The following is a 228140-nucleotide window of genomic DNA, read 5'->3' as shown; positions in this document are numbered from 1 at the left end:
GCGCCGCGACGTCCGCGATCATGTTGGCCCCGTAGCCTTCTCCGCTACCCGCCTCCAACACGACCTTGCCCGCGCACTGCTCGAGCATCCGCACGTACGCGATCTCGTGCCGCCGGAACCAGTAGTTCTCCTCGGCGATGCCGGGCACCGTCCGCTCACCGGTCAAAGGCAGGGGATCGGTGGGGTTTTCAACAGGACTCACGGCCTCGCTCATTGCTCCGACGTTAGCGGTTGCGCATATCACACCCGCGACCGGATGGACCGATGCGGAAACTCACACTCTAAGTTACCCACGAGTAACTTAACGTAGGGTAATCTCCCGAACGAGCTACTTGTGGACGTACGTGACGAACTCGTGCGACCGCCACACCCAGTGCCACCAGAACAGGAGGTCGACGAAGACCAATGCCGAACATCGTCGTACTGATCAAGCAGGTTCCCGACACCTGGTCCGAGCGCAAGCTGACCAGCGGTGACTACACCCTCGACCGCGAGGCCGCCGACGCCATCCTCGATGAGATCAACGAGCGCGCCGTCGAGGAGGCGCTGTTGATCAAGGAGGCGCAGGGCGGCGAGGTCACCGTCTTGGCGGCGGGCCCCGACCGGGCCACCGAGGCCATCCGCAAGGCCCTGTCCATGGGCGCGGACAAGGCGATCCACATCAACGACCCGGCCATCCACGGCTCGGACGCCGTGCAGACCGCCTACATCCTGGCCGCGGCTCTCGGCCAGATCGAGGGCATCGAACTGGTCATCGCGGGCAACGAGGCCACCGACGGTCGCGCCGGTGCGGTTCCGGCCATCATCGCCGAATACCTGGGCCTGCCGCAGCTGACCCACCTGCGCAAGCTGACCGTCGACGGTGAGCGCATTGCCGGTGAGCGCGAGACCGACGAGGGCGTGTTCAAGCTCGAGGCCACCCTCCCGGCCATCGTCTCGGTGACCGAGAAGATCAACGAGCCGCGCTTCCCCTCCTTCAAGGGCATCATGGCCGCCAAGAAGAAGGAAGTTCAGACCTTCACCCTGGCCGATCTGGGCGTGGACCCGGAGACCGTGGGCGTTGCGAACGCTGGCACCCAGGTGACCGGCGTGACTCCGAAGCCCGCGCGCACCGCTGGCGAGAAGATCGTGGACGAGGGCGAGGGCGGCAACCAGATCGCCTCCTACCTGGTCGCTCAGAAGATCATCTAAGACCCTCGGGCCCAACGACTTTCAGGAGATAGAAAAAATGGCAGAAGTTTTGGTGCTCGTCGAGCACGCTGAGGGTGCGCCCAAGAAGGTCACCACCGAACTGCTCACCGCCGCCCGCGCGCTGGGCACCCCGGCCGCCGTCGTGGTCGGTGCCCCCGGCACCGCCGACAAGCTGGGTGACGCGCTGGCCGCGGCCGGTGCCGAGAAGATCTACGTCGCCGAGGGTGACGCCGCCGAGGGCTTCCTGGTGACCCCCAAGGTCGACGTTCTCGCCGGTCTGTCCGAGTCCGCCGCCCCGGCCGCGATCCTGGTCGCCGCCACCGCGGAGGGCAAGGAGGTGTCGGGTCGCCTGGCCGCCCGCATCGGTTCCGGTCTGCTCATCGACGCCATCGCCGTGAACGGTGACGGCTCGGTGCAGCACTCCATCTTCGGTGGCGCGTTCACCGTAGACGCCAAGGCCACCGGCGATGTCCCGGTCATCTCGGTGCGTCCGGGTGCGATCGAGGCCGCGCCGCAGGCCGCCGCCGGTGAGAAGGTCGCCGTCGAGCTGCCCGCGCAGGAAGAGGGCGTCACCAAGGTCGTCTCGCGTGAGCCGATCGTTGGCGGCGACCGTCCCGAGCTGACCGAGGCCGCGATCGTGGTCTCCGGTGGCCGCGGTGTCGGTTCGGCCGACAACTTCGGCAAGGTCGTCGAGCCGCTGGCCGACGCCCTCGGTGCCGCCGTCGGTGCTTCCCGTGCCGCCGTCGACTCCGGCTACTACCCGGGTCAGTTCCAGGTCGGCCAGACCGGTAAGACGGTCTCCCCGCAGCTGTACATCGCCCTCGGCATCTCCGGCGCGATCCAGCACCGCGCGGGCATGCAGACCTCGAAGACCATCGTGGCCGTCAACAAGGACGAAGAGGCCCCGATCTTCGAGATCAGCGACTACGGCATCGTCGGCGACCTGTTCAATGTCGCCCCGCAGCTGACCGAGGCCGTGAAGGCTCACAAGGGCTGAGGTCCCGCCCTTGCGGTGACTCACAATTGACGATCCCCCGACCATACCGGTCGGGGGATCGTCGTATTTCTTGCCGGGAACAGCGCGTTCGGGCACGCTATTGGCCGTGCGTGGGCGATTCGATCCTCGGCGTGGGCGGGTCGAGCCGGTCGCCAGTGAGAAGACGGACGAGACGGGCCAGATCACGGTGAGTGAGTTGGTCTCCGCCTTGCATTTCGATCTGGCGGAATGGTTGGGGACCGCCGCGCTGCCGAAGGTGTTCGACCGGATCTCCGGTGCGCTGGACGAGCAGTTCACCTCGGTGGTGACGACCGGGCAGGCGGTGGATCGGGAGACCTTCCTGGCCGGAATCTGGTCGGCGCGAAATGCGCTGGCGGGCGTGGAGATCGAGGTCTCCGAGATCCAGGAGATCGCCCGCAGCGGACAGCTGATCGTGGTCCGGTTCGTGGCGGAGAACCGCATCGGCGAGTCGAAGACCGGTAAGCGCACGGTCACGGCCGTGCTGGTGACCGACGGTCGGACCTACCTGTGGCGCACTGTCCATGAGACACCGGTGCCCGAACCTGCCCAGCCCGCTGCCTCGGAAACGCCGACGCCCGCGGCAGCCGCCGACGACGTGATCGCCTGACACGAATCGCTTCCGCCTGAAATTGTTTGCCCGCGCGCGGCGGATTGGGCAGGCTGGGCTGATGTCGATCTCATTGCCGCCGGAGGTGGCCGAGACCATTGCGACGAGTTTCGGGGAGCGCGGGCCGCGGTGGCTGGACGCGTTGCCGGGGCTGGTGGAGAAGCTGTGCGGGGCTTGGGAGTTGGAGGTCGTCGGGGACAGCTTCGGGGGTGGCACGCATTCGTGGGTCGCGCCGGTACGACGGGCCGACGGGTCGGTGGCGGTACTGAAGGTGCCGGTCGTCGACGAGGAGAACCGCGGGGAGCCGACCGGGCTGTACTGCTATGACGGCGATGGCGCGGTCCGGCTGTTCGAATTCGATTCGGGCAGTGGGGCGATGCTGTTGGAGTGGGCGCGGCCCGGCACGGAACTGCTGTACCAGCCCGGCTTTCCGAGCCTGGAGGGGCGGCCGGAGAACATCGCGAAGGTCGAGCAGGCGTGCCGGTTGTATCGGCGGCTGCGGCGAGAACCGATCGCGGTGCCACACGGGTTTCCCGAATTGCCCAGGGCCACGAGCATGGTGGCCGAGTGGGAGCAGCTGTTCCTTACCCCGAAACCCGAGGTCGCCGAGGTGATTTCGACGCGACTGCTGGATCGTGCCGCTCAACGATGCGCCGAGCTGTCGGTGCCGGACGGGCCCCTGCTGGTCGTCAACCGCGACACCCACCTGGGCAATATCGTTGCCGCCGAACGAGAGCCGTGGCTGCTCATCGATCCGAAGGCCTATCTCGGCGAGGCCGCGTTCGATGCCGGATTCCTGATCATGATTCAGATGCAGAGCGATCCGACACCCGAGCACGCGCACGCGGCCGTCGAGCGCGCCGCCGCCGCCCTGGAGGTCTCGCCCGACCGCGCCCGCGCCTGGGCGTTCATGCGGTCGATGGAGGAAATCGTCTGGGCCCTCGAGGACGAGGAGCCCGAGGACCTGCGCCTGCACCTCGCGGTCGCGACGGCACTGGCCTGAGCCCACGAAACCTCCTGTGGGCGAGGCTCCGTCAGGAGGAACGCAGGGCGGCCAGCAGGGTGGTGACGATCGGGGAGGTGCGGCCCTCGCTGCGGGTCACCGCGGAGACCGGGATGCGCAGGGGGTGGCCGGTGAGGCGGAGGGTGGCGATGCCCTCGATCTGGCTGTCGGCGTAGAGGATGGTCCACGCGTCGGGACGGTTGATGAGTTCCATCGTGGCGGTGTGATCGGGCGGGATGGGCGGGCCGAACACCGGTCCGGTGGGCAGGTCGGAGAACGCGGCGCGCACGACATTGTGGAGCAGAACCTGTTCCGACTCCGGCGGCAGCAGCAGGGGATAGGCCCCCAATTCGGCGAGGGTGACATCGCCGCCGCGCTGCACGAGCGGGTGCATGGTCGAGGTGGCGATGACCGGATCCTCGACCCAGAGCTGCTCGACCGTCAGCCCCGGCTGATCCACACTGCCCCGGATGAGAGCAAGATCACAGTCGCCGTCGGCCACGGCCTGAATGCGCTGACGGAAGGGCTTGATGACGAATTCGATCTCCGCGCCGGGATGCGCCTCGCGTGCTCCGGCAATGGCGGAGAGCGATCTTGTTGCGAAACTCATATTGGCTGCCAGGCGAATTCGCGGGCCGGAGGCCCGTACAGCTGCGCGAATGGCCGATTCCAGGCTCAGCATTTGCTTCGCAAGAGGAAGTAGCCGGGTGGTCGCGTCGGTGGGGACGACCGATCGTGTCGAGCGTTCGAAGAGGTGCACGCCAAGATCCCGCTCCAGCCTGGCGATCTGGTGGCTGATGGCCGACTGCGAGATGAAACAGCGGCTCGCGGCCCGGCTGAAGCTCAGCTCCTCGCAGACCGCCACGAAGTAGGCCAGTTGGCGCAGCTCCACGGCACCTCTCCAATTCATGATCAATGTAGATAAGAGTCATCTTGATTATGCGCCCTGACCCCTGGAACAACCGCGTTCCGAATCACGGTTAGTCATGACAGAAGGGAGCAGTCATGTACAACCTGGAGGCGGAGATCGAAACCGCCGATGTCGTCATCGTCGGATCGGGCTTCGGCGGGCTGGCCGCCGCGAAGCAGCTGAACAAGTCGGGAGTTCGCTACGTCCTCATCTCGGGTACCCCCGAGCATCTTTTCCAGCCGTTGCTCTACCAGGTAGCGACGGGTGTGCTGGCCTCCGACGAGATCGCTCCTCCGATTCGGAACATCCTCCGCAAGCACAAGAATGGCGAGGCGCGTCTGGGCAAGGTGACCGCGATCGACGCTCCCAACGCGATCCTCACCTACGAAACCCCCGAGGGCCCGCGCAAGATTCGGTACGGCAAGCTCATCGCCGCGACCGGTGCCAGCCAGTCCTACTTCGGCCGTGACGATTTCGCGGACAAGACGTTCTCGCTCAAGACCATCGACGATGCCCGTCGCCTGCGCGCGCAGATCGAGCGCGTCTTCGAGCAGGCCAAGACCGCCGACCCGGAGACCCGCCGCCGCCTGCTCAGCTTCGTGGTGGTCGGCGCGGGCGCGACCGGCGTCGAGGTCGCGGGCCAGTTGAAGGAACTCGCGAAAAGGTACTTCCACCTGGAGGATACGGTCACTCTCGTCGAGGGCGCGGGTGTCGTGCTGCCGCCCTTCGGCGGGCGGTTGTCGGAGTATTCGAAGCAGTCGCTCGAGAAGAGCGGCGTCGAGGTGCTGGTCGACACCTTCGTGACCGATATCGAGCCGGGCAAGGTCACCGTCAAGAGCAAGGACGGCGTGGAGCGCGGCATTGCCGCCGAGACCGTGGTGTGGTCGGCGGGTGTGGCCGCCGGTGAGTTCGCCAAAGTCCTGGCCGAGGCCACCGGCTGCGAGACCGACCGCGCCGGACGACTATTGATCAACCCGGACTGCACGGTCGGCGGGCACGCCGACATCTTCGCCATCGGCGACATGACCTTCCTCAACGGCTACCCGGGCCAGTCGCCGGTGGCCATGCAGGAGGGCCGCCACGTGGCCGACATCATTCGCGGCAAGAAGCCCGCCGCCACCCCGTTCGTCTACTGGGACAAGGGCTCGATGGCCGTCATCAGCCGCTTCGCCGCCGTCACCAAGATCAACGACAAGGTGAAGTTCACCGGCTTCCTGGCCTGGGTCACCTGGCTAGCCGTCCACCTCTTCTACCTCGTCGGCTTCCGCAACCGCTTCGCGGCGGTCGCCTCCTGGCTGATCGCCTTCATCGGCAGCGGCCGCCCCGGCTTCAACGAGGTCGAAAAGACCCCGGCGGCAAGGCCTTTGGAGCAATCGCGCCGAGCGGCCTGAGCGTCGTCGCGACTCGGATGGGCTCCCCACGGACCGTGGGGAGCCCATCGTCGTTTGCGGGGGAGTTAACCTGCGACTATGGCTTTCCCGACAACTCGATTGCTGGTGCTGGCGGTGGTGCGGCTGCTGCAGCCCGTGCACGGCTATGACGTCCGCCGCGAATTGCTGTCCTGGAACGCGGAGAGCTGGGCGAATGTGAAGCCCGGTTCGATCTACAGCGCGTTGAACACGCTGGAGCGGGACGGGCTCATCTCGGTCGAGGGTGTGGGGCAGGAGGGGGCGCGGCCGGAGCGTCGGACGTATCGGCTGATGCCCGAGGGGGAGAAGGAATTCGGAGCGATGCTGCGGGAGTCGCTGTTCGAGGCCGACATGGTCAAGCATCCGTACTTCGCGGCGGTGGCGCTGTTCCCGCACGCCGCCAAGACGGAGGTGGTCGCGGCGCTGCAGGGCCGGATCCTCGAGTTCGAGGCGGATCTGGTGCGTCTCGATCACGAGGTGGAGCGGATTCTGGCGGGCAGCGGGGATCCGCGGGAGGCGACGCCGCATCACGTGGCGTTTTCGATTCGGTTGGCGGCGGGGCATGTTCGGGCCGATCTGGAGTGGTCGCGGCAGACCTTGAAGGCGATCGAGGACGGCGAGCTGGACGTGTGGTCGGGGACCATGGGCGGCGCGCCGTTGCCGCCACCGGTCGGCTAATCAAGATGAAATAATCAAGCTTGACTATTTGGGTGGTCGTTTCTACCGTTGGACGGGTGGAAACGACATCACCCGTTCGTGGTGAACCCACCGATCCGGTGATCCGGGTCCGTGGGTTGGCCCGGACATTCAAGACCAAAACCGGTGACGTGCAAGCCGTTACCGGGATCGACTTCGACGTGCGTTATGGGGAGATCATCGGGCTGCTCGGGCCCAATGGGGCGGGGAAGACCACCACGCTGCGGATGATCTCGACCCTGCTCTCGCCCACGGCTGGGGAAGCGACCGTGGTCGGGGCGGATTTGCGGGCCGAGGCGCGGACCGTGCGGTCGCGCATCGGCTATGTGCCGCAGGGCGGATCTACCAATGAACTCGAGCTGGTCGAGGATGAATTGGTATTGCAGGCAAGGCTTTTCGGGCTGTCCAAGGCCGAGGCCAAGCGCAATGCCGCCGAACTGGCCAAGGCTCTCGAGTTCGACGGGCTGGAGCGGCGCAAGTGCTCACAGCTCTCCGGTGGACAGCGGCGGCGCGTGGACATCGCGCTCGGGCTGGTGCATCGGCCGACTCTCATCTATCTCGACGAACCCACCACGGGCCTGGATCCGCAGAGTCGCGCCAACCTGTGGGACCACATCCGGAGGCTGCGCGACGAGGGCACGACCATCGTGCTCACCACCCACTACCTGGAGGAAGCCGACGCGCTGTGCGACCGCATCCTGGTGATGGATCACGGCACGATCGTCGCCGAGGGGACACCCGATGAGCTCAAGCGGCGCATCTCCGGTGATGTGATCAGCCTCGAAATCGATTCCACGAGTGCCGATCTCGCCATGGATATCGCGTCCGAGGTGCTCGAGCTGCGCTCCAAGTTGCGCACCGAGGGGCACGAGAACGGCCATGCCGGAAAGAGTCTCGTGCATTTGACCGTGGAACACGGTGACGCCGCTGTGGTTCCGCTGCTGCACGCCCTCGGCGACAAGGGCATCACCCCCGGCTCGCTCACCGTCAAGCGGCCCAGCCTCGACGACGTATTCCTCACGCTCACCGGGCGTTCGCTCCGGGAAGGAGACCGGTCATGACATTCCTCCGCGATACCGGACTGATCTACTGGTCCCAGTTGCGGGCCAATCTGCGCAATCCGGTGTGGGTGATCATCGGGCTGATGCAGCCGATCATCTACCTGGTGCTGTTCGGGCCGCTGGTGAAGGGCATCGCGCCCTCGCTGGGCCCCGGCGCGGATCCGTGGAAGATCCTCACCCCGGCACTGGTCATTCAGACCGGACTCTTCGGCGCGCTGTTCGTCGGCTTCGGCATCGTGGCCGAGTGGCGGTCCGGAGTAGTGGAGCGGCAACGGGTTACGCCCGCCCCACGCGGCGCACTGCTGCTCGGCCGGGTCCTCAAGGACATGACCGTGCTGACCGTGCAGGCGCTCGTGCTGGTCGGGGTGGCGACCGTGGCGTTCGGGCTGCGGCCGGATCCGCTCGGACTCGTGTTGTCGCTGCTGCTGATCGCGGTCATGGGCGGCGGGCTCGCGGCGGCGTCCTACGCGCTGGGCCTGTGGGCGCGCTCGGAGGACACCCTGGCCTCGCTGCTGAACTCGGTCTCGGTGCCGATCATGCTGCTGTCGGGCATTCTGCTGCCGCTCACGGTCGGTCCCAAGTGGTTGCAGAACATCGGCAAGGTGAATCCGTTCTCGCACACCGTGGATGCGGCCCGCGCGCTGTTCCGCGGCGACTTCGGGGCGCACGAGGTCTACATCGGCACGATCGTGACGCTGGCGGTCTCGGTGGTGCTGGTCGTCGTCGCCGCGCGCAGCTTCGCCCGGGAGAACGCCTGACCTTCGCTCCGGGAGAAATTCATTGACCTCGAGTGAAGTTCAGGTTTCACGATGGCGGTATGCCTGAAAACAGCAAACGAGCCCTGATCACCGGGGCGTCGGCGGGCTTCGGCCGAGCGGTCGCGCTCGCGCTCGCCGAGCGAGATTGGGAATTGATCATTGTCGCGCGGGGCGCGGATCGACTGGAGACAGTGCGATCCGCGACCCGCGCGATTGCCATTGCGGGGGATGTCGCCGATCCGGCCGTCCGGGAGCGAATCGCGGCGGCGGTCGGCGACGGTGGATTGGATCTGGTACTCAACAATGCCAGCGCCCTCGGCCCGAGCCCGCTGCCCGCGCTGGAGCACTATCCGCTCGACGAGCTGGCCACCGTCTTCGACGCCAATGTGATTGCGCCGCTGGCGATCCTGCAACTCACCTTGCCCGCGCTGCGCGCCGCGGACGGGATCGCCGTGAATGTCAGCTCCGATGCCGCGATCGGCGGATACGAGGGCTGGGGCGGCTACGGAGCCTCGAAGGCGGCCCTGGATCAACTCACCAATGTCCTCGTCGCCGAGAACCCGGCCCTGCATATCTACAGCTTCGACCCCGGCGACATGCGCACCGACATGCACCAGGCCGCCTTCCCCGGCGAGGACATCTCCGACCGCCCCGAGCCCGAAACCGTCGTCCCGGCCCTGCTCCACCTCCTCGAAACCCGCCCGCCCAGCGGCAGATACATCGCCTCGGAAGTACAGGTGGCGATATGACGTCCGGCATGGAGGAGCTCGCGTTCATGCTCGCGGACCCGCTGTCCGTGATCGTGCCGCCGCGAGCCGCCCCGACCGCCTCGAAACCCTCGCCCCGGCCCCGCATCGCGTGCTCGCGTCGAGCTGTCGATGCCTCATCCGAAAGCACGGTGACCCCTTGACCACCGGTCTCGACACACACACGTTCGTGCTGCCCGACGAGCTGTCCGCCACCCGTCCCGCCGAGGCGCGAGGTCTCGCGCGCGACCAGGTGCGCATGATGGTGAGCGACGCCGGGGTCCTCACCCACGCGCGCTTCCGCGAGCTGCCGAGGTTCCTGCGCGCCGGAGACCTTGTGGTGGTGAACAATTCGGCCATGCTCACGGCGGCGGTGGATGCCCGCTACGCCGACGAGGCTGCGGTGGTGCACTTCTCCACCTGGCTGGACGACGGCCGCTGGGTCGTCGAGCTACGCGACCCGGCGGGCACCCCCTGGCGCGGCCACGCCGTGAAACCCGGTGCCCGCCTGATTCTTCCGTCCAACCACATCGCCATTCTGAACGAACCCTGGCTGTCCGGCACCGATCGGCTCTGGATCGCGGACATCGTGGCCGGTCACCGTCCCGCACGGGACAGGCCGACGATCGGTGGTGAGTCGGCGGTCGCCGCTGGCGCGAAGGCAGATCGCGCAGACGTCGATGTGCGGGAGTTGCTGGCGCGGCATGGGCGGCCGATCACGTACTCCTATCTGTCCGAACGCTGGTCGGCCTCCTACTATCGGACCGTCTTCGGACTCGAGCCCGGTAGCGCCGAGATGCCCAGTGCGGGACGGCCGTTCACCGAGGCGTTGGTGACGGAGTTGGTGGCGGGCGGGGTTGGGCTCGCGCCGATCACCCTGCATACCGGGGTGTCGTCGCCCGAGGCCGGGGAGCCGCCGAGTCCGGAGCGGTTCGCGGTGCCGGAGATGACGGCGCGGTTGGTCAATGCCACGCATGCGGCGGGCGGACGGGTCGTCGCGGTGGGGACGACGGTGACTCGGGCGCTCGAATCTGCCGTTGACGCAGCGGGTTCGGTGCGGGCGGCGGGTGGTTGGACGGATCTGGTGCTCGACGGTTCGCGTCCGGCGCGGGCGGTGGACGGGTTGATTACCGGATGGCACGCGCCCGGGGCGTCGCATCTGCATCTGCTCGAATCCGTGGCGGGGGCGCGGGTGGTGCGGGAGGCGTATCGGGCGGCGCTCGAGTCCGGGTATCTGTGGCACGAATTCGGCGATACGGCGCTGCTCTTCCGGGATTGACGCACCGGCTCTTCCCGATTGACGCACCGGCGTGGCGGGCGCACCGGCCCGCCGGTGCAAGGTTCGAAATGGTGGCGTACGCTTGCCTCTTCCGCTCGTTGCGGGGCGCTCGCCATGAGTGTCGACCCGGTCGTTCGACCGGATTCCTACCCGCCGGTACCCCCTGGGGATACGAGCGTTTGTCCTGGTAGAGAACTTTTAGAAGCCGTCGCGTGAACTCCGGGTGCGGTCTGCGTCGCGTTCACCGGACTGGCATGAACAGGTAATCCGGCGGTTGCGCCAGCGCAGTCTGGGACTGGCTTGATCAAGCCTATGACCACCATGGCAGCGTCGAATTCCAGCCTGCTACCAGCCGCGTCGAAGCCCGCCCCGGAGGCCCCCCGCACCACCGGGCGCTCCCAGTACTCCCTGGTCGTCTCCTCCGATGCCGAGCATCGCGAGGCCGCGCAGCGCCTGCGCTACCAGGTGTTCGCCAATGAGCCGGGATTCACCATCCCCGACAATGGCACCGGCCTGGACGCCGACCGGTTCGACGAGCACTGCGACCACCTGCTGGTGCGCGACGAGCTCACCGAGCAGTTCGTCGGCTGCTACCGCATGCTGCCCCCGAACAAGGTGGCGGCGGCGGGCGGCTACTACACCGCCACCGAATTCGATTTGGATGCACTGGATCCCGTCGGCAACCGGATCGTCGAGATGGGCCGTGCCTGCGTGGTGCCCGACCACCGCAACGGCTCGGTGCTGACGCTCATGTGGGCCGGGATCCTGCACTACATCCAGCTCACCGGATACGACTGGGTGATGGGCTGCGTCTCGGTCCCGATGCAACTCACCCCCGAGGATCAGCCCGGTGTGAACGTGCGCGGCGTGCGCGATCTACTGCTGCGCAAGCACGCGCTGGACGCGGAACGCCATGTGCGCCCGTACAACCCGGTGATCGTGGACGGCCGCACCCTCGACGAGCTGGAACCCCCGGCCCGCCCCAAGCTGCCCCCGCTGCTCAACGGCTACCTGCGCCTGGGCGCGGAGATCTGCGGCGAGCCCGCCCACGATCCGGCGTTCGCGGTGGCCGACTTCGTCTGCCTGCTCGGCCTCGAGACCATCAACACCCGTTACCTGGAGCGCCTGCAGGGCGCCGCCAATAGCCTGGACGCCCGGTGATGCCCCATGATGCCCGCCCTGCTCTCCCCTGAAGCCGGTGCGCTGTCCTGCCCGCCCGCCGAGGCGAGCGCGCACGCCTGGATGCCGCACAGTCCTTGCGGCGCTTCGTGTGTCGACGCTCCCGCCGAGGCGGGAACGCTGCGGGTCGCGGTTCGGCTGGCCGGTGTCGCCGGGGTCCTGCTGAGCTTCCCGCTCGCCCACCTGGCCACCCCGCGCCGCCGACGCGCCGGGCTGCAGCGCCGTTATGCGCGAGCCTTGTTGGCCTGCTGTGGAATTCGGGTGCGTGTGCTCGACAACCGCGGTGCCGACAAGCGGGTCGAGGGCGGCCTGCTGGTGGTGGCACGCCACGTCGGCTGGACCGACATCGTCGCGCTGACCGCCGTCGAGCCCATGGGTTTCGTGGCCCGCGCCGATCTCATCGACTGGCCGATGCTCGGCGAGGTCGCCCGCAAGGCCCGTGTCATCCCGATCGAACGCGAACGGCTGCGGGCACTTCCGGAGGTCATCGCGACCATGGTGGCCCGGGTGCGCGCGGGCGAGCGCATCGCCTTCTACCCCGAGGGCACCACCTGGTGCGGTCGCGCCCACGGCACCCTGCGCCCGGCCCTGTTCCAGGCGGCCATCGACGCCCAGGCCCCCGTGCAGCCACTGCGCCTGCGCTACCTGGACCGGCACGGCGAATTGTCCACGGTCCCGGGCTTCGTCGGCACCGACTCCCTGGCCGATTCGATCCGCCGGGTCCTGCGTTCCAAGGGTGTCGTCGCCGAAATCGCTTTGCAGCCACTGGAATACCCGACCACCGACCGCTTCGACCTGGCCCGCCGCTGCGAGCGAGCGCTCGAGGGCGACATCGTCTCCCGCGCCTTCACCGACGTGATCCACGGCAGCGAGAACGTCGAGGCGGTCGGCACGGGCGCGGTGCGCCACGTCGAGGTGACCGCGACGCCGTCATCCGGCGCGGTGCTCTGACTGGTCCAGACGCGGAAAGAGCATCTCCTGCACGAGCAGCAGCACCGCCGCGGCGAACGGTATGGCCAGCAGCGCGCCCAACACACCGAGCAGAGAGCCGCCGATGAGGACGGCGACGACGGTCACCACCGCGGGCACGCGCACGGTACGGCCCATGATGCGCGGGGCGAGGAGATAGTCCTCGAGCAGTCGCAGGAAGATGAAGAAGCCGACGGTGAACAGTGCCGTGGGTAGCGAAACCGTCAGGGACACAAGCGTGATCACCACACCGGCGAGGGTCGAGCCGACCAGCGGGATCAGGTCGAGCACGGCGACCAGCACGGCCAGCACGAGCGGGAACGGCACGCCGAACGCCGCCAGCCAGATGAAGGTGAGTACGCCGGTGATCAGCGAGATCAGCAGGTTGCCCAGCACGTAGCCGCCGACCTTCGCGAAGATGGCGTCACCGATGAGGATCGCGCGGGGGCGGCGGGCATGGGGGAAGAGTCGATAGAGGTTGGCGCGCAGGCTCGGGAAGTTGGCCGAGAAGTACGCGGTGAGCACGGCGACGATGACGGTCCCGGTGATCGCGCCGAACACGACCTGCCCGGCTCCGATCAAACCGTTGCGCAGGCCCTCGGCATTGGTGTCCACGCCGTGGCGCAGCTTGTCCTCGAGATGGAAGCGATCGGCGGCGGATCGGATCACCGGGTATTTGTCCTCGAGGTGGTGCAGGCTGTCCGGGGCGTGGGAGATCAGCGCCTGCCCCTGGTCGATGAGCGGGGTGATGGCGGCCCAGAGGAATCCGGCCAGGCCCAGCAGGACGACCACGAAGACCAGGGTGACCGCGAGCGTGCGCCGCACCCGATGACGGGTCAGCCACGAGACGGCGGGCTCGATCCCGATCGCCAGGAACAGCGCCGCCGCCACCAGCAGCAGGACCTCGTGCGCGGCCAGGACCAGACGCACCGTGCCCACGGTCACCAAGACGCCTGCGGCGGCGGCCAATCCGATCATGAACGGCGACCGGCGATCGAAGCGGCGGCCGGGTGTGCCGAGCGGATGGCTGTCGCTGGCCAATTCCGCCGCGTGCTCCTCGGCCGCCGAGATCGGTTCCGGTTCGCCCTCCGGATGCGGTTGCCCTACCCACGGGCTGTGCGCGGAGTCGCTCATGATCTTGCCTTCGTCATCTCCCCGCGATACCCACCGGTGCGCCCGCTAATACCGCGGGCGGGTACGGCGGCGGACACCGCGATCCCGGGGCGCGCGCATCGGTCAGGAATCGAGAAGCGCTGGTGAGGGTGGCGGCCATAGCGTTGCGGACATGACTTCCATTGAAAACATCACTCTCGATGTCGCTGATGTGCAGGCCGCCGCCGAGTTCTACGCCACCGCCTTCGGGCTGGACGAGCGGCTGCGGCTGCGGGCCGCGCAGGAACCCAGCAGCGGGTTCCGCGGCTTCACCCTCTCGCTGACCGTGGCCCAGCCCGCCGATGTCGACGCCTATCTGGACGCGGCCGTCGCCGCCGGGGCGCGCACGCTCAAACCGGCGGCGAAGTCGATGTGGGGTTACGGCGGTGTCGTGCAGGCCCCCGACGGCGCGATCTGGAAGGCGGCGACCTCGACGAAGAAGAATTCCGGGCCGGGCGTCAAGCGGTTCGACTCGCTGGTGCTGTTGCTCGGGGTGGCGAATGTGGGTGCGAGCAAGCGCTTCTACGTCGAGCACGGGCTGACGGTCGCGAAGAGCTTCGGGCCCATGTATGTCGAGTTCGAAGGGGGCGGGAGCCCGGTGAAGCTGGGGCTGTACAAGCGGCGCGCCCTGGCCAAGGATGCGGGAGTGTCCTCGGACGGGGATGGTTCGCATCGTCTCGTCATTGGCGGCGACACCGAGGGTTTCACCGATCCGGACGGTTTCGCCTGGCAGGCCGCGTCGGTGCACAGCGGGTCGCATTGAGGAGCCGCGGGTCGCATTAGGGGATCGGGGCGTCCGCCATTAGGGAGTTGTGCAGTCGTCCGGTCTTGAAAGCTCCCGCATATGGCTAACTTTCAGAATGCGGGTCTTTTTGACGTAACACACCGACTGGTCCTTTCGACGGAAAGGCGACGAACCACATCTTCTGGAAGCGAATTCACAATGTCGGCAAGGACATTCACGGCGGCCGCCCTCGCCATGGCCGCCGTAGCCCTCTGCGCGTCGTCGGCCACCGCAGACCCCACCACGACCACGGCCCCCGCCCCCGGCGCCGGACTGGGCGTCGACGTGGGCATTGGTCCCGGGGGAGTCAAGGTGGGCATCGATGCCCAGGCCGGGGGCGGCGGCAATGCCTCGGTTTCCGCGCAACCGAGTCCCACCGTGACTCCGGCGAATCCGGGCGGTGGGGTGCAGGTCGGCGGTAATTCTCAGGTCGGCGGGAACGCCGGGGGTGGCGTTCAGGTCGGCGGTAATTCGCAGGCCGGTGGAAACGCTGGTGGGGGTGTGCAGGTCGGCGGTGACTCGCAGGCCGGTGGAAACGCTGGTGGGGGTGTGCAGGTCGGCGGTGACTCGCAGGCCGGTGGAAACGCTGGTGGGGGTGTGCAGATCGGCGGCAACTCGCAGGCCGGTGGAAATGCCGGTGGGGGTGTGCAGATCGGCGGCAACTCGCAGGCCGGTGGAAACGCTGGTGGGGGTGTGCAGGTCGGCGGCAACTCGCAGATCGGTGGCAATGCCGGGGGTGGCGTGCAGGTTGGCGGTGACTCGCAGGCCGGTGGAAACGCTGGTGGCGGTGTGCAGATCGGCGGCAACTCGCAGATCGGTGGCAATGCCGGTGGCGGTGTACAGATCGGCGGTGACTCGCAGGCAGGCGGGAATGCCGGGGGTGGCGTGCAGGTCGGCGGGAACACGAACATCGGTGGCGTGATTACGGGCGGTGCGCTCGGCGGCGTCGACCTGGCCGTGGCCGGTGCGGGCGCGGCCGGAGCGGATGTGGTGCAGGGCATGGCGATTCCGGTCGGCGCGACCACCGGCATTCCCGGCGGCACCGCGGTCACCGACCAGGTCCCGGCCGGAGGCTACGTAATCCCCAAGGGCGCACCGGAAACCGGCGCGGGCGGCATGGCGAACGCGGTGAGGACCCAGTGAGCGCTTCGAACACCAAGGGGACGGCGCGGATTCGCAGGACGCTGTTCGGTGCCCTGACCGCCGTCATGGCGGTCACCGCGCCCCTGCTCGCGGGCTGCTCTTCGTCCAGCACACCCGTGGCGTCCACGACTAGCGCGGCGGTGCCCAGCGCCACGGTGAAGACGGCCGCGTCGATCAGCCGCTCCACTCCGACATCGTTCAATATCTCCTCGATCAACACCTCCGGATCACTGATCGCGGTGGGCCTCAATGCCGATGGCTCGGTCCAGGTCCCCGCCGACTACAAGCAGGCCGGTTGGTACCAGATGGGCCCCGCCCCCGGCGAACAGGGCTCGGCGGTCATCCTCGGCCACGTCGACTCCTACAAGGGTGAGGGAATCTTCTTCTCCCTCAAGAAGACCAAGCCCGGCGACATGATCGACGTCACCCGCGCCGACGGCAAGGTGGCCCACTTCAAGGTCACCGACGTCCGCATGTACCTCAAATCCCAATTCCCCGACCAACTCGTCTTCGGCCCCCGCGGCGGCGCCACCCTCCAGGTCGTCACCTGCGGCGGCAACTTCGACCAGACCGCCAAGAGCTACGAATCCAACGTCGTCGTCTTCTCCTCCCTCGACTCGGTGACCTAGCTCAGTTGGGCGCGGACGCGGGGTCGGAGCTGCCGGTGTCGGAGCTGCCCGTCGGTATCTCGCACCAGAAGGATGCTTTCGGCGGTGGGGGAGGTGCGGTCGCGGGGCCGTGCATGCCGGTGGGGAGTTGCAGTTCCTGGCTGCGCCAGTCGTTGGCGTACTCGGTGAAGATGTTCAGTGCGAATCCGAACAGCTGTTGATGCAATACCTGTAATGGCTCGAACGCGGCCAGGGCCTGTTGGGCCGGGCCGAAGACCAGCGGTGCACCGGTGCTCAGCAGCCATTCCCACACCGGTGATTTCGGAATCGCGAGCATGTCGGCTTCTCCCGGATCCAGCAGTATTCGGGAGAAGCCCATGGCGAAATTGCAGGCATCGGGGAACAGCAGCTTTCGGCCGTATTCGCGGGTCATCATGGCACTGAAATAGGTGCCCTCCGGCGATGGCTGCTGGTAATGCTGCTGGACATCGGCGATCACCTGACGCGCCTGGTCGGCGTTCGTCGGCAGGTATTCCTTCTTGATGCCCAGCATGTAGCCGAACAGGCGGCCCGCCTCATTGACATCGTCGGCCTCGGCCTTGGTGACCTTGACCCCCAGCTTCGCCATCTTGTCCACGGTCCAACTGGTCAGCAGCAACAGCTCTTCGAGCTCCAGGCGCTGGCTGATCGGCCAATGATCGCGCTCGTTGGACCAGGCGCCCGCGGCGAGAATGCTGTGCCGCGCCGCCGCGTGCACCAGGCGCAGCTTCACCGTGACCGGGAGGAACGCGCCCTTGGGGTCCAGATTGCCGTCGTCCAACGCCGTCCAGGTGGCACCCAGGGTGCGGGCCAACCGCATGCCCGGATCATTGACCAGATCGAAGTTCGCTTGATACACCGCCCGGGCCAGCAGCGGATCGGCCAGCGATTCGAACAGTTCGCCGAAGCCGACAATCGAATACATGACCACCGCGTTGTCGGTCACGAATTTGAAGCCGCGCCGCGCGGCATCCAGATCGATCCAATCCGGAATTGTCTTGTGCTGCGCCACCCAGTTCCGCAGTTGTTTTGGAGCGTTTCCCGGCAGCTCCTGATCATTCCGTTTCCAACCCTTCAGTGCCGCATTGACGGCGTCGACCTGATTGCTCGCGAACATACTGTCGACAAATTCGTCAGCCTCCCGATCCCCCTCATCGGCGGCCTGTGGACCGGGCAGCACCCACCCCGCCCGTGACGGGTCGTCCGGGCGAGCCTCGGACACCGGCACCAATCCACATGCCAGAACAACAGCGATCAGGACAGTTGTCGCAATTCGCATAAAACGGAAGCCTGGCACAGAGGTTCCGCGAACAGACTGCGACACGCGACCGAGGAGACGGCGCTCGCGAACCCGCGGCGCATGACGCGCGTCACAGGCGAACTGGGGTGGGTGGGTGTTCGTAATACTCACGGGGGTGCGTGGCGTGGTCGGCGTTGCCGCTGGGAGCGGAGGCGGATGGTGGCTAGGCGAGGGCGGGAGTGTTGGGGTGGACGGCTGGTGCGGGGATGGCGGGAATATCGTCGCGACGGTGGCGGCTATCCTTGGACGGTCATGAAGTCGGCTTTCCCGGGTCCGGTCGGTGCCCAGACGGTCTACCTCGATCACGCGGCCACTACACCTATGTTCCCGGTCGCGGTCGAGGCGATGTGTGCTGCGCTGGGGACCACGGGGAACGCGTCGTCGCTGCACGGGTCGGGGCGGGTCGCGCGGCGGCTGCTCGAGGAGGCGCGGGAGTCGATCGCGGAGGGGCTGGGGGCGCGGCCCTCGGAGGTGATCTTCACCTCGGGCGGGACCGAGAGCGACAATCTGGCCGTCAAGGGGATCTATTGGGCTCGCCGTGACGCCGATCCGAAGCGGACCCAGATTCTGGTGAGCGCGGTCGAGCATCACGCGGTGCTGGACACCGTGGAATGGCTCGAGCAGCACGAGGGTGCGCGGATCACGTGGCTGGAGTGCGACGCCGAGGGTGTCGTCTCGCCGCGGACGCTGCGTGAGGCCCTGGCGCTGTACGCCGACGAAACCGCGCTGGTGAGCGTCATGTGGGCCAACAACGAGGTCGGGACGATTCAGCCGATCGAGGAATTGGCCGCGGTGGCACAGGAATTCGAGGTGCCCATGCACTCCGATGCCGTGCAGGCCGCCGCGCAGCTGCCCATCGACTTCGCCCGGAGTGGTTTGGCCGCGGCCTCTTTCGCGGGCCACAAGGTCGGCGGACCGCACGGGGCCGGGGTGCTGCTGCTGGGTCGGCAGGTGCCCGCGGTGCCGCTGCTGCACGGCGGCGGGCACGAGCGCGATATTCGCTCGGGCACCTCGGACGTGCCCGCGGCGGCCGGACTGGCGGCCGCGCTGCGCGAGACCGTGGCCGGAATGGCCGTGCGCGCACTGGAATTGGAGCGGCTGCGGGATCGGCTCATCGACGGCGTGCGCGCCCTCGTACCCGACGCGGTGCTCAATGGCCCGGACCCGAGCCGCGGTGGCGGCGAGCGCCGCATGCCGGGCAACGCCCATTTCACGTTCCCCGGTTGCGAGGGCGATTCGCTGCTCATGCTGCTCGACGCCGCCGGGATCGAATGCTCGACCGGATCCGCGTGCAATGCCGGTGTGGCCGGACCCTCCCATGTGCTGCTGGCCATGGGCGTGGAACCGGCGCTGGCGCGCGGATCACTGCGATTCTCATTGGGACACAATTCGACCGACGCCGATATCGATGCCCTGCTGGCCGCGCTGCCGCAGGTGGTGGAGCGGGCGAAGGCGGCCGGACTGGCCGGAGCGAAGGGAGGCTTCTAGATGCGAGTACTTGCCGCGATGAGTGGTGGCGTGGATTCCGCGGTGGCGGCCGCCCGCGCCGTGGACGCCGGACACGAGGTGGTCGGCGTGCACCTGGCGCTGTCGGCGAACCCGGGCACGCTGCGCACCGGGTCGCGGGGCTGCTGCTCCAAGGAGGATTCCGGCGATGCCCGCCGGGCCGCCGACGTGCTCGGAATCCCGTTCTACGTCTGGGATTTCGCCGACCGGTTCAAGGAGGACGTGATCGACGACTTCGTCGCCGCGTACGCCGCCGGTGAGACACCCAACCCGTGCCTGCGCTGCAACGAGAAGATCAAGTTCTCGGCGCTGGCCGACCGCGCGGTGGCGCTGGGCTTCGACGCCGTGGTCACCGGGCACTACGCGCGCCTCGAGGACGGCGTGCTGCGCCGGGCCGTGGACGCGGACAAGGACCAGTCCTACGTGCTGGCCGTGCTGACCGCCGAACAGCTCTCGCGCGCCATGTTCCCGGTCGGTGACACCCCCAAGCCGCAGATTCGCGCGGAGGCCGCCGAACGCGGGCTGGCGGTGGCCAACAAGCCCGACAGCCACGACATCTGCTTCATCCCGTCCGGCGACACCCAGGCGTTCCTGGGCGCGAAGATCGGCATCCGCCCGGGCGCGGTGCTGGATGCCGACGGCACCAAGCTCGCCGATCACGATGGCGTGCACGGGTTCACGATCGGTCAGCGCAAGGGCCTGGGCCTGCCGGGTCCGGCCGCGGACGGCAAGCCGCGCTACGTGACCGATATCGATCCGGACTCCGGGATCGTGCGCGTGGGTTCGGCCAAGGACCTCGAGGTGTGGACGGTGCTGGCCGAGCGCGCCATCTGGACTTCGGGCAAAACCCCTTCCGGCCCCATCGAATGCATCGCCCAGGTGCGCGCGCACGGCGGCACCGCGCCCGCGGTGGCCGAGGCGGTCGACGGTGGTCTGGTGGTCCGGCTGCGTGAGCCGCTGACCGGTGTGGCGCGCGGCCAGGCCGTGGTGCTCTACCGCCCCGACGAGGCGGGCGACGAGGTGCTGGGCAGCGGCACGATTTCCGGCACCGAACGCGAATTACATTCGTACGCAAGCGAACTGGTCTCGGATAGCGCCCGGTGAGCGACCGTCGTTCGCGCAGCGTCGCGAAGTCATATGTGGCACAAGAGGTTCGGCCGATCCTGCGCGCTCGCGTCGTCTGGCGTGCGGGCATGCCGCAACCGATGAGCCTGCGCCCGCGCCGCGCTCCCGGCAAGGCCGCCCTCGCCCGGCGCAATGCCGCCAATCGGGCCGCCGAGCACACCGAGCCCGCGCGGACCGACACCGGCGAATTCCGGCCCGGCGAACCGCAACCCGCTCCGGAACGTCCGACCGACGCCGGTCCCGCCGAGGCTCGGACCGGTGACACGCCGATCCGTGCGCGCGCGGGAGTCGTCGTCCGCGTCGCGCCCTATGCCGAGCGCGGCCGCGTCGCCTCCGGTGCGGGCGCACCCGCCGACGGACCCGAGCGCGCGGGCAAGACCTGGGATTGGTTCGTCAACGCGACGGCCTGGGACTGGTACACGAACTCGAGCGGCAAGACCGATCGCGGCGATGCCGAGGAATGACGCCGCCCGGCGGCGGAACGGACGACCCTCCCGTCATCCCGGCATGCTCTTGGCCGGGATCCATAGGTGGGCGGTGGATTCCGGCCAAGAGCGCGCCGGATTGGCGGGGCGAATGATTCGGAGTGGCTTGCATGGCTGACGATGTGAACCCGGTGCTGCGCGGCGGGATCGCGACCGGGGTGGGGTCGTGGCCGGGGACCGATGCGCGGGAGGCCGCGGCGACCGTGGTGGGGGAGCTGGGGCAGCTGCCGCATCTGGTCGAGCTGCCCGCGCGGGGCGTAGGCGCGGATATGGTCGGGCGGGTGTCCGGGTTGCTGGTCGATATGCAATTCGACAGCACCACGCGCGGGTACCGGCTGGCGGCGCGGCCGGGTGCGGTGGCGCGGCGGGCGCACGATCTGCTGCGTGGTGATCTCGATGCGCTCGAAGAGGCCTGGGAGACTGGCGGTTTCGCTGGATCCGAGCATCCGGTCAAAGTGCAGGTGGCCGGGCCGCTGTCGGTGGCGGCGGAGGTGGAGTTGCCGGGTGGGCATCGGATTCTGACGGATTCCGGTGCGCTGCGCGATCTTTCGGAATCGCTGGCCGAGGGCGTGCGCAATCATGTGGCCGAGGTGGGCAAGCGGCTGGGTGCGCGGGTCGTCCTGCAGGTCGACGAACCGGATCTGACCGCGGTGCTGAACGGCACCTTGAAGGGTGTGAGCGTGCTGAACACCGTGCGTGCCATGCCCGAACCCGAGGCCCTGCACGTGCTGGACACAGTGGTCGGCAGCCAGTCGGCGCCGGTGATCGTGCACACCTGCGCCGATCGGCCCGCGCTGGGCTTCCTGCGCCGGAGCGCGGCGGCCGCCGTCGGCTTCGACGTGGCCGCCATCGGCACCTCCGACCTCGACAGCATCGGCGAATTGCTCGACGGCGGAAAACATCTGGTGCTGGGTCTGGTGCCAACCACCGCGCCCGCCACCCCCGCCACCTGGCGCGAGATCGCCGAGCCCGGTGTCCGCCTGATCGATCGGCTCGGCTTCCCGCGCCGCCTGCTCGCCGAGCAGATCCTGGTCTCCCCGGCCTGCGGTCTGGCCGGGGCCCCGCTGAGCTGGGCACGCAAGGCCCTGAGCCTGGCCGCCGAGACGGCCCGCGCCTATGCGGAGGACCCGGAGTCGCTCACCTTCGAATGATCGTGCCCGGCTAGGGCATTCGTCGCAGAATGTCCATGGCGATGGCGACCGACGCGTCATTGCTCTCCTCATCGGAGAGTTCCAGATCGCCCATCATCGACAGGCTCCAGCTGATCGCCAGGAGCGCCTGGCGGGCGTGGAACACCGTGATCGGTTCGCGGCTCGGGGAGGCCATGAGGTCGGCCAGCACTCGGAACTGGTAGCGCAGGCTGGTGCCGAAGCCGAGATCGCGGAACGCGGGCTGGTTTTCATGCCAGAAGCGAATCATGTCCTTGCCGAGGCTGTGCAGCAGCGCCCCGTAGCGGCGGACGATCTCCTCGGCGCGCTCGCGCCCCGGCGGCGTGGCCTCGGCCCATTGCACGATCTCGTCGATGCCGCCGCGCAGATCCTCCGACAGACTGGCGACAATGTCTTCCTTGGTTCGGAAGTGGTAGTACAGCGCGGCTTTCGTGACACCCAGACGTTCGGCGATCTCGCGCAGCGAGGTCTTCTCGTATCCGCGCTCGGAGAACAGCTCCATGGCGACCGACCGGATTCGTTCCCGCGTATCGCTGCGTCGCCTGTCCATCGAGTCCTTCCATTGCCTTTCGAGGTCACTACCTTGACGCCCGGCAAGTAGGAGCCTACCGTCGACCCCACCGGCAGATACCTAGCCGGGCGGCAAGTTAATTTGCGTGGGGAGCATTCCATGGCCGAAACAGTGAAAGTGCCGGTCGACGGCGTCGCCGTGACCGCGATCGGGGTGGCCGTCATCAGGGCTCGGGAAAGCCAGCGGGAGGATCGGCTCTACGACGACCCGCAGGCGAAGGAGTTCGTCGCGGCCGCGCGGGCCGGTTTCGCCCCGGAGCGATGGGCGCGCATGGAGGCGCTCGCCGACCAGTTCTACGAGGGCCGGACCATTGGCGTGCGCCTGGTCGACGACCGATTCCGACAGGCGATCGCGGCGGGCTGCCGCCAAATCGTGCTGCTCGGGGCCGGTTTGGACACGCGCGCCTATCGCATGGATCTACCCGAAGATATCCACGTCTTCGAGATCGACCTACCCGAACTCTTCGATTTCAAGGAGCCAGTCCTGGCCGCGGCCGGGGCTGCCCCGACCTGTCACCGCCACGTCGTCGTCGCGGACCTGCGTGAGGATTGGCGAAAAGCCTTGCTGGCCAGCGGTTTCCAGCCGAGCGTGCCGACCTACTGGGTCGACGAGGGGTCGCTCGGCTACCTGAACCAGGACTGGAATCAGCGGGTCGTGCGCACCCTCACCGAATTGTCCGCTCCGGGAAGCCATTTCGGCGCGGGCCGAATGGTCGTCGATCCCGACGCGCCCCAGTATCGAGAGCTGCGGACCTTCGTCGCCGGGCACTCTGCGCCCACACCGATTCCGGCCGAACGCCCCGATGATTTCGACGTCGAGCGCTGGCTCGACGAGATCGGCTGGGACACCGAATTCCACAGCTGGAACGACCTGACCGCCCACCTGCCCCGCCCGGCGGGGACCCTCGATCCTCGCATCGGCACTATCGCCGCGGTCCGTCGCTAGCTTCCGAACCGAAAGGTCAGTAGCCCTGGCCCTTCGGCCGCTTCGAGCCGAAGTAGGGGCGGACGCCCGGATGGTCGAGCTGCCACTTGTCGGGCTTGCCGGAGGGATACATGACGGGGATCTGGTCGCCGATGGCGGGCCATTGGAAGGTGTCCCAGGCGAAGCGGCCGTAGACCTCGTGGGCCACGACCGAGGGGCCGGAGATGCTGCCGCTGATGGTCACGTACTGCTCGCCGGGTGCGTCGGGGCGGGGGCTCACGCCGGTCACATAGAGGGTTCCGGACTCCAGCCCCACGGGCGAGGCGTTCCCGAAGGCGCCCATCGGGCTGCCGGGGCGGGCGCGGAAGCCGCCGCCGTTGCCGCGGCGGTAGTACACCAGCGCGGCGGCCAGGGCGGTGCCGATCAGCAGGACGAACATCAGCTGCGTGAGCATGACCTCCATGCTAGGCGGGGTGGTGGCCAAGCACGGTTGGGCGGCTCCGGCCTACTGGGCGGTGAGTTCGGAGACGCCTTCGTGGCGGCGTAGCTGCCAGACCGTCGTGCGCTTGCTCTGCGACCGTCCGTTGCCCCGGTCGATCAGGGTCCGGTTGGCGGTGGTGAACACCAGTTGCGCGCCCTGGGTATTGGTTTCGGGGTTCTGGAACAGCTGGATCAGGCTGTCGGCGGTCTCCGGGGTCAGCGCCGCGTCGATATCGTCGACCGCCAGCACGCCGCCGGTGTCGAGGGCGTCGAGCATGGGCGGGAGCAGGCGCAGCATGGCCAGGGTGGCGCTGGACTCGTCGGTGATGTCGAAGGCGGTCTCGATGCCCTCGTGGGTGAGGCCCAGCCCGACGCCGCGGCGCGCCACCATGCGCGAGTACAGCGCGTCGCGGGCGGCGTAGAGGTTGGCCAGTTCGCGCTGCAGCAGGGTGACGGTGATGCCGTGTTCGAGGAACATCTCCTCGGCGTAGTTGGCCGAGGTGGTGCAGGACTCGATTTCCTTTGTGGTGGCGGCGATATCGGTGTCCAGGTCGCGCAGGTAGTCGGCGTACATGGGGTCGTCCGACGGCAGCAGCAGATCGGTGATGCCGAGGTCGGCGGCGCGCAGCAGCGTCAGCAGGCGTACCGCGTGGTCGGTGGAGCGGGAGATGTGCGCGCCCACCCGGTGCGCGATGTCCGACGTATCCGGTTGCCCGCACTGCACTTCCAGCAGCGACTGGAACCAGCGGTAGGCGGGCACCAGCGGTTCGGCGTACAGCTGCCCGGACAGGCTGAGCAGCAAGGCATTCGGCCGCACCAGCGGCACCACCGCCCCCAAACCGTACCGAGCGGCCTCGAACATGGGGCCGATGCGAATATCGTCCCCGGCGCGCTCGAACACCACGCGCTTGCGATTGTGCGGATGCGAGTGCAGCCACTCGGCGGCCACGTCGGCATTGTCGAGCCGGAAGCCGTAGGTGTACGGGCAGCCCTCGGCAATGAAGTTCGCGACGAATTCCGAAGGGCGGTCCGCGAATCCGAGATGCGGTGTGCGCACCGGCCCGGAGTACGGGTCCCATCCGGTGACCGAGTTCAAGACCGCGTCGCGCATCTTCTCGAGCGCGTCGATGAGCCCGGTCTTGCCGGTGGCGGCCGCGCCGTACACGGCCGTGACCGGTGTGGCGACCGGCCCGCTACCTCTGGTCAGCCGCAGTTCCTGCGGTTCGGCGAGCGACCGATGGTTCGTCACCTGAAAACTACGCAACACCTTGGACATCCTGCCGGTAGCGGGTCGGAAATGCGACTCACCTTATTCGGACATGACGGCGGGGTTGCGAGGTGGTGGCCGAATGCCGCTGTGCGCCAGCGGGACAGCGGGGCGTCAGCGGGTCAGCCGAGTCTCAGCGGAGGGCGCCGTAGGCGCGGGTGGGGGTGAAGCGGACGACGGCGCGGCGGTCGGCGACCATGGCGCGGCGGTAGTCGTCCCAGTCGGGGTGTTCGCCGCTGAGGGCGCGGTAGTAGGTGATGAGTTCCTCGACGGTGGCGTCGTGCGGGTCGGCGGCGACGGGGGAGAGTTCGGTGTCGCCCTCGAGGACGGCGTAGGACCAGAAGTCCTTGCTGGTCACGTGGAGGGCGGCCCAGGGCACGCGGCGCAGATTGTGGTACTTGGCACGGTCGGCGGTGATCGAGATGCGGATGAGGCCGTCCTCGCCGACCCAATGCGTGACATTGGACAGCTGCGGACGGGTATCGCGTCGAATGGTGGTGAGCACCGAACCCTGGTGGGAGCGCGCGAAATCGAGAGCCTTGGCGAGGTCCATACGTGGTGGAACCCGGGTGATCGCGGGGCTGTTCCCGCGAGCCGGAAATCACCGCCCTGCCCGTGGGTAACACGGCGCGACGTGCGGGAATGTTGATCAACGGTGTCGGTGGGGAGCGATAGAGTGCCTGATGTGAGCGAATCTGGGTTGGAGATCACCGCGGCGAGCGGGGACGAGCGGGTCGAGTGGCAGCGGCTGGCCGAGGAGGTCCGCGACCACCAGTTCCGCTACTACGTGCGGGACGCGCCGATCATTACCGATGGCGAGTTCGACGCGCTGTTCAATCGGCTGGTCGCGCTCGAGGAGGCGCACCCGGATCTACGCACCCCGGATTCCCCGACCCAGGTGGTCGGCGGCGGCTTCACCACCGAGTTCGCGCCGGTGGATCACCTGGAGCGGATGTACTCGCTGGACAACGTCTTCAACGAGGACGAGATGCGGCAGTGGATCGCCAAGGTGGAGGCCGACACCGGGGCCGACATCCACTATGTGTGCGAGGTGAAGATCGACGGTGTCGCACTCAACCTGGTGTACGAGGACGGCAAACTGGTCCGCGGCGCGACCCGCGGCGACGGCCGCACCGGTGAGGACGTCACGCTCAACGCGCGCACCATCGAGGACATCCCGCACGAGCTGACCCACAGCGACGACTTCCCGGTGCCCAAGCTGCTGGAGGTGCGCGGCGAGGCGTTCATGACGCTGGCCGATTTCGAATCGCTCAATGCCGCCATCGTCGCGGAAGGCAAACCGCCGTATGCGAATCCGCGCAATACCGCGGCCGGGTCGCTACGGCAGAAGGATCCGGCGGTGACGGCGCGGCGGCGGCTGCGCATGATCTGCCACGGATTCGGTCGGCTGGAGGGGTTCTCGCCGGAATCGCAGTACGAGGCGTATCGGGCGCTGGCCGCGTGGGGGCTGCCGGTATCGGCGCACACGGTGCGGGTCCAGGGCGCGGACGCGGTGGTCGAGCGCATCAAGTACTGGGGCGAGCACCGCCACGATATCGAGCACGAGATCGACGGCCAGGTCATCAAGGTCGACGAGTTCAGCCTGCAGCGCCGCCTGGGGGCGACCTCGCGCGCACCGCGCTGGGCCATCGCCTACAAGTACCCGCCGGAGGAGGCCACCACCAAGCTGCTCGACATTCAGGTGAATGTCGGTCGCACGGGCCGGGTTACGCCGTTCGCGGTCATGCGACCTGTCACGGTGGCGGGTTCCACCGTGGCCATGGCGACGCTGCACAATGCCTCGGAGGTGCAGCGCAAGGGCGTGCTCATTGGCGACACCGTCACCATTCGCAAGGCCGGTGATGTGATTCCCGAGGTGCTCGGCCCGGTGGTCGACGCGCGGGACGGGTCCGAGCGCGCCTTCGTCATGCCGACGCACTGCCCGGAATGCGGGACGGAATTGGCCCCGGCCAAGGAGGGCGACGCCGATATTCGCTGCCCGAACCAGCAGTACTGCCCGGCGCAGTTGCGGGAGCGGGTGTTCCACGTGGCCGGGCGCGGCGCGTTCGATATCGAGGCGCTGGGGTACGAGGCCGCCATCGACCTGCTGAAGTCGGGCGCGATCGCCGATGAGGGCGATCTGTTCTCGCTCGATGAGGACAAGCTGCTCACCACTACGCTGTTCACCAATAAGAACGGCACCCTGTCCGCGAATGGCAAACGGCTGCTGGAGAATTTGGAGACCGCCAAGGATCGACCGCTCTGGCGAGTACTGGTCGGCTTGTCCATTCGCCACTGCGGTCCCACCGCCGCCCGCGCGCTGGCAACGGCCTTCGGCAGCATGGATCGCATACGCGAGGCCTCGGCCGAGGAACTGGCCGCCACCGACGGCGTCGGCCCGACCATCGCCGCCGCGGTGACCGAATGGTTCACCGTGCCTTGGCATCTCGACATTGTCGACAAGTGGGCGGCCGCCGGGGTTCGCATGCAGGACGAGCGCGACGAGTCCATCGAACGCAACCTCGAGGGCCTGTCCATCGTGGTGACCGGTTCCTTGCAGAACTTCACCCGCGACGGTGCGAAGGAGGCCATCCTCGTCCGCGGCGGCAAGGCCGCCGGATCCGTCTCGAAGAAAACGGCTTTCGTCGTGATCGGCGATTCCCCCGGCTCCAAAGCCGACAAGGCAGAGGAACTCGGCGTCCCGATCCTCGACGAGGAAGGCTTCGTCAAACTCCTCGAGGGCGGCCCCGAAGCCGTCTCGTAAATCCGTGGCGTGGTGTGTGTTTGCGAAGTGAGGATGGAGTTGTGATGGGTGCGGATGAGCGTGGTGGTGTGGTGATTCGGGATGCCGAGGTTGGGGACTTCGCGGCGGTGGGGGAGTTGACCGTGGAGGTGTATGTGGGGGAGGGGCATGTGAATCCGCAAAGTCCTTATGTCGCAGAGCTTGCGGACACGGCCACTCGGGCCGAATCGGCCGAGATTTTGGTGGCGGTGCGGGGGGATGAGGTGCTTGGCTCGCTCACCATGGCCCGGCCGGGCACGCCCTACGCGGATATTGCGCGGGACGGTGAGTTCGAATTCCGCATGCTCGCGGTGTCCAAGCGGGCGCGGGGGCTCGGTATTGGTACTGCCCTCCTCGAGAAGGTCATCGATACCGCCCGGGTGGAGGGCTTCGAAGCGGTCGTCCTCACGACCATGCCCACCATGCAGGACGCCCGGCGCATGTACGACCGCCTCGGCTTCGTCCATGTCCCCGGACGGGATTGGCGCACCATGGCTGGACTGCCGTTGACCGTCATGCGCCTGGCCCTCTGACAATTCGCCGGATTGCGGCGGACCGGCTCGGCCCTGAGGGCCGAGCCAGCCAACCTCGCGGGCCCGCGAATCCGGTGCGGGCAATGGTCGTGGGGCTCGGTGAACCGAAAGGGTGACGGAGGTGCTCGTCTGTCGTCCTAGGTGAGGACGCCGTCGATGCAGAGGGCGGTGGTGCGCCAGGTCGGGGCGGGTGGCGGGCCGTGGAAGGTCCACTCCGAGATGGGGTGGGCGGCCTTCCATATCAGCTTGCCGCTGGAGACTCGGACGACCTGGTAGACGTCGTCGGTGCCGGGGATCAGTTGGTTGCCGACGCAGTAGTCGGTGTAGCTGGTGCCGGGTTGCCTTGCGCCGGAGCTGAATTGGCCGACGGGGCTGGCGATCGCGCCGGGGGTCGGCACGGTATCCGGCTGGTTGGTCGGCGCGGTCGCGAACCAGTGCGGCATGGCGGCTTCGGTGCCGCATCGGAAACTCGTGCCGCCCGCTGCGACAGTGGCGTCCTGCGCGTAAGTCTTTCCCGCCCAGAGACATCCATTGCTCACCCGCGCCCGCCGGTCCTCCAGTTCCGCCGCATCCGCGCTCGCGGCGACGGGCAGTCCGCCGACGGCCAGCGCGGCAATCGCGATCGGTGCGGCGGCGATTCGGCCGAGGCGGCGACCACCGCGGGTCGCTCGGGCTAGTTGCGCAACAGTCGGTCGACCGTGTCCGCATGTGGCTTCGAATTGGTCGAATCTCGTGGATTTGGTTGGTGTGGTGGGCATTTGGGCTCCCTGGGGTGTGCCTGGTCGCGGTGAGCTCAGCAGTAGGTGGCGAGGGGGCGGCAGACGGTGTAGGACTTGCCGTCTTCGCTCCAGGAGGGGGACCAGGTGGAGGGACTGCCCGCGCGGGCCTTCAGGGGTTGCGGGGCCGGTTCCGCGGGGGTGCTCGGTGGGCGCGGATGTTGGTTCTGCAGAACGGGATTCATGTCCGAGTGGTAGTAGCCGAAGGGGTCGTTGGCGTGTACGCCGGTGGGGTCGTCGCCGTGGGTGATGATGCCGGTGCCGGAGCGGCCGGTGGGTGCGCCGTTGCCGGTGGCGGTGTCGCCGGTGAGGCCGCAGCCGGAGAGTGTCCCTGACGGGCTGGACGCGGTGGACGAATCGGTGCCGCGCGACAGGGATTCCGCGGCGGCGGGCCCGGCGGCGAGGACGGTGGCGGCCGCGCCCGCGAGTGGGGCGAGCGCCAGACTCAGTCGTCGGATGGTCGGGCGTGATCGATGGGCTTGCGGCATGGCTTCATTGCCTCTCTGCTTGCCGGTTCAGGTCACGTCGGTGACTTGCCTACTGAGTGCAACCGTAGTTGTTCTACGTAGTTGAATAGTAGGTAAAGCCTGTGAATCTACTGAGTGAGACCGTAGATGGCGGGGCGGGCGGCGAAGCAGCGCTCCGACGGGGTCACGGCCATGGCCCGGCCGCGGACGCGACAACGCCCCTGCCGAAATTCCGACAGGGGCGTGAAGTGTTGTGGGGCAGTGCTATTCAGCCCAGCACGGTGGCAATGATCCCGGCCAGATACCCGAGCCGCGCGACCTCCGACGGCCGGAAATCCGGCCCGCCCGGTCGGCCCAGCAGCAGCACCTTGCCGCTATTGCCCAGCGGCGCGGCCGCCAGCTTGGTGTCCATGTCCTTCCATAGCTGCGGCACCCAGTCACCCTCGCCGTCGAGCACGGCGGGCTTCTCCAAGGGCATCCACGGCGCGGAACCCGCCTGCGTCGAGGGCGCGCTCTGCGAACCCACCACCCGGTAGGCACCCTGCGGACCCATGTCGATGACGGTCGACCAACCCACCCGCAGCACCCGGGGCGCACCGTCGACCAGCACCTGCAGCCGATCGTCGCGCGCATTGGCGACTTGATCGATCAGCTCGAGCTCTCGGTGCGTATCCAGAATTCCGGAATACGGCCGCAGCGAATCGACCTGCACATCGTGCAGTGATTCGGCCGCGGTGATGAGGGTGTCGGGCAGCGCGCCCGCGGGCACCTCCACCACAATGTCGTCGATCGCGAAGCCGTCGCCGCGCTCCACGACATCCAGCGAGAGAATGTCCGCGCCGACGGAACCCAATGCGAGGGCGAGAGATCCGAGACTTCCCGGGCGATCCGGAAGTTGCACGCGAAGCAGGTATGACACGTGCCTTCCTTTCTTTCCTTTGCCACCGAAACTTTCGGACGGGTACCCGAGTCCCGCAATACTTACACCCTCGAGAGCTGGTTATCGAATCGAAGGTTCGATGTGAGGCGGGCCACTTACCCATCGGTTACACATTGATGTTGCCAGGTCTCGCGCACACCTGCGACCGGTGGCCGGAACAGACCCACTAGGCTGTGGGATGGCCAATCACCAAGCTCGAACCATGCCGAAAGGGGTCCCGCGGTGCCCGCCATCTCCAGGGACGAGGTCGCTCACCTCGCCCGGCTGTCCCGGCTCGCTTTGACGGACGACGAACTCGATCTGTACGCCGGTCAGCTGGATTCCATCCTGACCCACGTCGCACAGATCTCGCAGGTCGCCGCCGCCGACGTGCCCGCCACCGCATCCCCGAATCCGGAGACCAATGTCACCCGCCCGGACGTGGAGCAGCCCTGCCTGACCCCGGAGCAGGCGCTCGCCATGGCTCCGGCGGTCGAGGAGCAGCGGTTCATGGTTCCGCAGATTCTGGGAGAGGGCGAATGACAGACCTGACCAAACTGTCCGCGGCCGATCTCGCGGACAAGATCCACTCGCGCGAGGTGTCCGCGGTCGAGGTGACCGAGGCGCACATTCGGCGCATCGCGGAAGTCGACGGGGAGATCAACGCCTTCCTGCACGTGGCCGGGGAGCAGGCGCTCGTCACCGCCGCCGAGATCGACCGGCAGGTCGCGGGCGGCACCGTCGCCTCGCCGCTGGCCGGTGTTCCCTTGGCGCTCAAGGACGTTTTCACCACCACCGACATGCCGACCACCTGCGGGTCGAAGATGCTCGAGGGCTGGGTGTCGCCCTATGACGCGACGCTGACCACCAAGCTGCGCGCCGCGGGCATCCCGATTCTCGGCAAGACGAACATGGACGAGTTCGCCATGGGTTCCTCGACCGAGAACTCCGCGTACGGTCCGACGCGCAATCCCTGGGATACCGACCGGATTCCGGGTGGTTCGGGTGGTGGCTCGGCCGCCGCGCTCGCCTCCTACCAGGCTCCGCTGGCCATCGGCACCGACACCGGCGGCTCGATCCGTCAGCCCGCCGCGGTCACCGCGACCGTCGGCACCAAGCCGACCTACGGCACCGTGTCCCGCTACGGCCTGGTCGCCTGCGCCTCCTCGCTGGATCAGGGTGGCCCGTGCGGCCGCACCGTGTTGGACACCGCGCTGCTGCACGAGGTCATCGCGGGCTACGACCCGAAGGACTCGACCTCCCGCAATGTACCGGTGCCGCCGGTGGTCGCCGCGGCCCGCGAGGGTGCCAAGGGTGATCTGAAGGGCGTGAAAGTCGGTGTGGTGAAGGAACTTCACTCCGACTCCTACCAGCCCGGCGTCATCTCCTCCTTCGATGCCGCGGTCGCGCAGCTGAAGGATCTGGGCGCGGAGGTGATCGAGGTGTCGTGTCCGCACTTCGAGTACGCGCTGCCCGCCTACTACCTGATCCTGCCGTCCGAGGTGTCCTCGAACCTGGCGCGCTTCGACGCCATGCGCTACGGCCTGCGCGTCGGCGACGACGGCACGCACTCCGCCGAGCAGGTCATGTCCATGACCCGTGAGGCCGGGCTGGGTCCGGAGGTCAAGCGCCGCATCATGATCGGCACCTACGCGCTCTCGGCCGGTTACTACGACGCCTACTACGGCCAGGCCAACAAGGTCCGCACCCTGATCGCGCAGGACTTCGACAAGGCCTACGAGACCGTCGACGTGCTGGTCTCGCCGACCAGCCCGTTCACCCCGTGGAAGCTGGGCGAGAAGGTCAACGACCCGCTGGCCATGTACCTGTCCGACCTGTGCACCCTGCCCACCAACCTGGCCGGGCACTGCGCCATGTCGGTCCCGTCCGGCCTGAGCGCCGACGACGGCATGCCGGTCGGTCTGCAGATCATGGCCCCGGCCCTGGCCGACGACCGCCTGTACCGCGTCGGCGCGGCCTACGAGGCGGCCCGCGGCCCGATCGCCTGATCGAGCGCTTCCCGCAAGCGAATTCGGCCCCCGCCGGTGCATCCGGTGGGGGCCGACCCGTCACCCCGCTCGGCGATTCGGCAATGCCTGCGGCGTGTCGGTCCAGACCGGTAGGCTGGCTCTGGTCCGGCATGTGTGAAGGGTTCTGCAGGGGATGTTGCGACGCGGCGAGGTCTTCGCTGGCTACGTGATCGAGCGCGAAGTGGGCCGTGGGGGAATGGGATCGGTGTACGCTGCTCGCCACCCGCGCCTGCCCCGGCTGATCGCGCTCAAACTGCTGCACCGGGAGCTGTTCGGGGAGAACGAGACCCGCAAGCGGTTCGAGCGGGAAGCCGATGTGGTCGCCCAGCTCGACCACCCCAACATCATTACCGTCTACGACCGCGGCGATGAGGACGAGCAGCTGTGGATCGCCATGCAGTACGTGGACGGCGTGGATTGCGCGACCATCGATCCGTATGACCTGACACCGGACCGGGCGGTCGCGATTGTGGTGCAGACCGCGGCCGCACTGGATTACGCGCACGAGCGCGGCGTGCTGCATCGGGATGTGAAGCCCGCCAATATCCTGCTGTCGCGCTCGGGCGGGATCGGGACCGGATTCACCGAGCGGGCGCTGTTGAGCGACTTCGGGATCGCGCGGGTGCTCGACGACACCGCGCATCTGACCCGCACCGGCACGCTGAACGCCACCCTCGCCTATGCCTCGCCCGAGCAGTTGACCTCCGCGCCCATGGGGCCGCGCTCGGATCAATACTCGTTGGCCTGCACGCTGTTTCGGCTGCTCACCGGGCGCGGGCCGTTCGACGCGCCGAATATCGCGACCGTCATGCTCGGGCACCTGCAGTCGCCGCCGCCGGATGTCAGCTACTACCGGCCCGAGCTGCCGCGGGAATTGAATGCCGTGCTGCACAAGGCGTTGGCGAAGGATCCGCGGGATCGCTACGAGACCTGTTTCGAATTCGCGCAGACCGCGTGGGAGACCGTGGCCGAACCGGTGTCGCTGGTGCGGCGGCCGCGCACGACCGCGGCGGCCTGGGTGCCGCGTGAGGAGACGGTGCTCGGCTGTCTGTTCGGCGGGGCGGTCGGTGATGCGCTGGGCGCGCCGATCGAGACCATGCTGCTGCCGAACATCCAGCAGCGCTACGGGGTTGCGGGGGTCACGGGGGAGGGGAGCGGCTTCAAGGGGCGGATCTCCGATGAGACGCAGTTGGCGCTGTTCACCATGGAGGCGCTCATCCGGGGCGCGCGGACCCGGGAGCCGGGAACCACGGCCACGGTGGGCTTGATTCAGGAGAACCTGCTGGTGTGGCTGCGCGGTCAGGGGCAGGGGGCATTGCCGGAGCAGCCGGTGCCCTTGCAGAGCGGGTTGACCGGGTATCCGGAACTGATGACCAATCGCGGGCCGACGCAGACCACGATCTCGGCCATGCGACGGGTGGCGGCGCGACAGCGGCCCGAGGTTCCACTGGGCACGCGGGAGCATCCGATCAACGACTCCAAGGGGTGTGCGGCGGTGGTGCGGTCCGCGCCGTGCGGGCTCATGCCGTCGATGGACTACGCGTTCGAATTGGCCTGTGACGCGGCGGCGCTCACCCACGGCAATCCCGGTGGCTGGTTGCCCGCGGGGACGCTGGCGGCGACGGTCTTCGGGCTGTGCCGGGGGCTGGATGTGCGGGCGGCGCTGGAACAGGCTCGGGCGCAGCTGGTTCGGCACCGCGATCACGAGGAGACTGCGCAGGCGCTGGACGCGGCCGTGCGGCTGGCGGACACGGTGGCGTTTCGGGGACGGCCGATGCCGGTGCCCGGGGTGCTGGAGCGGCTCGGGTCCGGGGTCATCGGGTCCGAGGCGCTGGCGCTGGGTGTGTGCGCGGCGGTGTGCGCCGAGAATGTCGGTGGCACACCGGAACAGATCTTCCGCAACGGGGTGCTGCTGTCGGTCAATCACTCCGGTGACAGCGATTCGACCGGCGCGATCTGCGGTGCGCTGCTCGGCACGCGGCTCGGCGTGAACGCCATTCCGCAGACGTGGCGCGCCCGGCTCGACGCGGCGGCCGCCATCGAACGGCTGGCCGCCGACTTCGGTCGGGAATTCCGCGCGGCGGCTCAGCAGCCCGGCAGTACCGTGCCCTGGTCGGTGCCGTAGCGGTGACCGTGGCCGGGCGGGGCATCGAGTGCGCCCAGTAGGTCCGCGGTGGTCTGTAGGAAGCTGATCACCGGAATCCACGGGGGGACAGGGGCGTCCGGGCGGGTGCCGGTGAGATCGGGTGCGCGCCAGAGCAGCGACGGCGACCACCGGACCACCGGATCGGAGGCGTTCGCGAGGATCGCCGCGCGGCCGTGGTGGACATCGCCCGCCGGTGGCCCCGCCCAGAGCGCGCCGCAGGTGCGGCTGTCCTCGTCGGCGTCATCGGTGAAGACCGAGCTGCCGCCGAGCGCACCGAGGCTCTGCCCGTAGATGTAGAGCTTCGGCGGGTCCGGCAGGGTCGAAATCCGTTGCTCCACGGCGCGGAACAGCGCGCGCGCCGATTCCTCGGCGGCATGGCGGCCGAAGACGAAGGTGACCCAGCTCGGCGCGTCCGAATATTGCAGACCCACCAGGGCCACATCCCCGCCGAAGCGCGCATCCAGACCCTTCGCGGCGTCACTGTCGATCCAGCCCGATCCGGTGGGGACCGCCACCACCAGATTCCGTCGCTGGAATCCGCCGGTTCGCTCCAACTCCCGAATGGCCAGCGCCACCCGGGCATCCAGATCGGGCGCGGAATTCAAGCCGACATAAACTCGGACCGCCCGGCCCGGCGTCCCGGCCACGAACTTCCGGCCCTGGGCACCCAAGGACGGCCAACTCGCCATCGACACCGGACTTCCCGACCGGGTCGGCGAATCCGGCTGCACCAACGCCGGATCCACGTACGAGTTGGCCGCGGCGTAGGCACGCTGGCGCCACTCCACCACCGACGGCACGATCACCAGCTGCCCGGCCACGAGCAGGGCGACCCCGGCGGCCAGACTGCGCACCCGCCCCAATCTCCGTACCACCCAGCGCACTCCGCGTGCCAGACCAACGCACACGCCGACCAGCGGCACGGTCCACAGCAGCCATTCGGCCCAGTACCGCGGACCTATCCCGCCGACGCCCATGGCGGTCCGCAATTCGTTCTGCCAGTGCTCGGCGTATCCCATCGCGGCACCGACGAGCAGTATCGAGACGACCAACGCCGCCATCCGACCGTACGGCACGCGCGCGACCCCGAACCGACTCCAGCGCAACACCATTCGAACGACCGCGGCAAGACCCAATGCGATCAACACCACGAGCGCGGTCAGAATCCCCTGCGCCGACGGCGTCCGCGGCAACAACCCGGGCGCGAGCGACACGATCACCCCTCCCGCCACGGCAATGCTGGTCCCGGCGCGGGGCAGGCGAAACCGCACCCGTCCGAGCTGGATTCGCGGCCTACGCAGGCCCCGATGCGCGCTCGCCGAATTCGCGGTATCGAGCTTCGTTTCCGCCGCGCCGCTGGAGCCCGTGCACTCGGAGTCGGTCGCGCGGCGCGTGGCGGTCGTGGCATCCGTCGTGGCGTGATCGACGGCTTCCCGCCGTCCGGTGTTATCGAGATCGGAAGTGGTGCGGTGAGATTCGGGCCTCAATGCGGCGGCCTTGGCCATACCGTCTGGGCGTAGGCGGGGTAGGCCGGTCGTCTGGGTCATAGCTTCACAGCCACGGGGCGCGGGGTGGAGTACGCCGGGGCGGGGGATGCTGTTCGCCCGGTGCGGGTTCGGCGTACGAGAACGGTTGTCGCGACGGTCAATCCGACGGCGAGGCCGATGGCAGACAGGGTGAGGGTGGCCGGGGAAGGCGTGGAGCCGGTCGATTCGAAGAATGGTTCGTAGATCGGATCGCCGTAGTCCTGGCGTATGGAGTTCAGGTCCACGGCCGTGGCGGCGATGCTCGCCATGACCTGGCATTGGGCGCGGGAGACCGGGTTCTCGCGGGCGTCGCAGGCGGCGTGCATACGGCGCTCGAGGGCGGCGTCCACGGTTTGCCGGGCCCAAGGTCCGAGCGGCTGGCCGTGGGCGGCGGCGTAGCGCAGCAGGTCGTAGCCGAGGTCGTGGGATTTGCAGGCCAGGTCGAACTCGGCGGGGAGTGGGACGGGGGAGGAGCAATTCCCGTTGGGGTTGAGCAGCATCCCGGCCTCGACCACCGGGCGATAACCGGCGGTGGTGGCGAAGTCCTCGGGGATCGTGGCCGGATCCGGCTGCGCGGCAACAGATTCCAGAATTCCGTTGCGTGCCGCGCCATTCTCCGGGACCGTCGGACCGGTGATCGCCGCGCCCGCGGCGGGAGCGAACGCAACGCCGGCCGAGCAGGCCACCGTCGCGGCGGCCGCGAGCACTCCAATGCGGCGCAGTCCGTTCCACCGCGCGCCGCGACCCGCTCGCGGGTGGCCGTCGACCGATTGCCCGAGCGGAGCCACGTCGGCTTTCACGTGTGGTTCGGGATGCCGGGTCGTCTGGGCGCGGTCGTCGCTCTGCTGACCGCCGACTCGGGGCAGTGCGGTGCCAGATCCGCCGCGTGGTCCAGATGAGTTGGGGGTGGACCGGGTGGAACGGGGCGAAATCCTGGTGGACGTCGGGTGCGCTCTCATGGGAACGACGGTAGGAATCGGGCTTCTACCTGGGCGTCGGTCTGTGGGGCGGTTCTGGGATGGGCGGGGCGGGGGAGAGGCGCGGCGGTGTCGTACCGGGGTAGGGGGTACTAGATCAATCGGGGGTATGAGGTGTTCGAGGCGCGCGTTCTCTACCGTCGAAGGCATGGTCGGAAAGTTGTCTGGGCAGGCCCGTGCGCTGCGGGCGCGACAGTGGGTCGACGCGTTCACGGTGTTGCTCGCGATCATCTTCATCGCGGTGGCGTGGCCGACGTTGCATCTCACCCACAAGGTGCCCGCGGCGGCCGCGCCGTTCATCGCGGGTTTCGCGGCGTTCCCGATTCTCCTACTACGCGTGAATCCGCTGCTGGGATGGGCGGTTTCGGCCGGGTCGGCGCTGCTGATCGCGCTGGCGGTGCCGCATCAGCCGGGGAACACCATCCCCTTCCAGGTGATCCATATCCTGGCATTGTTCGCGCTGGTCTTCGCCGTGGCGGTGCGCGCCCCCATCCGCATGGTGGCCGTGGTGTGGGTCTCCACGTCACTGTTGTTCGCGACCACCATGGCGCAGACCGGGGACAGCTTCGCCGAATCCGGCTTCGGATGGCCGCTGGCCATTACCGGCCTGGTGGTGTTCGGCCTGCTCATTCGGTGGGTTGCGGTCTCGCGGCAGGCCCTGCTGAAGTCGGAGGAGGAGACCGAGCTGGAGCGGGCGCGCCGCGCAATCCTCGAGGAGAAGGCCCGCATTGCCCGCGACCTGCACGATGTGGTGGCCCACCACATGTCCATGGTGGTCGTCCAGGCGCAGACCGCGCCCTATCGGATCAGCGGCCTATCCCCGGACGCGCGCGCCGAATTCGAGTCCATCGGCACAGGGGCCCGCGCGGCACTCAATGAGATCCGCGGCATGCTCGGCGTGCTGCGCAGCGACGGCCAACTGCCCGAACACGCGCCGCAGCCCTCCGCCGCCGACGTGCCGGAGCTGCTGGAGGGCGCGCTGCGCGCGGGCGTACCGATCACCTGGACCGTGGACGGCCAACTGGACACGGTGCCGGAGACGACGGGCCTCGCGCTGTACCGAATCGTCCAGGAGTCCTTGGCGAATGCCTCGCGGCACGCGCCGGGGGCCGCGGTCCGCGTGCGCATCACGTGCGGAACCGATCTCATCCTCGCGGTGACCAATGACCGCGCGGTCGCGGCGCGACCCGGCGACCACTCGGGCACCTCCGGCAGCGGCATCGCCGGAATGCAAACCCGCGCGGCCGCCGTCGGCGGCGTACTCACCGCCGAACCGCGCCCGGACGGCGGGTTCGAGGTCCAAGCCCGCCTACCCCTGGCAATGCTGATCCCGGTGACCTCGGCTCACTGACTCGTACCGAGTGGAAAGTCACTGGCCCGCGCCTGGGTGCGAAGTTGCTGTCGCGGAGGCCGGTCCGGACGTGACATGGCAAACTCGGGTGCGTGCGTGAGGTGGGACTGTGGGGATAACGGTGTTGATCGCCGACGACCAGGCGATGGTGCGGGCGGGGTTCGGGGCGTTGTTGGCCGCGCAGCCCGATATCAGCGTGGTCGGGGACGCGGCGGACGGGAAAGCCGCTGTGGCCGAGGCGAAACGGCTGCGCCCGGATGTGGTGCTGATGGATGTCCGCATGCCGGAGATGAACGGGCTCGACGCGGCCCGCGCGATTCTGTCGGCCGGGTTCGAGCCGCCGGTGCGGGTGCTCATGCTCACCACCTTCGATATCGACGACTACGTGTACGAGGCGCTCGGCATCGGGGCCAGCGGATTCCTGCTCAAGGACGCGCCCGCCGAGGAACTGGTGCGCGCGGTCCGGGTGGTGGCCGCCGGTGACGCGCTGCTCGCGCCCACGGTGACACGCCGCCTCATCGCCGATGTGACCCGCCGCCGGGCCCGCCGCACACCCGCGCCGCAGTTGGAGGTGCTCACCCCGCGCGAGCGTGAGGTGCTGGAGTTGGTGGCGCGCGGCATGTCCAATGCCGAGATCGCCGAAAGTCTTTTTGTCGCCGAACAAACGGTGAAGACGCACGTGTCGAAGGTTTTCACCAAGTTGAACCTGCGCGATCGCGCGCAGGCGGTGGTGCTCGCCTACGAATCCGGACTGGTGACCCCCGGCTGACCTGCCAGAATGGCATTTTGGCGGGTAGGCTCACGGACTTGAACGTCACCGGAAGGGGGTCGAGGAGGCAGTGCTGAACAGCGGTGACGTGTTCGCCGGGTTCACCATCGAACGGCTGCTCGGGCAGGGCGGGATGGGCTCGGTCTATCTGGCCCGGCATCCGCGCCTGGGCAAGTTGACGGCACTGAAGCTGTTGAATCGGGAACTGTACGCGGACAGGGAGATCCGCGCCCGGTTCGAACGCGAGGCGGATCTGGTGGCGCGGCTGGACCATCCCAATATCGTCGAGGTGTACGACCGCGGCACCGAGGACGAGATGCTGTGGATCTCCATGCAATACGTGGATGGGGTGGATGCCGCCAGCGTGAATGTCGCCACGCTGCCGCCGGAGCGGGCCGTGCAGGTGATCGAGGGCGTCGCCAGCGCACTGGATTACGCGCACGGCATGGGGGTGCTGCACCGAGATGTGAAGCCCGCCAATATCATTCTGGCCCGCGCCGTCGCCGGTCATGGCGAGCGTGTCTTCCTCACCGACTTCGGCATCGCCCGCCTGCGCGAGGACTCGACCCATCTCACCCAGGCGGGCATGTTCACCGCCACCCTGGCCTACGCGTCCCCCGAACAGATGACGGGCGCCCACCTCGACCCCACGACCGACCAGTACTCCCTGGCCTGCGCCCTCTACTGGCTCCTCATCGGCGCGGGCCCCTACGACTCGCCCCATCCGGCCGAACTCATCCGAGGCCACCTCCAACTCCTCCCGCCCCCGGTCAGCCTCCGCCGCCCCGGCCTGTCCCCCGCCATGGACGCCGTCCTCACCAAGGCCATGGCCAAACGCGCCCAGGACCGCTTCCCCACCTGCACCGCCTTCGCCAAGGCCGCCCGCCAAGCCCTCTCCGGCCCCCCGGCCCAACACCCCGCCCTCCAACAACCGCGCCCCCAATACCCGAATCCCCCCGCCCCCCAACCGAACTACCCCGCCCAGCCCTACCCGGCCCCCGCCTACCCGGCCCCGCCCCAGGGCTACCCACCCGCCGCAGTACCGCCCTCGCCTTACCCCGCGCCCCCGCAGCAGCAGGTACCGCAGCAACAGGTACCGCCCCAGCAGCAGGTCCCCCCGCCGCAGCAGGTCCCTCCGCAACAACTGGTGCTCCCGCAACAACAGGTGCCACCGCCGAATTACCCCGCGCCGCAATCTCAGTCCGGAGCGCCGAACCCCCAGCCGCCCGCGAATTGGGCACCGCCGCAGCCGGTACCGGATGCCGAACGCGTCGGCTCCGGACCGACCGTTCGCCCTTACCCGCCTACTCCGGAACCCGCGCCCACGAATTTCCCGGCACCGCAGGGTCAACCCGGACCGCCCGCTGCGGCGGGTCCGGCGGCCGTTCCGGGGCGGCCGCAGCCGGGCTCGGGAACCGAGCAGGCCGGATCCGGGACGGTATATCGCGCGCAGCCCGGAACGTCCTCGGACGACGCTTCACAGCGGGCGACGGATATCGTGCCGCAGCCGGTGGTTTCGCCGGGGCTGCCGGAGGATTCGGCTGGGCGGCGAACCGAGACCCTGGCGCAGCCCGCCGGACCGACCTCCGAGGGAGAGTCGGCGTCGATCGACGGGACCGCCGAGGCCGGATCGTGGCAGGAGCGTGGACCCGGCCCGGATCAGCGGGGCATGCCGGAATCTGATGTGGGGGAGGGCGATTCGCTCTCGGGCCGGAGTGGATCCGCTGATGTGCCGGGGATTGCCGAGCTGGTCGCCGAGCCGGGGATCGCCTTGGCGCGGCCGGTTGCGGTTGCGGTGGGGACGGGCGGAAGTACGTCGGATTCCGTTGCTGGCAAGGGGGATTCGGGCGAGGCGTCGCGTCATCCGGAATCGGGTGCCTTTGTGCCGGTGCCCGGCGGCGAGGTCGACCCCGGGGTTCGCCAGGTCGCCGGAGTGTCGGGAGCGGCCCCGGTCGCCGGGACCTCGGGAGACGTTGCGGTCTCGGGGGATTCGGGTGGGGCCGCGGTGTCCTGGGAGTCCGGTGGTGTGTCCGCGAATTCCGAGTATGGGGTGGCTGGTGCGAATGCGGCGGCCGGGGTGCCGGTGGCCGTTGGGGAGCCGGGGTATGGCGCTTATGGGCAGGGGTCGCAGGGGGCGGGGTATGGGGCGCCGCCCGGGCCGTTCGGGCCGAATTCGGTGCGGCCGGGGCTGATTCCGACTTCGCAGCGGGCGGAGGCTTCGCAGGTGACCGCGCTGGTGGTGTTGGGGTTGGCGGTGGTGGTGTTGGTTTTGATGGTTGTGGTCGCGGTGGTGGTGGTTTCGGGGTAGGTGGGCCTCGGGCAGGCGTCAGGGGCAGGGGTGGTGGGTGGCGCGGTGGTCGAGGACCATTTGGCCCTTTTCGACGAGGATTTGGCGGGCTCGGCGGCGTACCAAGCAGTTGTCCACGGTGCAGAACTTGTGAATCTGCATGGCTTGATGGGCCTGGGGGAGGGCCAGGTCGCCGGGGTCCATCGTGCAGTCGAAGAGATACATCATGGTGTCCACCGGGGGCAGCGCAGGGGCCGAACAGTTCGCGGTCCGGCGCTGGCGCTCGGCATGCGGCGCACATGCGCCGGGCCGTTCTCAGCCTAGCGAGATTCCCTGCGCGCCACGCCGGTATCGCCTGGGATGTCGCACCGGGTCAGGAATTTTCTCGGATGAGAGCGAAGGTGCGCCCGGCTCGGGGACGAGTGGGTCCAGAGATATCGGGGCTCCGGTTCTCACCGGGCGCGATTTCCAGTCCAGCACCGTTTCGGCGAACCGACAATCCAAGCCCCCGCCCGGTGGGAAACTTTCCGAAAGCTCCAGGTCAGCATTCATATCGCGTGGGAGCATCATTCGCAGTGACCGAAAACCGCCTTCGTGGGGGAGGATTCGATGTCCGAGCATGGTTCGACTTTGCCGCGGCGTCAGCTGGGGCGATACCTGCGGGAAGGTCGCATGCAGTGCAATATGACGATCGCCGAGGCAGCGGCGCTGATGGAGTGGAGCGAGTCCAAGCTGCAAAGACTCGAAACCGGTAATGCGGAGAAGATTCGGGTCCTCGACGTGCGGGAGCTGTGCCGCATCTACGACTTCGACGACGAGTTCAGTTCCGCACTGACCGGTCTCGCGCAACAGGCCAGCGTCAAGTCCTGGTGGCACGAATACGACGATCTGATTCCCGAGGGTTTCAATGTGTATGTGGGCCTGGAGGCTTCGGCCCGCGCCCTCATTTCCTACCAGCCCGAGATCATTCCGGGCCTGTTCCAGACCGCCGATTACGCGCGGGTCCTGATCCATGATTACTGGCCGGATGCTGCAAGTGACCAGTTGGACCGCCGGGTGCAGCTGAAGCTGCGTCGTCAAAGCCTCTTGACGCGCAAGCGTTCTCCGGCCTCCTTCGATGTCGTGGTGCACGAAACCGCATTACGTCGCGTTGTCGGGACTCCGCGCGTGATGGCCGCGCAACTGCGACGCGTGGCGGATCTGTCGACACTCCCGTCGATCGCTGTTCGTGTACTACCCTTCTCGGCGGGCGTGCCGATCGGTCACACCGTCGGCCCGTTCGTGATCCTGGAATTCGGCCGGGACGCGGGCAACCGCCCCGTCGAACCCACGGTCGTCTACCTGGAGAACTTTCTCGGCGACCTCTACCTGGAGAAGCAGGCCGCGGTCGACCGGTACCGCGAGGCATATCAAGCGATCCAGCGCGCCGCGCTGGACGAGACGGCCAGCAGGGATTTCCTGCGCAGGGTAGCGAAGGAGTACGCGACGTGACCGTCGATCCCGGTGTGCGGTGGTTCAAGAGCACCCGGAGCACCGGTGCCAAGGAATGCGTGGAAATCGCCTTCCTATCCACCGGTGTCGGAGTACGAGACAGTAAGAACCCCACCGGTCCGGCGCTGGTCTTCCCGCCCGCCGACTGGGATCGTTTCACCCATGCCCTGGTCGCCGGGCGGTTCGACCACTAGCGGCGGGCGGCCCGCACCGAGTTCAGGGTGAGCGCGGCCGCGTTCCAGATGGCGTACAGGCTCACCGAGTAGGGCACCCAGGTCGGGTGGCGCAGGGCGATCAACACGATGGTGGCCAGGGCCAGCGCCACCGCGCGAATGACGATGCCGTTGTGCAGCAGGCTGTTCAGGATGGCGGCGTTGGCAGGGGCGGTCTCGACGGCGTTCATGATGTCCGACCTTCTTCGGATGCGAGCGGCTGCTGGGGGCGGATTACGCGGCGGGCCAATCGTTTTCGGTCTCGCCGACCTTGTTGACGTAGTTGGTGAGGGTCTGCAACGCGACCAGGGCGACGATCTCGAGCACCTGCTCCTGCGTCCACCCGGCGGCCAGCGCCGCGGCCGGATCGGCCTTGCCGCGCGATTCGGTCAGCTCCCGGGCGAAGCCAACGGCCGCGGCTTCTTTCGCGTCGGAGGAGGTGCCCTGTTTGGCCGCCTCCACCTCGGCATCGCTGAGCTTGGCGACCCGCTTGCCGGTGAAGGTGTGCGCGGCGACGCAGTAGCCGCAGTCATTGGCCGCGCCGACGGTGAGCGCGATCCGTTCGGAGGTGGCGGCGGGCAGCGTGCCCTTCTTCAGTGCGCCGGACAGCCCGAGGTAACCCTCCAGTACCACGGGCGCGTTGGCCATCACCTTGGTCATGTTCGGCACACGGCCCATGCGCTTGCGGACCTCGTCCAGCAGGGGTGCGTTCTCGACGGGAGTGATCATGTCGGGCCTCATTTTCTAACGGAAGATCTTGCATCCATACGTTAGAACATAATGGATTGAAAGCGCAATACCCGTTAGAATCGGGGGCATGGTCGATCCCTTGGCACTCCGTTTGGCGAACACCATCCGCGCCACCAGCCGTGGCCTGACGGACGCGTTCGGCACCCCCGAATCCACGCGGGACTGGCTGATCTCCAATGCCGAGCACCTCGGCGTGTACCTGGACCTGGAGGGCTATCTGCCCAGCGAGGCGGACCGCACCGCCCTGGTCGACCTGCGCCAGAACGTGCGCGCCCTGTTCGCGGAATACGTTGCGCCCCAACCCGCCAGCTCCGCCGACGCCGCGGTGCTACCCGCCTTCCCCGACGCGCTGGCCGCCATCAACCGCGCCGCCGCCCCAGCCCTGCGCCAGCTGGAATGGGACGCCACCGGCCCCCACCTCGAACATCGGCTACTGACCGCCAGCGATGTCGACACCGTCATGGCGGGCCTGTCCGACGCCACCATCGAGTTCTTCACCAGCCCCGAGGCGGCCCAGATTCGCACCTGCCCCGCCCCCCGCTGCGTCCGCTACTTCCTCAAATCCCATCCCCGCCAGGAATGGTGCTCGGTCGCCTGCGGCAATCGCGCCCGCGCCGCCCGCCACTACGCCCAGCACCGCGACTGAGCCCAGCGTCAAGACCGTACGGGCATCGGCATAGAGGATGATCTCCCGTCATCCTCGAGCGCGGAAAGCCACCGTGGCAGAGCCGACTTCAGGGCGATGTGCGGGCGGCCGTCAGCGTCGGACACTGCTCTTCGTGAAAGAGGAAGAAAAGAAGAAGGACGAAAAGCTCTGGTGGACGGTCGGATTGATCCTCGTCATCCAGGGCTTCGGTGCCGGAATCACCGATCTCGTGTGGCGGCATCCCTTCGGACTGCCCGCTCTGGCCATCCACTACGGTGCCCCGACCTGGATAACCTGGGTGGTCGGGGCACTCGGCGTGGCGGCCGTCGCCTGGGCGATTTACCGGGAGGGTCAGCCGAAGAAGGCGGCCGCCTCCCGGTAGCGGTCGGCCGGGACGAGCTTGAGCTGCTTGGTGGCCTCCGAGAGCGGGACCAGTTCGATCTCGGTGCCGCGCAGCGCGACCATCTGGCCGAAGTTGCCCGCGTGCACGGCTTCCGCGGCGTGCACGCCGAAACGGGTGGCCAAAACTCGGTCGTACGGGGTTGGGGTGCCGCCGCGCTGCACGTGGCCGAGCACGGTCACGCGCACTTCCTTGCCGATGCGGCGTTCGATCTCGGGCGCCAACTGCTGTGCCACGCCGGTGAATCGGACATGCCCGAATTCGTCGATGCCGCCGTCGCGCAGCGTCATGGACTTGGGATCGGGCTGAGCGCCCTCGGCGACCACACAGATGAAGTGCGAATCCCCGCGCTGGAAGCGGCGTTTCACCATGGCGCAGAGCTCGTCGAGATCGAAGGGCACCTCGGGCACCAGGGTCAGGTGCGCGCCCGCGGCGATGCCGGAGTTGATGGCGATCCACCCCGCGTGCCGCCCCATCACCTCGACCAGCATGACGCGCTGATGCGATTCGGCGGTGGTGTGCAGCCGGTCGATGGCCTCGGTAGCGATCGAGACCGCGGTGTCGTGGCCGAAGGTGGTGTCGGTGCAGTCGATGTCGTTGTCGATGGTCTTGGGCACGCCGACCACCGGCACGCCCTCGTCGGCCAGCCAGGAGGCGGCCGTCAGCGTGCCCTCACCGCCGATCGGGATGAGCGCGTCGATGCCGTTGTCGTCGAGGGTCTGCTTGATGCGGGGGAGACCGGCGCGCAGCACATCCGGATTGGTGCGCGCGGTGCCGAGAATGGTGCCGCCCTTGGTGAGCAGGCGGTCGGTGCGGTCATTGTTGAGGATCTGGATCTTGCGATCCTCGAGTAGCCCGCGCCACCCGTCCTGGAAGCCGACGATCGCATCCCCCCAGCGGCCGTTCGCGGTACGAACGACAGCACGGATCACAGCATTCAGTCCTGGGCAGTCTCCGCCTCCGGTCAAGACTCCGATGCGCATGCAGCCCATCTTGCCCTGAGATGACCGATCCGTGGTCCCCACCCCCGTGAACCATCGGTTACAACTGGCTCCTCGAACACTGAGCGGCACACTGAGGCGCGGGATTTGTCGGAATTCCCTCGAGGATCGAGCGAGGATCGAGTCAGTTGGCAGGGCAGGTGCCGCCGCGGAGTTCGCCGAGATGGTTGCCGATCAGGGTGGCGATTTTGGTGAGGATGGCGGTGCCGTCGTCGAAGGAGCCGGAATTGGGCTGGGTGGCAATCGCGATGGCGATCTGGCCGCCGTCGACCGGGAGCAGGCCGAGCTGACGCACGAGGTAGTTGCCGCTGGTGTCGGGGCCCCACCCGCCCTTGAAGATCGCGCCGTCGAGGGTGCCGAGGCCCCAGCGCTGCGTGGAGCTGATCTTGCCCATGAGCGAGGTGACGACCTCGGACTGCGGCAGGCAGGGCAGCTTGGCGGTGAACTTCAGCTGATTCGACAGCGACCAGTCGGCCTGCCCGAACGCGGAGTACTCCGGGCGGGCGCGGGTCGCGGGCACGCTGGTCTCGGTGTCGCCGCCCTCACGCAGCACCTGCTGGACGGTCTGCGCGGCCACGTCGGGCGTGCCGAGCGACTGCCACAGCGTGTCGGCCGCGGTGTTGTCGGAGTATTCGATGGCATTGACCGCCGCCACCTGATTGCCCGGATTCTTGCGCAGCGCCGCCAGGGCCAGCGGCACCTTCATGCTCGACCAGGCGGGCCCGGTGCTCCAATCGCCCAGTGCCACCACCTTGTCGCCGCCGACCGGCAGCACCGCCAGCCCCACCTTGCCGGGCAGCGTGGGCTGCAGTGTATTGACGAAATCCCAGGCCAGCGTGCCCGGTAGCGCCATGACGGTGGCGGGCAGGGTGTTGGTGGGCGCGGCCGCGACCGCGGATGTCCTGTCCGGCACCAGGACCGGCTTGCTGGTGCATCCGGTCACGAGACCGATCAGCAGGGCCAGCACGCCACATCCGCGCACGTACCGTGCCTTCACCCTCGCAACCTCCATCTGCCCCGGGAGCCCGGTGCGTTCCCTGTTCCTAGCGGACACACCTAAACCCGTCAATCGCAAGGATTGTTGTGGGTGTCGACGGCGGGGTCAAATGCGGTGGGTATGGGCGGTTTTCGGGGTGTAATGCCCGATTCGGGGTGTGCGCCGGGGGTTTTGACCTGCGCATACCCCGAATTGTGTCAATGGGAGCAGAGTCCGCCGCGTAGGTCGGGCAGGTGGTCGCCGACCAGCAGTGCGAGCTTGTCCATCATGTCGGTGGCGTCGTCGAAGCTGCCCGAGGTGGGCTCGGCCGCCAGCGCCACCGCCACCGGCCCGTTCAGCGTTGGGACCAGGCCGAATTGGCGCACGGTGTACTTGCCGGTGTCATCGTCGGGACCCCAACCGCCCTTGAATTCCGCACCGATCAGTCGGCCCAATCCCCAACTCTGGCTGGGCGTGATCTCACTCATGAGCGAGACCACGGAATTGGCGCGCGGCAGGCACGGCAGCCGCGAGGCGAAGTGCACCTGATCCGCGAGCGACCAGTCGGTCGCGCCGAAGGCGAGCAGATCATCGGATTCCAGGGCCGCCAGTTTGGTGTGGCGCGCCGCGACATCGGTGGTGGTGTCACCGGCCTCGCGCAGAATGGCCTCGACCGCGTCGGCGGCCTGATTGCCATTGCCCAGGGAGTTCCAGAGTTCCTGTGCCGCATCGTTGTCGGAGAAGGTGATGGCGGCCTCGGCGGTGGCGCGCATGCCCTCGGGATCGTGGCGCAGCGCGGCCAGTGCGAGGGGCACCTTGATGGTGGACCAGGCGATGCCGGTGCTCCAGTCGCCGAGCTGGGTCATATCGCCGCCGCCCACCGGCATGACGGCGACGCCGACGCGGCCGTCGAGCGTGGCCTTCAGATCGGTGAAATCCGCTGCGAACGCGATGCTTTTCGGCAATCCGAACAATGCGGGCAAATCGGGCGCGATCATGTTCGAGGACGGCAACTTGGAGCTGTCGCCGACCGGCTTGATCCCATCCGATTGGGATGAAGAATGGTGCGCCGCACCGAGATTCACACCGCACGCGGACACGGCCAGGACGGCCGCCAGGGCCAGCCCGCGCACAAACCCCTTGCGACAGGCCGGAATCGGATCAGTAGACATACACCACCGCGTTCTCACCACCGACGCAGGTCACCAATTTGCCTGCGGCCGTGCAGTTCATCGTGTAAGACCGGCCGGTCACCGGGCTCACTGCCACCACACTAACTGCCGAACCCGGCCGACTCGCAGCCGCGTCGGCATAGGCCCGGCGAACCTCTTCCGCGAAAGGACAAGTCGTGACCGTGTTTCCGATCGCGGAAGTGGTGTAACCGCCGAGCGCCGCATACTTCGATGGACACGACGTCGCTCCCGTCGGCAATTGCACCGTGGTGGGAGCCGTGGTCGTGACCGTCGGGTTCGCGGATTGCGAACGCGGAGCGGACGTGGTCCCCGGAACACCCTGTGCTGCCGTCGTTATGGGTGTTTCGTTGCCGGAGCGGTCGAGGACTTGCCAGCCCACCGCACCGGCCACCGCCGCCCCCGCGATCACCAGGACGCCGATGGCCACCGGCAACACCACCGAGCGGCGGCGCTGCTGGCGGGTACGCGGCGGATCGGTGTAGACGACCGCGTGCTCGGCGGTCGGGTACAGCGAATCGTCGGGGGCGGGTGCGTACGGAAACTCTTGTGCCTGAGCGTGTCCCCACGCGGCGCGCTCGTGCGCGTCGGCCGGGAGCGGGGTGTAGTGGAAGTCGCTGACCCGCACCCGGGTCGGATCCGAGGGGCGGATGACCGGGAGGTCGCCGGAGGGCGAGGAGTCCTCGGTGGCCGGGAACGAGCCGGTGATGTAGGCCGGGATCGAACCGGTGGGTGTGGTCAGGCGTGGACTCGGTTGCCGCAGGGTCGGATCGGAATTCCGCGCGGGGGGTTCACCCGGGGGCGGCGTCGACCCGCCCGGGAGTACCGTCGTCGGCGGCCCGAACGGCCCCGCCGCGGGCGACATGACCGTGGTCGGTTGCGCGCCCACGGGCGGACCCGGCGGCACGGTCCGGCCGGGCCGCGGCGGCTCGCCGGGCGGCGGCACCGGACGGCCACCGGCGAGCGCCATCCGTGCGGCCCGGGCGAATTCGCCCGCCGTGAAGAACCGGTCGTTCGGATCCTTCGCCAATGCCTTGGCCACCACGGCATCCAGCTGCGGCGGAATCCCGGCGCGCAGCATGCTCGTCGCGGGCGGCGGCTCGGACAGGTGCGCGCGCACCAGCACACTCACGTTGTGCGCCGGAAACGGCTTCTCGCCGGTGAGGCACTCGTGCAGCACACAGGCCAGCGAATAGATGTCGGCGCGACCGGACACCGGCCCGGCGTCGAAGCGCTCGGGGGCCATATAGGCGTAGGAGCCGATGGCCGTGCCGGTCATGGTGATGGTCGAATCACCCTCGGCCCGCGCGATGCCGAAGTCGGCGAGATAGGCGAAATCCGCGTCCGTGACAAGGATGTTCGCCGGTTTGACGTCCCGATGCACCAGGCCCGAGTAGTGCGCCGCGTCCAGCGCGGCCGCGATCTGCTCGATGATCCCGATCGCCCGCAGCGGCGGCAGCGGCCCCAATTCGTCCAAGAGCGAACGCAAATCACGCCCGCTCACCAGCCGCATATCGATGTAGAGCACACCGTCGATCTCGCCCCAGTCGTGAATGGGGATGATGTGCGGTTCCGCCAGCCGGGCCGCCGCCTGCGATTCGCGGCGGAAACGTTCCTGGTAGGTGGCGTCTTTCGCGAGCTCGGAGGGCAGCAGTTTGAGTGCGACGACCCGGTCCTTGGAGGTGTCGTAGGCCTCGTAGACCTCTCCCATACCGCCCCTGCCCAGCAGCGAGCGCAACTCGTACGGCCCGAACCTGCTTCCGGCCCGCGATGGCGGTGCATCCACCCCGTCAAACCTCCAACTCTCGGGAGGGAAGCAGACGAGACCCGCGACCCACCCTCTAGGGGGTGGATTCTCCCGGTGCCACTACGCCGTGGTCAAACGCAAAGACGATGGCCGCGGGGCGGTCGCGTAACCCAAGCTTCCCGAAGATATGTCCCACATGGCTCTTCACCGTTACCTCCGAGATGCCGAGTGTGGCCGCGATCTCAGCGTTCGACCGGCCCCGGCCGATGAGTTCCAGCACTTCCAGCTCCCGAACGGTCAGTTCGGACAGGCGATTGCCGCCGGGCGCGGGCGTGGGACGCGCCGAACGATAGGTCGTCAGGACACGCGGGGTGACGGTCGGATCCAGCCACGACCCGCCGGACGCGACAGTCCGGACCGCGCGGATCAGATCCTCGGCGGGGGAATCCTTGAGAATGAATCCGGCCGCCCCGGCGCGTAGCGCGCCCGACAGCAGCTGATCGTCGTCGAAGGTGGTGAGCACCAGCACCGGGGGAGCGTCGGCAATGGTCCGCAGGGTGCGGGTGGCCTCGATCCCGCCGATTCGCCTCATCCGCAGATCCATCAGGACGACATCGGGTGCGTGCGCGGCGACCGCGGCGGGCACCTCGTCGCCGTCGGAGCATTCGCTCACTACGAATCCGTCACGGCGGCGCAGGATCCGGCGCAATCCGCCGCGCACCAACTCCTGATCGTCGACGACCAGCACGCTGACCAGTTCGGCGTCCGTGCGGTCGTTCACATGCCCTCCCGAGCGGGTTTGGCGATCATCGTTTGCAGAATTGTGCGCAGATGCTCCTCGGCGGGCGCTGCCGGGCACAGGAATTGGCCGTTGAGGGGGATCCGGGCGTGCACGCGCCAGCCATCGTCCACCGGTCCGGCGGTCAGGCTGCCGTTGACCGGTGCGATGCGCTGATGCATTCCGGCTATGCCCATGCCACGGCCGATTCGCGTGGTCGCGTTGCCGGGCAGCGTGTTGGTGGCGGTCACGTCGATGTATTTGGCGTGCAACACGATTCGCAGACCGGCCCGCTCACCCGGGGCGTGCTTGGCGATATTGGACAACGATTCCTGGCATATCCGGTACAGCGTCAGACCGAGCCCGGCCGACACCGTGGACGGGTCGCCCTCGAGGCGATACTCGAGGGTGAGGCCCGCGCGCACGAAATCCTCGACCAGATCCGCGATATCGTCCAGGCCCGGTTCCGGGCTCAGCGACGACCGCTGGCCAAGCAGACCGACGGTGCGCCGGATATCGGCCATGGCCTGCCGCCCCAGACGTTCGGCGTCGGAGAGCGCGTCGATCGCCTCGTCCACGTCTCGATCGGTCTGCAGGGCGTGGCGGGCGGCGGTCACATGTAGCAGCGTCACGCTCAGCGAGTGCGCGATTACGTCGTGCACCTCGCGGGCGATGCGGCGGCGTTCCTCCTCGGCTGCGGCGCGGGCGCGGACGTCTTGGTTTTCGCGTTCCTGATAGAGATAGCGGCGCTGATAGTTCAGCATTCGCCCGGTCATCCAGCCCATGACCATGGCGAGGCTGTACCAGACCAGACCGTCGACATGACCCCGTATTGCGAAGAACGCCAGCTCCGCGCCCATGATCGCGACACAGGGCAGGCTGATCGCGGTCGACGCGGTCGCGGCGATCTCGCCCGCGCCGATCACCAGTAGTCCGGGTGCCATATCCGTCGACACCGGTTGAATCAGGAACAGGCCCTCGGCGAACACGATGAGTCCGGCCATGAACACCGGATGCGGTGGCACGTTGAAGATCACGCACGGCGGACCGATCAGAGCGATGAGCAGCAACGCGGCGAGCGGGACGAGGCTCGGGAAGTATCCGGCGGCATACCGCTGGGCCACGGCACCGGCTCCGGTTGTCAGCAGGACGAGGTCCACCAGCGTGACCAGCGCGACGGGGTAGTCGTACCCGAATTCCTCGACGTAGCGCCGGTACTCGCTGATTGGGTGCCGCAGGAAGTGATGGACGCGCTCGCGGCTGCCCTGCGTCCACTCGCGTAGCTCCCGCGCCGTCCGCCCGATTGCTTCAGGAGTGGCGCTGGTCACGTTCATTCTGCAAGGCTATCCCCCGAATCAGACAGCGTAAATCGTTCGGTGGCAGGGGCTGGTCTCCTACCGGAGTAGGAGGCCAAGTCGGGTCCGCGGCACGAAGACAGGGGCCGGACGGCGATCGTAGTTTGAGGACAACGGCACACGCGCCCGCCACGAGACGGGGCGCACCTAGAGAGGTTGAGGCCATGTCCTGGGCAGACTTTCACGCTCGTACCGACATCCTGCACACCGTCCTCGATCGGGCGGCTCGAAACCCGGCCGATCCCAAGCTGTTCGACAACCTGCCTGACCTCGGAAGGTTGTTCGGCGGACCCGAGGGCGTGCTGCTGGCGCTGCGCAATCGCTGGGAGAATCACCTGAACGTCAAACTGGATCACGCACTCGCACAAGGCAAATCGGCACCGCAGGTCTGGCAGGAACTGGCGTCCGAGCAGCCTTCACTGCGCGCGATCCTCGACATCTATGACACCGATCGTTTGTACGCGCGCCATCCGCGGGCGCGCGCGATGGCCAGCTGACCACGGCGGCGGCCATCGAGGTTAGAGGGGAACGGACATGCTGGAATTGACCGACGTCGTCAAGGAATACCGGGTGGGTGAGCAGAGTGTGCGCGCCCTGGACGGGATCGACCTGCGCATCGAGGCGGGGGAGTTCACCGCCATCGTGGGGCCCTCCGGTTCGGGCAAGAGCACGCTGCTGCATCTGCTGGGCGCACTCGATTCGCCGGATTCGGGGTCGATCCGCTTCCAGGACAAGGAGATCGGCGACCTCGATGATGACCGGCAGTCCGAATTCCGCAGACACCAGGTCGGTTTCATCTTCCAATTCTTCAATCTGCTGCCGACACTGACCGCCTGGGAGAACGTGGCCATCCCGAGGCTGCTGGACGGCACCGGACTGCGCAAGGCCAAGCCGCGCGCGTTGGAACTGCTCGACCTGGTCGGTCTGTCCCAACGCGCCGAGCACCGGCCCGCCGAACTGTCCGGCGGGCAGATGCAGCGCGTGGCCGTGGCGCGGGCGCTCATCATGGACCCGCCGCTGATCCTGGCCGACGAGCCCACCGGCAACCTGGATTCCAAGACCGGCGCGTCGATTCTGCAACTGCTGGCGGACATCACCAAGGAGGGCAACTCCGTGGTCATGGTCACCCACGACATGGGCGCGGTGCGCTACTGCGACCGGGTGATCAACCTGCGCGACGGGCTGATCAGGTCCATCGACCGCGTCGAGCGCACCGATGACGGTGAGGTCCGTACCGTCCCGGAGGAACTCACCGCCTCCATCCCCGCGGGTACCGAGACCGCCACCGACGCCGCCGATGACGCCGGGGCGGTGCGCGCATGATCCGTGCGGCATGGGATCGGTTGCGGCTGTTCAATATCGGTGAGCTGTTCGCCCACCGCGGCCGCACCACCATGGCGATGGTCGTCATGGGAGTCTCGGCGGGACTGCTGGTTTCGGTGTTCAGCATCTCCGGATCCATTACCGGATCGGTGGACAAGCTCACCCACAGTCTCGGCGGCAAGGCGTCGCTGGAGGTCAGCGGCATTACCGACGCCGGGTTCGATCAGTCGCTGCTGCAACAGATCCGATCCGTCGGCGGGGTCGAGACGGCCGTGCCGATGCTGCGGCAGTCGATCGGGGCCGACGACAATCGGGCGCTGCTGATCGGCGCGGATCAATCGGTGGCCCAGCTCGGCAGCGATCTCGGCGGGACGCTGAAGGATCAGGCGAGCAAGCTGCTCACCGTTTCCAACGGCGTACTCGTCGGCTCCGCCATGGGCCATCAGGAGGGCGACAAGCTCCAGCTCGGCACGGTGACCGCGACCGTCGCGGGCGTCATCGACGACGGCACCGCCGCCAAACTCAATGGCGGGCATATCGCCATCGCGCTGCTGCCGGTGGCGCAGAAGATCACCGACCGGGTCGGGCGGCTGGACTCGGTGCAGATCATCGCCGCGCCGAATACCGATGTGGACCAACTGCGTTCGGATCTGACCAAGGTGGTCGCGGGCCGGGCCGTGGTCGCCGACCCGGATCTGCGCACCGCGCAGGCGGGCGGCGCGCTGACCCTGGTGCGCTATTCCACGCTCGCCTCGTCGGCGGCCGCGCTCATCGTGTCCTCGTTCCTCATCTACAACGCCATGAGCATGGCCGTGGCGCAACGTCGTCCGACGCTGTCGCTGCTGCGGGCCATGGGCGGCAGGCGTGCGCCGATGGTGCGTGATCTGCTGGCCGAGGCGGCGCTGCTCGGGCTGTTCGGCGCGATCAGCGGGTCCATCATCGGGATCTTCATGGGCCGCACCGCGATTCATCAGCTGCCCGCCGCGATCGTGAACTCGGTGGAATCGCGCACCGAGTACGAGGTGCCGGGATACGCGGTGCCGGTGGCGATTCTGGCCTGTGTGCTGGCCAGTGTGGCGGCGGCCGCCATTGCCGCGCGGCAGGTGTACAAGGTCGCGCCCATCGAGGCGCTGGCCCCGGTCGGCGTGGGTGCGGCCGACGCCGTGAAGCCGGTAATGCGGTGGGCCGCAGCGATTCTCGGACTGCTCATTGTGGTCGGCGCGGTGGTCTTGGCGCGGGCCGATATCGGCAGGCTCTCGATCGGCTCCATCTCGCTGGCCATCACCGGAGCCGTCTTCCTGTGCTACGCCGCCACCGAACCCATTGTGCGCGCGGTCGCGGCGGTGGCTCGAATCTTCGGTGCGCCGGGCGCTTTGGGCGCGACCACCATCGAGCGGGCTCCGCGTCGGGTGTGGGCCACGGTCATGACGGTCATGATCGCCGTGACCGCCATCGTGGCCATCGGCAATGCCAGCCGCAATATGGTGTCGGCGGCCACCGACAGCTTCGAGGGCCTGGCCCGCACCGACGTGTTCGTCAGTCCGACCGCCATGGAGCAGTTCCCCACCGGTCCGCTGCTGCCCTCGGATCTGAAGGAGAAGCTGCGCGCCATCCCGGGTGTCGGCCAAATCGGTTCGGCGCAAATGGCTTTCGCCACGCTGGGTCGCGGCCGCGTCATGCTGCAGGCCTACGAGGGCGGCGTGGCCCGCACCTCCGCGCTGGACAACGTGAGCCAGGCCGATCTGGGACGCATGGCGCGGGGTGAGGGCGTCGTCATCTCCCGCGACGTGGCTCGCTCGCTCGATGTGCACGAGGGTTCGGACCTGACCCTGCCCACGCCGACCGGTGAGCACAGGGTGACGGTATTGCGCGTCGTGCCCTACTTCTCCGCCATCGCGGGCGTGGTGGTGCTGGATCTGGACGTCATGCGCCAGTGGTACCAGCGGCCCGGCGAAACCATCATCGGTGTCGACTTCGCACCCGGCGCGGATCACGCGGCGGTCATGGCCGCCGTCCGGGCCGCGGTACCGGCCGACATCCACGTCGACACGGGACGCCAAGCGGTGACGGCGATTTCGTCCAGCGTTCGGCAGGGCACCTCGATCAGTGCCGCCATCCTCTGGATCGTGGTGCTGGTGTCGGCCGTGGCCCTGCTCAATACCCTCATGCTGTCGGTGCTGGACCGCCGCCGCGAACTCGGGGTGCTGCGGGCCATGGGCACCAGCCGCCGCTTCCTGCTGCGGGCGGTGCTCACCGAGGCCGCGGGCATTGGCGTGATCGGTGCGGTCATGGGACTCGCGGTCGGGTCGGCCGTGCACTATCTGGCCACCTTCGCGCTCGGGCACGCCATCTCGATGGACATCGCCTATCACCCCAGTCCGCTGCTGGTGGCGTACGCGGTCATCGCGCTCGGGCTGTCGCTGCTCGGGGCGCTGCCGCCCGCGTTGCGTGCGGCTCGCCTGCCGATCGTCGAGGCCATCGCTGTGGATTGATCGAGCATTCCGTCGATCGATCGCCCGGTCCGACCGCCCGCGAGGTGGTCGGACCGGGCACTAATAGGATGGTGCGCATGAGCGCAGCGACCGTGGACTTGATGGACTACTCCGATGTCATCGACCGGTACGAACCGGTGCTCGGCATGGAGGTACACGTCGAGCTGGGCACCGCGACCAAGATGTTCTGTGGGTGCCCCACCGAATTCGGCGCCGAGCCCAACACCCAGGTGTGCCCGGTCTGCCTGGGCCTGCCGGGCTCGCTGCCGGTGGTGAACGAGAAGGCCGTCGAGTCCGCGATCCGCATCGGGCTGGCGCTGAACTGCTCCATCACCCCGTGGGGCCGGTTCGCGCGCAAGAACTACTTCTACCCGGACCAGCCGAAGAACTACCAGATCAGCCAGTACGACGAGCCCATCGCGGCCAACGGCTACCTGGATGTGGTGCTCGACGATGGCACGGTGTTCCGCGTCGAGATCGAGCGCGCCCACATGGAGGAGGACACCGGCAAGTCGCTGCACGTCGGTGGCGCGACCGGCCGCATCCACGGCGCCTCGCACTCGCTGCTCGACTACAACCGCGCGGGCGTGCCGCTCATCGAGATCGTCACCAAGCCCATCGAGGGCGCGGGCGAACGGGCTCCCGAGGTGGCGCGTGCGTACGTGACCGCGCTGCGCGAGGTGCTCAAGTCGCTGAACGTCTCCGACGTGAAGATGGAGCAGGGCTCGATGCGCTGCGACGTCAACGTGTCCCTGATGCCCAAGGGCGCCAAGGAGTTCGGCACCCGCACCGAGACCAAGAACGTGAACTCGCTCAAGAGCGTCGAGGTCGCGGTGCGCTACGAGATGCGGCGGCAGGCCGCGGTGCTGGTTTCGGGCGGCTCGATTCTGATGGAGACCCGGCACTTCCACGAGACCGACGGCACCACCTCGTCCGGCCGTATCAAGGAGACCGCCGAGGACTACCGCTACTTCCCGGAGCCGGACCTCGAGCCCATCGCGCCCGACGCCGCCTGGGTCGAGGAACTGCGCGGCACCATTCCGGAGTACCCGTGGCTGCGCCGCGCCCGCATCCAGTCCGAGTGGGGTCTCTCGGACGAGGTGTTCCGCGACCTGGTCAACGCCGGTGCGCTGGACCTGATCATCGCGACCGTCGACGCCGGTGCCTCGGTGGACGCCGCGCGCTCCTGGTGGGTCGCCTACCTCACCGAAAAGGCCAAGGAGAGCCAGGTTTCCCTGGAGGACCTGCCCATCACCCCCAAGCAGGTCGCCGAGGTGGCCGCGCTGGTCGAGGCCAAGACCATCAACAACAAGGTCGCCAAGCAGGTCGTCGACTTCGTCCTCGCCGGTGAGGGCGAGCCCGCCCAGATCGTCGAGGCCAAGGGCCTCGGCATGGTCTCCGACGACTCCGCCCTCCAGTCCGAGGTCGAAAAGGCCCTCGCCGCCAACCCCGACATCGCCGACAAGATCCGCTCCGGCAAGATCCAGGCCGCGGGCAAGGTCGTCGGCGACGTCATGAAGGCCACCCGCGGCCAGGCCGACGCCGCCCGAGTCCGCGAACTCGTCCTCGCCGCCTGCGGAGTCGAGGGCTAGTCGTTTCGGATCGATGAGAATGGGGCGCGCGGCATTTGCCGCGCGCCCCATTTCCTTTCCCCGATCATTGTCTTGACCCTCACACGGTGTGAGGTCCGAACCTGGAGGAGTCATGTTCAGTATTGGAGACTTCGCCAGGTTCGGGTCGGTGTCGGTGCGGATGCTGCGGCACTACGACGATCTCGGTCTGCTGCGGCCTTACGAGGTCGATCCGTGTACCGGCTATCGGTTCTATGCGGCCGATCAGCTCGCGCGGCTCAATCGGATCGTCGCGCTGAAGGATCTCGGGTTCACCTTGAATCAGGTGGCCGAGATTCTCGACGGGCAGCTGTCCGCGGAACGGTTGCACGGCATGTTGCAGCTGCGCCGCGCCCAGCTGGCCAATCAGCTCGCCGCGGACACCGCGCGGCTCGCATCCGTCGAGGCGAGGCTCCTGCGTATCGAGAAGGAGGGCGTCATGCCCGAGCAGGAAATCATCGTCAAACCGCTGTCGGCCACGCTGGTCGCCGAAATGTCCGATGTCGCGGCCGAATCCGGCGAGGCCGCCGTCGGCCCGATCATCGAGAAGCTGTATGCCCACATGGCGGAGTCGATTCCGGCCTCCGGCCTCACCATCACCGGCGCACCCATCGTGTATTACGAACCGCTGGACGCGGGTCTGCGCGTCCACGTCGCCCACCAGGTCGCGGGCACAGCCGCCCCCGGGAGCCCGTTCGAGCTGCTGCTGCTCCCGGAGATCCCCAAGGCCGCCACCTTGGCCCATCGCGGCAAGCTCGCGGAACTGTGCGTCTCCTTCGAGGCCATGGGCCGCTGGGCCGACGAAAACGGTTACGCCCCCAACGCCCCCATCCGCGAGGTCTACCTCCAGGCCCCCCGCGACCCGGCCTCCGACGAATGGGTCATCGAGTTGCAGATGCCGGTCGAGGCGCAGTCCGCTCGATAAACGATTGCGGCGCACGGCAACTGCCGTGCGCCGCAATCGTGAGCCGGTGGCTAGTCCGGTCCGTTGCCCTGGCCCGCGGTCGGCGGCGGGATGCGAACCACGCGGTCGTCGTACTGGTTCGGATTGCCGTCGGGCTTGTTGACCGTGCCGACCCAGATATTGCCGTCGCCGCCCAGCGTCGCGCCGTCGAGGCGGCCGTACTTGTCCTGCGCCAGCACCGAAGGCGCGGCCGTGACGGCGTGGGTGTTCTTGTCGGCCGTGGCGATGGCCAGGCCCTTCTGGTTGGTGAGGGAGATGGCCACGCCGTCGGAGGCGGCCGCGCAGCCCGCGACGCCCGGATGATCGGGCCAGGTCCACGCCTTCACCGCGACGCCGTCGGGGCCGACGCGTTGCAGGCGGTCCTCGGTGGCGGTCCGGTCGGTGATCCAGATGGAGTCCTTGCCGTCGGTGCAGACGCCGCCCGCCACGCCGATCCCGGACACCACCACATCGGCCGACGCACCGGGCGCGGGGGAGTTGATGCTGAGCAGCTTTCCGGCCATCGAGCTGGTGTCGCCCGCCAGCGCCGGGTTCCCGGCATCGCCGGTGAGAATCAGCATCCGGTCGTGCAGGAAGTCGATGGATCCGCGATTACCGTTGATGCCCTTGGGGATTCCGGTGAGGATCGGTTTGGCCGTGCCGCCGCCGTCGGTGGAGATACGCACCACCCGGTTGTCGCTCGCGGTGGTGACGTAGGCATAGATCAGCCCGTCCTCGCCGAAACTGGGGGACAGCGCCAGCCCGGTGAGGCCGCCGTCCCCGGCCGGATCGACATCCACCCGGGCGACCTCGACGGGCGCGGGCGGCTCGCCCTCGTCGGTGGCGATGACCTTGAGAATGCGCCCGGTGGTGCGCTCGGCCACCAGCGCGCTACCGCCATCGGGCAGGGCGACCAGTCCGCCCGTGGTGTCCAGACACGACACCACCACCGCGATATCGGGATCCACGCACGGCAGATCCGGCCGTTTCGCATTGGTGGGCGGCGTTTTCGGCGTCGTCGTATTCGGTTCGGCGTCCTGCCAGGTCGGCTCGGTGGTGAACGGGCTCGACGCGCGATCGTCGAAGCGCGCGCACCCGGACAGCAGCACCGCCCCGAGCGTCACGCCCAGCACCACTCTCCGCGCACCCACCCCGACACGGCCACCGGCAACCAAACTCATGGTTGAGACGTTACGGAAAACCCGCCGCCGACGCTCGGACGGGGTGTCGCAATCCGGTGCCGTGGCGCGAATCGGACTGCGGACACGCCCGCGTTCTGCTGTGTGTCGCGCCCTTTCTCCTAATAGTCTGGCCGCGTGACTGATAAGCCGACCGAACCGTCCGCCGCGGCGGGCGACGCCACGCCCGACACGCCGCGACCGGCCGGATCGCCGGTGCGCAGCCCGTTCGACTCGCCGACCGAGCAGTTCCCCACCCCGGTCGGAGTGCAGACCACCGAGGAACTGACCACCGAGAAGATCGAGACCACCGCGAAACTGCCGCGCACCGACGAGGAGCTCGGCCTGGATCCGGAGGTCCCGCTCTACTCCCAGGTCAAGAACGCGATTCCGGGCGTCGCCAACAGCACCACCGCCGAACCCTCCCCGACCTATTCGTTCGCCAGCATCCCCCCGGCACCCGCCGCGCCCGCCGACGGCAATGGCCGCCCGCGTCGTCGCGACGAGCGCCGCGGCACCCTGGACCTCGGACTCCTGCTGCTGCGCCTGGTCATCGGCGGCACCTTCGTCTACCACGGTCTGCAGAAGGCGACCGGCTGGTTCCACGGTCCCGGGCTCGACGGCATCAAGACCGCCATGGAGAGCGGCGGCTGGAAGCACGTCGACATCGCCGCGCCCATGCTCATCGCCGGTGAGCTCGGCGGTGGCGTGCTGGTCGCGATCGGCCTGGCCACCCCGCTGGCGGCGGGCGCGCTGCTCGCGGTCATCCTCGACGCGTGGATGTGGAAGCAGGGCATGAACCCCGGCTTCCAGTACTCGGCCAAGGGCAATTCGGTGGAGCTGGAATCGATTCTGGTCGGGCTGACCACCGTGCTGATCCTGACCGGACCCGGCCGCTTGTCCCTGGACCGCAATCGAGGGTGGTCGTCGCGGCCGTTCATGGGTTCCCTGGCCGCCTTCGTGGCGGCCGTGGTGGCCGCGATTCTCACCTACGTCTATCTGCACGGCGGCAATCCGCTCACGGGCATCGGTCCGTTCGACTGAACGACCCCGAAACACGAAGCGGCCGGGACGATCCCACGATCGTCCCGGCCGCATTTTCGCGCCTCAGTACTGACGGGCGGTCCAGGACTCCCACTCGTGGAAGGTCTCCTGGTGCAGCTGCAGCACTCGACCCGACTTGGCGTCGATCTCCCGCTCGAGCAGCGCCCGGTGCGCATTGCTCTGCGTCACCTCGTCCGGAGTCATCATGAACTCCGTGGATTCCAGGTGCCGCACCTCCGCGGCCAACTCCTCGGCCTCCGCGAGCAGCGCCTTGGCCTCCGCATTGCGCGCATCCGAGCGCGCGAGCATGGCGGTGTACTCGGCCAGCATGGAGTCGGCCTTGCCGATGTATTCGATTGTCATTCCTTGGCTTTCTTACGTTGCGGCACGGGGGCTTTCGCGCGTTACGGCACGCGCCGGACGGCACCCTTGTCGGCGGAGGTGGCGAGCGCAGCATACGCGCGCAGCGCCGTTGTCACCGGGCGCTCGCGGTTCACGGGCTGCCAAGGCCGTTCGGACGCTTCCATTTTCACCCGACGCTCCGCGAGAACCTCTTCGGGGACCAGCAATTCGAGCGAACGGGTGTGCACATCGATGCGAATGCGGTCGCCGTTCTCGATCAGGCCGATGGAGCCGCCGCTGGCCGCCTCCGGGGAGATGTGGCCGATGGACAGGCCCGAGGTACCGCCGGAGAAGCGGCCGTCGGTGATGAGCGCGCACACCTTGCCCAGGCCGACGCCCTTCAAGAACGACGTGGGGTGCAGCATTTCCTGCATGCCCGGACCGCCCGAGGGACCCTCGTAGCGGACCACGACCACATCGCCGGGCTGGATCTCCTTGTTCAGGATCTTGGAGACCGCCTCCTCCTGCGACTCGACCACCACGGCCGGGCCCTCGAAGGTGAACAGGTCCTCGTCGATGCCCGCGGTCTTGAGGATCGCGCCGTCCGGAGCGATATTGCCGCGCAGCACGCACAGGCCGCCCTCGACGGTGTACGCGTGCTTCTTGTCCCGGATGCAGCCGCCCACGGCATCGGTGTCCAGCGAGGACCAGCGGTTCTCGGTCGAGAACGGCACGGTGGTGCGGACACCGCCGGGCGCGGCGTGGAACAGCTCGATGGCCTCCCGAGAAGCCTTGCCGGAGCGGATGTCCCAGGTGTCGAGCCACTCGTCGAAGGAGGCGGTGTGCACGGTGGTCACGTCCGTCTCGAGCAGGCCCGCGCGGCGCAGCTCGCCCAGGATGGCCGGAATGCCGCCGGCGCGGTGCACGTCCTCCATGTGGTAGTCCGAGTTCGGCGACACCTTCGACAGGCACGGCACGCGGCGCGAGATCTCGTCGATGGTCTGCAGATCGAACTCGATCTCACCCTCCTGCGCGGCGGCCAGGGTGTGCAGCACCGTGTTGGTGGAACCGCCCATGGCCACATCGAGGGCCATGGCATTGCGGAAAGCCTTGGCATTGGCCACATTTCGCGGCAGCACCGAGGCGTCGTCATCGCGGTACCAGCGGGTGGCGATGTCCACGATCACCCGGCCCGCCTTCTCGAACAGCGCGCGGCGGGCGGCGTGGGTGGCCAGCGTCGAGCCATTGCCCGGCAGCGCCAGACCCAGCGCCTCGGTGAGGCAGTTCATGGAGTTGGCGGTGAACATGCCCGAGCAGGAACCGCAGGTCGGACAGGCGGAGCGCTCGACCTCGGTGAGCCCGTCGTCGGAGACGTTCGGCGAGGCGCTCGCCGAGATGGCGGTGATCAGATCGGTGGGGGCCTGGGCCACGCCGCCGACGACTACGGCCTTACCGGCCTCCATCGGGCCGCCGGAGACGAACACGGCCGGAATGTTCAGGCGCATGGCGGCATTCAGCATGCCGGGGGTGATCTTGTCGCAGTTGGAGATGCAGACCAGTGCGTCGGCGGTGTGCGCGTTGGCCATGTATTCCACCGAGTCGGCGATGATCTCGCGCGAGGGCAGCGAGTACAGCATGCCGCCGTGGCCCATGGCGATGCCGTCGTCGACGGCGATGGTGTGGAATTCGCGCGGCACACCACCGGCGGCCCGGACCGCCTCGGCCACGATCTCGCCGACATCCTTCAGGTGCACGTGGCCGGGGACGAACTGGGTGTAGGAGTTCGCGATGGCGACGATCGGCTTCCCGAAATCGGAGTCGGTGAGGCCGGTCGCGCGCCAGAGGGCGCGAGCGCCCGCGGCATTGCGTCCGGCGGTGGTGGTGCGTGAGCGAAGCGGTGGCATGGGTCAGGTCCTCGGTTCGTGTGTCGCAGTGGGCTGTTTCGCGACTTTCCGGCGGGCATCAACGTTACTCCCGGGCCATGAACCCGATCACCGCCGGTAGAAACTCCGCACCCCCGAAACGCCTACGACTCGCCGGATCCGGCCTCGGCATCGGTCGATTCGGCCTCGGTCTCGGCCGGACCCTCGGTTTCCTCGGGCTCGGCGAAGGGGTCCGGGATGCGGCCGTTGGACGCGGCGACCAGGGTGGCCAGCTGCCCGTAGCCGACCGCGGGGAGGGTCACGTCGGAGTCGTCGGCCAGGTGAACCTGGAGGTAGCCGCGCTTGGGGATGCGCAGGCCCTTGATGTCGGCCCAGTCGATGTGGCGCGAGCCCAGCAGCGTGCGGGTGTCGATTCCATTGTCCGAGACGGTGGTGCGGGTCCGTTCGACCCAGACGACCATCACCAGCGGGATCGCGAAGAGCACCCACAGCACCTGCGGCCAGCCGAAGAAGGGGAAGGCCACGCAGAACAGCAGGATGAACACCCCGAGGTGAGCGAGCCGGGGAATGCGGATCACCTGACCCGCGTCCGATTCGGACTCGGGCGTGTGGGACGATCGAGCAGGTGGCACGGACTGATGCTGTGAGGACACACCCACATCCTTGCATCATGGTGAACGGACCCGAATAACCGCACCGTCTCACATAATGAGACCCAATAGGTCAGCTGTTTGACTGAACGACCAACGCGCAATTACCGTCGAGCGCGTGAATCGAACCGAGCTTCTCGTAATCGGCAAGCGCGTCCAGTGCTGAGCCGACGACTGTAGTCAATTACGTCAGCTCGCAGCTGCGACGCGCCACCCTCGAACAGCCACCTGGCTGTCGGGGGCTTTTTTGTGTTCAGGCAAGTCCATGAACTGGAACGACAAGCAGTAAAGGAACCAAGACGGTGAGCGCACCTACCGCACGGCCCGGGCCCTCGGCCCGTAAGCCCGCGCCTTCGGCCCAGCCGACCGCCCCGGCTGGCTCGGCTCCGGCCGCGGCCCCGAATCGTCGCCAGGTCCCGCCCGAGCGGGTCACCGGCGCGCAGTCGGTCGTCCGTTCCCTCGAGGAGCTCGGCGTCGACACGATTTTCGGTATTCCCGGCGGTGCGGTCCTTCCCGTCTACGACCCGCTGTTCGATTCGACCAAGGTCCGCCACGTGCTGGTGCGTCACGAGCAGGGCGCGGGTCACGCCGCGACCGGTTACGCCCAGGCCACCGGCAAGGTCGGTGTGTGCATGGCCACGTCCGGTCCGGGCGCGACCAACCTGGTCACCCCGATCGCCGACGCGCAGATGGACTCGGTGCCGCTGGTGGCCATCACCGGCCAGGTCGGCCGTTCGCTGATCGGCACCGACGCCTTCCAGGAAGCCGACATCTCCGGCATCACCATGGCGTGCACCAAGCACAACTTCCTGGTCACCGACCCGATCGACATCCCGCGCATGATCGCCGAGGCGTTCCACCTGGCGTCCACCGGTCGCCCGGGCGCGGTGCTGGTCGACATCCCGAAGGACGTGCTGCAGGCGCAGACCACCTTCTCCTGGCCGCCGGAGATGAAGCTGCCCGGCTACCGTCCGGTCACCAAGCCGCACGGCAAGCAGGTGCGCGAGGCCGCGCGGATGATCATGGACGCCAAGGCCCCGGTGCTCTACGTCGGCGGCGGCGTCATCAAGGCCGACGCCTCGGCCGAGCTGCTGGAACTGGCCGAGCTGACCGGCATCCCGGTGGTCACCACCCTGATGGCGCGCGGCGCGTTCCCCGACACCCACACCCTCAACATGGGCATGCCCGGCATGCACGGCACCGTGGGAGCCGTTGCGGCACTGCAGCGTTCGGATCTGCTGATCACCCTGGGCGCGCGCTTCGACGACCGCGTGACCGGCCAGCTGGACTCCTTCGCGCCCAATGCCAAGGTCATCCACGCCGATATCGACCCGGCCGAGATCGGCAAGAACCGCCACGCGGACGTGCCGATCGTGGGCGACTGCCGCGAGGTCATCGCCGAGCTCATCGAGACGCTCAAGGCCGATCCGGCCGCCGCGGGCAAGACCCCGCTGCTGGATCTGGGCGAGTGGTGGACCTACCTGTCCGGGGTGCGCGATCAGTACCCGCTGGGCTGGAAGACCCCGTCCGACGGTTCGCTCTCGCCGGAGTTCGTCATCGAGAAGCTGGGCCAGCTCGCCGGTCCCGACGCCATCTACTGTGCGGGCGTCGGCCAGCACCAGATGTGGGCCGCGCAGTTCATCAAGTACGAAAAGCCGCGCACCTGGCTGAATTCCGGTGGTCTGGGCACCATGGGCTACGCCGTTCCGGCCGCCATGGGCGCCAAGATGGGCATGCCGGACCGCGAGGTCTGGGCCATCGACGGTGACGGCTGCTTCCAGATGACCAATCAGGAGCTGGCCACCTGTGCCGTCGAGGGCGTGCCGATCAAGGTCGCGCTGATCAACAACGGCAACCTGGGCATGGTGCGGCAGTGGCAGACGCTGTTCTACGAGCAGCGCTACTCCAACACCGATCTGGGCACCCACACCCTGCGCATCCCCGACTTCGTGAAGCTCGCGGAAGCGTTGGGCTGCCACGGCATTCGCGTGGAGAAGGAAGAGGACGTGGAGGCCGCGATCCGCGAGGCGCAGTCGATCAACGACCGTCCCGTGGTGATCGACTTCATCGTCGGCAAGGACGCGCAGGTGTGGCCGATGGTCGCCGCCGGTACGTCCAACGACGAGATCATGGCCGCGCGCGGCATTCGCCCGCTGTTCGACGATGACGAGTCGGCGTCGGAGCCCGCCGTGATCCACGAGGCCATGTCGCACGAAAAGGCTTCGCTCGCAGCGCACGAGCGCGCCGCCCAGAAGGGGACCGAGGAATGACCACCACCCACACCCTGTCCGTGCTGGTGGAGGACAAGCCGGGCGTGCTGGCGCGCGTGGCGTCGCTGTTCTCCCGCCGCGGCTTCAATATCCAGTCGCTGGCGGTCGGCGGCACCGAGATTCCCGAGATCTCGCGCATGACCATCGTCGTCACCGTGGAGGATCTGCCGCTCGAGCAGGTCACCAAGCAGCTGAACAAGCTGGTGAACGTGATCAAGATCGTCGAGCAGGACGCCGACTCCTCGGTGGCCCGCGAACTGATCCTGGTCAAGGTGCGCGCCGATGCTTCCGTGCGCACCCAGGTCATCGAGTCGGTGAACCTGTTCCGCGCCAAGGTGATCGACGTGTCGCCCGACGCGCTGACCATCGAGGCCACCGGCACCCGCTCCAAGCTGGACGCGCTGCTGCGCATGCTGGAGCCGTACGGTATCCGGGAGATCGTGCAGTCCGGTGTCGTGGCCGTGGGCCGCGGCCCCAAGTCGATCACGGCAACCCGGTAATTTCGGCGTAATTCGCTGGCAGATACTTCAACTAACCAAAACAATCCGAAGGGAACCACAGTGGCAGTCGAGATGTTCTATGACGACGATGCTGACCTGTCGATCATCCAGGGCAAGAAGGTCGCCGTCATCGGCTACGGCTCCCAGGGCCACGCCCACTCGCTGAGCCTGCGCGACTCGGGTGTCGATGTCCGCATCGGCCTCAAGGAGGGCTCGAAGTCCCGCGCCAAGGCCGAGGAGGCCGGTCTGACCGTCGGCACTCCGGCCGAGGTCGCCGAGTGGGCCGACGTCATCATGGTCCTCGCGCCCGACACCGCGCAGGCCTCGATCTTCACCAACGACATCGAGCCGCACCTCAAGGACGGCGACGCGCTGTTCTTCGGCCACGGCCTGAACATCCACTTCGGTCTGATCAAGGCTCCGGCCAACGTCACCGTCGGCATGGTCGCCCCGAAGGGCCCGGGCCACCTGGTGCGTCGCCAGTTCGTCGACGGCAAGGGCGTTCCGGCCCTGATCGCCATCGACCAGGACCCGACCGGCAACGGCCAGGCGCTGGCCCTGTCCTACGCCAAGGGCATCGGCGGCACCCGCGCGGGCGTCATCAAGACCACCTTCAAGGAAGAGACCGAGACCGACCTCTTCGGTGAGCAGGCCGTGCTCTGCGGCGGCACCGAGGAACTGGTCAAGACCGGTTTCGAGGTCATGGTCGAGGCCGGTTACGCGCCGGAGATGGCCTACTTCGAGGTGCTGCACGAGCTCAAGCTGATCGTCGATCTCATGTACGAGGGCGGCATCGCGCGCATGAACTACTCGGTGTCCGACACCGCCGAGTTCGGTGGCTACCTGTCGGGCCCGCGCGTCATCGACGCCGGGACCAAGGAGCGCATGAAGGACATCCTGCGCGACATCCAGGACGGCACCTTCGTCAAGCGCCTGGTCGCCAATGTCGAGGGCGGCAACAAGGAGCTCGAGGCGCTTCGTAAGGAGAACGCCGAGCACCCGATCGAGGTCACCGGTGCCAAGCTGCGCGGCCTGATGAGCTGGGTCGACCGGCCGATCACCGAGACCGCCTAAGGTTTCCGGGATTTCACCCGCGAAGGCCCGCCAGGGAATCCCCGGCGGGCCTTCGTTTTTCGTGCGTGAAGGGGGTACGCGCGAAATGTTCGGTTGTGATCGGGCTACCAACTGCCGGTGTGTGGCAGCGCGTTGCGCCACCAGCAGTCGTCGTTGTCCCACCAGCCGCGGTTCCAGTCGTTGCCGCGGTTCCAGTCGTCTCCGCGGTTCCAGTCGTCACGGTCGTGGTGGTGTCGCCAGTCGTCGCGGTCGTTGTCCCACCAGGGGTTGCCGCCGCCGTGGTGCGGCCAGGCCACATCGGTCGGCGAATTGTCGAGCGGAACGTCGGCGGTGGCCGGAATGGTCACCGCGGCAAGGGGAATCAGAGCGATCGCACCGGCGACGGCCACGCGGGCGGTCATCCGGCGTAAGGATGTCGACTTCATGGTCAGCAACTGTGCCCGAGCGACCGCCGCCCGTGGAACGGTTTTCCTGTGAATTCAGGGCCGAATGGTCCTCATGTATGACCTCGACCCTGAGCAACCCCGAAACCCATTGCGCGGCAGCGGCCCGCAGGATTTCTCCTGAGCCGGATCAGATCAGCGCGCCAGTTCCCGCCCCGAGGACGGTTCCGGCCGCCAGGCCCACCACGCCGCCGATCGCGCATCCGGGCGGTCCGGTCATGGCGAAGACGAGCGGAGCGATCGGACCGAACGGAAGCGTTGCGATGGCCGCGCCCGCGACGCAACCGAGGACGGCGCCACCGGCGGCTCCGGCCAAGGCGCCCGCGGCAATATGGTCGGCGCGGCTGGGCGCGACACCGATGGAGCGGGTGAACTGGGAGATCTGCGCTTCGGGACCCGCCAGGACGGCATTGATCTGGGCGACCTGGTCGTCGCTGAGAAAGTCCGGGGCGATGGTGGTGAGGTCACCGGCGCGCAGTTCGCGCGGGTTGGTGGGGACGATCACGCCGATATCCGGCGTCGGCTCCGGTGCGTGCAGGTCGCCCGGCTGAATCGGGGCGGGGGCGTAGTCGCGCTTCGGGTCCGGTCGGGTCGGGGCGTAATCGCTTTGCGGCGCAACGCCATGCGCGTCGTCCTGCGGCGAGACCTGCGGAGCCTGCGGCGGGACCGCGGTCACGCCCGGCTGGGCGCCGCCGGGAGTGGGGGAGCCCGGATCCGGCTGCGTCACACCGGGTTGCGGCACGGCCTGGGCGACGGCGCTGATACTCAGCACCGCGGTCATCGGGATGGTGGAGACGGCGGCGCGCAACAATACGCGTTGAGCTGCCGTCTGCCTACGGTGCTTCGCCATGGGCCCCCTTAGTTAAAGCTCCGTCAAACCCTATGGCATGGCCATGCCGAAGATCATAAAACGGACGAAACCCATTGCGCGGCAATGGCCCCGCGGGAACTCGCCCGTGGGGCCGTTCGCGCTGTGGCCGTCAGTAATGCGTGCCGCCGTCGATCCGAATCTCGGTACCGGTAATGAAGGCACCATCATCCGACGCGAGCATGGCGACGACGCCCGCGACGGTATCCGGCGACGCGAACCCCTGACCGATGCCGGGAATCAGCTTCATGAACAGGCTCAGATCGGCGTCCTCGGGCAGCCCCGGGCCGCGCCCATCGGTCATATCGCTCGAAATCGACCCCGGCGCAACGGCAACCACGCGCAGCCCTTGCTTGGAGTACTCGGCGGCCAGCGCGTGTGTCATGGACATGATGCCGCCCTTGGACGCGGCGTACGCGGACATGTACGGGTGCGCGAAGAACGCGGAGGTGGACGTGAAGTTCACGATCACGCCCTTGTCGGACTCCAGCAGCTGGGGGAGGGCTTCGCGAATCATCAGGAAGGTACCGGTCAGATTGACCGTGATGATCTTGTTGAAATCCGCGAGCGGCATCTCGTGCGTATGCGCCGACCGCAGAATCCCCGCCGCATTGATCAATGCGTCGATCCCACCGAGCGTCTCGACCGCGGCAGCGACCCCAGCCTTGACCGACTCCTCATCGGCAATATCGATCTTCACCGTGGTGAGCCGATCCGCATTCCCCTTCTCGGCGGCCTGCTTGGCAGTCTCCGCCAGCCCCGCCTCATTCACATCCGCCCCCACGACCTGCCCGCCCTCGGCCAGAATCCGATGCACGGTGGCCCGCCCGATCCCCGACCCCGCCCCGGTGATCACCACTCGACGACCCTCAAACCGCTCCACTGCGAATCTCCTCAACTAGGTATTTCACTCTCACCTGACACGCTACGCCTACATGGCACAACGTGCCAGACTGGCATCCCGTCGACTAGGATCGCCTGGTAGCCCACCGAAGGAGGTGACATGTCCGCCCAACCCTTAGAACCCCGCCGCCCGTCCCTAGCGGAACGCCGCAAATCCGAAACCCGCATGGAAATAGCCCGCACCGCCGCCCGCCTCTTCGCGGAGCACGGCACCGCCGAGGTAACCGCCGACCAAATAGCCTCCGAATCCGGCGTAGCCCTCCGCACCTTCTACCGCTACGCCCGAACAAAGGAAGACGCCGTAGAGCCCCTGCTCGCCGCCGGTGCCCAACGCTGGCTAGCCGAAATCGCTGCGGGCGGTCGCATCCCCACCTCGGCCGATTTCGAAGCCGCCGCCATCCGTTCCCTAACCCTCGGTGACAGTCCCGAAGACCTCGAAATCACCCGGGGCCTCCTCCAGGCCATGGACTCGGACCCGGCTCTGCGAGCCATTTGGCACCGAATCAACCTCGAGGCCGAGCGGGATCTCCATCGAATTCTTGTGGAATTGTCTGCCCCCCAGGCAGATCCATTTCAACTCCGCCTCACCGCGGCGTCCGCAGCAGGCGCCATCCGTGTAGCCCTGGAACTTTGGGCCGCCGCGGACGGTCCGGTCGAAGGCATTGGTTCCCCCGCCGACCTGGTGGTTCGCTGCATGCGTCGACTGCATGTCGCCGAATAGCCGAACTCGGCTCAACTGGCGGCCGAGAAATTCAATTCCAGCTGGCCCGTGGCGCTTTCGTCGCGCTGTCGAGCCTTCCGTAGCACATCGATAATGGACAAGCCCACTGCCTCCGCCACCGGAGGCGGGAACGCATTGCCGACCTGACGGTATTGCGCCGTCTTTCCCCCCGAGAATTCCCACTCGTCGGGGAATGCCTGAATCATGGCCGCTTGGCGAACTGTGAGCATCGGCCCATCGGCGCCGAACAAGTCTCGGTCATGGGTCCTTTTCAGGGCGCACGTCCGAATATCATTGGCAACTCCCATGCCCGATACTCCGAGTTGCCGCCACGCCGCCTTGGCTCGGCTGGGCCCGAGGTCGGCGCCCCCGTGCTTCTTCGATCCGCCGACCAGTGTGGGTGCGACCGTGCCTCGTTCGCGGGCGGTCCGCAACCATCGGTCGAAGGCCGCCGTCGCGCGTTCTGCGTGCTCACCGTCGAAATAGGGCTGGAACCTATCCCGCATCGAATCCTCGAGGATGTCGGCGAGCAAGACCGGTGTCTCGTGAGTGGGGCTGGGCCATTCGTATTCGAGATCACCGAGGACATCGGACCGGAACGCGACCAGTACCGAGCGTGGACGAAGCTGCGGAACGCCGAAGTCGCTGGCCTCCAGGACATCCCATCGGCAGACCCTGTAACCGAGCCCGGGAACCTCGTGCACTCGATCATCGGCGTCGACGTACCTCCCGCCCTCCAGCTTCGCCACGATCCACTCTCGATAGCCGTCGAATTTCGGATCCATGAGTCCGCGGACGTTTTCGACCATTACCGCTCGGGGCTTCAGAATGTCGATGAGTTCCAGTGTGCGGGGAAAGAGGTCTCGCTCATCGTTCTTCCCGAGCTGTTTGCCCGCGTGTGAGAAAGGCGGGCACGGCACGCCACCCGCGAGCAAATCCAGCCCCCGCCGCAATTTCTCGGCGCCCTTGTCGAGGTCGCGGTACGGCTCGAAGTCATTGACATCGGCGGACAGAATGTCGCAGTACTTGTTCTCCCATGCCCATAGCTCGTGTTTCTGAATATTGAGTTCGAGCGTCTCGACCGCATACGGATCGATTTCGACCAGGGCCAAATGATTGAATCCTGCCCGGTGGAGGCCGATAGCCTGCCCACCTGCGCCAGCACAGATTTCGATCGACGTGAACTCGGACACCCCGGCTGCCGCCGCTGTATGCTCCAGGTTGCCCTCCCGAATCACGCTCTCCTCCCCGCGGCCGCCGATGTCGGCGCCGGTCCCGGTGGGGCGTGGATCGGTCATGCAGCTACCTTTCGATGTGGACTCCGCGGGTATTCGAGCGCGTGCGCAGGAGTATCTTTCCGTACAACATTCGCCTGCTTCGAACCGGGATAGACGTGATCGAGAGCCGCTCGGCAGACGCTCGAAGGAAGGCTCACGAGCGAGGTACTTACCCCGCCCCTCTCAATGAGGGACGTTCCAGGAACATGCGGGCCAATCGCCGGGCCGATACCAAGCCGGAAATCGCGTTGCGAAGTGCGTTGCATCGAATGGGTTTCCGCTATCGCAAGGACTTCCGGCTCGATCTCGGTGCGGTCAAGGTCAGGCCCGACATCGTTTTCACTGCGCGCAAGGTCGCGGTCTTCGTCGATGGCTGCTTCTGGCACAGTTGCCCGCACCATGGACGTCAGCCGACGACCAACGAATGGTACTGGGCGCCAAAGCTTCTCCGGACCACCGAACGCGATCGCGCGGCAAACGACGCTTTGACCGCCGCAGGTTGGCTGGTGATCCGTCTTTGGGAGCACGAGAGTCTGGACAGCGCTGTCTCTACGGTCGCCAGTGCCTTGGCAGGCGCGTCCGGACATGTTAACGATCATATGGGACAGGCGGAGCGTTTGCCGGGAGGCTTTCCGGACGGCCGAGGTTCGAAGCGGCCGGGCTAGGGCTCGGCGACCTGCTGGTTGGTGGCGGTTTCGAGCCGTGCGGCCAGTTGCTCTCTTTCGGCCGGATTGAGCCGTCGCGCACGGTCATACAGCACATCCAGCTTGGACCGCGTTCTCCGCCCACTGCGCAGCCATTGCAGCATGGTGCTCTTCTCGGTCCGCTTGAGCCCCTTGATCTGTGCGTAAACCTCGTCCAGAGTCTCGGGGAGTCCGGCTTCTTCGCGCACGGGTTCATTGCAGCGTTTGCATTCGACCTGCAGGTTGTCGATGTCGTCGGTCCCACCGAACTCCTGGGGGATCCGATGCCCGATGGACATTACGGCTGTGCCCTGCGGCGGGTCCGGATACGGTTCCCCATTGGCTACACCGCAAATCACGCACCGGTGGCCGTCTCGCTCGAGCACGCGCCGCCGCAGTGCCCCGCTGATCTTGCCGGACGTCTTCGGCCGTGGGCCGTCACCCGGATGCCATCCCTTGACCGCAAGCCGGTACTCGTCCTGCCGCAACGTCGCATCCTCGTGCGACGACCGGAATTGCCAGCCGAGCTTGCGCAGCTCACGCAGCCGTCGATTGAAGTGTTCCTGGCTGTTGGCCAGTTCGTCGGTCGGAATCGCGATGCGAAGTTCGCGGAGGGTGAAGGTTTCGCCCACGTCCTTGTTGAAATGCAGCCAAGCGGCGATCTTCGGCTCCGCGCCGTATCTCCGCTTCGTATCGGGCGCGTACTCGAGCAGCCACCAGAGCACACCGTTGGGTGCGTACGCCTCGGCAGGAAAGTTCTGGCTCATGCTGTGGCCTCCCCGTCTCCGTGTGTCGAGCTCGCCTCCCAACATAGTTGTGTCCGTTTATGACTTCGCCGGGGACCTCGGCGGTCGGTGGGGTTAGCGTGGGCTATGGCTGCGGATCAGGTTGTGCCCTTTATCCCGGACGTGCGGCGGAGTTTCGTCGAGGCTCGTGGGATTCGGTTCCATGTCACGGAAGCGGGGGAGGGGCGGTCGGTGCTGGCGCTGCATGGATGGCCGCAGCATCACTATGTGTATCGGGATCTGTTGGGGGATCCGCCGGAGGGGCTGCGGATTATTGCGCCGGATCTGCCGGGGTATGGGTGGTCGGGGGCGGCGCCGCATCGGTGGGCGAAAGATGATGTGGCGAGCGATGTGTTGGCGCTGATGGATGCGATGGGGCTCGCGAAGGATGTGCTTCTGGTGGGGCATGACTGGGGCGGGTTTGTGGGGTATCGGATGATTCTTCGGGAGCCGGAGCGGTTTGCTGGATTTCTCGTGCTGAATATGGCGCATCCTTGGGCGCCCGCGGGGGTGGTGGCTCGGCAGGCTTGGCGGTTGTTGGCTTATCAGCCGGTGATCGCGAGTGTGGGGGTGCCGTTGCAGCGGCGGACTCGGTTCTTGGAGAGGCTGTTCGGGGCGGCCACCTCGGAGGGGAATCGGATGGATCGGGAGACCGTGCGGATTTTCTCGGAGCGGTTTCGGGATCCGGTGGTGGCTCGGGCTGCCACCGATACGTATCGGACTTTTTTGTTGCGGGAGGTGCCGGGGGCGGTTCGGAGGTCGGAGGGGCGGCGGGCGAGGGTGCCGGTGCGGGCGTTGTTCGGGAAAGGGGATGCGGCGGTGCACTATTCGCTGGCGGCGGCGGAGACGGCGCGGGCGGATGACTATCGGCTCGAATTGGTCGAGGGGTGTGGGCATTTTATTGTCGACGAGCGGCCCGGGTTGGTTCGGGAGCGGCTGGTCGAACTGGATCGGGAGACTCGCTGAGTTACGGGCGTGCAAACTCTTGGCCCGGGGATAGGGTGGCGGGCGTCTGCCGGGCTGGTCGGGTAGAAATTGGTCAAGTGACCGACTAGTCTTCGGGAAACCTGAAACGGAACAGGTTCACTCTTTGTGGAGAGGGGAGGGCGCGATGTCACTGTCCCGACGGTCGGTGCTGGTTGGTGCCGCGGTGAGCGGTGTGGGGGCCGGGGCCGTGTTCGGTGCGAGCAAGGGTGGGGCGCAACCCATTCGGCAGCGGGCGGCGGGGCAGGACTATCTGGTTGGGGTGGGGATCGCGGATATCACCGGGGCTCCGGCGGGGCAGGGGATGATGGGATACTCGGAGGCCGATCAGGTCACCACCGGGTTGCTGTCGCGGTGTTATGCGCGGGCCTACATCGTGGTGGATCAGGCCACGGGGGATCGGGTTGCGTTCGTGAATACGGACAATGCCTGCCTGTTCCAGTCGGTGCACCTGGTTGTCATGCAGCAGTTGCAGCAGCGGTTCGGGGGCCTGTACACCGAGCGGAACGTGAATCTCAATGCCACGCACAATCACAACTCGTGCGGGGGCACGGCTCGGGAGTACGCGTATTCGCTTGCGGCCATGGGGTTTCAGCAGAACTCGCATGACGCCGAGGTGAATGGGATCGTCAAGGCGATCGTCAATGCGCATGAGAATCTCGGGCCGGGGTCGATCATGCTGGGGCGCGGGGAGTTGCACGACGCCAGTGCGAATCGGTCGCGGAACGCTTTCGAGGAGAATCCGGCCGAGGACAAGGCGGCGTTTCCGGACGGCATCGATCCGCAGGTCACCGTGTTGCGATTCCGCAAGGGCGGCAGGGATGTCGGGGCGATCACGTGGTTCGCCACGCACGGCACCTCGCTGACCGATCGCAATACCCTCATCTCGGCCGACAACAAGGGCTACGCCAGCTATCGCTGGGAGCACGACGAGATGGGGGTACGCACTCTCGACGGGCCGCCGTCGTTCGTGGCCGCCTTCCCGCAGACCAACGCGGGGGACATGACGCCGAATCTGTGGCTGCGGAAGATGCACCCCTCGGGGCCGACCGAGGACAATCGAACCAACTGCGCCATCATCGGGGAACGCCAATTTCAGGCGGGCAGAACGGCTTTCGACGCCGCATCGCCGATGGGCAGCATCGGTGTGGACTCGGTGCTGCACTATGTGAACCTCGCCGACGTCGCCATCGACGGCGAGTACACCCCGGACGGAAAACCCGCCCGCACCTCGCCCGCCATGATGGGCGCGGCGGCCATGGCCACCAGTACCGAGGACAACTGGAACTCGCAGCTGTCGTTCCTGCAGGAGGGTGACGCCAATCCCTTGGTGGCCGCGCTCGGCGGGATCGACTCGCCCATCGAGGAGTGGATGCGAGATGTGCAGGCGCCCAAGCTGATTCTGGCCCCGCTCGGTGTGCTGCCGCCGCGGCCGTGGGTGCCGCAGATCGTGCCGCTGCAGTTGATGCGCATCGGGGATCTGGTGCTGGCGTCGGGGCCGTCGGAGTACACGGTGGTGTCGGGGCTCCGCATTCGACGGCTGGTGGCGCGGGCGCTCGCCGTGCCATTGGAAAACGTTCTGCTGCAAGGCTATGCCAACGGCTACTGCGGGTATGTGACGACACCGGAGGAGTACGCCGTCCAGCAGTACGAGGGCGGCGAAACCCTCTACGGGCGCTGGACCCTCTCGGCGCACATGCAGGAATTCGACCGACTGGCAAAGGCTTTGGCGGCACGCGTCGATCTGGGGCGCGGTCCCGCACCGCTCGACTGGTCCTTCGGATTGCAGCCCAACCTGCTACCCACGGTCCCCGCCGACGTGCCGCACGCGGGCCGCGCCTTCGGCGACGTGCTCACCCAGCCGGAGCCGACCTACGCTGCGGGACAGACGGTTTCGGTGGAGTTCGTCGGCGCCCACCCCAATAACAACTTCCGCCCGGACGGTACCTACTTCGAGGTCCAGCAACGCTCCGGAGACGACTGGCGGCGCGTCTACGACGACAACGACTGGTGCACCGAGCTGCACTGGTCCCGTCCCGACGGTCAACCAGCCGCCTCGACCATCCGTATCCAGTGGACGATTCCGGACAATGCGGCGGGCCGCTACCGCATCAGCTACGCCGGCGACGCCCGGGACGCCTCCGGGGCCATCAATGAATTCACTGGAACATCGGCCGAATTCGTGATCGGCTGACCCCATGTTCGTCAGACCCGCCGATACCGCCGACGAGAAGCTCCTCTGGTCGATGCTCTACGAGGCGTCCTACGCCCACGAGAACGGAATGGATTCACCCGACCAACTGCGCGATGTGCCCACCCTCGCGCACTACGTCGAAGGCTGGGGAGCCGCGGGTGATCTGGGCGTGGTCGGCGGATTCGACGGTGTTCCCGTCGGGGCAGCGTGGCTGCGCTTGTTCGGCCCCGACGACCCGGCCTACGGCTTCGTCGACGCCGACACTCCGGAACTGGCCATCGGTGTCGCGCCCGAGTGCCGCGGCACCGGCCTCGGGACCGCCCTGATGTCGGCTCTGCTCGATACGGCCCGAGACCGCTACGACGCCGTCAGTTTGAGTGTGCGGCTGGAGAATCCGGCCAGACGCCTCTACCAACGCCTCGGCTTCGTCGACGTCGAGGGTTCCGACAAGGTCAATCTGGCCGGAACCACCAGCGTCACAATGGTTCTCCGCTTCCGCTGAGGTCGGAAACCCTCGGCGGTATCCGTTCTCAGGATTTCGAGAGCTCGAAGGACAGCCTGCCCGGTGCGAGATAGTCGTCGCGGTCGAAGAGCATTCGGATCTCGGGCCGCTCGGTCTCGGGCATTCGAGCCAGCTCCGCGTGCACGGGCGTGCGGAACGCCTCCCCGCGCGCGGTCATGAACGGCAGCCAATTGTCGTGGTGGTTGGGCACGAACACCTTCGGCCGCAGCGCCTCCACATAGCTGCGCGGATCGCGCAGGCCATTGGTGAACTGGTTGAAGCCCTGCACCGCGCCGATGTGCACATCCGAGGCGGGCAGGGCGCGGAGCACCTCGAGCACGTGCGGTGCCTTGTCGACCAGCGGGCCGGAGGAATCGTGCCAGGTCAGCACGAAATCGCCGAGCCGGAACTGATACAGCAGCACACCGCCCTCCGGCGCGAGGAGATTGCGCGCCAGATGACCGGCATCGGCGAAACTCGGCGGGTACGTGCGAATGTCGCACAGACACGGCCTGGGTCGCATTGGGGTCGAAGCGTCCGGGCCCTCGCGACGGGCGGTGCGCGCCGAGTGAATGTGGCGCACCGCGGTCACCGAGATCCCGGAAGCGAACTCGAAGTCGTAGCGCTCACCCACCGGTGACGCGCTGGAACCCAGTTCCTTACAAGCCAATTCGGCCCCGCCGACCTGCTTCCGCGCCGTCGCGCAATGCTCCGCGGTCCCGTGCACCACGGCCCCGCTGTCCCGCGCGATCGCCCCGGCATCCGCGGCGTGATCGAAATGCCCGTGCCCGATGAAGATGGCCTCCGGCGCGAGCGCCGCCACCTCCTCCGGCGTCGTCGGCACATACCCGGACGTGAGTCCGCGCGGCACCCACGCGTCGAGCAGGAACACCACCCCGCCCATGGCCACCGCGAAACTCGCGCACCCGAACCAGGACACCAACACTCGGTCATCCCGGACCGCGCCGCTCGCCGGATCCACCGCGTCCGCGCCGAAGAAGCGCTGACGTGCGGCGATTGTCTGGCTGCTGACCACCGGTTCCCCTGTCTCGCGTCGCGGCGAGCATCGCCCGCCGCCCGCATTCTGCCCGGAACCGACCGAGCTGTCATCCACGGACGGGGGCTCGACGCAACCGCGCTCCGCCCCGCGCATGGCCGATGAGACCTGACGGATGTCGCCCGCGCCGCACCCCTACCGGTGACGGGCCAGCATCCCCGCGTCAGAGCGCTGGGGCAGAGCCGGGCCCGGCGGCGACCTCGGTGCCCCGCGCCGCCGTGGCGCGAACACAGAGCCAGGTCATGAGGCGCTCCAGGGGACCGCGACCCATTACCAGCACCCATACCACCGATGCCGCGACGGTGATCGACAGGAAGACGGCCAGCAGGAGGTTTCCGGTCGCGTCCGTGACCGAATCACCCAGCAGCTGGATGGCGATGACGTGGGCCGAGTACACCGTCAGGGGCAGGGTGCCGACGGCGACAATGGGAAATAGCAAGGGGCGCAGGTGTTCTGCCGCCAGCAGCAGTGTCGCCATCACGGTGAGAGCGAAGCCGAGGGATCCGGCGATCTCGAAGGTCGTACCGGAATGCGGTTCGGCCGTGCGCAATTGGGACCAGGTTGTCTCCGCGGGGCCGTTCAGATACCCGATCAGCCAGGCGCCGCCGTAGCCGAGCAGCATCGACGCCACCCCGACGGCGAGCATGCGTAGCCGGGTGACCCTGGCCCCGAGATCACAGCGTCCGAGGGCGAGGCCGGTGAGCGCGAAGGTGATCCACACCAGCCCGGGATAGTCTCCGGTGACCGCGAGATCCGTAATCTGTGCGCCGGAACAGTTTTCGCCCGCCGCACAGCTCGACGGCACCCACTGCGCCAGCCACAGCGTGAGTGGCGGCGCGACCACCGCCCATCCCGCCGCCAGCCCGAACAGCCGCCGCGGCGACCACCTCAGAAACGGCAGACAGCACGCGAACAACAGCGCGTACGTCTGCAGAATCACCGAGACTCCGCTGCCCAGCATGGTCAGCACCCCGCCGACCGCGAACAACACCAGCGCCCGCACCAGGATTCGCAGCCGCACCGCGACCAACGCCTCCCCGCTCGGCGGCCGTTCACGCCCACTCAGCAGCGCGATCGACACCCCGGCCAGCGTCGCGAACAGAATCGACGACCGCCCCGCCGCGATCCCGATCCAGCTCCCCGGATCACCCCACGACAAGTCCCGCAGCACGCCGACGTGAACGGTGATCATCCCCAATACCGCGAACCCGCGCGCGGCATCGAGCGCCAAAATCCGGGCGGCCGGGGCGCGCGAGGTTTCGGGCGCGGCAAGTACGGTCGTCATGCGAGCATGGTGCCGATCGAATCATTAGCGGATCGTGAGGTCGAATGAACGGCGCGAATTGTGCCCGGCGAGTGACGCTCGATCGGCCCCACGAATTCGCCTGTTTGAGCCTTACCGGATGGGGGTACCGCGGTCTCGCGGAGGTAACCGAGACCTTGCCGTTGCTCTGGGCTATCGATTGGTGAATCCCGGAATCACACCGTGACTAAGCGGTTGGTAAATGTTCAGCCCCTCGTTAATCAATCGGCGTTGCATCGAATTCAGAGGTAGCTGAACGACGGCTACCCGTAGGGCAATGGGGGCCTGCACAATGTACCCGGACGTGCGGGTAGTCGCGCAAGACCGCGAAGACCACAAGTACACGATGCGCATCAGCCGGTTGGCGATCGACAAGCTCGGCATCCGGCTCTACGACAGGGTCTCGGCGGTGCTGGCCGAACTCATCGCGAATTCCTACGACGCCGACGCCACCGAGGTGGAGGTCGTGCTGCCCTGGGGCGCCATGCTGGCCGGAACCGTCAGGGCCGCAGACGAACCCGCGTACGAGATCGTCGTCTCCGACAATGGCCACGGCATGACGGCCGCGGAGGTCAACGAGCACTACCTGATGGTTGGCTCGGACCGGCGCGTGCGCACCGGCTCCGATCTGTCCCGCGAGCGGCGGCGGCCGGTGATGGGGCGCAAGGGGATCGGCAAGCTCGCCGCCTTCGGCATCTGCCGCACCATCGAGGTGATCACGGCGGGCAGCCGCGACGAAGACCGAACTCCCTTGGGCTGGAACGTCTCTCACATCGTGATGGACCTCAACGACATGCTCTCCGACACCGAGAGCGACTACTACCCGCGGCCCGGCCGCCTGGACGGTACCTTCACCGCCAAGCGCGGCACCACCATCATCCTGCGCAATTTCTTTCGCAAAAGGGTGAATACGGGGACCGAGCTGAATCGTCAGTTGGCGGCCCGCTTCGGTATCGAACGCGCCGACTGGCGGGTCGAGGTGCGCAATGCCATCGGGCAGGAGAGCTTCATTCTGAGCCAGTTGCCCATCGATGTCATGGAGGAGACGCGCATCGATGTCGGCCGGGTGCCGGTGCGATTCGGGCGGCAATTCCTGCCCGTGACCGGCTGGATCGCCTACTCCAAACAGCCCTACCGGGATGAGGCCATGGCGGGGGTGCGGATTTACGCGCGCGGCAAGATCGTGGCGCAGACAAGGGATTTCGGAATCTCCGCCGGATTCACCGGGGAATTCAAACTGCGGTCCTATCTGGTCGGTGCGATCAATGTGGACTGGCTCGACGATGACGACGATCTGGTTCGCTCCGACCGCCAGGACATCATGTGGAATTCCCCGCGCGGGGAGGCGCTCGCCCAGTGGGGTCGGGCGCTGATCAAGGAGATCGGCAGGCTCGGCGAGAAGTCGATTCGCCGCCGGGTCTGGGAGGAATTCGTGGAGCGCTCCCGCATCCACGAGACCCTCGACGCCATCGCCCCGGGCGACCGCCTGTTCCGGGAGTCCGTGCTGGATGCCGCGCGAATCCTGGTGGCGCACAAGGACCGTGCCTCCCTCGACGATCCGGCGCACATCCAGAACATGCTGCGGCTGGCGCTGTCGCTGGGCCCGCAGCGCAGTCTGCTCGACACCCTCAAGGAGATCGCGGAGGAGGAGGGCGATCCCGAATTGGATGTCGTGGTCGCGCTGTTCGAGCGGGCGCGGGTGGCCGAGATCTACTCCCTCGGCCAGATCGCCAGCGAACGCGTGGCCGTGGTGGACCGGCTGCGCAGCCTCATCGACGACCGCCGCTCCCTGGAACGACCCTTCCAGGAGCTCATCGAGAGCGCGCCCTGGCTGCTCGCCCCCGAGTGGACGCCGCTGGGCATGAACGAATCCCTCAAGCGCGTGCGCGCCAGCTTCGAACGCTGGTACGCACAGAAATTCGGCACCCCGCTGGTCACCTCCACCATCGGCAGCCCCAAACGCGAACCCGACTTCGTGCTGCTGCACGACTCCGGCGAACTGTGGATCGTCGAGATCAAGCGCATGGACTACCACCTCACCGACGAGGAGTACAACCGCGCCGTCAACTACCTCTACGAACTGGACCACTTCCTGAACGACAACCCCCGCATCGGCGCCCAATTCCCCAGGCGCCGACTGACCTTCATCGTCGACCACATCGACAAGCTGGGTCCGGCCTCACTCTCCTCGCTGGTCAGCGACCAGCGGGTGGACCGCCGCACCTGGCGCGAACTGCTCGACTCCACCCTGCGCGCGCATCGCGACTTCCTCGAACGCGTCTACGCCATGCGCGGTTCCGACACCGACGACGAGGGCCGCGACATGCGCGCGGGCTGACGCGGCAGACCACCCGCGCCACACCGTCCGCGCCGGGCCGAAGCGAGCACGACCCGTGAGCCGCGCCGGTGCGCAGCGCGGGCGCCGGTGCCCGGGCCGGACGAGGGGCAGCCCGGGCACCACCCCTCACCACGATCAGGGAGCTCTCACGGTGGAGATTCGCCCGAATCCCCACCGTGAGAGCTCCCTGATCTTGATCCCGTGGGAGAGGTGGTGTGGCGCAGGACACTTGGGGGCCTTGTTCGCGTGAATTGGTCGAGTGGTGAGGCACTCGATATGGCCCGGTTGAGTGATGCGGGGTGGGCCGGTTATTCGATATAGGGATGGTGGGCGGGCACTCGGGTGCGGGCGGGGCGTGACACCATGGAGCGCGGCACGTGCGGGGGCGTGGATTTGTCGGATATTCGAGAAGGTTGGTCATGGCGCACGGCACGGTGAAGTGGTTCGACAGCGAGAAGGGGTTCGGATTCCTGAGCCCGGATGGTGGCGGGCCGGACGTGTTCGTGGAGTACACCGCCGTCGAGGGCGAGGGGTTCCGGTCGCTGGCGGAGGGGCAGCGGGTGGAGTTCGAGGTGCGCGCGACCAAGCCGGGGCCCGAGGCCGTCGGGGTGCGAGTCATCGTCACCGCCGGGCACTGACGACTCCCGGACGCGGGGCGGCGATCGCGGGGCCGCCGACGGTCCCGGATCCCCCGCGACGGCGGGCCGTCGCGGGCGATGCTCGCGGGATTCTTTCAGCCGCGCAGGCGGCGGCGGAAGAATTCGGTTGATAGAGCCTGTGCATGTCGCCGCTGGCTCGGATCGTCCTTCGCGAATTCCACCGCGGCCCGCTCGAACTCGGTCGAGATGAAATCCGCTATCGGCGTGGGGACTTCGCCCGACCCCATTTCCCGGGTCTTGGACTTCAATTCCGTCAATTCCGCTACGGCCGTGACGAAATCGGGCGAGAGGTCGCATTCGGCCAGCAGCGTCGGCAAATGCATCGGTGCCACGGCTTTGTCCGGATGCTCGTGCAGCCACCGCAATGCCATTGCCGGCCGCAGCGAATAGAACACCTTCTTCAAAGAGCGATTCGAGTCGAACAGCTGCCACTGGCGACGGCCCAGGTGCAGGTAATGCCGGGCCACCCGATTGCGGTCGGCGACCTCGTCCGCGAGCGCGCGCAATTCGGTCCGGAATTGCTCGTCACCGCGATAGACGATGGGTGACATCAGCCATTCGATCAGCACCGCATTGCCGTTCGTCAGCAGGCGCAGGGCCTTCAACAGATCCCAGCCGTTCACATCCAGGAGACCGACCAGCGGTGTCTCGATGACGTCCCGGCCGGGCCACGGCGTCAGGTAGTCGTCGAGCGGGCGGAGGTAGACGAAACGGCAGTCGTAGTCCGAGTCAGGGGAGGGGAACCCCCACGCGCGACTGCCGCTTTCGATGGCGAGCAGCACGTCGACGCCGTGTTCGCGGGCGATCCGGTCCAGCTCACCGTCGATCGCGGCGACCACGGCCGGGTCCATGGAATCGGGGATCGAACGCAGTGTCATGGGGCCCGACGGTAGCCCCCGGGATCACCCTGGTCCAAGCCATTTTCTGAAGATCACGCCCCCAGAAATAGGGGCGTGATCGGCACGTTATATGGCGGGAATTCGACACCCATATGAACGGCGCCACAGAATTTCGAGAACGTGACGCCGGTCACATCGTGCTAATCCCCGTAACGGGCCCCTAATGCCGCCCGATACGCTCCATGTCAGATAAGTTCGCACGAAATTCGAAGAGGTAATTTCATGATCCCCGTTATCATCGACACCGGTTCCGCCGCTCTGAACGGTCTGCTGAGCACCGGCTCGGCCGCTCTTCACGGCATCCTGGACACCCTGTGGACCGGTTCCTTCGGCCGTTGATAACTGGCTGACGTCGAATAATTCGACTTTCGAAAGCCCGGCCTCGGACTCCGTAGCTCCGACGCCGGGCTTTCGGCTATCTGTGACCGGCGTCTCAGTGCCGGAAAAGCCCCACAATCGACGCGCAATTCGCTAGAAGTTTGCCCAAAGTCGGTGCCTCACTGACGTTTCGACACATCCTCGGCAATGCCCTATGTTTGCCGTTATTGGACAGTCGTCCCATGACTCACCCGCATTGACGATGCGGACATGGCCGTGTCCAGAGGGAGTAGTTGGAGTGGTGGTGTCCACGTGAACGTCGAGGCATTGCAGAGCAGCTGGCGGCTGGTCGAGCGCGTCGGCGACGAGGCTGTGCAGTACTTCTACGCGCACCTGTTCCTGGCGCACCCCGAGGTGCGCGACATGTTCCCCATCCGGATGACCGGTCAGCGCGAGAAGTTCTTCGCGGCCCTGGGCCGCATCGTCAGCAATGTCGAATCCCTCGCGGCCGACCCGGAATTCGTCGCCCAGCTGGGCCGCGACCACCGCCGCTTCGGCGCGGTCGGCGCGCACTACCCGGCCGCCGGTGCCTCGCTGCTGGCCACGCTCGCGCACTTCCTGGGCCCGCGCTGGACCGATGAGCTGGCCCAGACCTGGACCGGCGCGTACTACGCCGTGGCCGACATCATGATCGCCGCCGCGGATCAGGCGTCCGACACCCCGGCCTGGTGGGACGCCGAAATCGTTGCGACGGAACGCCGCAGCGTCGATGTCACCGTGCACACGGTGCGCCCGCACCAGCCCTATCACTACGCGGCCGGACAGTCACTGGCCGTCGAGATCCCGCAGCGCCCGCGGCTGTGGCGCTACTTCTCGCCCGCCAATGCCCCGCGCCCGGACGGCACCTTCGACCTGCACGTCCAGGTCGTCGACGGCGGCGAGGTCAGCACCACCTTCGCCCGCCAGGTCCGCCCCGGCGACCAGATCCGGCTCGGCTCGCCCCTCGGCAACGCCTTCCAGGTGCCCTCCGACGCGGTGGACAATCTGCTGCTGATCGCGGGCGGTTCCGGTCTGGCTCCCTTGCGCGCCTTGGTCGATCGCTTCGCGCAGGAGTCGAACCACGGGGCCGTCGTGCCGCGCGTGCAACTGCTGCACGGCGTGCGCACCTCCTGGAACCTCTACGACCACGAGTCGCTCACCGCGCTCACCGACCACCCGTGGTTCTCCTATATCCCTGTGGTGTCGGAGGATCCGGGCTTCCACGGCGTGCAGGGGACCGTCGGCGCGGTCGCCGCCCGCGGCCGCGATCTGACCGGCACCACCGCGCTGGTGTGCGGCTCGCCCGCCATGGTGAACGCGACCGTCACGGCGCTGACCACGGCCGGAATGCCGCGCCACGCAATCAGATTCGAGACGTTCGGACTCCCGGCCCCCGCCGCCGGACCACGCAGCACGGACAAGGTGGCCCAATGGATGTGAAACCCGACGACATTCGTTCCGTCCGTTTCAAGGGCGCGCGGCTGGGCCGCAAGGGCTACGACGCGGAGGAGGTCGACCGCTTCCTCGAGCAGGTCCGCAGCTCGATGACCCGCCTCGCCCGCGAGAATCGCAACCTCACCCTCACCAGCAATTCCTCGGAACTGGCTCGCCTGCAACGGGAGAACATGCAGCTGGCCGCCAAGGCCGAGGCCCTGCAGATGCAGATGCAGACCATGGCCTCCGCCGGTGAGGTGGCCGAGCTGCAGCAGCAGCTGGCCAACGCGCACTGGGAGATCGACCGGCTGCAGGGCGAATTGGAGAAGGACGAGCTGGGGATCAGCTCCCGCGCCGTCACCGTCCTCAACCGCGCGCAGCTCTCCGCGGACGCCATCATCGAACAGGCCGAGAACCATGCGCGCGACCTGATGTCGGTCGCGCGTGCCCAGCAGCGCGAATTGCTGCAGCGGGCAAGGGAATCCGCGGGTTCCACCCGATCCGCGGGCTACCTGGACCCGGAGTTGGAGGACCAGCGCCACGAGCAGCTGCGCGCCTACTCCGAGCTGCTGCGGTCGCAGCTGCAAGCCATGATCCAGACCCTCAACGTGGAGGTGGACAAGCTTGCGCTGCTGCCGCTCCCGGCGGCCACTTACGGTGCGCTGCCGGGTGATTCGTTCACCCCGGACCTACCGGCCTCGGGACGCGCAGCCCAGAACTGAATCCATCGCACAGCCCACATCGCAACAGCCCACGCGAGAAACGGAATTGGGGACTTCCCTGTGAATATCGAAGCGTTGCAGTCCAGTTGGCAGCAGGTCGACGCCATCGGCCCGGAGGCCGTCGAATACTTCTACAACCACCTGTTCGCCGCGCACCCCGAGGTCCGCGGCATGTTCGCCGAGGATCTGGCCCCGCAGCGCGAGCGCTTCCTGGCCGGTCTGGCCCGGATCGTCACCAATGTCGAGACCCTCGCCGACGACCCGTCTTTCGTGCAGCAGCTGGGTGCCCACCACGCCCGCCTCGGCGTCATCGCCGACCACTACCCGGTGGCGGGTGCCTCGCTGCTCGCCACCCTCGAGCACTTCCTGGGTGACGGCTGGACGCCGGAACTCGCGCAGACCTGGACCGCGGCCTACGGCGCGGTGGCGGATCTGATGCTCTCGGCCGAAGTCGCCGCCTGAGTCGTGCTCGCGGAAGCCGGTTCCGAGCCACAGCTCGGGACCGGCATTCGCGTTTCGGCGCCCTCGAGGAAATGTGACCGACCGGCCGCTTTCATCCGATCAATTCTGAAACCCGCAGGTCAAGGCTTTGATGGCAGTTGCCTACCAGGCGGTAAAACACACCGATTCCCAGCCCATTAAGCTGACGCCCGTAAATCCCGGATCCCTTCCTCAGGAGTACCCCACCGTGAGCCAAGCAGGCCTTCCTGTTGTTCTGATCGCCGACAAGCTCGCCCAGTCGACCGTCGACGCGCTGGGCTCCGGCGTCGAGGTTCGCTGGGTCGACGGCCCGAACCGCGCCGAGCTGCTGGCCGCCGTGCCGGAAGCCGATGCGCTGCTGGTTCGTTCGGCCACCACCGTCGACGCCGAGGTGCTCGAGGCGGGCAAGAACCTGAAGATCGTCGCCCGCGCGGGCGTCGGCCTCGACAATGTCGATGTGCCCGCCGCGACCGAGCGCGGCGTCATGGTCGTCAACGCGCCGACCTCCAATATCCACACCGCCGCCGAGCACGCTGTCACCCTGCTGCTGGCCGCGGCCCGCCAGATCCCGGCCGCCGACGCCACCCTGCGCGAGCACACCTGGCAGCGCAGCAAGTTCAACGGTGTCGAGATCTTCGGCAAGACCGTCGGCGTCATCGGCCTGGGCCGCATCGGCCAGCTGTTCGCGCAGCGCCTCGCCGCCTTCGAGACCAAGGTCATCGCGTACGACCCCTACACCTCCCCGGCCCGCGCCGCCCAGCTGGGCATCGAGCTGCTGAGCCTGGACGAGGTGCTCGAGCGCGCCGACTTCATCTCCATTCACCTGCCCAAGACTCCTGAGACCAAGGGCATGCTGAACAAGGAGACCCTGGCCAAGACCAAGAAGGGCGTCATCATCGTCAACGCCGCCCGCGGCGGTCTGATCGACGAGCAGGCCCTGGCCGACGCCATCACCTCCGGCCACGTGCGCGCCGCCGGTATCGACGTGTTCGAGACCGAGCCGTCCACCGACAGCCCGCTGTTCGAGCTGCCGCAGGTCGTCGTCACCCCGCACCTGGGCGCCTCCACCGCCGAGGCCCAGGACCGCGCGGGCACCGATGTCGCCAAGTCGGTGCAGCTGGCCCTCGCGGGCGAGTTCGTGCCCGGCGCGGTGAACGTCACCGGCGGTGCGGTCAACGAGATCGTCGCCCCGTGGCTGGACATCGTCCGCAAGCAGGGTGCGCTGCTGGGTGCCCTCGCCAACGAGCTGCCGGTCTCCCTCGAGGTTCAGGTGCGCGGCGAGCTGTCCTCGGAAGACGTTGCGGTGCTGGAGCTTTCGGCCCTGCGCGGCGTCTTCTCGGCGCTCATCGAGGACGCGGTCACCTTCGTGAACGCCCCCTCGCTGGCCAAGGACCGCGGCCTCGAGGCGTCGGTCACCACCCACAGCGAGTCCCCGACCCACCGCAGCCTGGTCGACCTGCGCGCCGTGTTCGGCGACGGCCGCACCCTGAACGTGGCTGGCACCCTGACCGAGCCCGCCCAGGTCGAGAAGATCGTCAACATCAACGGCCGCAACTACGACATGCGCGCCGAGGGCCTCAACCTGGCCGTCCTCAACTACGAGGACAAGCCGGGCCAGCTGGGCCGCCTGGCCACCAAGCTCGGCGACGCCGGGATCGACATCCTGGCCGCCCAGCTCACCCAGGACCTGGACAAGGAGGGTGCGACCGTCATCCTGCGCGTCAACAAGGACGTCCCCGCCGACGTCCAGGCCGCCATCGCCGAGGCCGTCGGCGCGGCCAAGGTCGCCCTGGTCAACCTCGACTAGGTAGACCTCGCACCAAGCGATAAGGGCCCCTTCCACGGAAAGTGGAAGGGGCCCTGTGCATTCGAGGGGAAGTTTCAGCGCGTTTCGAGGATTCTCAGCGGCCCGACCGACGGGCCCGTGCCTCGACGGCGTCGCGCGCCTCGGCCAATCCGGCGGTCGGATCCTGGTCCCGATACAGCTTGATGGCCTGAATCTTCTTGCCGCGCCGCAGCAGATCGTCGATCTCGGTGAAATCGGTGACGCTGGCCGGATCGTCGATGCCCAGATGCGCGATGATCAGATCGATCTTGCGTTCCAGGCGTTGGAGTTTGCGCTCGAGTCGGAGATTATCGAACATCCGCCGAACATTACCGGTGGCGGCGGCGGGCCTCCGCCCCCGAGCCGAGCCCGAAGCGGATCAGGCCGTTGCGCTCGTACCCGAGCACGACGCAGGTGAGGTGGTCGCCGACGCGCGGTGAGTCCGCGGTGCACGGTCCCGGTCCCGCGTGCAGCAGCGCGCAGTCGATGGTCCCGGACCGCCCCGAGGCGGTGCGCACCGAAACCCAGTGGGCTCCATGGCCGGTAACCACACAGTGGACGGTCGAGTGAAGCGGATACGACCCGGTCATGAATCGATTGTCGCGCTGAAAGCGGGTGAATCGGGCGGAGTTGTCGCGGATTATTGGGGAATGCGTGGAAAGACGCCGCCCACCGAGCCGCTCAGCGCGGGGGAGCGGCGCAAGCTGGTGATCGGCTCGGCCGTCGTCCTCGCCCTGATCGCGGCCGGGGTGGTGGCGTGGGCGCTGCTGGATCATCGGCCGGATTACAGTCGCTCCGAGAACGGCTGTGTCGCAGTGCTTTCCGCCGGGACCATGGGTGGTCAGCAGCAGCGGGCGTGCGGGGAACAGGCGCGGCAGTGGTGCCTGGCGGTGTCGACGCAGACCGATGCGCTGGCGGTGAAGGTGAAGCAGGAATGCCGCCGAGCCGGGATCGATCCCGGGAAGGCGATCCCGGCCACCGGCACGCCGGGGTGACAGGGCGGGTGAATCCCACTGGTTGGGAGTGATTCGCCCTGGTGAAAGGGGTTGCGGGGGTACCCGCTAGGGTGGCGCGTGGACTCTCCTGCCAGCGCGGAGAGGAGCACCCGCGCGTTATCGAACGGAGCATGGATTTCATGAAACTGGCTGTCATTCCGGGCGACGGTATCGGTCCCGAGGTCATCGCCGAGGCGCTCAAGGTGCTGGACGCGGTGGTGCCCGGCGTCGAGAAGACCGAATACGACCTGGGGGCCAAGCGGTTCCATGCCACCGGCGAGATCCTCCCCGACAATGTCATCCCCGAGCTCAAGCAGCACGACGCCATCCTGCTGGGCGCGATCGGCGACCCGTCGGTGCAGAGCGGCGTGCTCGAGCGCGGTCTGCTGCTGCGCACCCGCTTCGAGCTGGACCACCACGTGAACCTGCGCCCGTCCAAGCTGTACCCGGGCGTCACCAGCCCGCTCGCCGCCAACCCGGACATCGACTTCGTGGTCGTGCGCGAGGGCACCGAGGGCCCCTACACCGGCACCGGTGGCGCGATCCGCGTCAACACCCCGCACGAGGTGGCCACCGAGGTCTCCACCAACACCCGCTTCGGTGTCGAGCGCGTGGTCCGCTACGCCTTCGAGGCCGCCCGCAAGCGCCGCAAGCACCTGACCCTGGTGCACAAGAACAATGTGCTGGCCTACGCCGGTTCGCTGTGGTCGCGCACCGTGGCCGAGGTCGCCACCGAGTACCCCGACATCGAAACCGCCTACCAGCACATCGATGCCGCCACCATCCACATGGTGACCGACCCGGGCCGCTTCGACGTGATCGTCACCGACAACCTGTTCGGCGACATCATCACCGATCTGGCCGCCGCCGTCTCCGGTGGCATCGGCCTGGCCGCCTCCGGCAATATCGACGCCTCGGGCGCCAACCCGTCCATGTTCGAGCCCGTGCACGGTTCGGCCCCCGACATCGCGGGCCAGTCCAAGGCCGACCCGACCGCCGCGATTCTCTCGGTCGCGCTGCTGCTGAACCACCTCGGCAAGGCCGAGGAGGCCGCGCGCATCGAGTCCGCCGTCGCCAAGGATCTGGCGTCGCGCTCGGGCGCCGCCTCCACGGTGGAGATCGGCGACCGGATCGCCGCGTCCCTGTAGTTCCACGGTCAAGCCCCCGTTCCCGCGCTCGCGGGGACGGGGGCCGCGTCGTGTCGGTGGCCGAATATCGACGCCGACAAGGTGATTCACTGGTTAGTACCACTGCCCGAGTGATCGAAACCCGACCGATTCGCACCCTTCGCCCGTTCCCTCCCGGCCGCCGAAATGCCATCCTCAGAGGTGATTTCGTGAAATCGGCTGGGGCAGTGAGGCATATCGCACAGTTGCATTGGGATGCGAAAACGTAACGGGCGCAGGTCTTCCGGATTTGCCCCGAATCAGCGATCCGGACTATCGCCGACCCGGCGACCCGGATTTGTCCGACTCCGCGACTCAGCGGGAACCCGTGGGCACCAACGGGACTGAACCCGTGGGTACCAGCGGTACCGCCGCCAAGGCGATCAGCGCCGCCAGCAGGTACGTGATCGGAAACCCGGCCGCGGTGATCAGCGCGCCGAAGGCCGGGGCGATCGCGGCCGCCGCCAGGTTCTGCCCGGTGTTCTGGATGCCCAGCCCGCGCCCCGACCAGTACGGACCGGCGATCTCGGCCACCGCCGTGAAGGCCAGCCCGTTGTCGGCCACCGTGATGACCGAGGCCGCCACCAGGATCGGGATGGCCGCCCACCACTGGTGCGCCCACGCCGCTACGGCCAAGGCGGACATGGAGATAACGGCCGCGATCGCCACCGTGCGCAGCGGCCGCAACCGGCTGCCGACCCGATCCGACCACATGCCCGCGCCGATTCGCCCAGCCGCGCCCAGGATTTGGGTGCCCGTCACCACCGCGCCCGCCGTCGCCAGCGACAGCCCGACATCGCGATGCAGCCACAGCAGCCCGAAGGTCCAGATGGTGGCCTGCGGCATGACCAGCAGAATCGACACGGCGTGAATGCGCCACAGCGTCGAATCCCCACGGTAGGGATTCACGGGACGTCCTGCGCCCCCGGTGGATTCGGGTCGCGGCGGATCCACAATCCCGATCAGGCAGCCGATCGCGGCCACCCCCGCCATGACCGCGGGCACCAGGACGGCCGTCGAGAAGCCGTGTGCCGCAGCGACGGCCGGGATCGTCAGGGCCCCGACGGCCACGCCCAGCGGCTGCGCGGTCTGCCGGATGCCCATGGCCAGCCCGCGCTGATGCTTCGGGAACCAGCCCACGATGACCCGTCCGCTGGCCCCATTGGTGCTGCCGCCGCCCGCACCGGCCAGGAACAGCAATGCCCCCAGCGCAACGTAGTTCGTGACGAAGGCCGCGGCCACGCCCGTCACGAACATCACCGCGGGACCGGCCACCAGCGCGGTGCGCTCGCCCACGTGATCGACGATCCAGCCCCACGCGATCAGCGTGCAGCACAGGCCGACCAGCGGCATCGCCACCAGCAGACCGGCCGTGGCCAGCGACAATCCGCGCTGGGTCAGGGACGGCAACAGGAAGGGCGCGCCATTGGTCATGACCGCGGTCGAGGTCTGGGCGAAGACGCCGAGGGCCAGCATGCTCCACCGTCGCGCCGCACCAATCTGTGTCACGGTGGTCATGACCCTCACCTCGCGTCTCACTATGTGGAACTGATGTCTTACTCTTTGAACATCGGCTCTTACGGTACACCTGAGGCGCAACGTGATTTCCGGGACGAGCTGTCAGTTTGCTCACACCCGCTCGCCGATCTTGGAGGGCGGCTGGCGGGCGGTGAGTTGCCTTGCGTATAAGTGCTTTCCACATCCGGGCGGAGTCGATGCGGGCCGGTATGCCGCCTCACGCCGCTCGGTCCCCGTGCCGTGAGCCCGCCGTCGCCCCGCTGTCACGCTCCGCCCCGCAGTCGGGCGCGTTCGGGCAGGTCGAAGCCGGTCGATAGGATGCCAACCATGCGCCTAGGTCGAGTTGCCAGCCCAGATGGAGTCGCTTTCGTCAGCATCGAAGGCGACGGTTCGGATGCCGTCGTTCGTGAAATCGCCGAACACCCGTTCGGCACCCCGACCTTCACCGGTCGCAGCTGGCCGCTCGCCGATGTGCGCCTGCTGGCCCCGATCCTCGCCAGCAAGGTGATCTGCATCGGCAAGAACTACGCCGCGCATGCCGAGGAAATGGGCGGTCCGGCCCCGGCCGACCCGGTCATCTTCATGAAGCCGAGCACCTCGATCCAGAGCCCCAACGCCCCGATCATCCTGCCGCCCAGCTCTTCTCAGGTCGACTACGAGGGCGAGCTGGCGATCGTGATCGGCCGCCCGTGCAAGGACGTGCACGCCGCCAAGGCCCACGAGGTGATCCTGGGCTACACCGTCGCCAATGACGTCACCGCCCGCGATCAGCAGCGCCACGACGGCCAGTGGACCCGCGCCAAGGGCTACGACACCTTCTGCCCGCTGGGCCCGTGGATCGAGACCTCCCTGGACCCTTCGGATCTGGAGATCCGGACCGAGGTCGACGGCGTGGAAAAGCAGCGCAGCCGCACTTCACTTCTGCTGCACGATATTCCGAAGCTGATCGAGTGGGTCACCGCCGTAATGACCTTGCTCCCCGGCGATGTCATCCTCACCGGCACGCCGGAGGGCGTCGGCCCGCTGCAGGCCGGTCAGACCGTCTCGGTGACCGTCTCCGGCATCGGCACCCTGTCCAATCCCGTTGCCGCCAAACGCTGAACACGGTGACCCTGAAACGAAAGAGAGCCATGACCGACGTCCGGGTACGTTTCTGCCCGTCGCCCACCGGCACACCGCATGTGGGTCTGGTCCGCACCGCCCTGTTCAACTGGGCCTTCGCGCGCCACCACGGCGGCACCTTCGTCTTCCGCATCGAAGACACCGACGCCGCACGCGATTCCGAGGAGTCCTACGCGGCCATCCTCGACGCCCTGCGCTGGCTCGGCCTGACCTGGGACGAGGGCCCGGAGGTCGGCGGACCCTACGCCCCCTACCGGCAGTCGCAGCGCCGCGACATCCACCTCGACGTGGTGCAGCGCCTGCTGGCCGCCGGGGAGGCCTACGAATCCTTCTCCACCCCTGAGGAAGTCGAGGCCCGGCACAAGGCCGCCGGTCGAGATCCCAAGCTGGGCTACGACAACTTCGACCGCGACCTGACCGACGAGCAGATCGCCGCCTACAAGGCCGAGGGCCGCCCCGCGGTGATCCGCCTGCGCATGCCCGACACCGACCTGTCCTGGCACGACCTGGTGCGCGGCGAGACCGCCTTCCGCGCGGGCGTGGTTCCCGATTTCGCGCTCACCCGCGGTAATGGTGATCCGCTCTATACGCTGGTCAACCCGGTCGACGACGCGATGATGAAGATCACCCACGTTTTGCGCGGCGAGGATTTGCTGTCCTCCACTCCGCGACAGCTGGCGCTCTACGAGTCGCTGAAACGGATCGGCGTCGCCGAGTTCACTCCGGAGTTCGGACACTTGCCCTTCGTGATGGGTCAGGGCAACAAGAAGTTGTCCAAGCGCGATCCGGAGTCGAATCTCTTCCATCACCGCGACCGCGGCTTCATTCCGGAGGGTTTGCTGAATTATCTGGCGCTGCTCGGCTGGAGCATCGCGGATGATCATGATGTGTTCTCCATGGCGGAGATGGTGGAAGCGTTCGATATCTCGAAAGTGAATTCGAATCCGGCTCGTTTCGATCAGAAGAAGGCCGACGCTCTCAACGCCGAACATATTCGACTGCTCACCCCCGGTGATTTTGCTCACCGGCTGCGCGAGTACCTCACCGGACACGGGCATATCGGGGCCGAGATCGACGAGAAGCTGTTCGAAACGGCGGCCGATCTCGTACAGACCCGGATCAAGGTTCTCGGCGATGCCTGGGATCTGCTGAAGTTCCTGTTCATCCGCCCGGAAGAGTTCGCCATCGACGAGGCCGCGAAGGCGAAGAATCTGAAAGCCGAGGCGGCCCCGGTATTGCAGGCCACGGTAAAGGCCCTCGAAGGCGTCGCGGAGTGGACCGCGGCCCCGCTCGAGGAAGCGCTGAAAACCGCGCTCATCGACGAGATGGGCCTCAAGCCGAACAAGGCGTTCGCGCCCGTGCGCGTCGCGGTGACCGGATCCCACATCAGCCCGCCGCTCTACGAGTCGCTGGAACTGCTGGGCCGCGAGGTCACCATGGACCGCTTGCGCGCGGCCCTGACCGAGATCGCCTAGAGAGTCCGAAATGATGCACAAACCGGCCTCTGACCAGCCGGTTTGTGTATCTACGGGAGGATGCTGCTAATCTTCTTCTCGGCCGGAAAGCGGTCAGGAACTTCCCCCGGGGAGAGCCTGAAAGCCCAGGTCAATGGGGTATGGTGTAATTGGCAACACAGCTGATTCTGGTTCAGCCATTCTAGGTTCGAGTCCTGGTACCCCAGCTGCGAGAACTCCGGTTCTCCATTCGAGTGCACCGGCGGTGGAAACCGCCGGGATCTCATCCTGGTCCCGTCGTCTAGCGGCCTAGGACGCCGCCCTCTCAAGGCGGTAGCGCGGGTTCAAATCCCGTCGGGACTACAAAGCGAAGGCCCCCAGCCAACCGGCTGGGGGCCTTCGCTTTTAGTCCAGCGGTGCCGCGGTCGTGCCGCCCTTGGGCATCGCGGGCAAACCGAGTTTGCGGTGATCCCAGCTGCGGATCCGTTCCGGCACCACGCGCACGGCAACCCGCTTGTTCAGCATGGCCTCCACGAACGGCTTGGCCTCCTCGCTGTAAGGCCCGGTATAGCGCTCCCACACGCTGATTCCCACCTTGAACAGCGCCTCGGGATCCTCGACGATCTCGCCGCGCCCCTCCAGGGAAATGCCGCGTAACTGGTCGTAGGTGTCGCCCGCTTCGATCATCACGGTGATACGCGGGTCGCGCCGCAGATTGACCGTCTTCTGGGCCTTGGCCTTGGTCTCGAACCAGATCTCGCCGTCGATGACGGCGTACCACATGGCCACCAGGTGCGGGGTGCCCGAAGCGCCCAGCGTGGCCATGGTGGCGATGCGGCTGCGCTCGATGAATTCGCGGATCTCCGCCTCGGACATCACGATCTGCGCGCGTTGATTAACTCCCATGGCGCGACTGTAGTTTACGGCGTATGGCCGTGGTCGCAGTGGCGGTGAGACGCGATGTGGCACACACCCGGCGGCGGTGAAACGAAAGCCCCCGCCGAGGCGTCGGCGGGGGCTGGGCGGCCGAAGCCGCTGAGGCTGTCGTGACGGCTGTTGTGGGGTCCCGGGGTCACCCGGGGTCCATCCCCGACCCGAAAGTCCGTTAGAGGCGCTTGTGGAGGGCGTCGGCGGCGGCCACCAGATCGGCGGCCCAGCGCGCGCCCGGGCGGCGGCCCATGCGGTCGATGGGGCCGGAGACCGAGACGGCCGCGATCACGCCGCCCGCGGCATCGCGCACCGGCGCGGACACGCTGGCCACACCGGCCGCGCGTTCGGCCGCGCTCTGTGCCCAGCCGCGGCGGCGGACCTCGGCCAGCGCCCGCTCGCCGAAGACGGCCTCGGGCAGGATCGTGCGCTGCAGCTCGGGATCGGCCCAGGCCAGCAGCACTTTCGCGGCCGAGCCCGCGGTCAACGGCATGCGCGCGCCGACCGGCACGGTGTCGCGCAGGCCCGCGTTCGGTTCCATGGCGGCCACGCAGACGCGGGCGTTCCCGTCGCGCCGGTAGAGCTGCACGCTCTCGCCGGTGATCTCGCGCAGGCGCGGCAGGATGGTGGAAGCGGCGTCCAACAGGGGATCGCTGGCGGTTGTCGCGAGTTCCGACAGGGCCGGGCCCGGCCGCCACAGGCCCTGGCTGTCGCGGGCCAGCATGCGATGGGTCTCCAGGCCCACGGCCAGGCGGTGCGCGGTGGCGCGGGGCAGGCCGGTACGGGCGCACAGATCGTTGAGGCCGCAGGGTTGCTCGGCTACGGCGTGCAGGACCGCCATGGCTTTGTCCAGAACCCCGATACCGCTATGCTGTCTCATAGAACGATATTAGCGTCTCGCATGTTGGGAATTGCAAACCAGCCGCCCGCGTCGGACGCGGCGTCGCTCGCCAGAGCGGCGCTATTGATCGCAAAAACAGTGCGAGCCCTCGCGTCCCCAGCCCGGGCGCGGGACTGTCTATCGAGAGGTGATGGAGATATGGCCGACCGGCCACGCACCCTGGCGGAGAAGGTCTGGGACCAGCATGTCGTCGTTCGCGGCACAGGCGAGGGCGAGAATCGCCAGCCCGACCTCATCTACATCGACCTGCACCTGGTGCACGAGGTCACGAGCCCGCAGGCGTTCGACGGCCTCCGGGCCGCGGGCCGCCCGGTGCGCCGCCCGGATCTCACCATCGCCACCGAGGACCACAATGTCCCGACGATCGATATCGACAAGCCGATCGCCGATCCGATTTCGCGCACACAGGTCGAAACCCTGCGTAAGAACTGCGAGGAATTCGGCATTCGCCTGCACCCCATGGGCGATCTCGACCAGGGCATCGTGCACGTGGTCGGCCCGCAGCTGGGTCTGACCCAGCCGGGAACCACGGTGGTGTGCGGTGATTCGCACACCTCCACCCACGGCGCGTTCGGTGCGCTGGCCATGGGCATCGGCACCTCGGAAGTGGAACACGTGCTGGCGACGCAGACTTTGTCGTTGCGCCCGTTCAAGACCATGGCCATCAATATCGACGGGCAGCTGCCCGCGGGCGTCACCTCCAAGGACGTGATCCTGGCGGTGATCGCGCAGATCGGTACCGGCGGCGGTCAGGGCTACGTGCTCGAATACCGCGGTGAGGCCGTGCGCTCCATGTCCATGGAGGCCCGGATGACCATGTGCAACATGTCGATCGAGGCCGGTGCCCGCGCGGGCATGGTCGCGCCCGACGAGGTCACCTACGAATTCCTGAAGGGGCGCCCGCACGCACCCCAGGGCGCGGATTGGGATGCCGCCGTGGCCGCTTGGGACGCCCTGAAGACCGATGACGGGGCCGTTTTCGACGCCGAGGTGCACATCGACGCCGCGTCGCTGACCCCGTTCGTCACCTGGGGCACCAACCCGGGACAGGGTGCGCCGCTGGGCGACTCGGTGCCGGATCCGGAGCAGATCTTCGACGAGAACGAGCGCGCGGCCGCCGAAAAGGCCCTGCAGTACATGGACCTGAAGCCGGGCACCCCGCTGCGCGAGGTCACCGTCGACACCGTTTTCGTGGGTTCGTGCACCAATGGCCGCATCGAGGATTTGCGTGCGGTCGCAGAGGTTCTGAAGGGTCGCAAGGTCGCGGACGGTGTACGCATGCTGATCGTGCCGGGCTCGATGCGGGTGCGGCTGCAGGCGGAAAACGAGGGTCTGGGCGAGATTTTCACCGCCGCGGGCGCGGAATGGCGGCAGGCCGGGTGCTCGATGTGCCTGGGCATGAACCCGGATCAGCTTTCCCCCGGTCAGCGCTGTGCCTCCACCTCGAACCGGAACTTCGAAGGGCGACAGGGCAAGGGCGGGCGCACGCACCTGGTCTCGCCGCTGGTCGCCGCGGCCACCGCGGTGCGCGGAACCCTGTCCTCACCTGCGGATCTGAACTGATCGCACGCTAGCGGCGGCCCAGATTCCGCCGCTCCCACAGACTCAGGAGAATCAACGATGGAAGCCTTCAAGGTCCACAAGGGGATCGGCGTTCCGCTGCGCCGATCCAATGTCGACACCGACCAGATCATTCCGGCGGTGTATCTGAAGCGCGTTACCCGAACGGGTTTCGAGGACGGCTTGTTCGCGGCGTGGCGGACGGATCCGAACTTCATTCTGAACACCGCGCCCTACAACCGGGGTAGTGTGCTGGTCGCTGGTCCGGATTTCGGTACCGGATCCTCACGTGAGCATGCAGTTTGGGCGTTGAAGGACTACGGGTTCCGGGTGGTGATCTCGTCCCGTTTCGCCGACATCTTCCGCGGGAACGCGGGCAAGGACGGGCTTCTGACGGCCCGGATGGCCCAGAGCGATGTGGAATTGCTCTGGAAGTTGCTCGAGGAACAGCCGGGTTTGGAATTGACGACCGACCTCGAGGCGCGAACCGTGTCGGCTGGAACGGTCGTGTTGCCGTTCGATATTGACGACTACACCCGGTGGCGTCTGCTGGAAGGGCTGGACGACATCGGCCTCACTCTGCGGCACGAGGCCGAGATCAGCCAGTTCGAAAACGCAAGGCCGACTTGGAAACCCGCTACCATTCCGGCCCGTATTTCGCAGACGTAATCATTGATGAGCGTTAGCTGAACGCCCTCAAACGGGGTAGCTGAGCGTGTGCCATGCGTCATGTATTTCCGCGTGGCACATAGACTCTTGCCGGGAAAGGGTTTACCGTGGTACCTAGTCGGTCCGACGACGGGCCATTAGTCTGCGGAGGATTCAATGAACAAGGCGGAACTGATCGATGTTCTGACCGAGAAGTTGGGTACTGACAGGCGCACCGCTACTGCTGCAGTCGAGCAGATGGTCGACACGATCGTGCGTGCTGTGAACAAAGGTCAGAGCGTCACCATCACGGGTTTCGGTGTCTTCGAACAGCGGAAGCGTGCTGCCCGGGTTGCTCGTAACCCGCGCACCGGCGAAACCGTCAAGGTGAAGCCGACTTCGGTGCCTGCCTTCCGTCCCGGTGCTCAGTTCAAGGCGATCATCGCTGGCAAGCAGAAGATCGCGTCGAGCGGCCCGGCCGTGAAGCGCGGTGTGGCTGCCCCGGTTTCGGGCAAGGCGGGTGCGAAGAAGACCACCGCCAAGAAGACGGCGAAGAAGGCCGCGACCAAGGCCCCGGCGAAGACCACCGCCAAGAAGGCCGCGTCGAAGGCACCTGCCAAGAAGGCCACCGCCAAGAAGACGGCCGCGAAGAAGACGGTCGCCAAGAAGACCCCGGCGAAGGCCACCGCGGCCAAGAAGTCCGCCGTCAAGAAGGCAGTCGCGAAGAAGACGACGGCCAAGGCCACCGCCAAGAAGACGGCCAAGAAGGCTCCCGCCAAGAAGACCGCGGCCAAGCGCACCGCGCGCCGGTAATACGGCCACAACCCGTCGCTGACGGGGGTTTTCGAGCAGGACGACATGTGAGACGGCCCGGCATCGCCGGGCCGTTTCGCATATCTGTGGGCCGATGGTGGATACGGCCGGGGGTGGAATCGCCTTGTCTGCGGGGGGATTCGCCCGGCCAGGGGCCGGTACGGCGGCGTTCCAAGGGTTTACGGCGGCCACTCGGTCCGAATGACAGCGGCCGACACTGCCCGCCGCCGGTCAGCGCTTGGGGAGCTCGGTGGGGGTGAGGGCGCGGTCGAGGTGGTCGGCGGCGACCAGGCGGCCCTGGTGGAAACTCAGCACCCAGACGCTGCCCTTGCGGTTGCGCGCCGGTGGCAGGCTGATTCCGTCCTCGGTGGCCCACCAGTCGAGGAGATCGGGAATCACCTTGCCCTGACTGCAGATCACCCGCACGGAGTCCTCGGAGACGAGGTCGCGGGCGCGTTTGCGGGCGGCGTCGGGCGCTGCCGCGTAACCGGATTCGGAGAACAGCGGCTCGAGGTCCACGTCCACGGCGAGCTTTTCCGCCAGCGGGGTCACGGTTTGGACACAGCGGACCGGTGGGGCCGAGACGATTTCGGCCGCGCCGAAGGCGAGCAGATTCGGCACCAGCGCGCGAGCCTGTGTGCGACCGGCCTTTTCGAGCGGGCGCTGGTCGTCGTCACCGGCGTAGCGGTCGCGACGACCGGCCTTGGCGTGCCGCACCAGCAGCAGATGCGTGGTATCCGCCGGTTGGCGAAGGAAATTGCGGACGATGGAGCGATCCATGGGGTAGGAGAGGGCGTCCATCACGGTGTCGAGGCGGCGCCAGTCCAACTCGTCGACCTCGGTATTGGATTCGAACTCCCCGTCGAGGACTCGGGCGGCCCAGTAGTCCACCCGCTTGAGTCTTCGATGCCCGGTGACCGGATAGGTCACGTGGCCCAGATAGCGCCCCAGACGCGAATTCAGGCCGGTTTCCTCGGCCACCTCGCGCACGGCCGTGATCATCGGCGTCTCACCGGGATCCAGCTTGCCCTTGGGCAGCGACCAGTCGTCGTATTTGGGCCGGTGCACGAGCGCGATCTCGAGCCCGCCGTCGGCGGCGGGCCGCCACAGCACCGCGCCCGCCGCGAGAATATTGGCGGCGACGCGGGGGTCGGCGAAATCGGCGGTGGGGTCGAACTGTGCCGGGCTCACTGGCGATCCGGACGTCGCAGCCGCATGAGGTACTCCTGGTGATCGCGAATCTCCTCGCCCGCGACCTCGCGATCGGGCTGGGCCTGCCAGCTGCCGTCCGGCCGGAGTACCCAGCAGCGGGTGGCGGGATCCATGGCGGAGTCGAAGATCGCGCCGAGGCGCTCGGCCAGTTTCGGATCCTTGACCTGTGCCAGGACTTCCACGCGCCGGTCGAGGTTGCGATGCATCATGTCGGCGGAGCCGATCCAGTATTCGTGCTGCGCCTGGAAGTGCAGGATGCGCGAATGTTCCAGGTAGCGGCCGAGAATCGAGCGCACGACAATATTGTCGCTCAGGCCGGGTACGCCGGGGCGCAGCCCGCAGATGCCGCGCACCACGATCTCCACCGGCACGCCCGCCTGCGAGGCCCGGTACAGCGCGTCGATGACCTGTTCGTCGACGATGGCGTTGGCCTTCAGCCGGATTCGCGCCGCTTCGCCCCGGCCCGCCAGTTCGATCTCGCGTTCGATGCGTTCCACGATGCCCGCGCGCACCCCGACGGGGGCGACCAGCAGGTTGCGGTAGTTGGCCTTTCGCGAGTACCCGGTCAGGGAGTTGAACAGGTCGGTCAGATCCGCGCCGATCTCCGGTGCGGCCGTGAGCAATCCGACGTCCTCGTACAGGCGCGCGGTCTTCGGGTTGTAATTGCCGGTGCCGATGTGGCAGTAGCGACGGATGGTGGCACCCTCGCGCCGCACCACCAGGCAGGTCTTGCAGTGCGTCTTCAGCCCGACCAGGCCGTAGACCACGTGCACGCCCGCTTGTTCCAGTGCCCGAGCCCATTTGATATTGGCCTGCTCGTCGAAGCGGGCCTTGATCTCGACCAGCGCGACCACCTGCTTGCCCGCCTCGGCGGCGTCGATGAGCGCGTTGACGATGGGCGAGTCACCGGAGGTGCGGTACAGGGTCTGCTTGATGGCCAGCACCTGCGGGTCGGCGGCGGCCTGTTCGATGAAGCGCTGCACGCTGGTGGAGAAGGAGTCGTAGGGGTGGTGCACCAGCACGTCGCCCTCGCGCAGGGCGGCGAAAACGTTTCGGGGCGTTTCGCGTTCGCCGAAGGCGGGCGGGGTGGCCGGGACGTAGGGGGCGTCCTTGAGATTGGGTCGATCCACGCCGTAGACCTGCCACAGGCACGACAGGTCGAGCAGGCCGGGCACCTGGATGACGTCGGCCGGATCCACATCCAGTTCGCGCAGCAGCAGATCGAGCATGTGCTCGGTCATGTCGTCGGAGACTTCCAGGCGCACCGGAGAGCCGAAGCGGCGGCGCGCCAGTTCGCGCTCGAGGGCCTGCAGCAGGTCCTCGTCGCGGTCCTCCTCGACCTCCAGGTCCGCATTGCGGGTGATCCGGAACGAATGCTGTTCCACCACTTCCATTCCCGGGAACAGCTGATCGAGATGCGCGGCGATCAACTCCTCCATGGGCAGGAAGGCGGCCACGGAGCCGCTCTGTCCCGCAGCGGAATCGCGGCCGGAGCCGTCGCGGCTCGGGGCGGTGGACCCGGCGGCGCGGCGCACCCGCACGAATCGATCTACGTTGTCAGGCACCTTCACTCGCGCGAAGTGCTCGCCGCCGGTGACCGAATCCTTCACCGTCACGGCGAGATTCAGACTCAGGCCGGAGATGTAGGGGAACGGGTGCGCCGGATCGACGGCCAGCGGGGTGAGGACCGGGAACACCTGATCCTGGAAATACCCGGACAGGCGCTGCTTTTCGGTGTCCTCCAGGTCGGCCCAGCGGATGATGGCGATGCCCTCGGCGGTCAGGGCGGGCAGCACGTCGTCGAGGAAGACGCGGGCGTGGCGCTCGGCGAGGTCCTGGGTGCGCACGGCGATCATCTCGAGCTGTTCGGTGGGGGACAGCCCGTCGGCGGAACGCACCGACAATCCGGTTTCCGCGCGGCGTTTCAGGCCCGCCACGCGGACCATGTAGAACTCGTCCAGATTCGAGGAGAAAATGGCGAGGAATTTGGCGCGCTCGAGAAGTGGCTGAGAATGGTCCTCGGCGAGGGCCAGCACGCGCGCGTTGAAATCGAGCCAGCTGAGTTCCCGGTTGACATACCGGTCCGCCGGGAGCGGCGTGACGGCGGTGGGCGGAGGGGTTGCCGCGGGCGGTGCCGCCGGTAGTAGCGGCGATTGCTTGACGGTATCCGTATCGCTCACTCTCACGATCATTCCTTATGTCGCGGGTGGGGTGCCGACCTGACACCGTCCATTGCAGCGCAGATCACGCGGCGTCAGCACAGTGAAGATCGGACTCGGTGCATATCTTCGGTTGCTCGACACGCCTGCGACACGCCGATTTCACGCAGGAGCGCGCCGGTGGCCTTCCCCACCCCGAGCGCGGCGGCGCGCTCCAGGTCCGCGGCGGTGTCCACGTCCTGCCGCAGTCCGGGCCAGTCGCCCAGCAGCTCCACCGCGCCGTCGGCGATGTGGCGGCGGGCGGAGTCCGGACCGAAAAGCGGGTTGAGCGCCGCACGCGGTGAATTGTTACGGTCGCCGCGCACCAGCAGTGCGACGGTGCCGCTGCCCTCGTGATCGGCGACCACCGAGCGGCGATGCCCGGTGCTCGCGAGCATGTCGGAGAGTTCGGCGCAGCGCAGCGCGGGCAGATCCGCTTGCAGGGCAAGCAGATCGACGGGACCGTGCCGATGCCGGATCGCGGCCGCGCCCGCGGCCAGGGCGGCGTTGAGCCCGCTGGTGTGCGGCGCACTGACCTCGGGTTCGGGATGCACGTGCGCGCCCAGCCCGCGGACCAGCTCGGAGACCATCGGATCCGGCGTCACCACGGTCACCGATGCGATGGCGCGCGTCGCGACCGCCGCGGTCACGGTGTCGGCGAGCATGGCCAGCACCAGCCGCGGCCGGTGTTCGGCGGGCAGCCCGGTGGAGAGCCGGGATTTGGCGAGTTCGAGACTCTTGACCGCGATGACCGCGTGCACGGCTGTGTCCACTATGCCCTCCGCTTCGCTCCGGCCGTGCGCATGCCCGAATCCTCCCACTCCAAGATGACGACCGTGTGAGCGGCTTCGGATTCCGGGAGGTGCGACACGCGGCGTGGCTCTCTTCACACCCGCTTATATTGGGCCCATGGCTAGGGCAGCGGTGTTGGGAGCGGGGTCATGGGGGACCGCGTTCGCGAAGGTATTGGCAGAGGCTGGAACCGAGACCACCATGTGGGCTCGGCGACCGGAGGTGGCGAAGGTCTTGGCCACCGAGCGTCGAAATCCGTGGTATCTGCCGGATGTCGCGCTGCCGCCCATGGGTGCCACCGATGATCCCGCGATCGCGCTCGACGGCGCCGACATCGTGGTGCTGGCCGTGCCCTCGCAGTCGCTGCGCGCGAATCTCGCGGCCTGGAAAGATCTGATTCCCGCCGACGCCACGCTGCTGAGCCTGGCCAAGGGCATCGAGACCGGAACGCTGCTGCGGATGAGCCAGGTCATCGCGGAGGTCTCCGGCGCGGATCCGAGTCGGGTGGCCGTGCTGTCGGGGCCGAATCTCTCGCACGAGATCGCCGCGGGCCAGCCCGCCGCGACCGTGGTCGCCTGCTCGGACGTGGCGCGGGCCGAGGCCGTCCAGCACGCTTGCGCCACCGGCTATTTCCGGCCGTACACCAATTCCGACGTGATCGGCTGCGAGATCGGCGGGGCCTGCAAGAACGTCATCGCGCTGGCCTGCGGCATCGCCTCGGGAATGGGATTGGGCGACAACTCGATTGCCACCCTCATCACCCGCGGGCTGGCCGAGATCATCCGGCTCGGTGTGGCGGTGGGCGCGGAGCCGGTCACCTTCGCGGGGCTGGCGGGCGTGGGTGATCTGGTGGCCACCTGCACCTCGCCGCTGTCGCGCAATCGCTCCTTCGGGCACGCGCTGGGCGCGGGCGGATCCATGGAGACCGCGCTCGAGGCGACTCATGGCCAGGTCGTCGAGGGTGTGAAGTCCTGCACATCGGTGCGGGCGCTGGCCGCCGCGCACGGCGTGGAGATGCCGCTGACCAATGCCGTGCACCAGGTGTGCCACGAGGGCATGTCGGCCGCCGAGGCGGTCGGACAGCTGCAGGGCCGCCGCCTCAAATCGGAATGAGCTACCGCGCGGTACGGGGCGAGTCCGTCGCGGGGCGGGACGACCGCGTAACACTGCCGCCACAATCGACCGGATAGGGTTCGGGGCATGACCAACAGGACCAGGGTGGCGGTGGTGTTCGGCGGCCGCAGCAACGAGCACGGGGTGTCGTGTGTTTCGGCACGCACCGTGCTGGCGAGCCTCGATCCCGAACGGTACGAGGCGGTTCCGATCGGGATCACGCGCGAGGGCACCTGGGTGCTCGGCGACGCCGATCCTCGCGCGCTCACCGCGCGCGACCGCGCGCTACCCACGGTCGACGAATCCGGCACGGCGCTGGTCCTGGCCGCCGACCCCTCCCGCGCGGGCGCGCTGGTGCCCCTCGACAGCAAGGCCGACGTGCTGGGCAGCGTGGACGTGGTGTTCCCGGTGCTGCACGGCGCGTTCGGCGAGGACGGGACGCTGCAGGGTCTGCTGGAGCTGGCCGAGCTGCCCTATGTCGGTCCGGGTGTGCTGGCCAGTGCGGCCGGAATGGACAAGGAGTTCACCAAGAAACTCCTTGCGGCCGAGGGACTTCCGATCGGCGTGCAGGTGGTGCTGCGACCGGGCGTGGCGACGGTGGCCGAGGCCGACCGCGAGCGCCTGGGGCTGCCGGTGTTCGTGAAGCCCGCCCGCGGCGGGTCCTCCATCGGAATCACCAAGGTGGACCGGTGGGACGATCTCGACGCCGCCATCGCCGTTGCGCGCGAACACGATCCGAAGGTGATCGTGGAGGCCGGGATCGTGGGCCGCGAAGTCGAGTGCGGCGTACTGGAATTCCCGGACGGCCGGGTGGAAGCCAGTGTGGTGGCGGAGATTCGGATGCCCGAGGACAACGGCGACGCGCCCGATTTCTACGACTTCGACACCAAGTACCTCGACGACGTGTGCGAGTTCGACGTCCCCGCCAAGCTGGACGACGATGTGTCCCAAGAGATTCGGGAGCTCGCGGTACGTGCCTTCCGGGCGCTGGACTGCCAGGGGCTGGCCCGCGTCGACTTCTTCGTGACCGCCGACGGCCCGGTCATCAACGAGATCAACACCATGCCCGGCTTCACCTCGATCTCCATGTACCCGCGCATGTGGGAGGCCACCGGGATCGACAATCGAACCCTGGTGAGCACCCTCATCGAGACGGCGCTCGCCCGCGGCACCGGCCTGCGCTAGGACGGGTGGGAATCAGCCTTCGGGCTGACGGCAGGCGTCCGGGCCGGGCGTAGCCTCGATGAGGTGATCGTGGCTATGACGATTCCCGGCCTGGCATTGCTGATCATCGTGGTGGCCTTCGCCGATGTGGCCTATCGCCGGGTGACCGGGCGCACCGCGCTGCCGTGGATGCGCAACGAGGAGAACCGCAGGGCCGCGGCCATCGGGCTGGAGCAGTTCGACGCCGCGTTCAACTCGGCCAAGCGGCACGAGATGGAGCAGCGGCACTCGGTGCTCATGCATCGGGAGAATCCCGGCGACGGGGACGAGGGTGTGGACATCGATCTCACCGCCGGGAAGGCCACCCTGCGCAAGCTCTGACAGGCCCGAGCACGGGTCCGTCAGGATATATCTTGCGTCAGTTCGGAATCGGGTTCGGGTCGATCGGCTTGGCCGGGATCGCCTTGGTGATGGCGTCGGAAACCTCTTGCAGCGGAGTCGCTCCGGCATTGTCGGGCTGGGTCAGCGCGATATAGGTCCCGCGGTCGACCGCCCACCAGGTGCCGGAGGTGACACCGCTGGTCTGATCACGCACCTCGAACCAGTTGACGCCGTTCACGACCTGCAGCGGCGAGGCCTTGGTGAATTCCTGCGGGCGATCCAGGCCACAGCGCACCACGATCGGGTCGCCGCCGTCGGGCAGCTGCCACGCCTTGGTCGCGGGCGGAGCGGGCTGCATCAGCTCGGAGGTGGTGTAGTCGCCGATCGTGCCGGGCAGCGCGGGCAGGAGCGCCGAGCACTCCGGGCTGGAGGCGGCGGGCGCCGGAACCGCGCCCAGCGCCAGCGGATCCCGGCTGTGATGCCGGTTGGCGAGCACACCCATGACCAGCACGCCGACCACCAGCGCGACGGGCAGCGCGACCGCGGTGGCGATGAGGGCGGGGGAGCGGCGGACGCCGAAGTCGTCCGAGTCCGCGGCGTCCGACTCGGCCTTTTCAGCGCCGGTGGCGTTGTCGGCATCGGCGGGCTCGGTGGCCTCGGTGTCGGCGAGCTTCGTATCGGCGAGCTCTGCGTCGGTGCTTTCCGGCTTGGTCTCGGGCTCGCTGCCGCGGGTGTCGTTGCTCATCGGCATCGAGGGTACCGTCGAGCGGTCAGCCGCCCGCATCACACTCACCGCGAAGGAGACCGCCATCACCGCCAGCAACAGGCCGCAGGCCGATTCCCCGGGCGCTCCGCAGGTTTCCCCGGGCGCTGCGGAGGTCTCCCCAGGCGCTGCGGCGGTCCAGCCCGCGCGCACGGTCGGTGAGCTCGGGGAATTCGGGCTCATCGCGCTGGTGAACGCGGGTCGTACGCACACCCCGGGCGTGCTGCTCGGGCCCGGTGACGATGCCGCGGTGATCGCCGCGCCCGAGGGGCGGTTCGTGGTGACCACCGACATGCTGGTGCAGGACCGGCACTTCCGCACCGATTGGTCAAGTCCCATGGACATCGGACGCAAGGCGATCGCGCAGAACGCCGCGGACGTGGTGGCCATGGGCGCGGTGCCGAGCGGGTTCGTGGTCGGGCTCGGGTGCCCGTCGGAGACGCCGGTGGAGTTCGTGCGCGAACTGGCGGACGGCATGTGGGCCGAGGCCGGTCGGGCCGGGGCGTCCATTGCCGGGGGCGATATGGTCCGCAGCCCGATGCTGATCATCTCGGTGACGGCGTTCGGGGATCCGCGCCGGGCTCCGATCCGGCTGTCGGGTGCGCGGCCGGGTGACGTGGTGGCCGTGGCCGGGAAGCTGGGCTGGTCGGGTGCGGGCCTGGCGGTGCTCTCCGCCGGGGCCGATCACGCGTACGCCGGGGCCGATGACCCGCACGCCGGGGAGCTGGTCGAGGAATTCGCGGATGTGGTTGCCGCGCATCGGGTTCCGCAGCCGCCGTACCACGCCGTGCTGGATCTGCCCGACACCGCCGAGATCACCGCGCTCACCGATGTCAGTGACGGTTTGCTCGCCGATCTCGGACATATCGCCGAATCCTCCGGCGTGGCCATCGATCTGGACACCGCGACCCTGGCCGCCCCCGAATTGGAGGCGGTCGGCAAGGCCCTGGGCGTCAACCCCCTTGACTGGATTCTGGCGGGCGGCGAAGACCACGCGTTCGCAGCGACTTTCGCCGATTCGGGCGATTTGCCCGAGGGCTGGGTCCGCATCGGACAGGTTCGCCCAGGCTCCGGCGTGACGGTCGACGGCACCCCCCGAACCGGACTCGGCGGTTGGGAATCCTTCTCTTAGACGGGGCCGCTTACGCGATGAAACTCGACACGATAAGTTTTCCCGACATGGGTGCGAAACCACTGTCGGAAGTCATCGATACGGGCTGGGCCGAGGCCCTCGAACCGGTGGCCGACCGCATTGCCGCGATGGGCGAGTTCCTGCGCAACGAAAACGCCGAGGGGCGTGGCTATCTCCCCAAGGGGGAGCATGTGCTGCGGGCCTTCCAGCGGCCGTTCGACAAGGTCCGGGTGCTCATCGTGGGCCAGGATCCGTATCCGACGCCGGGGCATCCGGTGGGGCTGAGTTTCTCGGTGGCCCCGGATGTTTCGCCCATTCCGCGCAGTTTGTCCAATATCTATTCGGAGCTGACCAAGGATCTCGGCCTGCCCATGCCGTCCAATGGCGATCTGTCGCCGTGGTGCGATCAGGGCGTGCTCATGCTCAACCGAGTGCTGACGGTGCAGCCGGGCCAGCCTGCCTCGCATCGCGGCAAGGGCTGGGAAGCGGTGACCGAGCAGGCAATTCGCGCGCTCGTTGCCCGGGATCAGCCGCTGGTGGCGATTCTGTGGGGCCGCGACGCCTCAACCCTGAAGCCGATGCTGGGCAATACGCCCTACATCGAATCCGCCCATCCCTCACCGCTGTCGGCTTCGCGAGGATTCTTCGGTTCTCGCCCATTCTCCCGAACCAACGAATTGCTGGGTACATTAGGTGCCGCGCCGGTGGACTGGCGTCTGCCGTAGTGCGAACCCCGATGACCTGATTCAGGAGCATGTGTATGCAGAACAAGACTGCCCGTGGTGTTTTCGTTGCGCTGGCCGCCGGTGCGGCGCTGGCCGCGGCCCCGGCCGTGGCCAATGCCGAGGGCCTGCCGCTGGAGAACTACACCCCCGACACCACGCACCAGACGGTTCAGCCCGTGGGCAGCCTGTTCGACACCAACAGTGTGAGCGGACTGTCGTCGAATGTGACCTCGCGCCTGGCGTGCGTGGTGCAGTCGATCAGCCAGCAGGTGGATTGCCTCAACGGCGCGGCCTAGGGATCAGCGCCGGGTGGTTTTTCCAGCCCGTCGGGGACCCGGCGCACCATCCGCACTTGGATTGCGGGAGTGAAGGCTTCGACTCGGCGTGCCCCGTCGAGTTCGAAGCCGTACTTCTTGTAGAAGGCCTGTGCGCGCGGGTTCTCCTCGAAGACCCACAGCGAGGTGTCGGCCTCGTCGGAGAGCACCGCGGCCATCAAATCGTGGGCGATGCCGGTGCCGTAGTAGGCGGCTCGCACATACATCGCATTGAGTTCCCGTGGCGTGGGCGAGTTCTCCTCGCTCGACGGACCGCCCGCCGCGAATCCCACCACGGTCTCGTCGATCAGGGCGACGTGGACCTGTCCCGGATATTTGATCCGGATGCGTTCCCAGGCCGCCGCGCGCTGCCCGACATCGAAGGCGTCCAGCAGGTGCCGCGGCACCAGATCCCGGTAGGCCTCACGCCAGCAGGCGATATGGCATTCGGCCATGCCGTGGACATGCTCGGGCGCGAGCGGAACCACCTGCCACCGACTCATGCCCACCCCTGAAGTGCTCGGTCCGGGAACGACAAAAGCCCCGGCTCACCCAATTCTGGGTGCCGGGGCCTTCGACGAAAAGCTATCAGCCGCGAACGACCTTGCCCGCCTTCAGGCAGGAGGTGCAGACATTCATGCGGCGGGTGTTGCCCGGGGCAACCTGGGCGCGCACGGTCTGGATGTTCGGGTTCCAGCGACGGTTGGTGCGCCGGTGCGAGTGCGAAACCGACTTACCGAAGCCGGGGCCCTTGGCGCAGACGTCACAGACGGCAGCCATAGTCGCGAGCTCCTTCATGTCATAGTGGGACGCGCTGCACGGTGCACAGCGTGTCCGAAAGCTTATGTCTTGGACGTACCTACCAGCTAATCGCTGGTCAACGCGGGCCGATACCTGAGAGGGCAGGACCGTGCCTGCGTGAGGCAACCGCACAAGAGTAGCCAACCGCGCCCGGGCGTGTCCAATTGGGTCCCCGGCACCCGTCGCGTATGCACCGTACGAATGCCAGGTGACAGCGTGGTGTCGGTTGCCCCGACTAGGCTGGCGCAGGGATTCCATGACGTGTGCGGAAGGACGGTGACGGTGCCCGGGGTAGGTGACGCTCTCGACGGTACTGCCCTGCTGAGCTGGGGTCGCTCGGCCCTCGCCGCCCTGGAACTCCATCGGGACGAGATCAACGCCCTCAATGTCTTCCCCGTGCCGGACTCCGACACGGGCACGAACCTGCTCGCCACCATGCGCGCCGCGGTGCGCGGGGCGGAGGACGCGGTGGCGCAGATCACCGAGCCCGCCGATGCAAAGGTCATTCAGGTCGGCGATTCGGCCGGGGTGAACACGGCCGCGGACCGGGGTGACCTCGGCGGCGCGCCTCCCGCCCACGAGGTAGCGGCCGCCATGGCGCAGGCCGCGACCGTGGGCGCGCGGGGGAATTCGGGGATCATTCTGTCGCAGGTGCTGCGGGGCATCGCGGAGGCGGTGGCGGAGGGGCCGTTGACCGAGCAGTCGCTGCGGGTCGCCTTGCGGCAGGCCGCTCGGCTCGTGCGGGAGGCGTTGAGTTCTCCGGTCGAGGGCACCATGCTCACGGTGCTGGATCGGGCGGCCGAACGGGCGGCCGATTGCGCCGAGCGGAATCTTGTGGCGGTCGCGCAGGCGGCGGCCGACGGCGCGGCCAAAGCCTTGGGGGAGACGCCCGCACAATTGGGCGTGCTGCGCGAGGCCGGGGTGGTGGATGCCGGGGCACGCGGGTTGCTGGTGCTGCTCGACGAACTGGTCGCCATCGCTGGCGGAAGCGCGCCCGCGCGGCCGATCTACCGGCGTGATGCGCCGGAGCGGCGACGGACGACGCCGAACGGGACAGCGGGGCGGACTTCGGCGGGCGGCTCCGACGCTCCGGCTCCTGCTGCCGAAGCACCCATGACGGGGGAAGGTGGCAGGCTCGGCATGGACGATGTCGGCGTGGTCGCGCGTGCCGGTATCGCAGGCACGGCGGTTTCGGAACCGGCTGTGGTGGACGCGAATTCGGTCGTGACGGGGGTATCCGGCGTCGGCGTGCCGCAGTACGAGGTGATGTTCCTCGTGCGGGGTACGGATGCGCGTCGTATCGATGCGCTGCGGGATCGGCTTGCCGCGCTGGGGGATTCGGTGGTCGTTGTCGGCGATGGGGCGGAGACCTGGTCGGCGCACGTGCATTGCGCGGACGCCGGGGCGGCCGTGGAGGCCGGGTTGGTCGCGGGTGGGCTGAGCGGGATTCGGATCGAGACGTTGACCGTGTCCGGGGATGCGCACGGCGGGGCGGCCGATCGCGCGATTCTGGCGGTGGCCTCCGGTGCGGGTGCGGTGCGGCTTTTCGAGGACGCGGGCGCCACCGTCCTGGAGGGCGAAGTGACCTCGGAGGTCCTGCTGGAAGCCATTCGTGGAGTGCCGCATCGAGAGGTGCTGGTGTTGCCGAACGGGGCGCTGCCCGCACACGAATTGGTGGCGGTCAGTGTGGCGGCCCGGGATGGGCAGCGGGAGGTGTTGATGCTGCCGTGCGGGTCGATGGTGCAGGGGTTGGCGGCGCTGTCGATGCATGATGCGGGGCGGGTGGCGGCGGATGATGCGTTCGCCATGTCGGAGGCGGCGGCCGGAACCCGTTGGGGCGCGGTGCGGGTCGCGCCGGAGCGGGCCTTGACCATGGTGGGAATGTGCGAGGCGGGGGATGGGCTCGGGCTGGTCGGACACGATGTGGTCGTGATCGATTCGGATGTGCGGGCGGCGGGGCGCACGCTGTTGGACCGAATGCTGGGCCTGGGTGGGGAATTGGTGACCATGCTCATCGGATGCGATGCGCCGGAAGGGCTTTCGGAGGAGCTGGCGGCGCACGTGGCCGCCGGGTTCCCGGGTGTCGAGGTGGTGGTGTATCCCGGTGGGCAGGCGGGGGACGTGGTGCAGATCGGGGTGGAATAGAACCGTGCGGATCGGGGTGAACTGAATGGCTACGCTGGCCGATCGGCTGGATCATGTGCTCGGGGTGAAGGCGGCCGAGTCGCTGCAGGAGAGTTTCGACATGCAGACCGTGGAGGATCTGCTGCGGCACTATCCGCTGCGCTACGCCACGCAGGGGCAGCCGCTCACCGAGGAGGAGCCCGAGGAGGGCGCGCACCTCACGGTGATCGGGCGGATCACCAAGACCGACCTGCGGCCCATGAAGAACCGGCGCGGCAGTCTACTCAAGGTGAGCCTGGACGCCGGTGGCGCGAAGCCGGTGGACATCACCTTCTTCAATGGCGACAAGGTGCGGCACCTCGTGAAAGAGGGTGCGCGGGCGATGATGTCGGGCACCGTGCACTACTGGCGGGACAAACAGTGGAACCTCTCCCACCCGGACTATCTGATCCTGCCCGAGAAGGGTGAGGGCTCGGTCGAGAATCTCACCTCGGTGCACGGCGGCGGCGCGCTGCGCGGTCTGGCGCAGAGCGCTAAGGGTCCGGGCGGCATCGACATGTCGTTCTTCGAGCGCGAGTTCATCCCGGTCTATCCCTCTACCGCGAAGGTGCAGAGCTGGACGATCCTGCGCTGTGTGCGGCAGGTGCTGGATCAGCTCGACCCGCTCGAGGAACCGCTGCCGGAAGCCCTGTGTGCCGAGCATTCCCTGCTGCCGGTGTCGGACGCGCTGCGCCTGATCCACCTACCCGAGCGCAAGGCCGATATCGAAGCCGCCCGGGGCCGTTTGCGTTTCGACGAGGCCATGGCCTTGCAGCTGGTGTTGGCCGAGCGTCGCCATCAGGTGGAGGGCCGCACCGCGCGGCCGTGCCCGCCGCGCACCGACGGCATTGCCGCGGCCTTCGACAAGCGGCTGCCCTTCGAGCTCACCGAGGGGCAGCGCGCGGTCATCGACGAGATCTCGGCGGATCTGTCGCGCACCCATCCCATGCATCGGCTGCTGCAGGGCGAGGTGGGTTCGGGTAAGACCATCGTGGCCCTGCACGCCATGCTGCAGGTGGTGGACAACGGTCAGCAGTGCGCGCTGCTCGCGCCGACGGAAGTGCTTGCCGCGCAGCACTATCGGTCGTTGACGACGATGCTCGGCGATCTCGGCACGGCCGGGGAGCTGGGTGCGGACGAGAACGCCACCAAGGTGGTGCTGGTGACCGGTTCCATGTCGGCGGGTCAGAAGAAGGCCGCCCTGCTGGACGCCGTCACCGGCGAGGCGGGTCTGGTGATCGGCACGCACGCCCTGATTCAGGACAATGTGGAGTTCTTCGACCTCGGCATGGTGGTGGTCGACGAGCAGCACCGCTTCGGTGTCGAACAGCGAGATGCCTTGCGCGCCAAGGCCAAGGACGGTGCGAGCCCGCACCTGCTGGTCATGACCGCCACCCCGATTCCGCGCACCATCGCCATGACCACGCTCGGTGATCTGGAAACCTCCGTGCTGACCCAGCTTCCGCGTGGGCGCTCCCCGATCACGTCGAAAGTCGTTCCCGCCAAGGTGAAACCGTCGTGGGTGGATCGGGCGTGGGAGCGCATTCGGGAGGAGGTGGCGGCGGGGCGTCAGGCGTACGTGGTGTGCTCGCGCATCGGTGACGAGGAGGAGAACGGAAAGGCCAAGGGGCGCAAGGGGAAAGCCGAGGAGAAGGAAGCGCCTACCACGCATTCGGCGGTGGACATGTACGAGATGCTGCGCGCCGGTCCCCTGAAGGATCTCCGGGTGGGGCTGCTGCACGGCCGCCTGCCCGCCGACGAGAAGGACCGCGTCATGCGGGCCTTCAATGACGCCGAGATCGATGTCCTGGTGTGCACCACGGTGGTCGAGGTCGGTGTCGACGTCCCCAATGCCACCGTCATGGTCATTGTCGACGCGGACCGTTTCGGCGTCAGCCAACTTCACCAGCTGCGCGGTCGCGTGGGCCGAGGCAAACACGCGGGCCTGTGCCTGCTCATTACCGAAACCAATCCGGTCGGTACGGCCATGGCCCGCCTCGAGGCGGTCGCGGCCACCACCGACGGTTTCGAACTCGCCGTCCTCGACCTCCGCCAACGCCGCGAGGGCGACGTCCTCGGCTCCGCCCAATCCGGCACCGCCCGCAGCCTCCGCCTCCTCTCCCTCCTAGACGACCTCGAAGTCATCACCGCCGCCCAACAAGTAGCCCGCGAAATAGTCGAATCCGACCCCGGCCTGAAAAACCACCCCGGCCTGGCCAGCATGATGCGCGCCGCCGTCGACGGCGAACGCCTCGAATACCTGGCGAAATCCTGACGGGGATGGGTGCGGTCAGTCCATGTACTCGGAAGGGTCGAGATCCTGTGGCGCGCTGAGGTCCTCGGGCGGATAGACGTCCTCGGGTTCGGCGGAGTCTTCCAGCCCTGCAAGGGCATTCCATTGGGCGAGTTCTTCCTCATGAGAGCCGGTGCAGGTGGACTCGACCACGTCGACCGCGGCGGCATCGTCGTCGCCGCTGCCGTGGCGGGTGAGGAGCATGAGGGGCCAGGTGGGTGTGTCGCCCGGCTGACCGTCGAGGGGGTGCCAGTCCCAGGGGGAGTCGAAGCGCCAGGTTCGGGCTTTGGCGTCGGCGAGTTGGTCGCCGGGTTCTAGGAATGCGTAGGGGCGGAAGCGTAATTCGATGGTGCGGGGGATGCCGTCGTCGGGGTCGAAGGTGGTGGGTTCGGGGGAGTCGGGGGGTTGGTCGACGGGGAGGCAGGTGATTTCTCGGCGGGGGCGGGGGAGTCGGCCGGTTTCGCGGGGTGGGTCGTGGCGGTGGACTTCGAGTACGCGCACGATGGTTGGCGGGATTCCGATTCGGCAGTCCGACTCGGGGGTGAGGTCGGATGGGGTGGGGCGGGTTCGGAAGAGTTCGCGGTGCCAGCCCGGTGTGTCGGGGCCGGTGGCCAGGGCGACCTCGCCGTTCCAAGGGGCACCGGTGGCGTCTGGATCCGGTGCCCACCAAGGCCATTCGACGAAGACCTGGTCGTCCGTCAGCGCCGTCACCCGCGTCGCGGTGAAGGGACAGGACACTTCGAGGATGTCCCCGACTCGGTATTCGACTGCCACAGCCTCCGAACCTAGCCCGTCTCGGCGTCCCGCGTCTGTCGCAGGGTGGTGAGTGCGGTCGCGGTGTCGACCGTTCCAGGGATGTGGGCGGTTCCCCACCGGGCCAGGGCGGCGAGGACGGGGCGCAGTTGCTTGCCGGAGTCGGTCAGGAGGTATTCGCGGCGGGGCGGATTGTCCTGGTACGTCGCGGTATAGACGATCCCGACGCGTTCCAGGCGGCGCAGGCGGTCGGCCAGGATATTGGTGGTGATGCGCTCGGGGGACGCGAGAAACTCTGTGTAGCGCCGCTTTCCGGCGAACATGTCGCGAATCACCAGCATGGTCCAGCGGTCGCCGAGGACGTCGAGGGTGGCCGCGACCGGACACGGGGAGCGCAGCGGGTCGATCGGTTCGATCCGTCCGGTGCCGTCGTCCACAAGTTCCTCCCGGGTAGCGTCTTGTCTTTTGCAAGTATGCCTGTCAAGGTGTGGATTGCAATATGCAAGTGACTCGGTGACGCAGTGGAGGCGGAAGACGTGGATGTGGGTGAGCTGCATGCTCGGGCCGTGCGGGGATTCGAAACCCGGCTCGGCGCGGTCGAATTCGAGCAGTGGGGGCACGCCACCCCGTGCACCGACTGGGATGTGCGCGGACTGGTCGAGCATGTGACCGGCAACCATCTGCGGCTGGCGTCGGTCCTGCACGGGCGGCCGATCGAAAACGGCGGGAAGGACACCGTTTCCGCGTGGTCGGCCGCCCGCGATCAGGTGCGTTCGGGGCTGGTGGTGCCGGGTGCGCTCGAGTCGCGGGCACCCTCACCGTTCGGCGGCGAGGCGTCGGGGCGGGATCTCGCCCACATCATCGCGGCCGATTTGGCCATGCACACCTGGGATTTGGCGCGGGCCATCGGGGCCGACGACACCCTGGATGCGGATGTCGTGGCGTTTCTGCTGCCGGTTTTCGAGCGGCTCGCGCCCGGCCTGGCCGCGACCGGGAAGTTCGGTTCGCGGGTGGCGGTGCCGGAAAGCGCTGGGCCGCAACGGCGTTTGCTCGCACTCACCGGACGTGACGCGTCCTGGCGTCCGCTCGGCTAGCCGACGGCGGGGAACTCGTCGGCCTTCACTCCCTTGATGAAGGCCTCCCATTCGCGGTGGGTGAACAGTAGGACCGCGCCATTGGTGCCCTCCTTGCTATGAGCCACCACGATGCCCCGGCCCGGCCAGTAGCCGACCTGGACGCAGCTGCCGTTGGGGCCACTGGCGGTGCTCGTCCGCAGGGAGAGTCCAGCAGGCAGATCTGCCTTGGTGATCATGATCGGTCGTCCTTCCTTTCATCGGTTGGTCCGGACTCGAGGCAAGGGAAAACAGCCGGACGGGTCCACGATGCGGGACTACGCCGTCAGGCATCGGCTGAGTGAATGTGAGCAACGCGCCCCCTTGCAGGCGTGATCGCGTCGAGCGATCCACCGGGGGCTTGGGCGGAACAGATGCGTCCGGCGTTTGGCTACACCGGGACACGGTGTTCGACGCCGATCACACTACCGGCTCGATGCTGAGCGCGTGCCCGGTATCGCGGCAAACCGGTGACCCGTCATGAGGATTCACACGCGAAGACCCGATTCGACAATCGCACGCGCGACGGCCTGCAACCGCAGCTGGCTGGTGCGCGCATGTCGGCGGATCAGGGCGAATGCCTCGTCGGGGGTGATTCCGTAGGCGTTGGCGAGCACCCCTTTGGCCTGTTCGATGATTACCCGGGACTCCAATGCCGCCTGCAACTGTTCGGTCAACCGGTGTTGCCGTTGGCGTCTATCCGCATTGACGACGTAGCCGACGGCCGTATCCGCCAGCATCTGCGCCACCTCGAGGTCGGGTTCGGACCAGTTCCCGGCCTGTTCGCCGTACAGGTCGATCGCGCCGATCGGGTTGTCGCGCAACCGCATAGGGATTCCGGCCACCGCGGCGATCCGGGCTCGGCGCACCGTCTCGGCGTACTGCGGCCAGCGCATGGACAGGTGGGCGATGTTCCCGACCGCGACCACCTCGCCGCTGCGATGCGCGTCGACACACGGCCCCTGCTGACGCAGTTCCTGACAGCGCTCGGCCGCCAACACCCGCTCGCCCGACGATTTCACCATGTGCATTCGCCCGTGCGAGGGCATGGCAACCCCGACGCCGGACAGCCCCAGCACCTCGGTCTCGGCCGCGACGAGCTCGTCGAGCGCCTCATCGGGCTCGTATTCCGTCATCAGCAGGCGCGCGAACCGCACCAGGGACGCGATCAGGGCTGAGCTGTCGTAGGACACCGCTGGCTCCTCAACGTTGTCTGACAGGGGCTAATCCGTGCATACCCAGCCCGGCCGGACTTGAACGAGCGGCGACGGATTGTCCGCGCAGCCGTATGCGGTGGTGGTGTCGGGGAGTGACGCAGGTCGGAATCGAACCGACGTGGGTCCTGAGTGAAAATCAGGCTGCCCGTGCCAGCAGAGCAACTGCGCCTGGGCTGTAGTGATAGCCCCCGGGCCGTGTGGCCGCGGCGAGGTGGCTAGGGCTCTTCCGGTTCTCGGAAGGCGTGCGACGACGGCGCGGCGGTCGAATGATGATGCACTGCCGGTCCTTTCGTCGTCGGGGGGTCGGGGTCAACGCTAACTTCGCCGCACGGCCGCCGCCACCGAATTATCGGGAGGGCCTACACCTCGAGACCCTCTTCGATCCCCTTGAGGCGGTGGCGGGCCATGGCGAGGTTGGCGCGGTTGCGGTCCAGGGCGAGGTAGAGGAACAGTCCCTTGGATTTGCGATCGGTCATGGGTCGGATGACGTGGTACTGGTTGGTGAGGGTGATGAGGATGTCCTCGATGTCCTCTTTGATGCCCAGCTGGTCGATGGTGCGCATCTTGGCGCGCACCACCTCGGTATTGCCCGCGGCGGCGATCTGCAGGTCGAGCGCCTTGGAGCTGCCAAGCATGCCGAGCGCCATGCCGCTGTTGTAGTCGACCACGGCCGCGCCGAGCGCGCCGTCGATCACCATCATGTCCTTCAGCGCGATATCCATGTTGGACATGGGTTTTCCTTTCAATCGGGGTTATCACTGGGGGTCAGCTGTTCGGCGATGGCGCGGGCGGTGGGCCGCGATTCCAGGTGCAGCCGCCCGATATTCGCGCCGGGACCGGCCAGTACGGTCAGCGAGGCGGTCCAGCCGACGGCGTAGATCACCACGTCCCCGCTCTCGCCGTGCACCACCACCTCGTGGAAGCCGCCGCCGTGCGCGGTGACGGCGAGCCGGTGCGAGAGCGAGAGTTGCGCGGCGGTCAGGGCCGCCATGCCCGCGGGCTCGATATGGGCGGGCAGATCGTGTGCGATGAGCAATCCGTCGGTGGAGGCCACCAGTGTTCCGGTCAGTTGCGGCACCCGGTCCCGCAGCGCCTTCAGCTCCATGAGTACCTGCGTGTTCGGTTCTGGGCCGGACATCGCCACGTTGGTCAACCTTCCTATGAATTCACCGAGCCGCCTTCTCCGTGCGGTCACGCGAGTTCCTCCAAGGCCGCCCGCAGGCGAATGAGCACGTCCCGGTCGGGTGGCTCCCAGTGGTCCGGGAGGTCGACGGCCGCGGCGTGCCGGGCCCGGCGGCGCAGCGGTGGCACGGAATCGGTTGCGGTACCGGTCGATACGGGTGCCGCCGGGGTGGGCGCGGTCGGGGTGGGCGCGGTCCGGATCGGATCGGCGAGGGCCACCGTGACCGGTGGTTCGATCAGTCCGGCCGCGGTGAGTTCGCGCACCGCGAGCAGGCAGCCGTAGGTGGTGCGGCCCAGATCCTCGGCGATGCCGGTAATGCTGCGCCGGGCGTCGACGGCGGCGAGCACCTCGGCGTGGCCGCCGGTGAGCACGACCCGGCGCCGCCGCACCCGCCGCACCGGCATCACCGGGGCCCGGTCGACCAGTTCGACGGGCCAGGATCCGGCGTGCGGGTCGCCGCGCCGCGCGCATTCGTGGATGAGCGCGCCGGGCGTGATGCGGCAGGCGCGGGCGAGCCGGTGCGGCGGTCCGTCGTGGAATGCCAGCGGCATCGGCGCGGCCGACAGGACGTAGGCGGCGTCGAAGACCGACAGCAGCGCAAGGGTTTCCACCCGTGGGCGCTCCAGCAGTCGGTCTTCGCCGCCGCCGCGGGCGCGCCGCCATTGCTCGGTGGTGGCCACTCCGGACGCCACCACCATGCGGTCCAGCGTCGTGGTGCGCGCGCATTCGGCGGCCACGATCGCGCCCTCCACGAAATGAAACGCGCCGTCGCCCACGGTGAGTACGCCGGTACGGCATTGCCGTTCGAGCCGCCGTAGTTCGAGGACGAGGTCACCGTCCATGATCGTCCTCGGCGAATTCGGCGAGAATTGATCGCAGATGGTATCGCGCCATGGCGAGATTGCCGGTGCCGCCGTCGAAGAGGATGTGCACGAAAAGCCGCGCTTCGAAATCGCCGTCGATCACATTCAGCAGGTGATATCCCCGGGTGCCGCACACGATGATCTCGGTGATGTCATCGCCGGGCGTGCCGGTGGCCAGGGCCGGTGAGGTGAGCACCGCGCGCACGACATCGGTTGCGGCGGCGGCGTCTTCGTGCTGATCGAGCACGTCGTGCCGCCCGGCCGCCGCGATGGCCAGCCCGCTCGCGCCGTCCACGAGGGTGACGCTGCGAGCGCCGGGAATATCCATGATGCGTTCGAGGCATCCGTCAATACCGATCACCGCGCCACCGCTTGTCGTCGAGAGACTTCGAGCGAATCCAGACGCTACACATGATGTGCTCGTGATGTGTGGCGAATGCCGGTCAATACCTTTTGGTATTTGTTCCGGTGCGGCGCAACGGATATCCAATTTGGATGGGGGAATTGTCCTTTATCCCACCATGTTTCCTCGCGATAGGGGGAAAATTACCGGGGCATGCGCGGATACGGCAGATCCGAGCTGGTGTGCTCGGTGATCGCCAGCGGCCGCCCGATCTGCGGGAAGGCGCGCTGGGCGCAGTTGGGCCGCTCGCACACCTTGCAGCCCGCGCCGATGGGCACCGCCGCCGCGGGATCGTCGAGTTCCAGGCCCCGCGAATACACCAACCGGTCGGCGTATTCGATATCGCAGCCCAGCCCGATGGCGAATTCCTTACCGGCCGTGCCGAATCCGGACGGCACCGGCGGGGTGGTGCGCGCCACCCACAGGTAGCGCCGCCCGTCGGGCATGGCCGCGACCTGGGTGAGCATGCGACCGGGATGGTTGAATGCCTCGTGCACCACCCACAGCGGGCAGCTGCCGCCCACCCGGGAGAAGTGGAAGGCGGTGGCGGACTGGCGTTTCGAGATATTGCCCGCGCGGTCGGTGCGGATCAGGAAGAACGGCACGCCGCGCTGCCCCTGCCGCTGCAGGGTGCTGAGCCGATGGCAGACGGTCTCGAAGCCGACCTCGAAGCGCAGGCCCAGCAGGTCGATGTCGTAGTGCAGTTCCTCGGCCGAGCGCAGGAACTTGCTGTAGGGCAGGATGAGCGCGCCCGCGAAGTAGTTGGCCAGTCCGATCCGGGCCAGGGTGCGGGATTCGTCGGTGAGCGAGGGGGTTTCGTCGAGGACCTCGTCGAGCAGCGCGCCGTGCAGCAGGAACGCGAGGGTGGTGGCGATCTGGAAGGCGCGCTGGCCGGGGCGCAGCCGCCGGGCCAGGGTCAGGGTGCGGGTCTCGGGTTCGTAGTGACGCTTGGGAATGGTCGGGTCGGCCCCGTCGCCGCGCACCAGGACGGTGACCCCGGCGCGTTCCTCGGCCACCCGCGCCAGCTGCCGGTCCAGCGAGCCGATGGTGAGCCCGCTCTCGTCGAACAGCCGCTCCGCCGCGAGATCCAGTTGGGCGATGTGATTGTGGTGATCGTAGAAGAAGTCGCGCACGTCCTCGTAGGGCATGGGCACGCCGGGCGCGCCGGTGGGGGTGGCCACCTTGGAGGACAAAAGATCCAACTGGTCGGTCGCCGCGCGTAGTCGGCGGTGCATGGCCACAACGATTTTCGCGACCTCGGGCATCCGGGTGGCCAGATCCTCGACCTCGGCCACCGGCGCGGCATTGCCGCCCGCGGCCTCCACCAGGATCTCGTGCAGATCCGACACCAGGCGAGCGTCGGAGTCCGCGGCGAAGAACTGCACGTCCAGGTCGAAGGTGGAATTCAGTTTCAGCAGCACGGGAATCGTGAGCGGTCGCTGATCACGCTCGAGTTGGTTGAGGTAGCTGGGGGACAGGTCCAGGGATTTGGCCAAGGCCGCCTGGGTCATCCGCCGTTCCTCGCGCAACCGCCGTAGTCGGGCCCCCGCATACATCTTGCGCACGTGCAGGATGGTACCGATTCGGCTTCGCAAACATCGCAATTTGAGGAGACTCGCCGCAACTTCACGGACCCTGCGTGGCACTTCATCGGAACGACAGTGCTGCGTAGCATGCGAATTCAGTGCTACCGGCGGTTTTGCGCGCGAGTCCCCATCGTACGACCCCACCGACGCCACCGCGGTGGAACGAGGTTCGGAATGTGGGCCGAAATCCGCGGGCTCACCCCAAAATCAGGTGAACCTGGAGTTCGCCGACCAGAAACCCGAGCACCGCGCCAATGGCGACCAGCTTCCACTCGTCCTGTTTGAACGCCGGGCGCAGCAGACCCTCGTATTCGTCGTCGGACAGTTGCTTGGTCTTCTCGATCACCAGGTTTCGGACATCGAGTGCCTCGATGGCGTGCTGGTCGAAGCCGGAGTGCGCGGCGGCCTTCACGTGATCGAGCACGAAGGTGACGGCGTCGCGTTCGATGGCGGTGAGGCTCTCGCCCGCGACCATGAGCACGAGCGGCCGGGCTGGGCCGGTCTGGAGTTCCAGGAACTCACCGACGTGATGGCTCAGGATCGAGGCCAACCGGTCGGCACGTTCGCCATGGAGGACGGCCTCGAGAATGCGTGCGGGGGTGAGGATCTCGGTGGCGATGAGGTCGCCGTAGTCGGTGCAGACCTGCTCGCGGCGCTTGTGGAAGAGGCCGTGCCAGGTGAACGGTCCGATACCGACCGGGCGGATCGGCCGGAAGATCATTTGCAGCGCCAGCCAGTCCGTCACCAAACCGGTGAAACCGCCGAAAGCGGGCATGAGCCAAGGGGAATGGGTGAGCGCCCAGGTCAGCATCTGGACGACGCCGAGCACCGTGCCGAAAATCAGACCGGACCGCACGATGAAGCGCAGCTCATTGCGCCCCACCCGGCGCACCATCTCCACCAGCAGCGACTTGTCGTCCACCAGCGCGCTGATGGCCATGCCGCGCAGGTCCATCACCTGATCGAGATTGGTGCGCAGGTCGTAGACGATGTCCTCGATGAGCTGCGGCAGATCCCGTTGCGCCCGTTCGATAATGGCGCGCTGCGCGGCCTCGGGCATGTTCACCCAGAGCCGCGGCTGATGCTTCAGCATCATGGCGCGCACCATGTGATCGACTCCGGCATCGAGGGGTTCGCGCAGGCGCGTGGTCAATTCGGCGATATCGATGCGGGCGATGATGTCCTGCGGATCGATGAGCTTGCCGAACATGAGATCCACCGCGATGGTCGCCATGCGCGGCGCGGAGCGGGGGATAACGCCCTGCCAGCCCAACCACGGTGGGATGCCCTTGAATTCGAGCGGGTACATGAGCATCCGCACCGCGACGATCTTGGTGATCCAGCCGATGAGTGCGGCGACGACGGGAATGGAACAGTAGAGCAGCCAGTGGTCGGCGAAATCCGCGATCACGACCGGTTCGGCCCCTGTATCCACATGGTTGCCACGGCCTACTCCTCGGTGCGATTATCCGTATCCAGCGATACGGTTATTCGTATCGCGGCTCAGGCTAGGAGACGCGCGTGCCCGCTGGCAAGACCCAGAGCTCTCCGCCCACGCACCGGGTCATTTCCATCATCGAACTGCTGGTCGCCGCACCCGGCCCGCTGACCTCGGCCGAGATCGCCGACGGCCTGGAGCTGAACCGCTCCACCGCGGGCTCGATCCTGGCCGCGCTCGCCGACCGCGGCTGGGTGCGCAGACTGCCCGACCTCAGTTACGAGCTGGGCCCGGCACTCGCCGCGCTGGGTCGCCGTGCCACCGGTGCGAACGACGAGCGCGCGTGGCTGGACCGGGAATTGGAGCGCCTGGCCGATCGCGTCGACTGCGGCGCGGCCCTCACCACCATCACCCTCGACCACCTCGAATTCCTGGCCGTCACCCGCGACCGCTACACCGTCGGCATCGAGGCCGGCGCCCGCATCCCCCTGCTGGCCCCCGCGGGCGCGGCCATCATCGCCCACTGGGGCACTGCCCGCCAAGAGGATTGGCTGCGCACCCGCGGCCCCGAGCGCCGCGCGGAATACCGCGCGGTCCTGTCCACCCTCCGGGCTACCGGACACTGCGTCTGGAAACTCGAATCCGACAGCATCCCCAATGTCCGCGTCCTCTCCGAGGTCGCCGACCACCTCGCCGACCATCCCGCGAGCAAGGAACTCCGCGGCCGCGTCCTCGCCCAACTCGCCGCGATCGGCGGCAGCGCCTACGACCAACGCACCCTCGACCGCGACATCCCGCTCGCGGTGAGTTACATCGGCGCACCGGTTTTCGACAGCGGCGGCCACGCGGTCATGGAGTTACAGATCGGCCCCTTGCGCGACGACGTCACCCGCGCCGAGCGCCGCCATTACCTCTCCGAACTGTCCACCGCCTCCCGCCGCATCAGCGCCGCCCTCGATTCTCTCCCCACCCGCCTCCCCTGATCGCCGAGTGACACACCCGGGAGGGGTTTTGCCCGAATTCGCCTCCCGGGTGTGCCACTCGGCGGTTATGGGGAGGGGGATATGCTGGCGGATGCAGTCGGTTCGCCGAGGCAGGGCGGGGTTGGTATCTCGTCGTGCGGTTGGCGTCGAAATCGGTTCTCTCGTAAGGGGGATCGGTGAGAGGGAACCCGGTGGGAATCCGGGACTGTCCCGCAGCGGTATGCAGGAACGAACGCCGTCATGAGCACTGGGCGAGTACGTCTGGGAAGCGATGGTCAGTAGGGGGCCGGGAGGCCGGGCCTGCGAGTCCGAATACCTGCCGAGTGTGTCGGGTACGCCGTATCCGGCGGTCGGCGCCTCGTGGATTGGGTGGACGGGCCGGTGGCTTCGGCGTGCCGTGGGGACACGGGGCCGGGGTCGGGGTTCGTGTGCGCTTGTGGCGGCGGCCAGTGGACTTGGAGCACTGGAGATGACCCGTGACCAAAAGGAATACGTTCAAGGCGACGGTTCTCGGCTTGCCCCGGATCGGGCCGAAGCGAGAGTTGAAGCAGGCCGTTGAGGCGTACTGGGCGCAGCGGATCGACGCCGATGCCCTGCATGCCGTCGGACGGGAACTGCGTGCGGCGCAACTGACCGCGGCGGCCACGGCGGGGCTTGATTCGGTGCCGGTGGGCACCTTCTCGTACTACGACCAAATGCTGGATGCCGCAGCGATGTTCGGGGCGCTGCCGTCTCGGGTAGTGGGGATCGATGATCCGCTGGATCGGTATTTCGCGGCCGCCCGGGGGACCTCGACCGTCGAACCGCTGGAGATGACCAAGTGGTTCGACACCAACTACCACTACCTGGTGCCGGAGTTGGGGCCGGACACCGAATTCGCCTTGCATCCGGAGAAATTGCTCGATGAGCTGGCCGAGGCGCAGGCGCTGGGCGTGGCTGCGCGGCCGGTCGTGATCGGGCCGCTGACCTTCCTGAAGCTGGCCAAGGACGCCGAGGGTGATCCGCTGCGGCGGTTGAGCGGATTGCTGCCGCTGTATCGGGAACTGTTGCGGCGCTTGGCCGAGGCTGGTGCGGCATGGGTGCAGATCGACGAGCCGGTGCTGGTGACCGACCTTTCCGATATGGAGCTCGGCCTGGTGCGAGAAGTGTACGAAGAGCTTTCGGCGATATCCGACCGTCCAGCGCTGCTCGTCGCCACCTACTTCGGACGTCCCGGCCCCGCGTTGCCGATTCTCGTGGACACCGGAATCGAAGGTGTGGCACTCGATTTCAGGTCCGGCACCACCGTCGAGGATGTGACCTCCGTGCCCAGCTTGGCCGGAAAGCTGGTCGTCGCCGGTGTGGTCGACGGCCGCAATGTCTGGCGCACCGACCCGGACCGTGCCCTCGCCACGCTCGGTACCCTGCTGGGATCCACCGGCGAACTGGCGGTCTCGACCTCCAGTTCGCTACTGCACGTGCCGTATTCGCTGGACGCCGAAACGGAGATCGACCCGAGCCTGCGATCCTGGCTGGCCTTCGGTGCCGAGAAGATCGCCGAGGTGCGTCTGCTCGCCACCGCTCTGCACGAGGGAACCGAGGCCGTGGCGGCCGGGTTGTCGACCGCCCGTGCGGCGATCGCGGCCCGCGCCACCGACACCCGTCTGCGCGACGACACCGTCCGCGCACGGTTGGACACGCTGAGCCCCAACGCGACTCGCCGCGCACCGGCCGCGGAACGCCGTGCGCTGCAGCACGACCGCCTCCCCCTGCCCCCGCTGCCGACCACCACCATCGGCTCCTACCCGCAAACCGCGGCCATCCGCCGCGACCGCGCCGCCTTCCGCAAGGGCACGCTCACCCCGGACCAGTACCGCGACCGCATGCGCGCGGAGATCGCCGAAGTCATTGCGCTGCAAGAGAAACTGGGCCTCGATGTGCTCGTCCACGGCGAGCCGGAACGCAATGACATGGTCCAGTACTTCGCCGAACAGCTGACCGGCTTCCTCACCACCGCCAATGGTTGGGTCCAGTCCTACGGCACCCGCTGCGTCCGCCCGCCGATTCTCTACGGCGACGTCACCCGGCCCGAGCCCATGACCGTCGACTGGATCACCTACGCCCAAAGCCTCACCGACAAGCCGGTCAAGGGCATGCTCACCGGTCCGGTCACCATTCTGGCCTGGTCCTTCGTCCGCGACGACCAGCCCCTCGACGTCACCGCCAATCAGGTGGCCCTGGCAATTCGGGACGAGACGCTCGATCTCCAGTCGGCGGGAATCCGCATTATCCAGGTGGACGAGCCCGCCCTGCGCGAACTCCTCCCCCTGCGCGCCGAGGCGAAGGCGGCCTACCTGGTCTGGGCGATCACGGCCTTCCGCCTCGCCACCTCCGGGGTCTCCGACGCCACCCAGATCCACACGCACCTCTGCTATTCCGAGTTCGGCGAGGTCATCGACGCGATCGCCGCGTTGGACGCCGACGTCACGTCCCTCGAAGCGGCCCGCTCCCACATGGAGGTTCTCGACGACCTCAATGCCGCGGGCTTCTCCCTGGGCGTCGGCCCCGGCGTTTACGACATCCACTCGCCTCGCGTCCCCACGGTTGACGAGATCACCGAATCCCTCTCCGAGGCGCTGAAAGCCGTTCCCGCGGATCGCCTCTGGGTGAATCCGGACTGCGGCCTCAAGACCCGGGGCCCCGCCGAGGTCGAGGCGTCCCTGCACAATATGGTCCAGGCCGCCGCAACCCTGCGCTGACCGAAAGGCCCGGCCCGGCAGTCGATCTCGGCTGCCGGGCCGGGCCCCACCGGCCCTAACCGCGCCCGAGGAGGTCTCGTCGCCAGCGGGCCGGTGGGGTGCCGTAGCGGGATTTGAAGGCGCGACTGAAGGCTGCCTCCGAGGTGTAGCCGACTCGCTCGGCGATGTGCGGGATGGTCAGGGCGGTGGCGCGCAGCAGATCGGTGGCCGAGTCCAGCCGGACCTGGGCGAGGTAGGTGGCGGGTGGCTTTCCGACGCGGGCGGTGAAGCGGGCGGCGAACGCGGATCGCGAGAGGTTGCACATGCGGGCCAGCTCGTCGACCGTCCAGTCGCGGGCCAGATTTCGATGGATGGCATGCAATGACGGGCCGAGCTGCGGGTCGAAGGCACCGGCCAGCCAGTTCGGTTCCACGTCCGCGCCCGCGGCCCAGGTGCGCATGATCTGGATGAACATCAGATCGAGAATGCGGGCGATCATGACCGCCGAACCCTGTGAGGGCGACAGCATTTCGATGAGCAGCATGCGCCGGGCGACTTCGAGTCCCTCGGGCACCGGCGTGCCCGCGCCGCCGAGCACGATCACGCCCGGCAGGCTCCCGAGCAGATGACTGGCCTGCGGGTCGCCGATGGTGAAGCTGCCGTGCAGCCAGCGCACGGGCCCAGATCCCTCGATATTGACCAGGCGGTGGGAGTCGCCGCGCGGAATCAGGACGATATCGCCGCGGCCGACGCGTTCGACACGGGAGGTCCCGTCGATCCGCAGCTCGAGTTCGCCTTCCTCGATGAGGTGCAGACTGCCGACCTCGGCGAAACCGATGGAGAACGTCGGCCCCGGCGCGTATTCCGCCATGCGTTCCCCGCTCAGCCGAACGCTGCGGAGCAACTCCGAGAGCAGATCGTCCGGGGGCGAATCGGCTTGCGGCGCTGGACGATCGGCAAGTTTTCCCAGCGGAGCGGTCATGGTCGCAGCCTAGTCGTCTCAATACTGTCGACAACCGTGAGCGGAGGCGCTCGCCGCATCGAGATCAACCGAAAGGTCAGCCATGACGCAGAACGGCAATCCCACCAAGATCAGCTTCGTCTACTCCAACCCCACCGACCCGGACGCCTTCGAGGCCGCCTACCCCGAGCAGCTCACGCTGGCGCGCAAGCTCCCCGGCCTGACCCGGCTGCAGGCCTCGAAGGTGTGGCCCAAGGAGGACGGCAGCCCGACCCCGGCGTACCGACTGCTGGACCTGTACTTCGACGACTACGCGGCCGCCAGCGCGGCTGCCGCCGAGGCGGGCCCGCTGGTCGCCGCCACCGTCGAACACGCCACCGGCGGCGTGGTGATCGCCTTCGCCGAAATCCTCGAGGACGCCTAGCCGGCGAGGGGCCGCGGCGGCACGCCGACGTATTCGGAGAGCGGGCGGATCAGCGCATTGGATTGGGACTGTTCGAGAATGTGCGCGGTCCAGCCCGTGATCCGGCTCATGACGAAAATCGGTGTGAACATGTCGATGTCGAAGCCGAGCAGGTAGTAGGCGGGACCGGTGGGGAAATCCAGGTTGGGTTTGATGCCGGTGGTTTCGAGCATGGCGGATTCGAGTTCGGAGTACATGGCCAGCCACCGGTCTCCGCCGGTCAATTCGGCAATGTCGGCGAGGGCGGACTTCATGGTCGGGACCCGGGAGTCGCCGTCCTTGTAGACGCGGTGCCCGAAACCCATCACCTTCTCCTTGCGGGAAATCCGCTCCCGCAGCCACTTTCGCGCTTGGGTGGGATCGCCGATCTCGAGCATGGCGTGCATGACGGCCTCGTTCGCGCCGCCGTGCAGGCGACCCTTCAATGCGCCGATGGCGGCGGTGACGGCGCTGTACATATCGGACTCGGTGGAGGTGACGACCCGCGCCGCGAAGGTGGAGGCATTGAAGCTGTGCTCGGCGTACAGGATCAGCGAGATCTCGAAAGCCCGGGTCAGGCGCGGATCACCGGACTCGCCGAAGCACATGTGGAGGAAGTTCTCGGCGAAGGGGCGCGCCGGATCGGGCGCGATGGGGTCCAGACCGCGACGGCGGCGCAGATCGGCCGCGATCACGGTGGGGAGAACAGCGGTCAGCCGTAATGCCTTGGCCAACAGGTCATCTTGTGTTTTGCCGCGATCCTCCAAGGGATCCTCGGCACCCAGGTAGCTGACCACTGTCCGTACGACGTCCATCGGATGGCAGGTCTCGGGGAGCCGCGCGATGAGGGCGAGCAGCGACCGGTCCGCACCGCGCAATGCGCGCTCGCGCACGCAGAACTCTTGGAGCTCGGCCGGATTCGGAAGTTCGCCGTACCAGAGCAGGTAGGCGACCTCCTCGAAGCTGCGATGACGGGCCAGATCCTGCACGGCGTACCCGCGATAGGTGAGGGTGCTGGTCTCGGGCACCACCTTGGAGATGGCGGTGGTGTCGACGACGACGCCCGCGAGACCCTTCTTGATATCGGTCATGGGAATCACTCGCTCACGGTGAAATTGAAGATATCGGTGTCGAATGCGTTGTAGGCGCGGTAGTTCAGCAGCTCATAGAGGCGAGAGCGATGCTGCATGCGGTCCAGCAGCGCGGATTGCGTTCCCGTCTCGGCGATTTCGCGCAGACCGGACTCGATGGCGAACATGGCCAGGCGCAGGGTGGTAACGGGATAGATGACGGCGTTGTAGCCGAGAGACTCCAACTGCCCCGCCGAGAGCAGCTCGGACTTGCCGAACTCGGTCATATTGGCCAACAACGGGATATCCACGGCGACACGGAATTTCGCGAACTCGTTGGCATCGGCGAGCGCCTCGGTGAAGAGGAGGTCGGCGCCCGCGTCGGCATACGCCTTGGCCCGGTCGATCGCGGCATCGAGTCCCTCGACCCCTCGGGCGTCGGTGCGCGCGCAGATCACGAAGCCAGGATCGCGCCGCGCCGCCACGGCCGCCCGTATCCGCCGCACCATCTCCGCGGCGGGAACCAGCGCCTTGCCGTCCAAATGCCCGCAGCGCTTGGGATTCACCTGATCCTCCAGATGACACCCCGCCAGCCCGGCCTCCTCCAACAGCGTCACCGTCCGCGCCGCATTCATCGGCTCCCCGAACCCGGTGTCGGCGTCGATGAGCACGGGCAGATCGGTCACCCGCGCGATCTGCCGCCCCCGCTCGGCCACCTCGCTCAGTGTGGTCAGGCCGATATCCGGCAACCCCAACTCGGCCGAGACCACCGCCCCGGACACATAGACGCCCTCGAATCCGATCTCCTGAATCAGCTTGGCCACCAGCGGATTCAATGCGCCGGGCCAGCGCTGGATGCGCCCGCTCGCCAGCCCCGCCCGCAGCGCGGCCCGCTTGTCGCCCGGTGTGGTCGTCATGGTCAACGGCCCGCTCATCGCGCCCACCCGCCTAGGCTGATCACATGAGCGACCAACCGCCCCTGCGTTACCGGCTGATCACCGGCCCCGACGACGCGACCTTCTGCGAACGCATCAGTGGACTGCTGGAGGAGGGTTACCGCCTGCACGGCTCGCCCGCGGTCACGTTCAACGGGACCTCCGTCATTGCCGCGCAGGCGCTGGTGTGGGAGGGCTGAGTCGCCTCGGTACGTGATCATCGGAAGATTCCTTCCGGAGTCGTCGGAGCGCGGTCCAAGACCGTCGGCGCGACGGTGAAGGTCAGCCGGTCCAGCTCGCCCGCAGGAAGTTCGGGGGTGCGCTGGGCCGCATCCAGAAAGCGCTCCTGCTCTTCGAGATCGAGGATGCCGTCGGTGAGGGTGCGGAACTTCTCGATGTATTGCGCGCGCCCGAAAGGTCTGGCCCCCAACGGATGCGCGTCCGCGACGGCCAATTCGTCGGTGATGACTTCGCCGCTGCGCAGTGTGACTTCTGCTCGGCACCCGAACGCCTTCTCCGCGGGATCCGTCGAGTGATAGCGGCGTGTCCACTCTGGGTCCTCGACCGTGGTGATCTTCCGCCACAGCTCGACCGTGTCCGACCGCCGCGCCCGCTCGGGCGCGTAGGAGCGCTCGTGATGCCAGCCGCCGTCCTGCAAGGCGACCGCGAAGATATATGGGACGGAGTGGTCCAGGGTTTCACGGCTGGCGGTCGGGTCGTACTTCTGCGGATCGCCAGAGCCACTGCCGATCACGACGTGGGTGTGATGGCTGGTGTGCAGCACGATCGTCGCAATCTGCGTCAGATCACCGATCCGCGAGCGCATGCGACGAGCCAGATCGATCGGGGCTTGGCTCTGATACTCGGCCGAATGCTCCTTGGTGTAGCTGTCGAGGATCGCGCGCTTGGCCTCGCCCGGGCCGGGCAGCGGCACCACGTACTCGGCGTCGAAACCGCCGAGCAGCCGGGCGATCACGCCGTCTGCCCCTTCCCAGATCGGCGATGGCGCACCCTCGCCGCGCATGGCCCGATCGACCGCCTCGATCGCGGCTTTACCGGCGAGAGCGGGCGCGAAGGCCTTCCAGCTGGAGATCTCCCCCTTGCGGGACTGCCGGGTAGCCGTCGTCGTATGCAATGCCTGCCCGATCGCCTGATAGATCGTCTCCGTGTCGAGCCCGAGCAGGGTCCCGATCCCCGCCGCCGCCGATGGTCCGAGATGCGCGACATGGTCGATCTTGTGCTCGTGCAGGCAGATCCCGGTGGCCAGGTCGATCTGGATCTCGTAACCCGTCGCCAGACCCCTGATCAACTCGGCCCCGCTGCGCCCGGCATGCTGGGCCACCGCCAGGATCGGCGGAATATTGTCCCCCGGATGCGAGTATTCGGCCGCCAGGAACGTGTCGTGAAAGTCGAGTTCCCGCACCGCGACCCCATTGGCCCACGCCGCCCACTCGGGCGAGAACCGCTGCGCGCCGGGCAATCCGAAGACGGTCGCGCCGGGCGTGTACGGGTGCGCCTGCGCCTGCCGCCGCGCGGTGGTCACCGGCCGCCGCAGCACCGCGGCCGCCGCCACCGCCGCATTGTCGATCAGGCGATTCACGATCATCTCGGTGACCTCGCCCGACACCTCGACCGGATCGACCGCCACCTCCGCGATCCGCATGGCCAACTGCTCGGAGCGCGGGAACTCCTCGCTCGAGGAGCGTGCGCGTACTGGATAGGTCTTCATACTTCGCACGCTACGCAGCCTGCTCGAACCGAAAAACGGCTCGCAGCGGCGAACTTCGGCGAGCGAATACCCGGCGACCAGCGAAGTCTGCGAAGTTCGGGCGTGCCCGTGCGCGAAGTTCACGTCGAGATTGACTGCGCTCGACCGCGGTGCTGAGCTGGAAAGAGATACCTGACCTCTGTGTCGAACACTGGAGTTCGTTCGACGGCCGATATCCGAAATCATTTGGACCACAATCGAAATGGGATATTGCGATGACAGCACCGAGGATTGTTTCAGCCGAGGAGTGGCAGGACGAGTGGGAGCGGCTGCTCGTCAAGGAAAAGGAGCTGACCCACGCGCATGACGCGATGGCGGCGGCGCGGCGGCGCATGCCCTGGGTCGCGGTCGGCAAGCAGTACCGATTCGAGGGACCCGAGGGCCCGATGAGCCTGCTCGACCTGTTCGAGGGTCGCCGTCAGCTCATCGTCTACCGCGCGTTCTTCGACCCGGGCGTGCACGGCCAGCCAGAGGACACCGCGGGTGTCGAGCGCGGCAAGGCCTGCTTCGGCTGCTCCATGATGGCCGACCACATCGGCAACCTCGCCCACGTCAATGCCCGCTCCACCACCTTCGCCTTCGCCTCGCGCGCGCCCCAACCCGAGATCGCGCGCCTGAAGAAGCGCATGGACTGGACCATGCCCTGGTACACCATCACCGACGACTTCGACGCCGACTTCGGAGTCGACGAATGGCACGGCACCAACGCCTTCCTCCGCGACGGCGACCGCATCTACCGCACCTACTTCATCAACGGCCGCGGCGACGCCGAACTGGGCAACACCTGGAGCCTCCTTGACATCACGGCGTTGGGTCGCCAAGAGAGCTGGGAAAACTCCCCACCCGGCTACCCCCAAGAGCCCCCGTACGTCTGGTGGCGTCGCCACGACGAGTACGACCCCAACCCCACCTCTCCCGCCGACCACTGGCACCCAACCCTGCCCGAGTGACCAACCACCGAGCGGCACATCCTGGAGCCGAATTCGGACAAAACCCCTCCAGGGTGTGCCACTCGCCGATATCGCTCGTGATGGGACGATGATCTTGTGTTGGTTGTTCGGCGTGTGCTTGGTGATCGTCCGTTTGTCGAGATCGGTGAGCCGACTATCGCGGTTGTCGATGAAGAGCGGGGGCTCGTCGGCGTGGGGGGCGATTTGGGCCACCTGCAGTGGTCGGGGAGTGGGATTGCGGACCGGTGGTGGCGTGGGTATCGGGTGGGGGTTTATGGGGTGGGGGATCTGCGATGCCGGTGGGTTGTGGGGGCCGAATGGCCGGTGCGTTCGATGGCTTTTCATCCGACACTGCCTATCTTGGCCGTGGGAGTTGGGGCTTATGACGGCGGTTACGCCTACGAGGGCGAGTTGTTGATCTTTGATCTGCGGTCGGGGCGTGCGACCTCGGTGCTGCGTGGGTCGCGTGAGGTGCTGGATGTCGAATGGGCTGGCGGGCAGGCATTGCGGGTGGTGGTGGCGCCGCCCGACGATTTTCCCGATGGACGTTATGACGCCGAGGCGCGGTCCTACGCGTTCTCGGCGGTCATCGAGCGGTCCGATTGGAGCGATGTCGCGGGTGGGTCGGTGTGGAGTGAAGAGCTCGCTGGTGAGCGAATCGAATTCGATCGCACTACAACGGAATTGAAGGCGAAGCGCAGTATCGAGTTGCTTTCCGAGGTGGTCGGTGAGCCGCGGGAGCCGCGTCTGCGGGTATGGGATGTTCAGGAGTTGCCCGACGGTCGGGTGTTGTCCTGTGCCTACAGGGTGCTGGCTGAATCATGGCTGCCCGACGGGAAACTCGAGTGGCGTGTGCGGGATGAGTACGGGGGTCGGCAGCTCGCGGTACGAGCAGGTCAGCGCGATTGTTGGGTGAATGTCGAACGGCCGCCGTGGCGCTTGGTGGGCAGCGAACGTGTCAACGAGCCACAGCTCGTGGCGCGGGTTTCGTTGGCGGACGGGAAGGTGGTCGATTCGCTACGCCTCGACTCGCCGGTCATGTTCACCACGCGCGACGACGGTTGGCTCGCGCTGCGGGCCACCGACTGGGACCGTTCGGGTTCGCTGGCATTGATCCCCTCGACGGGGACATCTCCTGAATTGGATATGCCGCTAGGGGGATTCGACCCCTTCAACCATGCGTTTCCGGTCCGCCACAGTGGGCAGCTGCTATTCCTCGAAGGCATGGATCCCGAGCAGCCCGCGCGGGACAAGCGCGTTGTCGCAGTCGACCCGGCTGGTGATGGCGGCCCGGAGGTGCGAGAACTCTTCCCCCTCGAATGGGACACCGCGCGTGCGGGTCACCTCTTCGGCGGACCAGGCATAGAGGTTGGCGGGGCGGAGGATCGGGACCTGATACACGCGGGTGCCGTGCACGACGGTGCCGGTCTTTTGCCCGGCAATGTCTTCGTGGTTCGGCGTAGTGGTCGGTCCGGAGTCGCACGATGGGTTTTCACCGCCGACGTCCCGGTCACGGCGCTCGACGGGGACGAGAACACCGTCTACGTCGCCTTCAATTCCGGTGAGCTGGTGGCCTTGCGGGCCTCGGATGGCACCGTGCGTTGGCGGCATGAACTGGAGGTCGATGGTCGATCGGTGGTGGCACTGTCGCTGACCCTCACCCGGCCGGGCCGACTGCTGATCGGCACCGTCGACGGTCGAATCCTCGATTGTTCAGAGGACTTTGGCTATTGAGGGGATTACTCGCTGGATGAGGGTGTCGGGGGAGGTGGGGGTCCAGGTTTGGAAGGCTTGGGTGGATTGGGGGTCGTCGACGATTACTAGTTTGGCGTGGGTGAGGGTGGAGGAGAGGAAGGGGCTGGGGAGGCCTCGGAGGCCGCCGTTTCCGGCTTGTTTGTCGGTGCGGACGATGATGATGACATCGATGTCGGGGACGGAGACGTCGGAGAGGGAGTAGGGGCGTTGGGGGGTGGTTTCGTCGGATTTGGCGCGGAGGTCGGTGGCGTAGCGGAAGCCGATGTCCTGGAGGAATTTTGCTTGGGGGCTGGTGTCGAGGTCGGCGGTGATGGAGTTGTCGGCGAAGTTGTAGACGCCGATGGTTTTGGTCTGGAAGGTGGGGTGGGCGGAGCGGACCTGGGCCAGGGAGTCGGTGTGGGTGGTGGTGACGACGGCGGTGCCGCCGGTGGTGCGGTCCACGGCCAGGTAGATCGCGGTGCCCGAAAGACCCAGCAGGGCAAGGATTGTGGTGATGATCAGGGCTAGGCGGAGGCGTTCCACGCGGCGGGGAGCGGGGTGGTCGACTCGCTCGGTGGGTGGCTCGTCGAGCAGTGGGGCGGCAACCGATGGTGCGAGCACCTGGGGCGTGAAAACCGGTGGTGCGAGCGGTTGTTGACCCTGCAGGGCCAGTTCGGCGTCGCGGGTGAACTCCCGGCAGGTGCCGTAGCGCTGGGCGGGATCCTTGGCCAGGGCCTTGGCGATGACGGTGTCCAGGGCCGGTGGGAGTCCCGGCCGTAGCGTGCTCAGCGGCGGTGGCGGTTCCTGGAGGTGGCCCAGCATGGCCTGGGCCAGGGAATCCATCGGGAACGGCGTGCGTCCGGTGAGCAGCTTCACGAACGCGCAGCCGAGGCTGTAGATATCGCCGCGATGATCCAGCGGCTCGGCCGCCAGGCGCTCCGGGGCGGCGTAGGCGACCGTGGCCATCAGGCTGTCGGTGGCGGTCAGCTCCTTGCCGTCCGAAATCGATTTGGCCACACCGAAATCGGTGAGCAGCACCCGCTCCTCATCGTCGCCGCGATCCTCCTCGCCGCGCGAGAGCAGGAAGTTGGCGGGCTTCACGTCGCGGTGCAGCAGTCCGCGCCGATGCGCGTAGTCGAGGGCCTTGCCGACCTCGGTGATGATCCGCAGCGCGCGCAGCGGCTCCATGCCGTCGGGATACCGCTTCAGCTCCACGGCGGCGTCGGTGCCGGGCACGTACTGCATGGCGATCCACAGGTGCCCGTCCTCCTCGCCGCGCGCGTAGACGGTCACGATGTTCGGATGATCCAGCTCCGCGGCGAGATTCGCCTCCCGCTCGAAGCGCGCGCGATACACCTCGTCGTGTGAGAGATCGGCGCTGAGCACCTTCAGCGCGTCGAGCCGACGGGGAAACATCGGGTCCTGCACCAGATACACGGTGCCCATCCCACCGCTGCCGAGCACCCGGATCACCCGGTGGCCGCCCACGATCGTGCCGGGCCGCAACGGCATGAAAGTTCCTCCTCGGTACTGCCGGATACCCGACTCTTCTCGAATGTAGCAATGTCGGCCGCACCCGGCCCGGCGTCAGATATGCCCGTACGCGAGCAACTCGTATTGCGCCGAAACCCGTTGCCGCAGATCCTGAGACTGGTCGGCGGACACCTCGGCCATATACCGCTCGTAGGGCAGATAGCAGACGAATCGCGTCCCGAAGGAGTCATCGTCCCGGATCTGCAGGCAGCGCGCGGTGGGCAGGCCGGGCGGCGGATCGATCGGCTTGTACCGATCGGCCAACTCCTCGACGAACGCCCCGACGAGATGCTGCGCCGCCGCCGGGTCCTTGGCCCGATACAGCCCGCTCAGCGCGTGCGCCACCACATCCACTCCGGACTCGTCGAATGCGCGCTTGGTGGCGGCCGGGCGATCGTCGACACCGAGCGCGGCGTGCGCCGGATACAGCCCCTCGGTCGCCCAGATCTGCCCCTTGCCCGCGGGCAGGGTGCGGCCCAACAGCTCGTCGGGATCGCTGGCCAGCCCCGCGAGTTTGTCCACCGGCGTGGGCTGGAAGTCCTTCATCGAATCGACCGTGCGATCGAGCACCTTCCGTGTCGTGTCGAGCAGGAGCCCCGGCCCCTCCGGGACGGTCAGGTCATCGCTGGTGAACAGCCAGTACACGTAATTGTCCTGCGCGAAAAGGGTTTTCACCGACTCGGAGTAGGTGAGCAAGGACTTCGCCCCCGGATACCCCGCCACCGTCAGCGGCCCGTGGTCCGGATACTGCGGATCGTGCTCTCCCGCCAGGAAATCCACGGCCGCCGCGGCCTGCGCGGCCGTGGTGAACCGCATGACCGTCAGATCGACGCTCAACCCGAGCGTGTAATCCGACCGATGCCGTCCACCGGTCTCCCATCCCGCGATCAACCCCGGCGCGCGATCGTTGAACTTGTCGACACCCATCGGCGGGTAGTCGGCCGTGACCGCGTGCCCGCCTTGACCGTAGATCAACCGATCGTCGACCTCGACCGGCAGCGGCATGTGCTCGGCGATCCGAATCGACTCCTGAATCAGATCACCCACCGTGATATCGGTTGTCCGGTTGGCGATCTGGCGCGGTACCACCGGATAGTTGCCCGGATCCAGTTGGGAGACATCCACAACCGGCGCCTTCGACGCGGGCGTGACCGGCGGCCCGTGCCCGGTACCGCACGCCGCCAGCACGATTGCCAAGGCCGACACCAGAATTCGACTCGTACGCCGCATGGCCGCTACCCGCTCTTGGCCAACATCGAATACTGCGCCGCCACCCGCTGCGGGAACGACCCCGGCTCCGCGCCGCTGAACTCCGCCTGTGCCCCGATCACCGCGACATAGCGGCCGTAGACCACCGCGCACAGATACGTGGCCCGCCGCACCGGTTCGGGCTCGTCGAGCTGAATGCAGTGCGCGTCGGTGAGACCGGGCGGATTCGGGAACTCGTCGTCATCGCGGCCCGGTGTGGTCAGCGCCGCCTGTAATCCGAAGGCCGCGGCCAGATCCCGGGTGCGATACACGGTCGCGCCATTGCGGGCGACCAGATCCACCCCGGCCGCCGCGAACGCCTTGCGTGCCGCCGCACCGTCGCGTTCGAAGTGCAGGGCACCGGCGGCACTGTAGACCCCGCCCTGCCGGAACCCGAACAGATCGGAATCGGAGGAGTCGTACTTGTTCGGCAGTGTCATGCGCATGATGCCGTCCGGATCGGTAGGCAGATCCGGAATATCCTCCAGTGGAGTCGGTTTCAAGTCCGCCATCTTCGCCAGTTGCGCCCGCAGCATGGCCTGCAGCCGCTCGGCCAAGGCGGTCGCGTCGGCCTGCGGCATGACCGCGTGCCCGACGATCGCGTACACGCCGTGCGCCGCGAAGATCTGCCCCTTGTCATCCGAGATCGAGGAGGCGCGCGCCTCGAGCCCATCCGTCGGCAGCGCATGCAGCCCGGGCGCGGCCAGGGCGTCGGCGAAACCGTCCGCCGCCGCCTTCGCGGCCTGCTCGGAGGGGAATCGCATGATGGCGAGCGTGATGTGTTTGCGTGCCCGAACACTGTTGTTGTTGCGCCAGATGTACGCGCCCGCGATCAACCGGTTCCGTTGGGCGACCGGCTGCCAGTTCTTGGGGAACGGCGCGGCGAGCAGCCCCACCTCGTCACCGAAGTTGCCATCCGAGTCGTCCACGGTCCGGGCCCCGCCCAGATACGTGACGTCCGGGTCGATTTCGTCCGGACTCACCAAATAGCCCAGCATCCGCCGGGATTCGATTTCGTACACATCGCTGGCACCGCTGTAGAGCGGTTTGTAATCGGTCGGGGCCGACGGATAGGGCCCCACGGACAGCTGCGACCAGTCGGGCGCGGTCATCCCCGGCACCGGATGCCCCGGCACCGTGGACGTCGCCATCGCGATACCGCCCGCGAGCACCACGATCACCACCGCGAGCACCGGCAAACCGATTCGCCACCTGCGCAATCCGCGAATTCCCCGCATCGGCCTCACCTGCTTGTCACCAGCACGTACTGGGCCGAGGTCTTCTGGTACAGCACCGGCACATTGGCCGCCCCCACCTGCACGTTGTACCGATCCACATGAAAGGTGCACTGGTTGAACACCACCTGCCCGTTCCGCAGATCCGCGAAGCAGCCGATATCGCCCGGAAAACCCGGTGGCGGGTCGATGGTCCGGTGCGTGTCCGGGTTGTCGGTGGCCGGATTCCATTTGTCCCACAGGGCTTTCGCCGCCGTGCCGGTCCGGCTGTGGAATACCAGCGCGTCGCCGTACCCGACCAGATCGATATCGCCGATGGTGAGGAAGTCCAGGTCGTTGCCGTCGATGCTCTGCAGCGCGCCGCGGCCGGTGTAGACGCCGTCGGGGTCCGGTCGCAGCGGCTCTTCGGGATTGGTGGGCAGCGTGCGCCCGAGGATGCCGTCCGGATCCAGCGGCATGTGCTCGAACTTGTCGGCGGGCGTGGGCGTGAACTTGTCCAGCAGCGGCAGCGCCACGTCCAGCATGCGCTCGGTGCGCGCGATCAGATCCGCGGAATCCGGTGCGGCGGCGAGCTCGTCGACGATCTTGATGAAGACGACGTAGCGATCGTGCACCGTCCACGAGCCGATCGATGCCACGCTCGGTCGCCAATGCGCCTTGCTGTCCGGGTATTTCGGCAGGCTCAGCGGCCGATTGTCGGTGTTGTAGGTGAAGTCGTCGTGTTCGAGGGTCGGCCCCACCGCGGTGGCGCGCCCGGCGTCGGGCAGCTCCAGCACCGCGATGCTGAGCTTGCGGTGCTTCTCGTCATTGTCCGAACCGGTGCACCAGGTATCGACCCAGCCGCCGCGCAGATCGTGCGCCACATCGTCGAAGGTGTCGTTGATGAGGATGTCGCCCAGGCCCTTGTGATTGATCACCAGATGCGGCCGGACATCATTGGCGCACTCGTAGGTGTAGTCGGTGTCCGCCTCGAAGGGCAGCGCCACGTAATCGGAGAGCCGCTGCGACTCGCGCACCCGGGATTGCTTGTCGTTCTTGGCGTTTCCCACCACCCGCGGCACCGTCTGATAGTTGCCGACCTGCAGACTCGACGGATCGGTCGGCACGCGCACGGCCGTGCCCGACACGGTGGTGGTGCAGGCGGACACGGCGGCGAGCACGAGCGCGATGACCGCGATCACCGACGCGCGCGACACCAAAACTCTCAACGTCCCCCTCCTCGCGCCGGATTTTACCGCCGCCCAACACTTCTCGCGCAGTTTCCGAATCGATCACGCGATCGCCCCTGTGGTCTCGGACACGATCGCGCGGCGATCCGGACGCGGGGACGTCTCGGGCGCGCGCCCCGCGCCCGCCGGGCCGCGCGCCCGGTCTGCTTAGCAAGTCGGCGAATTCCGTGGTCGGAGCTCCGCACGCCGCACCGGCAGGCATGTATCACGGTGATTAACACAAATTCGCAGCCGCCGCGCCGGGTCTGTGAAGATTGCACCGAACGGGACTTCGATGCCCGAACCGTATCCACGGGCAGGTACCTTCTACGCATGTTCTCCAAAGTCCTGGTCGCCAACCGCGGCGAGATCGCCATTCGCGCCTTCCGCGCGGCCTACGAACTCGGCATCGGAACCGTGGCGGTCTTTCCGTACGAGGACCGCAATTCCGTGCACCGGCTCAAGGCCGACGAGGCCTATCAGATCGGCGAGCCCGGTCACCCCGTGCGGGCGTACCTGTCGATCGAGGAGATCATCAAGGCCGCCAAGACCGCGGGCGCGGACGCCATCTACCCCGGCTACGGCTTCCTGTCGGAGAACCCGGACCTGGCCGCCGCCTGCGCGCGGGAGGGCATCACCTTCATCGGCCCGTCCGCGCACGTCCTCGAACTGACCGGTAACAAGGCCCGCGCGATCGCCGCCGCCAAGGCCGCCGGACTGCCGGTGCTGCGCTCGAGCGAACCGTCCGCCGATGTGGACGTGCTCATGGCGGCCGCGGAGGATATGGAGTTCCCGCTGTTCGTCAAGGCCGTCGCCGGTGGCGGCGGACGCGGCATGCGGCGGGTATCGGACCCGGCCCAGCTGCGCGAGTCCATCGAGGCCGCCGCGCGCGAGGCCGAATCCGCCTTCGGCGACGCCACGGTGTTCCTGGAGCAGGCGGTGGTCAATCCCCGCCACATCGAGGTGCAGATCCTCGCCGACCAGCAGGGCAATGTCATCCACCTGTTCGAGCGCGACTGCTCGCTGCAGCGCCGCCACCAGAAGGTGATCGAGCTCGCGCCCGCGCCGAACCTGGATCCCGCACTGCGCGAACGCATTTGCGCCGACGCCGTGGCCTTCGCCAAGCAGATCGGCTACTCCTGCGCGGGCACCGTGGAATTCCTGCTCGACGAGCGCGGCAATCACGTGTTCATCGAGATGAATCCGCGAATCCAGGTGGAGCACACGGTGACCGAGGAGATCACCGATGTCGACCTGGTGCAGTCGCAGCTGCGCATCGCGGCGGGGGAAAGCCTCGCGGATCTGGGACTGAGCCAGGACGCCATCCGCATTCGCGGCGCGGCGCTGCAGTGCCGCATCACCACCGAGGACCCGGCCAATGGCTTCCGGCCCGACACCGGCCGCATCACCGGCTACCGCTCGCCCGGCGGCGCGGGCGTGCGCCTGGACGGCGGCGCGAATGTCGGCGCGGAGGTCGGGGCCTACTTCGACTCCATGCTGGTCAAGCTCACCTGCCGCGGACGTGATTTCGCCACCGCCGTGGCCCGCGCCCGGCGCGCGGTCGCCGAATTCCGCATTCGCGGCGTGACGACCAATATCCCGTTCCTGCTCGCGGTGCTCGACGATCCGGACTTCCGCGCGGGCAAGGTCACCACCTCGTTCATCGACGAGCGGCCGCAGCTACTCACGCTGAAGAGCTCGGCCGACCGCGGCACCAAGATCCTGCAGTACCTGGCCGACGTCACCGTGAACAAGCCGCACGGCACGCGGCCGACCAAGGTGTACCCGCACGACAAGCTGCCCGCCATCGACCTGACCGTCCCGCCGCCGCCCGGCACCCGGCAGAAACTGCTCGAGCTCGGGCCGGAGGGGTTCGCGCGATGGCTGCGCGACCGCGAGGGCGTCGCGGTCACCGACACCACCTTCCGCGACGCGCACCAGTCGCTGCTGGCTACCCGCGTGCGCACCAACGGCCTGCTCGATGTGGCCGGGCATGTGGCGCGGTTGACCCCGGAGCTGCTGTCCATCGAATGCTGGGGCGGCGCGACCTACGACGTGGCGCTGCGGTTCCTCTACGAGGACCCGTGGGAGCGCCTCGCCGCGCTGCGCGAGGCGATTCCGAACATCAACCTGCAGATGCTGCTGCGCGGCCGCAATACCGTCGGCTACACCCCGTACCCCGAAAAGGTCACGCGCGCCTTCGTGTCCGAGGCCACCGCCACCGGCATCGACATCTTCCGCATCTTCGACGCGCTCAACAATGTCGACCAGATGCGACCGGCCATCGACGCCGTCCGCGAAACCGGCACGGCCCTGGCCGAAGTCGCGCTGTCCTACACCGGCGACCTGTCCAACCCGAACGAGAACCTCTACACCCTCGACTACTACCTCAAGCTCGCCGAGGAGATCGTCGACGCCGGTGCGCACGTCATCGGCATCAAGGACATGGCCGGACTGCTGCGCGCACCCGCCGCGCACACCCTGGTCAGCGCGCTGCGGCGGGAGTTCGACCTGCCCGTGCACGTGCACACCCACGACACCCCGGGCGGTCAGCTGGCCACCTACCTCGCCGCCTGGCAGGCCGGGGCCGACGCCGTCGACGGCGCGTCGGCGCCCATGGCGGGCACCACCTCGCAGCCCGCCCTGTCGGCCATTGTCGCGGCGGCGGCGAACTCGCCCTACGACACCGGGTTGAATCTGCAGAATGTCTGCGACCTCGAGCCGTACTGGGAGGCGCTGCGAAAGGTGTACGCGCCGTTCGAATCCGGGCTGCCGGGGCCGACGGGGCGCGTGTATCACCACGAGATCCCGGGCGGTCAGCTGTCGAACCTGCGGCAGCAGGCCATCGCGCTGGGGCTCGGCGATCAGTTCGAGCAGGTCGAGGCCAAATACGCGGCGGCGGACCGGCTCCTGGGGCGTCTGGTGAAGGTCACTCCGTCCTCGAAGGTGGTCGGCGATCTGGCGCTGGCGCTGGTCGGCAGCGGTGTCGACGTCGAGGACTTCGCCAATGATCCCGGCCGCTACGACATTCCGGATTCCGTGATCGGCTTCCTGCGTGGGGAACTCGGCACCCCGGCGGGCGGCTGGCCCGAACCGTTCCGCAGCCGGGCGCTGGCCGGGCGCGGACCGGCCAAGCCGGAGACCCTGCTGACCGCCGCCGACGAGGCCGGTCTGAACGGCACCTCCGCCGAACGCCGGGCGACGTTGAACCGGCTGCTGTTCCCCGGCCCGACCGCCGAATTCCTCGCGCACCGTGAGAAGTTCGGCGACACCACCGGGCTCTCGGCCAACCAGTTCTTCTACGGCCTGCGCCACGACGAGGAACACCGCGTCCAGCTGGACAAGGGCGTCACCCTGCTCATCGGCCTGGAAGCCATCTCCGAGCCCGACGAGCGCGGCATGCGCACGGTCATGTGCATCCTCAACGGGCAGCTGCGCCCGATCACGGTGCGCGACCGGTCCATCGCCAGCGAGATCCCGGCCGCGGAGAAGGCCGACAAGACCAATGCCGGGCACATCGCGGCACCGTTCGCCGGTGTGGTGACATTGGCCGTCTCCGAAGGCGATTCGGTGTCCGCGGGCGACACCATCGGCACCATCGAAGCCATGAAGATGGAGGCGGCGATTACCGCCCCGCGCGCCGGGACGGTGCGCCGCGTGGCCATCGCCAAGGTGCAGCAGGTCGAGGGCGGCGACCTGCTCGTCGAGGTCAACCTCAACGAGGCCGCCGCCGAATGACCCGCATCGTGGCAGGTACCGCCGGGGGACGCCGTCTACGCGTGCCCCCGGCGGGCACCCGTCCCACCTCGGATCGGGTGCGCGAGGCGCTGTTCTCACTGCTGCACGCCCGCATGGATTTCGACGGACTGCACGTCCTGGATCTCTACGCGGGCTCGGGCGCGCTGGCGCTGGAAGCGTTGTCGCGCGGTGCGTCTCACGCCCTGCTGGTCGAATCCGACCGCAAGGCCGCCGCGATCATTCGCGGCAATATCGGGGACCTCGGGCTGCCGGGGGCGGAACTGCGGCAGAACAGCGTGAGCAGCGTGCTGACCGGAACCCCGCCCGAGCGCTACGACCTGGTCTTCTCCGACCCGCCCTACGCCCTGGAAGTCGCCGAGGTGGAAGCGGATCTGCGTGCCCTCGCCGAGAATGGTTGGTTGCACGAGGACGCCTTGATCGTCGTCGAACGCTCCACCCGCTCACCCGAAATCACCTGGCCCAAGGGCTATTCGCACCTGAAGTCCCGCGACTACGGCGAAACCCGCATCGACCTGGCCGAATTCGAGGGCTGAAAGCGGCGATGCCCGCCGTGCACCGCACGACGGGCATCGCTCGCAAGCGTCGAAAACCTCAGCTCTCGAACAGGTCCCGCAGAGACCTCGCCGAATTCGATGCCTGATGCGGGAATCCGGACTTTTCCTTCGCAGTTTCAGTCCGAACCGGTGAGCGGTAACGAAGACATTGGTAAGACGCTGACTCGCAGGACGGGAGGGGCACGATGCGTCGGGCATACAAATTCCTGCTTCGCCCCACTCGCAGGCAGGCCCAGGCGTTAGCGGCAATGCTGGCCGATCACTGCTCGCTCTACAACGGCGCGTTGCAGGAACGTCGCGAGGCCTACCGGCACTCGTCAAAGACGACTGTGCGGTATAACGAACAGTCCGCGCAGTTGAAGGAAATCCGAGCGTTCGATCCGGATCGGCAGGGCCGCTGGTCGTTTTCGTCGCAGCAAGCCACCCTCCGTCGCCTCGACCGAGCGATGCAGGACTTCTTCCGGCGGATAAAGATTGGTGCGGCACCTGGATATCCGAGATTCAAAGGCGTCGGAAGTTTCGACACCGTTGAGTTTCCTAGGGATGGCGATGGCTGTAGGTGGGACTCCACGCCGTCTGAGCCGACTACTCGCGTCCGGTTCCAAGGAGTGGGGCACGTCCGGGTGCACCGGCATCGTCCGGTATCGGGTCGAGTGAAGACCGTCTCGGTGAAGCGGGAAGGGCAACGTTGGTATGCCATCCTGTCCTGTGACGACGTTCCTGTCGACCGACTGCCGGAGACCGGGAAGAGCGTCGGTATCGATATGGGTGCCGTGCATTTCCTCACCACCTCCGCAGGCACGCACGTAGCCAATCCCCGATACCTCGCACAATCTGCGGACAGAATCGCGGAGGCGCAGCGCAACTTGGCGCTGTTCCCACGAAGGCCGAAGGCCAAGCGCAGTAGGAGGCATCGCGCTGCGGCGGCCAAGGTCGCCGCGCTGCACCGAAAGGTCGGGCGGCAGCGTCGAGACCACGCTCATAAAACTGCGTTGGATCTCGTCCGGAAATATGACGTAATCGCCTTCGAGCGCTTGAACATTGCGGCCATGTCCCGCGCTCCGAAATCCAGACCTGGTGCCGACGGTGCATACGAGCCGAACGGTGCGCGAGTCAAGGCCGCATTGAACCGATCGATTCTGGATGCGGGTTGGCGGAACTTCCTGACGATCTTGGTGGGCAAGGCTGAAAGCGCCGGTCGCCGTACGATCGAAGTGGATGCCCGCAATACCTCTCGCGCGTGCCCGGCTTGCGAGTATGTGTCAGCGGGCAATCGTGCTACGCAAGCGGAATTCATCTGCCTGCGTTGCGGGTTTGCCGGTCACGCTGACCATGTAGCCGCACGTAACATAGCTGACAGGGCCGGGCTGGTCCTTCCTGCCGCGAGATAGCGGCACGAGAAGCTCCCGCTACTTCGGCTGGGGCGGAGTCACCATTACGTAGAAGATGTCGCACACAGGCCCAGCCGGTATATGACGGCTGAAATGGCCGCCGCGGGTGGGTGGCGGTGACGGGACCGCCATGGGGTAGCGTTCGGCCATGGCTGGAGCACTGTGCCCAGGGTCGTTCGACCCGGTGACCAATGGACATGTCGATGTGATCACCCGTGCCGCCGAGCAATTCGACGAGGTGGTCGTGACGGTCGTGGTGAATCCCAACAAGCAGGGCATGTTCACCGTCGAGGAGCGCATGGAGCTGATCCGCGAGGTGACCGCCCACCTGCCCAATGTCCGGGTGGAGTCCTGGCGCGGCCTCACCGTCGACTTCGCCAAACAGCAGGGCCTGACCGCCATGGTCAAGGGCGTGCGCGACGTCAACGACTTCAGCTACGAACTCCAGATGGCCCAGATGAACCGCAAGATCGCGGGCGTCGACACCTACTTCATCGCCACCAACCCCGCCTACAGCTACGTCTCCAGCTCCCTGGTCAAGGAGGTCGCCTCCTACGGCGGCGACGTCTCCGACCTCCTCCCCCCGACGGTCCACAAACGCCTCCTCGCCCGCATCGCCGAACGCAAGAACTGACAGCGCCGACGGCCGGACCCGCTGGGACGCAACCCCTTACGCCCCAGCGGTTGTCGCTCCGAACCTGACTGCCGCGGGGCGGCAGGGCGGGGTCATAGGGTGCGAATGGCCAGTTGGCGTGGGGCCGGTGTTGGGGCGGGCTCGATACGGGCGTCGGGTGGGCGGCGCTGGGTGGCCAGGGCTGTTCGCAGGTGGCGGGCGGGGGTACCTCGGACCAGGTCGTCCCAGGTCCACCGGACGACCTCGAAACCCAGGGCGCGCAGGTAGATTTCGCGGGCGCGTTCGCGGTGGGCGAGGGTCGCGTGGTCTTGGCCGGGGCGGAGGAGGCGACCGTATTCGGTGGGGCCGTCGAATACGCAGAGGAGACCGGCGGATTCGTAGTAGAAGTCGGCGCGGGTCACGAAGCGGCCGTCGGGGGTGAAGACATTGCCCTGCGATCGGGGGAGTGGCAGACCGTGTCGGTGAATCATGCTGCGGCTCAGGGATTCACCGATGCTTCGACTGCGTCCGTCGAGCACGGTCAGCACCTCTTTCGCCTGATTGATCCCGTAGCGCCCCTTGGCCCGCGCCAGTTCCTCGGCGAGCTGGTCCGCGGTGAGGCCGAACCTTCCCACCAACGCATCGCCCGCCACCACGGCCGCCTCGAACGGCAGCGCCAACGCCAGATCCACCACCGTCCGCGCCGGAGTGGTGACCAGCAGCCCGTCCAGCTCGACGACCGAATCCACCGGCGACCCATGAATTTTCGCGAACGGCCTGACCCGCCCACCCCCGCGCCGGTTCCGCGTGACACACACCCGCTCCAACGGCACATGCCACAGCGTGGTCCCGTACACCACCGCCGCCGACTGATGACTCACCACGGTCCCCGCCGCCATCTCCGCCACCACCGCCTCGATCATCCGCCGATGCCGCTCCCGCCTCCCGAGCGCACTCTCGACCGCCTGCCCGCATCCCCCGCGAGGCCCTGATCCAACCGGAGCGCCCTCGTTTCCGGGCCGCACGCCGCACCCCTCGAGCAGCGCCCGCCGCGATTCCCCTGCCGCGCAATGCCTTCTATCGCGTCCGTGGCCTCCCAGGACTCTGCGGCCTGTAGATGTAGGCGCGACCTGTCCCGCCTCTGTGGTGACTCCCTCACCCCTGGCCGCTGCCGCGCTCATCGGCCCTCCTGGCGGGGCGGGCGGATGGGGCGGTGGCGGACGCACGACTCGCACACTCGTCCGGGTGGGCGTTGGGGTCGCGGGGTGGCCGAATCTCGTCGTCCGCCAAGGCATCCGCGCCAACGGTTCATGTCGAACCCCTCTCGTCGATCGGATGCTTACTTGGACGGCAGCAGGCCGATCGAGGTTCCCGCGCCACGCGGGAAAGGCGGGATTGCCGCGAACTTTGGAGACCGTGGACTCAGAAGACCCAGAGGCGCAGGGTGAGGAAGCGCATGGTGCCGACGGCGGCGGTAATGGCCAGTACGGCAATGGCTTCGGAGATGTCGCCGAGGCCGGGTGCGGTCACCTCGAGGATGGCCAGGCCGCCGGAGGTGATGGCCAGACCGGCCAGCGCCAGCGCGCCGCCCTCCAATTGGGCTGTGTACCAGCGGACTCGGTCGGTGGCGTGGAAGGTGAGGCGACGGTGCATCTCATTGGCCAGGGCGGTGCTGACAATCGATCCGGCCAGGTTGGCCAGTTGCGGGCCGCCACCGTAGAGCGCCAGGAACAACAGGATGTAGCCGACATTGCTGAGCCCGCCGACCAGAGCGAACCGAATCAGCTGGGGGAGCGCCTTTTCGCCGCGCAGCCAGGTGCCGAGTTGCCCCAGCCACCGCGCCCAGGCCGCGTAGAGGGTCTGCGTGCCGTAGGCATAGGTGCTCACCAGCCCGGGCACGGGCATGGTGACCCGATCCGGGATCTCGTGGACAGCCATTGTCTTCCCCATCCGAACACGGTGGTGTCGGCCCGCTCTCACCGGCCGACACCTGCTTGCCCAATAAAGGTAACACGAAGTGGAGTGGCTCCCTCCACTTGTTTTTGTGGTCTGTGAGACAGTCCATGTTTCGGAAAACCCGCGACACGCCGTGTCGGACCTTGTTGACAGCGCGGAGATTGGCAGACTGGCGGAAGCGGAGAGTCTCGCCGTGAGTCCTGGCAGGAGAGTGGGGTAACGCATGTACCGGGTATTCGAAGCGCTCGACGAACTGGTGGCCATCATCGAAGAGGCCCGCGGCATCCCGCCGACCCGCAACTGCATCGTGCCGCGCGGCGAGGTCCTCGAGCTGCTCGACGACGTCCGCGAGGCCTTGCCCGGCGAGCTCGACGACGCCCAGGACGTGCTCGACCACCGCGACGAGATCGTCACCGACGCCCGCACCGGCGCCGACACCACCATCCGGACCGCGAACGAGCAAGCGCACCACACGGTTACCTCCGCCCGCGACGAGGCCGACCGCATCCTCGCCGACGCCAAGGCGCACGCCGACCGCATGGTCGCCGAGGCCCGCGCCCACGCCGAGCGCCTGGTCGCCTCGGCGGAGGAGGAGGCCGAGCGCACCGTCGCAGACGGGCAGAAGGAATACGACGCCCTCACCAGCCGTGCCCGCGCCGAGGCCGATCGCCTGGCCGACGCCGGTCAGGCCTCCTACGACCGCTCGGTCGCCGAGGGCAAGGCCGAACAGGAGCGCCTGGTGTCCCAGACCGAGGTGGTCCGCGCCGCCCACGCCGAATCCGCCCGGCTCATCGACAGCGCGCAGGCCGACGCCGACCGGCTGCGTCAGGAATGCGACGACTACGTCGACGGCAAGCTCGCCGACTTCGAGGAGACGCTCTCCAGCACCCTGCGCATTGTCGGCCGCGGCCGCCACCAGGTTCGTTCTGGTACGTCCGTCCCGGACTACGCCGCCGAATTCCGCCGCTGACTTCTCGATCGAAAAGCCCCGCACGGTCCGGTTTGGGCCGCATGCGGGGCTTTCGGTATTGTTGTGTGGTTGCCCATTCCGCACCGAGCGTGAGGTGAAGTCCCCGAATGTCCGCCGATTCCGGTCCCGAGTCGCGTCCTCGACGTCAGCAGACGCCGAAAGACGGTGGCTTCGTGCTGGATACGCGCAGTCTGGGACGCAAGCCCGGCTCGATGAAGCAGTTGCATCGCACCGTCACCACCGAGGAACGAATCGGCCTGGAAATGGTCGGGATTCCGGTCGGCGCGCAGGTCGAGTTGGATCTCACCCTGCAGTCGGTCTCCGAGGGCGTGCTGGTGACCGGAACGGTCGACGCACCCATCGAGGGTGAATGCTCGCGCTGCCTGGAACCGTTCACCGACGAGATCCAGCTGCAGCTCACCGAGCTGTTCGCCTACCCGGACAGCGCCACCGAGCAGACCACCGAGGAAGACGAGATCCACCGCCTGATCGACGACATGCTCGATCTGGAACCGGTGATCATCGACGCCGTCGGTCTGGAGCTCCCGCTGCAGCCGCTGTGCGAGCCGGATTGCGCCGGTTTGTGCCCGGAATGCGGGGTCAGGATGGCGATTGCGGGTTCGGAGCATGGTCATGAGATACTTGACCCTCGCTGGGCCGGACTCGCCAAGTTCAACGCTGAGTCCACCGATACGGATACTGCTTCTTTCGAGGCAGACACTGTGTCGGACCCATCAACCGATTCCACCCTCGCGGCGCACAACGGTGCCGTGAGTAAGAAGACAGAGGAGAGCTAGTCGTGGCCGTTCCGAAGCGCCGGATGTCCCGTGCCAACACCCACGCGCGTCGCAGCCAGTGGAAGGCCACCGCGCCGACCCTGATCACCTGCCCGAACCGCGCCTGCGGCCAGAAGACCCTGCCGCACATCGCGTGCCCGAGCTGCGGCACCTACAAGGGCCGTCAGGTCACCTCCGCGATCTGATTCGCGTTCAGCGACCGTGACCGCCAGCAAGGATGCGGCGGATATTCCCGCCGTAGGTGATGCAGCAGACCATGCCAGCCTGCTCGAGGCACTCGGCGTGGACGTACAACCGGAGCTTTTGCGCCTAGCGTTGACGCACCGGTCGTACGCCTACGAGAACGGTGGCCTGCCGACCAACGAGCGCCTGGAGTTTCTCGGCGATTCGGTGCTCGGCCTGAGCATTACCGAGCGCCTCTACCTGGAGCACCCGGACAAGTCCGAGGGCGAACTGGCGAAGCTGCGCGCGAGTGTGGTCAACATGCACGCGCTGGCCGAAGTCGCCCGCGGTCTCGGTGAGGGCGGTCTCGGCCGCCATCTCCTGCTCGGTAAGGGCGAGGAGCTCACCGGCGGCCGGGACAAGCCGAGCATCCTGGCCGACGGCATGGAATCGCTGCTCGGTGCCGTGCATCTACAGCACGGCATCGGTGTGGCACGCACCGTCGTGCTGCGGCTGTTCGCCGAACTGCTCGAGCGCGGTCCCCGCATGGGGGCCGGGCTCGACTGGAAGACCAGCCTGCAGGAGCTGACCGCCGAGCGCGGCATCGGCGTGCCCAGTTACGAGATCACCTCCACCGGACCCGACCACGACAAGGAGTTCACCGCCACCGCGGTGATCGGCGGGAAGGGTTACGGCCAGGGGGTGGGCCGCTCCAAGAAGGAAGCGGAGCAGAAGGCCGCGGGCGCGGCCTACAAGGCGTTGCACGCCGAGAACGCGCCCGAGGGTTCGGACGGCTCGAAGAGCTAGATGCCCGAACTTCCCGAGGTCGAAGTCGTCCGGCGCGGGCTCGCCGAGCATGTGGTGGGCCGCGTCCTCGACCGGGTGACCGTCAAACATCCCCGTTCGGTGCGCCGCCATGAGCTCGGCGGGGACGATCTCGCCGCCCGCCTGGCTGGTCTGCGCGTCGAGGGCGTGCAGCGGCGGGGCAAATTCCTGTGGCTCACCTTCGATGAGCCCGACACCTCGCTCGTCGTGCATCTCGGCATGTCCGGGCAGATGCTAGTGCAGCCCGCGACCGCGCCGCTGGAGAAGCACGCGCACATCGTGGCCGCCCTCGATGACGGCAACGAACTGCGGTTCGTGGATCAGCGCACGTTCGGCGGCTGGATGCTCTCGGATCTGGTCGAGGTGGACGGGACCTGGGTGCCCGAGGCCGCGGCGCACATCGCGCGCGATCCCCTCGACCCGCTCTTCGACGCCGACGCCGTGGTGAAGACGTTGCGGGGCAAGCACTCCGAGATCAAACGGCTATTGCTCGATCAGACCGTGGTGTCCGGCGTCGGCAATATCTATGCCGATGAAGCCTTGTGGCGGGCCAAGATTCACGGTGAGCGGCCCGGAGCCAAGCTGACCCGGCCCGCGCTGCACAACCTGCTCGTGGAGACCCAGAACGTCATGGGCGAGGCGTTGCAGGTCGGCGGGACCTCCTTCGATGCACTGTATGTGAACGTGAACGGTGAGTCCGGGTACTTCGAGCGGTCGCTCAATGCCTACGGGCGCGAGGACGAGCCCTGCCGTCGCTGTGGCGCGATCATGCGGCGGGAGAAGTTCATGAACCGTTCGTCTTTCTCCTGCCCGCGTTGTCAGCCTCGACCGCGCGGCTGAGACCAGCGGGTTTTCTTCGATTTCCGGCCAATCGGTCGTGATCGACCCTCCCTATCGGAGCCATTCAGGCGCTACCTTTTCACTAGCGGCATGTGTTGTGCCGCCTGGAGGAAACAGATGCGCAAACTGACTTACTACGTCGCGGCCACCATCGACGGATTCATCGCCACCGATGACGGTTCGGTCGACTTCTTCCCGGTCGGGGGTGACCACGGGCCCGCGATCATCGCGCAGTATCCCGAGACCCTGCCGACCAAGGTTCGTCAGGTGCTCGGCGTCGACAAACCCTGCCAGAACTTCGACACCGTGATCATGGGGCGCAAGACCCACGACTTCGGCGTCCGCACCGGCACTTCCAGCCCGTACGCGCACCTGCGCCAGTACGTGGTGTCCACCACGCTGCCGGAGAATCCGGCCCCCGATGTGGAATTGATCTCCGAGAACGCGCTGGAGCGGGTCCGAGAACTCAAGCGCGAGAAGGGACTCGGCATCTGGCTGTGCGGCGGCGGCGAACTCGCCCAGACCCTCATGCCCGAGATCGACCAGGTCTTCCTCAAGCTCTACCCGATCGTCCTCGGCCACGGCCGACCCCTCTTCGGCTCGGGCTCGCACCTGCCCGAACCGTCCCGGTTCCGCGTGATCACCAGCCGCGTCTTCGAAGACGGCGTCGCCTTCATCAAGTACGGCCGCATTCGCTAGAGGATCGCGACCGCCACGACCAGGCCGATGGCGAGGTGTCCGGCCGAGACCACCACGGATTCGATGCTGAACTCCGGGTTCTTCAGCACCGCGCCGATGCTGATGCCGAGCACGAATTCCAGGGCGCGGACGGCGATCACCTGCGCGGCGATGCCGACCAGTCCGTAGACGGCGGTGGCGATCAGGCCCTCGGTCAGCTTGCCCGCCTGGGCGTAGATGGCCAGCACCACGATGAACGCGGTGCTGAGCATGGCCGCGGCACTGATGATCACGGCATTGGGCAGGCCGCGGGCCACCATGGAGCGCAGCGGGCCGGGCGTGGTCCAGTCCACGACCTGGAAACCGATGAGCAGCAGGGCCAGGCCGAGCACGGCGTAGAGCACGATCGCGCCCACGCCCCGGCCGAGGGAGTGCCAGTACCCTGCTTCGAGCGCGAGTGCGGTGGTCATCGGTGCTCCTCCGGGTCGTGAATCAGGGCGGTCTACTGAGGTATTCGGTGCGGGACGAAGGTGGAGCTGTCATCGGTGATGAGGCCGACGGTTTCCCGGATGCCCAGGCCCGCCGAGGTGTCGCCCACGATCCAAGCACCCAGCACCGGTCGCATGCCGTCGAATTCGGGGAGCGGGTCCAGCAATTGGTAGACGTAGCCCTCGTCGCCGTAGACGCCGCCGGTGGCGGTCTCCAAGCCCGCGCCGACAATGGTCATGTTCGCGCCCTCGCGGCCGAGCTTGGGCTTCTTGATGTACTCGGTGAGTTCGTGCGGGTCGTCGAGGTAGGCGGGGAGCAGGTTGGGGTGGCCCGGGTACATCTCCCACAGCACGGCCAGGATGGCCTTGTTGGACAGCAGGGTCTTCCAGAGCGGTTCGATCCACATGGTTTCCGGGAGCGATTCGACCACGCGCTTGCCGAAGTCGTCGTCGAGGGCCCATTCCCACGGGTAGAGCTTGAAGATGGCCTCGATGGGCGCCTCGGCCAGATCCACGAAACGCTCCAGCTCCGAATCGAATCCGACCTCCTCGATGGGGAGGGCGACGGTGTCGAAACCGGCCTCGGCGGCGGTCTCCTGCATGTAGGCGGTGGTGACATTGTCCTCACCGGAGCCGTCCGCGCTGGACCAGCTGAAGTGCAGCTGGCTGCCGGGCAGGCGCTCGCGCATCTCGCCCCAGCGCTCGACGAGCTTCTCGTGCAGGGAATTCCACTGGTCGTCGTCGGGATGGGTGTCGGTGAGCCAGTGCCACTGCACGATTGCCGCCTCCAGCAGGGAGGTGGGCGTATCGGCGTTGTACTCCAACAGCTTTGCCGGGGCCTTGCCGTCGTAGCGCAGGTCGAAGCGGCCGTAGATGTGCGGGTCGGAGCGGTGCCAGGACTTGGTGATGTGCTCCCAACTCCACTGCGGCAGACCGAAATCCGCGAAACGCTCGGTCAGCACCACCTGTTCCACGGCGTGCAGGCACATGGAGTGCAGCACCTCGACCTGCGCCTCCATGGCCAGGATCTCGTCCATGTCGAACTCGTAGTGCACCGATTCGTCCCAGTACGGGCGGGGTTGACCGTTCGCGTACTGCCCCGGCGAGCCGTACACCAGCCCCTGACCCTCGATGATTCGCTGCCAGCCCGGCCGCGGGGCGCTGCGCACTCGCCGCACTAAGAACCACCCTTCCCATGCACCTTCGCGCCGAGACCGCCGCGCTGAATCGTGGTGCCGCTCTTGGTTTTCACCGTCGCCCCGCTGGGCGGGGTGGTGCTGCCGCCGTACGGTGCGTGCCCGATGGTGCCGGTGCCGCCGTAGTAGTAGCGGTAGGAATGCCCCGCCAGAAAGAAGAACCCCGGATTGATCCCGCTGTTGCCGTGATCCTCCGCGTCCGAACAGTAGTTGTCCGGAACGGTGATCTCCTGATTGTCCTGAGTGGCCGTCACGGTCTGCCCATTGCCGATCGGCACCACCTCACCGTTCTTGGCCACCACGGTGCAATAGGCGGTCACCTCCGGCCCATTCCACGCCTCCGCGACCAGATACCCACCCCCCACCAACGCCGCGATCCCCACCACGGCCGCCCCACCGATGAGCACCCGCTTCTTCTTGCGCCGCTTGGCTTCCGCCGCCTCGGCCTCCGCCCGCGCCTGCTCCTCCGCCCGCTTCCGAGCCTTCTCCCGAGCCCGCGCCTCCGCCACCGTCGGCGGCCGAGGCTGCGTAACCCCGGCCTCCTGCGTAGTCATGCTGCCCCGCCGCGGCGGCACCGCGATCGCAGGCAACGGCGGCGCCTCCGGCTCCAACGACGGCACCGGCAGATCGAACGTCGGCGGAGTACTCACCCCGACCTCCGGCTCCCCGTAAGGCCCCGCCCCGCCGTGGAATTCACCGGCCAGCGGATGCGGCCCGGGTTGCTCGCCGCCCGCGCCCGCCTCGAAATTCGCGGGCAGCGGCAGCGTCGGCTGGGGCCCGCCCGGCTGCTCACCGGAACCGCCCGCGCTGAAATCGGATTCGCTCGGCAGCGCGAGCGTCGGCTCATGGCCGCCGGGGTGGCCCGGCGAACTGCTGCCTGCGGCTGCCGCCTCGTCCGGGTTCGGGGTCACGGGGTAGCGCTCGAGCCCCGGGTGGTCGGTGTCGTCCTCCGGGTACGGGGGCAGCGGGTGATGCTCGGGGACCGGCTGGGTGGGATCGATTCGGGCGGAATCGGATTCGGCGGGGTGGGCGGGGTCGGGGTGGTTGTGGTCCGGGGGTTCCGGATCACGGGGGCGGTCTGTGGGCATTGGTCGACTCCGTGGGCTCGCCGCTCGCTAGCGTTCTTCGAATCCTGTCATGCCGCCCTGGGCGGTATTCCAGTCTTCCACCACCAGGTTTACCCGGCCCGGTGTAGTACCGGAACGTAGCAGGTCGAGGAGGGTTTCGCAGCGATCGCGGGGACCTTCGGCGACGACGTGTACGCGGCCGTCGCGGTGATTGCGGGCGTAGCCGGTCAGGCCCAGTTCCAGGGCGCGCGAGCGCGTCCACCAGCGGAATCCGACGCCCTGGACGAAACCGTGCACCCAGGCGCTGAGTCGGACCGGGTCATTGCTCATTCGTCGACGCGGAAGGTGAGGTTCACGGTGGTGCCCGCCTTGAGGGTGCGGCCTACGGTGCACACCTTGTCGATGGCGCGCTGCGCGGCGACCAGCAGGCGCTCGCGGGATTCGGCGTCGAGTTCGCTGAGGTCCAGCTCGACTTCCTCGGTCAGCTCGGGGTAGACCTCGTTCTCGCGGTCGGCGTCGCCGGAGACGTGCACGGTGGCGTCGAAGGTGTCGCCGAGGCGGCGCGAGAGGGTGAAGTCGGCGCTGAGCCCGGTGCAGCCCGCGAGCGCGATCTTCAGCAGCTCACCCGGGGTGAACGCGCCCGGCACGCCCGCGGATGCGATGAGCACCTCGCCGCCGCGGTTGTTGCGGCCGGTGTAGGCGCGGGTGCCGGTGCGTTCGGCCCACAGCTTGACCGGCTCGGCGGACAGGTCGGCGGCGGTCTGCGATGCGGCGGTCTGATCGGACATAGGGACAATCCTCCCATTGAGTCACCCGGGACAACCATCTGGTTGCCGCTCGTTCGGAACATCGGGACCGTCAGCGGAATTCCGCCACCAGTTCGGGCGTCACGTCCTTCAGGCTCTCGGCGACGGCCGCCGCGAGCGCGATGGCGTCGGCGGCGGGCGGATATTTCGGGTGCGGGACCGCGATCACCGTCATGCCCGCCGCGGCCGCCGCGCGCAGACCATTGCTGGAATCCTCGATCGCCACGCAGCGGGCCGGATCGATGCCGAGCCGGGCCGCGGCCTCGAGATAGCCGTCGGGCGCGGGCTTGCCGCGCTCGACCTCCTCGGTGGACACCGTCGCGGCGAACAGGTCGGTGACGCCCATGTGGTCGAGCACCACATCGATGAGCCGACGCGGCGAGGAGCTCGCGAGCCCGAGCGTGTAGTCGGCCCCCAGCCGTCGCACGGTCTCAACCGCGTTCGGCATGAGCGGCAGGTGGTCGCTGTAGCGCGCGGCCATGCGCGAGATCACATCCTCGGCCACCTGCTCGGGTGTGCGGCGGCCGTCGAGCAGATCCTTGCTCGTGTACTCCGACCATTCGGCGGTGCTCATGCCCATGAACCGGTCCTGGGTGTCGGGCAGCCAGCGCCCGCCCAGTTCGTCGATGTAGGCGCGGCGCACCTCCTCCCAGATGGGTTCGGTGTCGATGAGCACGCCATCCATGTCGAACACGATCGCCGCAACAGCCATGGGCTCCATCGTGGTTCATCCGGGCTCGCGCACTCGATCTGGGGTGCGTCCACTGACTGGGATCGCGCCCGCGAACCGCACCGCCGGTCGCCGCTCGGGGTTAGCGTCCGAAGCGAGAGACGCAGACCTGCAAGTGAATACCGAGGTGGGCCGTGGGTACGATGACCGACATCTACGATCCCGAGCTGTATGTCGCCGGGCCGATCCATGAGATCTTCGCCGAATTGCGGCGCACCGATCCCGTGCATTGGCAGGACATGCCGGGGGAGCCTGGGTACTGGGCGGTGCTCAAGCACGCGGATGTGGCTCATGTGGCCCGCAATCCGCGGCTGTTCTCCGCCGAGCGCGAGGGCGTGATCCTGGAGAATCTGCCGCCCGAGCGCCTCGAGCAGACCCGCAACATGCTGTTGATGATGGACCCGCCGCGGCACACCGAATACCGCAAGCCGCTGGCCGAGCATTTCAAGGCGCGGGTGGTTGGCGAGCTGGAGGACCGGATCCGGGAGCTGACCCGCGCCCTGCTCGAAAGCGTCGACGGCGACGTGGAATTCGTGCACGACGTGGCGGGCGTGCTGCCCAGCCAGGTGATCGGCGGACTGTTCGGGATTCCGGAGGCGGACTGGCCGAGCATCCGGCGCTGGGCCGAACAGTCCACCAGCCAACAGGATCCGGAGCTGGTCGGGGATTTCGACGTGACGGCCGAGCTCACCAATATGGCCATCTACGCCATCCAGTTCGCCATGGCGCGCCGGGCCCAGGAGCCGCAGCAGGACCTCACCTCGCTCATTCTGGCGGGCGCGTTCGGCGGAAAACCCATGTCGGACTTGGAGTTCGGCAGCTTCTTCACCCAGCTGGTGACGGCAGGCAACGACACCACCAAGACCATGCTGTCCTCGGGTCTGCAACTGCTGCTGCGACACCCGGATCAGCTGGCGGCCCTGCGCCGGGACCCGTCCTTGATTCCCGGTGCGGTGGAGGAGATTCTGCGCGTCGCCAATCCGATCCACTACTTCCGCCGCACCGCCACCGCCGACACCGAACTCCGCGGCGTCCCGATCAAGGCGGGCGACAAGGTGGCCATGTGGTACACCTCCGCCAACCGCGACGAGGACGTCTTCGCCGACCCGCAGACCTTCGACATCCGGCGCAACCCCAATCCGCACCTGTCGTTCGGCCTGGCGCAGCACTTCTGCCTGGGCGTGCACCTGGCGCGACTGGAGGGCCGCGTGTTCTTCGAGGAACTGCTGGCCCGCTTCCCGCGCATCGAGCAGACCGGCGACGCCCGCCGCATCCGTTCGAATCTCAACAACGGCCTCAAATCCCTGCCGCTGCGCCTGACCCGCTGACCAGCGGCCAATGTTCGCGGCCCGATCACCGCCGCGACGCCCGCCCGTTACCCGCGCCCGCAACCCTTTCCGGAATCTCGGCACTCGCGTTCAGGGTGTCGGATGTGAGGAAACGGAGTTGAGTCAGGTGCGCAAGGTGGGTTACCGGCTGGCAGCGGCCGGTGCGTGTGCGGCGATGGGGTTGGCGGTCGCCGGGTGTGGGAGCGGCGATGCCGTCAAGCACGATGAGCATGTGCTGCTGTTGTCGATCGACGGCATGCACGAATCGGATCTGGCCGATTACGTGGCCGCGCATCCGGATTCGGCGCTGGCCAAGCTGGCCGCGCGCGGCGCGCAGTACACCAATGCGCAGTCCCCGGCCCCGGCCGACTCCTTCCCCGGCCTGATGGCGCTGCTCACCGGCGGCAGCCCCAAGACCACCGGCGTCTACTACGACGACACCTGGGCCCGCGATCTGCTCCCCGAGGCGACCAAGGACTGCGCCACCGCCAAAAAGGGCGCGCAGGTCCCGCTCACCGAGGAGATCGACAAGAAGACCGACGACCTGGACGGTGGCCAGGGTCTGTCCGGCCTGCCGGGCGGCATTCTGGCGATGACCGACGATCCGTCGGCCGTGCTGGACGAGTCGAAGCTGCCGGTGGATCCGGCCACCTGCAAGCCGATTTCGCCGTCGGACTACCTGAAGGTGAACACCGTCTTCTCGGTCGTGCACGCCGCCGGTCAGCGCACCGCGTGGTCGGACAAGCATCCGGCCTACCAGATCGTGAACGGCAAGGGCGGCCGCTCGGTCGACGACCTGTTCACCCCCGAGATCGACAGCAAGTCGCCCAACGGCGCGGCCTGGACCAAGGACCTCGACGCCGTCAAGCAGTACGACACCTACAAGGCCGACGCCATCGTCAACGAGATCGGCGGCAAGGACCACTCCGGAACCAAGCAGGCCGCGGTGCCCGCGCTGTTCGGCATGAACTTCCAGGCCCTATCGGTCACCCAGAAGCTGCCCGCCTCCAAGGGCTACACCGCCGACGGCAAACCCGGTGCGGCGCTGAGCGCTTCGCTGGATTTCGTGGATCAGCAGTTGGGCCGGTTCGTCGGCGCGCTGGACAAGGCGGGCCTGACCGGCAAGACCACGATCGTGCTGACTGCCAAGCACGGCCAGTCGCCGATCAAGCCGGACGCGCTGACCCGCGTCGACGACAAGCCGCTCATCGACGCGGTCAACAAGGACTGGGCCGCAACCCATCCCGACAACCCGAAGCTGATCGCGCACTCCCTCGACGACGCCGCCCTGCTGTGGTGGCTCACCGACCGCTCCCCGGAGGCCACCGCCTTCGCCAAGCGAAAGGTGCTGGAGTTCAACGGAACCGGCACCGACATCAACGGCAACCCCAAGCCGTTCACCGCCTCCGGCGTGGACCAGAACCAGGTCTACGCGGGCGCGGACGCCGTGCAGTACTTCGGCGCGGCCACCGACGACCCGCGCGTGCCCGACCTGTTCGCGGGCACCAACGGCACCGTCTACACCGCCGGTAAATCCAAGATCGCCGAGCACGGCGGCTCCAGCCCCGAGGACCGTAATGTCCCACTGCTGATCGTCGGCTCCGGCATCACCAAGCACGCTGTCGCGGACCAGGTCTCGACCACCCAGGTCGCCCCCACCATCCTCGACCGCCTCGGCCTGGACCCCCACAAACTCGACGCCGTGAACCTCGAACACACGGCAACCCTGCCGAGCTAAAGGGTCTTCCCAAGATCAGGGAGCTCTCCGCGCGGAATCCTGTCCGATTCCCCGCAGTGAGAGCTCCCTGATCTTTCTACGCTTGGAAGCGGTAGCCCATGCCCGCTTCGGTGAGGAGGTGTTTGGGCTGGGAGGGGTCGTCCTCCAGTTTGCGGCGTAGTTGGGCGAGATAGACGCGCAGGTAATGGGTTTCGGTGGCGTAGGAGGGGCCCCAGACCTCGCGCAGGAGTTCGCGGCGGCCGACGAGTTTGCCGCGGTTGCGGACCAGCATTTCCAGCACGCCCCATTCGGTGGGGGTGAGATGGACGTCGTGGCCGTGGCGGGTCACCTTCTTCGCGGCGAGATCGACCGTGAAGGAGGCGGTTTCGATGATCGGCTCGGCGGTGTCGGCGGCGGTGTTGGCCGAGCGGCGGACGGCGGCGCGCAGGCGGGCGAGCAGTTCGTCCATGCCGAAGGGCTTGGTGACGTAGTCGTCCGCGCCCGCGTCGAGGGCCTCCACCTTGTCGGAGGAGTCGGTGCGCGCGGACAGCACGATGACCGGCGCGGTGGACCAACCCCGCAGGCCCGCAAGGACTTCGATGCCGTCCATATCGGGCAGGCCGAGGTCGAGGACCACGACGTCGGGGTGTTTCTCGGCCGCGGCGCGCAAGGCGGCGGCCCCGGTGGAGGCGGTGGTCACCTCGTAGCCGCGCACCGACAGATTGATGCGCAGGGCGCGCAGGATCTGTGGTTCGTCATCGACCACGAGTACTTTGGTCGGCGCTACCGCCGCGTTCGTCACCCGATCTCCTTGTCCGAATTCGTGTCCGTGTCGGCGGGTTCGTCACCCGCGGGCAGATCGATCACCATGGTCAAGCCGCCGCCGGGGGTGGGCTCCGCGTGCACGGTGCCGCCCAGGGCGTCCACGAAACCGCGCACCACCGAGAGTCCCAGACCCACGCCGGTGGAGTTGTCGCGGTCGCCGAGCCGTTGGAACGGCTCGAACAATTGATCCTCGAGGCCGGTCGGTACGCCCGGTCCGGTATCCACCACGGTAATCGCCACCCGCTTGCCGACCTGTTCGGCGGCCACGCGCACCACCGAGTCCCGGGGCGAGTAGCGGGCGGCATTGTCGATGAGGTTGGCCAGCACGCGTTCCAGCAGGCCCGGATCGGCGCGCACCGACACCGCGTCCACATCGACCTTCACCCGGTCCATGGTGGTGCGGCGCATGCCGCGCGTGCCCATGCCCATGAGCGCGTGGTGCACCACCTCGTCCAGGTAGACCTTGCGCACCTGCGGCTTGATCACCCCGACCGCCAGGCGCGAGGAATCGAGCAGGTTGCCGACCAGCGCGGTCAGCTGATCCACCGATTCCTCGATGGTTTCCAGCAATTCGGCGGTGTCCTCGGGGGAGAACTCCACGTCCTCGCTGCGCAGGCTGGAGACCGCCGCCTTGGCCGCGGCCAGCGGCGTGCGCAGATCATGGCTGACCGCCGAGAGCAGGGCGCGGCGCAGTTTGTCGGCCTCCATGACCGCCTGGGCGGCGGTGGCCTCCTCCTGCAGTTGCGTCTGATGCACCAGTCCGGCTGCCTGATTCGCGACCGCGCCCAGGACCAGGCGATCCCCGGAGTTCACGGGACGTCCGCGCAGCAGCAGCCAGTGGATGTCATCGCCTGCCTCCAATGCGGTGAGGGAGTCGTCGACCTGGGTGGGCGGGTTCTCGCCCGCCGACGCCACCACCCCGTCGTCGGTGATCAGGCTGACCGCCTCCTGGCCGTAGGTCTCGCGGGCGCGTTCGAGCAGGTCCTGCAGATCCGCGCCGTGCAGCACCGAGCCCGCGAACAGGGCCAGCAGCTCGGCCTGCCGAGAGGCCTTGCGCGCCTCCCGGGTTCGCTTGGCCGCGGTGTCCACCAGCGCCGCCACCGCGACCGCCACGAACAGCAGCACCACGATGGTGAGGAAGTTGTCGAGCTGGGCGATGGTGAGGCTGTAGCGGGGTTCGGTGAAGAACCAGTTCAGCAGGACGCCGGACAGGATGGCCGAGAGCGCCGCCGGGGCAACGCCACCCAGCAGCGACACCGCGATGACGCCGATGAAGAACAGGGCGCTCTCGCCGCTGAGGTCCAGCAGGCGGTCCAGCCAGAAGTAGGTGACGGCGCAGATCAGCGAGGGCACGAGGACCGCGGCGGACCAGGAGGTGACCTTGCGCTCGTTCCGGCTCAGCGCGGACCAGCGGAATCCGCTGCCCTTGTTGGATTCCTCGTGGGTCACCATGTGCACGTCGATCTTGCCGGACTTCTGTACCACGGTCGCGCCGATGCCCTCGTCGAGCATGCGCGCCCAGCGCGAGCGCCGGGAGGTGCCCAGCACCAGCTGGGTCGCGTTCACCTGGCGCGCGAAATCCAGCAGGGCCGTGGGCACGTCCTCGCCGGTGACGGTGTGCAGGCTGGCGTCGAGACTGGTGGCCAGGTCACGCAGGCGGGCCAGCCGCTGCGTCGACACTCCCGCCAGTCCGTCACCGCGCACGATGTGCACCACGATCAGCTCGGCGCTGGACTTGGCCGCGATGCGGCTGGCGCGGCGCACGATGGTCTCGGATTCCGGGCCGCCGGTCACGGCCACCACCACGCGTTCGCGGGCCTCCCAGGTGGTGGTGATCTTGTGGTCGGCACGGTATTTGGCGAGGGCGGCATCGACCTGATCGGCCAGCCACAGCAGGGCCAGTTCGCGCAGGGCGGTCAGATTGCCGGGGCGGAAATAGTTGCGCAGGGCCGCGTCGACCTTGTCGGCGGCGTAGACATTGCCGTGGGACATCCTGCGGCGCAGGGCTTCCGGGGTGATGTCGACGAGCTCCACCTGGTCGGCGGAGCGAACCACCCAGTCCGGCACGGTTTCTCGCTGCACCACGCCGGTGATCTGCTCGACCACGTCGTTGAGGCTCTCGAGGTGCTGCACATTGACCGTGGACACCACATCGATGCCCGCGTCCAACAGCTCTTGCACATCCTGCCAACGCTTCTCGTGTTTGCTGCCCGGGACATTGGTGTGCGCCAGCTCGTCGACCAGCACCACCGCCGGGCGTCGCCGCAGCACGGCCTCGACATCCAATTCCGGCATGGTCGTGCCGCGGTATTCGATCAGCTTCGGCGGTATGCGCTCGATCCCGCCGAGCAGACCCGCCGTCTTGGATCGCCCGTGGGTCTCCACCACGGCGGCCACCACATCGCGCCCACGCTCTAGCCGCCGATGCGCTTCGGAGAGCATCGCGTAGGTCTTGCCCACGCCGGGGGCAGCGCCGAGATAGATGCGTAGTTGGCCGCGTTTCACTCGTCCATCATCGCGCGCGGTGCGCGGATGCCCTGCTGCGCCGTGCGGAGGGGTTCGCGTCGGCCTTCGGCGGCGGCCAGTGCGCGCAGCACCAGCGCGCAAGCGAGGAATCCGAAGATCACCATCAGGGTGACGGCGACGTGCGGCACGGCTTCTCCTTACATATGCCTGGGGTGTGTGCCCGGCCGCGCTTCGTGGGCGCGGCCGGACTCTCCACTTCATACCTTCTGTGCTGGTCGGATCCTCGGCCCTGACGGTTTCTTTACGCTCGCGTGTCGGGTTGTTGACAGGATCCGAGCGGACCGAACAGGACCGACCGGTACGAGATCTCGCGCGGCGGGGGAGCCGACCCTAAGCTGTCGCACGTGAGTTCCGGGCGGGCAATGGTCGACGGGCGTTTCGAGTTGATCGAGCCCCTCGGGAGCGGCGGCATGGGCACGGTGTGGCGGGCGTACGACATCGCCCTGCACCGGGAGGTGGCGCTGAAGGAGGTGCGGGCCGAGGGCGATACCGGCTCGGCCGAACAGCAGCGCGAGCGCGTGCTACGCGAGGCCCGCGCCCTGGCCCGCATCACCCACCCGAATGTGGTCGCCATCCACCACATCGTGGACACCCCGGCCGAGAAACATCCATGGATCGTCATGGAGCTGGTGGCGGGCGGTTCACTCGCCGACAAACTGGCCGAGGGGCCGATGCCCGCGGTGCAGGCGGCTCGGGTCGGCCGTGGCATTCTCGCCGGGTTGCGCGCCGCGCACGCGGTCGGCGTCCTGCACCGCGATGTGAAGCCGCCGAATGTGTTGCTGCGCACCGATGGTTCGCCGGTGCTGACCGATTTCGGTATTGCCGCCGTGAACGACCTGACCGGCCTGACCTCCACCGGGAGCGTGGTCGGTTCGCTGCCGTATGTGGCCCCCGAACGCCTCCAGGGCCACGAGGGCAACCCCGCCTCCGACCTCTGGTCCCTGGGCTTGGTGTTGTTCGCCGCGGTCGAGGGGTACCAGCCCATGCGCCGCGACACCGACGTGGCCACCTTGGCCGCCGTCCTGATGGGCTCGGTCCCACCTCCGCGCCAGGCGGGCCCACTGACCCCGGTCCTGCAGGCCCTGCTCGTCCCCAACCCCGGCCACCGCCCACCCGCCGACCAAATCGACCGCATGCTCGCCCAGGTCACCGGCGACAACCCGACGGAACCGCCTGCGTTCCAGCAGCTTTCGGGCCCGAATCGAACAGTGACCACGCCGCCGTCCTTCCCCGCAGCTTCGCAGTCTCAGCCATTCGCGACGGCCCCGCAGCCTCAACCGGCCTCGCCGACGTCGCAGCCAGGGTTCGCGGCAGGGCAACGGCCGCACGGATTGAATGCGCCGCTGATGTATCCGCCGATTCCGCCGGACCCGGTGACCGACGCGCCGCAACGCAATTCGCGCCCGTGGATTTTCGCCGGTGGGGCGGTGGTTCTGGCTGCCGCCGCGGTGGCCGCCATTGCGCTGTGGCCCTCTTCCTTTGGCGGTCAGGGTGGGACCGGCCAGCCGCCTCGGGCTCAGCCCTCCGGCGTCGCGTTGCCCAGTGGCGTGATCCCGCCGACGGTCATCGCCCCCACGGCCGCCAAGAGCGCCGCCAAGGTCGACCTGCTGACCCCCGACGGTGTGCGCACTGCCGTCGCCGCCCTCGAAAAGGTCGCGGGCGGAAAGCAATTCACTGAGACCACCATCTACCCCGAATACGTCATTACCGGCGCGCCCGTCGCGAACCAGCCCAAGCACTACGACAAATTCACCTACCGCAACGGCGCGGCCACGCGTGACGGTGTCGGCGGCCAACTCACCGACCCCACCATCGATCTCAGCGCCATCAACTGGGACATCCTGCCCGGCCTCCTGGCTACCGCCGCCGAGCAACTGAAGGTCCCCAACCCGACGAGCCGCTACATCATCGTCGACACCGCCGGGACCTTCAGCGACGGCCAGCAGGTCCTGCGCGTCTACCTCTCCACCGACTACGGCGACGGCGGCTATGTCTCCGCCAGCCTCGACGGCACCATCCTGCGGGTGATGGGCCACTAGACCGTCGGGCCGACGGCTGGAAATACCAGGTCCTGACGGTTTCTTGACGCAGACACGCGACATTTCGACGGCGTATGTGCGCCACGCCACGCGACCCTGTAAGCGGAGCGTCAACGCGGAGGTCTGGGACGCTAAGAAGGCGTAAAGGACCTCCGAATTCGGCTTTTCGGGCGCTTGACTCACTGCGGCGCGTCTTGGGCGTGCCTTGTAGAGAGAGGTTTCGAGAGATGTCCGTCGTGGTGTTCACGGTGCTGACGGTGGCGATCTTCGCCCTGTTCGGCTTGATCCAACGCGGGGTGGAACGGCTGTGACGCAGAACATTATCGGTCTGGTCCTTGCCGTCGGCATCGCCATCTACCTGGTGGCGGCGCTGCTGTATCCGGAGAGGTTCTGAGTGAGCACCACCGTCGCGGGGATCCTTTTCGTGGTATCCCTGATCATCGCGCTGGCCGCGGTCCATGTGCCCCTGGGCGACTACATGTATCGGGTCTACAGCAGCGAGAAGAATTCTCGGGCCGAGAAGGCCATCTACAAGCTGATCGGCGTGCAGCCGGGCGTGGAGATGACCTGGGCCGTCTACGCGCGCAGTGTGCTGGCGTTCTCCGCCATCAGCGTGCTGTTCCTGTTCTTTCTGCAGCTGATTCAGGGCAAACTGCCGTTGCACCTGAATGATCCGGGCACCAAGATGACCGCGGATCTGGCCTGGAACACCGCCATCAGCTTCGTCACCAATACGAACTGGCAGAACTACGCCGGTGAGTCGACGATGGGTCACGTCGTGCAGGCCGTGGGCCTGGGCGTGCAGAACTTCGTCTCGGCGGCCGTGGGTATGGCCGTGGCGGTCGCGCTGGTGCGCGGCTTCGCCCGCCGCCACACCTCCGAACTCGGCAACTTCTGGGTGGATCTGGTGAGGGGAACCATCCGGATTCTGCTGCCGTTCGCCTTCATTTTCGCGATCGTGCTGGTCGCGGGTGGCGTGATTCAGAACCTGCACGTCTACGACCAGGTCGCGCAGACGGTCGGCAATACCGGTTCGCAAACCCTGCCGGGCGGACCCGTTGCCAGCCAGGAGGTCATCAAGCTGCTGGGCACCAATGGCGGCGGCTTCTACAACGTGAACTCCGCGCACCCGTTCGAGAACCCGACGGCGTGGACCAACTGGATCGAGATCTTCCTGCTGCTGGTGATCAGCTTCTCGCTGCCGCGCACCTTCGGACGCATGGTGGGTTCGAAGAAGCAGGGCTACGCCATCGCCGCGGTGATGAGCGTGCTGGCCATCATCAGCGTCTCGGTGATGAACCTGGTCCAGCTGCAGCACCACGGCACCGTCCCGACCGCCATCGGCGCGTCCATGGAGGGCGTGGAATCCCGCTTCGGCGTATCGAATTCGGCGACCTTCGCCACCGCGACCACGCTCACCTCCACCGGTGCGGTGGACTCGGCGCACGACTCCTACACCAGCCTCGGCGGCATGATGACCATGTTCAACATGCAGCTCGGTGAGGTCGCTCCCGGCGGTACCGGGTCGGGTCTGTACGGCATGCTGATCCTCGCGGTCATCACCGTGTTCATCGCGGGCCTGATGGTCGGGCGCACCCCGGAGTACCTGGGCAAGAAGATCACCCCGAAGGAAATCAAGCTCGCGGCCACGTATTTCCTCATCTCGCCGCTGATCGTGCTGGTCGGCACCGCCATCGCCATGGCGCTGCCGGGCGAGCGTGCGGGCATGGCCAATACGGGACCGCACGGGCTCTCGGAAGTGCTGTACGCCTTCACCTCCGCGGCCAACAACAACGGTTCGGCCTTCGCCGGTCTGAGCGGCAATACCGTCTGGTGGAACACCGCGCTCGGCCTGGCCATGGTGTTCGGCCGCTTCCTCCCCATGATCTTCGTGCTGGCACTGGCCGGTTCGCTGGCGGCGCAGGGACACACCCCCGCCTCCGAGGGCACGTTGCCGACGCATCGGCCGCAGTTCGTCGGCATGGTCGCGGGCGTGACGCTCATTCTGGTGGCGCTCACCTTCCTGCCCATGCTGGCGCTCGGCCCGCTCGCTGAAGGAATCCACTCATGACCACTCCCACCCTCGATGCCGCGTCGGCCCACGACGCGAAACCCAAGGCGCGCAAGGGCGTCTCGAGCGGGCTGTTCGATCCCAAACAGCTGCTGAAGTCGATGCCCGACGCGTTGAAGAAGCTGGATCCGCGCACGCTATGGCGCAATCCGGTGATGCTGATCGTCGAGATCGGCGCGGTCTGGACCACCATCCTGGCCATTGCCAAGCCGAGCTTCTTCGCCTGGGCGATCGTCGTATGGCTGTGGCTGACGGTCATTTTCGCCAACCTGGCCGAGGCCGTCGCCGAGGGCCGCGGCAAGGCGCAGGCCGACACGCTGCGAAAGGCCAAGACCGACACCATCGCTCGCCGACTCGTGGACTGGTCCCCGGGCGCGCGGGTGGTCGAGGAGAAGGTGGCGGCCCCGGAGCTGCAGCGCGGCGACTTCGTGGTCGTCGAGGCCGGACAGGTCATCCCGGGCGACGGTGATGTCGTGGAAGGCATTGCGTCGGTGGACGAATCGGCCATTACCGGTGAGTCCGCGCCGGTCATCCGCGAGTCCGGCGGTGACCGCTCGGCCGTGACCGGCGGCACCACGGTGCTCTCGGACCGCATTGTCGTCAAGATCACTCAGGAGCCGGGCGGCTCGTTCATCGACAAGATGATCGCGCTCGTGGAGGGCGCCTCGCGGCAGAAGACGCCGAACGAGATCGCGCTGAACATCCTGCTGGCCTCGCTCACCATCATCTTCGTGTTCGCGGTGGCGACGCTGCAGCCGCTGGCCATCTTCTCCAAGGCCAACAACCCTGGCGTGCTGGACAATCTGGCGCTCGACGGCAATGGTGTCACCGGCATCGTGCTGGTCTCGCTGCTGGTGTGTCTGATCCCGACCACCATCGGCGCGCTGCTGTCGGCCATCGGCATCGCGGGCATGGATCGGCTGGTGCAGCGCAATGTGCTGGCCATGTCCGGTCGTGCCGTCGAGGCCGCAGGCGATGTGAACACGCTGCTGCTGGACAAGACCGGCACCATCACCCTGGGCAACCGCCAGGCCGCGGACTTCGTGCCGATGCCGGGCGTCACCTCCGACGAATTGGCCGACGCCGCACAGCTTTCCAGCCTCGCGGACGAGACCCCCGAGGGCCGCTCGATCGTGGTCTACGCCAAGACCGCGTACAACAAGCGCGAGCGCACCCCCGGCGAGTTGACCGGCGCGACCTGGGTGGAATTCACCGCCCAGACCCGCATGTCGGGCGTGGACCTGGCCGATGGCCATCAGCTGCGCAAGGGTGCGGCCAGTGCCGTCACCGAATGGGTTCGCTCCAATGGCGGCGACGTTCCGCCTCAGGTCGGCGAGACCGTCGACGGCATCTCCGCCTCCGGCGGCACCCCGCTGGTGGTCGCGGAGATCAAGAAGGGCACCGCCACGCTGCTGGGCGTCATTCATCTCAAGGACGTCGTCAAGCAGGGCATGCGGGAGCGCTTCGACGAGATGCGCCGCATGGGCATCCGCACCGTCATGATCACCGGCGACAATCCGTTGACCGCCAAGGCCATTGCCGACGAGGCGGGCGTGGACGACTTCCTCGCGGAGGCGACTCCCGAGGACAAGCTGGAGCTGATCAAGAAGGAGCAGGCCGGTGGCCGCATGGTCGCCATGACCGGTGACGGCACCAATGACGCGCCCGCGCTCGCGCAGGCCGACGTGGGTGTCGCCATGAACACCGGGACGTCCGCCGCCAAGGAGGCGGGCAATATGGTCGACCTGGATTCCGACCCGACCAAGCTGATCGAGATCGTCGAGATCGGCAAGCAGTTGCTGATCACGCGTGGCGCTTTGACCACGTTCTCGATCGCCAATGACATCGCCAAGTACTTCGCGATCATTCCCGCGTTGTTCGTGTCGATCTTCCCGGGCCTGGATCTGCTGAACATCATGCGGCTGCACTCGCCGCAGTCGGCGATCCTGTCGGCGGTCATCTTCAACGCACTGGTCATCGTGGCGTTGATCCCGCTCTCGCTGCGCGGCGTGAACTACCGGCCGTCCAGCGCGTCGAAACTGTTGAGCCGCAATCTCTACATCTACGGCCTCGGCGGCATTGTCGCGCCGTTCGTCGGGATCAAGCTCATCGACCTTGTCATTCAATTCTTCCCGGGGATGTCCTAATGCGTATGTCGGCCTGGATTCGCCAGCACATCGCGGCGCTGCGAGCGCTGCTGGTGCTCACGGTGATCACCGGAATCATCTATCCCGCAGTGGTTCTCGGCGTCTCGCAGCTGCCGGGGTTGAAGGACAAGGCGGATGGCTCGCTGATCCACAAGGACGGCAAGCTCGTCGGGTCCAGCCTGATCGGTCAGGCCTTCACCGACGGCAAGGGCAACGCACTGGTGCAGTACTTCCAGACGCGTCCGTCCAACTCCGCCCCGAGCGACGGCAGCATCCCGGACGGGTACGACCCGACCAATACCGCCTTCGGCAATATGGGTCCGGAATCCATTGTGGACACCCTGGATGCCAGTGACCCGAAGAAGGACAAGCTGAGCCTGCTGAGCACGGTGTGCTCGCGCAGCGCGGCGGTCGGCCAGCTCGAGGGCGTGGACGGCAGTCGTCCGTTCTGCACCCCCGGTGGTGTCGGCGCGGTGCTGTCGGTCATGGGCGACCGTGACTCGCACGGCCTGGTCACCCACCCGACCAAGGTGGTCAGCGTGAACGAGGCCTGCTCGGCCGATTCGACCCACCCGACCGTGCCGTTCCAGCAGGCGTACGAGGGTGTGACGGTGGAGTGCGCCAAGCGCGGCGAGGACTACTCCGCGGGCCAGATCGTGCCGATTCGCGGCGACGCCTCGGCCGACACCCCGGTGCCGTCCGATGCCGTGACCGCGTCGGCCTCGGGCCTGGACCCGCAGATCTCCCCGGAGTACGCGGCCATCCAGGTGGCACGGGTCGCCAAGGCGCGCAACGTGTCCGTCGACCAGATCAAGGCTCTGGTGGATGCCCACAAGAGCGGCCGAGCGCTCGGCTTCCTGGGCGAGCCGACCGTCAATGTCGTCGAGCTGAACTACGACCTGGACAGCAAGTACCCGTTCAAGGGCTGATCTACGCTCGCCGCTCGGGCCCCGGTCCGCTCTCGAGTTCTCCACAGTGCTCACGAGAGTGACCGGGGCCCTTGGCAATTCATGAATAACTTCGGTGGCGGTCAGCGCAGGGGGCTGGTCGTCACCGTGCCGTTGTCGTCCTACGCTTCCCGGGCCCGTTGTCCCCCAGCTCTTCCGGTGGAGGTCAGGGCGTTAGGAATCGGTAAAGAAGCCGGGGCGTTGCGAACAGGTGCCGTCAAGATCGGCCGTCCAGTACCGACTGCGCCCTAGCGTCGAGGGCATGAACGACCGTGTGGATGAGCTGTCCGCATTGCGCATGTTGGTGAGTCACCGGGGTGTGGTGGAACTGCTCGATCAGTTGGCCCAGGGGCCGCGCACGGTTCGCGAACTCCGTTCGGCCCTGGGGCTGCGCCGCCCCGGGGTCTCCCGCGTGCTGCGCGTGGTCGCCGCCTACGGCCTGGTGACCGCCGACGGCGTCGGCAGCTGGGACGACCTTCTCGACATCAGCACCCCGATCCGTCTGACCGCGAGTGGTTGGCGCACCGTCGAATTGCTCGCCAGCTTCGCGGTGTGGGAAGCGCTCTACGAGCACACGGATTCGAACCTCGACCGCTGAGCCGTCGAGCCCGCCGATCGATCCTCCACCGTGGCCCGGCACGCCCCGACCGAATGCGCACGATTGCCCGGTATCGTCCGGGCGATGCGTGGGCAACCGGTCGAACCCGCGCGGAGGAGGATGCTGTGGCGGTGTCGGCAAGCGGGTCGGCGGGCGAGGTGCTCGCGCAAGCGCCTTCCGGGCATGCGGGATCGCGGGTCGCGCTGACGGTCGGGGCGCTCGGGGTGGTGTTCGGGGATATCGGCACCAGCCCGATCTACACCCTGCAGACCGTCTTCAATCCCGCTGACCCGCACCCGGTTCCGGTCAGCCGGGACAATATCTTCGGCGTCGTCTCGCTGGTGTTCTGGTCGGTCATGATCATCGTGACCGTCACCTACGTGCTGCTCGCCATGCGCGCCGACAATGAGGGCGAGGGCGGCATCATGGCGCTGATCACGCTGCTGCGCCGCTGGACCCTGCCGGGCGGGCGGCGGACCGCCATGATGCTGGCGGCGCTCGGAATCTTCGGCGCCTCACTGTTTCTGGGCGACAGCATGATCACCCCGGCCATCTCGGTGCTCTCGGCGGTGGAGGGGGCCAAGACCGTCTCGTCCTCGATGGGTGATTTCGTCGTGCCGATCACCGCGGTCATCATCCTGGTGCTGTTCCTGGTGCAGCGGCGCGGAACGGCCGCGGTCGGACGGGTCTTCGGGCCGATCATGATCGCCTGGTTCCTGGTGATCGGAGCCTGCGGAATCGGGGGCATCACCAAGAACCCGGACATCCTGAAGGCGCTCTCGCCGACCTACGCGCTCGGATTCCTGTTCGGGCACTTCGGGATCGCCTTCTTCGCGCTCGCCGCCATCGTGCTGGCGGTGACCGGCGCGGAAGCCCTCTACGCCGATATGGGGCACTTCGGGCGCAGCGCCATTACCCGCGCCTGGCTGATGCTCGTCTTTCCCGCCTGCGTGCTCAGCTACATGGGTCAGGGCGCGTTGATCCTCGACGATCCGGCCAATATCAGCGCGCCGTTCTTCCTGCTCGCGCCCGGGTGGGGACGGCTGGCCATCGTGCTCTTGGCCACGGCGGCAACGGTTATCGCGTCCCAGGCGGTGATCACCGGCGCGTTCTCGGTCGCGGCGCAGGCGGCGCAACTCGGGTATCTGCCGCGGCTGCGGGTGGCGCACACCTCCGAGACCACGGTCGGGCAGATCTACGTGCCGTGGATCAACTGGCTGCTCATGGTCTCGGTGCTGACCCTGGTCTTCGCCTTCCGCAGCTCCGAGGCGCTGGCCTACGCCTTCGGCATGGCGGTGACCGGCACCATCAGCATCACCACGCTGCTGTTCTTCTATGTCGCGCGGGCGCGCTGGCAGACACCGATGTGGCTGGTGCTGTGCGGCGCGATCCCGCTGCTCACCGTGGACCTGCTCTTCTTCGCCGCCAATCTGACCAAGCTCGTGCACGGCGCGTGGCTGCCGCTGCTCATCGCGGTCATCGCGTTCACGATCATGACCACCTGGCAGCGCGGCCGCGAAATCGTCACCGCCGAACGGGAACACAGCGAGGGCTCACTGCGGGAATTCGTCGACGGACTGCGCGCCGACCCGTCGAAGGTGATCACCGTTCCGGGTACCGCGATCTTCCTCAATCGCGGAAAGGAGACCGCGCCGCTGGCCATGCGCGCGAACGTGGAACACAACCATGTGCGCCACCGCCAGGTCGTGATCCTGACCATCCACACGGAAATGGTGCCGCGAGTCCCCGAGGCCGAACGCATCTCGGTCGACCACCTCGGCTACGCCGACGACGGCATCATCCACGTCACCGCGCGCTACGGCTACATCGAGACGCCCAATGTCCCTGCGGCGCTTCGACTGCTGGATCCAGCGGACACCGAGGGCGTCCTCGACCTGGACCGCCCGTCCTACTTCCTGTCGAAGATCGAACTGCTCCGCGGCGAAGCCCCCACCATGGCCACCTGGCGCAAACGCCTCTTCATAGCCACCTCCCACATCACCGCCGACGCCGCCGAATACTTCGCGCTACCTCGCGAACACACGGTGATCATGGGCTCCCAAATCGAGGTCTAGCGAGTATCGCCTACTCGGATGCTGATGGCCGGTGATTCGGCTGCCCCGCGCTGTCGCCCGGCCTACGCAGCCGGGCGGTCGGCGGAACGACCTTCGCGCCGTTGGCCTTCGATCAGATCGATCAGGTTGTCGATGGCGGCGAGGGAGGACCATTCGTTGCGGGCGACCAATCCCGGGTAGAGGTCCGATCGGGCGATGAATGCGGCGTCGGACGTAGACCAATGCACCTGGAAAGACGACAGGCAGACATCCGTGTCGATGATGCCCATGATTGTTGCCTCTTCTGCGGGATGGTGGATCGGGATCTCGATTCAACACCGGGGCGGTGGTGGCCGGTTCGGTCTTTACGGTTCCATTACCGCGGTGCGATCCGGATTTTCGGTTCCTTTGCGGTGAATGTGGGCACGGTCACCAACCGGATTCACCGAGGAAGCTGCGCGGGTCGCGGTGGGCGTCCTCCCGCGGTGATGGTGACGAATCCGGCACGGGATCGGCCAGCACGTCGTGCACGAAGCGCCCGATGTCGCTGTCCGGCACTGGATTCCGGTATGTCAGGTCGCACCACATGTGCGGTCCGACGAAAACGGCGAACCGGGCCCGTTCCTGATCCACGGGCTCCCACTCCATCCGTACGGTCGGATCCTCCGGACACAGCACGGCCTCGTCGATCCGCAGGACCAACCCCGCATGATCGCGATAGAACACCACGATCACATCGTCCAAATACCCCAGCACGCCGCCCAATTGGGCAGCCGCCGCCACGGTGTCGGCCGCCCGCAACGACCCCGTTCCCGGATCCAGCACCGCAAATCCGCCGTACTCGGTCAACGCTCGCAGCACCACCGTGCCCTGCCGCCCGCTGGCATCGCCCCCGGCTCCCGCCGTGGCCCGCGGAAACATCGCCGAATCATGCCGAGCCCCGCCCGGTGAATGTCGCCTCGAATCGTCGTCGGTCGTCCCAGTAGCCGACACCGCATGCACGGCCGACCCCTGGTGGTTTGCGGAATCACCACTGGCAGCACCGATCCCGCCGCTGGGCCGCCCATCGACATCTCCGTAACCAGTGGGCCGCGACGAGGGGTCGGGACTGGGTGTGGGTGCCGGGTCCGGTGTCGGAGCTGGGCCTGGCGTAGACGTCGGGTCCGGCGTCGGGGTCGGGTTCGGTGTGGGTGTGGGATCCGGTGTTGGGGTCGGGTCTGGTGTTGGTGTGGGCTCCGGCTGCCAGAGCCCGTCGGGCGGCGCGGATGCGGCGTCGAACTGGGGGATCGGGGGCAGGGTGAAATACCGTGGGGTGTAGGGGATTTTCGAGGTGGTGTCGGGCCACTCGTCGTCGTCCGGCCGCGGGCTGGGCTCCTCGTTGCCACCGGTACGTGGTGCCTGCGGTGGCTGGGGATCCGGCGTGGCCGGTGGAGCGGGGGTCTCCGGGACTACGGGGTCGCCGACGTCGGCGAGGGCGGCGCGCAGATCCCGGCGCAGGCCGAGGAATTCGTCGATCTGCATCTGCAGTTCCATCCGCTGCACCCGGAACTCGTCGGGGCGCAGGCCCGCGCCCTCGAGAGCGGCGGTCCGGTCCGCGAACTCGTCGGCCTTCTTCGCGAACGCGCCCTCCGCGGCCTGCCGCAGCTGCTGCGGGTTCATCCCGTCCGGATCGACACCCAACTGCCGCAACTTCTCCCGCGCCCGGGTGAGCGGATCGGCAGCAGGTGCCGGAGTGGGCGCGGCCAGTTGTCCGGTCGCGCCTGCGACCGGCTGGCCGCTGCCCTTCGCGGCCTGCGAATCGCCCGCGCCCGCGCGTGTTTCGCCACCGGCGGTACGGCTCTCGCTCGTCCCGCCCCGCTGGCCGTTCGACTCACCGGACTTCTGCGGCGACTCCGGCGCTCGCGCACCATCGCCCGCCGGAGCGGCACGGTTCTCCGTGCCAGCGCCCCGTGCGTCCGAAACTCCCGGGCGGCCTTCGCTTCCGCCCGCGCGCCCCTCCGGCGCACCGGTCCTGCCCTCCGGCGTCGTCGTACGGCTCTCGGGCGCGCCGCTCGGACCGCCGACCTGGTTCTGTGGGTGCTCGGTGCTGCCGTCCCCGCCCGTGCCGTGGGCGGACTGTGGGGACGGCGAGGATGACGATTCTGGGGTGGGTGAGGTGGCTTGGGGCCGAGGCTGTTCCGAGGTCTGCCCGGAGCCTTCCGGACGCTGGGAGGTGCCCTGGGGGGACTCGCTCGCCTGGGGCCGCGTTCCATGTTGGCCGCCGCCGTTCGGCACGGGTGTGCTCCCGTCGCCGCCGCGGCCGGGCGTGGGTGTGGCTTCGCCCGGCGCGTGCGGGCGTCCGCCGCCGAGGGCGGGGTCGGCCGCGTTGAACGGGCGGGCTCCGGGACCACCGGCGTTGGGGCCGTGGCGGAATCCCTTGGAGCCGCCGACCGTCACGCCGTAAGCCGCTGCGCTGGTGAGGATGCGGGGGTCCCAGGTCCAGCCGTTGGCGAAACCGCCTATGCCCCAGGCGCCGACGCCGCCCGCTATGCCGGAGCCCGCGCCGACCACCGCGCCCTTGAAGGCGTCGCCGATGCGGCCGCCCGGTAGATGGATGTGGGTGGCGGCCTTGCCGAGGAGAGAGCCCGCCGGGCCGCCGACGGCACCGGCCGCGGCGGCGGTGTAGGCGGTGGTGCCGACGCGGTTCCAGTCGATGCCGTCGCGGTGGCCCGCGCCGACCTGGTAGGCCTGGATCGCCAGATCCTGGCCCGCGCCGAGCACCGTCGACATGACCATGTGCTCGGCCGCGAATTTGGCCAGCGCGGCAAGACCGGTTTTGGCGGCGAAGCGGGCGATGGCGGCCACCGCGCGCTCGCCGAGCAGGCGCACCGCCACCCGGGTGGCCGTCGTCGCGAGCGCTTCGGTGAGGGGTGCGGTGGGAGGCCACAGCCAGGCCGCGGCGATCTCGATGGCCAGCATGCCGAGCGAGGAGATGATGAGGATCTTGGTGTATTCGATCTCGGTGCCCAGGCCGTCGGCGGATTCGGCGACGGTGTCGAGGAGGTCGGCGAGGTGGCGCAGCGATTGGTCGCCGTGGTCGAGCTGGTCGAGGGCCTTGGTCATGGCCTCGATGCCGTCACCCCAGGGGTAGGCGTCGATGGCCGCCCGCTTGGCGGCGGCCAGTTCGGGGAGCAGGTCGCGCAGGGCGGTGGCGGCGGCGCGCCAGTCCTCGCCGATGCCCCACATCGTGTCTTCGTCGCCGTCGGGCCAGTCGGAGCCGGCGATCCAGCCGAGCCATTGCAGCTCGCCGGGAATGTTGATCGACACCGGTGCGCGCTACCGCCGGAAGCCGGTGCCGTTGCGATGGTCGGTGTGCGCCAGCAGATCCGCGGCCCGGTACTGGCCCTCGGCGTAGGAGCCGAGGGTGGTGGCGGTATTGGCGATGCCTTCGGCGAGGTTCCGGTGCGCGGCGAGGTAGCCCTGCTCGCCGTCGGCGAAGGTGCTGCCGTATCCGTCGCCACCCCAGGCGTTTCCCTTGGCGGACAGCGACTTCTCCAGCGTGTCGAGGATGCCGTGCACCCGGTCGCGCAGGTCCGCCATCTGCCCGGCGGCCCCGCGCAGCTGCTCCGGCGTCACTCCAACCTTCGGCGCCACCCGCACATCCCTTCAGTCGTCGACGGAAAATCGACGCTCGCACGCGGTGAGCCCGCTGAGAACAACCCGGCGGACGAATTAACGTGCCCCTGATGGAATTCGAGTGACCTCTTGACGAAATCTTGGCGGCGGCAGGGTTTCTCAATCGACGCGCAGTCGCTGCGCCAGCGCCCAGAACAGATCCAGATTCTCTATCAGCTCCGACGGATATGCCTGGAGCAGAACCGATTTGCCGCCCTTGACGGCGTGCACGGACACTATCCCGTCGCGAACGGTCATCTCCCGCACCGGCCCCCACTGCTCCCGTCCGGCCGAACCGACGGGGATCATGAGCTCTTCGTCGTCGTCGCCGACTCGGTAGGTCAGCGAAACCGGGTTCATCACACCGCCTTCGGTGACGCGCGAGATCTTCCGCCACACGCGCGTGCCGTCGAACCGGAACGCCCGCACCCGTCTTCGCGAGGTGACGACGATGCCGTGTTCGTACCAGTCCAGCCGCGAACGGTGCTTCGACCCGGCCAGTCCGGCCAGCAGCGGCAGATCCCACAGCAGCAGCCGCGCGCCCAGCGCCACGGCGACAACTGAACCGTCTCGTCAATACTGGCGGCCAGGACTCCTCGCCGGTGGCGATGCCCGTGCGGCCTGGCCCCTACTCGGCGCGAATCCAGTGCAGCGCGTTGACCAGTACTCGGTCGCCCACCGGTGTCGGCGGGGTGCGCAGCACCAGGCGGTCGCCGGAAAGCTCCACCGTGCGGCGCTGTTCGGTGCCGACCCAGTTCGGGAACAGGCTCATGCGCAGGGTGTGGATGACGGTGTCGCCCTCGACGCGGTATTCGCCGCTGTAGGCGATGTAGGTCGAATACGCCTGTGCGCGTTCGGCTTCGGTGCCCGCCAACGCGATCGGGGTGGAGAGGGTGGGGCGGGAGTCGGCGGCTAGTTGGCCGCTCATCCATCCGCCCGCCGTGTAGATCACGCCGCCCTGCGGCTGCGCCCCGAAGGGCATTGTGACCGCGCCGGTTTCGTCGGTCGCGGTCCATGCCGTCAACCGCCACCGGCCCACCAGGTCGTTGATCGTCATGAATTCGATGCTAGGGGGCGCCATCCGCCCTCGCGGCCACCGGCGGAAATCGGACCCCGGGCGTGCGGGAGGATGGGTCGGTGAGCACCGAGAACGATCGGCCCGCGCCGCCGCCCACCAGCGCTTCGATCATCCTGCTGACCTTGGCGCACCGGGTGGAGGCGGAACTGGCCGCGGGGCTGGCGGAGCTGAATCTGACCGTCGCCCGGTTGGCGCTGCTCGGGCATATCGCGAGCGTGCCCGGGGCCTCCTTCAGCGATCTGGCCCGCATGGGTGGCATCAGCGTGCAGAGCGTGCACACGGCGGTGAAGGCCATGGTGGCCGGGGGATGGGTGCGGGATCGGACGGCGCGGGCCGGATCGGCGTCCACGATCGAGCTCACGGCCAAGGGGCGGCGGCTGTTGCGGGCGGCGGAAGCGGTGATCGCCGAGGTGGACGAGCGGCTGTTCGGTACCGCCGCCGAGCCGTTCCAGCGGCAGGTCGGCGCCGCCCTCGTCGCCGCGTTCGAGAACCGGAACACGCGCTGATTAACCAGCTTTCGCGACGGTGGTGACCTTTCACACAACCTTCAAGCAAGCTGAAGCCGAGGACTATGCTTCAGCCTGACTGAAGGTTTGGAGGAACCGCTTTGCAGAAGGCACTGTTATCGCTGCACGTGCTGGCCGGGATCATCTTCGTGGGCGGGTCGGCCGTCGCCGCGAGCCTGTTTCCGCGCTACGCGCCCGTCGCCGGATCCGAGTCCCCGGAGCGGAACATCGCGGTGGCCAAGGCATTTCACCGCATTACCGGTGTCTACGCGGTGCTGGCCCTGAGCGTGCCCGTCGTGGGCATCCTGCTGGCTGACCTCCAGGGCCGGATGGGCGAAATCTGGGTCACCCTCGCCATGGCGCTCACCTTCCTGGCGGGCGGCCTGCTGGCGGTCTACATCCACCCGGACCAGCGCAAGGCCCTCGATCAGCCCGACGATGGGCCACGCTTGCGGCGACTGTCGATGCTGGCCGGGATCTACAACCTGCTGTGGGCGGTGGTGGTCGTGCTCATGATCGTGCGCCCGGGAGCGCACTGATTCACCACCAGTCGAGAATGGGCTCGAGTTGGCGGCCCAATTCGGGGGCCAGGGAGCGCGAATAGCTTGCGGTCAAATGATGTTCGTCGTGGTAGATGAGGATATTGCCCTCGACGACCGCGCACACGTCCGGCTCGCAGACCGCGTCGTTGAGATCGATGAGGTGCATGTTCGGGAAGGCGGCGGCGGGTGCGACGGCGGGATTCTGAGGGGAGAGCGCCTCGGTGCGTGGCAGCCCGCAGCTGATTCGATTGCCGCCCTCGGCCAGGCAGTCGATGGCCCGATAGCGAATGCCGTTCTTGCGCAGCCACGGTGTGTCGCGAATGCCGATGAGCTGCAGGTTGCGCTCGGTCAGCGCGGACCAGACATCGACGTAGTCCTGGGGCGTCTCGTCGCCGCCACTATCGCTGGGGCGGGTCGCGGTGGTGAAGACGAAATCGGGGTGCTCGACACCGAGCCGGTCGATGACCTCGGCCGACCAGTCGCGGCAGTCCGGGTTCTGCTGGCCCTTGTACATGGGCTCCTCGGCGACCGTCAGCGGGCAACCCATCTTCAGGTAGACCACGACGCGGAAGTGGTACTCCTCGCCCAGGATCTGGAACGCCGGAATCCAGTGCTCGGCATGCGAATTGCCGACGACCGCGATGGTGCGGTGGGCATTCGGATCGCCGTAGGTGCAGGTGGTGACGGCCCTGGTATCGAAGTCGGAGATGCAGCCGTCGCGGGTCGGGTAGGCGATATCGGCGGGGGCTTCCTCGGTGGTGGGCCGCATGGGTGCGCGCGGCACCAGCGCGTGGTCGGTCAGGGCCGCCGCGCCAGGGTATTTCGACGGATCCAACTCGCCTACCGCGTGCGCCCGCGCGCCCATGGTCCACTGCCACGCGAGCGTCGAACCCAGCAGCAGCACGCCGACCGTGGAGACGGCCACGCCGGTGAGCATGCGGGCGCGGGCCGGGGTGGCGGAAGGCTTGGAGCGTAGGCGCAATGGCTCCTCCACCAGATGGTGGGTGAGATAGGCCAGCAGCAGCGAGATCAGGATGATGCCCAGCCCGCCGATCGCTCCCGCCCGGCGTTGATGGGTCTCACCCAGGTAGAAGATGAGAATCGGCCAGTGCCACAGGTATAGGGCGTAGGCGAAGCCGCCCAACGCCACGATGGGACCCGACGCCAGCAGCCGGTTGACCAGCGGCTGATCGGCGGTATCGCGTCCCGCGCCCGCGAGAATCAGTGCGACGGTGGCGAGTACGGGAATCAGCGCGGCGGGCCCGGGAAAGACCAGGACGCCGTTGACGATCCAGCCGCAGCACGCGATGGCGGCGATTCCCGTCCAGGCGAACACTTCTCGCGTCGGCTTGGGCAGTCGGATCAGCGGCGCGAGAATCGCCAGCAGCGCACCGGCGAGCGGCTCCCAGGCGCGGGCGAAGGTGTCGTAGTAGTTCCAGCCCTGCTGGGTCGAAACCCCTTCGGCCGCATAGCAGAACGACGCCATCGCCACGACGGCGAAGATCGCCGCGAGCGTCATCCGCAGCATGCCGTGCCGTCCGGCGCGCCGCAGGACCGGGTGCTGTGCGGCCAGCTTCCACGCGCCCGCGTCCAGTGCCTTCCGCAGCGCGAACGCGACCGCGGCGACCACGAGCAGCAGCGCCAGATACATCTGCCCCTGCACCGACATCGACCACAGGTGCTGCAGCGGACTCACCGACGGGTCGGCGGCCAGGTAATCCGACCACGACAGCGCCAGATACCAGTTCTGGTAGTAGAACAGCGAAGCGATCGTCTGCCCCGCGATATCCGACCACCGGGTGTGGGGCAGCAATGACACCGTGGCCACGGCCACCGCGGCCAGGACCACCACCATGGCGGGCAGCAACCGCCGCAGCGTGCGCCGCACCGTGGTCACCACGCCCACCGGACCGCCGTCGGCGCGGCGAATGAGCATGCCGGTGAAGAAGAAGCCGGACAGCACCAGGAACACGTCCACACCGCCGGACACCCGCCCGGCCCAGATGTGGAAGGCGACCACCAACGCGATAGCCACACCCCGCAGACCATCCAGATCCAGCCGGTAGCTGCCGGGGATCGCGGGGGCGTCCGGTGCGTCCTGGCGGTCGCTGTCCGGCGCGGTCGGGTGATCGGTGCTGGATATGGACATGGCGGCTGTCATTGTCGGTCAGGGTTCGCAAAAATAGCCAATCGCCACACAGAAGGTGTCCGTGTTGTGCCTTTTGTCGCAGGTCAGGCGAATATGAAATAGCGTAGCCACAGATATGGGGCGGCCACCACGACCGTGACCACGGTCACCAGAACGCCCTTGCGGGTGAATTCCCAGAACGAGATCGGATGGTCCGACCGTTTGGCGATCCCGAGCATAACTACGTTTGCGCTGGCCCCGACTGCTGTGAGGTTGCCACCGAAATCCGCGCCCAGCGCCAGCGCCCACCACAGCGCCTCCGACTGCACGGGACTGTCGACGTGATCGGCCAGCTCCGCCACCAGTGGGGCCATGGTCGCCACGTACGGAATGTTGTCGATGACGCCCGAGAGCACCGCCGAGACGACGAGTATCAGCATGGTTGCCACAAGGGCGTTTCCGCCGGTGAGTTCGGTGGCGTATTTCGCCAGTCGGCCGATCACGCCGGTTTTCACCAGCGCCCCGATCATCACGAACAATCCGGCGAAGAACAGCAGCGTCTCCCATTCCACCGCGGACAGGTAATCACGTTGCGGCAGACCGGAAATCAGCACCAGCACACCCGCGCCGAGCAAAGCCACCAGTGACGGTTCGAGATGGAAAATCGGGTGGCCGAAAAATCCCGCGAAAACCGCCGCGAGCACAATTCCGCACTTGATGAGCAGTTTCGGGTCCTGGATCGCCTCGCGCTCGTGCAGCTGCATGATGTCGGCGGCCCGCTCGGGGTCCACCTCGAACGAGCCCTGGAACAGTCGCGGCAGCAGCAGGGTGAACACCGCCAGCTCGATCAGCACGATCGGGGTCATGTTGAGGAAGAAGTCGTTGAACGACAGGCCCGCCCGACTGCCGATGATGATGTTGGGCGGATCGCCGATCAGGGTGGCCGCGCCGCCGATATTGGAGGCCAGCACCTCGGCGATGAGGAACGGCGTCGGCGGCACCTCGAGGCGCTCGCACACCAGCATGGTCACCGGGGCAATGAGCAGCACCGTGGTGACATTGTCGAGGAAGCCCGACGCGGTGGCGGTGATGAGCACCAGCAGGATCATCACCCGCAGCGCGGATCCCTTGGCGCGCTTGGCCGCCCAGATCGCCACGTACTCGAAGATGCCGGTCTGGCGCAGCACGCCGACGATGATCATCATGCCGAGCAGCAGGAAGATGACGTTCCAGTCGATGCCGGTCTCGTGGGAGTAGAAGACGTCGTCGGAGTCCACGATGCCGACCGCGATGACCACACCGCCGCCGACCAGCGCCGCGATCGTCTTGTGGACGCGCTCGGAGGCGATGAGGATGTAGGCGATCGTGAAAACCGCGATGGCGATGGTGACGGTCATAGCGACCGCCGCCCCGGCGGGCTCAGTTCGCGAGCGCTACTTCCAGCAGCCGCGAGGACGTGATCACGCCGAGCACCGTGTCGCCGTCCTGCACCGCCACCAGCGGCGACTTGTACTTCGCCATGAGCGCCGCCACCTCGACGATATTGTCGTCGGCCTTGGCGGCCGGGATCTTGGTGAGCCGCTCCGGAATCACGTCGCGAACCTTCTTGCCCCGCAACCGCTTCACCACCTGACCGCACATGGATTCGTTGAGTACCCCGGCCAGCGTCGAATCGTCCTGCACGTACTTCGGCACGATGAACAGCACCACCTGGGAGGCGGGCAGCACCGAGTGCGGCTTCCCGTTCGCGTCGAGCACCAGGATCCCCGGGAGCCGATGCTCGGCGAGCAACTTCGCCGCGTCGATCGCGTCGGAGTCCAAATCGATCACCGGATAGTCCTCGGCCATCTGAGCGGCATGCATAGGTGCAGGATACGACGGATAGCCGAGCGTTCACGGCAAGAGAATACGTCAAGATCGAAAACGAACGCCGCATCGAAACTCCCAGGTCGGAGCCTACGGCCCGAGGTTTCGGAACCGGCCGACCAGACTTCCCGGCACGCCTTCGGTAGAGATTCCGTAAAGAGTACCGGGAACAGGTTTACGATCCGCTCCCGTGTGTCGGCTCATACACCCGGTAGGCGGTGCGAATCACCGCGTAGGAGACATTGCGGACCTCGACGCCGCCGGGTGTGCGGCCGAATTCGGTGCCGCCGTGGGCGTGTCCGTGAATGGCCAGCACCGCGCCGCCCGCGTCGACGGCCGCGGCGAGATCCTGACAGCCCAGGCCGGGGTAGATCTTGGGGTTCTCGCCGACCAGGGTGTCGACCACGGGCGCGAAATGCATGAGGGCGACGCGCATGTCGCAGTCGAGGGACTCCAGGGCGGCGCGCAGTCGCGCCGCGTCGGCGGGACCGCGCAGGAAGCGCTGCCGGTGTTCCATGCTGCCCTCGGCGGGATTGCCGGGGTGGCCGGGGAATCCGCCGCTGCCGCCCATCACCCCGGCGATGCCGAGTCGAATACCGTTGAGGAGCAGGGTGATCGCCGTGCCATCGAGCATGTGCACGCCGATGTCGTTGAGCTTGACCGAGATTCGGTAGCCGAGCCGCCGATCGTGGTCGTGATTGCCGAGCACGGCGACCACCGGCACCGGCAGGTCCTCGATCTCCGCGCACAGGGCGTCGGTGTCGCGCAGGGTGCCGCCATTGGTGAGATCGCCCGCCAGCAGCAGCACGTCGGCGTGCGCGCCGAGGGAGAGCAGCGCGGGACGGAATCGCCCGCGCATGCTCTCCCGCATGTGCAGATCGCCCACCGCCGCGATCCGTACGCCACTCACCTCGGTCTCGCCGACACGGCTGCTCATACCGTCAATCAGCCACAGACCATGCGGCCTGTCAACGAGATTCCCGCCGACCGGGTTCTCGCGGGTCGAACTCGGTGCTTCCCTGTCGGACTCAGTGCTCCTGCGGCTCCATGCGCAGCGGGACGCCGAGCCGGTTCCACAGATTGATCTGCGCGGTCACCGCGACCAGTCCGGCCCGCTGGCCCTCGTCGAAGTGCTTCTCCACCGCGGCCCAGATCTCATCGCTCACCCCGTGCGGGCCGAGTGTGGTTGCGGCCTCGGCGTATTCCAGCGCCGCCCGCTCCGCCTCGGTGAACAGCGCCGACTCGCGCCAGGCATTGAGGTGCCAGATCCGGCGCTCGGTCTCCCCGTCCCCGCGGGCCTCGGTGGCATGCATATCGATGCAGAACAGGCAGCCGTTGATCTGGGAGACCCGCAGCTTCACCAGTTCCCGCACCGTCGCGTCGAGCGGGCCGCGGCGAATGGCGATCTCGGCATCGACCCACGCCTGGTAGATCTCGGGGGCGGTCTCTTGCAGGTTCATGCGCGCCATGGGGGTGCGTCCTTTCCTCTGGTTCGAATGCACCCCTTGGACGAGACAGCCCCCGCGAACGTGACGGGTACCGGAGTATGACGCCGGTCACACCGATTTTGTCTGACCGGTCGGATCCTTATGTCTGAAGGGTTGTGTTTGCCGTAATTGTGCGAAATGCGGCATGGCGGACAATAATCCGCACGTGGGAACAGTTCTGCTGATCGCGCTGGGTCTGCTGTGTTTTGTCACAGGGCCCGCATTGGCGCTGGTTATCGTGCTCGCCGTGCGTGGTTCGGCCCGTGGGGCGGCCAACACGCGAGAATCCGCCGCGCGCGATGCCGAACGGATACCGGTCAGCGGAAACTACGGACAGCGTCGTTAGTGGCCGGGTTCCGGCGGATCTGGCACATGATCCGCCGGAACCCCGGCCTCGCACCGGATCACCCCTGAAGCCGGTGCGCGGGAACCGCTACGGCCGCGTCAGGGCGGCGTAGCGGGCGATGTGCTGGTCGGTGGTGCCGAACTCGTACTGAACGGCCGTGAGGCGCTTGAAGAAATGACCGATGGCCAGTTCCTCGGTCATCCCCATGGCACCGTGTAACTGCACCGACTCCTGGCCGATCCGACGAGCGGCGCGGCCGATGGTGGCCTTGGCGGCCGAGGCGGCGCGGGCCCGCTCGGGCGCGGGGGCATCCAGCTTGAGCGTCACCAGATAGGTTGCGGCCACGGCCTGTTCGAGCTCCAACAACATGTCCACCATGCGGTGCTGCAGGGCCTGGAAGCTGGCGATCGGGACGCCGAACTGCTGGCGCTGCTTGGTGTAGGCGACGGTGTCGGCGAGCACCTTGCGCATGGCCCCGACCGTTTCCGCGCAGACCGCCGCGATGGCCTCGTCGAGGGTGGCGGCAATGGCCGCGCCCGCCTGCGCCAGCAGCAGCGCGTCCGCGGGCACGCGCAGATTCGCGAAGCTCAGATCGGCGGCCTGACGCTCGTCGATGGTGCGGTACGAGCGCGCGGTGAGCCCGGCGGGCGGATTGGCGGCGTCGAAATCCACTACGAACAGCGCGATATCGCCGTCCACGGCCGCGGTCACCAGCAGGTGGGTGGCCAGCGGCGCGGAGGTGACCACGGTCTTCTCGCCGGACAGCAGCCAGTCGTCGCCCTCGCGGACGGCGGTGGTGGCGACATTGGTGTAGTCGTAGCCCGATTGCGGTTCCAGCGCGGCGAATCCGGTGACCACCTCACCGGCGGCAATGCCCGCCAGCAGATCCTCGGCCCGCTTGCCGGTGCTGCGGCGCAGCAGACCGCCGCCGACCACCACGGTGTCCACATACGGTTCCAGCACCAGCGCCGCGCCCAAGGCCTCGGCGATGATCATGGTCTCGACCGGCCCGCCCCCGATGCCGCCCACCGACTCCGGCAGGCTCGCACCGAGAATGCCGACCTCCTCGGCCAGTCCGCACCAGATCTCCGGCTGCCACCCGGCCCCGGTGCGGGCCGCGGCCCGGCTCGCCTCCAGCGGGTAACGGGCCGTGAGGAATTCGGTGACGGTGTCGCGGAGCAGTTCCTGCTCGGCGGTGAAAGAGAAGTCCATGGCTACAGTCCCAGGGTGGCTTTGGCGATGATATTGCGCTGAATCTCGTTGCTACCGGCGTAAATCGAACCGGCGCGATCGTTGAAGTACCGCAGCGGGGCGACCGCCTGCCACTCCTCGCCGGTGACGAAACCGTCGGCGGGCGGGGTGAAGTCGGCGATGGGGCCGCCGGGCATGGTGGCGTGCGGCTGATACGCGCGACCGCGCGGACCGGCGGCCTCCAGGGCCAGCTCGGTGAGCGTCTGGCTCAGCTCGGTGCCCAGGATCTTGATGGTGGAGGCGGCCGGACCCGGGTCCTTGCCGCTGGAAACCAGTGCGAGCGTGCGATATTCGAGAATCTCCAGCACGTCCGCGCGCAGGCGGGCATCGGCCAGCCGGTGCGCGAAGGCCGGATCGTCCAGCAGCGCACCGCCGTTCGGGCCGACCTGATCCTTGGCGGCCTGCGCCAGCTCCTCGGCCATGACCTGGAGCATCGGGGCCGCCGCGCCGCCGCCGCGCTCGAAGTTGAGCAGGAACTTGGCCACGGTCCAGCCGTCGTCGATCTGGCCGAGCACATTGGCCTTGGGCACCCGGACCTGGTCGAAGAAGACCTGGTTCTGCACCTGCTCGCCGGAGGTCATGACCAGCGGCCGGATTTCGATGCCCGGGGTGCGCATGTCGATGAGCAGGAAGGTGATGCCCTGCTGCTTCTTGGCCTGCTTGGAGGTGCGGACCAGGGCGAAGATCCAGTTGGCCTCGGTGGCGTGGGTGGTCCAGATCTTGGAGCCGGTGACGATCAGATCCTCGCCGTCGGCGACCGCGGCCATGGACAGCGAGGCCAGGTCCGAACCCGCCTCGGGCTCGGAATAGCCCTGGCAGAAGAAGACTTCGCCGGTGAGGATGCGGGGCAGGAAGTAGTCCTTCTGCTCGGGCGTGCCGAAGGCCATGATGGCGTGCGAGACCATGCGAATCCCCATGGGGGACAGGTTCGGCGCGCCCGCGAGGGTGCATTCGCGGCCGAAGATGTAGTGCTGGGTCAGGCTCCAGTCGCAGCCGCCGTACTTCACCGGCCAGGCCGGGGCGGCCCACCCCCGCTCGTGCAGGATGTGCTGCCACTTCATGCTGGCTTCGTGGTCGGGATAGACGCTGGTCGCCAGCCGCCCGGCGCGGCGAAGATCGTCGGTTAACTTTTCGTCGAGAAAGCTGCGCACTTCATCACGAAACGCCAGATCGGCAGCCGACCATTCGAGGTCCACGATGACTCCTTGTCCGAGAACTGCCACTAACGATCGCATCCTATAACCCCTGCTGGCAAATGTGCTGGCACCTGCCTTCACTTGAATGGGTTGACATTCCACTGTGGAGTTTTATCCTGGAGCTATCAGACGTTCCACAATGGAATATCTCCCGCCTCTCGACCGTTGAGGATCGACATGGACATCACCACCGGCACCCGCGCCTCCGACGCCGAACGCGCCCACGTCGCCGACCTGCTCGGCCGCCACCTCGCCGACGGTCGCCTCGACCTCGCCGAATACAACGACCGCCTGACCCGCGTCTACTCGACCGCCACCCGCGAGGACCTCCAACTCGTCCTCCAGGACCTCCCGAAGCTGCCCAAGACCGTTGCGCCCCGGTCCACTTCGCGCGCACGCTTCCCGATCTGGCAGCAAATCGAAGGCAGCGCCTGGCTGGGCGTCAGCCTCCTGTGCCTGTTCATCTGGGCCGCGATCTCTTTGGCCGCAGGCGAATTCACCTACTTCTGGCCCATCTGGGTCACCGTCCCCTGGGGCGCGGTCCTCGTCTTCCGCGTCGCCATGGGTTGGGAATCCGCGGCCTGGAACCGCTACCGCACCCGCTGAGCCCGGCGGCCGCCCCGCTCACAACCCGTGGAGGTGGGCCATGCCCACATACACAGCCCTCCTGACCCTGCACATCACCGTCGGCACCCTCGGCCTACTCCTGGGCCCCGTCGTCGCCTGGACCGACATCAAATCCCCGCCGCCCCAGCCGATCTGGTCCGCAGCGCCGGTGGCGCGGCACCCCATCGACTGGTGGCCCTGGTACCTGAAGACCCTTGCCGCCATTTGCATCACAGCCACCGTGATGGTCCTCTGGCACCGCCCCGACCTCTGGTGGCTGATCCCTGTCTCGGTCCTCACCTACGCCCTGGCCGACCTGGGCCACCGAGCCCGCTACCGCCCGGGCGCGTGGACCCACGCCTACGTCCACGGCCTGGGCGGCTCCTACATCGCCCTCTGGACAGCAACTCTCGTCGTAGCCTTCGCCGTGGACGGACCCCTTTACGGCGCGGCGCAACTGATCGCCTGGCTCGGCCCAACCCTCGTCGCCCTCCCGCTCCTGGAACTCTGGCGCCGCCGCCTCCCGACTATGGCCGAGTCACCGTCAATCGCGCACGGAGGGCGGCGGCGAACCACGTGAAGGTAGGAGCCAGGTCGGGGAGTGTGGGCCAGGCGTTGATGGTTGCGACGAGGTGCCAATAGCGCTCGACGCGAGGGTCGTTGGCTATTTCGAGGCGTTCCAGGATCCATTCGCGCAGGCGTCGGTCGTCGGGTTTGGCGAAGGTGGCCGCGTAGCTGGCCGCCAGGGCATCGACGATCGCGCCCGCGGCTGGGCTGTCGGGAGCGATGTCCTGCTCCAGTCCCTTGCCCACCTGGTCGCGGACGGTTTCGGTGAGGTCGTGGTGGAGGCCGGTCTCGTCCCCGGCGGCGCGTTCCTTGGCCTGGTATTCGGCCATGCGGCGGATGGCGGCGCGGAAATCGTTGTCCTGCACCAGATCCACCAGATCCATCCAAGCGCCTACCTGGTCGGGAGTCGGATCCTCGGGGAGTTCGGGCATGGTGGTGCGGAGGAGTTCGACGACGGCGGGGTTGCCGTCGAAGGCACCGAAGGTGTTGTCGATGAAGTCGTGGATGATGCGGTCGCGTTCGGCTTCGGATAGTCGGACGAGCTTGTTCATGAATCCCATCTCCGTTTCGGTCGATTCCCGCTTGGCTACCGCCCGCAGGACCGCGCGGCGCAGGCGCAGGACGCGGATTTGGACGTCCACTGCTTCGGCGTGGGCCGCCGCGACCTCGGTGAGGGAGGTTTCGCGGGACAGGACGCGGCGCACGGTGGCCAGGTCCATGCCGAGTTCGCGCAGGGTGCGGACCAATTCGAGACGGGCGAGCGCCTCGAGGTCGTAGAGGCGGTAGCCGCCGGGGCTGAGCACGGTCGGCGGAACGATTCCCTTATCGGAGTAGAACCGAATGGTCTTGACCGTCAGTCCGGTCCGGTCGGCCAGTGCTCCGATCGTGTAGAGCGTTTCGTCGTCCATGCGTCCAACCTTCGTGCTTCCCCTTGGTGGAGACTCAAGTCCATCTGTCCGGATTCGTGATGTGGCTGGTGGGGCGGGGAACGACGGGATCGGACGCGAACTTCGGCATACTCGGGGCAATCGTGGGGGAGGGGGTAGTCTGGGCCGCTGTGCACCTGAAGAGTCTGACGCTGAAGGGGTTCAAGTCCTTCGCGTCCGCGACGACGTTGCGATTCGAACCCGGGATCACGTGTGTGGTCGGGCCCAACGGGTCGGGGAAGAGCAATGTCGTCGACGCGCTCACCTGGGTGATGGGTGAGCAGGGCGCGAAGGCGCTGCGGGGCGGGAAGATGCAGGACGTCATCTTCGCCGGCACCGCCGGCCGCGCGCCGCTCGGTCGTGCCGAGGTCACGCTGACCATCGACAATTCCGACGGGGTGCTGCCCATCGAGTACTCCGAAGTGTCCATTACGCGCCGAATGTTCCGTGACGGCGCGGGCGAGTACGAGATCAATGGGAACTCGTGCCGCCTCATGGATGTCCAAGAGCTGCTCAGCGACTCCGGCATCGGGCGCGAAATGCACGTCATCGTCGGCCAGGGGCAGCTGTCGGCGATTCTGGAGTCGCGGCCGGAGGATCGGCGCGCCTTCATCGAAGAGGCCGCGGGCGTGCTCAAGCATCGGCGGCGCAAGGAGAAGGCCGTCCGCAAGCTGGACGCCATGCAGGCCAATCTGGCCCGCCTCACCGACCTCACCACCGAACTGCGCAGGCAATTGAAGCCCCTCGGACGGCAGGCCGAGGTCGCCCGACGCGCGGCGACCGTCCAGTCCGAACTGCGTGATGCCCGATTGCGGCTCGCCGCCGACGATCTGGTGACCCGCCGCCGCGAGCTGGAGAGCCAGCAGAGCAAGGAGGCGTACGCGCGCGAACAGCACGTGAACGTGCAGGCCGAGCTGGATGCCGCGAATGCCGCCCTGGCCCAGCAGGAATTCGAGCTCTCCAAGCTGACCCCGAGCGCCGAGGCGGCCGCCCAGACCTGGTTCCAGCTGTCCGCATTGACCGAACGCGTCAATGCCACTATCCGGATTGCGCGTGATCGTGCTCGCAACCTCACCATCGAGCAACCCACCGGCACCGGCCGCGATCCCGAACAGCTCGAGCGCGAGGCCGATCGCGTCGAGGCCGAGGAGGCCGAACTGCGCGAAGCGGTCGAAATGGCCACGGAGACCCTGGAAGCCGCGCGCGAACAGCTGCACGAGCGCGAACAGGCCGCCAAGGCCGCCGAACAGGCCCACCTGGCCGCCGTGCGCGCCATCGCCGACCGCCGCGAGGGCCTGGCCCGCCTCTCCGGCCAGGTCGACACCCTGCGCACCCGCGCCCAATCCGTGGACGGCGAGATCGCCCGCATGTCCACCGCCATCGCCGAGGCCCGCCGCCGCGGCGAGGAGGCCAATGCCGAATTCGAAGCCGTCCAGGGCGAACTCACCGAACTCGACGCGGGCGAGGAAGGCCTCGACACCGCCTACGAACACGCCGCCCAGGCCCTCGCCCTGGCCGACCAGCGCGTCACCGAACTCCGCGAAAAGGACCGGGAAGCAGGCAAACGCGTCGCCTCCCTCACCGCCCGCATCGAGGCCCTGACCATGGGCCTGCGCCGCAAGGACGGCGCGGCCTGGCTGCTCGAGAATCGCGCCGACGGCCTGCTCGGCCCGCTGTCCGGATTGATCCGCGTCCACGGCGGTTTCGAATCCGCCGTCGCCGCCGCCCTCGGCCCGCTGGCCGACGCGGTCGCCGCCGACACCGGCCCCTCGGCCCACGCCGCCGTCCGCGCCCTCAAGGAGGCCGATGGCGGCCGCGCCGCCCTGGTCTTCTCCGACGCCACCGCCTTCGCCGACGGCACCGGCGGCGCGATGTCCGCTGCCGCGCAGGCGGATTCCCGACTACCCGGTGGGGCGCGCTGGCTGGGTGAGGTGGTGGACTGCCCGGCGCATCTGCGCGCGGCCATTGCCGCGCTGACGGCGGGCATCGCCGTCGCCGACGATCTGGCCGCCGCGGCGCGGGTGATCGCGGAGCGCCCGGAGTTGCGGGTGGTCACCCGCGACGGCGATCTGACCGGCACCGGATGGGTGCTCGGCGGCTCCGATCGGGCACCCAGCCAGCTCGAGGTGCAGGCCGAGATCGATTCCGCCACGCGGGAATTGGAGTCCTGGCAGCGGCAGGCCGAGGAGTTGGAGGCCGCGCTGGCCGGAGCCCTCGCCGAACAGACCGATCGCAAGGAAGCCGTCGACCACGCGCTGCTGGCCCTGCACGAATCCGATCAGGCCCTCGTCGCCATCTACGACCGGCTCGGCCGACTCGGGCATTCCGCGCGCACCGCGCAGAAGGAATGCGACCGCCTGCTCGCCCAGCGCGCCGACGCCGAAACCGGCCGCGAGGAGACCCTCGCCAAACTGGCCGAACTCGAGGACCGGCTGCGCCACGCCGAATCCGAACAGGCCGATATGGATCCGGAGGCCGCGGGCACCGAGACCGCCGGATACGCCCGCGAGGAGGCCGCCGCCGCCCTCGCCGAGGCCCGCTCCATGGAGGTCGAGGCCCGCCTGGCCGTCCGCACCGCCGAGGAGCGCGCGGAATCGGTGCGCGGCAAGGCGGATTCGCTGCGCCGCGCCGCCCGCGCCGAACGCGAGAACCGGCAGCGCGCCGAACGCGCCCAGGCCGCCCGCCGCCAGGCCGCCGCCGTCGCGGCCGTGGTCGCCCAGTCCGCGGAGAAGGTGGCCGCCGAACTCGAGCAGGTGGTCGCCCAGGCCGCCGCGCGGCGTGACGAATTGGTGCGCCGCCGCACCGAATTCGCCGCCCAGGTGGATCAGACCAAGGAGCGCTCGCGCGCCCTGGCCACCCAGCTGGCGCAGCTCACCGATGCCGTGCACCGCGACGAGGTGGCCCGCGCCCAGGCGGCGCTGCGCATCGAACAGGTCGAGCAGAACATTGCCGAACAGTTCGGCCTCAGCCTCGACGACCTCATCGCCGAATACGGCCCCGACGTCCCCATGCCGCCCACCGCGCTGGAGATGATGGAGTACGAGGCGGCCCGCGAACGCGGCGAAGCCGTCAGCGAACCGCAGCCCATGCCCTACGATCGCGCCACCCAGGAGCGCCGGGCCAAGCGCGCCGAGAAGGACCTCACCACCCTCGGCAAGGTGAATCCCCTTGCGCTGGAGGAGTTCGCGGCCCTCGAGGAGCGCTACACCTTCCTCAACACCCAGCTCGAGGACGTCAAGAAGGCCCGCCAGGATCTCCTCGACGTGGTGGCCGAGGTGGACGAGCGCATCCTGCAGGTCTTCACCGAGGCCTACGAGGATGTCGAGCGTGAATTCGAGGGCGTGTTCTCGCGCCTGTTCCCCGGCGGTGAGGGGCGGTTGCTGCTCACCGATCCGGCCAATATGCTCACCACCGGCGTCGAGGTCGAGGCGCGCCCGCCGGGCAAGAAGGTCAAGCGGCTCTCGCTGCTCTCCGGTGGCGAGAAGTCACTGGCCGCAGTCGCTTTCCTGGTGTCGATCTTCCGCGCCCGCCCCTCCCCGTTCTATGTCATGGACGAGGTCGAAGCGGCGCTGGACGACACCAACCTGCGTCGCCTCATCGGCCTGTTCGAGCAGCTGCGTGAGAAGAGCCAGCTGATCGTCATCACCCACCAGAAGCCGACCATGGAGATCGCCGACGCCCTCTACGGCGTCAGCATGCGCGGCGACGGCATCACCCAGGTGATTTCGCAGCGCATGCGCGGAGAGAACCTGGTCGGCGCGACAACCTAATTCACCACGGCCGCACCATGGCCGGAGGTCCCGCTGAGCGGGAATTCTGGTGTCCGCCAAAGTGAAACGCCTGCGCGTCGAATGGGTGGGGCGCTAGCGTCCCGCCCCATGAGACGCTCCCTCGCCGTAGTGGCCGCCGGACTCGCCGTCGGCCTCGCCGCCCCAATCCCCGTCGCGCTGGCCGATTCCGGCTCCTCCGGACTCGGCTCCGGATCGGCCTCGGGGTCGGGCACCGGATCGCTGTCCGGGTCGGGTGGCGGCGGCAACCTACCCCCGTACAGCCAGTGGATCAGCGATGTCACCACGGTCGCCACCGCCGCCCAGACCTACCTCACCACCGCGCTGCCGGGAGCCACCAAGCCCGCCATCGTCTTCGACGTCGACAACACGGTGCTGGAGACGACCTACCACCCGGCCCCGATCACCCCCGCCATCCCGCCCATCCTGAAACTGGCGCAGTGGGCGAAAAGCCAAGGAGCGTCGATCATCTTCGTGACCGGACGGCCCTCGGTCATCAACTTCTACACCCAGATCAACCTGTCGTCCGTCGGCTACTCGGTGGACGGGCTCTACGGCGGCGGACTGACCACCGGATCCAGCGGGGCGGCCGCACTCGCCGACTACAAGACCGCCACCCGCGCCTCGATCGAGGCGCAGGGGTACACGATCGTCGCCAATATCGGCAACAGTGCCTCGGACCTGTCCGGCGGGCACGCCCAGCAGACCTTCAAGCTGCCCGATTACAACGGGGCACTGCAGTAGTCATCGACGCCTGACGGCTCGTCAATCCAGCAGCGACTTCAACCGCGCCGCACCGGATTCGGCGAGCCACGCGTCGAGGGTCCGCAGGCCGGGATGGATTTCCCGCAGGGCGGGGATGTCCGCGTGCCAGCCCTCGCCCTGGCGCGACAACCGCCACACCGCTCCCACCTCCGGACCCATCGCGTCGGCCTCGGCCTCGGTGGCCTCCACGTACCGGATCTCGTGACCGGTGGCGGCGGAGATGGCGGCCGCGGCCTCGGGCATGGTGAGGGAGTCACCCGCCAATTCCAGGATCTGGCCGTGGAATCGGGCCGGATCGTCGAAGGCCAGCTGCGCGAACACGGCGATGTCCTCGATCGCAATGGATTGGACCGGCCGGTCGGCGGGGAACAGATGTTTCTGCACACCGCCATTGATGCCGTCCACCGGATGGCCCTGCATGAAGTAGTTCTCCATGAAGCGCACCGGACGCAGAATCGTCCAGTGCAGCCCGCTGTTTCGCAGCGCCTCCTCCACCCGGCGCTTCCCCTGCGCACCCCACGTGCCGTCCTGCGTCAGCGAGGCGACGGTGGTGAACACGATGAGCTCGACCCCGGCGGCGCGGGCCGCCTCGATGAACCGCGTGCCCCGCTCGACCTCCAGATCGACATCCCACCCGTTCGGCCCGAAGGTCGCGGGCGGCACCAGGAATGCCGCGCCCACACCCGACAGCGCCGCCGCCACCGTCTCGGGGGAGTCGAAATCCCCCACGGCCAGCTCCGCCCCCGCCGCCGCGAGTTCCTGTGCGGCAGTCGATTCCGGATCACGCACCAGCACCCGCACCGGCCGCCCCACGGCCAGCAACCGCCGCGCCGTCACCCCGCCCTGCTTGCCGGTCGCACCCGTCACCAGAACCAAATCACTCCGAGAAGACATTGTCACCCGTTTCGTTCGGTAGTATTCGGGTCGGTCGACCCGTATCCGAAGCTAGAACCACCCGTTTCCGGTTGGCCACCACCGGAAAGGACCGGCGTAACGAAATGTCCGCCCCCGCCCTGCCCCACGGCCAGTCCCACCCCCTCCGCGCCGCATCCCCCACCCGCGACCGCGAATCGACAACTCCCACCGATGAATTGGCCGAGCCGACCGGATCGACCGCCCGGCCCGTGAAATCGCCCGCCCGCCCGGCTCGATCGGTCGCACTGATCGATGAGTTCGCTGAACGGGCGCGTCCGGTGGCCGCTCGGTCACAGGAATCAGGCGTGGGAGCAAGCGAATCGGGTATCGGGGTGCGCGCCGCGGACGCGCGGGCGCGTTCGGCGGGCAATGCGCGCGCTGATGCGCGGCGCAATCGCGCGCTGGTGCTGGCCGCGGCGCATCGCGCCCTCGCGGAGGGCGGGACCTCGATCTCGTTGGCGGAGGTGGCGCGGCGGGCCGGTGTGGGTGCGGGCACCGTGTATCGGCATTTCCCCACCAAGACCGCGCTGGTGGAAGCGGTCATGCAGCAGCGGATCGATCGGTTGACCGGGCTCGCGCATCGGTTGCGTGACGCCGCGGATCCGGGGGCGGCGTTCTTCTCGTTCTGTACCGAGGTGATCACCTCCGCGCATCGCAATCAGGCGGTCTGCGACATGGTCAGCAATGACGGGTGGCCGCGCGAGCTCGTGCGGGGCGCGGGGGACCGCTTTCACACCGCGCTCGATGATCTCCTCACCGCCGCCCAGCGGCAGGGGTCGGTGCGGCCCGACCTGTCGCTGTCGGATGTACTAGCGCTGTTCACGGGATGCGTTGCCATCCAACGCCTGTCGCCCGGCCCCGAACTGGCCCACCCGGCCGCCCTGGTGCTCGACTCGATGCGCCCGCGCCTCGCGCCCGGACCCGTAACGAAACGTCGGAAGACGGCTCCGCCTCGTGACGAAACCGCCGTGCGTAACGAAACCCCCACACCGCACTGCCCGATCTGCGCGACCCCCTTGCGCCCCAATGGAACCGGCCGCCCGGCTCGCTACTGCTCCCCGGCCTGCCGCCAGAAGGCCCACCGCCGCCGCCACGCACCCCGGAGCGCCTGACTTTCGGCACGGTCGGACACGCAATTGTGAAACCCGTTGGGGCCCTTCGTGACCTGCGTGTGTCCGAACCGACGCGAAGGTGTGACGAGCCCCGTCAGAAGCCGAAAAATGCTGGTAGGAAGGCATATACGGCGTTGCGGTATGGACCCGCAAACCGGTAGTGGGGAAGTACGCTCCCTGCGTGGTATGGGTGTCGGCCGCGGCGTTCGGTGTCGCATGGTGGCTCGGTTTGTATCTGCTGGCGCGGGATCCGCGAAAGCCCTTGTTACGCAGGGCTGCCAGCGGTTTGCTGGTATACGCGGCGGCGGTGGTGGCCGATCGGCTGGCCGGGGCGCATCCCTGGTTCGACGGGGTGCGGATCGTCTTGGTGTGCGCGCCCGTGCTGGCCTTCAGCGGGGTGTTCGTCCAACTGCTGCCGGGGCCCGCGGTCGCGCGGGTCGACCGGGTGTGGCGGGTCGGACTGATGCCGCTGTGCGCGCTGCTGGCCATGCCCGCCGCGGGCGGATTCCTGCCCGCCGGTTACGTTCTCGGCGCGATCACCCTGCTGGCGCTGCTGGGCACCATGCTCGGCATGCTGGGCCAGCACGCCGAATGGTCGGAGGATTCGCGGCGCTCGGCGGCGGGACTGCTCACCGTCGGCGCGCTGCTGCTGGGTCTGAGCGCGGCCCTGATCCTGTTGGGCCTCAATGTGCTTCCGCAGACCGCCATGCTCTCGGTACTGGCCGCCGACCTGGTGGTGCTGGGCCTGGGCATCGCCGTGGTGGACGCCTACGACGAGGGAGAATCATTGCGCGCGGCCATGATTCACTCCCTGCTGGTCTCCGCCGCCACCGCCGCCGTCTTCGGCGGGCAGGCCGCGCTGGCCCTCACCCTGGCGGGGGAGCGGCCCGCCCTGGTGGCCCTGTTCTTCGGGGCCGTCGCCGCCGCCATCTCGCTGCAGGTGCTCAATGGCCAGTTCCACGCCGGTGCCGATCGCCTGGCCTTCGCCTCCGACCCGCAATTGGTCGCGGCCCGGGTCGAATTGCGCAGTGCCACCGACGCTCTCCTGCGCAAAGCCGGGGACCTGCCCTGACCGGTCGGTCAGGGCATGATCGGACGCGGGGTCAGAGCAGGTCGCTGACGTCGTCGGGGACGTCGACGGCGTATTTGCGCAGAGTCTCCATCGGAACGACCTCGAGCGCGTTCTCGTGCGTCGCGGCCAGCACCACGGGCGCGGCCACGCCGTCCTCGTGGGCGTGCAGCCAGCGCACGGCCACCACGCACCAGCGGTCGCCGGGCTGCAGGCCCGGGAAGTTGTTCTCCGGGCGCGGGGTCACGAGGTCGTTGCCGATCGACTTCTGGTGCTCCAGGAACTCCGCGGTCACCACCGTGCAGACGGTGTGGCTGCCCAAATCCTCGGGGCCGGTGCTGCAGCATCCGTCCCGGTAGAAGCCGGTGAGAGGATCGGTGCCACACTCCTCCAGCGGTCCCCCAAGCACATTTCGATCGGTCACGTCGCCGATCCTATTGTCTCGGTGTCGCATTCGCCGCTCCTTCCGCACTGTGGCACGTAGACGAGCAGACCGGTCGGTAGTTGTTGGGATTTCCAGCCCCCACCCCGGCGTGTCGACCGCGCCCACGGCATGGCCGTGTGATACACGACACTGCCCGCCGACGCGTCGGTAGGTATGTGAAACCGGCAATACAACTGCCTCTGAAAGGATGGGGGCGTGACGACTGCAGAAGTTTGGATCCTCATCGCCGCGATCGCCGCGGTGCTGCTCGTGGCGCTGGTTGCCGGATATGCCCTGAACAAGCGCCGCCGTATTTCGCTGACCCCGGAGACCACCGATACCAAGGAGATCACCGACCGGTCGGGCGGATACCAGGCCTCGAGCGGATTCAGCTTCAGCCAGGGCACTGCCGAACGCGAGAAGGCCCCGGCCGCCAAGCCGAAGCCCAAGCCGCTGCCGCCCGAGCGCACCGACGACGAGGGCCAGCCTCACATCGGCGACGACGCCGCCATCCCCCGCGACGCCGCCAAGCGCAGCATCACCAACGTCCGCCTCCCCGACCCGGTCCAGGGCCCCGAACCCGCCCCGACCGAAGAGTCCGCCGAAAAGTCCGTCACCCCCACCGATTCCACCGCCGCCGACAAGGCGGATGCAGCTGGTAAGACCACGCCGACCCCCGCTGGTAAGGCCAATTCCGGCACCGCCGCGCAGGACGGAACCCCTGTCGGCGCGGCCGACCGGAGCGCGACTGCGGATGAATCCGCCGCGTCGCAACGTGCCGCTGCGACCGAGGCCGTGGCGCGGGCGGAGGCCGTCGAGGAGGCCGGGCTGGCCGGTGAATCCGCCGCCGATCGGGGCGCGGGCGAGGTTGCCGAGCAGCCGGTTTCGGAAGAGGCCGCTGCGGAAGAAGCCGCGGAGGCCGCCGTTGCCGCCGCCGAAGTGGCCGCAGGTGCCGAGGCCGCGCTCGAGGCCCGGGCCGGTGCGCCGACCGCCGCACCCGAAACCGCTGCCGCGGCTCCCGCAATCGCGGAGATCGAGCCCACCGCGGGCCGTCTGACCCGCCTGCGCGGTCGCCTGTCCCGCTCGCAGAACGCGGTCGGCAAGTCGCTGCTGGGCCTGTTGGGCGGTGGCGATCTGGACGAGGACTCGTGGGAGGAGATCGAGGACACCCTCGTCATGGCGGATCTCGGTACCGCCAGCACGGCCGCCATCGTCGAGCGTCTGCGCGAGGAGATGGCCGCGCGCACCGTGCGGACCGCCGCCGAGGCGCGGGCGCTGTTGCGCGAGGTGCTCATCGAGGCGCTACGCCCGGAGCTGGATCGCTCGATTCGCGCGCTGCCGCACGACGATCACCCGTCGATCCTGCTGGTCGTGGGCGTGAACGGCACCGGAAAGACCACCACCACCGGCAAATTGGCGCGCGTGCTCGTCGCCGACGGCCGCCGGGTGCTGCTCGGCGCGGCCGACACCTTCCGGGCCGCGGCCGCCGACCAGTTGCAGACCTGGGGTGAACGCGTGGGCGCGGAAACCGTGCGCGGCCGGGAGGGCGCGGATCCCGCGGCCGTCGCGTTCGACGCGGTGTCGGCCGGTATCGATCGCGGCGTGGATGTCGTGCTCATCGATACCGCGGGCCGCCTGCACACCAAGACCGGTCTGATGGACGAGCTGGGCAAGGTCAAGCGCGTGGTCGAGAAGAAGGCCGCGGTGGACGAGGTGATCCTGGTGCTCGACTCCACGGTCGGCCAGAACGGTCTCATGCAGGCGCGCGTTTTCGCCGATGTCGTGGACATCACCGGTGTCGCCCTGACCAAGTTGGACGGAACCGCCAAGGGCGGCATCGTCTTCCAGGTGCAGCACGAGCTCGGCGTTCCGGTCAAACTGGTCGGTTTGGGAGAGGGCGCGGATGATCTCGCTCCCTTCGAACCCGGGGCCTTCGTCGACGCTCTACTCGGTTAATCCGTACTGAGCTGCGCCGATACCGAATTCAACATCATCCTCACAATCTCGTCGTAACAGTGGTGCGGTTTCGGAAACGTGACCGCAACACTGCAATCTCATCCGTTCACCTACGCGAAACGCCGCAGGATCACGGAGGAAACACCGACTGACGAATCTCATTGCAGGCTTATTCGCAGGTTGCTGCGGGGCCGTAGATGAGGAGGACAAAAAGGTGGCGTATCCCATCGTTGATGTGCCGAACACCGGCGACACGGCATGGATGCTCGCGAGCTCGGCATTGGTGCTGTTGATGACCCCCGGGCTCGCGTTCTTCTACGGCGGCATGGTCCGTAGCAAGAACGTGCTCAACATGATCATGATGAGCATCAGTGCCATGGGCATTGTCGGCGTCCTATGGGCAATCTTCGGATTCTCGACGGCGTTCGGCAACAATAAATTCGGACTGATCGGTGACCCGACCCAGTTCTTCGGGCTCAAGGGTCTGATCGGCTCGGACGCCCATCCGGCGGTGGCCGCCGACCCGTCCAAGGGCATTCAGGCCGCCGATGCGATCGGCATCCCGCTGGCGGGCAACACCGGCATCCCCATGACCGTGTTCGTCGCGTTCCAGCTGATGTTCGCGATCATCACCGTCGCCCTGATCTCGGGCGCGGTCGCCGACCGCCTGAAGTTCGGCGCCTGGGCGCTGTTCGCCGCGATCTGGGCCACGGTCGTCTACTTCCCCGTCGCGCACTGGGTCTTCGACTTCAACGCCACCGACTCGAGCGGCAACATCATTCACGCGGGTGGCTGGATCGCCAACAAGCTCAAGGTGATCGACTTCGCGGGCGGTACCGCGGTGCACATCAACGCCGGTGCCGCGGGTCTGGCGCTGTGCCTCGTCCTCGGCAAGCGCAAGGGCTGGCCCAAGACCCCCATGCGTCCGCACAACCTGCCCTTCGTCATGCTCGGCGCCGGTCTGCTGTGGTTCGGCTGGTTCGGCTTCAACGCCGGTTCGGCCCTGTCCTCCAACGGCACCGCGGGTTCCACCTTCCTGACCACCACCTTCGCCACCTGCTCGGCCATGCTGGGCTGGCTGCTGGTCGAGAAGCTGCGTGACGGCCACGCCACCTCGCTGGGCGCCGCGTCCGGCATTGTCGCGGGTCTGGTCGCCATCACCCCGTCCTGCTCCTCGGTGAACGTCCTCGGCGCGCTGGCCATCGGCGTGATCGCGGGTGTCGCCTGCGCCCTGGCCGTGGGCCTGAAGTTCAAGCTGGGCTTCGACGACTCGCTCGACGTGGTCGGCGTCCACCTGGTCGGCGGCATCATCGGCACCCTGATGATCGGTCTGGTCGCCACCAAGGAGGCCCCGGCCGGAGTCCAGGGTCTGTTCTACGGCGGCGGCTTCAACCAGCTGTGGCGTCAGGCCGTGGGTGCCGGTGTGGTGCTTGCGTTCTCGTTCATCGTGACGCTGATCATCGCCTTCGCCATCAAGTACACCATCGGCCTGCGCGCTTCCGAGGAAGATGAGTTCGTGGGCTTGGATGAGTCGGAGCACGCGGAAACCGCATACGATTTCGCTGCTGTGGGTGGTGCGGCGCGCACCGCCGCCGTCAAGGAGGCATGACGAAAATGAAACTGATCACTGCGATCGTGAAGCCGTTCACCCTGGAGGACGTGAAGACCGGCCTGGAGCAGGCGGGCGTGCTCGGCATGACCGTCAGCGAGGTTCAGGGTTACGGCCGTCAGAAGGGCCACACCGAGGTCTACCGCGGTGCCGAGTACTCGGTCGACTTCGTCCCGAAGGTCCGGGTCGAGGTGGTCGTGGACGACGCCTCCGTCGACAAGGTCGTCGAGGTCATCGTCGAGGCCGCCCGCACCGGCAAGATCGGTGACGGCAAGGTCTGGGTGACCCCGGTCGACGCGATCATCCGGGTGCGCACCGGCGAACGCGGAGCCGACGCTCTGTAATTCGCGATGCGCTGACTCGAAGCGGATCCAGTGGCGGCCCCGGCCCCCGTCGGTGTCGAACCGGCGGGAGGCGGGGCCGCCCCCATGTGGCAGACGCACCACGTGGGTGACGAACTGAATTGAGATGGGTGGTGGGTTGTGGGTTTTCAGCAAGCACGCGACGAGAAGGCCGGGGCCGACAAGGTTTCCAACGGCGCTTCGGATCTGGTGAGGGCCCGCGACCAACTGCTGAGTGAGCACAGCGCCAACGGCCGCTCGTCCCGCCTCGACGCCGAGGCGCTGCGCGAAGCGCTGGTGGACCTGTTCGAACTGTGGTTGACCACCAAGGGCCACGAGGTCGGCATCACCGCCGACAGCGGGCTCGCCATCGTGGCGGTGGGCGGATTGGGTCGCCGGGAAATGCTGCCCTACTCCGATCTGGATCTGGTGCTGCTCTACGACGGCATCGACCCCAAGCGGGTCGCCGAGGTCGCCGATCAGCTCTGGTATCCGCTCTGGGACGCCCACATCAAGCTCGATCACAGTGTGCGCACCGTCCCGCAGGCGCTGCGCGTGGCCGCCGACGATATGACCGCCGCCCTCGGCATGCTCGAGGCCCGGCACATCGTCGGCGACGAGGGCCTGAGCAGCCTGCTGATCAGCGGGGTCCGACGGGACTGGCGTGCCGGAATCCGGTCCCGTTTCGACACCCTGATCGAACAGGCGCAAACCCGTTGGCGCCGCAGCGGAGACGTCGCCCACCGCGCCGAACCCGATCTCAAGAACGGCCGCGGCGGGCTGCGGGACATCCAGCTGCTCGACGCCCTCGCCATCGCACAGCTGACCGACGCCATGCCGGGGCTCGGTCCGGACGTGCCGGGCGGCGGGCTGAAGCAGGCGCATCGCCGACTGCTGGACGTGCGGACCGAACTGCATCGGGTGGCGGGCCGGTCCCGCGACCAGCTGCGCGCCCAGGACGCCGACGAAATCGGGGCGGCCCTGCGCCTCGGGGATCGCTTCGATCTGGCCCGGACCCTGAGCGACGCGGCCCGCACGGTCAGCTACTCCACCGATGTGGGGTTGCGGACCGCGGGGAACGCACTGCCGCGGCGCGGCCTCGCCCGCCTGCGCCGGGTCCCGGTGCGACGACCACTCGATGAGGGGGTGGTCGAGCATTCGGGCGAGGTGGTGCTGGCGCGCGACGCCCGCCCGCAGCGTGATCCGGGGCTGGTCCTGCGGGTGGCCGCGGCCTCCGCGCAGACCGGGCTGCCCATGTCGGCCACCACGCTCAACCGGCTCGGTGAGGACGCGCCGGAGCTGCGTGAGCCGTGGCCGAAGGAGGCGCTCAACGACCTGCTGGTGCTGTTGGGCGCGGGCCGCGGGGCCGTGGACGCCATCGAGGCGCTGGACCGAACGGGCCTGTGGGGCAGGCTCTTTCCGGAGTGGGGCGTGGTGCGCGACCTGCCACCGCGCGACGCCATGCACACCTGGACCGTGGACCGGCACCTCATGGAGGCGGTCGCGCAGGCCGGTGCGCTGTCCACCCGGGTCGCGCGTCCGGACCTGCTGCTGTTGGGCGCGCTGCTGCACGACATCGGCAAGGGGCGCGCCGAGGACCACAGCGTGGTCGGCGCGGAACTGGCGGTGTCCATCGGAAATCGCCTGGGGCTCTGGCCCTCCGACGTGGTGACACTCTCGGCCATGGTGCGCCACCACCTGCTGCTGCCCGATACCGCCACGCGCCGCGACATCACCGATTCCGACACCGTGAAGATGGTGATCGACGCCCTCGACGGCGACCCGCACCTGCTGGAGTTGCTGCACGCCTTGGCCGAGGCCGACGCGCTGGCCACCGGGCCGGGTGTGTGGAACGACTGGAAGGCCTCGCTCATCGGCGAACTGGTGCGCAATTGCCGCCGCGCCATGGCCGGGGAGGAACCGGCCGAGCCGACCCCGATTCCCGACGAATTGCGCGAGCGCGCCGAAGCCGGTGGCGTGCACGTGGATCTGAAACCAGGGGAGGGCCGCTATCACCACGTGGTCACGGTGGTCGCGCCGGACAATCCGGGACTGCTCTCGGATGCGGCGGGCGTGCTGGCGGTGCATTCGCTGCGGGTGCTCTCGGCCGAATTGGCCAGTGTCGGAAAGTCGGCCATCGACACCTTCGTGGTGGCCCCGCGTTTCGGTGATCCGCCGGACCCGGGTCTGCTGCGCCAGGAATTGATCCGCGCCATCAATGGCGATCTGGATCTGGCCTCGGTGCTGGCCCGCAAGGAGCGCGATGCGGCGGGGACCGGGCCGAGTCCGTTCGCGCGGGCACAGCCGCGGGTCTTCTGGCACGAGACCGCCGAGCCCGGGCGGGTGTTGCTGGAATTGCGGGCCGAGGACCGGATCGGGCTGCTCAGCCGTTTGGCCGCGGCCTTCGCGGACGCCGGGGCGAATGTCTGCTGGGCGAAGGTGGTGACCATGGGTTCGGCGGTCATCGACTCGTTCTGCCTGGATCTGGGCGCCACCGACACGCCGGAGCGGCGCGCCGAGATCGCGGCGGCGGTGCTCGCGGTGGTGCCGCCGCAAGAACCGAAGAAACCACTCGAATCGGACAGCTGAATTGGTTCTTCCTGCAGTTTTCTGATTAATCGCCAGGTATCGGAATTAGCTGGCAAACCGTATGATTGCCAGTTAATAAGAATGTTGCAGGCAATTTGCTGAAATACCGGTCGAGTGACCGGTGTCACACCCTAGTATTCGCGTGCAGGTCTCGATCACGAGCTCCGGAGTTGGGCACGGCTGTCCGCGAGAATGAGGGGAGCAGGTCGGTGGCAATCGAAGTCGTATCCGCGTCGATGATGACGAGTGATTTGACCTCTCACATCGCACGCTGCGTCGGCGGCGACCGCTGGGTCGTCTCCTGGCTGCCCGGTCGTACCCTCACCGGTCGGCAGGCGGTGACCGCCATGACCATCGCCTCCACGGTCGCCGAGACCGAGCTCGGCGAGGTCGAATGGGCGATGCTCGACGGGCTCGCCCTCGAACTGGGCCTCACCGCCCGCGAGGCCGTCGGCATGGTGACGACCGAGAAGCACGATCTACGCAGGCCCGGTCCGCGCCCGCGCTCGCTCGAATAGCCCGTTCGAACCGCTTGCGACAGCGCGCTGTTCGCGCAGGTCCGAGCCTGGCGCAACGCCACCGCGCGGATCCCACTACCCTGGTATCTCGAGTGACGTCCCTCGAGATCAGGAGCATCGGTGTTCGAATCCCTTTCCGACCGGTTGGCCGGTGCCCTCAAGGATCTGCGTGGCAAGGGACGCCTCTCGCCGTCTGACATCGACGCGACCGCGCGCGAGATCCGCTTGGCCCTGCTCGAGGCCGACGTGGCGCTGCCCGTCGTGCGCGGCTTCATCGCCAAGATCAAGGAACGCGCCAAGGGCGCGGAGGTCTCCGCGGCGCTGAACCCCGCCCAGCAGGTCGTCAAGATCGTCAACGAGGAGCTCATCAATATCCTCGGCGGCGAGACGCGGCGGCTGCGGCTGGCCAAGAACCCGCCCACGGTCATCATGCTGGCCGGTCTGCAGGGTGCCGGTAAGACCACCCTCGCGGGCAAGCTCGCCAAATACCTGAAGGGACAGGGGCATACGCCGCTGCTGGTGGCCTGTGACCTCCAGCGTCCCGGCGCCGTGACCCAGCTGCAGGTGGTCGGTGAGCGCGCGGGCGTGCCGGTCTTCGCACCGCACCCGGGCACCTCCATCGGCGGCGGCGAGAACCCGCTGGGCGTCTCGGCCTCGGATCCGGTCGATGTGGCCCGCGCCGGTATCGAAGAGGCCAAGACCAAGCAGTACGACGTGGTCATCGTCGACACCGCCGGTCGCCTCGGCATCGACGAGGAGCTCATGCGGCAGGCCGCGGGCATCCGCGACGCCGTCAATCCGGACGAGACGCTGTTCGTGCTCGACGCCATGATCGGTCAGGACGCGGTCTCCACCGCGGAGGCCTTCCGCGACGGCGTCGGCTTCACCGGTGTCGTGCTCACCAAGCTCGACGGCGACGCCCGCGGTGGCGCGGCGCTGTCGGTGCGCGAGATCACCGGCCAGCCCATCCTTTTCGCCTCCACCGGCGAGAAGCTGGAGGACTTCGACGTCTTCCACCCCGACCGCATGGCCTCCCGCATCCTCGGCATGGGCGATCTGCTCACCCTGATCGAGCAGGCCGAACAGGTCTACGACGCCAAGCAGGCCGAGGAGGCCGCCCGCAAGATCGGCTCGGGCGAGCTGACTTTGGAGGACTTCCTCGAGCAGATGCTGGCCATCCGCAAGATGGGCCCGATCGGCAACCTGCTCGGCATGCTGCCCGGTGCGGGCCAGATGAAGGACGTCCTGGCCCAGGTCGACGACAAGCAGCTCGACCGCGTCCAGGCCATCATCCGCGGCATGACCCCCGCCGAGCGCGCCAACCCCAAGATCATCAACGCCTCCCGTCGCCTCCGCATCGCCAACGGCTCCGGCGTCTCGGTCTCCGACGTCAACCAGCTCGTCGACCGCTTCTTCGAAGCCAAGAAGATGATGGGCGCCATGTCCCGCCAGTTCGGCATGCCCGGCGCCCGCGCCAACAAGGGCAAGGGCAAAGGCAAGAAGGGCAAGAAGGGCGGCCGCGGCCCCACCCCGCCGAAGGTGCGCGGCGGCTTCCCCGGCATGCCCGGCCTCCCGGGCGGCATGCCCGCCGGAATGCCCGACCTGTCCAACCTCCCCGCGGGCCTCAACGAACTCCCGCCGGGTCTCGAAGGTTTCGATTTGTCGAAGCTGAAGTTCCCCAAGAACTGACCCATCCCAACCTGATTCGGCCCCGACACCTCGAGTCGGGGCCGAATTGCGTTCCCGGGAGCCGCGCCCCGGTCCGGAATGTCGGTACGGTTTCCTGCGTGACCAACGCGAAGATCGAGCAGGTATCCGATTCCGTTCACGTGGTGGCGGGCACCAATGTCAATTGGGCGATCGTGACCGGGGACGGTGGGGTGACGCTGGTCGATGCCGGATATCCGGGCGACACCGAGGCGGTGGTGCGGTCGGTGCGGGAGATCGGGCACGATCCCGCCGATATCGCCGCGGTGGTGTTGACCCACGCGCACCTCGACCACATCGGTGCGATTCCCACCCTGGTCGAACACTTCAACGTGCCGGTCTACACCGGGGCCGAGGAGGTTCGGCACGCCAAACGGGAGTATTTGCAGCAGATTACGCCGGTGCAGATGGTGCAGCGGTTGGGGTCGCGGCGGGGGATCGTGTGGGTGGGGCAGACCTTGCGGGCGGTGGCCGGGCATATCGGGATGAGAGTGCCCACGGCTACGGCGGTGGAGGCGGAGACGTTGGGTGGGCTGCCGGGTGGGCTCGTGGCTGTGCCGACGCCGGGGCATACCGATGGGCACACCGCGTATTTCATGCCGTCGGAGGGTGTGCTGTTTTCCGGGGACACGTTGGTCACCGGTCACCCGCTGCTTCGCGACACCGGTCTGCAATTGCTTCCGGGGTTCTTCAATCATGACGAGGAGGGCACGCTCGCCAGTGCGCGCGCCCTTGCCGCGCTGCCTGCCGAGGTGCTGGTTCCCGGGCACGGACGGCCTATTCGGGAGAACCTGTCCAGCCTGCTGGGGGAGTTCGCGCGAACATGAGGTCGGATCGGAGGGTGAACGCCGCGGGGGAGAGTTGCATGCGCAGGGTGCCGCAGGCGCAGCGGGTGTAGGCGACGATGCCTTCCGAGGTTCGATGGCGTGAAAGCACTTGGAAGGGTTGGGCGATGGGCCAGCCGCAGTGCTCGCAGTATTCGGTCATGAGGCCAGTCTTCGCGGGGGCGTAGTCTCGGTCCATCGAAAGTTTTCGCAGCGAAACGTACGGAATTTCCACATGATCGATCCTCGGTTGCGGGCACTGCGGGTGTTGCACGAGCACGGCACGGTGACCGCGGCCGCGGCGGCCCTGCATCTGACGCCGTCCACGGTGTCGCAGCAGTTGCGCGGGCTGGCCAGGGAACTGGATGTGGAGTTGCTCGAGCAGGTCGGGCGACGGGTGCAGCTGACCGCCGCCGGGTACGCGCTGCTGCGGCACGCGGATCTGCTTGCGGCGCAGGCGGAGAGCGCGCGGGCCGAACTGGCCGCGCACCGGGCGGGGATCGCGGGCGTGCTGCGGATCAGTGCGATGCCCACCGCGCTCGCGGCACTGGTGGCCGCGGCCGCCGCGCGGCTTCGCGACGAAAACCCCGGCCTGACAGTGGAATTGATCGAGGACGAGAGCCAGCACTGCTTCGAGACGCTACTGGCCGGGGACAGCGATATCGCGATCGTGCTGCCCGCCCCCGGCGGCCCCGCGCCCGATGACCCGCGCTTCGAGCAGCGTCCGCTGCTGTCGGAGCCGCTGGATCTGCTTGTGCCGGTGGGGCATCCGTTCGCCGGGCGCGCGAGCGTCGCGCTGGCGGACGCGGCGCACGAGCCGTGGATTACCGGGCGGGCGCGCATCACCCATCACCTCGTGGTGTCGGCGGCCTGCGCGGCGGCCGGGTTCACGCCCCGAATCGCCGGGCAGGCAGTCGATTTCCCGGGTGTGGCGGCCATGGTGTCGCACGGTTTCGGGGTCTCTCTGGTGCCCCGGCTCGCCTTCCTGCCGCCCGAGTCGGCGGTGGTGCGGGTTCCGCTGCACGATGACCCGGCCCCGGTGCGCCGTCACCTGTCGGCGGTGCGGCGGGGGAGCGCCGAGCATCCGGTGATCGCGGCCGGGCTGCACGCCATTCGCGAGGTATGCGCGGCGCGGACCGATATCACCGTGCTGGACGACTGATGCGATAGTGGAGCCGGGTGTGTCGAGACATTCCGTCCAGGCGAGGAGGCCGGATGCGGCTGCATTTCTGTGGTGTGGTGCTACCGGAGGGCGAGGTCCGCGACCTCTGGGTGCGTGACGGGCTGATCTCCGACGAGCCGATCCGCGACGCCGACACCGTGCACGTCGGCGGCTGGATCCTGCCGGGGCTGGTCGACGCGCACTGCCATGTCGGCATCAAACACGGTGGCGGGCACGAGGATTCGGCGGGCGCGGTGGCCCAGGCGGAGGTGGAGCGGGACGCGGGGGCGCTGTTGCTGCGCGACGCGGGCTCACCCATCGACACCCGTTTCATCGACGAGCGCGACGACCTGCCGCGCATCATTCGCGCGGGCCGCCACATCGCCCGACCCAAGCGCTACATTCGCGAACTCGGCATCGAGGTCGACGACGAACGCGAACTCCCCGACATCGTGGCCGAGCAGGCCCGGCGCGGCGACGGCTGGGTCAAGCTGGTCGGCGACTGGATCGACCGCTCGATCGGCGACCTCGCCCCGCTGTGGTCCGACGCCATCCTGAAGGCCGCCATCGACGCCGCCCACGACGCGGGCGCGCGCGTCACCGCCCACGTCTTCGGTGAGGACGCCCTCCCCGGCCTGCTGAACGCGGGCATCGACTGCATCGAGCACGGCACCGGCCTCACCGACGACACCATCGCCCTCATGGCCGCCCACGGCACCGCCCTGGTCCCCACCCTCATCAATATCGACACCTTCCCCGGAATAGCCGACGGCGCAACCAAATTCCCCACCTACGCCGCCCACATGCGCGACCTGCACCGCCGCTCCCGTGAGACGGTCGCCAAGGCCCACGAGGCGGGCGTCCCCATCTACACCGGCACCGACGCGGGCGGCGGCATCCACCACGGCCGCATAGCCGACGAAATCGCGGCCCTCACCGAAGCTGGCTTCACCCCGCACGCCGCCCTCGCCGCATCCTCCTGGCACGCCCGCACCTGGCTCGGCCACCCCGGCATCGAACCCGGCGCACCCGCCGATTTCGTTGTCTACCAGGAAGATCCGCGCGAGAACCTGGCCGCCGTCGCCACCCCGGCCCTGGTCGTCCTGCGTGGCCGCGTCTACGACCATCGCTCACCGGTCACCGCGACTCGGTAGCGATGCCTGCGTCCCGACTCGTTCGGCCCTGGAAACGTCGGCTCAACGTGGAACAATGTCGATTAGATTGGCATTCTGATCGACTCCGGTGTGGTGCCTGACAGGCGTGAATTAGACAGATCGGACGGAAAATGGCCATGGCCGCGGAGGTTTCGACAATCCATACCCTGGGTCCGACGACCGTGGAAGGCTGGCTAGCCGAAGAGCCGCCTTCTGATGGATCTCGTCTCGAGCTGATTCTGGGGTACCTCTGCATGTCGCCAGCGCCGACGCTCCCACATCAACATGCCGCCTTCCGGCTCGCGATCATGCTGGATCAGGCGATTGCCGCGGCCGGGCGCGAGGACCTGCATGTCCTTCCTGCCATTGCGGTGAAGCTCAGCACTGCCTTTCGGACAGGGGTAATTCCTGATGTGGCGGTGGTAGCCGCCGCTATCGAGGGTCGGACGAGTATCGAACCGGCCGAGTTGGTGCTGGCCGTCGAGGTGTGGTCACCCGGAAACAAGCGCGCGGAACGCGAAACGAAGATGGCGGGCTATGCGGCCGCCGGTGTCCCATACCTGTGGATTGTAGAACTGCCAAAGGGCAGGCCCGCCAAGTTCACCGGCTACCGGTTGGTCGAGTCTGTCTATCGGCAAGAGGTGCGGGTGACCGCAGGGGAATCGGTGTCACCTCCCGCGCCGGTTCCGGTCGAGGTGGTGACCGCCGCGCTGCGTTGAGAACCGTCCCCGTCCGGAGGCGCTGATTCGGGCGCGCTGCGCCGGGCCGCGGTGCGGGAGGCGCTGCGAGTGGTGCGGCCGGGCGGCCGCCTCGTCCTCGTGGACATCTTCAAGACCTCCGAGTATCAGCGCGCGCTCGAGGAGTTCGGCGCGCTGGAGGTCAGGGATCGGCCGGTCGGCTGGCGGATGTGGTGGGGCGGCCCCTGGGTCGCGAGCCGGATCGTGACCGCCACGCGTTCTCTCTGATTCGGCTGCGCGATAAAAGTGAATCGGTCATGCTTCAGACGTTTGAATCTCTACCTGATGAGGAGATGACCGTGGGGTCTATCGAAACCCTGGCTATCAGCGTGTTGGCCGGTTTGATCGTGAAACTGCTCACGTCCGGGAGTTCCGGGCCGGGGCCGGTGCAGCCGTAGGCTCATCGCCGGACGCAGCCCATCGGGGTCGACCCGGTGGGCTGTCGCCGTTTCACGGGGTGGTTCGGGGCGATTTCTTCGGGGCGCGGGGGGTCTGGCAGAATGAACGACCGTCCTCGTCGAGGACAGTGTCAGCCCGTCCCCGGTTCCGTACCGCGCGGCGGTCACAGCACTTGACGCAAAACCGGGTCCACCTCGCGTGGACCGCTGAATTGCGACGTGACCAACCATTTGAAAGGCATCAGCTCATGGCTGTTCGTATCAAGCTGACCCGTATGGGCAAGATCCGCAACCCGCAGTACCGTGTCGTCGTCGCCGACGCCCGTACTCGTCGTGACGGCCGCGCCATCGAGGCCATCGGCATCTACCAGCCGAAGGAAGAGCCCTCGCTCATCCAGATCGATTCCGAGCGCGCCCAGTACTGGCTGGGTGTCGGCGCGCAGCCGACCGAGCCCGTGAAGCGCCTGCTGGAGATCACCGGCGACTGGCAGAAGTTCAAGGGCCTGCCGGGCGCCGAGGGCACCCTGAAGGTCAAGGCCCCCAAGCCGTCCAAGCTGGACCTGTTCAACGCCGCGCTGGCCGCCGCCGAGAACGAGCCGGTCACCGAGGCCGTCACCCCCAAGAAGAAGGCCGCCAAGAAGGACGAGGCCGCCGAGGCCGAGGCCGCTGAGGCGACCACCGAAGCCGCCGAGTAATCATGAGCGCCGTCGTCGCCGATGCCGTGGAACACCTGGTTCGCGGCATTGTCGCCAATCCCGACGACGTCCACGTCGAGCTGATCACCAGCCGTCGTGGCCGGACCGTCGAGGTGCACGTGCACCCGGACGATCTGGGCAAGGTGATCGGTCGCGGCGGTCGTACCGCGACCGCGCTGCGCACCCTGGTCGCCGGGATCGGCGGTAAGGGCATTCGCGTCGACGTGGTCGACACGGATCAATAGATGGAACTCGTCGTCGGGCGGGTCGCCAAATCGCACGGTGTGCGCGGCGAACTCGTCGTAGAAGTCCGCACCGACGAGCCGGAACTGCGGTTCGCGCCCGGCAGCCTCCTGAAGGGGAAGCTGCCGCGCGCGAAGCAGACGCGGGAATTCGAAGTGGAGTCGGTCCGGGAGCACTCGGGCCGACTTCTCTTGCGTCTGGACGGCATCGCCGACCGCACGGCCGCGGATGCGTTGCGGGGCATGGTCTTCGTGGTGGACACCGCGGACCTGCCGCCGTCCGAAGACCCGGACGAGTACTACGACCACGAACTCGAGGGCCTGCGCGTCGAACTCGGCGACGGCACCCTCGTCGGCACCGTCAACGAGGTGCTGCATTCCGCTGCGGGAGAACTGCTTTCGATCAAGGCCGGGGACGCGTTCCCGCCCGCGGGCCGCGAGATCCTGGTGCCGTTCGTGCTCGCCATGGTCCCGACCGTGTCCGTCGCGGACGGGCTGATCGTCATCGACCCGCCCGAGGGCCTGCTGGACCCGGAGTAGGCACATGCGTATCGACGTAGTGACGATCTTCCCCGAATACCTCGAGCCCATGCGAGCGGCCTTGCTGGGCAAGGCCATCGAGAAGGGCCTGCTCGAGGTGGAGGTGCACGACCTGCGGCAGTGGACGCACGACGTGCACAAGTCCGTGGACGACACCCCGTACGGCGGCGGGCCCGGCATGGTCATGAAACCGACCGTGTGGGGCGATGCGCTCGACGCGGTGTGCCCGGACGACGCGCTGCTCGTGGTGCCCACGCCCGCGGGCGTGCCGTTCACGCAGGAGACGGCGCAGCGGTGGTCCACCGAGCAGCACATCGTGTTCGCGTGCGGGCGCTACGAGGGCATCGATCAGCGGGTGTTCGATGACGCCGCGCGCCGGGTCCGCGTGGAGGAAGTCAGCATCGGCGATTACGTGCTGATCGGTGGCGAGGCCGCCGTGCTGGTCATGACCGAGGCCTTCGTCCGGCTCATTCCGGGCGTGCTCGGCAATCAGCAGTCCCACGAACAGGATTCGTTCTCCGACGGCCTGCTCGAGGGGCCGTCCTACACCCGACCGGTGTCGTGGCGCGACCTCGACGTCCCCGAGATCCTGTTGTCCGGCAATCACGCCAAGATCGCGCAGTGGCGGCACGAACAATCCCTGCGCCGCACCGCCGAACGCCGTCCCGATCTCCTCCCCGAAAACGGCGCGAAGGAGTAATCATGCGCAGACCCAACGGCTTTCTCGGCGCGACCCTGACCGGCCTGGCCCTGTTCACCGCCCTCTTCGGCGGCGGCAAGGCCGTCGCCGACAACCTCGACTCCCTGTTCCTGAGCAAGCTGGGCGACCAAACCGTCGCCTCCCCGGGCTACGAGAACACCGAGGACGGCCAACACCTCATCGCCGAGGGCAAAGACGTCTGCTCCCGCCTCCGCGCGGGGACTCCGGTCGTAGCGACCGACCAGCTCGGATACGAACAGCGCTTGATCCAAGCGGCCGTCTCCGTCTACTGCCCCGAATTCAAGGCCTCCCCAAGGAATTTCGACGGATCCTGAAAATCGGAACGTAACAACTGATTTCGTAAGGATCCGGGTAACTCACCGGGTACGTCCAGAGTTGTTTCGGCACCCAACGTGGATACGGATGCATAACCGGCGACGGCTCTCAGCCCGCCGCTGAAGGCGCGGAGAGGCGGGACAGTGCGTGGGGGTTGCACGGGCTGTCAGGTGGCGGCGGTAGTGTCTGCGGGCGTGACGACAGCCTCCGAAACCGTCAGCGCAGCATCCACGAGTGCCGCGAGCACCGAGAGCACCATTCGCCTCGCGAGCGTCGGCAGGCGCATCGCCGACGAGCTGGGTGTGGGCGAGCACCAGGTGCGCGCCGCCGTCGAACTGCTGGACGCCGGGTCGACCGTGCCGTTCATCGCCCGCTACCGCAAGGAAGTCACCGGCGGGCTCGACGACGCGCAGCTACGCACCCTCGACGAGCGCCTGCACTACCTGCGCGAACTCGACGAGCGCCGGAGCTCGATCATCGAATCCATTCGCGGCCAGGGCAAATTGGACTCTGCGCTGCACGCGCAGATCATGCTCGCCGACACCAAGGCCCGCCTCGAGGACATCTACCTGCCGTTCAAGCCCAAGCGGCGCACCAAGGCGCAGATCGCGCGCGAGGCCGGGCACGAGCCCGTGGCCGACGCCCTGCTCAACGACCCGACCACCGATCCCGCGCAGTACACCGCCGAACAGCTCGACGGCGCGCGGGCAATCCTGGTGGAGCGCTTCGCCGAAGACGCCGACCTGGTCGGTGAACTGCGCGAACTCATGTGGGAACGCGGACAGATCACCTCGTCGGTGCGCGCGGGCAAGGAAGAGGCGGGCGCGAAGTTCGCCGACTACTTCGAATTCTCCGAGCCGTTCACCAAGCTGCCCTCGCACCGGATTCTGGCGCTGCTGCGCGGTGAGAAGGAAGAGGTGCTCAACCTGCACCTCGAACCCGACACCGAGGAGCTCGAGGAAGGGCAGCGGTCCATTTACGAGGGCCGCATCGCCATCAAGTTCGGCATCGCCGACCAGGGCCGCGCCGCCGACGCCTGGCTGCTGGACACCGTGCGCTGGGCATGGCGCACCAAGCTGCAGGTGAGCCTGGGCATCGACACGCGAATGCGGTTGCGGCAGTCCGCCGAACGCGACGCCGTGGACGTGTTCGCGGCCAACCTGCGCGACCTGCTGCTGGCCGCCCCGGCCGGAACCCGCACCACCATGGGCCTGGACCCGGGCTACCGGACCGGTGTGAAGGTCGCGGTCGTGGACGCCACCGGCAAGGTGGTCGCCACCGAGGTCATCTACCCCCACAAGCCGCAGGGGCAGACCGAGAAGTCCCTCGCCGTGCTGGGCGCACTGGTCGCCCGGTTCAAGGTCGAGCTCATCGCCATCGGCAACGGCACCGCCTCGCGCGAGACCGACGCGCTTGCCGCCGAGCTGATTTCGCGCATCCCGGAGAACAAGCCCACCAAGGTGGTCGTCTCCGAGGCGGGCGCGTCGGTGTACTCGGCCTCGGCCTACGCCTCGGCCGAGCTGCCCGACCTGGATGTGTCGCTGCGCGGCGCGGTGTCCATCGCCCGCCGCCTCCAGGACCCGCTCGCCGAGCTGGTGAAGATCGACCCCAAGTCCATTGGCGTCGGCCAGTACCAGCACGACGTGTCCGAGACCCTGCTGGCCCGCTCGCTGGGCGCGGTCGTCGAGGACGCGGTGAACGCCGTCGGTGTCGACGTGAACATTGCCTCGGTGCCGCTGCTCTCGCGCGTGTCGGGCATCTCCAACTCGATCGCGGAAAGCATTGTGGCGCACCGCGACGCCAATGGGCCGTTCCGCAGCCGAACGGCTCTCAAGGATGTTCCGCGCCTGGGCCCCAAGGCCTTCGAGCAGTGCGCGGGCTTCCTCCGCATTCGCGAGGGCGACAACCCGCTCGACACCTCGGGCGTGCACCCCGAGGCCTACCCGGTGGTCCGGCGCATCCTCGACGCCAGCGGCAAGAGCATCAAGGAGATCATCGGCAACACCAGCGCCCTGCGCGCGCTGCGGCCCGCCGACTTCACCGACGAGCAGTTCGGTGTTCCGACCGTCACCGACATCATCGCCGAACTCGAGAAGCCCGGCCGTGACCCGCGCCCCGAGTTCAAGACCGCCGAATTCGCCGCGGGCATCGAGAAGGTCGCCGATCTGAAGCCCGGCATGGTGCTCGAGGGCGTCGTCACCAATGTGGCCGCCTTCGGCGCGTTCGTCGACGTGGGCGTCCACCAGGACGGCCTGGTCCACGTGTCGGCGCTGTCGCACAACTTCGTCAAGGATCCGCGCGAAGTCGTGAAGTCCGGCGACGTCGTCAAGGTCAAGGTGCTCGAGGTCGATGTCCAGCGCCAGCGCATCGGCCTGTCCCTGCGCCTGGACGACGAGCCCGGCAAGCCCAAGCAGGAGCGTGGCGACCGAGGCCCCCGCAACAACCAGGGCGGCGGCCAGCGCGGCGGCAACCGGGACAACCGTCAGGGCGGCAACCGCCAAGGCAACCAGGGCGGCAACCGAAACAACGACCGCCGCAACCAATCCGCCCCGAGCGGCTCCATGGCGGACGCCCTCCGCCGCGCCGGATTCGGCAAGTAATCAGACACCCGCGAGCAGGCCCCGGCGAAACACCGGGGCCTGCGTCATTTCCGGAACTGCGTTCGGCCTGAGCCATGTGATCACCGCACCGGCCGATAACCCGTTTACCCGTCGGTTGTGACCCCATCACCATTGGTTGCGGGTGGCCCGTGTGGCCCTGTTCCTGCGCGATTGTGCCCGCGGTTGGCTGGTTGCGCAGCGCCGGGGCAGGCGACACGACAGGGCTCGCGGCCTCGATTTCAGGCTGCCCGTTGGGTTCTCGGTCAGCCTGCCGTTGGGTTCTCGGTCAGTTCGGCGTGAGCCGCCAGAGTGAGGTGATTTCGGCGGCGCGGGCGGCGTGCAGGGGATCGGTTGTGTCCCGGGCTCTTCGATGCCGGGGGCGGGTGTCGATGCGTTCCAGCACGGTCAGGTTCGCGGCGTCGAAGGCGGCGAGCAGGTCGGTGCGGGAGCGCAGGCCGAGATGTTCGGCGAGATCGGAGATCACCAGCCAGCCCTCGCCGTCTGCGGTCAGGTGTCTGGTCATGCGGTCCAGCAGCGCGCTCAATACCCGTCCGCCCGAGTCGTATACGGCGTGATCCAGCGGCGACCGCGGTTTCGCGGGTACCCAGGGCGGGTTGCAGACCACCAGGGGAGCGCGCCCGCGCGGGTAGAGATCGGTGCGCACCAACTCGACGCGGTCGCCGTAACCGAGGCGATTCAGATTCTCCCGGGCGCAGGCCAGCGCACGGGGATCATCATCGGTCGCGACGATCGACTCCACACCGCGCCGCGCCAGCACGGCGGCCAGCACCCCGGAGCCGGTGCCGATATCGAAGGCCAATCGCGTCGACGGCAGGGGAGCGCGGGCGACCAGATCGACGTATTCGCCGCGCACCGGCGAGAAGACCCCGTAATGCGGATGGATCCGGGCACCCAGCGCCGGGACCTCTACGCCCTCTTTGCACCATTCATATGCGCTTGTCACGCCACGCAATTCACGCAATGACACCAGCGCCGGGCCGGTCGATTCCCCGTACGCGTGCAGACACGCCCGCCGCACATCGGGGGCTCTCCGCAGCGAGATGACATGCCCGGAATCCATGGGCACCACCAGCATGCCGAGAATCCGTGCCCGCCGTGCCCGCGCCTGCCGATAGGCGTGGAAGTCGGTGGCGGGTCGGACTTTTGCCTTGTGGTCCACCCTCCTGCGCAACGCGTTCAGCAGCTGATTCGCGCCATGGAAATCGCCGCGCCACACCATGGCCGTCCCGGCCGAAGCCAGGCGCAGCGCCGCCTCGGCGGTGATCCGGTCGTCCACGGCCACCAGCTCGGCGGGCGGTGGCGCCCCATTCGCGGAGCGCCACACGGCACTCCGATTCTCATTGTTCTCGACCCACCGCACGGTGGGAGCGACGGATGCGGCGGCCGACTGCGGGCACGGCTGCGCCGAAAGGGAATCGAGCATGACGTCCGTTCCAGAAAAGCCCGGGAACGTTCAGGCGCACCAACGGGAGGTCTGCCGCGATGGGGCGACAGCCTCGGATGCGGGCACCAACGAACGTGACGGGACTGCGGTTGAAGAGAAGCGGTCGCACGAAGGCGACCAGAACTACGGCAGTCCTGCTCTAACCCACCGCGGAGGCATGCTGTGGAGTCGTCATCCTCCCAACGTATCCCGGCCTCGCCGAGCCCGCAAAATCCCGCTCTCGCCCCGTCATCCCTCGGCCCCAACCACATTCGCAGACCTACAACCAGCGCTCCGGCTTTGTCACCGGCCATTCCGTCCCGCCATTTCGCCGCGCTTTTGTCCGGGATCTCGCCGTACGCAATGACTTCGGCCACACGCCTGCCGGAATGACCGCCGGGCGCCTGGCAGGTTGTCGGCGCGACGACTGCCCGGGGCGGCGGGCAGCGCGGCGGCGGTTGCGAATTCGGTGGCGTACGAGGGTAGGTCGGTGCGCTCAGATGGGCAGGGAGGAGCCGACTCGGTGGAGGGTGCCGTCCGGGTCGACGTAGGCGAATTCGCGTAGGCCGTAGTCGGTGTCGGTGGGCGGGACGAGACGGCCGGGGAGAGCCGCGGCCTGCCACTCGGCGTAGAGGGCGTCGGCGTCGGAGACGTAGAGGTAGACGGCGGACGCGGTGCGTTTCGGGTCGTGCTCGGGCCATTCGGTCAGGTGCAGAGCGACGCCACCGCGGTCGGCGAACCCGTAGCGGGCCTGGCCCTCATAGGCGTAGGCGGTGAAGCCGAGGCGGCGATAGCGGTCCAGGGCGGCATCCAGATCCAGGACCGGAATCACGGGCGCGGCGCTCTCGAAAACGATCTCGTCCGACACGGTTTCTCCCGTTCATCGACGGCAATTCACCGCCAACGCTACCGCCACCCACCGACATCCCACCCCACCGCCGACCCGCCGCCACCGCCCCCCGGCCACCGCTGAATACGCTGCCATTGGCTATAGGCCACCGCTGTATCCCGCTGCCTGCGACGGCTGACTACGACCGATGGTGAGCTACTCCTTGAGACCGGCTGTCAATGATGTCGGGCTGCCTGCGACAATCCCGCCGCCGACCCGCTGCCACCGGCTCCCGGCCACCGCTGAATCCGGCTGCCTGCGATCACCGTCCGGCTGTATGCGAGAGCCACGCGCGACCGAGTTTTGTCGCGTCGCGGCCGGGCCTTGGACCGGCCGAGAAATGAAGCGGCCGAGGGGAATCCGGGGGATTCGCCTCGGCCGGTTCGGCGTGGGGCTATTCGACGCCGAGGGAGACCTCGGTGGACTTGATGAGGACCTTCACCGGGCGGCCGTCGGTCAGGCCGAGTTCTTCGGCGGCTTCGCGGGTGATGGAGGAGGTGATCTCGTCGCCACCGGTGAGGCGGACGCGCACTACGGCCATGGCCTCACCCTTGGTGACCTGGGTGACGGTTCCGTCGAGTTGGTTTCGTGTGCTGAGTTTCATAGTGGCGAGCCTAGTCGCGGAGTCGGCCGGTCAGGGCGGTGGCTGGCTGGTTGCTATATCACCGCGTCGGCGCGGGTGATCTCTGCCCGCCGGGCTCCGGCGCGGGTAGCGTGGCTGGGGTTGGTGTTCGCGCGAGAATTCCGGGAGACGACACGGGCATGCATGTGCATCGGTGGTGGGAAGATGTCGTGGTGGCGCACGGCCGATTGCCGCTGGCATGCCTGCTGCTCGGGTTCATCGTGGGCTTTCTGCTGATTCGAATCAGCGTGCGGCTCATTCGCAAACGGGTCCGCTGGTGGCCGGGCAATGTGCGCGCGGGTGACGTCCACATTCACCACATGGTGTTCGGCGTGGTCCTGGTGCTGGGCTCCGGCATGGGACTGGTCGCGCTGTACCAGAGCGGCGTCGGCGTGATCAGTTCGCTGGCCGCGGTTTTCGGTGTCGGCGCGGCGCTCGTGCTCGACGAGTTCGCCCTCATCTACTACCTGCGCGACGTCTACTGGGAGGAGCAGGGCCGCACCTCGGTGGACGCGGTCTTCGTGGCCATCGCGGTGACGGGCTTGCTGCTGTTGGGTTTTCATCCGCTGTGGCTGCTCGACATCGGCAATGTGCGCGACTTCCGCTCCGACCCGAATGTCCCCGAGCGGTTGTTCACCGTCACCTTCGCGCTGGTGAATCTGCTGCTGGCCGCCATTGTCATTGCCAAGGGCAAGATTTGGACCGGTCTGTTCGGCATGTTCTTCCCGCCGCTGCTGGTCATCGGCGCCCTGCGGCTGAGCCGCCCGGGCGCACCCTGGGCGCGCTGGCGCTACGGCGAGGGGCTCATGCGCCGGGCCATGCGTCGCGAGCGCCGCTACCGCCGCCCGGTCATTCGCGCCAAGATCTTCGTCCAGGACCTGCTCGCCGGAAAGCCCGATGCCGCCCACGTGCTGCGTGCCGCGGAGGAGGAGCTGAGCCGCACCGTGGTCCCGGCCCCGCCCGCCCCACCGCCCTCGGCCCACCTGCACCTGATCACCGGCCGAATGTTCTCGGACCGGCCGGGGGAGGCCAGGTCCGCGGAGCGGCCCGGAGAGCCCACGGACCGGGCAGCGGACTCGGAGGCCGCGGGCAGGCCCTCCCAGCCTGTCGATAGCCAATAGGTTGCTGACTATCGATCGGCGTGCCACTGTTGACCCATGGGCTACGTCGTGGGCGATTACCTGCTCGATCGGCTCCAACAGCTCGGCGTCACCGAGATCTTCGGCGTCCCGGGCGATTTCAACCTCCAGTTCCTCGACCACGTCATCGCGCACCCCGATATCCGCTGGATCGGCAGCGCCAATGAGCTGAACGCGGGCTACGCCGCCGACGGCTACGCCCGCCTGCGCGGCATCGGCGCGGTCGTCACCACCTACGGCGTGGGCGAGCTCAGCGCGGTCAATGCCATCGCGGGCAGCTACGCCGAGCACGTTCCCGTCGTGCACATCGTGGGCGTCCCGGCCAAGGACATCCAGGCCCATCACCGCGTCATCCACCACACCCTCGGCGACGGCGACTTCCACCACTTCCGCCGCATTGCCGCCGAAGTGACCTGCGCCCAGGCCGATCTCGGCGCGGCCGACGCCTGCGCCGAGATCGACCGGGTGCTGAACTCGGTGCGCGTGCACCGGCGGCCCGGCTATCTGATGCTGGCCACCGACACCGCCCGCGTGGAGGTGTCCCCGCCCACGACGCCGCTGGCCCCGCCCGCCGATTTCAGCAGTGCCGGAGCGCGCGCGGCCTTCGAACAGGCCGCCCGCGCATTCCTCGCCGGTCATCGGGTGACCGTGCTCGCCGACATCGCCGTCGACCGCGTCGGAGCGACCGACCGGTTGCGCACGCTGGTCGGGCCGTCCGCCGATCAGCCGCAAGGCCTTCCGCACGCCACCCTGGCCTGGGGCAAGACCCTCGTCGACGAATCCGCCCACAACTTCCTCGGCATCTACACCGGCGCGGCCTCACCACCCGACGTCCGCGCCGCGGTCGAGGACGCCGATCGCCTGGTGACCGTCGGCGTCCAATACACCGACAGCATCACCGCCGGATTCAGCCAGCGCATCGACACCCGCCGGACCATCGACATCGGTCCCGAGCGCACCGTCATCGGGGGAGTGGAGGCCTTCGCGCCGCTGTCGCTGCCCGCCGCGCTGGAGATCCTCATCGATCTGGCCGCCGAATTCGCCCCGCCCGCACCGTTTCCCGCGCACGACGCCACCGTCGGTCTCGAGCCGCCCGCCGCCGACACCCCGCTCACCCAGGCCATCCTCTGGCCGATGGTCGCGGAGGCGCTGGGCAACAACAACATTGTCGTGGCCGACCAGGGTTCGGCCTTCTTCGGTCTGGCGACCCTGCGCATGCCGACCGGCATCACCTTCCTGGGCCAGCCGCTGTGGGGTTCCATCGGCTACGCCCTGCCCGCCGCGCTGGGCGCGGGCATCGCCTGCCCCGATCGCCGCGCGGTCCTCGTCATCGGCGACGGCGCGGCGCAGCTGTCCATTCAGGAGCTCGGCATCTGGATTCGCGAACAGCTCACCGGCGTGATCATTCTCGTCGACAACAACGGCTACGCCATCGAACGCGCGATCCACGGACCCGACGCTCCCTACAACGACATCGCGCCCTGGCGCTGGGCCGAACTCCCGCACGCCTTCGGCGGCGATGCCGAGTCCGTCCTGACCTTGCGCGCGACCACGGCCGGTGAGTTGCGACAATGTCTGAAAGCCGCCACCGACGAGCAGGACCGACTGGTCTTTCTGCAGGTGGTGACCGGAACCACCGACTACCCGCCGCTCGTCTCCGATATCGCCTCGGCGCTGACTCGGGCCAATAAGGGCACGTAGGGGCCGATTAACGGCCGGGTCGTGGGGTCTGGCACAATACTCGGGTTGCCTTGGGCGCAGTCATGCCCGGGCACCGCCCAAATATCCGGAGCACGAACCGGTCGAGCACCCCACCCGTGGGGGTTGGCCGCCAGGTTCCTCTGTTCGCGCGAACTCCAATAAGGACGGAAATGAACACCCTCGACTTCGTCGACGCAAGCTCGCTGCGCAGCGACATCCCGGACTTCCGCCCGGGTGACACGGTCAACGTGCACGTGAAGGTTATCGAAGGCAACAAGGAGCGCATCCAGGTCTTCAAGGGCGTCGTCATCCGCCGCCAGAACGGTGGCATCCGCGAGACCTTCACCGTGCGTAAGGTCTCGTTCGGTGTCGGCGTGGAGCGCACCTTCCCGGTGCACAGCCCCAACCTCGACAAGATCGAGGTCGTGACCCGCGGTGATGTGCGTCGCGCCAAGCTGTACTACCTGCGCGATCTGCGCGGCAAGGCCGCCAAGATCAAGGAAAAGCGCTGAGGTAGCGACCGCCCCCGACACGTTCGGGACGGTTCTCAAACGCCGAGTAGCCCGGCACCGCATGGATCTTCGCGGTGCCGGGCTACTCTGTTCCGGTGGCAGACGAGAGCGAGTCGGTGACGATGTCTGGTTCGGGCGACGACAACGGGGCGGACACCCCCGAGACCCCCCAGCCGAAGCCGAAGAAGAAGCAGCGCCCGTTCTGGCAGGAGCTTCCCATCCTGGTCGGTTTCGCGGCGCTCATCGTGGCCCTGCTGGTGACCTTCATCGGACGGCCCTACGTCATCCCCTCGCAGTCCATGGAACCGACACTGCACGGTTGTGCGGGCTGCACCGGCGACCGCATCTACGTGGAGAAGCTGAGCTACTACTTCGGCGATCCCGAGCCGGGTGACGTGGTGGTCTTCGTCGGCCCCACCAATAGCTGGAACAACCACTACAAGTCGATCCGCTCGTCGAACACGGTGGTGCGCGGCGTGCAGAACTTCCTGTCCTTCTTCGGACTGGTGCCGCCGGACGAGAACGATCTGGTGAAGCGGGTCATCGCCACCGGCGGGCAATCGGTCAAATGCTGTGACGCGCAGGGCCGAGTTCTGGTGAAGGACAACACTCCCGGATCGGACTGGAAGCCGCTGGACGAGCCGTACGTGAAGTTCAACAACCCCTTCGACCCCGCCCACCCCGACGTGCAGTTCAACGCGGGCGGCCGGGCCTTCCCGGAGGTCAAGGTGCCGGAGGGGAACCTGTGGGTCATGGGCGACAACCGCGCCGAGTCCGCCGACTCCCGCTACCACATGACCGACGAGCTGCAGGGCACCGTGCCGGTGAAGGATGTGCGCGGCAAGGCCGTGTTCAAGATCTGGCCGCCGAGCCGGATCGGTCCGGTTCGCGCGGTGGACCCCCAGACGAATTGAGAACCGCGGGATAATCGACCGGTGGGGAAGATGGCGAGCGGTGCCGGTGCGAATCGGAAAGAGCGCGGCGGCAAGAAGATTCAGCGGATCGACCGCGGTGACTGGCCGCCGCGCGTGGTCATGCGGTCCGCCGGTGGCCTGCGCACGCTCGAGGCCGCGCTGATCCGCAGCGGGCTGGGTCCGGTGGCGGGCGTGGACGAGGCCGGACGCGGCTGCGCGGCCGGACCGCTGGTGGTGGCCTCGTGTTTGCTACCGCCCAAGGCCTACACCTCGCTGGCCGGTCTCGACGACTCCAAGAAGCTCACCGAGAACGTCCGGGAACAGCTGTTCCCGGTCATCAAACGGATCGCCCTGGCCTGGCAGGTGGTGGTGATCCCGGCCTGGGAGATCGACGCCATCGGCATCCACGTGGCCAATATCGAGGGCATGCGCCGGGCCGTGGCCGGGCTCGACCCGGTGCCCGGCTACGTCCTCACCGACGGCTTCCGGGTGCCCGGCATTCCGGTGCCGAACCTGCCCGTGATCGGCGGCGATGCCTCCGCGGCCTGCATCGCGGCGGCCAGCGTGCTGGCCAAGGTGACCCGGGATCGCATGATGGTCGAGCTGGACGAGCAGTACCCGGGGTATGGTTTCGCCGCGCACAAGGGTTACAACACCCCCGAGCACAATGAGGCGTTGACCCGCCTCGGCATCACCCCCGAGCACCGTCGGTCCTGGCGAAACGTCCGGGAGACCGGCCGAGTGGCTACCGATACGGCGTATGCGGGATGATGTCTCTACACCCAGTTGGGCGACAAGGAGGACGTTCCACCCGATGAGCGCCGAGGACCTCGAGAAGTACGAAACCGAGATGGAGCTATCCCTGTACCGCGAGTACAAGGACATCGTCGGGCAATTCTCGTACGTGGTGGAGACCGAGCGTCGCTTCTACCTCGCCAATTCCGTCGAACTGCGTCCGCAGAACGCGGATGGCGAGGTGTATTTCGAGGTGCGGATGTCGGATGCATGGGTATGGGACATGTACCGGCCCGCACGCTTCGTGAAGCACGTTCGCGTCATCACCTTCAAGGACGTGAATATCGAGGAGCTGGAGAAGACCGACCTGCGGCTTCCGGAGTAATCCACAGCCCGCGAGTTATCCACAGCCTCTCCGTTTTCCCAGTTCGGCTTGGCCGGTCCCGTCACGGGTCCGGCCATGCTGGCTGAATGGCACAGCATCTGGCGCTCGGAGCGCAGGGGGAGGAACTGGCGGCGAGCTTTCTCAGCGCCGCCGGTATGGCGATCATCGCCCGCAACTGGCGATGTCGATCCGGCGAGATCGACGTCATCGCCGAGGACGGCGGGATGACCGCTTTCGTCGAGGTCAAGACGCGGCGCGGGCTGTCCTGCGGGCGTCCGGAGGAAGCCGTCACGCCGCTCAAACAGCAGCGCATCCGCAATGCGGCGCACGTGTGGCTGCGTGAGCACAGGGGTCCTTGGCGCGATGTGCGCTTCGATGTCGTCGCGATCATGCTCCGGCCCGGACGAGCCCCGGAGATCCGGCATCTCAAGGCGGTGTTCTGATGCCGCTGGGAAGGGCCTATTCCGTCGCGGTCAATGGCGTCGAGGGCCAACTCGTGGAGATCGAGGCCGATATCGGGCAGGGGCTGCCGTCGGTGCATCTGGTGGGCCGCCCGGATACGACACTGCAGGAGTCTCGAGACCGGGTGCGGGCGGCGGTCACGAATTCGGGTGAGAAATGGCCGGACGGGCGCGTCATCCTCGCCCTGTCCCCGGCGACGCTGCCCAAGGTCGGGAGCGTGTACGACTTGGCCTTGGCCGGGGCCGTGCTCGATGCGGCCGGTGCCATTCCCTCCAATCGGCTGGCCGAGTCGGTGCTGTTGGGCGAGCTGGCCCTGGACGGCCGGGTGCGGCGGGTGCGCGGCATTCTCCCGGCCGTGCTGGCGGCTCGGACCGCCGGTCGTCGCACCGTGATCGTGCCGACGGCGGCGCTGCCGGAGGCGGGCCTGGTGGACGGTGTCCGCGTACTCGGCGCGGCCACGCTGATCGAGCTGCTGGACTGGCTGCGCGGTGGCGGTGAGCTGACGCCACCGGACCCGGTCGTGCCCCCGGTCGCCCCGTCGATCGGCGACTTGCGCGAGGTGGTCGGCCAGGACGAGGCGCGCTGGGCGTTGGAGGTCGCGGCCGCCGGTGGCCACCATCTGCTCCTGACCGGGCCGCCCGGCATCGGCAAAACCATGCTGGCGCAGCGTCTCCCGGGACTGCTGCCGCCGCTGCGGGAGCGGGATTCACTGGAGGTCACCGCGATTCACTCGGTGGCGGGCACCCTGTCGGATGATTCGCCCTTGGTGACCGCACCGCCCTTCGTGGCTCCGCACCATTCGTCCTCGGTGACCGCCATGATCGGGGGCGGCTCCGGAACTGCGCGCCCGGGTGCGGTCAGCTGTGCCCACCGCGGTGTGCTCTTTCTCGACGAATGCGCCGAGATTGGCACGAAGGTTTTGGAGGCCCTGCGAACTCCCTTGGAGGAGGGGGAGGTTCGCATTGCCCGCCGCGACGGCGTGAGCCGTTTCCCGGCCCGCTTCCAACTCGTCCTGGCCGCCAACCCTTGCCCGTGCGCCCCCGCCCGCGATATCGATTGCATCTGTGCGCCTTTGGCTCGTCGCCGCTATCTCGGCAAGCTCTCCGGACCCCTCATGGACCGCATCGACCTCTCCGTGCAGATGCACGCCCAGGCCGCTGGAGCCTTCACCGGCGACGAGGTAGAGAGCAGCGAAACCGTGCGCGCCCGGGTGGCCGCGGCCCGCGAAGCCGCCGCGAAACGCTGGGCCGAGCTCGGGATGTCCACCAATGCCGAAGTCCCCGGACACGTTCTCCGCCAACGCTTCCGCCTCCCACACGAGGCCCTCGCCCCGGTGGAGAACGCCCTGCGCCACGGCCGCATGTCCGCCCGCGGCGCGGACCGCGCCATCAGAGTCGCCTGGACCATCTGTGATTTGCGCGGCGGTGAACTCCCCAACGGCCAGGACGTCTTGCAGGCATTGAGCTTTCGACAGCGGGGTGGAGCATGAGCGAGCCTAGAAACGACATCGACCCGACGCGACCGGCAACGGACGCTAACGAATCGGATTCGGCCACAACGGATGTGACGGGTTGCGCATCGGCCCCATTGCCCGATGCTATCGGCGCGACCGTGATCGGCTCCGGTGGCGGGGTGCCATCCCAACAGTGGCGTGATTCGGGATTCGGCCGGGGCTCCGGGTGGACCGGGGCGATGCATGGCGCGCAGGGAACGCCGGTTGGGGGCGGGGACGCGGATGCGCGACGGCTGGCCTGGGTCTATTTGTCGCGGGTGGTGGAGGGGCCGTGTGCGGCGTTGTCGATGTTGATCGAGTCGGTGGGGGTGGTGGAGGCGGCACGCGCGGTGCGGGAGCGCGCCTTGCCGGATGCGCTGCGCGGGCCGACCGAGCTGCGGCGTGAGATCGACAGGGCGGAGCAAGATTTGGCGCACATCGAGCGGCTCGGCGGGCGGGTGGTGACACCGGACGATGCGGAATGGCCCGCCTGGCGGATGCTCGGGTTGCGGCAGTTGGATCCCGAGCAGGATGCGGACGCCGCGGTGCCGCTCGTGCTGTGGGTGCGGGGAAAGCGTTCCTTGCTGGAGACCACCGAGCGGTCTATCGCCGTCGTGGGAGCCCGGTGCAGCACCGGCTACGGCAATCACGCGACCGGTGAGATCGCGGGCGAGTTGGCCGCGCGCGGCTGGACCGTCGTGTCCGGTGCGGCGTTCGGCATCGACGGGATGGCCCATCGGGCCGCGCTCGCTGTCGGCGGTATGACGATCGCGGTGCTGGCCTGCGGGCCGGATCGGCCGTATCCGGTGCAGCACGATCAGCTTTTGGCCGAAATCGCCGAAACCGGGTTAGTGGTCACGGAGTACCCGCCGGGGACGTCGGCTCGGAAGCACTATTTCCTGGCTCGGAATCGGCTGATCGCGGCGCTGGCGGACGGAGTCGTGGTGGTGGAGGCCGGAATTCGCAGTGGGGCCCGCAATACCGTGAAATGGTGTCGCCGTCTCGGACGTCCGGCAATGGCGGTCCCCGGCCCCATCACCTCCGCAGCCTCCGTCGGCTGCCATCGGATGATTCGGGAGGGCGAGGCGTTCATCGTGACGCGGGCCGAGGACATTCTCGATGAGGCCGGGCCGCTGCGGCTCTCGTTGCCGGGTGCGGTGCCGCCCAGCCCCGAGGACAACCTCTCCGGTGACGAGGCGCTGGTCCTTGCCGCCCTTCCGAGCACCGGCTCCCGGTTGCCCCGAGGCGTCGCGGTCGATACCGGCCTGCCGGTGCCCGCGGTCCGAGCGGCCTTGTCGGCCTTGGAGATCGCGGGCCTGGTCGGCTGTGACGGCGACGGCTGGTACCGCCTGAACGCACCGGCGACGTCGACCGCGACCATCGTCACCGCGCACGAGCGACACCGATGAGCGCGCCGAAGCGAGCGAAAGCTCCCCGGCCAGCGCCGTTCATCCGGCGCGTCGGTCGTGCGCGGCGGCCCCTCGGACTGTCAGTCGGGCAGGCCCGCCAGACGGTGGGGGGCGAGGAGTTCGGCGACTGTTTCGGGGGTGAGGAGGCCGAGTTCGGTGGCTACGGTGGCGACCGGTTGGCCTGTTTGCAAGGCGTGCTTGGCGATTCGGGCGCTGGCGGCGTAGCCGATGTGCGGGGTCAGGGCGGTGACGATGCCGATGGAGCGGTTCACGCCGGATTCGAGGTGGTCGCGGTGGGCGGTGATGCCGTTGACGCATTTGGTGGCGAGGGTGTCGGCGGCGGCGGTGAGATGGGCCGTGATGCGCAGCAGGCTGTGGGCGATGATCGGTTCGAAGGCGTTGAGCTGGAATTGTCCGCCCTCGGCGGCCATGGTCACCGTCAGGTCGGCGCCGATGGCCTCGAAGGCGATCTGGTTGACCGTTTCCGGGATCACGGGGTTGACCTTGCCCGGCATGATCGAGGAGCCCGCCTGCACCGGCGGCAGCGTGATCTCGCGCAGGCCGGTGATTGGTCCGGAGGACATGAGCCGCAGATCATTACAGGTCTTGGACAGCTTCACCGCGACCCGCTTGAGGATGCCCGACACCTGGACGAACGCGCCGCAATCCTGGGTGGCCTCGATGAGATTCTCCGCCGGAACGACGTTCTCGCCGGTGATCTCGCCCAGTCGTGTGCAGGCCAGCGCGGGATACAGCGGATGGCCATTGATGCCGGTGCCGATGGCGGTGCCGCCGAGATTGACCTCGCGCAGCAGCGCGATGCCCTCCTCGAGCCGTGCGCAGTCCTCGCGCAGCATGATCGCGAAGGTGGCGAACTCCTGCCCGAGGGTCATGGGCACGGCGTCCTGCAGCTGGGTGCGGCCCATCTTGATGACATCGGCGAATTCGGCCGACTTGCGCGCGAATTCGTCCGCGAGCCGCTCCAACGCCGCGACCAGCCGCCGAATGTGCGCGATGACGGCGAGCTTCACGGCGGTCGGGTAGACGTCATTGGTGGACTGGCCGAGATTCACGTGATCGAGCGGGTCGAGCTCGGCGTAGTCGCCGCGCTCGCGGCCGAGCAGCTCCAGCGCCCGATTGGCGATGACCTCGTTGGCGTTCATATTCGTCGAGGTGCCCGCGCCGCCCTGGATCGGGTCGATGGGGAACTGCTCGTGCAGTGCGCCACCGAGGATTTCGGCACAGGCCGCCTCGATGGCCTCGGCACGGCGGTCATCGAGCAGTCCGAGTTCG

At 67.8% G+C, this 228140-nt stretch carries 219 protein-coding genes, 3 tRNA genes, 2 pseudogenes and 1 riboswitch (2 of these 225 only partly in view); of the genes and pseudogenes, 130 read left to right on the top strand and 94 right to left on the bottom strand.

Annotation, left to right across the window (positions count from 1 at the left end):
• Positions 1-214, bottom strand: the start of a protein-coding gene (locus VMT40_RS11435; protein WP_326357949.1) for a class I SAM-dependent methyltransferase. Its footprint begins 569 nt before the window's first position; only the first 214 of its 783 coding nucleotides appear in the window; it begins with the start codon at positions 212-214; its stop codon lies beyond the left edge, outside the window.
• A 191-nt stretch (positions 215-405) separates the two neighbouring features.
• On the opposite strand from VMT40_RS11435, the gene VMT40_RS11430 reads away from it, so the two are divergent.
• From VMT40_RS11430 to VMT40_RS11415, 4 genes are all read left to right on the top strand, one after another.
• Complete coding sequence (locus VMT40_RS11430) at positions 406-1191, top strand: electron transfer flavoprotein subunit beta/FixA family protein (protein WP_326357948.1); 786 nt, start codon at positions 406-408, stop codon at positions 1189-1191.
• Between the two features lie 37 nt (positions 1192-1228).
• Complete coding sequence (locus VMT40_RS11425) at positions 1229-2188, top strand: electron transfer flavoprotein subunit alpha/FixB family protein (RefSeq protein WP_326357947.1); 960 nt, start codon at positions 1229-1231, stop codon at positions 2186-2188.
• Positions 2189-2294: 106 nt separating this feature from the next.
• The gene (locus tag VMT40_RS11420) at positions 2295-2816 is read left to right on the top strand and encodes a hypothetical protein (RefSeq protein ID WP_326357946.1); all 522 of its coding nucleotides are present in this window, start codon (positions 2295-2297) and stop codon (positions 2814-2816) included.
• Positions 2817-2877: 61 nt separating this feature from the next.
• Positions 2878-3819 (top strand): aminoglycoside phosphotransferase family protein, encoded by a 942-nt coding sequence (locus VMT40_RS11415; RefSeq protein WP_326357945.1) that lies wholly within the window; start codon positions 2878-2880, stop codon positions 3817-3819.
• A gap of 31 nt (positions 3820-3850) precedes the next feature.
• Here VMT40_RS11415 and VMT40_RS11410 read toward each other — a convergent pair whose 3' ends face one another.
• Entirely contained in the window at positions 3851-4711 is an 861-nt protein-coding gene (locus VMT40_RS11410) for a LysR family transcriptional regulator (RefSeq protein WP_442789975.1), read from the bottom strand.
• A gap of 113 nt (positions 4712-4824) precedes the next feature.
• Between VMT40_RS11410 and VMT40_RS11405 the strand changes: the two genes are divergently transcribed.
• The 8 genes from VMT40_RS11405 to VMT40_RS11370 all read left to right on the top strand — a co-directional run bounded on the left by VMT40_RS11405 (position 4825) and on the right by VMT40_RS11370 (position 12808).
• Entirely contained in the window at positions 4825-6120 is a 1296-nt protein-coding gene (locus tag VMT40_RS11405) for an NAD(P)/FAD-dependent oxidoreductase (protein ID WP_326357943.1), read from the top strand.
• A 78-nt stretch (positions 6121-6198) separates the two neighbouring features.
• Positions 6199-6816: a PadR family transcriptional regulator gene (locus VMT40_RS11400; RefSeq protein WP_326357942.1), complete on the top strand. Its 618-nt coding sequence runs from the start codon at positions 6199-6201 to the stop codon at positions 6814-6816.
• Positions 6817-6872: 56 nt separating this feature from the next.
• A complete protein-coding gene (locus VMT40_RS11395; protein WP_326357941.1) occupies positions 6873-7895 on the top strand; it encodes an ABC transporter ATP-binding protein in 1023 nt (340 codons plus the stop codon).
• The gene (locus VMT40_RS11390) at positions 7892-8653 is read left to right on the top strand and encodes an ABC transporter permease (protein ID WP_326357940.1); all 762 of its coding nucleotides are present in this window, start codon (positions 7892-7894) and stop codon (positions 8651-8653) included. Before VMT40_RS11395 ends, VMT40_RS11390 begins: the two co-directional genes overlap by 4 nt.
• A gap of 59 nt (positions 8654-8712) precedes the next feature.
• Positions 8713-9402, top strand: a complete 690-nt coding sequence (locus VMT40_RS11385) for an SDR family NAD(P)-dependent oxidoreductase (protein ID WP_326357939.1) — start codon at positions 8713-8715, stop codon at positions 9400-9402.
• Between the two features lie 157 nt (positions 9403-9559).
• On the top strand, positions 9560-10678 hold the full coding sequence (locus tag VMT40_RS11380) for an S-adenosylmethionine:tRNA ribosyltransferase-isomerase (protein ID WP_326357938.1): 1119 nt from the start codon (positions 9560-9562) through the stop codon (positions 10676-10678).
• Positions 10679-10990: 312 nt separating this feature from the next.
• Positions 10991-11839, top strand: coding sequence for a GNAT family N-acetyltransferase (locus VMT40_RS11375; protein WP_326357937.1), 849 nt, complete (start codon positions 10991-10993; stop codon positions 11837-11839).
• 6 nt (positions 11840-11845) lie between these two features.
• Positions 11846-12808, top strand: coding sequence for a lysophospholipid acyltransferase family protein (locus tag VMT40_RS11370; RefSeq protein WP_326357936.1), 963 nt, complete (start codon positions 11846-11848; stop codon positions 12806-12808).
• On the opposite strand, the gene VMT40_RS11365 is transcribed toward VMT40_RS11370, so the two are convergent.
• On the bottom strand, positions 12788-13960 hold the full coding sequence (locus VMT40_RS11365) for an AI-2E family transporter (protein WP_326357935.1): 1173 nt from the start codon (positions 13958-13960) through the stop codon (positions 12788-12790). The two genes, VMT40_RS11370 and VMT40_RS11365, sit on opposite strands and share 21 nt — an antisense overlap.
• A gap of 151 nt (positions 13961-14111) precedes the next feature.
• On the opposite strand from VMT40_RS11365, the gene VMT40_RS11360 reads away from it, so the two are divergent.
• The 3 genes from VMT40_RS11360 (at position 14112) to VMT40_RS11350 (ending at position 16534) form a co-directional block, all read left to right on the top strand.
• Complete coding sequence (locus VMT40_RS11360) at positions 14112-14741, top strand: VOC family protein (RefSeq protein ID WP_326357934.1); 630 nt, start codon at positions 14112-14114, stop codon at positions 14739-14741.
• Positions 14742-14921: 180 nt separating this feature from the next.
• Entirely contained in the window at positions 14922-15905 is a 984-nt protein-coding gene (locus VMT40_RS11355) for a hypothetical protein (RefSeq protein WP_326357933.1), read from the top strand.
• Entirely contained in the window at positions 15902-16534 is a 633-nt protein-coding gene (locus tag VMT40_RS11350) for a class F sortase (RefSeq protein ID WP_326357932.1), read from the top strand. Before VMT40_RS11355 ends, VMT40_RS11350 begins: the two co-directional genes overlap by 4 nt.
• A 1-nt stretch (position 16535) precedes the next feature.
• Here the strand turns inward: VMT40_RS11350 and VMT40_RS11345 are convergent, their stop codons facing one another.
• Positions 16536-17774: an oxygenase MpaB family protein gene (locus VMT40_RS11345; RefSeq protein ID WP_326357931.1), complete on the bottom strand. Its 1239-nt coding sequence runs from the start codon at positions 17772-17774 to the stop codon at positions 16536-16538.
• A gap of 330 nt (positions 17775-18104) precedes the next feature.
• Here VMT40_RS11345 and VMT40_RS11340 point away from each other — a divergent pair, with 330 nt between their 5' ends.
• From VMT40_RS11340 to VMT40_RS11325, 4 genes are all read left to right on the top strand, one after another.
• Positions 18105-19340, top strand: coding sequence for a cysteine desulfurase family protein (locus tag VMT40_RS11340; RefSeq protein ID WP_326357930.1), 1236 nt, complete (start codon positions 18105-18107; stop codon positions 19338-19340).
• Positions 19341-20462, top strand: a complete 1122-nt coding sequence (gene mnmA / locus VMT40_RS11335; protein WP_326357929.1) for a tRNA 2-thiouridine(34) synthase MnmA — start codon at positions 19341-19343, stop codon at positions 20460-20462.
• On the top strand, positions 20459-20947 hold the full coding sequence (locus VMT40_RS11330) for a hypothetical protein (RefSeq protein ID WP_326357928.1): 489 nt from the start codon (positions 20459-20461) through the stop codon (positions 20945-20947). The genes mnmA and VMT40_RS11330 overlap by 4 nt, the downstream gene beginning before the upstream one ends.
• A gap of 131 nt (positions 20948-21078) precedes the next feature.
• A complete protein-coding gene (locus tag VMT40_RS11325) occupies positions 21079-22119 on the top strand; it encodes a methionine synthase (RefSeq protein WP_326357927.1) in 1041 nt (346 codons plus the stop codon).
• A 10-nt stretch (positions 22120-22129) separates the two neighbouring features.
• Here VMT40_RS11325 and VMT40_RS11320 read toward each other — a convergent pair whose 3' ends face one another.
• Positions 22130-22687, bottom strand: coding sequence for a TetR/AcrR family transcriptional regulator (locus tag VMT40_RS11320; RefSeq protein ID WP_326357926.1), 558 nt, complete (start codon positions 22685-22687; stop codon positions 22130-22132).
• A gap of 120 nt (positions 22688-22807) precedes the next feature.
• On the opposite strand from VMT40_RS11320, the gene VMT40_RS11315 reads away from it, so the two are divergent.
• A complete protein-coding gene (locus VMT40_RS11315; protein WP_326357925.1) occupies positions 22808-23653 on the top strand; it encodes an SAM-dependent methyltransferase in 846 nt (281 codons plus the stop codon).
• A gap of 16 nt (positions 23654-23669) precedes the next feature.
• Here the strand turns inward: VMT40_RS11315 and VMT40_RS11310 are convergent, their stop codons facing one another.
• The 3 genes from VMT40_RS11310 to VMT40_RS11300 all read right to left on the bottom strand — a co-directional run bounded on the left by VMT40_RS11310 (position 23670) and on the right by VMT40_RS11300 (position 25932).
• The gene (locus VMT40_RS11310; RefSeq protein WP_326358580.1) at positions 23670-23975 is read right to left on the bottom strand and encodes a hypothetical protein; all 306 of its coding nucleotides are present in this window, start codon (positions 23973-23975) and stop codon (positions 23670-23672) included.
• Between the two features lie 162 nt (positions 23976-24137).
• Entirely contained in the window at positions 24138-25379 is a 1242-nt protein-coding gene (locus VMT40_RS11305; protein ID WP_442789951.1) for an AAA family ATPase, read from the bottom strand.
• 133 nt (positions 25380-25512) lie between these two features.
• Positions 25513-25932, bottom strand: coding sequence for a PPOX class F420-dependent oxidoreductase (locus tag VMT40_RS11300; RefSeq protein ID WP_326357923.1), 420 nt, complete (start codon positions 25930-25932; stop codon positions 25513-25515).
• A 132-nt stretch (positions 25933-26064) separates the two neighbouring features.
• Here VMT40_RS11300 and ligA point away from each other — a divergent pair, with 132 nt between their 5' ends.
• Positions 26065-28143 carry an NAD-dependent DNA ligase LigA gene (gene ligA, locus VMT40_RS11295; protein WP_442789950.1) on the top strand — a complete coding sequence of 693 codons (2079 nt, stop codon included), beginning with the start codon at positions 26065-26067 and terminating at the stop codon, positions 28141-28143.
• Between the two features lie 44 nt (positions 28144-28187).
• On the top strand, positions 28188-28694 hold the full coding sequence (locus tag VMT40_RS11290; RefSeq protein WP_326357922.1) for a GNAT family N-acetyltransferase: 507 nt from the start codon (positions 28188-28190) through the stop codon (positions 28692-28694).
• A gap of 137 nt (positions 28695-28831) precedes the next feature.
• Here VMT40_RS11290 and VMT40_RS11285 read toward each other — a convergent pair whose 3' ends face one another.
• From VMT40_RS11285 to VMT40_RS11275, 3 genes are all read right to left on the bottom strand, one after another.
• The gene (locus tag VMT40_RS11285) at positions 28832-29452 is read right to left on the bottom strand and encodes a hypothetical protein (protein ID WP_326357921.1); all 621 of its coding nucleotides are present in this window, start codon (positions 29450-29452) and stop codon (positions 28832-28834) included.
• 35 nt (positions 29453-29487) lie between these two features.
• Positions 29488-29958: a hypothetical protein gene (locus VMT40_RS11280; RefSeq protein WP_326357920.1), complete on the bottom strand. Its 471-nt coding sequence runs from the start codon at positions 29956-29958 to the stop codon at positions 29488-29490.
• Positions 29959-30205: 247 nt separating this feature from the next.
• Entirely contained in the window at positions 30206-30856 is a 651-nt protein-coding gene (locus VMT40_RS11275) for an amino acid-binding protein (protein WP_326309047.1), read from the bottom strand.
• 243 nt (positions 30857-31099) lie between these two features.
• Here VMT40_RS11275 and gatC point away from each other — a divergent pair, with 243 nt between their 5' ends.
• From gatC to VMT40_RS11260, 3 genes are all read left to right on the top strand, one after another.
• Entirely contained in the window at positions 31100-31399 is a 300-nt protein-coding gene (gene gatC, locus VMT40_RS11270; protein ID WP_033087118.1) for an Asp-tRNA(Asn)/Glu-tRNA(Gln) amidotransferase subunit GatC, read from the top strand.
• Positions 31396-32865, top strand: coding sequence for an Asp-tRNA(Asn)/Glu-tRNA(Gln) amidotransferase subunit GatA (gatA, locus tag VMT40_RS11265; protein WP_326357919.1), 1470 nt, complete (start codon positions 31396-31398; stop codon positions 32863-32865). The genes gatC and gatA overlap by 4 nt, the downstream gene beginning before the upstream one ends.
• Positions 32866-33019: 154 nt before the next feature.
• A complete protein-coding gene (locus tag VMT40_RS11260) occupies positions 33020-35011 on the top strand; it encodes an ADP-ribosylglycohydrolase family protein (protein WP_326357918.1) in 1992 nt (663 codons plus the stop codon).
• On the opposite strand, the gene VMT40_RS11255 is transcribed toward VMT40_RS11260, so the two are convergent.
• On the bottom strand, positions 34972-36579 hold the full coding sequence (locus VMT40_RS11255) for an alpha/beta-hydrolase family protein (protein ID WP_326357917.1): 1608 nt from the start codon (positions 36577-36579) through the stop codon (positions 34972-34974). The two genes, VMT40_RS11260 and VMT40_RS11255, sit on opposite strands and share 40 nt — an antisense overlap.
• Positions 36576-37358: a hypothetical protein gene (locus VMT40_RS11250; protein ID WP_326357916.1), complete on the bottom strand. Its 783-nt coding sequence runs from the start codon at positions 37356-37358 to the stop codon at positions 36576-36578. The genes VMT40_RS11255 and VMT40_RS11250 overlap by 4 nt, the downstream gene beginning before the upstream one ends.
• 325 nt (positions 37359-37683) lie before the next feature.
• On the opposite strand from VMT40_RS11250, the gene VMT40_RS11245 reads away from it, so the two are divergent.
• The 3 genes from VMT40_RS11245 to VMT40_RS11235 all read left to right on the top strand — a co-directional run bounded on the left by VMT40_RS11245 (position 37684) and on the right by VMT40_RS11235 (position 41963).
• Positions 37684-38886 carry a sensor histidine kinase gene (locus VMT40_RS11245; RefSeq protein ID WP_326357915.1) on the top strand — a complete coding sequence of 401 codons (1203 nt, stop codon included), beginning with the start codon at positions 37684-37686 and terminating at the stop codon, positions 38884-38886.
• 109 nt (positions 38887-38995) lie between these two features.
• Positions 38996-39655, top strand: coding sequence for a response regulator transcription factor (locus VMT40_RS11240; RefSeq protein WP_326357914.1), 660 nt, complete (start codon positions 38996-38998; stop codon positions 39653-39655).
• 70 nt (positions 39656-39725) lie between these two features.
• The gene (locus tag VMT40_RS11235; RefSeq protein ID WP_326357913.1) at positions 39726-41963 is read left to right on the top strand and encodes a serine/threonine protein kinase; all 2238 of its coding nucleotides are present in this window, start codon (positions 39726-39728) and stop codon (positions 41961-41963) included.
• Between the two features lie 18 nt (positions 41964-41981).
• On the opposite strand, the gene VMT40_RS11230 is transcribed toward VMT40_RS11235, so the two are convergent.
• Entirely contained in the window at positions 41982-42179 is a 198-nt protein-coding gene (locus tag VMT40_RS11230) for a hypothetical protein (RefSeq protein WP_442789949.1), read from the bottom strand.
• Positions 42180-42551: 372 nt separating this feature from the next.
• Between VMT40_RS11230 and VMT40_RS11225 the strand changes: the two genes are divergently transcribed.
• Positions 42552-43433, top strand: coding sequence for a helix-turn-helix domain-containing protein (locus VMT40_RS11225; RefSeq protein WP_326357912.1), 882 nt, complete (start codon positions 42552-42554; stop codon positions 43431-43433).
• Entirely contained in the window at positions 43430-43627 is a 198-nt protein-coding gene (locus VMT40_RS11220) for a DUF397 domain-containing protein (protein WP_326357911.1), read from the top strand. Before VMT40_RS11225 ends, VMT40_RS11220 begins: the two co-directional genes overlap by 4 nt.
• Here VMT40_RS11220 and VMT40_RS11215 read toward each other — a convergent pair.
• Entirely contained in the window at positions 43624-43836 is a 213-nt protein-coding gene (locus VMT40_RS11215; protein ID WP_326357910.1) for a hypothetical protein, read from the bottom strand. The two genes, VMT40_RS11220 and VMT40_RS11215, sit on opposite strands and share 4 nt — an antisense overlap.
• Before the next feature lie 43 nt (positions 43837-43879).
• Positions 43880-44374, bottom strand: coding sequence for a carboxymuconolactone decarboxylase family protein (locus VMT40_RS11210; RefSeq protein WP_326357909.1), 495 nt, complete (start codon positions 44372-44374; stop codon positions 43880-43882).
• An 88-nt stretch (positions 44375-44462) separates the two neighbouring features.
• On the opposite strand from VMT40_RS11210, the gene VMT40_RS11205 reads away from it, so the two are divergent.
• Both VMT40_RS11205 and VMT40_RS11200 read left to right on the top strand, forming a co-directional pair.
• On the top strand, positions 44463-45041 hold the full coding sequence (locus VMT40_RS11205) for a CGNR zinc finger domain-containing protein (protein ID WP_326357908.1): 579 nt from the start codon (positions 44463-44465) through the stop codon (positions 45039-45041).
• Positions 45042-45174: 133 nt separating this feature from the next.
• The gene (locus VMT40_RS11200) at positions 45175-45423 is read left to right on the top strand and encodes a hypothetical protein (RefSeq protein ID WP_326357907.1); all 249 of its coding nucleotides are present in this window, start codon (positions 45175-45177) and stop codon (positions 45421-45423) included.
• Here the strand turns inward: VMT40_RS11200 and VMT40_RS11195 are convergent.
• The 6 genes from VMT40_RS11195 to VMT40_RS11170 all read right to left on the bottom strand — a co-directional run bounded on the left by VMT40_RS11195 (position 45393) and on the right by VMT40_RS11170 (position 52467).
• Positions 45393-46424: an ATP-dependent 6-phosphofructokinase gene (locus VMT40_RS11195; RefSeq protein WP_326357906.1), complete on the bottom strand. Its 1032-nt coding sequence runs from the start codon at positions 46422-46424 to the stop codon at positions 45393-45395. The genes VMT40_RS11200 and VMT40_RS11195 overlap by 31 nt on opposite strands.
• 142 nt (positions 46425-46566) lie before the next feature.
• Positions 46567-47439, bottom strand: coding sequence for a hypothetical protein (locus VMT40_RS11190; protein WP_326357905.1), 873 nt, complete (start codon positions 47437-47439; stop codon positions 46567-46569).
• Positions 47440-47636: 197 nt separating this feature from the next.
• A complete protein-coding gene (locus tag VMT40_RS11185; RefSeq protein ID WP_326357904.1) occupies positions 47637-48590 on the bottom strand; it encodes a hypothetical protein in 954 nt (317 codons plus the stop codon).
• Complete coding sequence (locus VMT40_RS11180) at positions 48580-50394, bottom strand: serine/threonine-protein kinase (protein WP_326357903.1); 1815 nt, start codon at positions 50392-50394, stop codon at positions 48580-48582. The genes VMT40_RS11185 and VMT40_RS11180 overlap by 11 nt, the downstream gene beginning before the upstream one ends.
• 55 nt (positions 50395-50449) lie before the next feature.
• Positions 50450-51103, bottom strand: coding sequence for a response regulator transcription factor (locus tag VMT40_RS11175; RefSeq protein ID WP_326358576.1), 654 nt, complete (start codon positions 51101-51103; stop codon positions 50450-50452).
• A gap of 29 nt (positions 51104-51132) precedes the next feature.
• A complete protein-coding gene (locus VMT40_RS11170; protein ID WP_326357902.1) occupies positions 51133-52467 on the bottom strand; it encodes a sensor histidine kinase in 1335 nt (444 codons plus the stop codon).
• A 185-nt stretch (positions 52468-52652) separates the two neighbouring features.
• Between VMT40_RS11170 and VMT40_RS11165 the strand changes: the two genes are divergently transcribed.
• From VMT40_RS11165 to VMT40_RS11145, 5 genes are all read left to right on the top strand, one after another.
• A complete protein-coding gene (locus VMT40_RS11165; RefSeq protein ID WP_326357901.1) occupies positions 52653-52985 on the top strand; it encodes a hypothetical protein in 333 nt (110 codons plus the stop codon).
• A gap of 37 nt (positions 52986-53022) precedes the next feature.
• Positions 53023-53811 (top strand): ABC transporter ATP-binding protein, encoded by a 789-nt coding sequence (locus tag VMT40_RS11160; RefSeq protein WP_326357900.1) that lies wholly within the window; start codon positions 53023-53025, stop codon positions 53809-53811.
• A complete protein-coding gene (locus VMT40_RS11155; RefSeq protein ID WP_326357899.1) occupies positions 53808-56303 on the top strand; it encodes an FtsX-like permease family protein in 2496 nt (831 codons plus the stop codon). The genes VMT40_RS11160 and VMT40_RS11155 overlap by 4 nt, the downstream gene beginning before the upstream one ends.
• Before the next feature lie 77 nt (positions 56304-56380).
• Entirely contained in the window at positions 56381-57895 is a 1515-nt protein-coding gene (gene gatB / locus VMT40_RS11150; RefSeq protein ID WP_326357898.1) for an Asp-tRNA(Asn)/Glu-tRNA(Gln) amidotransferase subunit GatB, read from the top strand.
• Positions 57896-58007: 112 nt separating this feature from the next.
• The gene (locus VMT40_RS11145) at positions 58008-58838 is read left to right on the top strand and encodes a MerR family transcriptional regulator (protein WP_326357897.1); all 831 of its coding nucleotides are present in this window, start codon (positions 58008-58010) and stop codon (positions 58836-58838) included.
• A 50-nt stretch (positions 58839-58888) separates the two neighbouring features.
• Here the strand turns inward: VMT40_RS11145 and VMT40_RS11140 are convergent, their stop codons facing one another.
• Positions 58889-60037 (bottom strand): PQQ-dependent sugar dehydrogenase, encoded by a 1149-nt coding sequence (locus VMT40_RS11140; protein WP_326357896.1) that lies wholly within the window; start codon positions 60035-60037, stop codon positions 58889-58891.
• A gap of 135 nt (positions 60038-60172) precedes the next feature.
• On the opposite strand from VMT40_RS11140, the gene VMT40_RS11135 reads away from it, so the two are divergent.
• Positions 60173-61078, top strand: a complete 906-nt coding sequence (locus VMT40_RS11135) for a DoxX family protein (RefSeq protein WP_326357895.1) — start codon at positions 60173-60175, stop codon at positions 61076-61078.
• A 63-nt stretch (positions 61079-61141) separates the two neighbouring features.
• Here VMT40_RS11135 and VMT40_RS11130 read toward each other — a convergent pair whose 3' ends face one another.
• From VMT40_RS11130 to VMT40_RS11120, 3 genes are all read right to left on the bottom strand, one after another.
• Positions 61142-61441, bottom strand: a complete 300-nt coding sequence (locus VMT40_RS11130; RefSeq protein ID WP_326357894.1) for a hypothetical protein — start codon at positions 61439-61441, stop codon at positions 61142-61144.
• A gap of 41 nt (positions 61442-61482) precedes the next feature.
• On the bottom strand, positions 61483-63324 hold the full coding sequence (ilvD, locus tag VMT40_RS11125; protein WP_326357893.1) for a dihydroxy-acid dehydratase: 1842 nt from the start codon (positions 63322-63324) through the stop codon (positions 61483-61485).
• Positions 63325-63446: 122 nt separating this feature from the next.
• The gene (locus VMT40_RS11120; RefSeq protein WP_326357892.1) at positions 63447-63935 is read right to left on the bottom strand and encodes a PH domain-containing protein; all 489 of its coding nucleotides are present in this window, start codon (positions 63933-63935) and stop codon (positions 63447-63449) included.
• 320 nt (positions 63936-64255) lie between these two features.
• Here VMT40_RS11120 and VMT40_RS11115 point away from each other — a divergent pair, with 320 nt between their 5' ends.
• From VMT40_RS11115 to ilvC, 3 genes are all read left to right on the top strand, one after another.
• The gene (locus VMT40_RS11115) at positions 64256-66223 is read left to right on the top strand and encodes an acetolactate synthase large subunit (protein ID WP_326357891.1); all 1968 of its coding nucleotides are present in this window, start codon (positions 64256-64258) and stop codon (positions 66221-66223) included.
• Positions 66220-66723, top strand: a complete 504-nt coding sequence (gene ilvN, locus VMT40_RS11110) for an acetolactate synthase small subunit (RefSeq protein WP_120735846.1) — start codon at positions 66220-66222, stop codon at positions 66721-66723. The genes VMT40_RS11115 and ilvN overlap by 4 nt, the downstream gene beginning before the upstream one ends.
• A gap of 72 nt (positions 66724-66795) precedes the next feature.
• Positions 66796-67797 carry a ketol-acid reductoisomerase gene (gene ilvC, locus VMT40_RS11105; protein ID WP_326309198.1) on the top strand — a complete coding sequence of 334 codons (1002 nt, stop codon included), beginning with the start codon at positions 66796-66798 and terminating at the stop codon, positions 67795-67797.
• A 104-nt stretch (positions 67798-67901) separates the two neighbouring features.
• Here the strand turns inward: ilvC and VMT40_RS11100 are convergent, their stop codons facing one another.
• From VMT40_RS11100 to VMT40_RS11090, 3 genes are all read right to left on the bottom strand, one after another.
• Complete coding sequence (locus VMT40_RS11100) at positions 67902-68222, bottom strand: hypothetical protein (RefSeq protein ID WP_326357890.1); 321 nt, start codon at positions 68220-68222, stop codon at positions 67902-67904.
• Between the two features lie 148 nt (positions 68223-68370).
• The gene (locus VMT40_RS11095; protein WP_326357889.1) at positions 68371-69090 is read right to left on the bottom strand and encodes a hypothetical protein; all 720 of its coding nucleotides are present in this window, start codon (positions 69088-69090) and stop codon (positions 68371-68373) included.
• Between the two features lie 130 nt (positions 69091-69220).
• Positions 69221-69991 (bottom strand): SDR family NAD(P)-dependent oxidoreductase, encoded by a 771-nt coding sequence (locus VMT40_RS11090; RefSeq protein WP_326357888.1) that lies wholly within the window; start codon positions 69989-69991, stop codon positions 69221-69223.
• A gap of 120 nt (positions 69992-70111) precedes the next feature.
• Between VMT40_RS11090 and VMT40_RS11085 the strand changes: the two genes are divergently transcribed.
• Positions 70112-70732, top strand: a complete 621-nt coding sequence (locus VMT40_RS11085) for a TetR/AcrR family transcriptional regulator (RefSeq protein WP_326357887.1) — start codon at positions 70112-70114, stop codon at positions 70730-70732.
• Between the two features lie 11 nt (positions 70733-70743).
• On the opposite strand, the gene VMT40_RS11080 is transcribed toward VMT40_RS11085, so the two are convergent.
• On the bottom strand, positions 70744-72030 hold the full coding sequence (locus tag VMT40_RS11080; protein ID WP_326357886.1) for a DNA cytosine methyltransferase: 1287 nt from the start codon (positions 72028-72030) through the stop codon (positions 70744-70746).
• 98 nt (positions 72031-72128) lie between these two features.
• On the opposite strand from VMT40_RS11080, the pseudogene VMT40_RS11075 reads away from it, so the two are divergent.
• Positions 72129-72578 (top strand): annotated as a pseudogene (locus VMT40_RS11075) (very short patch repair endonuclease); the annotation flags it as partial.
• Positions 72579-72670: 92 nt separating this feature from the next.
• Here the strand turns inward: VMT40_RS11075 and VMT40_RS11070 are convergent.
• Positions 72671-73459, bottom strand: a complete 789-nt coding sequence (locus tag VMT40_RS11070; protein WP_326357885.1) for an HNH endonuclease — start codon at positions 73457-73459, stop codon at positions 72671-72673.
• A gap of 105 nt (positions 73460-73564) precedes the next feature.
• On the opposite strand from VMT40_RS11070, the gene VMT40_RS11065 reads away from it, so the two are divergent.
• From VMT40_RS11065 to VMT40_RS11055, 3 genes are all read left to right on the top strand, one after another.
• Positions 73565-74443 (top strand): alpha/beta fold hydrolase, encoded by an 879-nt coding sequence (locus VMT40_RS11065; RefSeq protein ID WP_326357884.1) that lies wholly within the window; start codon positions 73565-73567, stop codon positions 74441-74443.
• Between the two features lie 145 nt (positions 74444-74588).
• Complete coding sequence (locus tag VMT40_RS11060; RefSeq protein WP_326357883.1) at positions 74589-76655, top strand: neutral/alkaline ceramidase; 2067 nt, start codon at positions 74589-74591, stop codon at positions 76653-76655.
• Positions 76656-76659: 4 nt separating this feature from the next.
• The gene (locus VMT40_RS11055; protein WP_326357882.1) at positions 76660-77157 is read left to right on the top strand and encodes a GNAT family N-acetyltransferase; all 498 of its coding nucleotides are present in this window, start codon (positions 76660-76662) and stop codon (positions 77155-77157) included.
• A gap of 28 nt (positions 77158-77185) precedes the next feature.
• Here VMT40_RS11055 and VMT40_RS11050 read toward each other — a convergent pair whose 3' ends face one another.
• Together VMT40_RS11050 and VMT40_RS11045 are read right to left on the bottom strand one after the other, a co-directional pair.
• Positions 77186-78193 carry an MBL fold metallo-hydrolase gene (locus VMT40_RS11050; protein WP_326357881.1) on the bottom strand — a complete coding sequence of 336 codons (1008 nt, stop codon included), beginning with the start codon at positions 78191-78193 and terminating at the stop codon, positions 77186-77188.
• A 184-nt stretch (positions 78194-78377) separates the two neighbouring features.
• Positions 78378-79499, bottom strand: a complete 1122-nt coding sequence (locus VMT40_RS11045) for a heparan-alpha-glucosaminide N-acetyltransferase domain-containing protein (protein WP_326357880.1) — start codon at positions 79497-79499, stop codon at positions 78378-78380.
• Between the two features lie 322 nt (positions 79500-79821).
• On the opposite strand from VMT40_RS11045, the gene VMT40_RS11040 reads away from it, so the two are divergent.
• Entirely contained in the window at positions 79822-81855 is a 2034-nt protein-coding gene (locus VMT40_RS11040; protein ID WP_326357879.1) for an ATP-binding protein, read from the top strand.
• Between the two features lie 419 nt (positions 81856-82274).
• Entirely contained in the window at positions 82275-82493 is a 219-nt protein-coding gene (locus VMT40_RS11035; protein ID WP_326357878.1) for a cold-shock protein, read from the top strand.
• A 95-nt stretch (positions 82494-82588) separates the two neighbouring features.
• Here VMT40_RS11035 and VMT40_RS11030 read toward each other — a convergent pair whose 3' ends face one another.
• On the bottom strand, positions 82589-83392 hold the full coding sequence (locus tag VMT40_RS11030; RefSeq protein ID WP_326357877.1) for a nucleotidyltransferase domain-containing protein: 804 nt from the start codon (positions 83390-83392) through the stop codon (positions 82589-82591).
• Between the two features lie 609 nt (positions 83393-84001).
• On the opposite strand from VMT40_RS11030, the gene VMT40_RS11025 reads away from it, so the two are divergent.
• The 4 genes from VMT40_RS11025 (at position 84002) to serA (ending at position 88213) form a co-directional block, all read left to right on the top strand.
• Positions 84002-85210, top strand: coding sequence for an FAD-binding oxidoreductase (locus VMT40_RS11025; RefSeq protein ID WP_326357876.1), 1209 nt, complete (start codon positions 84002-84004; stop codon positions 85208-85210).
• On the top strand, positions 85201-85926 hold the full coding sequence (locus tag VMT40_RS11020; RefSeq protein WP_326357875.1) for a DivIVA domain-containing protein: 726 nt from the start codon (positions 85201-85203) through the stop codon (positions 85924-85926). Before VMT40_RS11025 ends, VMT40_RS11020 begins: the two co-directional genes overlap by 10 nt.
• Positions 85927-85986: 60 nt before the next feature.
• The gene (locus VMT40_RS11015; RefSeq protein ID WP_326357874.1) at positions 85987-86388 is read left to right on the top strand and encodes a globin domain-containing protein; all 402 of its coding nucleotides are present in this window, start codon (positions 85987-85989) and stop codon (positions 86386-86388) included.
• A gap of 226 nt (positions 86389-86614) precedes the next feature.
• A complete protein-coding gene (gene serA, locus VMT40_RS11010; RefSeq protein ID WP_326357873.1) occupies positions 86615-88213 on the top strand; it encodes a phosphoglycerate dehydrogenase in 1599 nt (532 codons plus the stop codon).
• A gap of 94 nt (positions 88214-88307) precedes the next feature.
• On the opposite strand, the gene VMT40_RS11005 is transcribed toward serA, so the two are convergent.
• The gene (locus VMT40_RS11005) at positions 88308-88550 is read right to left on the bottom strand and encodes a hypothetical protein (protein WP_326357872.1); all 243 of its coding nucleotides are present in this window, start codon (positions 88548-88550) and stop codon (positions 88308-88310) included.
• 10 nt (positions 88551-88560) lie between these two features.
• Entirely contained in the window at positions 88561-88821 is a 261-nt protein-coding gene (locus tag VMT40_RS11000; RefSeq protein ID WP_326357871.1) for a hypothetical protein, read from the bottom strand.
• Between the two features lie 60 nt (positions 88822-88881).
• Here VMT40_RS11000 and VMT40_RS10995 point away from each other — a divergent pair, with 60 nt between their 5' ends.
• Both VMT40_RS10995 and VMT40_RS10990 read left to right on the top strand, forming a co-directional pair.
• The gene (locus VMT40_RS10995) at positions 88882-89226 is read left to right on the top strand and encodes a hypothetical protein (RefSeq protein ID WP_326357870.1); all 345 of its coding nucleotides are present in this window, start codon (positions 88882-88884) and stop codon (positions 89224-89226) included.
• Between the two features lie 140 nt (positions 89227-89366).
• Positions 89367-90374, top strand: a complete 1008-nt coding sequence (locus VMT40_RS10990) for a 3-isopropylmalate dehydrogenase (RefSeq protein ID WP_326357869.1) — start codon at positions 89367-89369, stop codon at positions 90372-90374.
• Between the two features lie 333 nt (positions 90375-90707).
• Here VMT40_RS10990 and VMT40_RS10985 read toward each other — a convergent pair whose 3' ends face one another.
• Positions 90708-91910 carry an MFS transporter gene (locus VMT40_RS10985; RefSeq protein WP_326357868.1) on the bottom strand — a complete coding sequence of 401 codons (1203 nt, stop codon included), beginning with the start codon at positions 91908-91910 and terminating at the stop codon, positions 90708-90710.
• 327 nt (positions 91911-92237) lie between these two features.
• Between VMT40_RS10985 and VMT40_RS10980 the strand changes: the two genes are divergently transcribed.
• From VMT40_RS10980 to VMT40_RS10965, 4 genes are all read left to right on the top strand, one after another.
• A complete protein-coding gene (locus tag VMT40_RS10980; protein WP_326357867.1) occupies positions 92238-93011 on the top strand; it encodes a fumarylacetoacetate hydrolase family protein in 774 nt (257 codons plus the stop codon).
• Between the two features lie 29 nt (positions 93012-93040).
• A complete protein-coding gene (gene gltX / locus VMT40_RS10975; protein WP_326357866.1) occupies positions 93041-94507 on the top strand; it encodes a glutamate--tRNA ligase in 1467 nt (488 codons plus the stop codon).
• Between the two features lie 134 nt (positions 94508-94641).
• Positions 94642-94713, top strand: a tRNA-Gln gene (locus VMT40_RS10970).
• A gap of 63 nt (positions 94714-94776) precedes the next feature.
• Positions 94777-94849: transfer RNA gene (locus tag VMT40_RS10965), tRNA-Glu, on the top strand.
• 42 nt (positions 94850-94891) lie between these two features.
• Here VMT40_RS10965 and VMT40_RS10960 read toward each other — a convergent pair.
• Both VMT40_RS10960 and VMT40_RS10955 read right to left on the bottom strand, forming a co-directional pair.
• A complete protein-coding gene (locus tag VMT40_RS10960) occupies positions 94892-95392 on the bottom strand; it encodes a pyridoxamine 5'-phosphate oxidase family protein (protein WP_326357865.1) in 501 nt (166 codons plus the stop codon).
• A gap of 199 nt (positions 95393-95591) precedes the next feature.
• A complete protein-coding gene (locus VMT40_RS10955; protein WP_326357864.1) occupies positions 95592-96293 on the bottom strand; it encodes an IclR family transcriptional regulator in 702 nt (233 codons plus the stop codon).
• A gap of 159 nt (positions 96294-96452) precedes the next feature.
• Here VMT40_RS10955 and leuC point away from each other — a divergent pair, with 159 nt between their 5' ends.
• The 3 genes from leuC to VMT40_RS10940 all read left to right on the top strand — a co-directional run bounded on the left by leuC (position 96453) and on the right by VMT40_RS10940 (position 99335).
• Positions 96453-97877 (top strand): 3-isopropylmalate dehydratase large subunit, encoded by a 1425-nt coding sequence (gene leuC, locus VMT40_RS10950; protein WP_326357863.1) that lies wholly within the window; start codon positions 96453-96455, stop codon positions 97875-97877.
• Positions 97878-97934: 57 nt separating this feature from the next.
• A complete protein-coding gene (leuD, locus tag VMT40_RS10945; protein WP_326308992.1) occupies positions 97935-98543 on the top strand; it encodes a 3-isopropylmalate dehydratase small subunit in 609 nt (202 codons plus the stop codon).
• A gap of 156 nt (positions 98544-98699) precedes the next feature.
• Positions 98700-99335, top strand: a complete 636-nt coding sequence (locus VMT40_RS10940) for an HU family DNA-binding protein (RefSeq protein WP_326357862.1) — start codon at positions 98700-98702, stop codon at positions 99333-99335.
• Between the two features lie 231 nt (positions 99336-99566).
• Here the strand turns inward: VMT40_RS10940 and VMT40_RS10935 are convergent, their stop codons facing one another.
• From VMT40_RS10935 to cofC, 3 genes are all read right to left on the bottom strand, one after another.
• The gene (locus tag VMT40_RS10935) at positions 99567-100526 is read right to left on the bottom strand and encodes an NUDIX hydrolase (RefSeq protein WP_326357861.1); all 960 of its coding nucleotides are present in this window, start codon (positions 100524-100526) and stop codon (positions 99567-99569) included.
• Positions 100523-102739: an RNA degradosome polyphosphate kinase gene (locus tag VMT40_RS10930; protein WP_326357860.1), complete on the bottom strand. Its 2217-nt coding sequence runs from the start codon at positions 102737-102739 to the stop codon at positions 100523-100525. Before VMT40_RS10930 ends, VMT40_RS10935 begins: the two co-directional genes overlap by 4 nt.
• A 62-nt stretch (positions 102740-102801) precedes the next feature.
• Positions 102802-103521, bottom strand: coding sequence for a 2-phospho-L-lactate guanylyltransferase (cofC, locus tag VMT40_RS10925; protein ID WP_326358574.1), 720 nt, complete (start codon positions 103519-103521; stop codon positions 102802-102804).
• 133 nt (positions 103522-103654) lie between these two features.
• On the opposite strand from cofC, the gene VMT40_RS10920 reads away from it, so the two are divergent.
• The 3 genes from VMT40_RS10920 (at position 103655) to VMT40_RS10910 (ending at position 106195) form a co-directional block, all read left to right on the top strand.
• Positions 103655-104650, top strand: a complete 996-nt coding sequence (locus VMT40_RS10920) for an NAD(P)H-dependent glycerol-3-phosphate dehydrogenase (protein ID WP_326357859.1) — start codon at positions 103655-103657, stop codon at positions 104648-104650.
• Positions 104651-104737: 87 nt separating this feature from the next.
• Complete coding sequence (locus VMT40_RS10915) at positions 104738-105835, top strand: D-alanine--D-alanine ligase family protein (RefSeq protein WP_326357858.1); 1098 nt, start codon at positions 104738-104740, stop codon at positions 105833-105835.
• 75 nt (positions 105836-105910) lie between these two features.
• Complete coding sequence (locus tag VMT40_RS10910) at positions 105911-106195, top strand: DUF6191 domain-containing protein (protein ID WP_326357857.1); 285 nt, start codon at positions 105911-105913, stop codon at positions 106193-106195.
• 37 nt (positions 106196-106232) lie between these two features.
• On the opposite strand, the gene VMT40_RS10905 is transcribed toward VMT40_RS10910, so the two are convergent.
• Positions 106233-106940 carry a DUF3515 domain-containing protein gene (locus VMT40_RS10905; protein ID WP_326357856.1) on the bottom strand — a complete coding sequence of 236 codons (708 nt, stop codon included), beginning with the start codon at positions 106938-106940 and terminating at the stop codon, positions 106233-106235.
• Between VMT40_RS10905 and VMT40_RS10900 the strand changes: the two genes are divergently transcribed.
• The 3 genes from VMT40_RS10900 to VMT40_RS10890 are packed head-to-tail and all read left to right on the top strand — an operon-like array spanning position 106927 to position 109111.
• Positions 106927-108090 carry a thiamine-phosphate kinase gene (locus VMT40_RS10900; RefSeq protein ID WP_326357855.1) on the top strand — a complete coding sequence of 388 codons (1164 nt, stop codon included), beginning with the start codon at positions 106927-106929 and terminating at the stop codon, positions 108088-108090. The two genes, VMT40_RS10905 and VMT40_RS10900, sit on opposite strands and share 14 nt — an antisense overlap.
• 47 nt (positions 108091-108137) lie before the next feature.
• Entirely contained in the window at positions 108138-108815 is a 678-nt protein-coding gene (locus tag VMT40_RS10895) for a uracil-DNA glycosylase (protein ID WP_326308982.1), read from the top strand.
• Positions 108816-108850: 35 nt separating this feature from the next.
• Positions 108851-109111 (top strand): hypothetical protein, encoded by a 261-nt coding sequence (locus VMT40_RS10890; protein WP_120737407.1) that lies wholly within the window; start codon positions 108851-108853, stop codon positions 109109-109111.
• Here VMT40_RS10890 and VMT40_RS10885 read toward each other — a convergent pair.
• Both VMT40_RS10885 and rpmB read right to left on the bottom strand, forming a co-directional pair.
• The gene (locus VMT40_RS10885) at positions 109108-109632 is read right to left on the bottom strand and encodes a GNAT family N-acetyltransferase (RefSeq protein WP_326357854.1); all 525 of its coding nucleotides are present in this window, start codon (positions 109630-109632) and stop codon (positions 109108-109110) included. The two genes, VMT40_RS10890 and VMT40_RS10885, sit on opposite strands and share 4 nt — an antisense overlap.
• Before the next feature lie 85 nt (positions 109633-109717).
• Positions 109718-109909, bottom strand: a complete 192-nt coding sequence (rpmB, locus tag VMT40_RS10880; RefSeq protein WP_011210730.1) for a 50S ribosomal protein L28 — start codon at positions 109907-109909, stop codon at positions 109718-109720.
• Between the two features lie 222 nt (positions 109910-110131).
• On the opposite strand from rpmB, the gene VMT40_RS10875 reads away from it, so the two are divergent.
• The gene (locus tag VMT40_RS10875; protein WP_442789948.1) at positions 110132-112075 is read left to right on the top strand and encodes a DAK2 domain-containing protein; all 1944 of its coding nucleotides are present in this window, start codon (positions 110132-110134) and stop codon (positions 112073-112075) included.
• A 25-nt stretch (positions 112076-112100) separates the two neighbouring features.
• Complete coding sequence (gene recG / locus VMT40_RS10870; RefSeq protein ID WP_326357852.1) at positions 112101-114368, top strand: ATP-dependent DNA helicase RecG; 2268 nt, start codon at positions 112101-112103, stop codon at positions 114366-114368.
• A gap of 15 nt (positions 114369-114383) precedes the next feature.
• Here the strand turns inward: recG and VMT40_RS10865 are convergent, their stop codons facing one another.
• Together VMT40_RS10865 and VMT40_RS10860 are read right to left on the bottom strand one after the other, a co-directional pair.
• Complete coding sequence (locus VMT40_RS10865) at positions 114384-115160, bottom strand: hypothetical protein (RefSeq protein WP_326357851.1); 777 nt, start codon at positions 115158-115160, stop codon at positions 114384-114386.
• Positions 115161-115171: 11 nt separating this feature from the next.
• Positions 115172-115576: a winged helix-turn-helix transcriptional regulator gene (locus VMT40_RS10860; RefSeq protein ID WP_326357850.1), complete on the bottom strand. Its 405-nt coding sequence runs from the start codon at positions 115574-115576 to the stop codon at positions 115172-115174.
• Positions 115577-115660: 84 nt separating this feature from the next.
• Between VMT40_RS10860 and VMT40_RS10855 the strand changes: the two genes are divergently transcribed.
• Positions 115661-116233, top strand: coding sequence for a TIGR03086 family metal-binding protein (locus tag VMT40_RS10855; RefSeq protein ID WP_326357849.1), 573 nt, complete (start codon positions 115661-115663; stop codon positions 116231-116233).
• Here VMT40_RS10855 and VMT40_RS10850 read toward each other — a convergent pair.
• From VMT40_RS10850 to VMT40_RS10810, 9 genes are all read right to left on the bottom strand, one after another.
• Positions 116230-116451, bottom strand: a complete 222-nt coding sequence (locus VMT40_RS10850; RefSeq protein ID WP_326308975.1) for a DUF397 domain-containing protein — start codon at positions 116449-116451, stop codon at positions 116230-116232. The genes VMT40_RS10855 and VMT40_RS10850 overlap by 4 nt on opposite strands.
• 288 nt (positions 116452-116739) lie before the next feature.
• Positions 116740-117444, bottom strand: coding sequence for a GAF and ANTAR domain-containing protein (locus tag VMT40_RS10845; protein ID WP_326357848.1), 705 nt, complete (start codon positions 117442-117444; stop codon positions 116740-116742).
• Positions 117445-117561: 117 nt separating this feature from the next.
• Positions 117562-117637: transfer RNA gene (locus tag VMT40_RS10840), tRNA-Glu, on the bottom strand.
• A gap of 190 nt (positions 117638-117827) precedes the next feature.
• Positions 117828-118199 (bottom strand): hypothetical protein, encoded by a 372-nt coding sequence (locus VMT40_RS10835; protein ID WP_326357847.1) that lies wholly within the window; start codon positions 118197-118199, stop codon positions 117828-117830.
• Positions 118200-118210: 11 nt separating this feature from the next.
• Positions 118211-118606, bottom strand: coding sequence for a roadblock/LC7 domain-containing protein (locus VMT40_RS10830; RefSeq protein ID WP_326357846.1), 396 nt, complete (start codon positions 118604-118606; stop codon positions 118211-118213).
• A 53-nt stretch (positions 118607-118659) separates the two neighbouring features.
• Positions 118660-119493 (bottom strand): hypothetical protein, encoded by an 834-nt coding sequence (locus VMT40_RS10825; protein WP_326357845.1) that lies wholly within the window; start codon positions 119491-119493, stop codon positions 118660-118662.
• Positions 119483-119875: a hypothetical protein gene (locus VMT40_RS10820; protein ID WP_326357844.1), complete on the bottom strand. Its 393-nt coding sequence runs from the start codon at positions 119873-119875 to the stop codon at positions 119483-119485. The genes VMT40_RS10825 and VMT40_RS10820 overlap by 11 nt, the downstream gene beginning before the upstream one ends.
• A 185-nt stretch (positions 119876-120060) precedes the next feature.
• The gene (locus VMT40_RS10815) at positions 120061-121482 is read right to left on the bottom strand and encodes a short-chain fatty acyl-CoA regulator family protein (RefSeq protein ID WP_326308969.1); all 1422 of its coding nucleotides are present in this window, start codon (positions 121480-121482) and stop codon (positions 120061-120063) included.
• A 217-nt stretch (positions 121483-121699) separates the two neighbouring features.
• Positions 121700-122938 carry a DUF445 domain-containing protein gene (locus tag VMT40_RS10810; protein ID WP_326357843.1) on the bottom strand — a complete coding sequence of 413 codons (1239 nt, stop codon included), beginning with the start codon at positions 122936-122938 and terminating at the stop codon, positions 121700-121702.
• An 86-nt stretch (positions 122939-123024) separates the two neighbouring features.
• On the opposite strand from VMT40_RS10810, the gene VMT40_RS10805 reads away from it, so the two are divergent.
• The gene (locus VMT40_RS10805; protein WP_326357842.1) at positions 123025-123924 is read left to right on the top strand and encodes a helix-turn-helix domain-containing protein; all 900 of its coding nucleotides are present in this window, start codon (positions 123025-123027) and stop codon (positions 123922-123924) included.
• Between the two features lie 136 nt (positions 123925-124060).
• Positions 124061-124262: riboswitch (cobalamin riboswitch) on the top strand.
• 138 nt (positions 124263-124400) lie between these two features.
• Positions 124401-126662, top strand: a complete 2262-nt coding sequence (gene metE, locus VMT40_RS10800) for a 5-methyltetrahydropteroyltriglutamate--homocysteine S-methyltransferase (RefSeq protein WP_326357841.1) — start codon at positions 124401-124403, stop codon at positions 126660-126662.
• A 55-nt stretch (positions 126663-126717) separates the two neighbouring features.
• Here metE and VMT40_RS10795 read toward each other — a convergent pair whose 3' ends face one another.
• Positions 126718-127623, bottom strand: a complete 906-nt coding sequence (locus tag VMT40_RS10795; RefSeq protein WP_326357840.1) for an AraC family transcriptional regulator — start codon at positions 127621-127623, stop codon at positions 126718-126720.
• An 82-nt stretch (positions 127624-127705) separates the two neighbouring features.
• On the opposite strand from VMT40_RS10795, the gene VMT40_RS10790 reads away from it, so the two are divergent.
• Positions 127706-128026, top strand: coding sequence for an EthD family reductase (locus VMT40_RS10790; protein ID WP_326357839.1), 321 nt, complete (start codon positions 127706-127708; stop codon positions 128024-128026).
• On the opposite strand, the gene VMT40_RS10785 is transcribed toward VMT40_RS10790, so the two are convergent.
• Together VMT40_RS10785 and prpB are read right to left on the bottom strand one after the other, a co-directional pair.
• On the bottom strand, positions 128023-129135 hold the full coding sequence (locus VMT40_RS10785; protein ID WP_326357838.1) for a bifunctional 2-methylcitrate synthase/citrate synthase: 1113 nt from the start codon (positions 129133-129135) through the stop codon (positions 128023-128025). The two genes, VMT40_RS10790 and VMT40_RS10785, sit on opposite strands and share 4 nt — an antisense overlap.
• 5 nt (positions 129136-129140) lie before the next feature.
• On the bottom strand, positions 129141-130049 hold the full coding sequence (gene prpB / locus VMT40_RS10780) for a methylisocitrate lyase (protein WP_326357837.1): 909 nt from the start codon (positions 130047-130049) through the stop codon (positions 129141-129143).
• A gap of 26 nt (positions 130050-130075) precedes the next feature.
• Here prpB and VMT40_RS10775 point away from each other — a divergent pair, with 26 nt between their 5' ends.
• Positions 130076-130249: a DUF1737 domain-containing protein gene (locus tag VMT40_RS10775; RefSeq protein ID WP_326357836.1), complete on the top strand. Its 174-nt coding sequence runs from the start codon at positions 130076-130078 to the stop codon at positions 130247-130249.
• 17 nt (positions 130250-130266) lie between these two features.
• Here VMT40_RS10775 and VMT40_RS10770 read toward each other — a convergent pair whose 3' ends face one another.
• Complete coding sequence (locus VMT40_RS10770; RefSeq protein ID WP_326357835.1) at positions 130267-131778, bottom strand: MmgE/PrpD family protein; 1512 nt, start codon at positions 131776-131778, stop codon at positions 130267-130269.
• Between the two features lie 254 nt (positions 131779-132032).
• Here VMT40_RS10770 and VMT40_RS10765 point away from each other — a divergent pair, with 254 nt between their 5' ends.
• Both VMT40_RS10765 and VMT40_RS10760 read left to right on the top strand, forming a co-directional pair.
• Positions 132033-132767, top strand: coding sequence for a DUF899 domain-containing protein (locus VMT40_RS10765; RefSeq protein WP_326357834.1), 735 nt, complete (start codon positions 132033-132035; stop codon positions 132765-132767).
• Between the two features lie 360 nt (positions 132768-133127).
• Positions 133128-134501: a hypothetical protein gene (locus tag VMT40_RS10760; protein ID WP_326357833.1), complete on the top strand. Its 1374-nt coding sequence runs from the start codon at positions 133128-133130 to the stop codon at positions 134499-134501.
• Here VMT40_RS10760 and VMT40_RS10755 read toward each other — a convergent pair.
• The 4 genes from VMT40_RS10755 to VMT40_RS10740 all read right to left on the bottom strand — a co-directional run bounded on the left by VMT40_RS10755 (position 134481) and on the right by VMT40_RS10740 (position 139725).
• Positions 134481-136013, bottom strand: coding sequence for a serine/threonine-protein kinase (locus VMT40_RS10755; protein WP_326357832.1), 1533 nt, complete (start codon positions 136011-136013; stop codon positions 134481-134483). The two genes, VMT40_RS10760 and VMT40_RS10755, sit on opposite strands and share 21 nt — an antisense overlap.
• Before the next feature lie 75 nt (positions 136014-136088).
• A complete protein-coding gene (locus VMT40_RS10750) occupies positions 136089-137264 on the bottom strand; it encodes a DUF7373 family lipoprotein (protein WP_326357831.1) in 1176 nt (391 codons plus the stop codon).
• 5 nt (positions 137265-137269) lie between these two features.
• Complete coding sequence (locus VMT40_RS10745) at positions 137270-138520, bottom strand: DUF7373 family lipoprotein (protein WP_326357830.1); 1251 nt, start codon at positions 138518-138520, stop codon at positions 137270-137272.
• A 5-nt stretch (positions 138521-138525) separates the two neighbouring features.
• Complete coding sequence (locus VMT40_RS10740; RefSeq protein ID WP_326357829.1) at positions 138526-139725, bottom strand: DUF7373 family lipoprotein; 1200 nt, start codon at positions 139723-139725, stop codon at positions 138526-138528.
• 333 nt (positions 139726-140058) lie between these two features.
• Here VMT40_RS10740 and VMT40_RS10735 point away from each other — a divergent pair, with 333 nt between their 5' ends.
• The 4 genes from VMT40_RS10735 (at position 140059) to coaD (ending at position 146063) form a co-directional block, all read left to right on the top strand.
• Positions 140059-143463: a pyruvate carboxylase gene (locus VMT40_RS10735; RefSeq protein WP_326357828.1), complete on the top strand. Its 3405-nt coding sequence runs from the start codon at positions 140059-140061 to the stop codon at positions 143461-143463.
• Positions 143460-144017, top strand: coding sequence for a 16S rRNA (guanine(966)-N(2))-methyltransferase RsmD (gene rsmD / locus VMT40_RS10730; protein ID WP_326357827.1), 558 nt, complete (start codon positions 143460-143462; stop codon positions 144015-144017). The genes VMT40_RS10735 and rsmD overlap by 4 nt, the downstream gene beginning before the upstream one ends.
• A 206-nt stretch (positions 144018-144223) precedes the next feature.
• On the top strand, positions 144224-145429 hold the full coding sequence (locus VMT40_RS10725; RefSeq protein WP_326357826.1) for an RNA-guided endonuclease InsQ/TnpB family protein: 1206 nt from the start codon (positions 144224-144226) through the stop codon (positions 145427-145429).
• A gap of 148 nt (positions 145430-145577) precedes the next feature.
• The gene (coaD, locus tag VMT40_RS10720) at positions 145578-146063 is read left to right on the top strand and encodes a pantetheine-phosphate adenylyltransferase (RefSeq protein ID WP_326357825.1); all 486 of its coding nucleotides are present in this window, start codon (positions 145578-145580) and stop codon (positions 146061-146063) included.
• Between the two features lie 92 nt (positions 146064-146155).
• Here the strand turns inward: coaD and VMT40_RS10715 are convergent, their stop codons facing one another.
• Positions 146156-146965 carry a hypothetical protein gene (locus VMT40_RS10715; RefSeq protein ID WP_326357824.1) on the bottom strand — a complete coding sequence of 270 codons (810 nt, stop codon included), beginning with the start codon at positions 146963-146965 and terminating at the stop codon, positions 146156-146158.
• 499 nt (positions 146966-147464) lie between these two features.
• Positions 147465-147992 carry a GtrA family protein gene (locus VMT40_RS10710; protein ID WP_326357823.1) on the bottom strand — a complete coding sequence of 176 codons (528 nt, stop codon included), beginning with the start codon at positions 147990-147992 and terminating at the stop codon, positions 147465-147467.
• A gap of 229 nt (positions 147993-148221) precedes the next feature.
• Between VMT40_RS10710 and VMT40_RS10705 the strand changes: the two genes are divergently transcribed.
• From VMT40_RS10705 to VMT40_RS10680, 6 genes are all read left to right on the top strand, one after another.
• Positions 148222-148968 (top strand): DivIVA domain-containing protein, encoded by a 747-nt coding sequence (locus tag VMT40_RS10705; protein WP_326357822.1) that lies wholly within the window; start codon positions 148222-148224, stop codon positions 148966-148968.
• 107 nt (positions 148969-149075) lie between these two features.
• A complete protein-coding gene (locus tag VMT40_RS10700) occupies positions 149076-149765 on the top strand; it encodes a YceD family protein (protein WP_326357821.1) in 690 nt (229 codons plus the stop codon).
• Positions 149766-149767: 2 nt separating this feature from the next.
• Positions 149768-149950, top strand: coding sequence for a 50S ribosomal protein L32 (gene rpmF, locus VMT40_RS10695; RefSeq protein ID WP_120737450.1), 183 nt, complete (start codon positions 149768-149770; stop codon positions 149948-149950).
• A gap of 16 nt (positions 149951-149966) precedes the next feature.
• Positions 149967-150734, top strand: coding sequence for a ribonuclease III (gene rnc, locus VMT40_RS10690; protein ID WP_326357820.1), 768 nt, complete (start codon positions 149967-149969; stop codon positions 150732-150734).
• Entirely contained in the window at positions 150735-151592 is an 858-nt protein-coding gene (mutM, locus tag VMT40_RS10685; protein WP_326357819.1) for a bifunctional DNA-formamidopyrimidine glycosylase/DNA-(apurinic or apyrimidinic site) lyase, read from the top strand.
• Between the two features lie 117 nt (positions 151593-151709).
• On the top strand, positions 151710-152291 hold the full coding sequence (locus tag VMT40_RS10680) for a dihydrofolate reductase family protein (protein WP_326357818.1): 582 nt from the start codon (positions 151710-151712) through the stop codon (positions 152289-152291).
• Here VMT40_RS10680 and VMT40_RS10675 read toward each other — a convergent pair.
• The 6 genes from VMT40_RS10675 to VMT40_RS10650 all read right to left on the bottom strand — a co-directional run bounded on the left by VMT40_RS10675 (position 152288) and on the right by VMT40_RS10650 (position 156539).
• On the bottom strand, positions 152288-152740 hold the full coding sequence (locus tag VMT40_RS10675) for a DUF350 domain-containing protein (protein WP_326357817.1): 453 nt from the start codon (positions 152738-152740) through the stop codon (positions 152288-152290). The two genes, VMT40_RS10680 and VMT40_RS10675, sit on opposite strands and share 4 nt — an antisense overlap.
• 32 nt (positions 152741-152772) lie before the next feature.
• Complete coding sequence (locus VMT40_RS10670) at positions 152773-153936, bottom strand: glutathionylspermidine synthase family protein (protein ID WP_326357816.1); 1164 nt, start codon at positions 153934-153936, stop codon at positions 152773-152775.
• Positions 153936-155042 (bottom strand): hypothetical protein, encoded by a 1107-nt coding sequence (locus VMT40_RS10665; protein ID WP_326357815.1) that lies wholly within the window; start codon positions 155040-155042, stop codon positions 153936-153938. Before VMT40_RS10665 ends, VMT40_RS10670 begins: the two co-directional genes overlap by 1 nt.
• A 27-nt stretch (positions 155043-155069) precedes the next feature.
• Positions 155070-155351, bottom strand: a complete 282-nt coding sequence (locus VMT40_RS10660) for an acylphosphatase (protein ID WP_326357814.1) — start codon at positions 155349-155351, stop codon at positions 155070-155072.
• Positions 155348-155809, bottom strand: coding sequence for an OsmC family protein (locus VMT40_RS10655; RefSeq protein ID WP_326357813.1), 462 nt, complete (start codon positions 155807-155809; stop codon positions 155348-155350). The genes VMT40_RS10660 and VMT40_RS10655 overlap by 4 nt, the downstream gene beginning before the upstream one ends.
• A 70-nt stretch (positions 155810-155879) precedes the next feature.
• A complete protein-coding gene (locus tag VMT40_RS10650; protein WP_326357812.1) occupies positions 155880-156539 on the bottom strand; it encodes an HAD family hydrolase in 660 nt (219 codons plus the stop codon).
• Between the two features lie 161 nt (positions 156540-156700).
• On the opposite strand from VMT40_RS10650, the gene VMT40_RS10645 reads away from it, so the two are divergent.
• Positions 156701-157885 carry a cytochrome P450 gene (locus VMT40_RS10645; protein WP_326357811.1) on the top strand — a complete coding sequence of 395 codons (1185 nt, stop codon included), beginning with the start codon at positions 156701-156703 and terminating at the stop codon, positions 157883-157885.
• A 127-nt stretch (positions 157886-158012) separates the two neighbouring features.
• Positions 158013-159623, top strand: coding sequence for an alkaline phosphatase family protein (locus tag VMT40_RS10640; RefSeq protein ID WP_326358573.1), 1611 nt, complete (start codon positions 158013-158015; stop codon positions 159621-159623).
• Between the two features lie 76 nt (positions 159624-159699).
• Here VMT40_RS10640 and VMT40_RS10635 read toward each other — a convergent pair whose 3' ends face one another.
• From VMT40_RS10635 to VMT40_RS10625, 3 genes are read right to left on the bottom strand one after another with little or no spacing between them, the layout of a single operon-like run.
• Positions 159700-160404 carry a response regulator gene (locus VMT40_RS10635; protein ID WP_326357810.1) on the bottom strand — a complete coding sequence of 235 codons (705 nt, stop codon included), beginning with the start codon at positions 160402-160404 and terminating at the stop codon, positions 159700-159702.
• Entirely contained in the window at positions 160401-162932 is a 2532-nt protein-coding gene (locus VMT40_RS10630; RefSeq protein WP_326357809.1) for a sensor histidine kinase KdpD, read from the bottom strand. Before VMT40_RS10630 ends, VMT40_RS10635 begins: the two co-directional genes overlap by 4 nt.
• Positions 162929-163081, bottom strand: coding sequence for a hypothetical protein (locus VMT40_RS10625; RefSeq protein ID WP_326357808.1), 153 nt, complete (start codon positions 163079-163081; stop codon positions 162929-162931). The genes VMT40_RS10630 and VMT40_RS10625 overlap by 4 nt, the downstream gene beginning before the upstream one ends.
• Positions 163082-163297: 216 nt before the next feature.
• On the opposite strand from VMT40_RS10625, the gene VMT40_RS10620 reads away from it, so the two are divergent.
• The 7 genes from VMT40_RS10620 to VMT40_RS10590 all read left to right on the top strand — a co-directional run bounded on the left by VMT40_RS10620 (position 163298) and on the right by VMT40_RS10590 (position 172830).
• Entirely contained in the window at positions 163298-164992 is a 1695-nt protein-coding gene (locus VMT40_RS10620; protein ID WP_326357807.1) for a serine/threonine-protein kinase, read from the top strand.
• Positions 164993-165299: 307 nt separating this feature from the next.
• Entirely contained in the window at positions 165300-165386 is an 87-nt protein-coding gene (kdpF, locus tag VMT40_RS10615) for a K(+)-transporting ATPase subunit F (RefSeq protein WP_120737472.1), read from the top strand.
• Positions 165387-167063, top strand: coding sequence for a potassium-transporting ATPase subunit KdpA (kdpA, locus tag VMT40_RS10610; protein ID WP_326357806.1), 1677 nt, complete (start codon positions 165387-165389; stop codon positions 167061-167063). It abuts the gene before it with no gap.
• On the top strand, positions 167060-169210 hold the full coding sequence (gene kdpB, locus VMT40_RS10605; RefSeq protein ID WP_326357805.1) for a potassium-transporting ATPase subunit KdpB: 2151 nt from the start codon (positions 167060-167062) through the stop codon (positions 169208-169210). The genes kdpA and kdpB overlap by 4 nt, the downstream gene beginning before the upstream one ends.
• The gene (locus tag VMT40_RS10600) at positions 169210-170139 is read left to right on the top strand and encodes a potassium-transporting ATPase subunit C (RefSeq protein ID WP_326357804.1); all 930 of its coding nucleotides are present in this window, start codon (positions 169210-169212) and stop codon (positions 170137-170139) included. The genes kdpB and VMT40_RS10600 overlap by 1 nt, the downstream gene beginning before the upstream one ends.
• Positions 170140-170419: 280 nt before the next feature.
• Complete coding sequence (locus VMT40_RS10595; RefSeq protein ID WP_326357803.1) at positions 170420-170755, top strand: winged helix-turn-helix domain-containing protein; 336 nt, start codon at positions 170420-170422, stop codon at positions 170753-170755.
• 53 nt (positions 170756-170808) lie between these two features.
• Positions 170809-172830 (top strand): potassium transporter Kup, encoded by a 2022-nt coding sequence (locus tag VMT40_RS10590; protein ID WP_442789947.1) that lies wholly within the window; start codon positions 170809-170811, stop codon positions 172828-172830.
• Between the two features lie 62 nt (positions 172831-172892).
• Here VMT40_RS10590 and VMT40_RS10585 read toward each other — a convergent pair whose 3' ends face one another.
• The 5 genes and pseudogenes from VMT40_RS10585 to VMT40_RS10565 all read right to left on the bottom strand — a co-directional run bounded on the left by VMT40_RS10585 (position 172893) and on the right by VMT40_RS10565 (position 177520).
• The gene (locus VMT40_RS10585) at positions 172893-173099 is read right to left on the bottom strand and encodes a hypothetical protein (RefSeq protein ID WP_326357802.1); all 207 of its coding nucleotides are present in this window, start codon (positions 173097-173099) and stop codon (positions 172893-172895) included.
• 2590 nt (positions 173100-175689) lie between these two features.
• Positions 175690-176115, bottom strand: a pseudogene (locus VMT40_RS39350) (WXG100-like domain-containing protein); the annotation flags it as partial.
• A gap of 9 nt (positions 176116-176124) precedes the next feature.
• A complete protein-coding gene (locus VMT40_RS10575; protein WP_326357800.1) occupies positions 176125-176442 on the bottom strand; it encodes a WXG100 family type VII secretion target in 318 nt (105 codons plus the stop codon).
• Between the two features lie 141 nt (positions 176443-176583).
• On the bottom strand, positions 176584-177015 hold the full coding sequence (locus VMT40_RS10570) for a hypothetical protein (protein WP_326357799.1): 432 nt from the start codon (positions 177013-177015) through the stop codon (positions 176584-176586).
• Between the two features lie 76 nt (positions 177016-177091).
• Positions 177092-177520: a lipocalin-like domain-containing protein gene (locus tag VMT40_RS10565; protein WP_326357798.1), complete on the bottom strand. Its 429-nt coding sequence runs from the start codon at positions 177518-177520 to the stop codon at positions 177092-177094.
• Between the two features lie 80 nt (positions 177521-177600).
• On the opposite strand from VMT40_RS10565, the gene VMT40_RS10560 reads away from it, so the two are divergent.
• Positions 177601-178047: a MarR family winged helix-turn-helix transcriptional regulator gene (locus VMT40_RS10560; RefSeq protein ID WP_326357797.1), complete on the top strand. Its 447-nt coding sequence runs from the start codon at positions 177601-177603 to the stop codon at positions 178045-178047.
• Between the two features lie 101 nt (positions 178048-178148).
• Positions 178149-178586 (top strand): hypothetical protein, encoded by a 438-nt coding sequence (locus tag VMT40_RS10555; protein WP_326357796.1) that lies wholly within the window; start codon positions 178149-178151, stop codon positions 178584-178586.
• A 1-nt stretch (position 178587) separates the two neighbouring features.
• Here VMT40_RS10555 and VMT40_RS10550 read toward each other — a convergent pair whose 3' ends face one another.
• The 5 genes from VMT40_RS10550 to VMT40_RS10530 form a co-directional block, all read right to left on the bottom strand.
• Positions 178588-180738, bottom strand: a complete 2151-nt coding sequence (locus VMT40_RS10550) for an acyltransferase family protein (RefSeq protein ID WP_326357795.1) — start codon at positions 180736-180738, stop codon at positions 178588-178590.
• Positions 180739-180821: 83 nt separating this feature from the next.
• Positions 180822-182114, bottom strand: a complete 1293-nt coding sequence (locus tag VMT40_RS10545) for an ArsB/NhaD family transporter (RefSeq protein ID WP_326357794.1) — start codon at positions 182112-182114, stop codon at positions 180822-180824.
• Between the two features lie 22 nt (positions 182115-182136).
• A complete protein-coding gene (locus VMT40_RS10540; protein ID WP_326357793.1) occupies positions 182137-182580 on the bottom strand; it encodes a CBS domain-containing protein in 444 nt (147 codons plus the stop codon).
• 178 nt (positions 182581-182758) lie between these two features.
• Positions 182759-183520, bottom strand: coding sequence for a metallophosphoesterase family protein (locus VMT40_RS10535; protein ID WP_326357792.1), 762 nt, complete (start codon positions 183518-183520; stop codon positions 182759-182761).
• 91 nt (positions 183521-183611) lie between these two features.
• Complete coding sequence (locus VMT40_RS10530) at positions 183612-184052, bottom strand: carboxymuconolactone decarboxylase family protein (RefSeq protein ID WP_326357791.1); 441 nt, start codon at positions 184050-184052, stop codon at positions 183612-183614.
• Positions 184053-184236: 184 nt separating this feature from the next.
• Here VMT40_RS10530 and VMT40_RS10525 point away from each other — a divergent pair, with 184 nt between their 5' ends.
• Positions 184237-184416, top strand: a complete 180-nt coding sequence (locus VMT40_RS10525) for a hypothetical protein (protein ID WP_326357790.1) — start codon at positions 184237-184239, stop codon at positions 184414-184416.
• Positions 184417-184503: 87 nt separating this feature from the next.
• Here the strand turns inward: VMT40_RS10525 and VMT40_RS10520 are convergent, their stop codons facing one another.
• Together VMT40_RS10520 and VMT40_RS10515 are read right to left on the bottom strand one after the other, a co-directional pair.
• Positions 184504-185628 (bottom strand): acyl-CoA dehydrogenase family protein, encoded by a 1125-nt coding sequence (locus VMT40_RS10520; protein WP_326357789.1) that lies wholly within the window; start codon positions 185626-185628, stop codon positions 184504-184506.
• A gap of 2 nt (positions 185629-185630) precedes the next feature.
• Complete coding sequence (locus VMT40_RS10515; protein ID WP_326357788.1) at positions 185631-186863, bottom strand: acyl-CoA dehydrogenase family protein; 1233 nt, start codon at positions 186861-186863, stop codon at positions 185631-185633.
• A gap of 177 nt (positions 186864-187040) precedes the next feature.
• Here VMT40_RS10515 and VMT40_RS10510 point away from each other — a divergent pair, with 177 nt between their 5' ends.
• Positions 187041-187469, top strand: a complete 429-nt coding sequence (locus VMT40_RS10510; RefSeq protein WP_326357787.1) for a DUF1707 SHOCT-like domain-containing protein — start codon at positions 187041-187043, stop codon at positions 187467-187469.
• Positions 187470-187509: 40 nt separating this feature from the next.
• Complete coding sequence (locus tag VMT40_RS10505) at positions 187510-188049, top strand: hypothetical protein (RefSeq protein ID WP_326357786.1); 540 nt, start codon at positions 187510-187512, stop codon at positions 188047-188049.
• Here VMT40_RS10505 and VMT40_RS10500 read toward each other — a convergent pair.
• The gene (locus tag VMT40_RS10500; RefSeq protein WP_326357785.1) at positions 187997-188944 is read right to left on the bottom strand and encodes a MerR family transcriptional regulator; all 948 of its coding nucleotides are present in this window, start codon (positions 188942-188944) and stop codon (positions 187997-187999) included. The two genes, VMT40_RS10505 and VMT40_RS10500, sit on opposite strands and share 53 nt — an antisense overlap.
• Positions 188945-189093: 149 nt before the next feature.
• Here VMT40_RS10500 and smc point away from each other — a divergent pair, with 149 nt between their 5' ends.
• Together smc and VMT40_RS10490 are read left to right on the top strand one after the other, a co-directional pair.
• On the top strand, positions 189094-192732 hold the full coding sequence (smc, locus tag VMT40_RS10495) for a chromosome segregation protein SMC (RefSeq protein WP_326357784.1): 3639 nt from the start codon (positions 189094-189096) through the stop codon (positions 192730-192732).
• A 108-nt stretch (positions 192733-192840) separates the two neighbouring features.
• The gene (locus VMT40_RS10490) at positions 192841-193494 is read left to right on the top strand and encodes an HAD family acid phosphatase (RefSeq protein WP_326357783.1); all 654 of its coding nucleotides are present in this window, start codon (positions 192841-192843) and stop codon (positions 193492-193494) included.
• 21 nt (positions 193495-193515) lie between these two features.
• Here VMT40_RS10490 and VMT40_RS10485 read toward each other — a convergent pair whose 3' ends face one another.
• Positions 193516-194409: an NmrA family NAD(P)-binding protein gene (locus VMT40_RS10485; RefSeq protein ID WP_326357782.1), complete on the bottom strand. Its 894-nt coding sequence runs from the start codon at positions 194407-194409 to the stop codon at positions 193516-193518.
• A gap of 326 nt (positions 194410-194735) precedes the next feature.
• Between VMT40_RS10485 and VMT40_RS10480 the strand changes: the two genes are divergently transcribed.
• Complete coding sequence (locus tag VMT40_RS10480) at positions 194736-195542, top strand: TetR/AcrR family transcriptional regulator (RefSeq protein WP_326357781.1); 807 nt, start codon at positions 194736-194738, stop codon at positions 195540-195542.
• 181 nt (positions 195543-195723) lie between these two features.
• Positions 195724-196614: a hypothetical protein gene (locus tag VMT40_RS10475; protein WP_326357780.1), complete on the top strand. Its 891-nt coding sequence runs from the start codon at positions 195724-195726 to the stop codon at positions 196612-196614.
• Between the two features lie 31 nt (positions 196615-196645).
• Here the strand turns inward: VMT40_RS10475 and VMT40_RS10470 are convergent, their stop codons facing one another.
• Positions 196646-197035 (bottom strand): DUF2237 family protein, encoded by a 390-nt coding sequence (locus VMT40_RS10470; RefSeq protein WP_326357779.1) that lies wholly within the window; start codon positions 197033-197035, stop codon positions 196646-196648.
• Between the two features lie 216 nt (positions 197036-197251).
• Here VMT40_RS10470 and ftsY point away from each other — a divergent pair, with 216 nt between their 5' ends.
• The 17 genes from ftsY to VMT40_RS10385 all read left to right on the top strand — a co-directional run bounded on the left by ftsY (position 197252) and on the right by VMT40_RS10385 (position 215143).
• Positions 197252-198991 (top strand): signal recognition particle-docking protein FtsY, encoded by a 1740-nt coding sequence (gene ftsY / locus VMT40_RS10465; RefSeq protein WP_326357778.1) that lies wholly within the window; start codon positions 197252-197254, stop codon positions 198989-198991.
• A gap of 262 nt (positions 198992-199253) precedes the next feature.
• Positions 199254-200600: an ammonium transporter gene (locus tag VMT40_RS10460; RefSeq protein WP_326358571.1), complete on the top strand. Its 1347-nt coding sequence runs from the start codon at positions 199254-199256 to the stop codon at positions 200598-200600.
• Positions 200601-200605: 5 nt separating this feature from the next.
• Positions 200606-200944 (top strand): P-II family nitrogen regulator, encoded by a 339-nt coding sequence (locus tag VMT40_RS10455; protein WP_326309191.1) that lies wholly within the window; start codon positions 200606-200608, stop codon positions 200942-200944.
• Between the two features lie 138 nt (positions 200945-201082).
• Positions 201083-203530, top strand: coding sequence for a [protein-PII] uridylyltransferase (locus VMT40_RS10450; protein ID WP_326357777.1), 2448 nt, complete (start codon positions 201083-201085; stop codon positions 203528-203530).
• A gap of 209 nt (positions 203531-203739) precedes the next feature.
• Positions 203740-204048, top strand: coding sequence for a hypothetical protein (locus tag VMT40_RS10445; protein ID WP_326357776.1), 309 nt, complete (start codon positions 203740-203742; stop codon positions 204046-204048).
• Between the two features lie 120 nt (positions 204049-204168).
• Positions 204169-205737, top strand: coding sequence for a signal recognition particle protein (gene ffh, locus VMT40_RS10440; protein ID WP_326357775.1), 1569 nt, complete (start codon positions 204169-204171; stop codon positions 205735-205737).
• A 98-nt stretch (positions 205738-205835) separates the two neighbouring features.
• Positions 205836-206582 carry an MBL fold metallo-hydrolase gene (locus tag VMT40_RS10435; protein WP_326357774.1) on the top strand — a complete coding sequence of 249 codons (747 nt, stop codon included), beginning with the start codon at positions 205836-205838 and terminating at the stop codon, positions 206580-206582.
• A gap of 232 nt (positions 206583-206814) precedes the next feature.
• Positions 206815-207741 (top strand): LysR family transcriptional regulator, encoded by a 927-nt coding sequence (locus VMT40_RS10430; RefSeq protein ID WP_326357773.1) that lies wholly within the window; start codon positions 206815-206817, stop codon positions 207739-207741.
• 53 nt (positions 207742-207794) lie between these two features.
• On the top strand, positions 207795-208895 hold the full coding sequence (locus VMT40_RS10425; protein ID WP_326357772.1) for a metal-dependent hydrolase family protein: 1101 nt from the start codon (positions 207795-207797) through the stop codon (positions 208893-208895).
• Positions 208896-209032: 137 nt separating this feature from the next.
• Positions 209033-209614, top strand: coding sequence for a Uma2 family endonuclease (locus tag VMT40_RS10420; protein ID WP_326357771.1), 582 nt, complete (start codon positions 209033-209035; stop codon positions 209612-209614).
• 99 nt (positions 209615-209713) lie between these two features.
• Positions 209714-209860 (top strand): hypothetical protein, encoded by a 147-nt coding sequence (locus VMT40_RS10415; protein WP_326357770.1) that lies wholly within the window; start codon positions 209714-209716, stop codon positions 209858-209860.
• Positions 209861-210278: 418 nt separating this feature from the next.
• A complete protein-coding gene (gene rpsP, locus VMT40_RS10410; protein WP_326308894.1) occupies positions 210279-210725 on the top strand; it encodes a 30S ribosomal protein S16 in 447 nt (148 codons plus the stop codon).
• A gap of 2 nt (positions 210726-210727) precedes the next feature.
• Positions 210728-210970: an RNA-binding protein gene (locus VMT40_RS10405; RefSeq protein ID WP_029930032.1), complete on the top strand. Its 243-nt coding sequence runs from the start codon at positions 210728-210730 to the stop codon at positions 210968-210970.
• Positions 210971-211507, top strand: coding sequence for a ribosome maturation factor RimM (gene rimM / locus VMT40_RS10400; RefSeq protein ID WP_326357769.1), 537 nt, complete (start codon positions 210971-210973; stop codon positions 211505-211507).
• A gap of 4 nt (positions 211508-211511) precedes the next feature.
• Positions 211512-212207, top strand: coding sequence for a tRNA (guanosine(37)-N1)-methyltransferase TrmD (gene trmD / locus VMT40_RS10395; RefSeq protein ID WP_326357768.1), 696 nt, complete (start codon positions 211512-211514; stop codon positions 212205-212207).
• A 2-nt stretch (positions 212208-212209) separates the two neighbouring features.
• A complete protein-coding gene (locus VMT40_RS10390; protein WP_326357767.1) occupies positions 212210-212542 on the top strand; it encodes a DUF732 domain-containing protein in 333 nt (110 codons plus the stop codon).
• Positions 212543-212737: 195 nt separating this feature from the next.
• A complete protein-coding gene (locus VMT40_RS10385; protein WP_442789946.1) occupies positions 212738-215143 on the top strand; it encodes a Tex family protein in 2406 nt (801 codons plus the stop codon).
• A 286-nt stretch (positions 215144-215429) separates the two neighbouring features.
• On the opposite strand, the gene VMT40_RS10380 is transcribed toward VMT40_RS10385, so the two are convergent.
• From VMT40_RS10380 to VMT40_RS10370, 3 genes are all read right to left on the bottom strand, one after another.
• On the bottom strand, positions 215430-216587 hold the full coding sequence (locus VMT40_RS10380; protein ID WP_326357766.1) for a class I SAM-dependent methyltransferase: 1158 nt from the start codon (positions 216585-216587) through the stop codon (positions 215430-215432).
• A gap of 496 nt (positions 216588-217083) precedes the next feature.
• Positions 217084-217455 carry a bleomycin resistance protein gene (locus VMT40_RS10375; RefSeq protein WP_442789945.1) on the bottom strand — a complete coding sequence of 124 codons (372 nt, stop codon included), beginning with the start codon at positions 217453-217455 and terminating at the stop codon, positions 217084-217086.
• Between the two features lie 415 nt (positions 217456-217870).
• Complete coding sequence (locus VMT40_RS10370; RefSeq protein WP_326308889.1) at positions 217871-218080, bottom strand: TOBE domain-containing protein; 210 nt, start codon at positions 218078-218080, stop codon at positions 217871-217873.
• Between the two features lie 158 nt (positions 218081-218238).
• Between VMT40_RS10370 and VMT40_RS10365 the strand changes: the two genes are divergently transcribed.
• The 9 genes from VMT40_RS10365 to dprA all read left to right on the top strand — a co-directional run bounded on the left by VMT40_RS10365 (position 218239) and on the right by dprA (position 226847).
• Positions 218239-219219: a hypothetical protein gene (locus VMT40_RS10365; RefSeq protein WP_326357765.1), complete on the top strand. Its 981-nt coding sequence runs from the start codon at positions 218239-218241 to the stop codon at positions 219217-219219.
• Positions 219220-219255: 36 nt separating this feature from the next.
• On the top strand, positions 219256-220938 hold the full coding sequence (locus VMT40_RS10360) for an alpha-keto acid decarboxylase family protein (protein ID WP_326357764.1): 1683 nt from the start codon (positions 219256-219258) through the stop codon (positions 220936-220938).
• A 170-nt stretch (positions 220939-221108) separates the two neighbouring features.
• Positions 221109-221450: a 50S ribosomal protein L19 gene (gene rplS / locus VMT40_RS10355; protein ID WP_033086110.1), complete on the top strand. Its 342-nt coding sequence runs from the start codon at positions 221109-221111 to the stop codon at positions 221448-221450.
• Between the two features lie 95 nt (positions 221451-221545).
• The gene (gene lepB / locus VMT40_RS10350; RefSeq protein ID WP_442789944.1) at positions 221546-222364 is read left to right on the top strand and encodes a signal peptidase I; all 819 of its coding nucleotides are present in this window, start codon (positions 221546-221548) and stop codon (positions 222362-222364) included.
• Between the two features lie 30 nt (positions 222365-222394).
• The gene (locus VMT40_RS10345) at positions 222395-223135 is read left to right on the top strand and encodes a ribonuclease HII (protein WP_442789974.1); all 741 of its coding nucleotides are present in this window, start codon (positions 222395-222397) and stop codon (positions 223133-223135) included.
• Positions 223136-223178: 43 nt separating this feature from the next.
• Complete coding sequence (locus tag VMT40_RS10340; protein WP_019929973.1) at positions 223179-223484, top strand: DUF2469 domain-containing protein; 306 nt, start codon at positions 223179-223181, stop codon at positions 223482-223484.
• Positions 223485-223570: 86 nt separating this feature from the next.
• On the top strand, positions 223571-223927 hold the full coding sequence (locus VMT40_RS10335) for a YraN family protein (RefSeq protein ID WP_326357763.1): 357 nt from the start codon (positions 223571-223573) through the stop codon (positions 223925-223927).
• Positions 223927-225435 (top strand): YifB family Mg chelatase-like AAA ATPase, encoded by a 1509-nt coding sequence (locus tag VMT40_RS10330; protein WP_326357762.1) that lies wholly within the window; start codon positions 223927-223929, stop codon positions 225433-225435. Before VMT40_RS10335 ends, VMT40_RS10330 begins: the two co-directional genes overlap by 1 nt.
• A gap of 203 nt (positions 225436-225638) precedes the next feature.
• Positions 225639-226847, top strand: coding sequence for a DNA-processing protein DprA (gene dprA, locus VMT40_RS10325; RefSeq protein WP_326357761.1), 1209 nt, complete (start codon positions 225639-225641; stop codon positions 226845-226847).
• An 80-nt stretch (positions 226848-226927) separates the two neighbouring features.
• Here dprA and VMT40_RS10320 read toward each other — a convergent pair whose 3' ends face one another.
• On the bottom strand, positions 226928-228140 hold the 3' portion of the coding sequence (locus VMT40_RS10320; RefSeq protein WP_326357760.1) for an aspartate ammonia-lyase. 206 nt of this gene lie beyond the right edge of the window; 1213 of the gene's 1419 nt are visible here — the last part of the coding sequence; its start codon lies off the right edge, out of view; the stop codon is at positions 226928-226930.

Origin of the sequence: Nocardia sp. CDC160, from assembly GCF_035818795.1 — a bacterium.
Classification (GTDB): domain Bacteria; phylum Actinomycetota; class Actinomycetes; order Mycobacteriales; family Mycobacteriaceae; genus Nocardia.
The sequence above is the reverse complement of the archived record's forward strand: the minus strand, read 5'-3'. Positions and strand labels throughout refer to the sequence as shown.

Excerpts from the sequence above, each read along its gene's own strand:
- VMT40_RS10835 (WP_326357847.1), bottom strand. The coding sequence starts at position 118,199 with ATGTCCAACATGGATATCGCGCTGAAGGACATGATGGTGATCGACGGC.
- VMT40_RS10785 (WP_326357838.1), bottom strand. The coding sequence starts at position 129,135 with ATGACCGATATCAAGAAGGGTCTCGCGGGCGTCGTCGTCGACACCACC.
- VMT40_RS11005 (WP_326357872.1), bottom strand. The coding sequence starts at position 88,550 with ATGTTCGATAATCTCCGACTCGAGCGCAAACTCCAACGCCTGGAACGC.
- VMT40_RS11035 (WP_326357878.1), top strand. The coding sequence starts at position 82,275 with ATGGCGCACGGCACGGTGAAGTGGTTCGACAGCGAGAAGGGGTTCGGA.
- VMT40_RS11425 (WP_326357947.1), top strand. The coding sequence starts at position 1,229 with ATGGCAGAAGTTTTGGTGCTCGTCGAGCACGCTGAGGGTGCGCCCAAG.
- VMT40_RS11215 (WP_326357910.1), bottom strand. The coding sequence starts at position 43,836 with ATGAACGCCGTCGAGACCGCCCCTGCCAACGCCGCCATCCTGAACAGC.
- VMT40_RS11400 (WP_326357942.1), top strand. The coding sequence starts at position 6,199 with ATGGCTTTCCCGACAACTCGATTGCTGGTGCTGGCGGTGGTGCGGCTG.
- VMT40_RS10710 (WP_326357823.1), bottom strand. The coding sequence starts at position 147,992 with ATGGGGAAGACAATGGCTGTCCACGAGATCCCGGATCGGGTCACCATG.
- VMT40_RS11100 (WP_326357890.1), bottom strand. The coding sequence starts at position 68,222 with ATGAAGTCGACATCCTTACGCCGGATGACCGCCCGCGTGGCCGTCGCC.
- rpsP (WP_326308894.1), top strand. The coding sequence starts at position 210,279 with ATGGCTGTTCGTATCAAGCTGACCCGTATGGGCAAGATCCGCAACCCG.
- VMT40_RS11355 (WP_326357933.1), top strand. The coding sequence starts at position 14,922 with ATGTCGGCAAGGACATTCACGGCGGCCGCCCTCGCCATGGCCGCCGTA.
- VMT40_RS11185 (WP_326357904.1), bottom strand. The coding sequence starts at position 48,590 with ATGTCTACTGATCCGATTCCGGCCTGTCGCAAGGGGTTTGTGCGCGGG.
- kdpB (WP_326357805.1), top strand. The coding sequence starts at position 167,060 with ATGACCACTCCCACCCTCGATGCCGCGTCGGCCCACGACGCGAAACCC.
- VMT40_RS11375 (WP_326357937.1), top strand. The coding sequence starts at position 10,991 with ATGACCACCATGGCAGCGTCGAATTCCAGCCTGCTACCAGCCGCGTCG.
- mutM (WP_326357819.1), top strand. The coding sequence starts at position 150,735 with ATGCCCGAACTTCCCGAGGTCGAAGTCGTCCGGCGCGGGCTCGCCGAG.
- VMT40_RS10345 (WP_442789974.1), top strand. The coding sequence starts at position 222,395 with ATGGCGAGCGGTGCCGGTGCGAATCGGAAAGAGCGCGGCGGCAAGAAG.
- VMT40_RS10890 (WP_120737407.1), top strand. The coding sequence starts at position 108,851 with ATGCAGAACAAGACTGCCCGTGGTGTTTTCGTTGCGCTGGCCGCCGGT.
- VMT40_RS11260 (WP_326357918.1), top strand. The coding sequence starts at position 33,020 with ATGTTGCGACGCGGCGAGGTCTTCGCTGGCTACGTGATCGAGCGCGAA.
- VMT40_RS10545 (WP_326357794.1), bottom strand. The coding sequence starts at position 182,114 with ATGACCGTCACCATCGCCATCGCGGTTTTCACGATCGCCTACATCCTC.
- VMT40_RS10995 (WP_326357870.1), top strand. The coding sequence starts at position 88,882 with ATGCGTGGAAAGACGCCGCCCACCGAGCCGCTCAGCGCGGGGGAGCGG.
- VMT40_RS10455 (WP_326309191.1), top strand. The coding sequence starts at position 200,606 with ATGAAACTGATCACTGCGATCGTGAAGCCGTTCACCCTGGAGGACGTG.
- VMT40_RS11360 (WP_326357934.1), top strand. The coding sequence starts at position 14,112 with ATGACTTCCATTGAAAACATCACTCTCGATGTCGCTGATGTGCAGGCC.
- VMT40_RS11025 (WP_326357876.1), top strand. The coding sequence starts at position 84,002 with ATGGCCGTGTCCAGAGGGAGTAGTTGGAGTGGTGGTGTCCACGTGAAC.
- VMT40_RS11080 (WP_326357886.1), bottom strand. The coding sequence starts at position 72,030 with ATGACCGATCCACGCCCCACCGGGACCGGCGCCGACATCGGCGGCCGC.
- VMT40_RS10980 (WP_326357867.1), top strand. The coding sequence starts at position 92,238 with ATGCGCCTAGGTCGAGTTGCCAGCCCAGATGGAGTCGCTTTCGTCAGC.
- VMT40_RS11065 (WP_326357884.1), top strand. The coding sequence starts at position 73,565 with ATGGCTGCGGATCAGGTTGTGCCCTTTATCCCGGACGTGCGGCGGAGT.
- VMT40_RS11165 (WP_326357901.1), top strand. The coding sequence starts at position 52,653 with ATGTCCTGGGCAGACTTTCACGCTCGTACCGACATCCTGCACACCGTC.
- VMT40_RS11370 (WP_326357936.1), top strand. The coding sequence starts at position 11,846 with ATGATGCCCGCCCTGCTCTCCCCTGAAGCCGGTGCGCTGTCCTGCCCG.
- VMT40_RS11405 (WP_326357943.1), top strand. The coding sequence starts at position 4,825 with ATGTACAACCTGGAGGCGGAGATCGAAACCGCCGATGTCGTCATCGTC.
- VMT40_RS11340 (WP_326357930.1), top strand. The coding sequence starts at position 18,105 with ATGAAGTCGGCTTTCCCGGGTCCGGTCGGTGCCCAGACGGTCTACCTC.
- VMT40_RS10590 (WP_442789947.1), top strand. The coding sequence starts at position 170,809 with ATGCGCACGATTGCCCGGTATCGTCCGGGCGATGCGTGGGCAACCGGT.
- VMT40_RS10370 (WP_326308889.1), bottom strand. The coding sequence starts at position 218,080 with ATGAAACTCAGCACACGAAACCAACTCGACGGAACCGTCACCCAGGTC.
- VMT40_RS11245 (WP_326357915.1), top strand. The coding sequence starts at position 37,684 with ATGGTCGGAAAGTTGTCTGGGCAGGCCCGTGCGCTGCGGGCGCGACAG.
- VMT40_RS11170 (WP_326357902.1), bottom strand. The coding sequence starts at position 52,467 with ATGAACGTGACCAGCGCCACTCCTGAAGCAATCGGGCGGACGGCGCGG.
- VMT40_RS11255 (WP_326357917.1), bottom strand. The coding sequence starts at position 36,579 with ATGACCCAGACGACCGGCCTACCCCGCCTACGCCCAGACGGTATGGCC.
- VMT40_RS10650 (WP_326357812.1), bottom strand. The coding sequence starts at position 156,539 with ATGGCTGTTGCGGCGATCGTGTTCGACATGGATGGCGTGCTCATCGAC.
- VMT40_RS11095 (WP_326357889.1), bottom strand. The coding sequence starts at position 69,090 with ATGGCGAAGCACCGTAGGCAGACGGCAGCTCAACGCGTATTGTTGCGC.
- VMT40_RS10725 (WP_326357826.1), top strand. The coding sequence starts at position 144,224 with ATGCGTCGGGCATACAAATTCCTGCTTCGCCCCACTCGCAGGCAGGCC.
- VMT40_RS11070 (WP_326357885.1), bottom strand. The coding sequence starts at position 73,459 with ATGAGCCAGAACTTTCCTGCCGAGGCGTACGCACCCAACGGTGTGCTC.
- VMT40_RS10750 (WP_326357831.1), bottom strand. The coding sequence starts at position 137,264 with ATGCGGCGTACGAGTCGAATTCTGGTGTCGGCCTTGGCAATCGTGCTG.
- VMT40_RS10530 (WP_326357791.1), bottom strand. The coding sequence starts at position 184,052 with ATGGCGCGCATGAACCTGCAAGAGACCGCCCCCGAGATCTACCAGGCG.
- VMT40_RS10985 (WP_326357868.1), bottom strand. The coding sequence starts at position 91,910 with ATGACCACCGTGACACAGATTGGTGCGGCGCGACGGTGGAGCATGCTG.
- ilvN (WP_120735846.1), top strand. The coding sequence starts at position 66,220 with ATGACCACCACCCACACCCTGTCCGTGCTGGTGGAGGACAAGCCGGGC.
- VMT40_RS10960 (WP_326357865.1), bottom strand. The coding sequence starts at position 95,392 with ATGGGAGTTAATCAACGCGCGCAGATCGTGATGTCCGAGGCGGAGATC.
- VMT40_RS10340 (WP_019929973.1), top strand. The coding sequence starts at position 223,179 with ATGAGCGCCGAGGACCTCGAGAAGTACGAAACCGAGATGGAGCTATCC.
- VMT40_RS10665 (WP_326357815.1), bottom strand. The coding sequence starts at position 155,042 with ATGCCCACAGACCGCCCCCGTGATCCGGAACCCCCGGACCACAACCAC.
- VMT40_RS10700 (WP_326357821.1), top strand. The coding sequence starts at position 149,076 with ATGTCCGCCGATTCCGGTCCCGAGTCGCGTCCTCGACGTCAGCAGACG.
- VMT40_RS11300 (WP_326357923.1), bottom strand. The coding sequence starts at position 25,932 with ATGGACCTCGCCAAGGCTCTCGATTTCGCGCGCTCCCACCAGGGTTCG.
- gatA (WP_326357919.1), top strand. The coding sequence starts at position 31,396 with ATGACAGACCTGACCAAACTGTCCGCGGCCGATCTCGCGGACAAGATC.
- VMT40_RS10735 (WP_326357828.1), top strand. The coding sequence starts at position 140,059 with ATGTTCTCCAAAGTCCTGGTCGCCAACCGCGGCGAGATCGCCATTCGC.
- VMT40_RS11055 (WP_326357882.1), top strand. The coding sequence starts at position 76,660 with ATGTTCGTCAGACCCGCCGATACCGCCGACGAGAAGCTCCTCTGGTCG.
- VMT40_RS10585 (WP_326357802.1), bottom strand. The coding sequence starts at position 173,099 with ATGGGCATCATCGACACGGATGTCTGCCTGTCGTCTTTCCAGGTGCAT.
- VMT40_RS11225 (WP_326357912.1), top strand. The coding sequence starts at position 42,552 with ATGTCCGAGCATGGTTCGACTTTGCCGCGGCGTCAGCTGGGGCGATAC.
- VMT40_RS11285 (WP_326357921.1), bottom strand. The coding sequence starts at position 29,452 with ATGCCCACCACACCAACCAAATCCACGAGATTCGACCAATTCGAAGCC.
- VMT40_RS10505 (WP_326357786.1), top strand. The coding sequence starts at position 187,510 with ATGCCCACATACACAGCCCTCCTGACCCTGCACATCACCGTCGGCACC.
- VMT40_RS10745 (WP_326357830.1), bottom strand. The coding sequence starts at position 138,520 with ATGCGGGGAATTCGCGGATTGCGCAGGTGGCGAATCGGTTTGCCGGTG.
- prpB (WP_326357837.1), bottom strand. The coding sequence starts at position 130,049 with ATGAGCGGGCCGTTGACCATGACGACCACACCGGGCGACAAGCGGGCC.
- VMT40_RS10905 (WP_326357856.1), bottom strand. The coding sequence starts at position 106,940 with ATGAGCAACGACACCCGCGGCAGCGAGCCCGAGACCAAGCCGGAAAGC.
- VMT40_RS11140 (WP_326357896.1), bottom strand. The coding sequence starts at position 60,037 with ATGAGTTTGGTTGCCGGTGGCCGTGTCGGGGTGGGTGCGCGGAGAGTG.
- gatB (WP_326357898.1), top strand. The coding sequence starts at position 56,381 with ATGAGCGCAGCGACCGTGGACTTGATGGACTACTCCGATGTCATCGAC.
- VMT40_RS11020 (WP_326357875.1), top strand. The coding sequence starts at position 85,201 with ATGGATGTGAAACCCGACGACATTCGTTCCGTCCGTTTCAAGGGCGCG.
- VMT40_RS10775 (WP_326357836.1), top strand. The coding sequence starts at position 130,076 with ATGAGCGACCAACCGCCCCTGCGTTACCGGCTGATCACCGGCCCCGAC.
- VMT40_RS10680 (WP_326357818.1), top strand. The coding sequence starts at position 151,710 with ATGCGCAAACTGACTTACTACGTCGCGGCCACCATCGACGGATTCATC.
- VMT40_RS10460 (WP_326358571.1), top strand. The coding sequence starts at position 199,254 with ATGCTCGCGAGCTCGGCATTGGTGCTGTTGATGACCCCCGGGCTCGCG.
- VMT40_RS11060 (WP_326357883.1), top strand. The coding sequence starts at position 74,589 with ATGTCACTGTCCCGACGGTCGGTGCTGGTTGGTGCCGCGGTGAGCGGT.
- VMT40_RS10485 (WP_326357782.1), bottom strand. The coding sequence starts at position 194,409 with ATGTCTTCTCGGAGTGATTTGGTTCTGGTGACGGGTGCGACCGGCAAG.
- VMT40_RS10335 (WP_326357763.1), top strand. The coding sequence starts at position 223,571 with ATGGCACAGCATCTGGCGCTCGGAGCGCAGGGGGAGGAACTGGCGGCG.
- VMT40_RS10510 (WP_326357787.1), top strand. The coding sequence starts at position 187,041 with ATGGACATCACCACCGGCACCCGCGCCTCCGACGCCGAACGCGCCCAC.
- VMT40_RS10430 (WP_326357773.1), top strand. The coding sequence starts at position 206,815 with ATGATCGATCCTCGGTTGCGGGCACTGCGGGTGTTGCACGAGCACGGC.
- VMT40_RS11310 (WP_326358580.1), bottom strand. The coding sequence starts at position 23,975 with ATGGGCGCCTTCGGGAACGCCTCGCCCGTGGGGCTGGAGTCCGGAACC.
- trmD (WP_326357768.1), top strand. The coding sequence starts at position 211,512 with ATGCGTATCGACGTAGTGACGATCTTCCCCGAATACCTCGAGCCCATG.
- VMT40_RS10425 (WP_326357772.1), top strand. The coding sequence starts at position 207,795 with ATGCGGCTGCATTTCTGTGGTGTGGTGCTACCGGAGGGCGAGGTCCGC.
- VMT40_RS11000 (WP_326357871.1), bottom strand. The coding sequence starts at position 88,821 with ATGACCGGGTCGTATCCGCTTCACTCGACCGTCCACTGTGTGGTTACC.
- VMT40_RS10520 (WP_326357789.1), bottom strand. The coding sequence starts at position 185,628 with ATGGACTTCTCTTTCACCGCCGAGCAGGAACTGCTCCGCGACACCGTC.
- VMT40_RS10655 (WP_326357813.1), bottom strand. The coding sequence starts at position 155,809 with ATGTCCGATCAGACCGCCGCATCGCAGACCGCCGCCGACCTGTCCGCC.
- VMT40_RS11320 (WP_326357926.1), bottom strand. The coding sequence starts at position 22,687 with ATGGACAGGCGACGCAGCGATACGCGGGAACGAATCCGGTCGGTCGCC.
- VMT40_RS10330 (WP_326357762.1), top strand. The coding sequence starts at position 223,927 with ATGCCGCTGGGAAGGGCCTATTCCGTCGCGGTCAATGGCGTCGAGGGC.
- VMT40_RS10360 (WP_326357764.1), top strand. The coding sequence starts at position 219,256 with ATGGGCTACGTCGTGGGCGATTACCTGCTCGATCGGCTCCAACAGCTC.
- VMT40_RS11315 (WP_326357925.1), top strand. The coding sequence starts at position 22,808 with ATGGCCGAAACAGTGAAAGTGCCGGTCGACGGCGTCGCCGTGACCGCG.
- VMT40_RS11085 (WP_326357887.1), top strand. The coding sequence starts at position 70,112 with ATGTCCGCCCAACCCTTAGAACCCCGCCGCCCGTCCCTAGCGGAACGC.
- VMT40_RS11325 (WP_326357927.1), top strand. The coding sequence starts at position 21,079 with ATGGCTGACGATGTGAACCCGGTGCTGCGCGGCGGGATCGCGACCGGG.
- VMT40_RS10910 (WP_326357857.1), top strand. The coding sequence starts at position 105,911 with ATGACGATTCCCGGCCTGGCATTGCTGATCATCGTGGTGGCCTTCGCC.
- VMT40_RS11210 (WP_326357909.1), bottom strand. The coding sequence starts at position 44,374 with ATGATCACTCCCGTCGAGAACGCACCCCTGCTGGACGAGGTCCGCAAG.
- VMT40_RS10875 (WP_442789948.1), top strand. The coding sequence starts at position 110,132 with ATGCCAGGTGACAGCGTGGTGTCGGTTGCCCCGACTAGGCTGGCGCAG.
- VMT40_RS10490 (WP_326357783.1), top strand. The coding sequence starts at position 192,841 with ATGAGACGCTCCCTCGCCGTAGTGGCCGCCGGACTCGCCGTCGGCCTC.
- VMT40_RS10770 (WP_326357835.1), bottom strand. The coding sequence starts at position 131,778 with ATGAAGACCTATCCAGTACGCGCACGCTCCTCGAGCGAGGAGTTCCCG.
- VMT40_RS11385 (WP_326357939.1), top strand. The coding sequence starts at position 8,713 with ATGCCTGAAAACAGCAAACGAGCCCTGATCACCGGGGCGTCGGCGGGC.
- VMT40_RS10595 (WP_326357803.1), top strand. The coding sequence starts at position 170,420 with ATGAACGACCGTGTGGATGAGCTGTCCGCATTGCGCATGTTGGTGAGT.
- VMT40_RS10660 (WP_326357814.1), bottom strand. The coding sequence starts at position 155,351 with ATGAGCAATGACCCGGTCCGACTCAGCGCCTGGGTGCACGGTTTCGTC.
- mnmA (WP_326357929.1), top strand. The coding sequence starts at position 19,341 with ATGCGAGTACTTGCCGCGATGAGTGGTGGCGTGGATTCCGCGGTGGCG.
- gltX (WP_326357866.1), top strand. The coding sequence starts at position 93,041 with ATGACCGACGTCCGGGTACGTTTCTGCCCGTCGCCCACCGGCACACCG.
- VMT40_RS11290 (WP_326357922.1), top strand. The coding sequence starts at position 28,188 with ATGGGTGCGGATGAGCGTGGTGGTGTGGTGATTCGGGATGCCGAGGTT.
- ilvD (WP_326357893.1), bottom strand. The coding sequence starts at position 63,324 with ATGCCACCGCTTCGCTCACGCACCACCACCGCCGGACGCAATGCCGCG.
- VMT40_RS10930 (WP_326357860.1), bottom strand. The coding sequence starts at position 102,739 with ATGATCGTGAGAGTGAGCGATACGGATACCGTCAAGCAATCGCCGCTA.
- dprA (WP_326357761.1), top strand. The coding sequence starts at position 225,639 with ATGCATGGCGCGCAGGGAACGCCGGTTGGGGGCGGGGACGCGGATGCG.
- recG (WP_326357852.1), top strand. The coding sequence starts at position 112,101 with ATGGCTACGCTGGCCGATCGGCTGGATCATGTGCTCGGGGTGAAGGCG.
- VMT40_RS10790 (WP_326357839.1), top strand. The coding sequence starts at position 127,706 with ATGACGCAGAACGGCAATCCCACCAAGATCAGCTTCGTCTACTCCAAC.
- VMT40_RS10830 (WP_326357846.1), bottom strand. The coding sequence starts at position 118,606 with ATGTCCGGCCCAGAACCGAACACGCAGGTACTCATGGAGCTGAAGGCG.
- VMT40_RS11155 (WP_326357899.1), top strand. The coding sequence starts at position 53,808 with ATGATCCGTGCGGCATGGGATCGGTTGCGGCTGTTCAATATCGGTGAG.
- VMT40_RS10705 (WP_326357822.1), top strand. The coding sequence starts at position 148,222 with ATGTACCGGGTATTCGAAGCGCTCGACGAACTGGTGGCCATCATCGAA.
- VMT40_RS11390 (WP_326357940.1), top strand. The coding sequence starts at position 7,892 with ATGACATTCCTCCGCGATACCGGACTGATCTACTGGTCCCAGTTGCGG.
- VMT40_RS10825 (WP_326357845.1), bottom strand. The coding sequence starts at position 119,493 with ATGGACGGTGACCTCGTCCTCGAACTACGGCGGCTCGAACGGCAATGC.
- VMT40_RS11045 (WP_326357880.1), bottom strand. The coding sequence starts at position 79,499 with ATGACGACCGTACTTGCCGCGCCCGAAACCTCGCGCGCCCCGGCCGCC.
- VMT40_RS10600 (WP_326357804.1), top strand. The coding sequence starts at position 169,210 with ATGCGTATGTCGGCCTGGATTCGCCAGCACATCGCGGCGCTGCGAGCG.
- VMT40_RS10420 (WP_326357771.1), top strand. The coding sequence starts at position 209,033 with ATGGCCGCGGAGGTTTCGACAATCCATACCCTGGGTCCGACGACCGTG.
- VMT40_RS10500 (WP_326357785.1), bottom strand. The coding sequence starts at position 188,944 with ATGGACGACGAAACGCTCTACACGATCGGAGCACTGGCCGACCGGACC.
- VMT40_RS10535 (WP_326357792.1), bottom strand. The coding sequence starts at position 183,520 with ATGAGCAGCCGTGTCGGCGAGACCGAGGTGAGTGGCGTACGGATCGCG.
- VMT40_RS10405 (WP_029930032.1), top strand. The coding sequence starts at position 210,728 with ATGAGCGCCGTCGTCGCCGATGCCGTGGAACACCTGGTTCGCGGCATT.
- VMT40_RS11430 (WP_326357948.1), top strand. The coding sequence starts at position 406 with ATGCCGAACATCGTCGTACTGATCAAGCAGGTTCCCGACACCTGGTCC.
- VMT40_RS10390 (WP_326357767.1), top strand. The coding sequence starts at position 212,210 with ATGCGCAGACCCAACGGCTTTCTCGGCGCGACCCTGACCGGCCTGGCC.
- VMT40_RS10645 (WP_326357811.1), top strand. The coding sequence starts at position 156,701 with ATGACCGACATCTACGATCCCGAGCTGTATGTCGCCGGGCCGATCCAT.
- VMT40_RS10940 (WP_326357862.1), top strand. The coding sequence starts at position 98,700 with ATGAACAAGGCGGAACTGATCGATGTTCTGACCGAGAAGTTGGGTACT.
- leuC (WP_326357863.1), top strand. The coding sequence starts at position 96,453 with ATGGCCGACCGGCCACGCACCCTGGCGGAGAAGGTCTGGGACCAGCAT.
- VMT40_RS10565 (WP_326357798.1), bottom strand. The coding sequence starts at position 177,520 with ATGACGATCAACGACCTGGTGGGCCGGTGGCGGTTGACGGCATGGACC.
- VMT40_RS10795 (WP_326357840.1), bottom strand. The coding sequence starts at position 127,623 with ATGACCGCTCCGCTGGGAAAACTTGCCGATCGTCCAGCGCCGCAAGCC.
- VMT40_RS10365 (WP_326357765.1), top strand. The coding sequence starts at position 218,239 with ATGCATGTGCATCGGTGGTGGGAAGATGTCGTGGTGGCGCACGGCCGA.
- VMT40_RS10955 (WP_326357864.1), bottom strand. The coding sequence starts at position 96,293 with ATGAGACAGCATAGCGGTATCGGGGTTCTGGACAAAGCCATGGCGGTC.
- rpmB (WP_011210730.1), bottom strand. The coding sequence starts at position 109,909 with ATGGCTGCCGTCTGTGACGTCTGCGCCAAGGGCCCCGGCTTCGGTAAG.
- VMT40_RS10715 (WP_326357824.1), bottom strand. The coding sequence starts at position 146,965 with ATGATCGAGGCGGTGGTGGCGGAGATGGCGGCGGGGACCGTGGTGAGT.
- VMT40_RS11030 (WP_326357877.1), bottom strand. The coding sequence starts at position 83,392 with ATGACACTGCGTTCGATCCCCGATTCCATGGACCCGGCCGTGGTCGCC.
- leuD (WP_326308992.1), top strand. The coding sequence starts at position 97,935 with ATGGAAGCCTTCAAGGTCCACAAGGGGATCGGCGTTCCGCTGCGCCGA.
- coaD (WP_326357825.1), top strand. The coding sequence starts at position 145,578 with ATGGCTGGAGCACTGTGCCCAGGGTCGTTCGACCCGGTGACCAATGGA.
- VMT40_RS11160 (WP_326357900.1), top strand. The coding sequence starts at position 53,023 with ATGCTGGAATTGACCGACGTCGTCAAGGAATACCGGGTGGGTGAGCAG.
- VMT40_RS11365 (WP_326357935.1), bottom strand. The coding sequence starts at position 13,960 with ATGAGCGACTCCGCGCACAGCCCGTGGGTAGGGCAACCGCATCCGGAG.
- rsmD (WP_326357827.1), top strand. The coding sequence starts at position 143,460 with ATGACCCGCATCGTGGCAGGTACCGCCGGGGGACGCCGTCTACGCGTG.
- rplS (WP_033086110.1), top strand. The coding sequence starts at position 221,109 with ATGAACACCCTCGACTTCGTCGACGCAAGCTCGCTGCGCAGCGACATC.
- VMT40_RS10675 (WP_326357817.1), bottom strand. The coding sequence starts at position 152,740 with ATGACCACCGCACTCGCGCTCGAAGCAGGGTACTGGCACTCCCTCGGC.
- VMT40_RS10550 (WP_326357795.1), bottom strand. The coding sequence starts at position 180,738 with ATGTCCATATCCAGCACCGATCACCCGACCGCGCCGGACAGCGACCGC.
- VMT40_RS10895 (WP_326308982.1), top strand. The coding sequence starts at position 108,138 with ATGGGTGCGAAACCACTGTCGGAAGTCATCGATACGGGCTGGGCCGAG.
- rimM (WP_326357769.1), top strand. The coding sequence starts at position 210,971 with ATGGAACTCGTCGTCGGGCGGGTCGCCAAATCGCACGGTGTGCGCGGC.
- VMT40_RS10885 (WP_326357854.1), bottom strand. The coding sequence starts at position 109,632 with ATGAGTCGGTGGCAGGTGGTTCCGCTCGCGCCCGAGCATGTCCACGGC.
- VMT40_RS10990 (WP_326357869.1), top strand. The coding sequence starts at position 89,367 with ATGAAACTGGCTGTCATTCCGGGCGACGGTATCGGTCCCGAGGTCATC.
- VMT40_RS11195 (WP_326357906.1), bottom strand. The coding sequence starts at position 46,424 with ATGCGCATCGGAGTCTTGACCGGAGGCGGAGACTGCCCAGGACTGAAT.
- VMT40_RS11130 (WP_326357894.1), bottom strand. The coding sequence starts at position 61,441 with ATGACAATCGAATACATCGGCAAGGCCGACTCCATGCTGGCCGAGTAC.
- VMT40_RS10380 (WP_326357766.1), bottom strand. The coding sequence starts at position 216,587 with ATGCTCGATTCCCTTTCGGCGCAGCCGTGCCCGCAGTCGGCCGCCGCA.
- ilvC (WP_326309198.1), top strand. The coding sequence starts at position 66,796 with ATGTTCTATGACGACGATGCTGACCTGTCGATCATCCAGGGCAAGAAG.
- VMT40_RS10915 (WP_326357858.1), top strand. The coding sequence starts at position 104,738 with ATGACCAACAGGACCAGGGTGGCGGTGGTGTTCGGCGGCCGCAGCAAC.
- VMT40_RS10540 (WP_326357793.1), bottom strand. The coding sequence starts at position 182,580 with ATGCATGCCGCTCAGATGGCCGAGGACTATCCGGTGATCGATTTGGAC.
- VMT40_RS11205 (WP_326357908.1), top strand. The coding sequence starts at position 44,463 with ATGGTCGATCCCTTGGCACTCCGTTTGGCGAACACCATCCGCGCCACC.
- VMT40_RS11145 (WP_326357897.1), top strand. The coding sequence starts at position 58,008 with ATGTTCAGTATTGGAGACTTCGCCAGGTTCGGGTCGGTGTCGGTGCGG.
- VMT40_RS11280 (WP_326357920.1), bottom strand. The coding sequence starts at position 29,958 with ATGCCGCAAGCCCATCGATCACGCCCGACCATCCGACGACTGAGTCTG.
- VMT40_RS10765 (WP_326357834.1), top strand. The coding sequence starts at position 132,033 with ATGACAGCACCGAGGATTGTTTCAGCCGAGGAGTGGCAGGACGAGTGG.
- VMT40_RS10920 (WP_326357859.1), top strand. The coding sequence starts at position 103,655 with ATGGCTAGGGCAGCGGTGTTGGGAGCGGGGTCATGGGGGACCGCGTTC.
- VMT40_RS11415 (WP_326357945.1), top strand. The coding sequence starts at position 2,878 with ATGTCGATCTCATTGCCGCCGGAGGTGGCCGAGACCATTGCGACGAGT.
- VMT40_RS10850 (WP_326308975.1), bottom strand. The coding sequence starts at position 116,451 with ATGATCACCAAGGCAGATCTGCCTGCTGGACTCTCCCTGCGGACGAGC.
- VMT40_RS10755 (WP_326357832.1), bottom strand. The coding sequence starts at position 136,013 with ATGCCGTTGCGGCCCGGCACGATCGTGGGCGGCCACCGGGTGATCCGG.